Here is a 228,573-nt window from a genome sequence, read left to right on the forward strand (position 1 = left end):
CCAACGACCTCGCCGCTCTCGGCGAAGTGCGCTGGCTGCCCACCGGCATCCACTTCGCGAACTACGAGCAGGTCTTCCAGCTCGGCGGACTGACGCAGGCAGCCATCGTCTCGGTCGGCCGTACGGTCCTCGGCACCGTCGCCGCCGTCCTCGCCTCGGCGTTCCTCGGCTTCATGTTCACCCAGAGCCGGATGTGGGGGCGCAAGTTCTGGTACCGCTTCGTCATCATCACGATGTACTTCAGCGCGGGCCTGATCCCGGTCTTCATCGTGATCCGCAACCTCGGGCTCACGAACAACTTCTGGGTCTACGTCCTGCCGTTCGTCGTGCAGCCGTTCTTCATCATCCTCGTCAAGACCTACGTCGAGGCGATGCCGTCGGAGCTGCAGGAAGCGGCCGAGATGGACGGGGCGAACATCCTGCAGGTGTTCTTCCGCATCTACCTGCCGAACATGACGCCGATCCTCGCGACCGTGGCCATCTTCTCGGCCGTCGCGCAGTGGAACAGCTTCCAGGACACCCTCATCTACATCACCGATCAGAGCCTCTACACGCTGCAGTACCTGCTCTACATGTTCATCAACCAGGCCAACAGCCTGGCCCAGGCCATGCAGAACGGCGGCAACATCAGCTCGATCGTGGACGCGGCCACGAGTCAGACGCCCACGTCGATCCGGATGACGATCTCGGTCATCGTCATCCTGCCCATCATCTTCGTCTACCCGCTGTTCCAGCGCTTCTTCGTCAAGGGCATCATGCTCGGCGCGGTCAAGGGCTGAACCCGACCATCACGGTCACACCACCGAGAGGAAAGCAATGAAGCTATCAAGGAAGACCGCCGGGGCCCTCGCCGCCCTGGCGACGGTCGGGCTGCTGAGCGCCTGCACCGGTCCCGCCGCAACGGAGAAACGCGAGGAGATCACCGCGTTCCCCACCTCGTGGGACAAGCCCATCACCATCGACGTGTTCGACGGCCTCGCCAACTACATGGGGATGCAGGAGGGCTGGTTCGGCAAGCTCGTCGAGGACAAGTTCAACATGAAGCTGAACATCATCGCCCCGAACGTCGCCGGCGGTGGTGACACGCTCTTCAACACGCGCGTCACCGCGGGAGACCTCGGCGACCTCATCATCACCGACAAGGGTCAGCGCCTCGAGGAGCTCACCGAGGGCGGCCTGCTGCTCGACTCGGCCAGCTTCTACCCGGCCATGAAGAACGTCGGCCGCTTCGATGCCGCCGTCGACAAGATCAACGAGGGCGCCGACGGGACGTACGCGTTCCCCTCGCAGGTCTCCTCACTCAAGCCGACCGAGCCCTCCGAGGGTCTCGACCCGACGTTCGGCCCGTACCTGCGCTGGGACCTCTACAAAGAGGCCGGCTACCCCGAGATCGGCACGCTCGAAGATCTCCTGCCGGTGCTGAAGAAGATGCAGGATGCCGAGCCCACCGCCCCCAACGGACAGAAGACGTACGCGCTGTCGCTGTTCAAGGACTGGGACGGCAACATGCTCAACAATGCGAAGCAGCCCACCACCTATTACGGCTTCGACGAGGTGGGCTTCGCCCTCGCGAAGGGCGACGGCTCGGAGTACCAGGGAATCCTCGACGACGACGGCCAGTACGTGCGCGCGCTGCGCTTCTTCCACGAGGCGAACAAGCTCGGCCTCCTCGACCCCGACTCGACGACGCAGAACTACGACACCCTGTGGACGAAGTACCAGAACGGGCAGGTGCTGTTCTCGTTCTGGCCGTGGCTGGGGCAGGCCGCTTACAACACCGACGCCAACGTGAACGAGGGCCGCGGCTTCATGATGGCGCCGATGGACGACATGAAGATTTTCTCCTACGGCGCCGAGGCCTACGGCGGCAAGCAGGTCTTCGCGATCGGCGCCAAGGCCGAGGACCCCGAGCGCATCGCCGCGTTCATCGACTGGTTGTTCTCGTCGGAGGGCGCCCTGGCCAACAACAGCCAGACACAGGGCGCCGCCGGTCCCGAGAAGCTCACGTGGGAGGTCAACGCCGAGGGCGAGCCGGAGCTCACCGAGCTCGGTCACAAGATCTTCTTCGAGGGCGACGCCGAGGTTCCCACCGAGTGGGGTGGGGGCAGCTACATCGACGGCGCCTCGCAGCTGAACATCAGTGCCGTTCTCCCGGTCGACACGGACCCCAACACCGGCTTCCCGTACAGCTACAAGATGTGGCCGAGCTACCAGGCCGAGACGAGCAACCCGGTGACCGACGACTGGAACGCGAAGATGGGCGCCCCGACGACGATCGACTACCTGCGGGACAACGACCAGCTCCTCGTGGGCGCCGGCGCCAGCTACACCGCGCCGACGGACTCGTCGGAGATCGAGACGCTCCGCAACCAGGTCAAGGCGTCGATCGTGCAGACGTCGTGGCAGATGGTCTTCGCCGAGAGCGACAGCCAGTTCGACTCGCTGCTCAGCTCGCTGCAGGAGACCGCGAAGGGCCTCGGTTACGACAAGGTCCTCGAGGTCGACATGTCCAAGGCCGAAGAGCAGGATGCGGCTCGCAAGGCGGTCACGGCGGAGTTCGGCTGAGCGCACCCGCAGTAGTGACGAAGGGCCCCGCCGGTACTCCGGCGGGGCCCTTTCGCGTGGTGTCTCAGGCTGCGGTGCCGGACCGTCGGCGGTAGATGCTGCGGAAGAGGAACGCGCAGCCGTAGGCGCCGACGGAGAAGCCGATCGTGGCGACGAGGAAGATCGTCGGCGGGAAGACGATCACGAGGCAGACCACCGTGACGGGGATCACGATGAGAGCGAGGGTCCGAAGCGGCTCGGCCGCCGGGAGCAGTACGGCGTTCTTCAGGGTCTGACGGAAGGGCGCGCGGTAGGCCGCGACGAGTCCCATCGCATGGATGAAAGCGGCGACAGCATAGGCGGATGCCGCGAAGGCCAGCGCGGCGAGACCGGTGAGGAGGGGCTCGGGCGCAGAGAGCCAGAAGACCCCGCTGAACGCGAGCGCGACGCTCGCCCCGAGGAGGATCAGGCTCAATCCGGTCGCCGGCAGGAAGTTGCGCGCCAGTGCGGGGAGGAAGTCCCGCACGGGGCGGCCACCCTCCTCATCGGCGTAGCGCCGCGTTACCTCGAGGAGCGCGCTCGTCGCTGCCCCGATGGTGACGATCGGGACGCAGCAGAGGAGGAACAGGATGTTGAGGGCCACGAATTCGAGGAACGACGACAGGCCCTGGACGGCGCGGTTCTCGGGGTCGATCTGCACGGCTCAGCCCGCCTCGCCGGCGAAGCGGGGCGCGAGGAGTTCGGCCCCGAGCTGCCGCTCGCCGCGGATCGCCGCCAGCAACGCGCGGGCCCCCGCCGCGCCGAGCTCCTCGGCCGGCAGGTCGATCACGTCCGAGACGCCGGGAACGGGGAGGGCGAGTTCTGCGGGGCTCAGCGCGACGATCTCGATCGGCGACGCCGAGCCCAACAGCCGCGCCGCGATGAACGGCAGGGCCGCCTCGTTGTGCACGAAGAGCGCCGTCGTCTCGGGGGAGTCGGCCAGGAGCGCATCGACGACCTCGGTGGCGCCGGGGCCGGCCGGGCAGGAGTGGATCGTCGCGGTGAGACCCGCCTCGGCGCTCGCCGCGCGGAACCCACGGGTCAGACGGTCGGAATAGGAAGTGTGCCGAGCCTGCACCTGCGCCGGGGCGCCGAGCAGCGCGACCGTCCGGTGTCCGCGCTCGGCGAGGCGCGTCGCCGCGAGGCGGCCGGCTGCCTCGAAGTCGAAGTCGACGCAGACGAGCTGGTCGGCACCCTCGGGAAGGCCGATGAGGACGCTCGGGATGCTGAGCTCGGCGAGCGTGCCGACACGCGGGTCGCTCGTCTCGACGTCGAGGATGAGGACGCCGTCGACCATGCCGGCCCGCGCGGCGCGCTCGACGCCTGCGGCGTCGTCGCTCGTGAGGAGCAGGATGTCGTGGTGGTGCGCGCGGGCTTCCTTCAGCGCGCCCGCGACGATCTGCATGACGACGTGCACGTCGACCCCGGCGCGGATCGGCGCTTGGAGTCCGAGCACGCTCGTCGAGCGGGAGGCGAGCGAGCGCGCACTCGCCTGCGGGCTGTACGCCAGATCGACCATGGCCTGCTCGACACGGTCACGGGTCTCCTGCGAGATCGTCCGCTTGCCGCTCATCACGTAGGACACCGTCGAGATGGACACTCCGGCGGCCTGGGCCACATCGGCGATCGTGGGCATGGACACTCCTTCTCCGACGGCGTGAGTCCGTCCGCCTTCCGAGCCGTCGACCCGGTCCCGGCGTCGGCCTCGACGCGTGGGGATGGGTCGAGCGTATCGGCTCGGTTCGCGCCCGGAGCGCCGCCCTGCCGACCGATGGACACGGTCGTCATCGCTAGTATAGGTTGGAATTGTTGAAGCGCTTCGACACTGTCGTCCACATCGCTGAAAGGCCCGTCCGGTCATGAACTCCCCCGCCGTCGAGGCCTTCGCAGACCTCTCGGCCGAGCGCGGCGTCCTGTTCGGCGGGGACTACAACCCCGAGCAGTGGTCGCCGGAGGTGTGGCGTGAGGATGTCGCCCTCATGCAGCGCGCCGGCGTGAACCTCGTGACGGTCGGAGTGTTCAGTTGGGCCGAGCTCGAGCCGACCCCGGGTGCGCGGGAGTTCGGCTGGCTCGACGAGGTCCTCGATCTGCTGCACGCGGGCGGCATCGCCGTCGACCTCGCGACGCCGACCGCCTCGCCGCCGCCGTGGCTCGGGGTGCGGCATCCCGAGACGCTGCCCGTCGACCGCGACGGCGTCCGGCTTGTCGCGGGCTCGCGCAATCAGTTCTCGCCGTCCTCGCGGGTCTACCGGGATGCCGCGCGCGCCATCACGGCGGACCTCGCCGCGCGCTATGCGCAGCATCCCGCCGTACGGATGTGGCATGTCGGCAACGAGTACGGGCAGATCGACCACGGCGATGAGGCGGCCCGCGCGTTCCGCGCGTGGTTGCTGCGCCGCTACGGCTCGATCGAGGAGATCAACCGGGCGTGGGGGACGGCGTTCTGGGCGCAGCGGTACTCCGACGTCGCCGAGATCCTGCCGCCCCGCCGTGCGCCGTACCTGATCAACCCGACGCAGTCGCTCGACTTCCGCCGGTTCACGTCGGACGAGCTCCGCGAGTGCTACCGCGAGCTCCGCGACACCATCCGCGAGGCGGGCGTGACCCAGCCCATCACGACCAACTTCATGGGCGCGTTCGCGCACGTCGACTACTGGTCGTGGTCGGACGAGGTCGACATCGTGAGCGACGATCAGTACCCCGATCCGGCCGATCCCGACAGCCCCGCCGACATGGCCTTCGTGCAGGATCTCATGCGCGGTCTCGGCGGCGGGCGGCCGTGGATGCTGATGGAGCAGGCGATCAGCGCCGTCCAGTGGCGTCCGCACAACCTCCCGAAAACCCCCGCGCGGGCACGACTGGACTCGCTGCAGGCCGTCGCGCGCGGCGCCGACGGCATCTGTTTCTTCCAGTGGCGGCAGTCGACCGCGGGCGCGGAGCGCTTCCACTCCGCGATGCTGCCGCACGCCGGAGCCGACACCGAGGTCTTCGAGGGCGTCCGTCGACAGGGCTCGGACCTGCAGCGGCTGCACTCCGTCGCGGGAGAGCGCATCGCCGCGCGCACGGCCGTGCTGTTCGACTGGCCGTCGTGGTGGGCCTCGGAGGAACCCGCGCGCCCGACGACCCGGTTCGACGGACTCGAGCAGATCCGACGGTGGTACCGCCCGCTGTGGCGACGCTCGGTCCCGGTCGACGTGGTCCGCTTCGGCGCCGACCTCGCGGAGTACGACCTCGTCCTCCTGCCCCACGGCTACGTCCTGCGACCCGAGGATGCCGCGCGCCTGACGGAAGCCGCCGAGCGTGGCGCGCAGGTCGTCGTCGGCCCGTTCAGCGGCGTCGCCGACGAGCGCGGACACATCCTGACGGGCCGGTCCCCGGCGCTCCTCCGCGACCTCCTCGGCGTCAGCGGCGAGGAGTGGATGGGGCTCCCCGACGACGGTGTCGCGGTCGAATCGGCTGACGGGCGGTGGCCGGCATCCGTCGCCCACGTCCTCGGCGAGAAGCTCCGGTCGGACGGCGCTGAGACCCTCGCGCACTTCGCGTCCGGCGATCACGCGGGTCGCCCCGTCGTCACGCGGAACGGCTCGGCCTGGTACGTGGGCGCGGTGGTCGGCGACGATCTGCTCGACGCGATCCTGGCGGACGCGCTGGCCGCGGCGAGGGTCGCGGGTGCGATCGCCGATCCGCCCGAGGGCGTCGAAGCCGTGCGGCGCGGTGATGCGCTGTTCCTCCTGAACCGCGGCCGTGGGGATGCGGCGATCCCGCTCGCCGGAGCCTGGATCGACCTGTTGACGGATGACGAGATGGACGATCGCGTGGTGGTCCCGAGGGGGGACGCGCGGGTCGTGATGGAAAGGCGAATGACATGAAGTTCACCGACGGCTATTGGCTCATGAGGCCAGGAGTGACCGGGCTGTACGCGACCTCGGTGGATGACATCCGCGCCGACGCCGAGGCCGGCAGCCTCACCGTCTTCGCGCCGACATCCGTCATCCGTCACCGCGGCGACACTCTCAACCGGCCGATGATCACGACGACCTTTTCGGCGCCCGCGCCGGGCGTCATCCGGGTGCGCGTGCAGCGCCATGCGGGCGGGCGTCATCGAGGCCCCGACTTCGCGGTGACGACTGAGGAGGGGTACACGCCCGTCGTCTCGGTCGACGAGGCCGAGGGCGTGTTGGATGCCGGTGACCTCCGCGTGCGCGTCTCGCGTGACGGCGCATGGCGGATCGCGTTCGAACAGGGCGACAAGGTGCTCACCACCTCCCTGCCGCGGTCGATCGGTCACATGACCCGCGCCGACGGGACCTGGGTGCATCAGCAGCTTTCGATCGAACCGGGCGAGCGCGTCTACGGCTTCGGGGAGCGCTTCGGTGCGTTCACCAAGAACGGCCAGTCGATCGAGACGTGGAACGCCGACGGCGGTACGTCGAGCGAGCAGGCCTACAAGTCCGTCCCGTTCTACCTGACGAGCCGCGGCTACGGGGTCTTCGTCGACAGCCCTGACGCGGTCTCGTTCGAGGTCGGCTCCGAAATCAACTCGCGCGTGCAGTTCTCCGTCCCGGGCGAGACGCTCGACTACTACGTCATCGCCGGCCCCGAGCCGAAGGACGTGCTGCGTCGCTACACGGCGTTGACCGGCAGGCCTGCCCGCGTGCCGGCCTGGTCGTTCGGGCTGTGGCTGACGACGTCGTTCACCGCCGCCTACGACGAGGCCAGCGTGACGGAGTTCGTCGACGGAATGGCCGAGCGGGAGCTGCCGCTGTCGGTGTTCCACTTCGACTGCTTCTGGATGCGGGAGTACCAGTGGACCGACTTCACGTGGGATCCGCGCATGTTCCCTGACCCCGATGGGCAGCTCGCGCGCTTGCGGGAGAGGGGTCTCAACATCTCGCTGTGGATCAACCCTTACATCGCGCAGCGCTCCGCGATCTTCGAGGAGGCGGCCGAGCGCGGGTACGTCCTGAAGACGACCGACGGCGGCGTCTGGCAGTGGGACATGTGGCAGGCCGGCATGGCCATCGTCGACTTCACCAACCCCGAGGCAGCCGAGTGGTACGCCGAGCACCTGCGCCGGCTCGTGCGGCAGGGGGCCGACAGCTTCAAGACGGACTTCGGTGAGCGCATCCCGACCGAGGGCGTCGCCTGGCACGACGGCTCCGACCCGCAGCGCATGCACAACTACTACCCGCAGCTCTACAACGAGATCGTCTTCCGGGTGCTCGAGGAGGAGCGCGGCGTCGGCGAGGCGGTCCTCTACGCGCGGTCGGCGACCGCGGGCGGCCAGCAGTTCCCCGTGCACTGGGGCGGCGACAACGACTCGACGCTCCTGTCGATGGCCGAGACGCTCCGCGGTGGCCTGTCGCTGGCGATGAGCGGCTTCGGCTACTGGAGCCATGACATCGGCGGGTTCGAGGGGACTCCGGATGCCGGTGTCTTCAAGCGCTGGCTGGCGTTCGGGCTGCTCTCGTCGCACTCGCGGCTGCACGGCTCGGGCTCGGTCCGCGTGCCGTGGGCGTTCGACGAGGAGGCCGTCGAGGTGACGCGCCTGTTCACGCGGCTGAAGCTTCGCCTCATGCCGTACCTCGCCCGTGTCGCGGAGGAGGCCCACGCCGGCGGCATTCCGATGATGCGTCCGCTCGTGCTGGAGTTCCCCGGCGACCGCACGACGCACGACGCCGACGTGCAGTACATGCTGGGCGATGCCCTCATGGTCGCGCCGGTGTTCTCCGAGGATGGCAGCGTCGAGTACTACCTGCCCGACGGGCGGTGGACCTCTCTTCTCGCCGGCGACGTCGCGGACGGGCGGACCTGGCGGTCCGAGCGCCACGGCTACGACTCGGTGCCGCTGCGGGTGCGGCCCGGAACCGTGCTGCCGTGGGGTGCGCGCGAGGACCGGCCCGACTACGACTGGGCCGACGGCGTGACGCTCCGCTGCTTCGAACTGCCCGACGGATACGACGCCGAGACGGTCGTGCCGGGCCACGACGGCGCCCCCGCGACGGTGTTCCGCGTCCGCCGCGAGGGTGGTCGGATCACGGCGGAGTCGACGGATACCCGCGCGCCGTGGAGCCTGCAGGTCGGCGAGCGGACAGCCTCCGTCGTCGGTGCGGGGACGGTCTCGCTGGAGGTCGCCCCGTGACGGACGGCGCCTTCCGTCGCACGGACCTGCCGCTCGCCGAGCGGTCCCGAGACCTGCTCGACCGGCTGACCGCGGCGGAGCGCATCGCGATGCTCCACCAGGCCATGCCCGCGGTGGAGCGCCTCGGCATCCGCTCGTTCCACACCGGGTGCGAGGCGTTGCACGGCCTCGCGTGGGTGGGGGTCGCGACCGTGTTCCCGCAGCCCGTCGGGCTCGCGGCGACGTGGGATCCCGAGCTCGTGACCCGCGTCGGCGACCTCGTCGCGACCGAGGTGCGCGCCAAGCGCGCGTCGGGCGCGGACGTCGACCTGAACGTGTGGGCGCCGGTCGTCAACACGCTGCGGCATCCCGCGTGGGGGCGCAACGAGGAAGGGTATTCCGAGGACCCGCACTACACGGGCCAGCTCGGCGCGGCCTACAGTCGCGGGCTCCGCGGCGACCATCCGCGCGTCTGGAAGACGGTCCCCTCGCTGAAGCACTTCCTGGCGTACAGCAACGAGACCGACCGGTCGGCGACGTCGTCCGAGATGTCGCCGCGCACCCTTCATGAAGAGGAGCTGCCCGCATTCCGGCCCGCCATCGAGCAGAAGGTCGCGGGCAGCATGATGCTCGCCTACAACCGGGTCAACGGGGTCCCGGCGCACACGCAGCCCGAGCTCGTCGCCGAGGCGCGCAGCTGGAGCGACGAGTCGATCGCGGTGGTGTCGGATGCCGGTGCGCCGAGCTTCCTCGTCTCGATCCAGCGCGCGCAGCCCGACAAAGTGCACGGCGCCGCCGCCCTGGTGAGAAGTGGCATGGACTCGTTCACCGACGACGGTCCCGACCCGACGCCGAGCCTCGAGGCGGTCCGCGGCGCGCTCGCGCAGGGACTGCTCACCGAGGACGACGTGGATGCCGCCCTGCTGCGCCTGCTGGAAATGCGCCTCCGCACGGGCGAGTTCGACGGCGGCGACGACCCGTACGCCGCGATCGGCGCCGACGAGTTCGACACGCCCGCCGCGCGGGAGCTGGCCCGCGAAGTCGCCGCCCGCCAGGTCGTTCTGCTCCGGAACGACGCCGGCATCCTCCCGCTGTCCGAGCCGACGTCGGTCGCCGTCATCGGTCCCCTCGCCGACTCGGTCCTCACCGACTGGTACTCGGGCACACCGCCCTACGCGGTGGGCATCGCGCAGGGGGTGCGCGACCGATACCCGGCGGCGACGGTCGAGGTCGTCACGGGTGCCGACACCGTCGCGTTCCGCGCCCCCTCCGGCTATGTGGCCGCGAGCGCCGACGGTGCGCTCATCGACGCCGTCGCCGACACACGGACCGACGCGACCCTGTTCGATGTCACCGACTGGGGCGACGGCATCCTCACCCTGCGTTCTCGGGCGAGCGGTCTCCTGCTCACCGGCGGTGCCTGGCCGATGCGCGCCGACGCCGAGCGGGTGGGCGGCTGGGTCGTGCAGGAGAGCTTCCGCAGACATCTGCACGAGGACGGATCATGGTCGCTGCTGCACCTCGGCTCGGGCCGGTGGGTGCGTGTCGTGCGCGACGTCGGTCTGCTCGTCGCCGAGGGCGTGACCCTCGACGATGCCGCGCGCTTCGAGGTCGAGACCGTGACGAGAGGGAGCGACGAGGTGGCCCGCGCCGCCGCGGCGGCCGACGTCGTCCTGGTCGCGGTCGGCAACGATCCGCACCTCTCCGGCCGCGAGACCGTCGACCGCGCGCACCTGCTGCTGCCGGCCGCCGCGACCGACCTGTGGCAGACCGCGCACGCGGCCAACCCGCGGGCGGTCCTGACGATCGTCTCGAGCTTCCCCTACGTCCTCGCGGATGCCGCCGATGCCGCGACCGTGGTGTGGTCGAGCCACGCCGGGCAGGAGCTCGGCCACGGCCTTCTCGACGTCCTCAGCGGAGATCACGAGCCGACCGGTCGCCTCGCGCAGTCCTGGCCCGCGCACCCCGACCAGGCCGGTGACCTCTTCGACTACGACACCCGGCGCCAGCAGGCCACCTACCGGCATCAGCCCGCCCCGTACGCCTTCGCATTCGGGCACGGGCTCGGCTACGGCGACGTCGTCTACGAGGCCGTCGAGGTGGATGCCGTCTTGATCGCAGCGCCCGCGCCCACCCGCCGGCATCCCGCCCTCGATCCTCGCGGAGACGAGCGGGTCGTGACGGCGGCGGTGACGGTGGCGAACCGGTCGGCTCGGGCTGTCGAGGAGCTCGTGCAGCTGTACGCGCTCGCGCCGGAACTGCCGATCCCCGCGCCGCTTCGTCTGCTCCTCGGGTACGCGCGCGTCCGCGTCGAGCCGGGCACGACGCGGACGGCGCAGATCCGCTTCGCCGTCGAGCGCCTCGCCGTGTGGGACGGCGAGGCGCTCCGCGCGCAGCCGGGCGACTACCGCCTCGCGGCGGGCGCGTCGGCCGACGTGCTCACCGTCGAGACCGGGCTCACGGTCACGGGCTGACGAGCTCGGCGCCCGCGAGGGAGTCGACCCGCGCCGCGACGATCCGCGCGTCATCGGGGGTGACGGCGTGCTCGCCGGTCACGTCGAGAGCGGCGGTCGTCTCGCGCTCCGCGCACGACGGACCGACCCAGAGGTCGATGCGTCCCGGCTCGACGACGCGGCGGCCGTCGCGCCCCGTGAAGGCGAAGCGGGCGGTCGGGAGCTCGAACACCACGCGCGCGCTCTCGCCCGGCTCGAGTGAGACGCGGCGGTAGGCCATGAGCTGCGCGACCGGCCGGGTCACGCTGGCCACGGGGTCGTGCGCGTAGAGCTGGACGACGTCCGCCCCGGCGCGGTCACCGGTGTTCCGGACCACGACGGAGACCTCGACGGTGTCGCCGGCCGCCACGGTCGCGGGTGCAGCCAAGTCCTCGTGCGCGAAGGTCGTGTACGTGAGGCCGTGTCCGAAGGGACGGACGGGCGTCGGGTCGGCGCTCGTCACGTCGATCGGGCCGCCGAGGCGCGGGTGGAGGTAGCTGTACGGCTGCGCCCCCGCGGACCGCGGCAGGGTGACGGGAAGCCGGCCCGACGGCGACAGGCGCCCCGACAGGATGCCGGCGATCGCGTCGGCACCCTCCTCGCCGGGGAAGAAGGACTGCACCGCCGCGGCGACACGGTGGTCGCCGTCGAGCGCCCATCCGATCGCATAGGGGCGTCCCGACAGGATCACGAGCACGACGGGGGTCCCCGTCGCGACGACGCGCTCCACGAGCTGACGCTGGATGCCGGGCAGTTCCAGGTCGTCGACGTCGTTGCCCTCGCCGACGGTTCCGCGCCCGAACAGCCCGGCGCGGTCGCCGACGACGACGATCGCGAGCTCCGCGGCGGCCGCGGCGTCGACGGCGGCGGCGATCCCGCTCTCGTCGTGGTCCTCCACGCCGCATCCGGGCTGATAGGTGATTTCGGCGTCCGGGTACTCGGCGGTCACCGCCTCGCGGACGGTCGGGAGCTCGATGCCGTGCGGCGTCCCCGGGTGGTGCGCGAGCACATGGTTGACGAATGAGTAGCAGCCCATGAGCGCTTCCGCCGAGTCGGCGTTCGGCCCGATGAGCGCGATGCGACGAGCGGATGCCGCCGGCAGTGCGCCGTCGTTGGTCACGAGTACGACCGACTCTGCAGCGAGGCGCCGGGCGAGGTCCCGGTGGCGCTCGCCGTCGAGGTCGACGTCGGTCGGGGGAGTCTCGAACGTCTCGTCGAGGAGGCCGAGGCGCTCCTTCTGCGCGAGGACGCGGAGGACGGCGGCGTCGAGCAGCGAGGCATCCATCGCACCGGAGCGGATGCGCTCGAGCATCGGAGCGGCGAACGCATCACCCGTCGGAAGTTCGACGTCGATACCCGCGCGGAGCGCCTGCTCGGCGGCATCGCCCAGGTCGGCGGCGACCCCGTGTGTCGAGTGGAGGAACGCGACCGAGAAGTAGTCCGAGACGACCGGGCCCGTGAAGCCGAGGCGGCCGCGCAGCACCTCGTCGAGGTAGTGCGCGCTCGCGCCGACGGGCTCGCCGTCGATCTCGGCGTAGGAGTTCATGACGGATGCCGCGCCGCCGTCGCGGATCGCCATCTCGAACGGCGGCAGCAGCACGTCGGCGACCTCGCGCGCACCGGCGTGCACGGGGGCGTGGTTGCGCGCCGCCTGCGACGCCGAGTACCCGACGAAGTGCTTCAGCGTCGCGTCGACGCCCGCCGACTGGACCCCTCGTACGTACGCCGTCCCCACGGTGCCGACGAGGTAGGGGTCTTCACCGATGCACTCGTCCACGCGCCCCCACCGCGGGTCGCGGATGACGTCGAGCACGGGGGCGAGCCCCTGATGGATGCCGAGCTCGCGCATCGAGTCGCCGATCGCGGCGCCCATCTCGGCGACGAGCTCGGGATCGAACGACGCCCCCCACGCGAGCGGGGTCGGGTAGGTCGCCGCCTTCCATGCGGCGAGGCCGGTGAGGCATTCCTCGTGGACGATCGCGGGGATCCCGAGGCGGGTCTCCGCGCGCAGACGCCGCTGCTCCTCCCAGAGCCAGGCGGCGCGCTCGATCGGATCGACGGGGCGCGTGCCGTAGACACGGGTGAGATGGCCGAGGCCGTGAGCCGTGGCATCCGCGTACTTCGTGGTCGTCACCATCTCGTCGGCGAGGGGAGCGACGACCTCGCCGCCCTGGTCGACCCAATAGCCGACGAGCTGCGCGGCCTTCTCTTCGAGCGTCATCTGCGCGAGCAGATCGTGCACGCGCGCCGAAGCGCGCACCGTCTTGTCCGTCATGTCAGCCCTTCACGGCTCCGGTGAGACCGCCCACGATGCGCCGCTCGAACAGGCTGAAGAACAGCAGTGCGGGGAGCATCGAGAGCGAGGTGAACGCGAGCACGCGCGCCGTGTCGACGGAGTACTGCGACGAGAACGCCTGCACACCCAGCGGGAGGGTGAACTGCGATTCGTTGTTGAGGATGAACAGGGGGAGGAGGTACGCGTTCCAACTGCCGATGAAGGCCAGGATGCCGACCGTGATGACACCCGGCACCGCGAGCGGCAGCACCATCCGCCAGAAGAACCCGAGCCGGCTGCATCCGTCGATCGACGCCGCCTCCTGGATCTCGTCGGGGATCGCCCGCAGGAAGGGAACCAGGATGATGATCGTCGTCGGCAGCGCGAACGCGATCTGCGGAAGGATGATGCCCGGCAGGGTGTTCATGAGCCCGAGCGAGCGGATCACGATGTACAGCGGCGTGATCGCGACGGTGATGGGGAACATCAGTCCCGAGGCGAACAGGGCGTAGAGGACTCCGCGTCCTCGGAACGTATAGCGGGCGATGACGTAGCTCGCGGCGAGTCCGAGCGCGACGGCCCCGATCGTCGTCGCGAGGGCGACGAACGTCGAGTTGCCGACCTGGCCCCAGAACTGTCCGCTCGTGACGACGCCGATGTAGTTGCCGAAGTTCCACGGGTCGGGGAACCCGGCGGGGTCGACCGTGATCGCGGAGTTGGAGCGGAAGCCGCCGATGATGATGTAGATCACCGGGCCGAGCATGAGCGCGATGACCGCGAGCGCGACGAAGTAGACGAGGGGCGAGCCCCACGGCAGCTTCGGTTTCGGCGCGCGGCGGACGCGGGTGTCGTCGGCGGGCGGTGCCGTGACGAGGGTCATGGTGGCGCTCACTGCACGCCCCTCTCTGTGATGGCGCCTGCCGTGTCGCGGCGGAGCACGAAGCGCTGGTAGAACAGCGCGACGACGAGCGAGATGACGAAGATGACGACCGCGACGGCGTTGCCGTAGCCGAAGTTGCCGGCGTTGCGGCCGGTGACGACCATGTAGATGGCCATGGTGTTGGTGCCGGCGACCGACGAGACGTACTGACCCCAGATGATGTAGACGAGGTCGAACAGCTGCAGCGCGCCGATGATCGACAGGAACGCCCAGATGCGGAGGGTCGGTGCCAGCAGCGGCAGCGCGATCTGGCGCTGGATCTGCCAGTACGACGCGCCGTCGATGGCGGCCGCCTCGTAGAGCTCCTCGGGAATGCCCTGGAGTCCCGCGAGGAAGAGGATGACGGCGAAGCCGACGTACTTCCAGGTCAGGATCGCCATGAGCGTCCAGATGGCGATGCCCGGATCAGCGAGCCAGTCCTGCGTGAGGCCGCCCAGCCCGAGCTTGTCGAGCATGCCGTTGGCGGCGCCGTTGGTCGACAGCAGCAGGCTGAACCCGGTGCCCACGACGACCTCGGCGATGACGTACGGCACGAAGATGAGGACGCGGATGACGGACTGTCCCCGCATCTTGCGGTTGAGCAGCAGCGCCAGCCCGATCGCGATCGGCCCCTGCAGAACGAGCGACATGACGACGATGAAGGCGTTGTGCAGCAGTGCGCTCTGGAAGTTCGGGTCGCTGAAGATGGTGATGTAGTTCTTCAAGCCGACGAAGTCGGTTGCCGGCCCGAACCCGGACCACCGGAAGAAGCCGTAGTACGCGGCCATCAGCACCGGCAGGATCACGAACCCGACGAAGAAGATCACGGCGGGTCCGGCGAGGAGGAGGACCTCCAGTCGCCCCGACCAGCCGAGGCCCCGCCGACGGCGGGACCGCGGCCGTGCCGGGGGCGACGAGTCGCCGCCCCCGGCGTGCGCCGCGAGAGCAGGGGTGTCCGAAGCGGACATCTCGCGAACGGTCATGTTCAGCCCTGCGCGCCTGCGGCGTTGACAGCGGCGATGAACTTCTGCGGGTCGCTGCCACCGGCGAGCATGTCGACGACCGCGACGTTCAGCGCATTGCCGACGTTCTGGCCGAGGACGGTGTCGAGCCACTGCGAGACGAACGGGGCGCTGTTGTACGCCTCGAGGATCTGCTGCAGGTACGGCTCGGTGACCGCCTTCTGCGCGACGGAGTTGACCGGCGGCGACTGGAACGCCTCGTAGTACTTCGTCTGCTGCTCGGAGCCCGCGATGAAGTTCAGGAAGTCGGCGCACTCCTTCGGTGCCTGCGCGGAGCAGGAGTAGCCGTCGACTCCGCCCATCATCGATCCGGGCTCGCCGTCGCCGCCCGAGATCTCGGGGAACGGGAACCAGGCGAGGTCGGGGAGGGGCTTCTCATCCGGCGTCAGCGACGCGATCACTCCCGGGTCCCACGCACCCATGAGCTCCATCGCGGCCTTGCGGTTGGCGACGAGGCCGGCGGAGCTGCCGGCGCCCTGCTGGGCGGCGGTCGTGAGGAAGCCCTCGTTGAACGGCGAGATGCCGTTGAAGTCGACGAGGTCTTGAGCTGCGCGCGTCCAGCACTCGTCGCTGAAGTCCTTCGAATCGCCGGTCGCCTCGATCACCTTCGGGCTGCACTCGCGGATGGCGAAGAAGTAGTACCAGTGCGCAGCGGGCCACGCGTCCTTCGCGCCGAGGGCGATGGGTGCGATGCCGGTGCCCTTCAGCGACTCGACGTCGCTCTTGAGGTCGTCGATCGTCGTGGGGGTGTCGGAGATGCCCGCCTTGTCGAAGGCGTCCTGGCTGTAGAAGAAGCCGCCCGGGAGCACCGAGAGCGGCATCGCCCAGACCTTGTCCTGGTAGGTCTCGGCCGCGAAGGAGCCTTCGGAGATCTCGCCGCGGACATCATCGGAGATGCGGTCCGTCAGGTCCATCAGCTGGCCGGCGTTGACCATCGCGGTCATCTTGCCGCCGCCGCGCTGGAGGAAGATGTCGGGCGGGTCGCCCGCGTTGAGAGCGGTCTGCAGCTTGCCGTCCATGTCCTCGTTCTGGACGGACTGCATCTTGATCGTGACGCCGGTGTTCTCCTTCTCGAAGGCCGCGATGGCGTCCTTCCAGAACTGCTGACCGGGGCCGGTGGTCGAGTTCTGCCACAGCGTCATCTCGACGTCGCCGCCGCCACTGCCGCCACCCGTGTCGCCCGAACATGCGCTGAGCGCGAGTGTCATCGCGGCGAATGCCGCGAGCCCCGCTGCGAACCGTCTGGTCCTCATGTGATCACCAATCTCCTCATTGAGTCGCACGCTCGGTCCTCGAGGTGCGGGTGGTCCCGGCGGTGCGTGCCGGGTCGGTCCCAGTGTCGGAATTGTTGTCGCTCACGTCAAACGTTTTCGAAAATGTTTTCCATGGGGCTACGCTTCGAGCCATGCGAAGGCGCACCACGATCCACGATGTCGCCGCGGCGGCGGGCGTTTCGGTCGCCACGGTGTCAAAAGCCGTCAACGGGCGCTACGGCGTCGCGCCCGCCACGGTGCAGCGCGTGCTCGCCGCGGTGCAGGACCTCGGCTACGAATCGAGCCTCGTCGCGAGCAGCATGCGCGCGCGCCGCACGGGCGTCGTCGGCGTCCTCGTGGCCGATTTCGAACCGTTCTCAGCCGAGGTGCTGAAGGGCGTGGGCGCCGCGCTCCGGGACTCCCGGCTCGACCTGCTCGCCTACAGCGGATCGCGGGCGGTCTCGAGCGACGGCTGGGAACGGCGCTCCCTGAGCCGCCTGAGCGGCACCCTCGTCGACGGCGTGATCATGGTCACCCCCACGGTCGTCAACGTCACGGCCGACGTGCCCGTCGTCGCGATCGATCCGCACACGGGCCCCGCCGACCTCCCGATGGTCGAGTCCGACAGCTTCGCGGGAGCCCGCCACGCCGTCGCCTATCTCGTCTCGCTCGGGCACCGCCGCATCGGGTTCGTCGCGGGCCGCCCCGACCTCCGCTCGTCGATGCTCCGCGAAGGCGGGTATCGCCGCGCCCTCGAGGACGCCCGCATCCCGTTCGACCCCGACCTCGTCGGCGTAGGGCGCTACGTCGAGGACATCGCCCGCGAGGCGGCTACTCGACTCCTGCGACGGCCCGACCGGCCGACGGCGGTGTTCGCCGCCAACGACATCTCCGCCCTCACGGTCATCCGGGTCGCGCACGAACACGGGCTCTCGGTGCCGGAGGATCTCTCCGTCGTCGGGTTCGACGACGTCCCGGATGCCTCCCAGTCGGTGCCCGCGCTGACGACCGTCCGCCAGCCCATGCAGCGCCTCGGCGCCGAGGCGGTCACGATGCTGCTCGAGTTCATGGGCGGCGGCATCCCCGCCGTGACGCACCTGCGGCTGCCGACGGCTCTCATCCCGCGGGCGACGACCGCGCCGCCCCGATCGGATTGAGGCATCCCTCACAGCACGCTCGGAGTGGTTCCCGCTAGCGTCGGACCATGTCCACTCCGCTCGATGAGCAGCAGATCACGGTGTCCGCCTCCTCACTTCGGACCATGCGCGACGAGTTTCAGCGGTTCCTCATGGAGTACCGGTTCGGGCTGCAGGAGATCGAGACGAAGATCTCGATCCTCCGCGAGGAATTCCACGAGATGCACGACTACAACCCGATCGAGCATGTCTCGAGTCGGGTGAAGTCGCCCGACAGCATCGTGGAGAAGATCCAGCGTCGCGGCATCGATCCCGCCTTCGACTCGGTGCGGGCGCACATCACCGACGTGGCCGGCATCCGCATCACCTGCAGTTTCGTGAACGACGTCTACCGCCTGTTCGACCTGCTGACCGCGCAGGACGACATCACCGTGCGCGAGGTCGAGGACTACATCGCGACCCCGAAGGGCAACGGCTACAAGAGCCTCCACGCGATCCTCGAGGTGCCCGTCTACCTCTCGACCGGGCGTGTCGACGTGCCCGTCGAGGTGCAGTTCCGGACGATCGCGATGGACTTCTGGGCGAGCCTCGAGCACAAGATCTATTACAAGTACGAGCGCCAGGTTCCCGACCACCTGCTGGGTCAGTTGAAGGATGCCGCCGATGCCGCCGCCGAGCTCGACGCCCGCATGACGCGCCTGCACCAGCAGATCCGCGGCGCTGCCTCCGCCGGACCGACGCACCTCGTCTGACCCCGCCGCCCCTCGTCTGGCGCCGCGGCGGCGCTTCCCCTGTCGCAATGTGCAGCCCACTGCGGCGTGTTGCGACAGGCGAAGGGGGGTGGGGGTTCGCCGGCGCCGGCGAAGGGTGCGCACAATGGGACGGTGACGGATGCCTCGACGACCACCGGCCTGCTGCGGGCGGCGCGCGAGCGTCTGGCGGGTTCGCCGCGCGAGCGGCTCGGGGAGTGGACGCAGGGGCGCCGCATCCTGGGCATCGGCCGGACGCCGCGGATCGTTCCGGTCGCGGACGCCTGGCACGTGGGCGCGCTGCTGATCGGTGACGACCGTGTCTTCGCGACCGGCGAGGTGCTCCGCGCGCGCCAGGATGCGATCCGCGGGTACACCGCCGAAGCGCAGCGCGCGCGCTTCGAACGCGCCAGCGCCGCCTTCCGAGGCGGTTTCGCCGAGGGCGAGGTGCTGCACCTGGGCTGGACCGAGATGGATGCCGCGGCCGTCGACCGCGGCGAGAGCACCGGCATCCTGTCTCTGGTGAACGGCGTGCCGCACGTGGCGTGGAGCGCGACCGGTCCGCCGAGGCCGCTCGCCGACTACCTCGACGACATGCTGTCGCTGCGCTGACCTGTCAAGGGCCCCGAGCCGCACACACCGCCTGGATAGTGTTGCCTTCCACCTATCTCGGGAGTTCGTATGCAGGTTTGGCCCGGTTCCGCTTACCCCTTGGGAGCGACCTTCGACGGCAACGGGACGAACTTCGCCCTGTTCAGCGAGTGCGCCGAGAAAGTCGAGCTCTGCCTGTTCGACGAGAGCGGCGAGGAGACGCGCGTCGAACTCATCGACGTCGACGCCTTCGTCTGGCACGCCTACCTGCCGTCGGTGCAGCCGGGGCAGCGCTACGGCTACCGCGTGCACGGGCCGTACGACCCTGAGAACGGTCAGCGGTTCAACCCGAACAAGCTCCTCCTCGACCCTTACGCGAAGGCCGTCGACGGTCAGGTCGAGTGGGACCAGTCGGTCTTCAGCTATACGTTCGGCGACCCCGACTCGACCAACGACGACGACTCGGCCGCGGCCATGATGAAGGGCGTCGTCGTCAACCCGTACTTCGACTGGCAGGGAGACCGCCAGCCGAAGACGCCGTACGCCGAGAGCGTCATCTACGAAGCCCACGTGAAGGGCCTCACGATGACGCACCCCGACATCCCCGAGGACATCCGCGGCACCTACAGCGCCATCGCGCACCCGGTGATCATCGAGCACCTCAAGAAGATCGGCGTCACGGCGCTCGAGCTCATGCCGGTGCACCAGTTCGTGAACGACTCGACGCTCCAGGAGAAGGACCTCTCCAACTACTGGGGCTACAACACGATCGCCTTCTTCGCGCCGCAGAACACCTACTCGGCAGCCGGCGGCGTCGGCCAGCAGGTGCAGGAGTTCAAGGCGATGGTGCGCGCGCTCCACGCCGCGGGCATCGAGGTCATCCTCGACGTCGTCTACAACCACACCGCCGAGGGCAACCACATGGGTCCGACGCTGTCGATGCGCGGCATCGACAACCTCGCCTACTACCGGCTCGAAGACGACGACAAGCGCTACTACACCGACTACACCGGCACCGGCAACAGCCTCAACGTCGGCAACCCGCACACGCTGCAGCTCATCATGGACTCGCTGCGCTACTGGGTGCTCGAAATGCACGTCGACGGCTTCCGCTTCGACCTCGCCTCGACCCTTGCGCGCGAGTTCTACGACGTCGACCGCCTGTCGGCGTTCTTCGAGCTCGTGCAGCAGGACCCGATCGTCAGCCAGGTCAAGCTGATCGCCGAGCCCTGGGACATCGGCCCCGGCGGCTACCAGGTCGGCAACTTCCCCCCGCAGTGGACGGAGTGGAACGGCAAGTACCGCGACACCGTCCGCGACTTCTGGCGCGGGGAGCCCGCGACGCTCGGCGAGTTCGCGCTGCGGCTCACCGGGTCGGCCGATCTCTACGAGCAGGACGGTCGGTGGCCGGTGGCATCCATCAACTTCGTCACCGCGCACGACGGTTTCACCCTCCGCGACCTCGTGTCGTACAACGAGAAGCACAACGAGGCCAACGGCGAGGACAACAACGACGGCGAATCGCACAACCGTTCGTACAACCACGGCGTCGAGGGACCGACCGACGACTCCGACATCCTGCGGGTGCGCGCACGTCAGCAGCGGAACTTCCTCGCGACGATGCTGCTGAGCCAGGGCGTGCCGATGATCTCGCACGGTGACGAGCTCGGTCGCACGCAGCACGGCAACAACAACGGCTACGCGCAGGACAACGAGCTCACCTGGATCGACTGGACCTCCATCGACCAGCCGCTCATCGAGTTCACCTCGGTGCTGTCCCGCCTCCGCCGCGACCACCCGACGTTCCGTCGTCGGCGTTTCTTCGACGGGCGACCGGTGCGCCGCGAAGAGGGGGCTCCGCTTCCCGACATCGCGTGGATCCGTCCGGACGGTTCGGCGATGCAGCCCGAGGACTGGGATTCCGGTTTCGGCCGCGCGGTGGGTGTCTTCCTCAACGGTGACGGCATCCGCGAACGCGACCGCCGCGGCGAGGAGATCCACGACCGCCACTTCTTCGTGTTCTTCAACGCGAGCGACGAGGCGATCGACTTCACCATCCCCACGGCCACCGCCAGCCCGCGCTGGGAGGTCATCGTCGACACGGCAGGCGGCGTCGACGAGATCCCCATCGTCGATCCCGGCGGCACGGTCACGGTCGGCGGCCGGGCGCTCGTCGTCCTGCGGGACCATGAGCAGGAGACGGTCGAAGTCGATTCTTCGGTCGCCGCATCCCTCTCCGCGATGACCGGGGCGATCGACGTCCCCGGACTGTCCCAGCAGAGCGAGCTCCCGCACTCATGACCGACGTCCAGAAGGCTCCGCGTTCCACGTATCGGCTGCAGATCCGGGCCGGATTCGACCTGGATGCCGCAGCCGAACTGACCGACTACCTGCGCGACCTGGGCGTGGACTGGGCTTACTTGTCCCCGATCCTCGCGGCGACGAGCGGGTCCGACCACGGCTACGACGTGGTCGACCCGACCGTCGTCGACCCGGAGCGCGGCGGCCCCGAGGGGCTGACGCGGTTCGCGGCGGCGGCCCGGGCGGCGGGGCTCGGCATCCTCATCGACATCGTCCCGAACCATCAGGGGGTCTCGGATCCGCGGGCGAACCCGTGGTGGTGGGACGTCCTCCGTCAGGGGCAGGCCTCGCCGCACGCGGCGGCGTTCGATGTGAACTGGGCGCTCGGTGGGCGGCTGCGTCTGCCGGTGCTGGGGTCGGAGCTCGACGCGGCGATCGAGGCGGGCGAGATCACGATCGACGCCGACGCGGGTGTCGTCCGGTACTTCGACCACGAGTTCCCGCTCGCAGAGGGGTCAGCCGGGGGCGACGTCCGCGACGTGCTCGACCGGCAGCATTACGAGCTGCTGTTCTGGCGCCGGGGCGACGCGGAGCTCAACTACCGGCGCTTCTTCGCCGTGACGACGCTCGCCGGCGTCCGGGTCGAGGACCCGGCCGTCTTCGAGGCGAGCCACGTCGAGATTGCGCGCTGGATCCGCGAAGGTCTCGCCGACGGGCTGCGGGTGGACCACCCGGACGGCCTCGCCGACCCGGGAGGCTACCTCGACCTGTTGGCGGATGCCACGGGCGGCGCGTACGTGCTCGTCGAGAAGATCCTCGAGCACGGCGAAGAGCTGCCCTCGTGGTGGGCGACCGAGGGCACGACCGGGTACGACGCGATGGCCGTCCTCGACCGCGTGCTCATCGACCCGGCCGGCGAGCAGGGACTGACCGCCCTCGACACGCAGCTGCGCGGCGGTCGGGATGCCGACTACGCCGACATGATGCACGAGGCCAAGCTGTCGTGGGCGACCGACGGTCTCCATGCCGAGGTGCTGCGCCTCGCCGCTCTCGTCCCCTCGGGCGAGCGTGGCGGAGCCTCCGACGAGCAGTGGCTCGACGCGCTCGCCGAGCTCCTCACGGTGTTCCCGGTCTACCGCGCCTACCTTCCGGCCGGTGCCGACCACCTCGATGACGCGGTAGCGCTGGCGTCCGCGCGGCGTCCCGAGCTCGCCGATGCGTTCGCTGCGATTGCGGCCCGCTTGGTCGCCGGACCCGAGAGCGAGTTCACGCGGCGCTTCATGCAGTCGACCGGTCCGGTCATGGCGAAGGGCGTCGAGGACACGACGTTCTACCGCTACACCCGGCTGGGCACGCTCACCGAGGTGGGCGGCGACCCGACGGAGTGGGCGGTCGACGTCGACGGGTTCCATGCGGCATCCGCTCATCGTCAGGCCTCGTGGCCGGCGGCGATGACGTCGCTGTCGACCCACGACACGAAGCGCAGTGAGGACGTCCGGACTCGGTTGTCGGTGCTCGCCGAGATCCCCGCCCGATGGTCCGAGGTGCTCGGCGAGCTTCGCGAGGTCGCGTCGACCGGTGACGGCCCGTTCGACAACCTGCTCTGGCAGGCGATCGTCGGCGCGTGGCCCGCGAGTCGCGAGCGGCTGCACGCGTACGCCGAGAAGGCGTCGCGCGAGGCCGGCAACAGCACGACGTGGTCTGACCCCGACGAGGCGTTCGAAGAGAAGATGCACGCCCTCGTCGACGCCGCCTTCGGCGACGCGCGCGCGATCGTCGAGGGCTTCGTCGACGAGATCACCCCGCTCGGCCGCGCCAACTCGCTGTCGCTCAAGCTGCTGCAGCTCGCGGGTCCCGGAGTTCCCGACGTCTACCAGGGCACCGAGCTGTGGGACCACTCGCTCGTCGACCCCGACAACCGTCGCGAGGTCGACTTCGCCGAGCGTCGCCGCCTGCTCGCTCGGCTCGACGAGGGGTGGATGCCGCCCGTCGACGCGTCAGGCGCGGCCAAGCTGCTCGTGGTGTCCCGGGCGCTGCGCGTGAAGCGAGACCATCCCGAGCTGTTCACGCGGTACACGCCGCTGACCGTTGTCGGGGAGGCCGCCGACCACGCGATCGCGTTCGACCGCGGCGGTGTCGTCGCCGTGGCGACGCGCCTGCCCACGGGACTCGCCGAGCGCGGCGGGTGGGGCGACACCGAGGTCCTGACGCATGTGGGCCCGACGGTCGACGTGCTGACCGGGCGCCGTTTCGACGGCGGGCGCCTCCGTCTCGCCGACCTGCTGGACACCTATCCCGTCGCGCTGCTCGCGCCGGCGGGCGTCATCGAGGGGAATGCATCGTGATCGAGGTCTGGGCTCCGCGTGTCGAACGGGTGCGGCTTCGTCGCCCCGGTCACGGCGATCTCGCGCTGACCGCGGCCGTGGACGGCTGGTGGCGCGCCGACGTCGCACTCCAGGACGGCGATGAGTACGGCTTCGTCCTCGGCGACGGCGACGATCTGCGTCCCGACCCGCGCTCGCGTCGTCAGCCCCGGGGCGTGCACGACGCGTCGGCGTGGTTCGACGCGGCATCCTTCGACTGGTCCGACGAGGCGTGGACCGGCCGCCAGCTCGCGGGCGGCCTGATCTACGAACTGCACCTGGGGACGTTCACCCCCGAGGGCACGCTGGATGCCGCGATCGCCCGGTTCGACCACCTGATCGACATCGGCGTGACGCACATCGAGCTGCTGCCGGTGAACGCGTTCAACGGAACCCACAACTGGGGCTATGACGGCGTCCTCTGGTACGCCGTGCAGGAGACCTACGGGGGCCCGGCGGCCTACCAGCGGTTCGTGGATGCCGCGCACGCGGCGGGCCTCGCCGTCATCCAGGACGTCGTTTACAACCACCTCGGACCGAGCGGCAACTATCTGCCGGAGTACGGCCCGTACCTGCGCGACGGCTCACGCAACACGTGGGGCGACAGCCTCAACCTCGACGAGGAGGCCGTCCGGTCCTTCATCGTCGAGAACGCGCTCATGTGGATGCGCGACTTCCACGTCGACGGACTCCGTCTCGACGCCGTGCACGCGCTGCACGAATCCGGCTCGCACCCCGTGCACATCCTGCAGGAGATCGCGGAGCGGACCGATGCGCTCAGCTCGCACGTCGGTCGGCCGCTGACGCTCATCGCCGAGAGCGACCTGAACGACCCGGTGATGTTCCTGCCGCGCGAAGCCGGCGGGTACGGTCTCGCGGCGCAGTGGTCGGACGACTGGCACCACGCCGTGCACGTGGCGCTGACCGAAGAAGCGGTCGGCTACTACGAGGACTTCGCCGACCCGGAGGCCCTGCCGAAGGTGTGGACCAAGGGGTTCTATCACGACGGCACGTTCTCGTCCTTCCGCGAGCGCGACCACGGCAAGCCGGTGCCCGACGAGTCGGCATCCTGGCGCCTCGTCACCTACGCGCAGGACCACGATCAGATCGGCAACCGTGCGGCGGGCGACCGTCTGACGGCGACGCTGTCGACCGACCGGCTGGCGATCGCGGCGGTGCTGACGCTGACCGCGCCGGGCACGCCCATGCTGTTCATGGGCGAGGAGTGGGGCGCGTCGACGCCGTGGCAGTTCTTCACCTCTCACCCCGAGCCCGAGCTCGCCGAGGCGACCGCCAAGGGCCGCATCGCGGAGTTCGTGAAGATGGGCTGGGACGAGAGCATCGTGCCGCATCCGAACGACCCCGAGACGTTCCAGCGGTCGAAGCTCGACTGGTCCGAGGTCTCGGAGGGCGATCACGCCCGCTTGCTCGACCTGTACCGGCGGCTCGCGCGACTGCGTCGTGAACGTCCCGAGCTGACGCATCCCGGCCCCGGCGGGCGGGATGCCGAGGTGGTGTCGTCGTCGTCCGGTCGCCGGTACGTGCTGCACCGCGGTGCCGCGCGGGTCGTCGTGAACCTGACGTCCGAGCCGTGGGAAGTCCCCGCCGGAGACGTCTGGATCGCATCGGTCGAGCCGACCCTCAGCGGCGACATCCTCGTGGTCGCGCCGGAGTCGGCGGTCGTCCTCGCCTGACCCCGCTCGCCTGAGCCGCGCGGCGAGGCCTCGGCGCAGACCTGTCAAGAGGTCGCCGCCGTGGCGGGGCGGGTCGTACCGTGGCCCGATGACGAGCTCCACCGCATCCCGTTCCTCGGACCTCACCCGCCAGATCGTCGTGATCTCGGCCGTGTCGTTCATGCTCATCGCCGCCCTGTTCGGGGCCGGCGTGCTCGGCGGGACTCCCGTGCAGGACGTGCAGAACGGCGCGCTCTCGGCGACGTCCACGGTGCTCGCCCCCGCCGCCCAGGCGTTCTCGATCTGGAGCGTCATCTACCTCTTCATGATCGCGTACACGATCTGGCAGGCCCTTCCGTCGCAGCGCGGCAGCGCCCGTCAGCGGAAGGTCGGGTACCCGATCGCCCTGACCGCCGTGCTCAACGGCTTCTGGCTGCTCGCCGCGCAGTACACGACGCTCCTCGTCACCGTTCTGACGATCGTCGCGCTGCTCGTCGCGCTCGGGTGGGCCATCCGCATCCTCGTCCTGAACCCGCCCCGCACGTTCGCGGAGACCTTCTTCACCGACATCACCGTCGGGTTGCACCTCGGCTGGGTCACGCTCGCCACGGTCGCGAACGTGACCGCCTGGCTCACCGCCGAGGTCGCCCCGACGTCGTGGGGTGAGGCCGCCACCGTGTGGGGCATCGCCGTCATCGTCGTGGTGGTCCTGATCGCCGCCTCGAGCGCCATCGGCACGCGCGGTCGTCTCGCACCCGCACTCGCCTCCGCCTGGGGTCTGCTGTGGATCGGCATCGGCCGGTTCGCGACCGAGCCCCAGTCCACCCCGATCGCGATCGTGGCCTGGGTCGCCGCGGCGATCGTCGTCATCGTGCCGCTCGTCCTCTGGGCCCGCGGCCGCCGCGGCGAACTCGCTATCGCCCGCAGCTGAGCGCGGAGGCGGTCAGAAGGACGCGGCGAAGCGTCGCAGCAACCGCTGCGGTTCGTCGAGATCCGCGGCGAGCACGCGCGCGGCGACGAGGTCGTACTCGTCGGCGTCGAAGTAGCCGTGGTTGCGGTAGATCGTCATCCGCTCGGTGAACGCGACGCCAGTCGGTTCGGGGTGGAACTGCGTCGCGTACAGCCGGTCGCCCAGTCGATAGGCCTGCACGGGGCAGTCCTCGTTCGTCGCGAGCAGGACGGCTCCCTCGGGCAGCCGCTCGATACCCTCCTTGTGCGCCGTCAGCGCGGTGAACTCCGGATCGAGCGCTCCGAACAGCGGATCCTGACGGCCGTCCTCGGTGAGACGGATGCCGGTGGGCCCCGTGTCCTCAGGGTGATCCCGCGTGACCTCGCCGCCGAGGGCCCGAGAGGCGACGCCGATGCCGAAGCACGTGAACAGCGCGGTCGTGCGCCCCGCGGCTGCGGCCTCGGCGACCGAGCCGAGACCCGCCTCGATCCGGAATTGCTCCGGGGGCTTGGCATCTTCGGGGTCGGTCGTGTTGAAAGGGCTCCCGCCGACCACGAATCCCCGCCAACGCGTGAATGCGTCGGCGGGGAGGTCATCCTCGACGAGGTTCCACCGCTCGAGGCCGCGTTCGCCGACACCCATGGCCTGATGGAACGACGCGTACTCGCCGTCCGCGGCATCCACCTGCGGGCGAACGCACAGGTAGACGAGCGGAGCCATCCCTCGAGTCTAAATGCCCGATCGGAGGCTGAACGCCGCGTGTCAGCGTGAGGAGTTGGACGTGCGCCCCCGCACGATGCCCACGAACGTGTCGACGAGCTCGCTCGCGCCCTCGAGCGGCCACGCGAGCGCGACGACGGATGCTGGGGCTCCGACGAGGGGCCGGAACGTGACGTCTTTGCGGTGGTGCAGTCGCGCGAGCGACATCGGCACGATGACGATCCCGACGCCGGTGGCGACCGTCTCGACCGCGTCGCCCGTGGTCTCGGGTGCCGCGAACCGAGGCGACTCGGTGCCTGCCACGTCGAACGACAGCACGTCGTCGCGCGGCACGATGCGGACCTCGCCCGCGAGGTCGTCCAGGGTGAGTTCGTCGGCTGCGGTCAGGTGCGAGTCCGCGGAGCAGACGACGACCGGCGTCTCCTCGTACAGCGGGATCACGTTGAGGCCGTCGCGGTCGAGCGGCAGGCGAACGATCGCGGCATCGACCTCGCCGCGCGTGACGGCGTCGCGCTGATCGGCCACGATGAGGGGGACGAGGTCGAGGGCGATCCGCGGCATCCGCGTCTTCCACGTGTCGATCCACTTGCCCGGCGTTGCGCCGGGGATCGCCCCCAGGCGGAACGGCCCGTACGACGGGGTGGGTGCCGCGGGGGTGGGCTTCGGCTTCTGCGCGGGCTTCGGCTTCGGTTTCGCGGCACCGGTGCGGGATCGGGCGGGGGCGGGACGGCCGCCCTTGCGCTGGGGTCCGCCGCGTGTCGCCATGCCTGTCAGCGTAGCCGCGCCGCGCGGCTCAGCAGGCGCCCCACCGGCCGGCGCGGGCTTCTCGAGCGGCGGACTCGGCGTCGGCGAACTGCGCCGAATAGCGGGTGTTGGGTGGGATGCGGAGGCCCTCGGCGTGACCTTCGGTGACCAGGGTCTCGTTGATGAAGACCCCGTCAGCTGTCCAGAGGTAGCGCAGCTCGCGGTCGTATCGGTCGCGCAGTTCCCGGTCGGCCGTCGCCCAGATGCGATCCCCCTCGGGGGCGAGCTCGCGGAGGCGTGCGGTCGCGGCATCCGCCCCGCACTCGGGTTCGGGACGGGCTTCGGGAGTATCGATGCCGATCAGACGGACGCGGATCTTCTCGCCACCCGCACGCGCGACGAGGGTGTCGCCGTCGACGACCCGGTCCACCGTGTACGCGACAGCTCCCGCCGGAACGCCATCGTCACGCGGGGATTCGCGAAGAGCGGATGCCGCCGCCCACACCCCGGCGAGCAGTATGGCACCGACGAATCCGGCGATGACAGCACGGGACGATCGGCGCGGCGTGGTCATCCGCCGAGGCTAACGGCAGGCACGGACGTCACCCCGGACAGGGGTGAACGCGGGTCAGGCGGCGAGCCGCAGTCCGCGGCGGTCGGTGGCGACGCGCTCCCCATCGGGGATGCTCTCGTCGTCGCCGATCAGGGATTCGCTCGCGACCCGCGCGCCAGCGCCGACGAAGCACCGCACGCCGATCTTCGCGCCGGCGCCGATCGACGCTCCCGCTCCGATGTGCGCGTGCGGGGCGATCTCGACGTTGGGGCCGATGATGGCATCCGGTTCGATCCAGACGCCGCGGCCGATGCGAGCGCCTGCCGCGATCTGTGCCCGGGGTTCTACGTAGCTGCCTGCGTCAACGATCGCGCTCGGGTGCACTTTGGCCCCATTCGCGATCAAGCCACGTCCGTTCGCGTGCTTGCGGTAACGCAGCGTCTCGCCTCGGTCGTTCTCGATGTCGATGTAGTTCTTGCCCACGGAAATCCTCCTTGGCGGATACAACGTCCCACAAGGCATTTCATTCCCATCCCGGACCTGAAATCACGGGGTTGACCGCGGCTGGGTAACCTGATTCGGTGACAGCGCACGCAGACCCGATCGACCCCGCCGCCCCCGAGACGGGACCGTCCCTCGTCTTCGAGCAGAAGGCTGCCGCACACTCGTGGCTGGATGACCTCGTCGGGCTCGCGACGGGCACCTTCACCGTGTCGCTCGGGCTGTTCCTGCTGCACCTCAGCACGGCCGTGACGGGCGGCACCGCGGGGCTGTCGCTGCTGCTGAACTACGCGCTCGACTGGCCGTTCTGGGCGCTCTTCGCCGTCGTGAACCTGCCGTTTGGTGCGCTCGCCGTGTGGAAGCGCGGGTGGAACTTCGCCCTCCGCACCCTCGTCTGCATCGCCGGGGTCTCTGGCTTCTCCGTCCTCATCGAGCACCTGTTCATCGTCGAGAGCATCGACCCGATCTTCGGCACCGTCGCCGGAAACCTGCTCGCCGGCATCGGGCTTCTCATCGTGTTCCGGCACGGGGCGAGCCTCGGCGGGATCAATGTCGTCGCCCTCGTCATCCAGGATGCGACCGGTATCCGTGTGGGGTGGACCATGATGGTCTTCGATGTCCTCGTCATTCTTCTCGCTCTTCTCGTGGTCCCTTGGCAGTTCGTCGTGCTCAGCGCGGCCGGTGCCGTCGTGCTGAACCTGGTGCTCGCCCTCAACCACCGGCCCGGCCGGTACATCGGCCACTGATGGTCGACATCGGAGGGGTGCGCCTGTCGGGGCGGATGATCTGCGCGAACGCAGACGAAGCGGATGCCGTGCGTCGCCACCTCGACGCGCACATCGAGCGAACCCGCGCCGAGCGGGGCTGCCTGCTCTTCGAGATCACGCCGCTCGGCGGCGGTCACGCGTGGTCGGTCGAGGAGCTCTGGACGGATGCCCCGGCGTTCCGCGAGCACCAGCGTCGCGCCGCCGACAGCGAGTGGGGACGCGCGACGGCGGGCATCGAACGCCGCTACCGCGTCGAAGGGCTCCCGCCGGAGGAGTGATCGGTCAGAGCCGGTTCGTCACGGCTGGCAGACCGGGCACCAGAACACGATCCGTTCACTGGTAGCGCGAGCGCCGAGCTCGGACCCCTGGATGAGGGTGCCGCACCGACGGCACGGCTTGCCACCGCGGCCGTAGACCCACGTCTGCTTGCCCGGCCGGCTGTCGCCCGTGAACGTCCGGCCCTGCCGGTCGCGGTTTGCGCGGATCATCCGCGTGCCGGTCTCGATGATGCCGGGTACGTCGACGTCCCGTGCGAGCGCGGTGGGACGGATGCCGCGGACGAACAGCAGCTCGTTCGCGTACTCGTTGCCGAACCCGGCGACGTTCCGCTGGTCGAGGAGCGCGACGTGGATGGCGCGCTCGTCCGCCGCGACGTTCGCGATCGCCGTCTCCGGGTCCCAGTCGTCGGCGAGTGGATCGGGACCGAGATGGCCGACGACGCGGTCCTCGTCGGCGGTCGGGAGGACCTCGACCATCGCGAGTTCGAAGCCGACGGCATCCGCGGGTCTGGTGCCGACGATCGCGCGGGCCTGGAACGCCGGGGCGCGCCACTTCTGGCCGGGCAGGTAGACGTGCCAGCGGCCCTCCATCTTGAGGTGGGAGTGCAGGGTCTGCGAACCGATGCGCATGAGGAGGTGCTTGCCGCGGGGGACGACCTCGTGGACGGTCTCGCCGCGGAGGTCGACGGTGGCGCTCCGCGGAACGCGCACCTCGAAGCGGGTGACCTCGTGGCCCGCGAGCGCTTCGTGGAGCTTCCGCGCGGCACGGAAGACGGTGTCGCCCTCAGGCATCGGTCGCCTCTGGCTCAGGCATGGGTCGCCTCCGGCTCAGGCATCGGTCGCCTCCGGCTCAGGCATTCTGGGGCGCCCTCGCTCCGCGACGGAGGGTGAGGCCCTTGGGCGATTCGACGAAGCCGGCGTCGCGGAGCGCGCGGCCGGCCGCCGTCGTGTAGACGAACGCGCCGCTCACCTGCTCGATCGTGAGAGTGTCGAGCCCGCGCGTGCGGGAGGTCTCGACGAGGCTCCGCGCGGCGGCGCCGAGCACGTCCTCGTCGTCGGTGAAGGCGAGGGCGGTGCGCCCGCCGCGCTCGAGGTAGAGCACGAGCGTGCCGTCGACGAGGACGACGAGTCCGCCGGCCTTGCGACCGGGCCGATGGTTCACGCCCTCGATCGAGGGCCAGTTCAGTGCCGCGCCGTACGGGTTGGCAGGGTCGGTGGCGGCGAGCGTGCGCGCCGTCAGCGGGGCAGGTTCCGAGACCGAGGCGAATTCGCGGAGCCGGTCGACGGTCGCCGAGGTGGCGAACTGTGCGGCGCCCAGCTTCTCGACGAAGTACCCGCGCCGGCAGTGCCCGGCATCCTCGAATCCGGCGAGGATCCGGTAGACCTGCGCGAACCCACCCGGCACGCCCTCGGACTGCACCGATCCGCGCGTCACCACGCCGTAACGCTCGAGCAGGAGGCCCGCTGTCGCGGTCGCCCGGAGCGTCGCGTCGTCATCCGGTGTCGGCAGCAGCGACCAGCGTCCGCCGACCATCGCAGGCCGCTGCGGTGCGGGGCGGGTGGGTGCGGCGATCGGCGTGCCGCGGAACATGCGCGAGCGCGGGGTGCGCCGGGTGACGCGGTGCGCTTGCGATCCGCCGCCGAGGAGCCCGCGGACGGGCGCGAAGGTGTCGTTCGTGACCCGCCCCGACCACGTCAGGTTCCAGAGCGCCTCGATGACGGACTGCTCATTGGGGGAGGCGACCATCCCGGCGAGTTGCCCGGCGAAGTACGCGCCGCCGGCGCCGAGCGCATCGAGGATCGACTGCTCGAACGGTGTGGGCTCGTCTTCGGGGGTCTGCAGGGTGAGGGTCGCGGCATCCGCGGGGTGCAGGGCGATCCAGCCGTCGCGGCCAGGGAGCGACCCGTGTCCCGACCAGAGGACCTCGCCCGTCGCGGTCAGTTCGTCGAGGAGAGCGGGGGAGTAGTCCCGCACGCGGGACGGCAGGATGAGCGACTCCCAGGCGCTGGCGGGTAGCGGGACCCCGGCGAGCTGCTCGACGACGGCGAGGACCCCGTCGACGCCCTCGAGGGGGCGGGTGAGGTGCTGCCAGACCGGCAGGAAGCGTCCCAGGGCCTCGGGTTCGACGGGCTCGACACTGCCGCGGATCGCGGCGAGCGACCGCATCCGGATGCGTCGCAGCACCTCGCTGTCGCACCACTCGAGGTCGTCGGAGTGGGTGGAATCCGCGGGCAGGAAGAAGCCGCTCGCGAGCCGTCCCTGCGCTTCGAGCCGCTGCAGCGTCTGGCGTGCGACGGCGCCGCCGACGCCGAGGCGGCTCGCCACGTCGGACGTCCGGAAGGGACCATGGGTGCGGGCATACCGGGCGACGAGGTCGGCGAGCGGATCTGCGACCGGCTCGAGGAAGGCCGTCGGGATGCCGACCGGCAACGCCGCCCCGAGGGCATCGCGCAGGCGGCCCGCGTCCTCGATCCCCGCGATGCGGGCGGCACCGCCGAACGTCACGCGGATGGCGCGGCGGGCGTCGAGGAGCTCGTCCAGCAGGGCAGCGGCATCCGTTTCGGTCGCGGCCGGCGCCGGGGCCTCGGTGTCGGTCGACGCGCCTTCGAGCCGTTCGGCGACCTCGACGGCCGACAGGGGCCCGAGCAGGCGCAGCAGATCGGCGACGCCTTCGACTCCGCGCACGCGCCGTGTCGGGTCGAGACGTTGCAACTCGCGCTCGTACTGCTCGATGACGCCGGGATCGAGCAGCTCGCGCATCTCGATTTTGCCGAGGAGCTCGCTCAGGAGGGAGGGATCTACCGACAGGGCGGCGGCCCGACGCTCGGCGAGGGGAGAGTCGCCCTCGTACATGAACGCGCCGACATATCCGAAGAGGAGGTCTCGCGCGTAGGGCGAGGGGGAGCTCGTCGTCGTCTCGACGAGACGGATGCGGCGGTCCGCGATGCTCCGGGTGATGCGCAGGAGCGCGGGCAGGTCGTAGACGTCCTGCAGCACCTCGCGCAGGGTCTCGAGGATGATCGGGAAGGTCGGGTGCTCCTTCGCGACCTCGAGCAGCTGCGCGGATCGCTGCCGCTGCTGCCAGAGCGGCGATCGCTTGTTCGGGTTGAGGCGAGGGAGGAGCAGCGCGCGGGCCGCGCACTCGCGGAACCGCGACGCGAACAGCGCCGACCCGCCGACCTCCGAGGTGACGAGCTGCTCGAGCTCGTCGGCGTCGAAGACGAAGAGCTCTGCTCCGGGTGGCTCGGCGTCGGTGTCGGGCACCCGGGCGATGATGCCGTCGTCGCTCGCGACCGCTGCTCCCTCGACGCCGAGGCGCTCGCGGATCCGCGCGTTGACCGCCAACGCCCACGGCGCGTGCACGTGCATGCCGTACGGGGAATGAAGGATGACCCGCCAGTCGCCGACCTCGTCGCGCGAGCGCTCGACGGTCAGGGTCTTGTCGGTCGGGAGGCTCCCGGTCGCCTCGCGTTGCTCGCCGATATAGGCGAGCAGGTTGCCGATCGCATTGTCGTCGAGTCCGGATTCGCGGAGGCGCGCGATCGCCTTCTCGGGCTTCGCCGTCGACAGTTCGCGGGAGAACTTGCCGAGTGCCTCGCCGAGTTCGGCGGGTCGGCCGAGTCCGTCGCCGTGCCAGAACGGCAGCTTGCCGGGCTGGCCGTAGGCGGGTAGGACGTTGACGCGGTCGTGGGTGATCTCGACGATCCGCCAACTCGTCGTGCCGAGGGTGAAGACGTCGCCGACGCGCGACTCGTAGACCATCTCCTCGTCGAGCTCGCCGACGCGGGCGTTTCGCGCCTCGCCCGAGATGAACACGCCGAACAGGCCGCGGTCGGGGATGGTGCCGCCGCTCGTGACCGCGATGCGCTGCGCGCCGGGTCGGCCGGTGATGGTTCCGGCATCCCGATCCCACACGACGCGGGGCCGCAGTTCGGCGAACGCGTCGGACGGGTACCTTCCGGCCAGCAGGTCGAGCGTCGCCTCGTACGCAGAGCGGGGGAGCGAGCGGAACGGGGCCGAGCGCTTCACCGTCTCGAACCACCCCTCGACGTCGAGGACGGCCACGGCGGAGGCGGCGATCGTGTGCTGGGCGAGGATGTCGAGCGGGTTCTGCGGCACCGAGATCGCCTCGATCTGCCCCGCCAGCATCCGCTCGGTCACGACGGCGGTGTGCAGCACGTCGCCCCGGTGCTTGGGGAAGAGCGCGGCTCGACTGACCTCGCCGACCTGGTGACCGGCGCGGCCGACGCGCTGCAGACCGGATGCCGCCGAGGGCGGCGCTTCGACCTGGATGACCAGGTCGACGGCGCCCATATCGATGCCGAGCTCGAGGCTGCTCGTCGCGACGACGCAGCGGAGGACGCCGGACTTCAGTTCGTCCTCGACCTGCGCACGCTGCTCCTTCGAGACCGAGCCGTGGTGCGCCTTCGCGAGAATCGCCGCGACCCCCGCCGACGAGCCCGCCTGCGCCATCATGGCGGCGGGAACGGTCTGGTCGGGCACGTCGATTCCGACGCGCTCGGCGTAGATCTCGTTGAGCCGCCCGGTCAGCCGCTCGGCGAGGCGGCGCGAGTTCGAGAACACGATCGTGGAGCGGTGGGCGAGGATGCGGTCGACGATCGCCTCTTCGACGTGCGGCCAGACCGAACCCGTCATCTCGGATGACTGCGGCGGCGTGTACCAGTTGCCGCCGTCGCCGTCATCGTCGTCGGGATCGACGGCGACCGGCTGCTCCGCCTCGGTTGCGCCCGGCGGCGGGGGCGGGTTGGTGAGGTCGTCGATCGGAACGACGACCGAGAGGTCGAACGCCTTCGTGGCCTTCGGTGCGACGATGTCGACGGGCGCGGCGCCGCCGAGGAAGCGGGCGACCTCGTCGATCGGCCGGACCGTCGCCGACAGGCCGATGCGCTGTGCCGGGGTGTCGAGCAGGGCGTCGAGGCGCTCGAGGCTGACGGCCAGGTGCGCGCCGCGTTTGGTCGCGGCGACCGCGTGGACCTCGTCGACGATGACGGTGTGGATGCCGCGCAGCGTCTCGGCCGCCTGCGAGGTCAGCATCAGATAGAGCGACTCGGGCGTCGTGATGAGGATGTCGGGAGGGTCGGCGAGAAGACGCCGCCGGTCACCGGAGGGAGTGTCTCCCGAGCGGACCCCGACCGTTACGTCGGGCGCCGGAATCCCGAGCCGGCGGGCGGACTGCCCGATGCCGACCAGCGGCGAACGGAGGTTGCGCTCGACGTCGACGCCGAGCGCCTTCAGCGGCGAGATGTAAAGGACGCGCGTGCGGGGGGAGGCGGCATCCGGTCGCTTCTTCTTCCCGCGCGCGGGCTTGTCGCCCTCGGCGGGAGGCGCCTCGGCGACCCGGTCGCGGAAGATCCGGTCGAGCGCCCAGAGGAAGGCCGACAGGGTCTTGCCCGACCCGGTCGGCGCAACGACGAGGGCGTGCTTTCCGGCGGAGATCGCCTGCCACGCCCCGGACTGCGCCGCAGTCGGAGCATGGAAGGCGCCACGGAACCAGTCCTGCGTCGCAGGGCTGAACCGCTCGAGGACGTCCGCCACCCTCTTATCATCGCGCGGACCGCCGACATCGGGCCGGGGCTTGCGCCCCGGCCCGAACGTCAGAGTTCCGTCATCCGTCCTTCTCGGAGTTCCAGCGTCAGGTCGGGGCCGATGCGGCGGAGGAACGCGTCGTCGTGACTGACCACGAGCACGGCGCCGCGGTAGGCCGAGAGCGCCTCGACGAGCTGGTCGACCGTGTCGAGGTCGAGGTTGTTCGTCGGCTCGTCGAGCACCAGCAGGTGCGGCGGTGGGTCGGCCAGCAGCAGCCGGGCGAGCGCGACGCGGAACCGTTCGCCGCCCGACAGCGCCGCCACCGGCCGGAGCACCGTGTCACCGCGGATCAGGAACCGCGCCAGCCGGTTCCGCAGCTCCACGTCTCCGACGCCGGGAGCCCCGGCGCGGATGTTCTCCAGCACCGACGCCGCCTCGTCGAGCCCGTCGACCCGTTGCGACAGGTACCCGACCCGGTCGGTGTGAGCCTCGGCGTGTGCCGTTCTCCGGATGGATGCCGTGTCCGGGCCGGATTCGGGCGGCTCACCCGCCTCCTGACCGGAGATCGGGCCGCGAGCCGCCGCCACGAGCCGCTCGAGCAGCGTCGTCTTGCCGGCGCCGTTGGGTCCGATGAGGGCCACCCGCTCCGGCCCCTGTACCGTCCAGGCGCGCTCGCCGTCGCCGATCGTCGCGATGCGGCGACCGGTCCCGACGTCCGGATCGGGCAGGTCGATGCGCACCGTGTCGTCGTCGCGCACGCGGCGTCCGGCGGTGTCGACGGCGGAGCGGGCGGCATCCACCTTCTCGTTCGCCTCGACGCGCAGCCGGCCCGCCGTCACCTGCGCGGCCCGTTTCTTCGCGCCGAGCACGATGCGGGGTGCGGACCGCTCGAACGCGGCCTTCCGGCCCTGTGCGTTGCGGGTCGCGATCGCCGACTCGACCTGCGCCCGGTCGCGCTTCTCGCGCTTGAGGAGCTGCCGTGCCGCGGTCTCGGCCTGCGCCGCCGCGGCCTGCTCGGTGTCGAGCCACGCCTTCCACTCGGAGTACGGACCGCCGAAGACCGACAGCTCGTTCTGGTAGATCTCCGCCGTGTCGTCCAGCTCCTCGAGCAGCGCGACATCGTGGCTCACCACGATCAGCGTGCCGCGCCAGGTGCGCACGAGCTCGTGCACGCGTGCGCGTGCGTCGCGGTCGAGGTTGTTCGTCGGCTCGTCCAGCAGGGCGATCTCGGCTCCGCGAAGACGGATGCCGACGATCGCCGCCAGGACCGCCTCGCCGCCCGACAGCTCGCCGATGCGTCGGTCCAGAGCTCCGTCGGGCAGCCCTACTTCCGCGAGTGCTGCCGTCGCGCGAGCTTCGACGTCCCAGTCGTCGCCGACGGCGTCGAAGTGGCGTTCGTCGACGTCGCCGTGCTCGATCGCCCGCACCGCGTCGAGGGTGGTCCCGATCCCCAGCACGTCGGCGACGCGCCGTGACGTGTCGAGCGTCAGCTGCTGGGGCAGCAGGTCGACGCGCCCGGCGGTCGAGATCGAGCCGGAGCTCGGTTCGAGGGTGCCGGCGATCAGCTTCAGCAGCGTGGACTTGCCGGAGCCGTTGCGTCCGACGAGGCCGGTGCGACCGCCGCCGAAGGCCCCGGACAGTTCGTTCAGCGCGGCGGTGCCGTCGGGCCAGGCGAGGGTGGCGCGGTCGAGGACGACCGCTGAGGTGAGTGTGGTGGGCATATGCGCCTCCCTGTGATGAGGGGTGCGCGGACGCGTGTGTCCACGATCCGGTCCGCAGCGCTCGGTGCGGCCGGGCAGCACGAACGTGCTGCGATCGGAGGACGACGGTCCGCGCTGGTCGGTGATTCGATCACCGGGCGGACCGTCGGGATCGTCCTCGAGGAGGGTCGACGGGTCAGCGCGGGATCACAGCGCGATCGCGTCGATAGCCTTCAACGGCTCTTCCTCACACTCGGGACAGGGACCCGGCCATGTTAGCGACGATCCCGAGCGGATGCCAGGGGTCCGGCCGCCGTGGAGCGATCGGGCCCGGGCCGTTCTCCGGAAGGATGCCGCGCAGCGACCGCAGAACCGCGCGCGGAGCAGATCCTTCCGGAGAACGGCACACTCACACCGTCTGCCGCACCCCCGATTCCACGTGAACACGGTGCGCAAGCGCGTCGCTCGCATCGAGGCGCTGACAGGCCTCAGCCCCCTCGACACCCGGGGGCGGGCAGCGTTCCTCGTGGCTCTCGCCGCCCGCGGCTGACCTCAGCCCCGCAGCTTCGCCAGCTGCTTCTCGAGGAACACCCGGACGTCGTGCAGCTCCTCCGCCGAGACGCTGTGCGCAAGCCCCGGATAGACCCGCCCGCTGAGGTCGACGTGCCCGGGCAGCCACTCGGCGGTGTGGTCGACGAACCGGGGCGGGATGACCTCGTCCCGCGACCCGCGCCCCCAGAACACCGGCGGCCGTACCTCCGCCAGCTCGGCGTCGCCGGCGGCGGGTTCGGGAAAGGCGTAGCCGGCGAGATTCACGGCGAAGGCCGCGTCGCGGGGCCGCATCCGCATCATCTGCAGGGCGATCACCCCGCCCTGCGAGAAGCCGAGAAGACCGACGGATGCCGCGTCCCCCCGCACCTCGTCGACCCACTCCCACACGGCCTCAGCCGCTGCGGCCACCTCCGCGGGGTCGCGGCTCTCGACGCCGTCGATCGTGAACCACGAGTAGCCGGGCATCGGGAAGCGGGGCGCCAGCGGCGCGCGGACGGCGACTGCCACGAACTCGGGCGGAAGGTGCGGGATGAGGCCGAACGGGTCCTCTTCGTTCGACCCGTAGCCGTGCAGGAGGACGAGGAGCGGCCGGTCGCCGCGCTCGTCGACGGGCACGGACCAGAGCGCGACGTCGGGATCCAGCGGGGAAGCGGCCACCATGCGTCCATCCTGCACCAGGCCCACCGACACCGCGGGGCGGGCGGCGCGGCGCGGCATCCGCTCGGGTATACATGAGGCATGGCCGTCCGCACTCCCGACCCCGATCCGAACGAGCGTGACGACGACGAGGGGTCCTCGCGCGATCCGCTCCGCGGGCTCGGTTCGTCGATCGGGCGTCCCGGATCTGCGGGCAACCCCGCCTGGTTGAGCGACGTCGAGCTCGCCGAGGCGCGCCGCCGCCTGCCGATGCTCTACGTCGAGGCCGTCCCCGTGCGCCTCGACGGCATGGGCGCGGTGACCGATGTCGGCATCCTGCTGCGAGCGACGCCCATGGGCGAGATCTCGCGCACGATCGTGTCAGGTCGGGTGCGCTACGGCGAGACCGTCCGCGACGCCCTCTTCCGACACCTCGAGAACGACCTGGGGCCGATGGCGTTCCCGATGCTGCCGCCGCAGCCGGCGCCGTTCACCGTGGCCGAGTACTTTCCGATCCCCGGCGTGAGCGCCTATCACGACGACCGGCAGCACGCCGTGTCGCTCGCGTTCGTCGTTCCCGTCACCGGCACGTGCGAGCCGCGCCAGGACGCGCTCGAGGTCACCTGGATGTCGCCCGAAGAGGCGTCGTCCGACGCGCTCGCCGCCGAGATGGAGGGCGGGCGCTCGTCGCTCGTGCGGCAGGCGCTCGCCTCGGTCGGCGCGCTCCGGTAGGCGTCAGGCGCGCGCGGTCGTCAGCCGCGACAGCGCCGCGACGAACGCGTCGACGTCGGATTCGCTCGTGTCGAACGAGCACATCCAGCGCACCTCGTTCTTCGAGGCATCCCAGTCGTAGAAGCGGAACGATTCGCGGAGCGCGTCGGCGACGCCGTCGGGCAGAGTCGCGAAGACCCCGTTCGCCTGCGTCGGCTGGCTGAAGCGCACGCCCGCGATCGAGCCGTCGGCGAGGCCCGCCTCGACGGCCGACCGCAGTCGCGCCGCCATCGCGTTGGAGTGACGTGCATTCCGCAGGTACAGGTCGCCCTCGTAGAGCGCGATCAGCTGCGCTGAGACGAACCGCATCTTCGACGAGAGCTGCATGTTGAGCTTTCGCAGGTAGGGCAGGCCCTGGGATGCCGCGGGGTCGAGCACGACGATGGCCTCGGCTGCGAGCGCGCCGTTCTTCGTGCCGCCGGCGCTGACGAGATCGACACCGGCATCCTTCGTGAAGGCGCGGATCGGCAGGTCGAGGGCGGCGGCGGCGTTCGACAGGCGCGCGCCGTCGAGGTGCAGGCGCATGCCGCGCGCGTGCGCGTGATCGGCCAGCGCCCGGATCTCGTCGGGCGTGTACAGCGTGCCGAGCTCGGTGGACTGCGTGATCGACACGACCAGCGGCTGCGCGCGGTGCTCATCGCCCCAGCCCCATGCCTCCCTGTCGACGAGCTCGGGAGTGAGCTTGCCGTCGTCGGTCGGCACGTTCAGGATCTTGATGCCCGCGACCTTCTCGGGAGCGCCGCCCTCGTCGACGTTGATGTGGGCGGTGGATGCCGCGACCACCGCGCCCCAGCGGGGGAGCATCGACTGCAGGCCGGTGACGTTCGCGCCGGTGCCGTTGAACACCGGGAACGCCTGCGCCTCCTCGCCGAAGTGGCGCGCGAAGACCTCCTGCAGGCGTGCCGTGTAGACGTCTTCGCCGTAGGCGATCTGGTGGCCGTCGTTGGCGGCGGCGATGGCCGCGAGCACCTCGGGGTGGACCCCGGAGTAGTTGTCGCTGGCGAAGGAACGGACCGTGGGGTCGTGGAGCGTCGTCACCCCTCCAGCCTAGGTTGCGCGGCGGGGTCTTCCCCCGTGTCGGAGCCCGGCGATACCCTCACCGCATGACCGAAGCGACGCCGTCGCCGCGCACCGTCCCTCCCGGCGGGATGCGCGTGTTCCTGCACGTCCTGGTGAACACGGCCGTCGCGAACGTCACGACGAGCTTCCTGTGGTTCGCCCTCACCTTCTGGGTGTACCTCGAGACGAAGTCGGTGCTCGCCACGGGGCTCATCGGCGGCGCCTACATGCTGCTGCTCGCGATCTTCGGCATGGTGTTCGGCACGCTCGTCGACCGCTTCCGCAAGCACGCCGTCATGGTCTTCTCGGGCGTCTTCACGCTCGTCGCCTTCCTCGCGGCCGGGGCGATCTACGTGTCCCAACCCGAGTCGGCGATCCTCGACCTGGGGCGGCCGTGGTTCTGGCTGTTCTCGGGCATCATCCTGGCCGGCGCGGTCGTCGAGAACCTACGCAACATCGCCCTGTCGACGACGGTGACCCTTCTCGTGCCGACCGAGCGCCACGCGAACGCCAACGGCCTCGTCGGCACGGTGCAGGGGATCGCCTTTATCGTGACGAGCGCCCTCTCGGGGCTCGCGATCGGCCTGGTCGGCATGGGGTGGACGCTCGCGGTGGCGATCGCCTTCACCGCCGTGCCGCTCGTGCACCTGCTCTTCGTGCGGATCGCCGAGGATGCTCCGGCTCCCGACCCCGGTTCGAAGATCCTCGACATCCGCGGAGCGGCGGCCGCGATCCGCGCGGTCCCGGGGCTCTTCGCGCTCATCCTCTTCTCGACCTTCAACAACCTCATCGGCGGCCTCTACATGGCGCTGATGGACCCTTACGGGCTCGAGCTCTTCGACGTGAAGGTGTGGGGCATCGTCCTCGCGGTGACCGCCACCGGGTTCCTCATCGGCGGTGGGATCGTCGCCGCCAAGGGGCTCGGGCGAAACCCCATCCGGACCCTCCTTCTCGCGGTCGCCGCGATGGGACTGCTGGGCGCCGTCTTCACGCTGCGGGAGTGGTGGTGGCTCTACGCGGTGGGCATCTGGGCGTACATGACCCTGGTCCCCGTGATCGAGTCCGCCGAGCAGACCGTCATCCAGAAGGTGGTCCCGTTCGAGAGGCAGGGGCGTGTGTTCGGCGCGGCCACCGCGCTCGAAGTCTCGACCGGCCCCATCACGTCGTTCGCGATCGCCCCGATCGCGGAGTTCTGGATCATCCCCTCCTTCCGTACCGACCAGGGCGAGCGCGCGTGGTCCTGGCTCCTCGGCGAGGGCGAGATGCGCGGGATCGCGCTGATCTTCCTCGTCGGCGGTCTCCTCATGGTCGTCGCCGCGTTCGCCGCTTTCCTCACGCGGTCCTACCGGACCCTGTCGGCACAGTACGAGACGGCGCCCGAGACGAGCGAAGCGGATGCCGGGGCCCCGGCCACCGGCATCCCGTCATCGTCGCGCGAAGCGGCCGGCGGGGTCGCGGGCGACTGAGTCCTGTCCCGAGGACAGCTTCGGCGCCTGAGTCCCCCAGGTCCCAGGCGCCGAAGTGGTGTTCCGTACGCGCTAGGCGTCGGTGGCGCGGATGCCGGCCACGCCGGTGATCACGGGGCGCATCTTCTTCTCGAGCGCCTCGAAGAACATCGACAGCGGGAACTCGTCGTCCAGCACGGCGTCGGTGTAGCCCTTGGGCGCACCAGCGAGGATCTCGTCCGACAGCCCGCGAGCCCACTGCGACGCGGGGTGCGGAGTCACGGTCTGGCGGACCAGGTCGTACGCCGCGAGCCAGTGTGCGACCTTCGGGCGATCGATCGACTCCCAGTAGAGGCGGTCGATCGCATCGCTCAGAGCGATGACGGCGTCGGCGACACGGTCCCACTCGAAGGCCAGCGACGTGTCGGTCCAGTGGAGGACGCCGCGCTGGTGGAGCCACGCGAACAGCAGCTGCCCGCCGAGGCCGTCGTAGTTGCGAACGCGGGACCCCGTGATCGCGAAGCGGAAGATGCGATCGAACAGCACCGCGTACTGCACAAGACCGGCGTGCTCGAGCATCTCGCCCTCGGCATCCGTCAGCGCCGCCTTCGCGGACAGATCCCGCTCGATCGCGACGCACTCGCGGAACGCCGTGAGGTCGCACCGCAGCTCTTCCAGCGAGTACAGGAAGAAGGGCATCCGCTGCTTGATCATGAACGGGTCGAAGGGCAGGTCGCCGCGCATGTGCGTGCGGTCGTGGATGAGGTCCCACATGACGAACGTCTTCTCGGCGAGGCGCTGGTCGTCGAGCAGGCGCGCGGCTGCCTCGGGCAGATCGAGCCGCGTGATCTCGGCGGCGGCGCGGACGACGCGGCGGTAGCGCGCGGCCTCGCGGTCCTGGAAGATCGCGCCCCACGTGAAGGACGGCACCTCGCGCATCGCGACCGTCTCGGGGAAGAGCACGGCCGAGTTGGTGTCGTAGCCCGGTGTGAAGTCGAGCAGGCGGAACGAGACGAACAGTCGGTTCGTGTAGGTCTGCTCCAACTCGGCGATGAACTCCGGCCAGATCGTCTCGACGATCACGGCCTCGACCTTGCGGTCGCGCGTGCCGTTCTGCGTGTACATCGGGAACACGACGAGGTGACGGAGCCCGTCGATGCGGTTCTGCTGCGGCTGGAAGGCCAGCAGCGAGTCGAGGAAGTCGGGAACGCCGAAGCCCTCGGACACCCACCGCTCGAAGTCCGCGACGCTCGCGTCGAGGTAGGCCTCGTCGTGCGGGAAGGCCGGGGCGAGCGAGCGGATGCCGGCGGTGATCGCTTCGACGTGCGAGCGGGCGACCTCGTGGTCGGCGGGATCGGGAACCGAGCCGTCGGTGACCTGGACGGCCTGCAGGGCGGTCGCGGCATCCCGCAGCATCGTCCACGCGGCGGAGGTCTCGGCCTGGCGGGCGTCTTCGACGACCTCCGGCATTCCGATGATCGTCGATGTGGTGACGGTGCTCATGGGTGACCTCCTATCGGTTCCTCACGGTTTCCTCGCGAAAGACGAGAATAATTCCTGTGATTTCAGCCTAAGGCCGTAAGGATCGCGTGTGCAAGGTGGCTGCGGTACCGTCAGAGCGTGCCCGCAGACGAGACCGACCCCGCCGATTCCGCGATCGTCGCCGCGCTGTCGGCCAACGCGCGCGCCACTCTCGCCGATCTCTCCGGCGTCGCGGGTCTGTCCGTCTCGGCGACGCAGGCGAGGGTGCGGCGGCTCGAGGCGCGGGGCCTGATCTCGGGCTACCGTGCCGTCATCGACCCGGAGGTCGCCGGCAAGCCGCTCGCGGCGTTCGTCGAGATCACCCCGCTCGACCCCGCCCAGCCCGACAATGCGCCCGAGCTCATCGCTCACCTCGACGAGATCGAGGCGTGCCATTCGATCGCCGGAGACGCCGCATACATGCTGTTCGTCCGCGTCGCGACGCCGCGCGACCTCGAGCGGCTCATCCGCGACATCCGCTCGGCGGCGTCGGTCAACACCCGCACGACCGTCGTGCTGCAGACGTTCTTCGAGCACCGCCCCCTCTCGCCCGCCTGAGCCTCGCTGGCTGTCAAGGGGAGGCGGGCACGCGCACACGTTCCTAACGTGGAGGCATGAGCGACACCCCCATCGGCCGTGACGTCCTCGTCGTCGCCAACGGTCGCTCCGGCGTCTCACTCGGTCGTCCGGATCGTGTTCCCGACGTCCGTCGACGGATGCCGGGCGCCGCCGTGCACGAGCTCGCCGAGAACGAGACCCTCGACGACGTCGTCGCTGCGGCGATGGCGGGGGAGAACCGGCCCGAGGTGCTCGGCATCCTCGGCGGCGACGGCTCGGTCTCCCGAGCGGCGCACCTCGCCCGGCGGCACGACCTGACGCTTCTCGTCCTTCCCAACGGGACGTTCAACCACTTCGCCCGGTCGGCGGGCATTCCCGACGTGGATGCCGGCCTCGATGCGTATGCGGCTGGGCACGTGCGACCCGTCGCGGTCGCCGAGGTCTCCGTCGACGGCGGCGACCCGATCACGGTGCTGAACGCGGTCTCGCTGGGTGCGTATCCCGAGTTCCTGGCGGAGCGCGAGCGTCGTACGAGCCTCGGCAAGTGGTGGGGCGGCGCCGTCGCCGCGTGGCGCGAGATGCACCACGCCACGGCGGTCGACGTCGCCCGCGGTGGCAAGCGCGCCTCCGTCTGGTCGGTGTTCGCGGGCGTTGGACAGAACGACCCCGACCGCATCGCGACGATGCAGCGTGCGACGCTCGACGATCCCGTCATCGACGTCCGTGTGCATCACGCGCGCGGCACGCGGGCGCGGGCGATTGCGTCGCTCGCGTTCGGTGAGAAGACCGTCGCGGTCCTTCGCGCGCTGCGGGTGATGCCCCCGGCATCCGACATCGAGCGCATCCTCGACGAGGACTTTGAGATCGACGTTCAGGCCGGCAGCGCCCCCGACATCTGGGTCCACGACGGTGAACTCGAAGAGGTGGGGAAGGACGGCTTCCGTCTGCGGGTGCGCGCTGTCCCCGAAGGTCTCCGGGTCTACCTGCCTGCCTGACGGATACATCCCGCGGCGGATGCCGCCGTCCGCCGTGAGCGCGTAGCGTTCAAGGGTGTTCCGCCCGCTCCGCCCGTACCAGGCCGCCGTCGATGCGGCCATCGCGGTGCTGTTCGCGCTGATGGCGCTGCCGTTCGAGCTCGGCGCAGGGACGATCTCCCCGTACGACCTCGGCGCGGTCTCGGCGGTCCCCGTCGTGCTGCTCCTGGCCGGCGCGCTCGGACTCCGCCGGTTCTCACCCGGACTCGCCCTCGGCGTCGCCTGGCTCGGCGCCATCGTCCAGATGTCGCTCGGACGTGCCCCCGGCTTCACCGACATCGCCATCTTCGCCGTGCTCTACGCGACGGCCGCGTACGGCACGAGGCTCGTGTTCTGGCTGGGGCTCGCCTCGGTCGTCGTCGGCTCCGGCACCATCACGGTCTACCTCTTCCGATGGGCGTTCCTGGGCAGCGGCGGGCTGTCCAACATCCCGACGCTGATCTTCGTCCTCCTCGCAGCGTTGTTCGCCCTCGGGCTCTCATGGACGGCCGGTGCGCTCGTGCGGACCGCCCTTCGCGCCCGAGCCAACCGCGCGGCGCAATCGCGTGCCGAAGAGCAAACCGTCGCCGAGCAGGAGCGCACCCGCATCGCGCGCGACATGCACGACATCGTGGCCCACTCCCTCGCGGTGATCATCGCGCAGTCCGACGGCGCGCGGTACGCCGCGGCATCCGATCCCGAGGCGCAGTCGACGGCCCTCGGCACCATCTCCTCGACGGCCCGCTCGGCCCTGTCGGACGTGCGGCTGCTGCTCACTCAGCTGCGGCACTCGCAGGCGGAAGGGCCGCAGCCCACCCTCGCCGACCTCGAGCAGCTGTACGCGCAGGTGCGGGCCGCGGGCGTCGAACTGCGCGTGGATGTCGACCCGGCGCCGCGCGGCGAGGTTGCGGCATCCGTGCAGCTCTCGGTGTACCGCATCCTGCAGGAGGCCCTCACGAACGCGCTCCGTCACGGCGGGGCGACCGGAGTGGACGTCTCCCTCGCCTGGCACGCCGACCGCGTCGAGCTGCAGGTCCGCAACGAGATCGCCCCGGTCGCCGAGGGTGCGGAGCGACGCACCGGCGGCCACGGCCTGATCGGCATGCGCGAGCGCGCGCAGCTGATCGGCGGGCGATTGGATGCCGCGGCCGTCGACGGTGTGTTCGTCGTCACCGCATCCCTGCCCACCGGCGCCGTTCCGGAGCTTCCGACCCCCACCGAGAGGAGCGCTCGGTGAGCGTCATCCGCGTCGTCCTCGTCGACGACCAGGCCCTGTTCCGCGCCGGCATCCGCATGGTCGTCGCCTCGCAGCCCGACCTCGAGGTCGTCGGCGAAGCATCCGACGGGGCGCAGGCCCTGCAGGTCGTCCGCCAGACGCGTCCCGACGTCGTCCTCATGGACATCCGGATGCCGGTGATGGACGGGCTCGCCGCGACCGAGGCCCTGCTGGCCGACGCCGATCCGCCCAAGGTGGTCATGCTGACGACCTTCGACCTCGATGAGGCGGCCGCGCGCGCGATCCAGCGCGGTGCGAGCGGGTTCCTCCTCAAGGACGCCGACCCCGAGTTCCTCCTCGCGGCCATCCGCACGGTGCACGCCGGGTCCTCGGTCATCGCGGCCGCGGCCACCCGTCAGCTCTTCGCACAGCTGAACGAGCCCGTGCGCGCCGTGCCGCCGTCCTTCGCGGAGCTCACCGACCGCGAGCGCGAGATCTTCGCCCTCGCGGCGCGCGGACTGTCGAACGCCGAGATCGCGGCCCGGGAGTTCCTCTCCGAGGCCACGGTGAAGACGCACGTCTCGCGCATCCTCGGCAAGCTGTCGCTCCGCGACCGGGTGCAGCTCGTCGTCTTCGCGTTCGAGCACGGGCTCGCCTGACCTCGTCTGGTCGCACCCGTGATCATCCTTCCGATGTAGGCGGCCGCGACGAGCGGCCGACGCGGGGCTGCAGGTCTCGTCTGTAGCGTCGGAGACATGCAGATCACGACCACCGAGATGGGCCTCGCCGCCCGCGTCCAGAACCTCACGAAGACCTACGGCGGCGGCGAGAACGCCGTCCGCGCGCTCGACGACGTCACCGTCGGCATCCGTCGCGGGGAGTTCACCGCGATCATGGGGCCGTCGGGGTCGGGCAAGTCCACGCTCATGCACATCATGGCCGGCCTCGACGCCCCGGCATCCGGCACCGTCTGGATCGGCGACACCGAGATCACAGGGCTCTCCGACGTCGAGCTGACGATCCTCCGCCGCCGCCGGGTCGGTTTCGTCTTCCAGTCCTTCAACCTGGTCCCCACCCTCGACGCGATCGGCAACATCCTGCTGCCCTTCGACCTCGACGGCCGGCGTCCCACCTCCCAGGAGAAGACGCGCATCGACGGCCTCGTCGAGACGCTGGGACTCGGGCCGCGCCTGCGGCACCGCCCGCACCAGCTCTCGGGCGGTCAGCAGCAGCGCGTCGCCATCGCCCGCGCCCTCGCGACCGCACCCGACCTCGTCTTCGCCGACGAGCCGACCGGCAATCTCGACTCCCGCTCGGGTCGCGAGGTGCTGTCGCTCCTCGCCGCCGCGAGCAGCGAGCACGGCCAGTCGATCGCGATGGTGACCCACGACCCCGTGGCCGCCTCGTACGCCGATCGCGTCCTGTTCCTCGGCGACGGCCGCATCGTCGCCGACAAGCCCCGCCAGACCGCCGAGCAGATCTCGGCCCACATGCTCAGCACGGAGGTGACCGCGTGACCGCCCTCGCCCCGTCCGCGGTGCACACGATCGTCCCCGAACCCGCGCGGACGTCCCGGTTCGCCTGGCTGCGGGAGCGCGGCATGGGCGCGACGATCCTCGTCTCGGCCATCTCGACGGCGTTCGGCGTCGTCCTGCTGTCAGCCACGGGTTACCTCGGCGAGGTGCTCAGTGCGACCCCGCGGTACGGCTCATCGGACACGATGGTGGCCGTCCTCGCCCTGCTGAGCGTCATCCTGCTCGCCGTCGCCATCTACGTCGCGGCGATCGTCACCGCCAACACGTTCTCGACGATCATCGCCGGGCGTACGCGGCGCATCGCCCTCCTGCGCCTCATCGGTGCGACAGCCCGTTCCCAGCGCCGCGAGGTCGCCACCCAGGGTCTCGTCGTCGGGGCGATCGGCGCCGTGATCGGGCTCGTGGCGACGACGGCCGCGACGGTCGCCGCGATCCCGTTCCTCGATCGTGCGCTCGGCGTGACGTCCGACTGGTCGCCCGTTCAGGCCGTCCTCCTCGTTCCCGCCGCAGCGGTGGCGCTGACGACGTGGATCGCCGCCTGGTCGGGCTCGCGGCGCGTGCTCACCGTCACCCCGCTCGAGGCTCTCGGCGGTTCTGTCGAACGCTCCCGCGAGGAGATCGCGGCGGGTCGTGGCCGCACGACCGGAGCGATCGTGCTCGGTGCCATCGGTGTCGTGCTCCTGGTCGGCGGCATCCTGCTCGGCATGGTGAGCCCTGCCGGCGTGCTGGTCGCCTTCTTCGGCGGTCTGTTCTCCTTCACCGCCGTCTCGATCAGCGCCGTCTCGATCATGCCGCCGCTCCTGCGGGCCACCGGTCGCCTCTTCGGACGGTCGGTCACCGCGCGGCTGGCCGCCGAGAACGCGGTCCGCTACCCCGAGCGTTCGAGCCGCATGGCCATCGGCGTCGTCATGGGTGTCGCTCTCGTCGTGATGTTCGCCGTCGCGGCAGAGTCGGCCAAGGCTCTCGTCGCCGCGTCGAGCGGCGGGGAGCCTGACGCCGCGTTCAACCAGATGATGGACACCTTCTCGACGGTCATGATGTGCCTCGTGGCCGTCAGTGCGGTGATCGCCGCGGTGGGCCTCGTGAACCTCCTCACGATCGGCATCGTGCAGCGCAGGCGCGAGCTGGGTCTGCTGCGAGCGCTCGGCCTCACGTCGGCGCAGATCCGCCGCATGGTGCTCATCGAGGCGGCGCACGTCACCGTGACGGCGCTGCTGTTCGGCCTCGCGCTGGGAGTGCTGTACGGCTGGGTCGCGGCGCAGTCGCTCCTCGGGTCCATCGGGATGCCGCCGCTGTGGCTGTCGCCGACGTTCGTCGCCCCGGCCATTCCGCTCATCCCGGTGGCGATCGTGATCGTCGCGACCGCCGCCCTCACGCTCGGGGCGGCTGTCGCCCCGACGCGCATCGCGACCCGGACGGCACCCGTCGAGGCGCTCGCCGAGTGAGTCCGTCGTCCCTCCGTGCGACCCGTCCGGGCCGTGCGGAGGGACGCATCCGTCTGTCAGTCGTCCTCGGCGGCGGGCGGATCGTACGACCAGGTCGGGGCCACGGCGCGGAGGCGAATGCCCCGGTACTGCCACATCGCCCAGAGGACCGGCCACAGCGGCACAGCGGCGACGCCGCCGATCGTCAGCCGGTCGCGCCACAGCGTCTTCGTGGGGTCACCCGGCAGCGGGCTGACCGCCATCTGGTGGTCCCAGACGTCGAGCGCCGAGAGGGCTCCGGTGAGGGGGATGCCGCTGTCCCGGAAGATCCGCACCGGGCCGTTCCCATCCTCGACGTACCGGTCGCTCGCGTGGATCAACTGCTGACCGGCGGGGAAGAAGCCCAGGGCGCGGATCTCGACGGGAACGTCGGCGCCGGGCTCGAGCGAGGTCGGCAGCTCCCCGGCCATCGGGTTCATCTCGAGCAGTGGACCGTAGAGCTCCGTGATCGCCCGGGGCGAGTGGAGTGCCCGCCATGCGGCATCTGCGGTGCAGTCGAGTTCGAGCTTCAGGAGGATCCGCATTCGTCCACTCTCGCATTCCCCTGCGGCAGTCGGTACGTTGGGAGCGCTCCCAACCTCGAGGCCTCACCGCCGACCTCCTCGGAAAGACCGTCATGCCCCTGGAACCCGCCATCGAATCCGGCGATCGCTCGCACACCCTCGCCCCCGTCGAATCGGTCGCGCAGATCTCCTCGATGCTGCTCGACACCGACCCCACGCTCGACCCCGCCCTCGCCGAGACGGCGCGCTCCGCCGCAGCCGAAGGCGTCGTCCTCCTGACGAACGACGGAACGCTTCCGCTCGGTGACCGCGCCGTCGCCGTCTTCGGGCGCGTGCAGATCGACTGGTTCGCGGTCGGCTACGGCTCGGGCGGCGACGTCAAGGTGCCCTACGTCTGGAACCTGCTCGCCGGCCTCCGCGACGCGGGCGTCCGCGTCGACGACGAGCTCGCGACCCACTACTCGACGTGGTCCGCCGCGAACCGTCCGGTCTTCGCCGACACGTGGGGGCAGTGGCCGCACCACTTCCCCGAGATGCCCCTCGACGAGACGGTGGTCGCCGCCGCGGCAGCCCGCGCCGACACCGCCGTCGTCGCGATCGGCCGCGCCGCCGGCGAAGCACGCGACAGCATCCTCGAGCCCGGCAGCTACTACCTCACGGCTGACGAGCGGATGCTGCTCGACACCGTGACCGCCCACTTCGAGCGGACCGTCGTGGTCGTCGACGCGGGCAACGTCATGGACCTGTCCTGGGTCGCCGATTACCGCGACCGGATCGGTGCGGTGCTCTTCGCCTGGCAGGGCGGCATGGAGGGCGCGCGCGCCGTCGCGAGCGTGCTCGCGGGGGAGTCGTCGCCGAGCGGCAAGCTCACCGACACGATCGCCCTCAGCTACGAGGACTACCCCAGCGCGCCGAACTTCGGCCACCTCGACGTCAACGTCTACGCCGAGGACGTGTACGTCGGGTACCGGTATTTCGAGACCTTCGCCCGCGACCGGGTGCTCTTCCCCTTCGGACACGGCCTCTCGTACACGACGTTCGACCTCGCGACGACCGCGACAGCGGATGCCGGCACGCTCCGCCTCGAGGTCGTCGTCACCAACACCGGCGACCGCGCCGGAAAGGAGGTCGTGCAGGTGTACACGGGTGCGCCCGACGGCGCCCTCGGCACGCCCGCGCGACACCTGGCGGCGTTCGCCAAGACACGTCTCCTGGCTCCCGGCGAGAGCGAGGCCGTGCGCCTCGAGGTGCACCTCGACGATCTGGCTTCGTACGATGACGGCGGCGCGACCGGACACCGCAGCGCGTGGGTCCTGGAGGCCGGCGAGTACCCGGTGTTCGTGGGCGCCGACGTCCGCTCGGCCGCGGCGGTCGCCGCGTTCGACGTGCCCCAGACGCACGTCGTGCGAGAGGCCACCGAGGTCGCCGCTCCCGCGCACGCGTTCGAGCGCCTCACGCTCGCCCGCGCGGCAGACGGCTCCGCCGTCGCCGCCCGCGAGCCCGTCCCGACCCGCACGGTGTCGCGCGCCCAGCGCATTCTCGAGGCGCTTCCGGCCGAGGTTTCGCCGACGGGGGATCGGGGCATCGACCTCGCCGACGTCGCGAGCGGTGCGGCATCCCTCGACGACTTCGTCGCCCAGCTCGACGATGAGGAACTCTCGCTCCTCGCCCGCGGCGACGTCACGATGGACAGCCCCTTGGGTGCCCCCGGCAACGCGGGTGCGCTGGCCGGGGTGTCGGAGTCGCTTCGCGCGAAGGGCGTGCCCCCCGTCACCACGACGGACGGGCCGAGCGGCATCCGCCTCTCGTCCTACGCGTCGCTCCTGCCCTCGGGCACAGCCCTGGCGTCGACCTGGAATGTGCCGCTCGTCGAGCAGCTGGCTGCCCTGCACGGGCAGGAGATGCTCCGCAAGGGCTCGGACGTGTTGCTGAGCCCGGGGATGAACATCCACCGCGACCCGCTCTGCGGGCGGAACTTCGAGTACTTCAGCGAGGACCCGGTCGTCACCGGACGCATCGCGGCTGCCGTCGTGCGCGGCGTGCAGAGCACCGGCCTGTCGGCCTGCCCGAAGCACTTCGCCGCGAACAACCAGGAGACCAACCGCACCCGCAACGACTCGCGGGTCTCCGAGCGCGCGCTCCGCGAGATCTACCTGCGCGGATTCGAGATCTGTGTCCGCGAGGCGGCGCCTCGCGCGATCATGACCTCGTACAACCAGATCAACGGCGTGTGGTCGCACTACCACCACGACCTCGCGACGGTCATCCTGCGGGGCGAGTGGGGGTACGAAGGCGTCGTCATGACCGACTGGTGGATCGAGGAGGCCGTCGACCCCGACTTCCCCGCCCTCGAGGACAACGCCTACCGCGTCCGCGCGCAGGTGGACGTCCTCATGCCGGGTGGGGTGAAGCGGGATGCCGCGCCCCAGGCGTATGCCGATACGACGATCGTCGACTCGCTCGCCCGCGAGGGCGGTCTCACGCGCGGCGAACTGCAGCGGACGGCGCGGAACGTCCTCGGCCTGGCGATTGCGCTCAAGCCGGTGGTCGACGCTCGTACGCTGGAGGGATGACCGCGAGCCCCTTCGATCAGTCCCGTTACCAGCTGCGTTTCGACTGGGGGCGGGACGGGTTGCACCGTCTCGCGCCCGCCGATGTCGTCGTGGTCGTGGATGTCCTCCGCTTCTCGTCGACGGTGTCGGCGCGCGTGGCGGGCGGCGAGACGGTCCCGCACGACGAGTCCGCCCACGCCGTGTCGCGCAACGGTGCCGCCGTCGCGTCGGCCGCCGCGGATGCCGGCGCCGTCGTCTTCCTCGGATGCCTCCGCAACGCCGCCGCTGTGGCGCGTGCGGTCCTCGCGGAGCAGAACCGGCGCGCGGCGCGGACGAGCGTCAGCATCATCGCTGCGGGAGAACTCGCCGGCGAGGGGGATGCCGCGGTCCTGCGCTTCTCGGTCGAAGACCAGCTCGGCGCGGGTGCCGTGTTCGCCGCCCTCGAGACGCTCGGCCTCGACCACTCGTCGCCGGAGGCTGCCGCGGCATCCGAGGCCTTCCGCGGGCTCCGCTCCGCGGTCCGTCACCTGCTGACCGCGAGCGGATCGGGGCAGGAGCTTCTCGACCGCGATCGCCGTGCCGAGGTCCTCGCTGCCGCGGTGCACGACGCCGACGACGCCGTCCCCGTTCTGCGTGACGGCGTCTGGAGCGCGTACGAGCTCAGCGCGGCGTGAGGGCTGCGCGGCGGGTCGCCGCGGTGATCTCGCGCCGGCGCCACGAGATCAGGTAGCGCTCGTCGAACGTGGGTGCGCAGCGCGCGCACGACGTCGCCCGCGTCGCCTTGCGGTGACGGTAGGCGACGTGCCCGGCGGGGCACACGCCGACCCACGGGGCGAGCTCGGTCGCCGTCTCGCCGCGATGGGTCACGCCGCCGGTGTACCCGAGCGACCGTGCGACACGCTTCCACTCCGCGCCGTGACCGGCAGCCGCACCCGCGATGGCGTGGGCGATCTCGTGCAGGACGGTCTGCCGGTTCGTCTCCGCGTCGTAGCGGGCGGCGAGGTAGCGCGAGAGCGTGATGCGTTTTCGCAGGTAGTCGCATGCGCCGGCGCGACGCTTGGCGTTGTCGAACGCGAAGCTCCACGAATCGTCGAGCAGCTGCCGCAGCAGAGACTCTGCCTCGCGGCGGACGTCGATGAGATCGGTCATGCCAGAACCATAGAACGCATGTACGACACTCGCGGGGACGGGCTCAGCTGGCGACGGTCGTGCTGTTGCGACGGCGGTCGACGGCGTCGATCGCCAGCAGCGTGGATTCGAGCTGGTCTTCGGGGGCGCCCGCCTCCTGGCGGAGGAACAGCGCCTTCTTGAAGTCGGCACGCGCCGCAGCGTCGTCGCCGGCGTCGAAGTGCACCTTGCCACGGTGCTGGCACCCGAAGGCGGCGACGGCCGCCCAGCCCTGGCCCTCGGCCTCCTCGACGCACGTGTTCAGCTCGTGGACTGCGGCCGCGTACGCGCCGCGGAACTGCTGAACGGTCGCGTGCAGCATCCGAGCGCGGAGCAGGTCCTTGCGGGTTCCCGCCATGCGCGCCAGGCGGACGGACTCCTCCGAGACGACGAGCGCGTCGTCGAGCCGGCCGAGGACCTTCAGCAGCCAGACCTTCTCGAGCATCGCCGCGAGGCTCCGCTGCTCGCCGAGCTCGGCGAGGCGCGCCTGGCATTCGTCGAGGTCGACGATCTCTCGGAGTGTCTCCGGGTCGTACCCCTTGATGAAGCCCACAGCTGTTCCTTCCGACCCCGCGACGTGTGCCTCCAGTGTCGCCGCGCCTCGCCCGGAATCGGCTGAGGGCGCGCCGCGCGTCGTGGCCTCAGCGGTCGAAGACGGATGCCGCCGGCTTCGGCGACGGGGTGGAATCGGCATCCGTCATGATCCGCGCATCGCGCGCGAACGCGTCGAGCTCGGCGCCGTGGGAGACCTTCGCGGGGTGAGGGCCGGCTGCCATCAGGCGGGGGAGCCAGTCCATGGGTAGCGGCGACGGGGAGGCGGCGATCACGATGTTGCCGAACCGGCCGCTCTTGAGGGTGCCCACCTCGGCGAGGATCACGACGTGCTCCAGCACGGAGCGGACGGTCGCCACCTGACGCCGCGCGAAGGCGAGTCCGCTGCCGTCGGCGATGTTGACGAGAAGGATGCCGGCCGGCGCCAGCAGCCCCGCGAGGATGCGGTAGTACTCCACGCTCGTGATGTGCGCGGGTGTCTGCGCGCCCGCGAACACGTCGGACACGACGAGATCCACCTTGCCCACGATCCCCGGGGGAAGGCGCGCGGCTACGTCGCGGGCATCGCCGATGCGGACGCGCAGCTGGCCGGTGCGGGGAAGTGGGAGGTGCTCGCGGACGAGGTCGATGAGCGCCTGCTCGAGTTCGACCACCTGTTGGCGCGAGCCCGGACGGGTGTGCTCGACATAGCGCGGGAGGGTCAGGGCGCCCGCGCCCAGATGCACGGCGGTGAGGGGTTCCCCCGGCATCCCGATCTGGTCGATCACGGCGCCCATGCGGGCGATGTACTCGAAGTGCAGGTGCGACGGATCGTCGAGGTCGACGTGCGATTGGGGGGTCGTTTCGACGACCAGTTCCCAGCCCCCGGCGAAGCGGCTCGGGATGATGCGCGCCTGTCGCCCGTCGGAGAGCTTCGCCGCGGGCGGGTCAATGGGGTCGCGGGAACGGGCCATCCGACTACGGTAGCCCGCAGGAAGAAACACGATCGAGATACAGCTGTAATCGCTTACCGGCAGTGCGGACGGTAGCGTCAGCCGCATCCCTTCGGCAGCGCCGCCCCCGTGGCGTGCCGCCGACGAGCCCCATCGGAAGGTGCACAGCAATGCTCCCCATTTCCCGGAAGCGGGTGGTCGCGGCCGCCGCGACCCTCGCCATCGGTGCGCTCGCGCTCAGCGCGTGCGCCAGTCAGCGCGGCGGCGACGACAACGCGGAAGGACCCGCGGACGTCGACGGCACGTTCGTCTTCGCGGCGTCATCGGATCCCGCGAGCCTCGACCCCGCGTTCGCGCAGGACGGTGAGACGTTCCGCGTCTCGCGTCAGATCTTCGAGGGCCTCGTCGGCACCAAGCCCGGCACGCCCGACCCGGCGCCTCTCCTCGCGGAGTCGTGGGAGACGTCGGACGACTCCCTCTCGTACACCTTCGCGCTCAAGAAGGACGTCACGTTCCAGGACGGCACCCCGTTCAACGCGGAGGCCGTCTGCGTCAACTTCGACCGTTGGTACAACTGGGAGGGCCTGGCCGCCAGCGAGGCGCTCGGGTACTACTACAACAAGCTCTTCAAGGGGTACGCCTCGAGCCCCGACAGTGCCGTCTTCGACTCGTGCACGCCCGACGGTGACTCCTCGGTCACCATCACGCTGAAGAAGCCGTTCGCCGGTTTCGTCGCCGCGCTGTCGCTGCCTGCCTTCTCGATGCAGTCGCCGAAGGCGCTGGAGGAGTACAAGGCAGATGAGGTCGGCGGCACCGCCGACGCTCCCACGCTCAGTGAGTACGCGATGGGCCACCCCGTCGGCACCGGCCCCTACAAGTTCGATGAGTGGGCACGCGGCGAGCAGGTCACGCTGAGCTCCTACGACGACTACTGGGGCGACAAGGGCCAGATCGACAAGATCATCTTCCGCACGATCGACGACCCCACCGCGCGCCGCCAGGCCCTCGAGTCGGGCTCGATCGACGGCTACGACCTCGTCGGTCCCGCCGACACGGGTGCGCTGAAGGATGCCGGCTTCACCATGGTGTCGCGCCCGCCCTTCACGATCCTGTACCTCGCCTTCAACCAGGCGGTGAAGGAACTCCAGGACCCGAAGGTCCGCGAGGCCCTCTCGTACGCGGTCGACAAGGATGCGCTCATCTCGCAGGTACTCCCCGAGGGCACCGAGAAGGCCACGCAGTTCATGCCGCAGAGCGTGAACGGCTGGAACGCCGACGTCACGACCTACGACTACGACCCCGAGAAGGCGAAGTCACTCCTCGCTGAAGCCGGCTACACCGAGGCCAACCCGCTGAAGCTGACCTTCAACTATCCGGTCAACGTCTCGCGTCCCTACATGCCGGACCCCGAGCAGATCTTCACGGTCCTGTCGTCGCAGCTGAAGGCTGTCGGCGTCGAGACCACGCCGAAGTCGAACGAGTGGGGCGAGTACCTCGACCTCATCACCGGCGGCACGGACCACGGCATCCACCTGCTCGGATGGACCGGTGACTACAACGACACCGACAACTTCCTCGGTGTGTTCTTCGGTCAGAAGTCGGCGGAGTGGGGCTTCGACAACCCCGAGCTGTTCAAGGACCTCACCGATGCCCGCGGCATCGCGGACCTCGACGAGCAGACGCAGCTGTACTCCGACATCAACGAGGAGGTCGCCACCTTCATCCCCGGCGTCCCGCTCGCGCACCCGGCTCCCACCCTGGCCTTCGACCCCCGCGTCGAGAGCTACCCGGCGAGCCCCGTGAACGATGAGGTGTTCAGCCAGATCGTCCTCACGAAGTAAGCCGATCGAGGTGGCCTCGGCCGCCTGACCGGTGGGGGCGGGATACCTTCCCGCCCCCACCGACCCTCCACGAAAGCGACACCCGTGCTGCGAACCATCGGCAAAAGGCTCCTGCTGCTGATCCCCACCCTCCTCGGCCTGAGCATCCTGCTCTTCTGGTGGGTGAGAACCCTCCCCGGCGGCCCCGCCCAGGCGCTCCTCGGCGAGAAGGCGACCCCCGAAGCCGTCGCTCGGATCAACGAGCTCTATGGCTTCAACCGTCCCCTGATCGAGCAGTACTTCACGTGGATCGGACGCCTGCTCTCGGGTGACTTCGGCACGTCTCTGCGCACTAGCCAGCCCGTCCTCGACGAGTTCCTCCGCCGCTTCCCGGCGACCATCGAGCTGTCGATCGCGGCGCTCATCATCGCCGTCGGTATCGGTGTTCCGCTCGGCTACTGGGCCGCGCGCCGACACGGCAAAGCGGCCGACAGCACCGCTGTCGTCTTCAGCCTGCTCGGGATCGTCGTGCCGGTCTTCTTCCTGGCCTTCATCCTGAAATACGTGTTCGCGGTCCAGCTCGGCTGGCTCCCGTCGGACGGTCGGCAGAATCCGCGCATCGAGGCGACGCACTACACGAACTTCTATGTGCTCGACGGCCTCATCACCGGAGAGTTCGACGCCGCGTGGGATGCCCTGCTGCACCTGATCCTCCCCGCCGTCGCGCTCGGCACGATCCCTCTCGCGATCATCGTGCGCATCACCCGGGCATCCGTCCTCGAAGTGCAGAACGCCGACTACGTGCGCACCGGCAAGGCCAAGGGCGTGCCCGGCTCGCTGCTGCGCAACCGGTTCATCCTGCGGAACGCGATGCTGCCGGTCATCACCACGATCGGCCTGCAGGCGGGACTGCTGCTGTCGGGCGCGATCCTCACCGAGACGGTCTTCGCCTTCCCCGGCATCGGCTCGTTCCTTTCCGGGGCGATCTTCAACCGCGACTTCCCCGTCCTGCAGGGCTTCATCATCTTCATCGCGATCGTCTACGCGCTCATCAACCTGCTCGTCGACGTCTCGTACAGCCTGATCGACCCGAGAGTGAGGGTCTCATGAGCACCGTCCTTCCCCCCGCTGCCGGCGGCAGCCCCGCCGACGACGCGACGGCGGTCGACCTCAAGGCCGGATCCGCCGGCGCCCCGCGCGGCGGCTTCTGGCACGACGTCTTCCGGCGCCTCCGCCGCAGCCCCACCGCGTGGGTGGGTCTCGCCATCGTCCTGCTGTTCGTGCTCGTGGCGCTCCTCGCACCGCTGCTCGCGCCGTACCCCGAGACCGCCCTGCCGGGTGCTCGCGACATCACGCCCACGTACATCCCCGGGCCAGGCGAGATCGCCTCGTTCCCGCTCGGTCTCGACCGCTTCGGCGGCGACGTGGTCTCGAAGCTCATCTGGGGTGCGCAGTCGTCGCTGCTCATCGGTGTCGTCTCGACGGCCTACGGCCTCATCGGCGGGATGCTGCTGGGCCTCGTCGCCGGCACGTTCGGCGGCTGGGTCGACACCCTCATCATGCGCCTCGTCGACATCCTGCTGTCGGTGCCGAGCCTGCTCCTCGCGGTCTCGATCGCCGCGATCCTCGGTCAGAACCAGAACTCGGTCATGATCGCCATCGGTGTCGCGCAGGTGCCGATCTTCGCGCGCCTCCTCCGCGCCTCGATGCTGCAGCAGCGCTCGGCGGACTACGTCCTGTCGGCGCAGACCCTCGGCCTCGGCCGCGGGCGCATCACGATGACCCACGTCCTGCCGAACGCGGTCGGACCGGTCATCGTGCAGGGCACGCTGTCGCTCGCGACGGCCGTCATCGACGCCGCCGCGCTGTCGTTCCTCGGGCTCGGCGGCGGACGCCCCGAGACCGCGGAGTGGGGCCGCATGCTCACCTACGCGCAGGCGGAACTCGCCATCGCTCCGTGGCTCGCGTTCCTGCCCGGCATCTGCATCGCCATCACGGCCCTCGGGTTCACCCTCTTCGGTGAGGCGCTCCGCGAGTCGATGGACCCGCGCACCCGCAGCCGCTGACCTCGGGGACTCTCTCCCCGCATCCTCGCTCGCCTGTCACAACATGCCGTGCGGGGTTGCCGTTTGCGACAGGGGAAGCAGGTGCGGCGAGCAGCATCCGGGCTCGCCTGTCGCAACATGCCGTGCGGGGTTGCCGTTTGTGACAGGGGAATGGGATGGGCGCCCGGCGGCAGGGCCGCGCCCGGCGGCAGGGCCGCGCCCGGCGGCAGGGCCGCGCCCGGCATCCGGGCTCACCTGTCACAACACGCCGTGCGGGGTTGCCGTTTGCGACAGGGGAAGCAGGTGCGGCGCCCCGCATCCGGGCTCGCCTGTCGCAACACGCCGTGCGGGGTCGCCGTTTGTGACAGGGGAATGGGATGCGGCGGCCGGCATCCGTGCTCGCCTGTCGCGACGTGCCGCCCCGTGCTTGCGACTGCGGAAGCCCAGCCGCTCTCAGACGGCGATGTCGAGCTCGTTGCCGGGGATCGAGGCGAGGAGGTTCCGCGTGTACGGGTCGCGCGGGTTCGTGAAGATCTCCTCGCTCGAGGCGGCTTCGATGAGCGCCCCGTCCTTCATCACGCAGACGTAGTCGCTGATGAGGCGGACGACGGCGAGGTCGTGCGAGATGAACAGGTAGCTGAGGCCGTACTCGCTCTGCAGGTCGCGCAGGAGCGTCAGGATCTGGTCCTGCACGAGCACGTCGAGCGCCGACACGGGCTCGTCGCAGACGATGAGATCCGGGGACAGGGCGAGGGCGCGCGCGATCGCGACGCGCTGCCGCTGACCGCCCGACAGCTCCGACGGGTAACGCCGCAGCGTCGATTCGGGCAGGGCGACGTCGTCGAGCAGCTTCCGCACCCGCGCCGCCCGGTCCTTCGCCGACCCGCGGTTGTAGAAGTCGAGCGGCTCCTGCACGATCCGCTCGATCGTGAACATCGGGTTCAGCGACGAGTACGGGTCCTGGAAGATCGGTTGCACCTTCTGACGGAACTCCCGCAGCTGACGGCCCTTGAGGGATGCCACATCCGCACCGTCGAAGCGGATCTTGCCCTCCGTCGGGTCGACGACCTTCAGCAGCATCCGTGCCGTCGTCGTCTTGCCCGAACCGGACTCGCCGACGATCGCGACGGTCTCCCCGCGCGGGATGGCGAACGACACGTCCTTGACGGCGGCGAAGTCCTCCTTCTGACCTCGCACCTTGTAGAGCTTGGTGAGTCCCTCGACCTCGACGATGTTGTCGACGGGCTTCGGCGCGGCATCCGCAACCGGCGCGCTGAACGCCTCGGGCCGCAACCGTGCGACGGCGACCGAGGGCGCCGCCTGCACGAGGGACTGCGTGTAGGGATGCTGCGGGTCCTCGAGGATCTGCCGGGCCGGGCCCTGCTCGACGATGCGCCCGCGGTGCATGACGACGACGCGCGCGGCGCGTTCGGCGGCGAGCCCGAGGTCGTGCGTGATGAGGAGCACGGAGGTGCCGAGCTCGGTGGTCATGCGGCCGAGCTGGTCGAGGATCGTCTTCTGCACGGTCACGTCGAGGGCGCTCGTGGGCTCGTCGGCGATCAGCAGGCGCGGGTTGCAGGCGAGGCCGATCGCGATGAGCGCGCGCTGGCGCATGCCGCCCGAGAACTCGTGCGGGTACTGCTTCGCCCGCTCCTCGGCGTTCGGCAGACCCGCGGCGGCGAGGGTCTCGACGACCTTGCGGTCGACGTCCTTCTTCGTCGCCAGGCCGTGGGCGAGCAGGGTCTCGCCGACCTGCGTGCCGATCTTCGACGTCGGGTTGAGGTTCGACATCGGGTCCTGCGGGACGAGTCCGATCTGCGCACCGCGGATGCTGCGCATCGTCGACTCGGAGGCGCCCACGAGCTCTTGACCGTCGAGACGGATGCTGCCCTGCGCGACGCGGCCGTTGCCGGCCAGCAGGCCGATCACCGCCATCGCCGTCGTCGACTTGCCCGAGCCGGACTCGCCGACGATCGCGACCGTCTCACCGGCGGCGAGGTCGAGGTCGACGCCCTCGACCGCCCGCACGGAACCGTCGATGGTCTGGAACTCGACGGCGAGGTCGCGGACCTGCAGGAGGGGCGCGCCGGCGGCGGGGGAGGTCTGGAAGGGCATTCCCCCATCCTGCCCTCCGCCCGCCGCCTGCGCACGGGTGGATCGCCCGGCTTTACCCAGCCGTAACGCCCCGGGTGGACTCAGGCGTCGCGGCGGGCTCCTTGGGAGGGCCGGACCGTGAACACGTGCGGCTCCGTGTGGCCCGCTGCCGCGAAGGCGGCGAGCATCGCCTCGCGCACCGCGGGCACGGCGTCGCGATCGATCAGCGCGATCGCCGAGCCGCCGAATCCGCCGCCGGTCATGCGAGCTCCGATGGCGCCGTTCTCGCGCGCGGTCTCGACGGCGAGGTCGAGTTCGGGCACCGAGATCTCGAAGTCGTCGCGCATCGAGGCGTGCGAGGCGTACAGCAGGTCGCCGATCGCGCGCGGGCCCTTCTCGCGGAGGGTGCGGACGGTGTCGAGCACGCGCTGATTCTCGGTCACGACGTGGCGCACGCGGCGGTAGGTCTTCTCGTCGACGAGCTCTTCGACGCGGGGCAGCTGGTCGACGCGCACGTCGCGGAGCGCCGGCACGTTCATCGCCGCGGCGCCGCGCTCGCACGCCGCGCGGCGCTCGCCGTAGCCGCCGGTCGAGTGCGCGTGAGCCACGCGGGTGTCGATCACCATGAGCTCGAGGCCGGCAGCGTCGAAGCCGAGTTCGACCACCTGGGCGTCGAGGCTCCGGCAATCGAGGAAGGTCCCGGCATCCGTCTCGCCCAGCATCGACGCCATCTGGTCCATGATCCCGGTCGGGGCTCCGACGGCCTCGTTCTCGGCGCGGCGTCCCGCCTGCGCGAGCGCGATGCGGTCGAGGCCGAGCTCCCACACGTCGTTCAGTGCCGAACCCGTCGCGCCTTCGATGGCCGCCGACGACGACAGGCCGGCGCCGACGGGCACGTCCGACGCGAAGGCGAGGTCGATCCCGGTGACGGATGCCGCATCCGTCCCGGAGGCCTGCAGCAGCGCCCAGGCGACACCGAGCGGGTAACGGGCCCACTCGACGATCTCGTCGCGACGCTCGGGGAAGAACGCGTCGAGGTCGGCGAGGGCGACCTCGACCGGCGCGGTGTCGAACGTCGACACGACGCGGATGCGGCCGTCCGTGCGGCGGCCGAGCGCGACGTGCGTGCGGTGCGGCGTTGCGAACGGGAAGACGAACCCGTCGTTGTAGTCGGTGTGCTCGCCGATCAGGTTGACGCGGCCGGGCGCAGACCAGAGGCCGACGGGGTCGGAGTCGGTGAGGGTGGAGAAGAGGCCCTGGGCCTCGTCGGCAGCGGTCACAGGGTGACTCCTTCGATGGCGGTGCGGAGGCGCGTCGCGGCGTCCTCCGGGGGGACGTCGCCGATCCAGGCGCCCATGGCGGCCTCGGATCCGGCGAGGAACTTGAGCTTGTCGGCGGCGCGTCGGGGGCTGGTGAGCTGGAGGCTCAGGCGCACGGTGTCGCGGCCGACGTTCACGGGCGCCTGGTGCCAGGCGGCGATGTACGGCGTCTCGGACTCGTAGAGGGCGTCGACGCCGCGGAGGATCCGCAGGTACATCGGCGCGAGCTCGTCCTTCTCGGGGTCGGAGAGTCCGGCGAAGTCGGCGACGTGGCGGTGGGGGAGCAGGTGGATTTCGAGCGGCCAGCGCGCGGCGAACGGCACGAACGCGGTGAAGTGCTCACCGCGCAGCAGCACGCGGGGACCGGCCTGCTCGAACTCGAGGATCCGCTGGAACAGATCGGGGGCCGTCCGGTCGATCGAGTCGAGCAGACGCGTCGTCCGCGGCGTGACGTACGGGTAGGCGTAGATCTGGCCGTGCGGATGCTGCAGCGTGACGCCGATCGCCTCGCCGCGGTTCTCGAACGGGAAGACCTGCTCGATGCCGGGGAGCGCCGACAGGGCCGCGGTGCGGTCGGCCCACGCCTCGATGACGGTGCGGGCGCGGGTGACGGTCTGCGTGCCGAACGAGCCGGTGCGCTCGGGCGAGAAGCAGACGACCTCGGTGCGGCCGACGCTCGTGCGGGTGCGACCGAGGCCGAGGTGGGCGAGGTCCTCGAGCCCGCGGGGCGCATCGACCGCTTCGGGGGCGTCGCCGACCGCGGCTGCGAGGGCGGGGCCGAACGACGGCGACTTGTTCTCGAAGACGGCGACGTCGTAGACCGACGGGATCTCGGAGGGGTTGGTGGCCGTCTGCGGAGCCAGGGGGTCGAGTTCGGCGGGCGGCAGGAAGGCGCGGTTCTGGCGGGCCGCGGCGACCGAGACCCAGTCGCCGGTCAGGATGTCCTGGCGCATCGTGGCCGTCTCAGGCCGTGCGCCGAGATCACGGGTGTCGGCGGCGCGGTCGGGTCCGAGCGTCGTGCCGGGGTCGTCGAAGTAGATCAGCTCGCGACCGTCGGCCAGGCGCGTGCTCCGCTTGACGACGCCCGCACCGAGCTCGCTCGTCTCAGCGGCGGTGTGGGTCGGCGTGCCGTTCTCCGGTGTGTTCACGTCAACACGGTAGCCGAGCCGCTATGTTAGCGTCAACATCGCGGAAGCTTCCGGAGATGGGTCCGCATCCGCGGGACGGGATCCGGGGGCAGAGAGGATGCCGTGCAGCGACGCGTCTCTATGGCCGACGTGGCCGCGGCTGCCGGTGTCTCCGGCCAGACCGTGTCGCGCGTCGTCAACGGCAGCCCGCGCGTTGATCCCGACACCCGCGCCCGCATCGAGACGGCGATGGCCGACCTCGGCTACCGTCCCCACCGCGCCGCCCGCGCCCTCCGCACCGGGCGATCGGGCACGATCGGCGTGATCGTGGCGACCCTCGCGACGGTCGGCAATTCGCGGATGCTGGAGGCCGTGGCATCCGCTGCGGCCCACCGCGAACTCGCGGTCACCCTCGTCGCCCTCGCCGAGCGGGCCGACATCGCCGCCGCCTTCGACCGCCTGCACGACCTCGGCGTGGACGGCGCGATCGTGCTCAACGAGGCCACGGCGATCGCCGAAGGGGTCACCCCGCCCGAGGGTCTTGCTCTCGTCGCCGTCGACTCGCCAGGAGGAGCGTTCGCGACAGTCCAGTCCGATCATGCGGGTGGCGCCGAGGCGGCCACGCGTCGGCTGCGGGATGCCGGGCGCCGCACGATCGCGCACGTCGCCGGACCGGCCGGCTCGTACGCGGCGACGGAGCGCGAGCGCGGGTGGCGCGCGGCGCACGACGGCGCCCCCGTGCCGGAACCGCTGCGCGGGGACTGGGGCGCGGCATCCGGTCATGCGGCGGGCCTGCGCCTCGCCGCGGATCCCGACGTGGACGCCGTGTTCGCGGCGAACGACCAGATGGCGCTCGGCGTGCTGCGCGCGCTCGCCGAGGCGGGCCGAGACGACGTCGCCGTCATCGGCTTCGACGACGTCGCGGATGCCGCCGACTACCGCCCCCCGCTCACCACCGTCCGGCAGGACTTCGCCGCGCTGGGCGAAGCCGCCGTCGCCGCCCTCGCCGCGACGCTCGACGGCGCACCCCCCACGCGCACGCTCGTCCCGACCACGCTCGTCGCGCGCGCGTCGGGCTGACGCGCGCGCGAACCCACCCGAAACGACCGAACCCACCCTGTCCGCGCGGTGCGCAGAGGGTGGGTTCGGTTCGAGCAGGTGGGGTCGGCGCGACGGCTCAGCCGGCGTTCCGGCGGGCGTCCCAGCCGGTGCGGACCATCTCGTCGAGGCTGTAGCGCATCTGCCAGTCGAGGTCGCGGGCGGCGAGCTCGCCGGTGGCGACGATGCGATCGGGGTCGCCCGCGCGGCGCGGCGCGATCTCGGGCGTGAAATCGGTGCCCGTGACCCGGGCGACAGCATCCATGATCTCGCGGACCGACAGACCGTTCTGCGACCCCAGGTTGTAGGCCGGCTCGACGCTCTCACCGGCGCGCAGGCGCTGTGCGGCGACGACGTGCGCGGCGGCGATGTCGGCGACGTGCACGTAATCGCGGACGTTCGTGCCGTCGGGGGTGGCGTAGTCGTCGCCGTTGATGCGCGGCGTCTTGCCCTCGATCAGCATCTCGAACACGATCGGGAACAGGTTGTGGGGGCTCGTGTCGTAGACAGACGGGTCGCCCGAGCCGACGACGTTGAAGTAGCGCAGTGCCGTGTGGCGAAGCGGCGCATCGGATGCCGCGGTCGCGACGCCCTGGGCGGCGATCAGCCATTCGCCGATGAGCTTCGACTCGCCGTATGGCGAAGCGGGGCGCTTGGGCAGGTCCTCGGTCACGAGCGGCACGTCGGGAGTGCCGTACACGGCGGCGCTGGAGGAGAACACGATGTTCGTGACCCCGGCATCCGCCATCGCCGCGAGGACGACGCGCGTGCCCTCGACGTTCTGCTCGTAGGTGTGGAGCGGGCGCTGCACCGAGACTCCCGCGTACTTGAAGCCGGCGACGTGGATGACGCCCTCGGCGCCGTGCTCGCGGAGGGTGTCCGCGACGAGCTGCTGATCGAGGATCGTGCCCTGGACGAACGGCACGCCCTCGGGAACGAACGACGCGTGGCCGCTCGACAGATCGTCGAGGACGACGGGGTCGAGACCCGCCTCGGCGAGAGCGCGGACGATGTGCGCGCCGATGTACCCGGCGCCTCCGGTGACGAGCCAACTCATGGTCCCGAGCCTACTGGCGCGGGACCGACGGCTCCGACGGGGTCAGGACCCCAGCGCCCGCGGCACGAGGAACCCAGCGCCCGCGGCCCTAGGAACCCAGCGCCCGCGGCCTTAGGAGCCCAGCGCTGCCGCGACGACCTTCCGCGCTTCCTCCTGCACCTGCGCGAGGTGCTCGGGTCCCTTGAGGCTCTCGGCGTACAGCTTGTACACGTCCTCGGTGCCCGAGGGACGTGCGGCGAACCAGGCGAACTCGGTCTGCACCTTGAGTCCGCCGATCGCGGCCCCGTTGCCCGGCGCGTGCGACAGCTTCGCGGTGACGGGGTCGCCGGCGAGCTCGCTCGCCGACACGGCGTCGCCCGACAGCTTCGACAGCGCCGCCTTCTGCTCGGGAGAGGCGGGGGCGTCGACGCGCTGATACGCGGATGCCCCGAACTCGGACTCGAGCTCGGCGTAGCGCTGCGAGGGGGTCTTGCCCGTGACGGCGAGGATCTCGGCGGCGAGCAGGCAGAGGAGGATGCCGTCCTTGTCGGTCGTCCAGACGGTGCCGTCCGTGCGGAGGAACGAGGCGCCCGCGGACTCCTCGCCGCCGAAGGCGACGGAGCCGTCGAGCAGGCCCGGCACGAACCACTTGAAGCCGACCGGCACCTCGAGCAGGGTCCGGCCGAGGGATGCCGCGACCCGGTCGATGATCATCGACGAGACGAGCGTCTTGCCGATCGCGGCATCCGCCGGCCAGTTCTCGCGGTGCGAGTACAGGTAGTCGATCGCGACGGCGAGGAAGTGGTTCGGGTTCATGAGGCCCGCGTCGGGCGTGACGATGCCGTGCCGGTCGGCGTCGGCGTCGTTGCCCGTGAGGATGTCGAACTCGGCGCGACGGGCGACGAGCGAGGCCATCGCCGACGGCGACGACGGATCCATGCGGATCTTCTCGTCCCAGTCGAGCGTCATGAACTTCCAGGTCGGGTCGACCTCGGGGTTCACGACGGTGAGGTCGAGGCCGTAGCGCTCGCCGATGAGAGCCCAGTACTCGACCGACGCCCCGCCGAGCGGGTCGGCGCCGATTCGGACGCCCGAACGCGCGATCGCCTCGACGTCGATGATCGAGGCCAGGTCGGCGACGTAGCCTTCGCGGAAGTCGTACTCGCCGAGCGTGGCGTCGTCGATGTCGGCGTGACGGACGCGCTTCACACCCTCGAGGCCGGCTTCGATGAGCGCGTTCGCGCGGTCGGCGATCCACCCGGTCGCGTCGGTGTCGGCCGGGCCGCCGTGCGGTGGGTTGTACTTGAAGCCGCCGTCGCGCGGCGGGTTGTGGGAGGGCGTCACGACGATGCCGTCGGCGCGACCGGCATCCGATTCGGTGCGGCCCTTGTTGTAGGTGAGGATCGCGTGGCTGAGAGCCGGCGTCGGGACCCACGAGTCGCGGCTGTCGACGCGGACGTCGACGCCGTTCGCGACGAGGACCTCGATCGCGGTGTGCTCGGCCGGCAGCGACAGGCCGTGCGTGTCGCGCCCGAGGAACAGCGGGCCCGAGATGCCCTGCGCCGTCCGGTAGTCGACGATCGCCTGGGTCGTGGCGAGGATGTGGTCCTCGTTGAAGCTCCGCGACAGCGACGAGCCGCGGTGACCGCTCGTGCCGAACGCGACCCGCTGTCCGGCGACGGATGGGTCGGGCTTCAGGTCGTAGTACGCGCTGATCAGCGCGTCCACATCGATGAGATCAGAGGCTTCGGCTGACTGTCCTGCGCGGCTCATTCGCCCAGTCTGCCAGGGAACACCGGCGGGGGTGCCTGCGTGTCGCGGATCCGCATCGGGCTGTCAGGCGGGGAGGCGACCGGCGTCGGTCGCCATGCGCTCCGCATGCTGGGCCAGCGCGTCGAGCACCGTCCGGAGGGCGGGTGAGTCCGACATCGTCCGCCGGTGGATCGCGGAGATCTCGCGGATCGATTCGGGTGAGACCGTCGGGATCGCCACGAGGTCGGGCCCCAGGGGTGGCCGTCCGAGGCGAGGCACGAGGGCGACGGCGATGCCGGCCCGGGCGATCTCGAGATGGTTCTCGAACTCCATCGACTCGTGGATGATGCGGGGCGCCCCGCCCACGCCGTCGAACAAGCGCCGCAGCCACTGTCGGCAGATCGTCGACTCGAACGTCGCGACCCACGGCTCGCCGCCGATGTCCTCGGGGCGGAGCTCGCTGCGGTCCGCGAGCGGGTGATCGCGGTGGAGGATCACGTCGGCGACATCCGTGAACAGGGGCGTCGACACCAGGTGGTCGGGGATCGCGAGCGCGACGTTACCCCAGCGGTGGACGATGCCGAGGTCCCGTTGCCCCGATGCGACGAGGGCGACGGTCTCCCACGGCTCGCTCTCGCGAATCGGCACGCGCAGTTCCGGGTGCCGCAGGCCGAGGTCTGCGACGACGGGGACCATGACCCCGCGGACGACGGTCGAGAACGCCCCGATGCGGATCTCGCCCGCGACCCGGTCGGGTTCGCCGCCGCCGTGGAGGTCGGCGCGCACGCGCTCGAGGTCGGCGAGGATCGGCGTCGCGGAGACGACGAGCCGGGTGGCCGACTCGGTGAGGACGACACCCCGGCCGACCCGTTCGAGGAGGGCCACGCCGGTGTCGCGCTCGAGCCGCTTGATCTGCTGCGAGACGGCTGACGGGGTGAAGCCGAGCGCGGCGGCGGCTGCGGCGACGCTTCCTTCCGTCGCGACGGTGCGGAGCGAGACGACGGCCTCCAGATCGATCATGAAGCGATGCTACCGATTTCCACCGCAGAATGATCGCTTGTCCTTCATGGATGCCGCGGGCTCAACTGGACACGTGACCCGCCGTGACATGCTTCTCGCCGCCCTCGTCGCCTCGCTCTGGGGGCTGAACTTCGTCGTCATCGACTGGGGGATGAGCGGCATCCCGCCCCTGCTGTTCGCCGCGATCCGGTTCGCAGTCGTCGCACTCGCCGTCGTCGTCGTTCCCCGGCCGCAGACCGGGTGGCGCGTGATCGTCGGGGTCGGTCTGTTCATGAGCCTCGGACAGTTCGCGCTCCTCTACACGTCGCTCGCGCTGGGGCTCAGCCCCGGGCTCGCCGCGCTCCTCATGCAGGCGCAGGCGGTGTTCACGATCGTGTTGGCGGCTGTCGCGCTGCGTGAGCGCCCCTCGGCCATGCAGGTGGCCGGCGTGAGCCTCGGTGTCATCGGGCTCGCGGTCGTCGCCGTGTTCCGTGGCGGGGATGCCCCGGTCATCGCCGTCTGCCTCGCTCTCGCCGCTGCGCTGTCGTGGGCGGTCGGCAACGTCATCTCGCGCCGCGCGGGAGTGGTCACCGGGGTCGGACGCGGCGGCACGCTGTCGCTGACGGTCTGGTCGTCGCTCGTCGTCCCGGTGCCCGCGCTCGCGCTGTCGTTCGTGATCGACGGACCTGCCGCGATCGGGGCGGGGGTCGCCGCGATCGGTCCGCAGGCGGTCGTCTCGACCCTCTACACGGCGGGGCTCTGCACCCTGTTCGCCTACGCGGTGTTCAACGGGCTGCTCGGCCGCAACCCGTCGGCCGCCGTCGTCCCGTGGATCCTCCTCGCGCCCGTCGTCGCGATGGCGTCGGCGGCGCTGCTGCTCGGCGAGGCGCCGAGCGTCGGAGAGGTGGTCGGCGGAGCGGTGCTGGTTGCAGGAGTGCTGGTGAGCGGCATCCGTCGTCGACAGCCGGCACCGCGCGCGGTCGAGCCCATGGGGGTGACCACTAGGCTGTCCGCGTGACATCCGAGCCCCTGGCCGCCCCCACCCGTCGCACGTACAGCTTCCTCGGCCCCGCCGGAACCTTCACGGAGGCCGCTCTCGCGCAGGTCCCCGAAGCACGCGACCAGAACTGGCGTCCCGTCCGCAACGTCGGCGAAGCCCTCGCCGACGTCGTCGAAGGACGATCGGATGCCGCGATGATCGCCATCGAGAACTCCGTCGACGGCGGCGTCTCGACCACGCAGGACGCCCTCGCGACGGTCCCGGGCCTGCGGATCGTGGGGGAGTACCTCGTCCCCGTCGAGTTCGTGCTCGTCGCGAAACCCGGCGTCCGCCTCGAGGACGTCTCGGTCATCGCCGCGCACCCCGTCGCCTACGCGCAGTGCCTCACGTGGCTCACCGGGGCGCTGCCCGAGCACTCCCACATCCCGGCGGCCAGCAACGTGGCCGCAGCCGTCGGCATCGTCGACGGCGTGATCGACGCGGATGCCGCGATCGCCCCTCCCGGCATCCTCAAGCTGCATGACCTCGAGCTGCTCGCCGAGAAGATCGGCGACAACGCCCACGCCGTGACGCGCTTCGTGCTCGTGAGCCGCACCGCCCCGCCGCCCGCCCCGACCGGCGCCGACAAGACCTCGCTCATCGTCGAGCTGCCCGAAGACCACCCGGGCGCCCTGCTCGAACTGCTCGAGCAGTTCGCGACCCGCGGCATCAACCTGTCGCTGCTCGCCTCCCGGCCGATCGGCGACGAGCTCGGCCGATACCGGTTCGTCATCGACGCCGACGGGCACATCGAGGACGAGCGCATGGCCGACGCCCTGCTGGGCCTTCGCCGCTTCTCGCCTCGCGTGCTGTATCTCGGCTCGTACCCGCGCGCCGACCGCGCGATCGTCCGCTACCCCGAGCGCTACTCCGACGAGGTCTTCGTCGAGGCTCGTGACTGGCTGCGCGGCCTCGTCTCGGGCGAACCGGAGGCCTGAGCCCGTAACCGGCGTCCCGTTCTCCGGAAGGATCGGGGTGCGAGCGAGTCGACGGCGGCTGAGGGGGGACCCATCCGGAGTACGGGCCGGGGAGCGCCCGAGACCGGAGCGCCTCGGGGAGCGGAGGCCGCGGCGGGACTCAGGCCGCGAGCAGCTCCAGCGTGCGGATGCGGGACGGCGCGGCATCCATCGGCTCGTCCTCGGTCGCACCGGAGACCGGCGACACCATGATCTCGTCGACGCCGTGGCTCGCGGCGAACTCGGCGAGACGGGCGCGGACATCCGCACCCGTTCCCACGAACCAGCGCGACATCATCGCGTCGAAGACGGGGGCGGCGAGGGAATCGGATGCCTCGGCTGCCGCCGCCTGCTCGACCGTCTCGAGCGCGGTCAGGGGCTTGCCGCCGCGCAGCCGCGCCATCATGCGCGCCTGGGGCAGGGCGGCGGCGCGAGCCGCGTCGTCCGTGTCGGCGACGACGGCGTTGGCGGTCACGAAGGTGCGCGGAGCGGCGAGCGTCTCGGACGGCTGGAACTGGCCGCGGTACAGGTCGAGCGCGCGCTCGAGACCTTCACCCGAGAAGTGGTTCGCGAAGACGTACGGCAGACCCATTCCGGCGGCGAGCTGCGCCGAGTAGTCGCTCGATCCGAGCAGCCAGACCTCGGGCACGGTCGTCCCGGCGGGCGTGGCGGTCACGTTGTACGTGCCACCCGATGTGAAGCGGAGCGTCGCGCCCTCCGACGAGACGAGCGAGCGGATATCGGTCACGTGGTTCGGGAAGCGCTCGACGTCGCTCGTCGTGCCCGACTGGCGGAGCAGCTGCGTGATGACGGGATCCGATCCCGGCGCGCGGCCGATGCCGAGGTCGATGCGCCCGGGGGCCAGAGCCTCGAGGGCGGCGAACTGCTCGGCCACGACGAGCGGAGAGTGGTTCGGCAGCATGACGCCGCCGGAGCCGACCCGGATGCGGCGGGTCCGCGCAGCGGTCGCGGCGATGAGCACCGGAGGGGTCGTGGAGGCGACCGCGGGCATGTTGTGGTGTTCCGCGAACCAGTAGCGCCGGTAGCCGAGATCGTCGGCGCGCTGCGCGAGGGCGATCGAGGCGGCGATCGCCTGGCTGCTGGTCTGCCCCGTGCGGACGGGGACGAGGTCGAGAACGGAAAGGGCCGGGGTCGCGGTGCTCATATCGAGAACTGCAACCCCGGCCGGCGGCGGCGCATTCCGCGCCGCCGTGCGATCAGCGCGCGATACGGACTGCGCCGGACGTGCGGCTCGTGGTCTCGTAGCCGCTGAGGCTGCCCGTGACCCGCACCGTCAGGGCGTCACCGCGGTCGCCTCGGGCGACCGTGTACGTCGCCTTCGTCGCGCCCGAGATCGGCTTGCCGCCGTTCAGCCACTGGTACGACAGCCGCGTGCCCGCCGTCCACGTGCCGGCGCGAGCGGTCAGCGTCTTGCTGACCTTCGCGCTGCCCGTGATCTTCGGGGTCGTCGCGCTCAGCGAACCCTTGGCCACCTTCGCGGTCGCGGCCGAGGTCTTCGCCGCGGTCGTGTACCCCGTGAGGGTGCCGGTCACGCGCACCGAGATGCGCGCTCCCGCGTCCGACGCCGTCAGCCGGTGCGTCGCGGTCACGGCGCCGCGGATCGGTGCGCCGTCCCGCATCCACTGGTAGGTTAAGGCGGCGCCCTTCGTCCACGCGCCGGGCTTCGCCGTGAGGGCGGAGCCGACCTTGGCCGTGCCGCTGATCGACGGCGTGCCGACCGTCAGGGCGGCGGGAGCCACCGTGACGACCCGGTCGACGCGGGCGCGGTTGCCGGCGGCATCCGTTGCGACGTAGCGGAGCGTGTACGTGCCGAGCTTCGTGGTGTCGACCGTGCCGCGGACCTTCAGCGATGCCGTGACGTCGCCGTCGACGGTGTCGCGAGCCGTGACACCGGCGAGGGCGTCGAACCGGGCGCCGAAGCGGACGGTGGTGGATGCCGGGGCGCTGATCTCGGGCTTCACGAAGTCCTCCCGCAGGCCCGCGTCGCGGAAGTGCGAGGAGTGCATGCCGAACGAGTCCTTCAGGTGCGGCATCCAGCAGGCATCGTTGTGACGGCCCTCGGGGTAGACGGCCCACGTGTGGGGCACGCCCTTCTCGGTGAGCTTCGTGTCCATCGACCGCGCGGCGTCATCGAAGCGGTACTCGTCGAACTCGCACGCGTCGAAGTAGTAGTCGAACTTCTTCAGCTGCTTCGTCGACAGGCCGTCGACCTGCGTGAGCGGGGTCGGGAGCGTCGAACCGGAGTAGCTCAGCGAGCCGATGTGCGAGGCGATGGAGGAGAACATGCCGGGGTTCGACAGTCCGAGCGACCACGCGCCGAAGCCACCCATCGAGACGCCGGTCAGGGCGCGGAAGTCGCGGCCCTCGAGCGTGCGGTACTCCTTGTCGACGAGGGGAACCATCTCGGTGAGGAACATGCTGCGCCACGGCGTGCCGCCGTCGGGCTGGTCGGAGTACCAGAGCGATTCGCCGTCGGGCATGATGACGATGGACTCGGCGAGACCCTGCTTCCAGAGGCCGTCGAGGACGTCGTCGATGTCGCGAGGCTCCCACTCGCGGCTGCCGCCGTTGATGCCGTGCAGGAGGTACACGACGGGGTACTCGCGGTCGGGCTGGCTCAGGTACGACGGGGGCAGGTAGGTCGCGAACTCGCGCGGCTGGCCCTCGAGGTCGGAGTCGACCGTCTCGCGGAAGAAGCGCGAGTCGTTGCCCGTCTCGCGGAGCGTCGTGGCGTCGATGTGGAGGAACTGCTGCGATGCGGGCTGGTACGTGTACGGCTCGCCGTCACGCGTGCCGGTGATCGCCCGGTTGGTGTCGACGATGAGCGAGCCGTTCTCGCCCGTGACGACCTCGACCTCGCTGTCGGCGAGGGTGAGGCTGCCCGACTCCTTCATCCAGTCGCGCAGCTCGCGGGCGCGTCGCTCCTTCGAGCGGCCATCGTGGAAGTAGCCCTTGTCGAGCGTCTTCAGGTACGCGTCGACGTCGCCGGCCGCGAGAGCCTTCTTCTGCGTCTCGAGAACCTTCGCGACGGCGGTGGACTGCGCCGCCGTCGCCCGGGCGCCGGTGATGCCGTACACATTGGCGCGGACCGCATCCTTCGAGTAGATCCCGACGGGGCCCTCGTACCAGCCGCCGCCGCCGTTCATGTCGTAGAGGCGCACCGCGAGGGTGTTCTCGCCGCCGAAGTTGGGGGCGTCGGCCGGGACGGGATAGAGGCGCTTCTCGAACCACTGGCTGCTCGCCGCAGGGGGCATGGTGCCGGACCCGCCGATGCGCTGGCCGTTGAGGAAGGCCTCGTCGACGTCGTCGAGGAACCCGAGCGAAGCCACGAGGTTCGTGCCTTCGGCGCCTGCGGGGAGGGTGAATGTGAGGCGGTACCAGCCGAAGCCGTCGTAGTCGGCGAACGGGGTGCCGTCGCCGGGGACCGTGATGTCCTGCCAGGCGGAGTCGTCGAAGTCCGGTGAGGCGTACGACGGGTCGTCGCCCTTCGCGAACTTCCAGGTGCCCGCGAGATCGAGCGAGACGCTGTTTGCGGCGGCGGCGGAGTTCGCGCTGACGGCGGTCGTCGGCGCGGACGGCGCAGCCGAGGCGGGGACGGCGATGCAGAGGGATGCCGCGACTGCGGCCACTGCGGTGATGGCGGCCAGGCGCCGCCTCGGAACGTGATGGTTCACGGACTCCTACTTCCTTGTGGGATGCCGGGCGTCGCTGCCCGACTGTGACTGTGCACGTTCACGGAATCGCTGAGCAATGTGCTGTGAACGTGCACACAGAGAGTCGCACCGTGCCGCGCACAATGTCAACGACGGACGCGCGGCGTGCGCATACGTGCACGCGTCAGGCGGAGGCGCGCCAGACCACGGGGCAGTCGAGGACGCGCCCGCTCGTGCCGGGGGCTTCGCCGCGGAGCTGCCGCAGCACCGATTCGGCCGCTGCGCGCCCGAGCTCGCCGGCCGGCTGGTGGACGGTCGAGAGCGGGGGATCGCAGCGGAGGGCCCACGAGCTGTCGTCGAAACCGACGATGCCGACGTCGTCGGGCACGATCTTCCCGGCTGCCTGGAGGACGTCCATCGCTCCGGCGGCCACCGCATCGCTCGAGGCGAAGACGCCGTCGATGTCGGGCGCACGTTCGAGCAGTGCACGCATGCCCGCCTGGCCGTCGGAGTAGGAGTAGAGGGGGATGGGTTCGACGAGCTGCGGGTCGAAGCGGCTGCCGAGGGCGTCGACGAATCCCGCGAGACGGTCCGACCCCGAGTCCCGATCGAGAGCCGAGGCGATCATCCCGATGCGCTCGCGTCCCGTTCCGATCAGGCGATTCGTGATCTCGCGTGCCGCTCCGCGGTTGTCGATCGCGACATAGGCGGCGTCGCCGATGTCGCGGGGGTGGCCGACGAAGGCGGCGGGGAGGCCGAGATCGGCGACCGCGCGCGTGATGGGGTCTCCCACGCGGGCCGAGACGATGATGACGCCGTCGATCAGTCCGCCGCTCAGGTAGCGCGCGAGGCGTTCGATGTCGCGCGTGGTGTCGGCGATCATGAAGGACAGTTGGTAGTCGGCCTCCGACAGGGCGGCGTTCGCGCCCAGGAGGATCGACCCGATGTTCGGGTCCTCGACGAAGAGCGAGTGCGGCTCGTGGACGATGAGCCCGATGGCCTGCGAGCTCTGCATGACGAGGCTCCGGGCCGCACGGTTGGGGACGAACCCGACCTTCGCGATGGCGGCCTCGATGGCCGCGCGGGCCTCTTCCGAGACGTAGGGCTGGCCGTTCAGCACGCGGCTGACCGTGCCGCGCGAGACGCCGGCTTCGGTCGCCACGTCTTTCACCGTTGCGCGACGGCGTCGGCCGATGACATCCGTGCGGTCGCTGCTCACGCGTTCATCGTATGTGCACGCACACATGTGCTGCACACCATCTCTGCGGACTGCCGAGGCAAGTCGGATGCCGATGCGCCCCGTGATTCCGGGCCAGGACCGCGTGTGCGGGGGGTCGTATTGACATCCAGGATTCGCTCTGCCTACTCTGTACACGTTCACAGAGACTCAATGCGGAGGAACACCGCTCGATCCTGTGCACGTTCACAGGATTCAGAGGAGAACATGTCGGCCCCCGCCCGCCCCTTCGCGCACGACGGCATCGCGTTCGGTTGTGACTACAACCCCGAACAGTGGACGCCCGACGTCTGGGACGAGGACATCGCGCTCATGCGTGAGGCCGGCGTCGATCTGGTCGCCATCAACATCTTCGGCTGGGCTCACGTCCAGCCCCGCGCCGGTGAATACGACTTCGCCCGCCTGGACGACATCATCGCCCGGCTGCACACCGCCGGCATCCGGATCAACCTCGGTACCGGCACCGCTTCCACCCCCGCGTGGCTGACGACGGCGCACCCCGAGATCCTCCCCGTCGTCGAGGACGGCACCCGCCGCTACCCGGGTGGCCGCCAGGCCTGGTGCCCGAGCTCGCCCGTCTACCGCGAGGCGGCCCTCGCGCTCGTCGACGCCGTCGCCGCCCGCTACGGCGCGCACCCGGCTATCGCGCTCTGGCACGTGTCGAACGAACTGGGCTGCCACAACGCGCTCTGCCACTGCGACGAGAGCGCCACGTCGTTCCGCGAGTGGCTGCGCGCCCGCTATGGCTCGGTCGAGGCCGTCAACCGCGCGTGGGGCACGGCCTTCTGGAGCCAGACCTATTACGAGTGGGACGAGATCCTCACCCCGAAGGCGACGCTGTCCAGCCGCAACCCCGGGCAGGTCCTCGACTTCCACCGCTTCAGCAGCGACGCCCTCCTTTCGCACTACCGCGCGGAGGCCGAGGCCATCCGCGCCCACAGCGACATCGCGATCACGACGAACTTCATGGTGACCGCGCACATCGAGAACCTCGACTACTGGTCGTGGGCGGGCGAGATGGACATCGTCGCGAACGACCACTACCTCGACCACCGCCTCGGCGACCCCCGGTCCGAGCTGGCCTTCGCCGCAGACCTCTCCCGCGGTCTCGGCGACGGCGCGCCGTGGATCCTCATGGAGCACTCGACCGGCGCCGTCAACTGGCAGCCGCTCAACAAGGCCAAGGCTCCGGGCGAGATGATCCGCAACTCCCTCACGCACGTCGCCCGCGGCGCCGACGGCGTCTGCTTCTTCCAGTGGCGCGCGTCGGTGCAGGGCAGCGAGAAGTTCCACTCCGCGATGCTTCCCCACGCCGGGACGGACTCCGCCACGTGGCGTGAGGTCGTCGAGCTCGGCGGCATCGTCGATCGCCTGGCGGAGGTCGCCGGTTCCCGCGTCGTCGCCGACGTGGCCGTCCTCTTCTCGTGGGAGTCCTGGTGGGCGACCCAGAGCGAGACCCGCCCGAGCCAGTCTCTCGGCTATCTCGACCAAGTGCACGCCGCCTATGGCGCCCTCCACGCGAACGGCCTCACCGTCGACGTCGTGGCCCCCGGCGCCGACCTGTCGGCCTACCGCTTCGTCGTGGTCCCCGGCCTCCACCTGATGACCGAAGCGGATGCCGCGGTCCTCACCGCGTGGATCGCCGCCGGCGGCACCGCACTCATCACCTTCTCGACGGCGATCGTCGACGAGAACGACCGCATCTACACCGGCGGCTACGCCGGACCCCTCCGCGAGGCCATCGGCCTCCACATCGAGGAGTTCGCGCCCGTCGCGCCCGACGCCGCGCTCACCCTGAGCGACGGCTCGACTGCGCGCCTGTGGTCGGAGCGGTCCCGCACCACCACCGCCGAGGTCCAGGCATCCTTCACCGACGGTCCCGCCGCCGGGATGCCGGCGCTCACCCGCAACGCCTCGGGCGAGGGCGCGGCCTGGTACCTCGCTACTCTTCCCAGCGAAGCGGGCTACCGTGACCTCGTCGCGCGCCTCGCCGATGAGGCGGGAGTGGCTCCTGCTGCAGTCGTCGAGCCCGGCACGGGCGATCTCGAGATCGTCCGCCGCCGCGGTGAGCTCGCGTCCTATCTCTTCGTGATCAATCACGGCGAGACCGACGTCCACGTCGAATCCGACGGTGTGGACCTCGTGACCGGCACTGCCGTCGCCGGTCGCGCCACCGTGCCCGCCGGTGCGGTGCGCATCATCAGAGAGGAGGCGGCAGCATGACCGCCACAGAACTCCTCGTGACGCGATCGTCGGCGAAGTCGCCGCGCGCGAAGCGAATCCCGCGGGCCAAGACCCCGCACAAGGGGGCGATCGCGGTCTTCCTGGGACCGTTCGGCATCCTCTTCCTGCTCTTCTACCTGCTGCCCATCGGCTACGCCATCTGGCAGTCGCTGCTGGTCGTCCAGCGCGACGGGCTGTACGGCGAGCCGACCGAGGTGTTCGGCGGTCTGACCCAGTACATCCAGGTGTTCCAGAACGCGCCGTTCTGGGAGTCCGTCGGCCGCGTCCTGCTCTTCGGCGTCGTGCAGGTGCCCGTCATGCTCGGCCTCGCGCTGCTGTTCGCGCTGCTGCTCGACTCGCCCGCGCTCAAGGGCAAGAGGTTCTTCCGCCTCGCCTTCTTCGCGCCGTACGCCGTCCCCGGCGTCATCGCGGCGATCATGTGGGGCTTCCTTTACTCGCCCAACCTGTCGCCGTTCACCGATCTGACCCGCTCGGTCGACTTCCTCTCGCCCGAGATGATCCTCTGGTCGATCGCGAACGTCGTGACCTGGGTGTTCGTGGGCTACAACATGCTCATCATCTACTCGGCGCTCCTCGCGATCCCCGCCGAGGTGTACGAGGCCGCGCGTCTCGACGGCGCCGGCCAGATCCGCATCGCCTGGTCGATCAAGATCCCCATGGTGGCGCCCGCCATCATCCTCACCGCCGTGTTCTCGATCATCGGAACTCTGCAGCTGCTCGCCGAACCCCAGGTGTTCCGCTCCTTCAGCACCGCGGTGTCGTCCTCGTTCACGCCGAACATGACGATCTACGCAACCAGCGCGGTGCCGAACCCCTACCTCGCCGCGGCCTTCTCGGTCGTGCTGGCACTCGCCACCTGCGTCCTGTCGTTCGCGTTCTTGAAGCTCACCCAGCGGAAGGCCGAGCAATGAGCCTCCTCACCCGTACCAACGGCGCCTTGGCGACCGACCTGCCGAAGACGCGCGGGCCGCGCGAATCGATCCTCTCGCGGGGCGCGGCGCTGCTCATCATGGGCATCTTCACGCTCTACTTCCTCGTGCCGATCTGGTGGCTGTTCATCGCCTCCACGAAGGACCGCGGCCAGCTGCTGACCACCAACGCGCTGTGGTTCGCCGACTGGAACCTGTTCGCCAACATCGGCGACCTGGTCTCGTACAACAACGGCATCTACTTCCGCTGGCTCCTCAACAGCCTCGGCTACGCCGGACTCGGGGCGCTCCTGGCGACCGTGTTCGCAGGCATGGCCGGCTACGCGCTCGGCAAGTACCGCTTCCGCGGTCGTGAGGCGTTCTTCAATGTCGTGCTCGGTGGCGTCCTCGTCCCGGCGACCGCGCTGGCGCTCCCGCTGTTCCTGCTGTTCAGCCAGGTCAACCTGACGAACACGTTCTGGGCGGTCCTGCTCCCCAGCATCGTGAGCCCCTTCGGCGTCTACCTCGCTCGCATCTACGCGTCGTCGTCGGTTCCGGACGAGCTCATCGAGGCTGCCCGCCTCGACGGTTCGGGTGAGGTCCGCACGTTCTTCACGGTCTCGACGAGGCTCATGGCCCCGGCGCTCGTGACGATCTTCCTGTTCCAGTTCGTCTCGATCTGGAACAACTTCTTCCTGCCGCTGATCATGCTCCGCAGCCAGGATCTGTTCCCCGTCACCTACGGCCTCTACACGTGGAACACGCAGCTCAACCAGATCCCCGAGCTCCGCACCTACGTCCTGGTCGGCGCGTTCCTGTCGATCGTGCCGCTCATCATCGCTTTCCTCTTGCTTCAGCGCTTCTGGCGCAACGGACTCGGCACCGGTTCCGTGAAGTGAGCTCCCGCCGCGGGCGAACCCCTCGGCATCCCTGAAGTACCACCTGTCACCCGATCAAAGATCAGATTGGAAATCCCATGCAGCACACCAAGAAGGCAGTCGTCGCCGGCGTCGCACTGCTCACCGCCTTCGCTCTCGCCGGCTGCGCCGGCGGAAGCGGCGACACCAACGGCGGAGCCGCGGCAGACCCCGCCGCCTGCGCTCCCTCCGACGGCAAGGTGACCCTCGACTTCACGTCGTGGATCCCGGGCATCGAGGACGCCGCCAAGACCTGGAACGCCGAGAACCCCGACATCCAGGTCAAGGTCCAGACGGGCCCCAACGGCAACTCCGGCACCTACGCGAGCTTCTTCAGCCAGCTCGAGGCCGGCAACGCTCCCGACCTCGGTCAGATCGAGTACGACGCCCTGTCGAGCTTCCGCGTGCAGGACGGTCTCGAGGACCTCTCCGCGTGCAAGGACGTCGTCGCGGCGAAGGACAAGTTCATCCCGTGGACCTGGAACCAGGTCACCCTCGGATCCGACGGTGTCTACGGCATTCCGCAGGACTCGGGCCCCATGGCGCTGTTCTACCGCTCGGACCTCTTCAAGCAGAACAACATCGCCGTTCCGACGACGTGGGCCGAGTACAAGGAAGCAGCCAAGGAAGTCCGCAAGACCGGTGGCTACATCACCAACTTCTCGACTGCTGACATCAACCAGTTCGCCGGGCTCGTCTGGCAGACCGGTGGCGACTGGTTCTCCAACGACGGCAAGGCCTGGAAGGTCAACCTGACCGGCGACGAGTCCAAGACCGTCGCGGACTACTGGCAGGACCTGATCGACGAGGACCTCGTCTCCACCTACCCGGCTTGGACCGAGGAGTGGAACAACGCCTACAACTCGGGCAAGGTCTGGAGCTGGAACTCCGCCGTCTGGGGTGCCAACTCCATCTCGTCCGGTGCTCCGGACACCGCCGGCAAGTGGTCGGTCGCGCCGTCCCCGCAGTGGAAGGCCGGCGACAAGGCCTCCGGCAACTGGGGCGGTTCCTCGGTCGCCGTCTTCAAGGGAACCAAGCACCCCTACGAGGCTGCGAAGTTCGCGCTGTGGCTGAACACCTCCCCCGAGGCGCTCACCGCTCTGAACAAGTCGGCGAACATCTACCCCGCCACCACGGAGGGACTCAAGCTCGAGTCGCTCCAGCAGGGTGTGGACTTCTACGGCGGACAGAAGATCTACGACGTCTTCGCTGAGGCCGCTGCCCAGGTCAACCCCGACTTCGTGTGGGGCCCGACCATGACGCAGACCTACGCCGACGTGTCCGACGGCTTCCAGAAGGCCGCCAGCGGCCAGGGAACGCTGCTCGAGGCGCTGCAGGCCGCGCAGACCAAGACGGTCGACGCTCTCAAGGCGCAGTCCATCCCCGTCTCCGAGTGACCGCTCACCACTGAATCACTGACACCACGCATCCGCGCCGCGGGTCGGGCCTTCGGGCTCCGATCCGCGGCGCGGTCGTCGGTGGGGGTGTCACCCCTGGCGTGAGGCCTGCTTGACCTTCTCGTAGGCGGCGAGGGCGTTCTGCCGGGTCGCCTTCAGATCGACCATCGGCATCGGGGGCTGGCCGTCGGCATCCCGGTACTCGGGGGCCCACCGTCCGATGTACTCCCGGTTCTTGTCGAACTTGTCCGCCTGGAGCTCGGGGTTGAAGACGCGGAAGTACGGCGCCGCATCCGCCCCCGAGCCGGCGACCCACTGCCAGTTGAACGTGTTGCTCGCCCCGTCGGCATCGACGAGGCAGTCCCAGAACCATTCCTCGCCGCGGCGCCAGTCGATCATCAGGTTCTTGATGAGGAAGGATGCCGTGATCATGCGCACGCGGTTGTGCATGTAGCCGGTCTCCCAGAGCTCCCGCATCCCGGCGTCCACCATCGCGTAGCCCGTCCGCCCCTGCTGCCACGCGGCCAGGGCCGAGGGTTTCAGCCGGGGCCACGGGAAGGCGTCGAACTCCGGACGGAGGTTCTTCGTCGCGAGGTCGGGGAAGTGGTACAGCGTGTGCCACGCGAACTCGCGCCAGCCGATCTCGGAGAGGAACCGCGACGCTCCGGGGGTGTCGACTGCTGCATGCCACACCGTGTACGGGCTCAGCTCGCCCCAGCGCAGCCGGGGCGAGAGCATCGAGGTCGCGCCCGCCGCCGGGCGGTCGCGGGCATCGTCATAGTGACCGAGGTCCTCGTCGAGGAACTCGCGCAGGCGCCGCTGAGCGGCCGGCTCGCCCGGTTCCCACGTGTCGCGCAGGCCCTGCGCCCAGTCGGGTTCGGTGGGCAGGAGCGCCCAGTCGTCGAGATCGTCCGACGCCGGGTACGTCGCCGGGCCGGGCACCTCCCGCGGCTCGGGAAGCGGAGCGCGGGGTGCGGGCTGGGCGAGGCAGGCGCGCCAGAACGGGCTGTAGACCGAGAAGTGCTTGCCGGTGCCGGTCGTGATCGTCCACGGCTCGAAGAGGAGGGATGCCGCGAACGACGCGACCTCGACGTCACCCTCACGGAGGCTCGCCTTCAGTCGGGCGTCGATCTCGCGCTCCGGCCCGCCGTACCGGCGGTTCCAGAAGACCGCCCCAGCCCCGGCATCCGTCACGACCTCGCGGACGACCCGGTCGGCCGGACCCTGCCGGAGGATCAGTCGCGAACCGCGCTCGGCGAGGCGCTCGGCAAGGGAAGCGAGCGAGTGGTGCAGCCACCAGCGGGCAGCGCCGCCGAGCGGACGGATGCCGTCCGACACCTCGTCGAGGACATACAGCCCGATGACGGGTTCGCCGCGGTCCAGTGCGGCGCGGAGCGCGAGGTGATCGGCGAGACGGAGGTCGTCGCGGAACCAGACGATCGAGGGGGACGGCATCCCCTCATACTCGCAATCGGCGCGTCAGGATGCCGCCCCTTGCAATCCGGCGCGGAATGGCCCAGCGGGGCGCCTCAGACGGTGTCGACGGCGTGCCCGCGGGGGATCGCGAGGGTGAGCCCACCGGCGACGACGCGGACCGCGATCCGGGTGGCTTCGCCGAACTCGTCCCCGTCGAGCTGCACGGGGTGCGCCTCTTCGGCCGCCAGGTCGATGCCTTTGCCGCGCGTGTACCGGACCGAGTTGTCGGCGGTGCGCAGGGCGAGGATCTTCCGGCCGGTGCGGAACTTGCGGAGCACGCTGTTGTCCCAGGCCAGGCGGCGCCAGACGAGCAACCAGCCGAATGCCGACCGCGGCTGCAGGATCGCGACGTCGAGTTCGCCGTCGGTGATGGATGCCTCGGGGATCAGTTCGAGCCCCGCCTGCAGCGACCCGCAGTTGGCGAACAGGACGCTCTGCACGTTGGCGCGGTGGATGCGATGCCCCGGCACCTGGTAGACCACGGGGAAGGGCTTCGCCTGCGCGATCGAGCGCGCGGCGCCGTCGACGTACGCGACCCAGCCGACCTTCTTCTTCAGGTCGCTGTTGGTGTTGGCGATCATGGCGGCGTCGAGACCCATCCCGCCCATCACGACGAACGCGTGCTCGGCGGTATCGCCGTCGGGCCGGCGCAACGTCGCGAGGCCCACGTCGATGGCGACGGTGTCGCCGTCGAAGGTGGCGGCGATCATGGCGGCCGGGTCGGTGAGGGGGAGTCGGAGGTTGCGGGCGAGCAGGTTGCCGGTGCCGCTCGGGACGATCGTCAGGGGAACGGGTGAGCCGGTCATCGCCTCGCTGACGGCACGGACGGTGCCGTCGCCGCCTGCGACGAGCACGGCGTTCACCCCTTCGGCGAGTGCCTGGCGGGCGACGTCGTCGCCGAGATCGTCGACCGTCGTCTCGTAGAAGAGGGGCTCGGACCAGCCGGCATCCTTCGCCATCTGCGCGACCTGCTCGCGCAGCTGGTCGCCGTCGACCTTGATGGGGTTGTAGACGAGGGCGGCCTTGGGACTGGGGCGGCCGTCCTCGTCGGTCATCGGCTCGGGCGACCCGCTCCGGTCGACGCGGCGGGCTTCGCCGGTCTCGCCGTCCTCGGTGTCCGGGGCGACGTCCTCCGGTTCGCGGATGACGCCGTCGGGCTCGGCGGCCGTCGCAGGGTCGTGCGCGTCGTCGGAGCGGTGCGTCGTGCCGGGGTCGGTCGCCATGGGTTCAGGATAGGGCCAGGCATCCGTCCTTCCGGGACCCCTTGCGCTCGCGCGTTCCCCGCACCAGGGCGGGGGCCGCGGGGCCCGCGACTAGACTCGTCGGGTGATCGATCTCGCCCTTCTCCGTGACGCCCCTGACCTCGTGAAGCGCTCGCAGGAAGCCCGCGGCGAGTCGCCCGACACCGTCGACGACGCCCTCGCCGCCGACAAGGAGCGTCGCGCGGCGATCACCGCCTTCGAAGAGCTCCGTGCTGCGCAGAACGCGCACGGCAAGCGCGTCGCGAAGGCGCCGAAGGAGGAGAAGGCCGCCCTCGTCGCCGAGGCGAAGGACCTCAGCGAGCGGGTGAAGGCCGCGCAGCAGGCCGTGACGGTGGCTGAGGATGCCGCATCCGCCGCGCTCGCCCGCATCGAGAACATCGTCATCGACGGCGTGCCCGCCGGTGGTGAGGACGACTTCGTCACCCTGCGGACGCACGGCGAGCCCGTCGCGTTCGACTTCGAGCCCCGCGACCATCTCGCGCTCGGCGAGATGCTCGGCGCGATCGACATGGAGCGCGGCGCGAAGGTCTCCGGCGCGCGCTTCACCTTCCTCACGGGCATCGGCGCGCGGCTCGAGCTGGCGCTCATGAACCTCGGCCTGCAGCGGGCGCTCGAGGCCGGCTTCATCCCGATGATCCCGCCGACTCTCGTGCGCGCCGAGGTCATGCGCGGCACGGGCTTCCTCGGCCAGCACGCCGACGAGGTCTACCGCCTCGACGACGACGACCTCTACCTCGTCGGCACGAGCGAGGTGCCCCTCGCCGGGTACCACATGGACGAGATCCTCGACCTCGAGCCCGGCGCGAAGCGCTACGCCGGCTGGTCGACCTGCTACCGCCGCGAGGCTGGGTCGTACGGCAAGGACACCCGCGGCATCATCCGCCTGCACCAGTTCAACAAGCTCGAGATGTTCGTCTACACGACGCCCGAAGATGCCGAGGCCGAGCACCTCCGCCTCGTCGAGATGCAGGAGCGGATGCTGCAGGATCTTGGACTCTCGTACCGCGTGATCGACGTGGCTGCAGGCGATCTCGGCTCGTCGGCGGCGCGCAAGTACGACGTCGAGGCCTGGGTTCCGACGCAGGGCGCGTACCGCGAGCTCACGTCGACCTCGAACTGCACGACCTACCAGGCGCGTCGCCTCGACATCCGCTACCGGCCCGAGGGTGGCCGGACGGCTCCCGTCGCGACCCTGAACGGCACGCTCGCGACCACCCGGTGGATCGTCGCGCTGCTCGAAACGCACCAGCGCGAAGACGGCTCGGTCGTCATCCCCGAGGTGCTCCGCCCCTACCTGGGCGGCCTCGAGGTGGCGGAGCCGATCGCGTGAGCATCTCCCCGGATGACGCCGCCGAGGTCGTCGAGGAGATCGTGACGGATGCCGCCGAGCCTCCGCGCGAGCGCCTGCTCATCGCGCTCGACGTCGACGGCACGATCCTCCTCGAGGACGAGACGTACAGTCCCGGCGTGGTCGAGGCGGTCGCCGACGCCCAGCGCGCGGGCCACGAGGTCATGCTCGCGACGGGGCGGTCGTGGGAGAGCACCCGCCACATCCTCGAGCAGCTCGCGCTCAACCCCGAGTACGTCGTCTGCTCCAACGGCGCCGTCATCCTCAAACGCACCGGTTCGGGGGAGTCGCCGACGTACGAGCGGTTCCACACCGAGCAGTTCGACGCGACAGAGGTCCTGACCCTCCTCCGCGACCACCTCCCGTCGGCGCGGTACATGGTCGAACTTCCGAGCGGGCGCCGCCTGTTCACGCACCACATGGACGACTGGAGTCTTTCGCAGGCCGACCGTGTCGCTTTCGAAGAGCTGTCGGCGCACCCGGTCTCCCGCGTCGTCGTGGTCTCGGAGGAGAACACGGATGAGGACTTCGTCGACCTCGTCTCCCGCATCGGCCTCAACAAGGTCTCGTACGCCGTCGGCTGGTCGGCGTGGCTCGACATCGCCCCGCAGGGCGTCGACAAGGCGACGGGCCTCGAGCTCGTCCGCACCTGGCTCGACATCGCGGCGGAGAGCGTCGTAGTCATCGGCGACGGACGGAACGACATCGGCATGTTCCGGTGGGCACGCGCCCACGGCGGACGGGCGATCGCCATGGCCCAGGGTCCCGACGAGGTGCGTTCCGAGGCGTCGGAGCTGACGGCATCCGTCACCGAGGGTGGCGTGACGGCGGTGCTGAAAGCCCTCTGACCTGGTCGTTCAGGGCGCATACAGGCGTTCCGGCGAGAATGGACGGGTTATGGGGTCGGCTAGACTCGGCCTGTTCGACCGGTGCCACTCGGCGCGGTCGGGAGGGTTGTCCGAGCGGCCGAAGGATCCGGTCTTGAAAACCGGTGGGCAGCAATGTCCCGTGGGTTCGAATCCCACACCCTCCGCACTGTCCGAAAGGTGATCCGTGAGCGCTAGGCACAACGCGAAGGCGACGAAGTTCCGCCGCCAACCCGTGGCCCGTCACGGAGAGCTGACGTCTCCGCATCCGATTCGGCAGGTCTTCACGATCCTCGCCGCGATCGTCGCCGTCGTCCTCGTCAGCACGACGGCGATCGGTGGCTTCTACGTGTGGGATGCCGCGCGCAGCCTCGACGAGAATGGTGTCGCCATCGGCGGCGAAGAGACTCAGCTGCCGCCGCACATCGGTGAGATCGAGGGCGGCGTCAACATGCTCGTCGTCGGCACCGACTCGTGCGAGGGTCAGGACCTGAAGCTCTTCCCGCGTTGCGCCCATGACGACGGGGGAGAGCGCAACGACGTCACGATGCTCGTGCACATCAGCGATGCGCCCCGCCGTGTGACCGTCGTCTCGTTCCCGCGCGACATGATCGTGCCGATCCCGTCGTGCAAGAACCCCGACGGCGGTTCGTATCCCGCGATGAGCGCGCAGATGATCAACGTCTCGTACAGCTACGGCGGACTCGGCTGCTCGGTCGCGACCGTCGAGGGGCTGACAGGCGTCGACATCCAGTTCGCCGCCGCCATCCGGTGGACGGGCGTCATCAACATGTCCGACGCGATCGGCGGTGTCGACGTGTGTCTGAGCGACGACATCAAGGACTCGCACACCGGCCTCGACCTGAAGAAGGGCGAGCAGACGCTCGTCGGCGCGCAGGCGCTGCAGTTCCTCCGCATCCGTCACGGCATCGGCGACGGGTCGGACCTCGGGCGCATCTCGAACCAGCAGCAGTTCATGAGCTCGCTCGTGCGCAAGCTGCAGTCGGGTGAGGTCCTCTCGAACTACCCGGCGCTGCTGAACCTCGCCAACACCGCCATCCGTCAGGTGAACGAGAAGCAGCTGGTCCTCAGCGAATCGCTCACGAGCCCGCAGCGGATGGTCCAGATCGCGATGGCCGTCGCCGACGTGCCCTACAAGGACATCGTCTTCGTTCAGTACCCGACCGTCTACGCGCCGGGTGGGTCCCGTGTCCTCCCGGTCTCGTCTGCGGCCGACGTCCTCTTCACGGCGCTGTCCGAGAACAAGCCGATCCGGGTGACCGGTGAGGCCAGCGGCGGCAACGGTGTCACGGTCGTCGGCGAAGCCGGGTCCGAGGGTGGACCGACTCCGACGGCTACGCCGGGCGCCACCGGTCAGCCCACCCAGGGTGCCGGCGACGGCACGGTCGACCTGCCGAGCCAGATCACCGGACAGTCGGCCAACGAGGTCACCTGCACCGTCGCGCAGCGCTGACCGACGGTTCGGCAGCGGGTCGAGGAACGGTTATGCTTGCGGGGTGCATTCGCGCCGTTCGCGGTCGGATGCCTGGAGACGTCGCATAGTCAGGCCTAGTGCACCACCCTGCTAAGGTGGAGTCCTCGCAAGGGGACCGAGGGTTCAAATCCCTCCGTCTCCGCCACGAAAGAAGCCCCGGTCATCCGGGGCTTCTGTGTTTTCGGCGGACGTCGTGACCGACCAGGTCAGAGAGTCGCGGCGTGGTCGTCGAGGTCGGGCTCGGGCGTGATCCGCAGCCCGCCGGGCGAGTTCGCCGTCGACATGAGGGCTTCGATCCAGGCCGGGTTCAGCGCTCCGATCGCGCGGGAGTGGTAGCGGATGTCCCAGCTCGTCGACACTCCGACCCAGCGCGAGACGCGCCCGCTCCCGAGGCTCGGTTCAACCGTCCACGTGAGGATGAACGGTTCGCGGCGTCGGAGCTTGGTCACCATCACGACCTCGAGGTGAGCGAGAACACGATCATCGAGCGTGACCGACTCGGTGCCGAAGGCCAGACGTCCCATTCCACAAAGCTTACGGTGTAAGCGGGCGGTTGAGCGCAGGAAGGGGCAGTATCGGAGTGGAGGCTCCCATGAGCGCACAGCCCGATCGATCGACACCGAGGTTGAGTCGCGCCGCGATCATCGACACAGCACTGGAGCTCGTCGATCGCAAGGGGCCGGCCGGGCTGTCCATGCGCACCCTGGGCAACGAGCTGGGCGTCGAGGCGATGTCCCTCTACCGCCACGTGCACGGCAAAGAGGACCTCCTCGAAGGCGTCGTCGACGTGCTGACCGCTGAGCTGGTCAGCGTCATGGAGCGCGAGGCCGAGGAGCACTGGCAGACGTTCCTCCAGAACGTCGCCCACGCCGTCCGAGAGATCGCCGTCACGCACCCCCGCGCCTTCCCGCTCGTCGCGAGCCGGCATCCCGCCGCCCCGTGGTTGCGGCCACCGCTGCGGAGCATCGAAGCCGTCGACGTCTTCCTGCGCGTGCTCCTCGCGCAGGGCTTCACGGACGAGCAGGCCGTGCGCGCCTATCGGGGTTTCAGCAGTTTCCTCCTCGGCCAATTGCTCCTCGAAGCGGCCGTCCACGGCGCCGACGTCGGCGGAGCGGAGGCGACCCCGGACCCCTCCGGACCGTCGGGCGAGGACGGATCCGGACACTCGCCCTTGGACGATGCGCCGCAGGTGCGTCGGCTTCGACCGCTGCTCAGCGAGGATCACAGCAAGGAAGAGTTCGAGACCGCGCTCGAGATCCTCCTCGACCGTCTCGAGGTCGAGCTCACGCCCTAGACGGTCGAGCACCCCGCATCCGCCCCGGCTCCGGTCGCAGCTGAGCGCGCCCCGTCGATCGCGCGCGATTACCACGATCCACGACGGGATTTCGACCGCCTGGGGGCGCGAACGTCAAGCGGCGTAATGCCCGGTCACGGAGCGTCTCGCAACTCGTCGTCGCGGTCGCGTCGCGTTAGGAATGTCGCAGTCACAGCGAATATCCACGCCGACGCACCACGAGGAGACCACCCCATGTCCGACACGAACCAGCCCCCGCAGAGCGACCTCCGCGCCGCCGTCGCGGGAGACAAGAAGCGCACCCGCATCGGTCTTGCGATCGCAATCGCCGTCGTCGCGGTCGCCGCGATCGTCGGCGGAGTCGCCCTCGCACTCCCGGCGCTCCGGCCCGCCGACGCCGCCGCGGCCGGCGGTGATGCCCCGGCCAAGCCGATCAGCGTCAAGATCGCGGTCTCCGAGGACAGCCCGTTCCAGGATGCGGTCAAGGAGGTCGCCGCCGAGAAGGGCCTGAACATCGAGTGGGTCAACGTCCAGGACTGGGTCCTGCCGAACACGGAGCTCGCCGCCGGCACGGTCGACGCCAACGCCTTCCAGCACATCCTGTACCTGAGCGCCTTCAACACCGAGAACGGCGCAGATCTCACTCCCGTCTTCTCGACGATCATCACGCAGTGGGGGATCTTCTCCGCGACCGCGAAGTCCCTCGACGACATCGCAGACGGCGCGAAGATCGCCATCCCCGACGACCCCTCCAACGGAGGCCGAGCCCTGAACATCCTCGAGGCCGCCGGCCTCATCACCCTCTCGGCCGACAAGGGCGACTTCCCCGCCGTCGAGGACATCACGGCGAACCCGAAGAAGCTCCAGTTCACCGAGATCCCCGCGAAGTCCATCGCGCAGCAGTTCACCGACCCGAGCCTGGCCGCGGTCGTCGTGGGCACGTCGTACTTCGACCCGAGCCAGAACATCGGCTCCGACGATGCGCTCTTCCTCGACAAGGCGCTCTCCGAGCAGAACCTGCCCTACGTGAACGTCATCGCCACCCGTGAGGACAACAAGGACAACCCCGCGTGGAAGATCCTCAAGGAGGTCTACGCCGACAAGCGCGTCGCGGCGGCCAACGAGAAGGAGAACCAGGGCTCCGTGGTGCTCGTCGACGTCCCGGTCGAGCAGCTCCGGACGAAGCTCGCCGACCTCGAGAAGCAGGCCGCGAAGAACTGACGGCCGCCGCTCGCGACCGCACCCGGCTGAGATGAGGAACCCATGAGCACCGCCATCGCCTTCGAGAACGTCTCCAAGTCCTTCACGTCGAAGGGACGCAGGGTCAACGCCCTCCGCGATGTCAGCCTGACCGTCGAGAAGGGGGAGATCTTCGGGATCGTCGGCTTCTCGGGCGCCGGCAAGTCGACCCTGCTGCGCACGGTCAACGCGCTCGAGCGGCCGACCAGCGGCCGGGTCGTCGTCGACGGTCGCGAGATCTCGGCCCTGCAGGGACGCGCGCTGTACGCTGCGCGGCAGCGCATCGGCATGGTGTTCCAGCAGTTCAACCTGCTCGAGTCGCGGAACGTCTACAAGAACATCGCCTACCCCCTGCGGCTTGCGGGCCTGTCCGAGGCGGAGACCCTCGATCGCGTCGAGGAGCTGCTGCGGTTCGTCGGTCTCACCGACAAGGCCCTCGCGTATCCGTCGCAGCTCTCGGGTGGACAGAAGCAACGCGTCGGCATCGCCCGTGCGCTGGCCACCCGGCCCGACGTCCTCATCTCGGACGAGGCGACGAGCGCACTCGATCCGCAGACGACCGGCGAGGTCCTGGCCCTCCTCCGACGGGTGAACCAGGAGTACGGCGTCACCATCCTGCTCGTGACCCACGAGATCGATGTGGTTCGCGAGCTCGCCGACAAAGTCGCCGTGATGGAGAACGGTGAGGTCGTCGAACAGGGGAGCATCTACGACGTCTTCTCCTCGCCGCAGCATCCCACCACCCGACGATTCGTGTCGTCGGTGCTGCACCACATCCCGTCCGCGGAGGCGCTCGCGAAGATCCGCGCCGTCCATCGCGGCCGCCTCGTCCAACTGCACGTCGAGGACCGCGACACCAACCACCCGTTCCTCTCGCAGGTCGCCCGCGAGCACGACGTCGACGTCAACGTCGTCTTCGGCGGCGTCGACGAACTGCAGGGCCGACTGTTCGGCAGTCTGACGGTGGAGCTCCTCGGAACGGATGCGGCAGTGGATGCCGCCATCGCGGGTCTCCGCGAGACGACAACGGTCTCGGAGCTGCCGGCCACGGACGCCCGGACGAGCGAGAAGGAGGTCGTCCATGCGTGACTTCGACCCGAATGCGTTCTTCCCCCGCTTCTGGATCGCGGTCGGCGAGACCGGACTCATGGTGGTCGTCGCCTTCGCGGGCGCCGCCGTCATCGGTGTGCTGCTCGGGCTGTTGCTCTACGCGAGCCGCCCCGGCAACCTCCTCCAGAACCGAGCGGTCTTCTCGGTGCTGAACCTCATCATCAACGTGGTCCGCCCGATCCCGTTCCTGATCGTGGCGATCGCCCTCATCCCGCTCACGAGGTACCTCTTCGGCACGGGTCTCGGCCCCCTGCCGCAGACGATCCCGCTCATCATCGTCGCGTGCGTCGCCATCGCCCGTGTCTCGGAATCCAACCTCGTCGCGGTGAACCCCGGCTCGATCGAGGCGGGCGCGGCCATGGGCGCGAGTCCCGCGCGGGTGCTGTTCACGATCGTCGTGCCCGAGGCCCTCGGCCCGCTCACCCTGGGACTGACCTACATCCTGGTCGCGCTCGTCGACGCGACCGCGGTCGCGGGAGTCCTCGGCGGCGGCGGGCTCGGGTCGCTCGCGATGAACTACGGCTATCAGCGGTTCGACTGGATCTCAGTCGGCATCGTCGTCCTCGCCCTCATCGTTCTCGTGCAGCTCGCCCAGTTCCTCGGCAACGCCGTGGCGCGGAAGGTGATGCACCGGTGACCTCCGCATTCGACGAGTTCGTGACGCGCGTCGGTCCCGAGGCGCCGGAGCGCGAGCGGGAGCGGCGGTTGCTTACGGGCGAGCTCGCCGAGCTCCGCGCGATCGGCTTCGGCACCTGGCGAGTGCCGGCGGAGTTCGGCGGGTCGCCGGTCACGCTCGAGGAGCAGTTCGCCCGCCTCATCCGTCTCTCTGCTGCGGATGCCAGCCTCGGTCACGTCTGGCGAGGTCACCTCGCGTTCGTGGAGTCTCTCCGGCTGCAATCGGCGGATGCCGCGCGCCCCTGGTTCGAGCGGATCCTCGCCGGCGACTTCGTCGGCAACGCGCAGTCCGAGCGTCACGCGACCGCGCACCTCGAGACCCGCATCGACCGGACCAGCGGTCGCCCGCTGCTGTCGGGGACGAAGTACTACACGACGGGCAGCATCTACGCGGACTGGATCCACCTCGCCGCCCTCGACGGCGACGAGCGCGTGAGCGTCACCGTCTCGGCCCACCACGCCGGGGTCCGCTCGACCGACGACTGGGACGGCTTCGGTCAGCTCCTCACCGGCAGCGGCACGACCGTGTTCGACCGCGCGCCCGTGGAGCCCGACGGCATCCTTCCCTCGTCGACTCAGGATGCCGCGGCCCGCGGAGCCCATCTCGGTTCGGTGCTGCAGCTCGCCCTGATCGCGGTGATCGCGGGCATCGCGCAGCGCGCGCTCGACGACACGATCGCCTTCGTCACGCCTCGCCGCCGGACGTTCGGCTTCGCGGGCGAGACGCTGCCGCGCGAGGACCCCCTCGTTCAGTTGGTCGTCGGCGAGCTCAGTATCGCGGCGGCAACGACCCGCCGGCTCGTGCTGTCGGTCGCGGCCGACCTGGGCGCGGCATCCGATCACGGCGCGAGTGCGGAGGAGTTCCGTGAGATCCAGTTCGAGGTTTTCCGGTTGCAGGAGCTCGTTCCGCGCCTCGTCCTCGACGCGACGACGCGGCTCTTCGAGGTCGGCGGCGCCTCCGCCGTCGGCAAGGGCCTCGCGCTCGACCGGCACTGGCGGAACGTCCGCACGATCGCCTCGCACAACCCCGTGATCCAGCGGACGCGAGCACTCGGCCAGTTCGCGCTCACGGGCACACTGCCGGAGTGGTCGGCGCCGGCTGCGGAGGAGACCCTCACACCCCGATACGCCAGAGTCGGGCAGGCATGACCCGGGTGACGGATGCCGTGGCTCGCTTCGCCGCCGTGTTCGACGAGGTGGGGCGGGATGCGGTCGCCCGAGAGCTCGACCGCCGGCTGCCGCACGCGGAGGTCGCCGCGCTCCGCGACGCCGGCTTCACGCGGGTGACGGTGCCGGAGGAGTTCGGGGGCGGCGGCGAGCCGCCTTCGGTATTGTTCGCCCTGCTCGCCGAGCTCGGCCGCCGCGATCCGAACCTCGCCCAGCTGCTCCGCTCCCACTTCTCCTTCGTCGACCGCACGGTCCTCGCCGCGCCCTCCCCAGAACGGACCCGCAGGCTCGAGCTGATCGCCGGTGGCGCGATCGTCGGCAACGCGACGCACGAGCGTTCGAGCGCGAAAGTGGGTTCGCTGTCGACGACGATCACCTCGTCGACCGACGGGCTCCGCCTCGACGGCACGAAGTTCTACAGCACCGGCACCCTCTTCGCCGATCTGGTCTCGGTCGCCGCGCAGGACGAGGACGGTGCTCTCGTGGCGGCGCTCGTCCCCACCGCGGCATCCGGTGTCGACCTCGTCGACGACTGGAGCGGGTTCGGTCAACGCCTCACCGGCAGCGGGACGACGGTCTTCCGCTCCGTCCGCGTCGACGAGGATGCCGTGTCCCGCCGCGTCGTCGGCGGGCCCTCGCACGGTGGCGCGTTCGTGCAGCTCGTCCTCCTCGCCGCGGTCGCCGGGATCGGACGCGCGATCGTCGACGACGCGGTCGCGTTCGTGCAGAAGCGGACCCGCACCTACAGTCACGCCTCGGCGGCGACGGCTCGGGAGGATCCGCTCGTGCAGGAGACGATCGGGCGACTCTCGGGGCTGTCCTTCGCGGCGGACTCCGCCCTGACGGCGGCAGCGGCCGGTCTCGACGACTCGGTCGCGGCGCAGCTCGCCGGAGTCGGGGGCGACGACCTGCGCGAGATCATCGCCCCGATCGAAGCGGCGACAGCCCGGGCTCAGCTCGTCGTGCTGCCCTCGGTGTTGGAGGCGGCGACGCTCCTGTTCGAGGTGGGCGGTGCCAGTGCCGTCGACACCGGGCTCGCACTGGATCGACACTGGCGCAATGCCCGAACCCTGGCATCCCACAACCCCGTCGCCTTCAAGGCGCGGGCGATCGGCGACCTGCTGCTCAACGACACCCCGGTCCCCGGCTGGTGGAGCACCGGCGAGGCGTGAACCAATACCCCCCCAGAAAGGCACGGCATGGTCGAGCGCAAGAAGCTCATCCTGAATCTGTTCGAGATGAACACGGTCAGCCACATCACCCATGGGTTGTGGTCGCTGCCGGGCAACAACCGGCACCGCGTCAACGACATCTCCTACTGGATCGAGCTTGCGCAGATCCTCGAGAACGGCGGGTTCGACGGGGTGTTCCTGGCCGACGTCGTCGGGGCGTACGACGTGTTCCGAGGCGGGCCAGAGACGGCGATCCGCGAGGGGCTGCAGATCCCCTCGAATGACCCGCTCCTCGTCATCCCCGCGATGGCGGCGGTGACTGAGCGGCTGGGCTTCGGCGTCACCTTCTCGACGAGCTACGAGCCTCCGTTCGCGTTCGCCCGTCGGATGTCGACCCTCGACCACCTGACGCGCGGACGGGTCGGATGGAACATCGTGACGTCGTACCTGCCCAACGCCGCGCGGAACTTCGGCCTCGCGGACGAAATCCCGAAGGAACGCCGATACGCGATCGCCGACGAGTTCCTCGACGTCGTCTACAAACTCTGGGAGGGGTCGTGGGACGACGGCGCGGTCATCGCGGATGCCGCGACCAAGACCTACACCGACCCCTCGAAGGTCCGCTACATCGACCATGTCGGCGAGAACTTCCGGGTCGCCGGCCCCCACCTGAGCGAGCCCTCGCCGCAGCGGACGCCCGTGCTGTACCAGGCGACCGGATCGCCCGCGGGGATCGAGTTCGCCGGGCGTCATGCGGAACTCGTCTTCACGGGCGGGCGCTCGACGGCCGACTTCATCCGCAACGTCGCGCAGATGCGTGAGGCGGCCGAGCGGCACGGCCGCGGGCGTGAGGACCTGCGGTTCATCGTTCAGGCCGGCGTCGTCGTCGGCCGCACCGAGGAGGAAGCCGCCGACAAGTGGCGCACCTACCGCGAGAACACGAGCGTCGACGGCATCCTCGCCCACGCCGGATTCCCGTTCGACCCGACCGCCTTCCCGCGCGAGACTCTCGTCCGCGACGCGCTCGCCCAGGCCGGAGTCTCGGACGACGCGGTGCCGTTCGCGGCCCCGGACTCGACGATCGGCGACCTGCTCGCCAGCGTCGCGACCGGACGCGAGGGCAGGTTCTTCGTCGCAGGCACCCCCGCCGTCGTCGCCGACGAGATCGAACGGTGGCTCGACGAGGACGGCATCGACGGCATCAACCTGCGGCAGTACCACTCCTTCGACACCGCCCGCGACTTCGCGGAGCTCGTCGTTCCCGAGCTCCGCAGGCGCGGACGCCTCCTCGACGGCGGTCCCACGCTGCGCGAGCGCCTCTTCGAACGCGGACCGCGGCTGCCCGAGAACCACATCGCCGCCCGGTACCGCGGCGGCGCGAACTTGGACGTGCCGGTCGCACCGCTGTTCGGCTGAGCGGGGACGGGACCCACAGCGGAAACTTCGTCAGCGGGTGCATCCACCGAGCCGTCTCGGCCGGAATGAACCTGTAGCGCCCGACATCCGCCGGACGCCACTCTTCTCATCGAAGGAGCAACGTGATGAACAAGAAGCTCGGAATCGCCCTCGCCACCGTGGTCGCGGGTGCACTCGCGCTGACAGCCTCCCCGGCTTCAGCCCACCAGGCGACGAAGCCGGCTGGCTCGATCGTCGATGTCGCCGTCGCCGCGTCTGGCGGCGGTACTCCGGACAAGAACGGGTCGGACTACGACATCCTCGTTCAGGCCCTCGTGGCAACCGGCCTCGACAAGACGCTGGACGACCCGAAGTCGACGTTCACTGTCTTCGCGCCCAACGATCGCGCCTTCGAACGCCTGGTGACCGATCTGACCGGCACGGCGCCGGTCTCCGAGGCGGCAGCGCTCACGGCCATCACCTCGACGTTCACGGCCGACCAGATCAGCGACATCCTGCTATACCACGTGGTCGCGGGCAAGAAGCTGTCGCCGCTCAAGGTGCTCTTCTCCCACGAGATCACCATGGCCAACGGTGGCACCATCGAGCCGCGCGGCCTCACCCTTCGCGACGAGACGCCGGAGCTGAAGAACCCGAAGCTCGTCCTGCGCGCCATCAACATCCCCGCGTCGAACGGCGTCATCCACACGATCGACCGGGTGCTCGTCCCGGGCTCCTGATCGTCCTCGAACGGCCCGTCACCGGTGGGGATTCACCGGTGACGGGCCGTTCGGCCGTTCGGGATGCCCCGGCTCAGGGCGCGAGCAGTCGGCGCAGCCAGCGGACTCGGGCCTCGCGGGCGTCGCGCGACAGCGGCGCGTCGGGAACCAGCGCGTCGAACGCGTGTGCTCCGCCCGGCCAGACGTGAAGCTCCGCCTCGCCGCCGGCGGCCCAGATGCGCCGGGCGTAGTCGACGTCCTCATCGCGGAACGTCTCGGCCGACCCCACCTCGAGAAAGGTCGCCGGCAGGCCGCTCAGATCGTCCGCGAGAGCAGGAGACGCATAGGGCGGCACGGTGGCTCGGTCGAGCGCTCCGAGGTACGCCGCCCAGCCCGTCGCGTTCGCTCGGCGGTCCCAGGCGCCGACGCCCTCCATCTGCCGAGCGGATGCCGAGTCGTTGCGGTGATCGAGCATGGGGTAGACCAGCATCTGGCCGATCGCCGCGGGTCCGTCCTCGTCCCGCGCGCGCAGCACGGCGCCGGCGGCCAACCCCCCGCCGGCGCTCACGCCGTGGACGATGACGCGTGCGGGGTCGAGGCCGAAGGCGGCACCCTCGCGAACGATCCACTCCCACCCGGCATACACGTCGTCGAGCGGGGCGGGGTAGGGCTGCTCAGGGGCGAGTCGGTAGTCCACCGAGACGATCGCGCACCCGAGATCGAGCGCCAGCCCCCCCAGCTCGGGCAGCACGTCGTAGGCGCTCCCGACGACCATGCCGCCGCCGTGCACGTGGAACAGCACGGGGTGCGGGCCCGAGACTCCGTGCGGGGTGAGCACCACGAGACGCACGCGGGTGCCGTCCGCCGACACGGTGCCGACCTCGCGGTCGTCGAACTTCCCGCCGAGCGTGTATGCCTCGCGGGAGGGCGCGACGGCGCCGGCGCGGAGGGCCGGGATGTCGCTCGCCGCGAGCCCGGTCACGACGTCGTCGCGCTCCGCGAGCGCTCGCCGGACGTCGGGATCGAACGGGGGATGGGGGTGCCGGGTGTCGCTCTCGATGGGGCTCCGTTGCTCCATGCTGTCCTCTCCACGCGCCAAAAAGCGCGTGCTAAATCGCGTTAGCTCAGAGAGTAGCGGATGCCGCGAACCAGATCCCGCTCACGCCTCGAGGGTGCGCACCGAGCCGCGGCTGCGGAGCGGCATCGTGATCCGTTCGACGGATGCCGGGGCGTCGGGCGACGAGGTCAGCAGCATCTCGACGGCGCGCAGCCCCAACTCGAAGTGGGGGATCGCGAAGGTCGTGAGGCCCGGGTGAACCCAGCTTGCGAGCTGGTGGTCGTCGAACGAGACGATCGAGAAGTCGTCGGGCACGGTCAGCCCGGCTTCGGAGATCGCCTGGTACGCACCGAAGGCGATGCGGTCGTTGAACGCGATGATCGCCCCCGAGCGGACTCCCGAGGCGATGAGGTCCGCGGTCGCTTTCCACCCGTCCGTGGGGAGCCAGATGCTCAGCATCCGGCCGGATGCGGGGGAGACCCCGGCGTCGGCGAGCTCGTCCAGGATCCCGGTCAATCGTTCCCGCCCGGCGACCGTGCCGCGGGGAACCTCGGTGAGCGAGGGACCCGCCCCGATGAGGTGGATGTCGCGGTGCCCGCGATCGAGGAGAAGCCGGGCCGCGCGACGCCCGGCATCCAATTCGTCCGGCAGGATCGCGTGCGCGTTCTTCGCCGGCCCCTCGGGCAGCGTGTTGAGGAGCACCACGTTCCGATGGACGAGTGCGGCCGGAACCGGCCGCTCGCGCGTGAACATCGACGCCATGATGACGCCGTCGACCTGGCGGTCGAGCATCGCGTCGATGAGGCGCTCGCGCTCGGACTCGTCGCCCTCGTACTCGCCGATGAAGAGCATGTGGCCGTGACGTCGGGCGCCTTCGAGCGCGCCTTTGATCATGTCGCCGGCGAGCTGCGAGGTGGCGACGGAATCGGAGATGAACCCGAGCGTCCGACTCGTCCCGCTCCGAAGGCCGGCCGAGATCATGTTGGGGCGATACCCGAGTTCGGCGGCGACGAGTCGCACGCGTTCCTGGGAGGCTTCGGCGATGCGCATCTCGTCGCCCCGGCCCGACAGCACGAGCGACGCCGTCGTCCGCGACATTCCCGAGGCGCGCGCGACATCGGCGAGCGTCACCCGATTCCCCGTCACGGCGGCCTCCTGTCTCCGGCGATCCTAACGGGGTCGACAGCTCGGGCACGGCGCTCGCTGAAATGCGTGCGCGACACGCCTCGGAACCATTGACAGAGCGCCGCCCGATGGCGCATCATGACCTTGCTAACGCGATTTAGCACCGAGGCTCGTCTGGGCCTCCCTCCCGAACACCGTGGTTTTCCGAAAGGAGACAGTGATGTCTCGATTCACACAGCACCCCCTCCGTCCGCTGATTCTCGCCGGGGTTCTGACCTCGCTCGCCGTGGGCGTGACCGCCTGCGCCCCTCCCGGTGGAACAAGCCCTGCACCGCAGGGATCCTCCACCTCCGACTTCGGCGCCGAGGGTCCCACCTGCGGCGACGAGGACGTCGTCCTCAGCGGCTACTTCGAGACCGGCTTCCCGCTGCCGAAGGACCTCACCGACGAGTTCACGAAGCAGTACCCGAACGTGACCTTCGACATCCGCGAGGACCAGTTCGCCGTCATCACGCAGAACGCGCCGCGCGTGCTGCAGGACTCGCCGCCGGACCTCATGCGCCTGCCGCAGATGTCCGAGCTGGCCACCGACGGTCTGCTCCTCGACCTCGACCCGTACGCCGAGGCCTTCGGATGGACCAAGTGGCCCGAATCGCAGCTCCAGCAGCTGCGGGTCGACGAGAACGGTCGTCGCGGCAGCGGCCCGCTCTACGCGCTCGGCCTCAACTACTCGATGACCGGCGTCTTCTACAACAAGAGCCTGGCCGAGAAGATCGGCATGACCGAGGCCCCGAAGACCCTCGACGAGTTCGACGCCGCGCTGAAGGCTGCGAAGGATGCCGGGATCACGCCGATCACGCAGTTCAACGGCGGCGCGACCGGCGGTCTCGCCTTCCCGCTGCAGGCGCTCATGGCGTCGTACGCCGACCCGGCCAAGATCAACGACTGGATCTTCCAGCAGCCCGGCGCCACGATCGACACCCCGGAGAACCTCGAGGCGGCACAGCACCTCAAGAAGTGGATCGACGAGGGCTTCTTCGCCGACGACATCAACTCGCTCGACTACGCGCAGATGATGAGCCGCTTCATCGGCGGCGACTCGCTGTTCATGTTCGACGGCGACTGGGAGTCGGGAAACCTCGACACCCAGATGCCCGGCGAGGCCGGCTTCTTCCTCATGCCCCCGCGTGAAGAGGGTGGTCAGATCGGTGCGATGTCCGCTCCGCTGACCTATGGGGTCGCGGCCACGGCCAAGCACCCTGACTGCGCCGCGTTCTTCCTGAACTGGACGGCGACCAACGAGAAGGCGCGCACCATCGGCGTCGAGGTCGGCGGCTCGCACCCGATGGGCCCGGCCGACGCGTTCATGCCTCCCGTCAAGGAAGGCTCGACCACGGCGGCGACGCTCGCCGCCGGCGCTCAGCTCTCCGAGGCGAACGGCGCGATGGACTTCATCGCCAACGCGACGGGCGCGATCTACGCCCAGAGCTGGACGCCCAACCTGCAGAAGCTCGTCGCCGGCGAGCAGACCCCCGAGGGCCTGCTGTCCTCGGTGCAGGCCGACTACGAAAGCCAAATCGGGAACTGAGTGATGGTCTCTGCTCCTCCTGCTGCTGCGCCGGTGGTCTCCACCGGCGCAGCAGCGCTCGACTCGGGGGCGGCTCAGCGCCGCCGCCGGCGTAAGTTCCGCGCGAGCCTCGCGGCGTACCTGCTGGTGCTGCCCGCCGCGGGCTTCTACATCTTCTTCGTGCTGCGGCCGATCGCCCTGTCGGCGCAGTACTCGTTCTACGAATGGAACGGCATCGGCCCGGCGACGTGGGTCGGCTTCGCCAACTACGTCGAGGTCTTCAGCAACCCGAAGCTGACGGGTGCGATCGGTAACGCGTTCGAGCTGATCATCTACTTCAGCATCATCCCCGTCGGCATCGCCCTCGTGGCCGCCAACATGATCCGCGCGATCGCCGCGAGCCGTCTGGCCGCCATCTCGCGGACCGTCCTCTTCCTGCCGCAGGTCATCCCGCTCGTCGCCGCCGGCATCATGTGGAGTTGGCAGCTGTCAACCAACGGCCTGGTCAACCAGCTGCTCGGTCTGTTCGGCCTCGGCGGGGTGACCCGTGCGTGGCTCGGCGACTTCTCGACCGCTCTTCCCGCCGTCGGCGTGATCGGCGCGTGGGTGCAGGTCGGGCTCTGCCTCGTCCTCATCCTGGCGGGCATGACGAAGATCGATCCCGCGCTCTACGAAGCCGCGCGCATCGACGGCGCCGGCCCCATCCGCGAGTTCTTCAGCATCACGCTCCCGGGCGTCCGCCAGGAGGTCGCGGTGTGCGTCACGGTCACCGTGATCGCCGCGCTCGCGAGCTTCGACATCATCTACATCGCCACGCAGGGCGGCCCCGGCGACAGCACTCTCGTCCCGGGCCTCCAGATCTTCTATCTCGCGTTCTACCAGCGTGAGGTCGGAACGGCGTCGGCGTTCGCCATCGTCCTCATGGCCCTCGTCCTTCTCATCGTCCTGCCGCTGCAGCGCATCCTCCGAGGGAAAGAATCGTGATCGTCCGCGCACGCGAGAAGTGGCTCGGCCGCGTCTTGCTGATCATCCTGATGCTCGTCACGATCATGCCGTTCATCAGCCTCTTCGTGACCGCGCTTCATGCGCCGGGCACCTACCCCAGTGGCCTCGAATGGCCGGCCGAACCCCGGTGGGACAACTTCGTCACGGCGTTCCAGTCCGCGAACATGGCGGCGTTGCTCGGATCGAGCTTCCTCATCGAGATCGCCGTGGTCCCGGCGGCCGTGCTGTTCGCGACCCTCGCCGGGTTCGCGCTCGGCCACCTCCGCCCCGCCGGTGGGCGCATCGTGTTCGTCGCGTTCATCCTCGGCCTGACGCTCCCGTTCGAGGGCATCATCACGCCGCTGTACTTCCAGATCCGCGAGATGGGCCTGCTGAACACCCGGTGGGCGATCATCCTGCCGCTCATCGGGCTGTTCATGCCGTTCGCCGTCATGTGGATGCGGGCGCACTTCATCACGATGCCGGCCGACCTCTCCGAGGCCGCCCGCATGGACGGTGCGACGACGTGGCAGCTCTTCTGGCGCATCCACATCCCGCTGTCGGTCCCGGCGCTGTCGTCGCTGGCGATCCTGCTGTTCCTGTGGACCTGGAACCAGTTCCTGCTCGCGATCGTCCTCGTCAACGATCCCGAGAAGCGCACGATGGCCGGTGCGCTGGGAGCATTCCAGGGACAGTACGGCACCGACATCCCGCTGCTGTGCGCCGGGTCGCTCCTCATCCTCACCCCGACGCTGATCATCTTCCTGATCTTCCAGCGCCACTTCGTCTCCGCCCTGATGCAGGGGTCGCTGAAGGGCTGACGTGGCGTTCGCTCCCGACGGGCACTGGGTGTGGGACTTCTGGGTCGCTGACGACGGCGAGACGTTCCACCTGTATTACCTGCGCGCGCCCACCGCTCTCGGCGACCCGGAGCTGCGGCACCGCAACGCGCGCATCGGGCACGCGACCTCGGCGGATCTGACCGACTGGACCGATCACGGCGAGGTCCTCGGGCCCGGCGCGGCGGGGGCGTTCGACGAGACGGCCACCTGGACGGGATCCGTCGTCCGCGGTGACGACGGCCTGTGGCGCATGTTCTACACGGGTGCGGCGTTCCTCGAGGCGTCCTCGGCGCGGAACATCGAGTCGATCGGCATGGCGACCTCCGCCGACCTCCACAGGTGGGACAAACGCGACGGGTTCGTCGTCCGCGCAGCGGGGGAGTACTACGAGAAGCTCGGCGATACCGCCTGGCCCGAGGAAGCCTGGCGGGATCCGTGGGTCTTCCGCGATCCCGCCGGCGACGGCTGGCACATGCTGATCACCGCACGGGGGAAGGATGCCGACACCGCGACCGGCGGCGTCGTCGGACACGCGTGGTCGCCCGACCTCGACACCTGGACGGTACAGCCGCCGCTCACCGAGCCGTCGCAGGCATTCGCCCATCTCGAGGTGCTGCAGGTCGCCGACATCGACGGCACCGCCGTCGTCCTGTTCTCCGCCGTGCGGGCCGACGGAGTGGAGGGCGTGTGGGCGGCACCGGCCGACGCGCTCGTCCGCGACGTGCCGGTCGACGACGCGCGGCTCTTGCTTCCCGTTCCCGCCTACGCGGCCCGCGTGGTGACCGACCGGGCGGGGGCGGCGGTCGTCCTGGCCTTCACGCGCGACGATCACGGGGCGCCTGCGGGCATCACCGATCCGATCCACGCGGGTCCGCTCTGGCGCGACGCCCGCGGTCTGGGATGATGAGCCTCATGATCATCGCCGGTTTGGTGTTCGCGGCGCTCGGCGCCCTCATCCACGTCTACATCTTCTTCCTCGAGTCCATAGCGTGGACGGGGGCCGCAGCGCGACGCACATTCGGGACGACCGACGCGACCGTCGAGATCACGAAGCCGTTCGCCTACAACCAGGGCTTCTACAACCTCTTCCTCGCCATCTCGGTCTTCCTCGGCATCGTCTTCGTCGCCACCGGGTCGACCGCGATCGGTGCGACGCTCGTGTTCGTCGGCGCGGGGTCGATGGTCGCTGCGGGGCTGGTGCTCCTCCTCTCCGACCGCTCGAAGGCACGCGCCGCCATGATCCAGCTCACCGCGCCGCTCCTGGGAGTGGTGCTGCTCGCGATCGGCCTGGCGCTCTGACGTGAGACTCGCGGTCGTCGGCGCGGGCAAGATCGTCGCCGAGTTCCTCCCGCACGCTGAGCAGATCCCCGGGCTCACCGTCGCCGCGATCGTCGGTCGGGCGAGCAGCAGAGACAAGGTCGACGCTCTCGCGGCGAGCCACGGCATCCCGCTGGTCTTCACCGATCTCGACGACTGCCTCGCCGACGGCGACATCGACACGGTCTGGGTCGCCGTGCCCAACGTCCTGCACGCCGATGTGGCCCGGCGCTCGCTCCTGGCCGGCAAGCACGTCATCTGCGAGAAGCCGTTCGTCCTGCGGACGGAGGAGCTCGCCGAGCTGCGCGCGCTCGCCGAAGAACGCGACCTGATCCTCGTCGAGGCGATCAGCAACCAGTACCTCGCGAACGTCGAGTGGATGCGGCGGAACCTCGATCGCCTGGGCGAGCTCCGGCTCGTGCAGTGCGAGTACTCGCAGTATTCCTCGCGCTACGACGCCTTCCGCGCGGGAACGGTCCTGCCCGCGTTCGACCCTGCCGCGGGCGGCGGCGCCCTGATGGACCTCGGCATCTACGCTCTGCACCTGGTGGTCGGCCTCCTCGGGACGCCCGAGACGGTTTCCTACACACCTCGGATGGAGCGCGGCGTCGACACGTCGGGTGTCGCCGTCCTCGGCTACGGCGCCACGACCGCGGTCTGCGTGTGCGCGAAGGACTCGCCCGGCCCGTCCCGGACGAAGCTCCAGGGCACGGCGGGAGTCATGGTGCTCGACGGCCCGCCGAACGAGATCTCCGCCGTCGAGCTGCAGCTGCGCGACGGGACCCACGAGCGCGTCGCTCTCGACCACGACCCGCATCGGATGACGGCGGAGTTCCGCGCGTTCGTCGGGATGATCGACGAACGAAACCTTGCGGAGCGCGACCGTCGCCTCGATCACAGCGCCGCCGTGCTCGCGACCGCGGTGCGCGCGCTCGCGTCGGCCGGTATCCACCTCGGCTGACCCGCCGCTGAGCCCCCGGGCCCGCGCGCTCCCCGGATCGGACGAGCGCGCGGGCGCCGTCATCGGTACGCTTACGCCAGTCGTCACAGCCGAATGGGATCGGCGGACCGGGCTGGGGAGCCGAGCAATGCGCACGACATGGGGATTTTCGGGGGACGGATCACGCTCCGTCGGCGTGCCCGGCACGCCTGTCGGTCGGGTCGACTGGGTGGATGCGGCGAAGGCGATCGCGATCATCATGGTCGTGTTCCTGCACACCGTCTTCAACCACGCGGGCAACGGCGTCTCCGGTCATTGGGGTCAGTTCGTCGGACTGCTCGACACGTTCCGGCTGCCGCTCTTCTTCTTCACTGCCGGCCTGTTCGCCGGCAGAGCCCTCCGTCAGCCCCTCGCCGCGCTGCTGCGCACGCGAATCTCGCACCTCGCCTGGATCTACATCCTCTGGTCGATCGTCGCGGTCATCGCCGTGCTGGTCCTGCCGCTGACGGGCGCCACGGACAAGCCGGTGGCGTTCTCGCTGCTTCTGATCCCCGTCCTTCCGACGCCGGCGACCTGGTTCATCTGGGCGCTGATCGTCCATTTCGTCCTCGCGTGGTTCGCCGTCCGCATCCCGGCGGCGCTCGCGCTCGGCATCGCGGCGGCGGTGAGCGTGGTGTTCGGGGCGGGTCTGCTCACCACGGGATCCTTGGAGGTCGACAAGACCCTCTACAGCCTCGTCTTCTTCCTGCTCGCCGTGCAGACATCGACCTGGCTGCGGCCGACGATCGCATCCGTGAGCATCTGGTGGGCGGCGGTCGCCGTCGTCGCGTTCGGCGCGGGCGCCGCGGTCGTGGCGAAGTTCGCTCTGCTCGACGTCGTGGGGGTCAGGCTCGCTCTGGGAGTGTTGGCCGTGGCGGCCGGGTGCCTCGCCGCGCGGGCGATATCGGGGATCCGCATCCTCTCGTGGATGTCCGTGCTGGGCAGGAACACGCTGCCGATCTATCTGCTGCACTGGTACGTCCTGCTCGTCGTGTACGCCGTCGTCAACCTCGCCTTCGCCGACGGAGCGGGCGCGTTGACGGACCTCCTCGCCCCCGCGATGACGGCGGTGACCATCGCCGGCTGCCTCGCCGTGCACCGGGTCACACGCCGGATCCCGGGCGTCTACGCCCGACCGGCATGGCTCGTCCGGGCGTTGACGCCCCGGCAGGGGCTGGCTCGGACGCGGTGATCGGGTCGGCATCCGTTCGGCTGAGCCGCGCCGATAGCCTGGCGGCATGAGCGAACCCGTTCGAGCCACCGCATCCGTCGACTGGTCCGAAGGCACGTGGACCACTCCGCCGCACGCCGTCGAGGAGCGAGACGGGATGCTGCTCGTGACCGCCGAGGAGGGGAGCGACGCCTGGCGGCTCACCTCGTACGGGTTCGTGCACGACACCGAGCACGCGCTCGTCGCACCGCTGCCCGACGGCTCGGCGATGGAGGTGGACTTCGACATCCCCTTCGAGGCGCAGTTCGATCAGGCAGGCCTGTTCGTCCGCGTCGACGACACCCGCTGGGTCAAGACGGGGATCGAGTACGCGGACGGCGAGCTGAACCTCGGCGCCGTCGTCACCGATGGGATGTCGGACTGGTCGCTCGCGCCCGTGTCGCACTGGCGGGGTCGACGCATCACGGTGCGCGTCAGTCGAGACGGGACGGCGCTGACCGTCCGGGCGGGCGCGGCGGGGGAGCCCCTGCACCTCGTCCGGGTGATCCCCTTCGCCGACGACCTGGATGCCGCGGCGGGCCCATTCGTCTGCGCGCCGAGCCGCGCGGGGCTCACGGTGTCGTTCACGGGGTGGCGTCGCGGAGACGCCGACGCCGACCTGCACTGAGCGCCCCGACAGGCTGAGCGCCCCGACAGGGGGAGCGACCGCCCGCGTGAGGATCCCGTGAGGACGGCGCCTGCGGCCGTATGGATTCCGTGAGGAGACCCGGCGCCGCCCGCTCCGAGGTGTTCCATCAGGGATGCGCCTCACCGGCGTGCCGGCCCGTTCAGGGCCTGCGTCCCTCGAAAACGGAGCCTCACTCGTGCTCGACATCGTCTACGTCCTGGGCGTCCTCGCCCTGTTCGTGATCATCGGCCTGTTCGCCAAGGCGGTGGACCGGCTGTGAACGTCTTCGACATCGTCGCCGCGGTGCTCGCCGCTGCCGTGGTCGTCTACCTCTTCGTCGCTCTCGTGAAGCCGGAGAAGTTCTGATGGCGTGGCTCCCCGCGATCCTCACCCTCGCGACGCTCGCGCTCATCCTCGCGGTCGCCTATCGGCCGCTCGGCGACTACATGGCCTGGGTCTACACCTCGACGAAGGATGCCCGGGCTGAACGCGGCCTCTACCGGCTGATCGGTGTCGACCCGGCATCCGCTCAGACCTGGCAGGCCTATGCCCGGAGCGTCCTCGCGTTCTCGGCCGTGGGCGTCCTCGCCGTCTACCTCTTGCAGCGCACGCAGCAGTGGCTGCCGTGGTCGCTCGGGCTCCCCGCGCCGAGCGAGCACCTCGCCTTCAACACGGCGGTCTCCTTCGTCACGAACACGAACTGGCAGTCGTATTCGCCCGAGGCGACCCTCGGCTACACGGTGCAGTTCGCGGCCCTCGCGGTCCAGAACTTCGTCTCTGCTGCGGTCGGTCTCGCCGTCGCCGTCGCGCTCGTCCGGGGCCTCGCGTTCCGGCGGAGCGGCGTGATCGGCAACTTCTGGGTCGACCTGACCCGTGGCACGTTCCGCCTGCTGCTGCCCCTGTCGGTGGTCGCCGCGGTCGTGCTGCTGGCGGGCGGCGTCATCCAGAACGTCGCCGGGTTCACCGACGTCACCACCGTCACCGGGGCGGCGCAGAGCATCCCCGGCGGACCCGTCGCGTCGCAGGAGGCCATCAAGCTCGTCGGCACCAACGGCGGCGGCTTCTTCAACGCCAACTCCGCGCACCCGTTCGAGAACCCGACGGGCTGGACCAGCCTCTTCGAGATCGTCCTCATGCTGATCATCCCGTTCTCGCTGCCGCGGACGTTCGGCACGATGCTCGGCGACAAGCGCCAGGGCTACGCGATCCTCGGCGCGATGGGCGTCCTGTACCTCGGGTCGACGCTCGCGCTGACGGCGTTCGAACTCGCCGGTCGGGGTGCCGCTCCCGCACTCGCCGGAGCGGCGATGGAAGGCAAGGAGGCCCGGTTCGGAATCGTCGGCTCGACGATCTTCGGGTCGACGAGCACGCTCACCTCCACCGGTGCCGTCAACTCGATGCACGACTCCTACACCGCCCTCGGCGGGATGATGCCGATGCTCAACATGATGCTCGGCGAACTCGCGCCCGGCGGTGTCGGGTCGGGCCTCTACGGCATGCTCGTGATGGCGGTCATCGCGGTCTTCATCGCGGGTCTGCTCGTCGGACGCACCCCCGAATACCTGGGGAAGAAGATCGGTCCCCGCGAGATCAAACTCGCGAGCATCTACATCCTCGTGACCCCGATCCTCGTCCTCGGCGGTGCGGCGCTCAGCTTCGCGATCCCCGGCGTCCGCGAAGACGTCACGAACACCTCGATCTTCAATCCCGGCATCCACGGTTTCAGCGAAGTCCTCTACGCCTTCACCTCGGCGGCGAACAACAACGGCTCCGCCTTCGCGGGTCTCACCGCGAACACGCCCTGGCTGAACACGGCGCTCGGTGTCGCGATGCTGCTCGGCAGGTTCGTGCCGATCGTCCTCGTCCTCGCGCTCGCGGGTTCCTTCGCCGCGCAGGACCGGGTCCCCGCCACCGCGGGCACGCTCCCGACGCACCGACCGCTGTTCGTCGGGCTCCTCGTCGGCGTGATCCTCATCGTGACCGCACTCACCTACTTCCCCGTACTCGCGCTGGGCCCCCTGGCAGAAGGACTGATCTGACCATGTCCACACTCACCGAAACCGTCGCCGCTCCCGCGCCGGCGCCCCGTCGAGGCATCGACGGCGCCGCGATCGCGGCGGCCCTCCCCGGCGCGTTCCGCAAGCTCGACCCGCGGGCGCAGTGGCGGAACCCCGTCATGTTCATCGTGTGGCTCGGTGCTGTCCTCACGACCGTGCTCGCGGTCCTGGAACCGTTCACGGGCGGACCGGCCGATTCCGGCGGCACTCCCGTGCCCGTCTCGTTCACCGGCATCATCGCGGCGTGGCTGTGGCTCACGGTCCTCTTCGCGAACGTCGCCGAGTCCGTCGCCGAAGGCCGCGGCAAGGCGCAGGCCGAGACGCTCCGGAAGACCCGCACGAGCACCGTCGCGCACCGCGTCACGGGGTACGACGAGCAGACGGATGCCGCGGCTCAGCGCGTCACGATCGACGACGTCTCGTCGGCCGACCTCACCCTGGGCGATGTCGTCGTCGTCGCGGCGGGCGACCTCATCCCCGGCGACGGCGACGTGGTCAACGGCATCGCGTCGGTCGACGAATCGGCCATCACGGGCGAGTCGGCCCCCGTCATCCGCGAATCCGGCGGCGATCGCAGCGCCGTCACCGGTGGCACCCGCGTGCTGTCGGACCGCATCGTCGTCCGCATCACCTCGAAGCCGGGTGAGACGTTCGTCGACCGCATGATCGCGCTCGTCGAGGGCGCGGCGCGGCAGAAGACGCCCAACGAGATCGCGCTGAACATCCTGCTCGCGAGCCTGTCGATCATCTTCGTGGTCGTCGCGCTGATCCTGAACCCGGTCGCGTCCTACGCGGCAGCACCCGTCAGCATCCCGGTGCTGGTCGCGCTTCTCGTCTGCCTCATCCCGACGACGATCGGGGCTCTGCTCTCGGCCATCGGCATCGCCGGCATGGACCGACTCGTCCAGCGGAACGTCCTCGCGATGTCGGGTCGCGCCGTCGAAGCGGCGGGCGACGTGACGACGCTGCTCCTCGACAAGACCGGCACGATCACCTATGGCAACCGGCAAGCGGCCGAGTTCGTCCCGCTCGCGGGCATGGCCCAGGCCGAACTCACCCGCGCGGCCGCGCTGTCGTCCCTTGCCGACCCGACGCCGGAGGGCAGCTCGATCGTCGACCTCGCCGTCCGGCGCGGCGTCGACGTGACCGGCGAATCGCAGGGCGTCATCGTCCCCTTCACGGCTCAGACCCGCATGAGCGGCCTCGACCTGCCCGACGGCTCGTCCATCCGCAAGGGCGCCGGCTCCGCGATCCTCGGCTGGCTCGAGCAGGGCGGCATGGAGCTGCCCGCCGACGTCCGCGCCGACCTCACGTCGCGCACCGAGGCGATCTCGCAGTCCGGTGGCACGCCGCTGGTCGTGGCGACGCGGGATGCCGCTGGCACCGGGCGCGTGCTCGGCGTCGTCCACCTGAAGGACGTCGTCAAGGACGGCCTGACCGAGCGCTTCGCGGAGCTCCGGTCGATGGGTATCCGCACCGTCATGATCACGGGCGACAACCCGCTGACGGCAGCCGCCATCGCGAAGGAGGCGGGTGTCGACGACTTCCTCGCCGAGGCCACCCCCGAGGACAAGCTCGCCTACATCCGCAAGGAGCAGGAGGGCGGCAACCTCGTCGCGATGACCGGTGACGGCACGAACGACGCCCCCGCGCTCGCGCAGGCCGACGTCGGCGTCGCGATGAACTCGGGCACGTCGGCCGCGAAGGAGGCCGGCAACATGGTCGACCTCGACTCCGACCCGACGAAGCTCATCGACATCGTCCGCATCGGAAAGCAGCTGCTCATCACGCGCGGGGCGCTCACGACGTTCTCGATCGCGAACGACATCGCCAAGTACTTCGCGATCATCCCGGCCATGTTCATGGGCGTCTTCCCGCAGCTGGGGGCCCTCAACGTCATGGGGCTCCACTCCCCGGCATCCGCCGTCCTCTCGGCGATCGTCTTCAACGCGCTCGTCATCGTCTTCCTCATCCCGCTCGCCCTCCGCGGCGTGAGCTACCGACCCGGCGGCGCGTCGACGATCCTCGGCCGGAACCTCGCCGTCTACGGCCTGGGCGGTGTGATCGCCCCCTTCATCGGGATCTGGCTGATCGACCTCCTCGTCCGCCTCCTCCCCGGCTTCTGATCCGAAGGACATCCCGCTATGAACAGCACTTCCCGCGCCACCGGGCGCACCGTCCTCGTCGCCGTCCGCGCGATGGTCGTCCTCACCCTCGTCCTCGGCGTCGGCTACACCGCCCTCATCACCGTCATCGGCCAGGTCGCCCTGCCCGCGCAGGCGAACGGCTCGCTCGTGCGGAACGCCTCGGGTGAGGTCGTCGGCTCGTCGCTTATCGGGCAGTCCTTCACGGATGCCGACGGTGCCGCGCTCCCGCAGTACTTCCAGTCCCGTCCGTCCGCCGCCGGCGACGGCTACGACGGCGCGGCATCCTCGGGCTCGAACCTCGGCCCCGAGAACCCCGACCTCGTCGCCGCGATCCGGGAGCGCAAGGCGGCCATCGCCGAGCGCGAGGGCGTCGCGGAGTCCGCCGTCCCCGCCGACGCGGTGACGGCCTCCGCCTCCGGACTCGACCCGCACATCAGCCCCGCGTACGCTTCGATCCAGGTCGACCGCGTCGCCGAGGCCCGGAAGCTCCCGGTGTCGGAGGTTCGCAGGCTCGTCGCCGAGCACACCCAGGGCCCCGACCTCGGGTACCTCGGCGAGCCGACCGTGAACGTGGTGGAACTCAATCTCGCCCTCGACGGGCTAGGAGGCTGACAGTGGGCGGACGCGGACGGCTGCGCGTACTGCTCGGCGCAGCCCCCGGCGTCGGCAAGACCTACGCGATGCTCGAAGAGGGTCGACGCCTGACGAGCGAAGGCGCCGACGTCGTCATCGCCGTCGTCGAGACCCACGGCCGCGCCGCGACCCAGCGGATGACCGAGGGGCTCGAGCAGGTGCCCCGGCGCGAGATCACCCACCGGGGCGTGACGCTGACCGAGATGGACCTCGACGCGGTGATCGCGCGGCATCCCGGTGTCGCCCTCGTCGACGAACTCGCCCACACCAACGCGCCCGGCTCCGAGAACGACAAGCGCTGGCAGGACGTCCAACAGCTGCTGGATGCCGGGATCTCCGTCATCTCGACCGTCAACATCCAGCACATCGAGTCGCTCAACGACGTCGTGGAGCAGATCACCGGGGCGCCGCAGCGCGAGACCGTCCCCGACCAGGTGCTGCGCGCCGCGGACCAGGTCGAGGTCATCGACCTGGCACCGCAGGCCCTCCGCGACCGTCTCGCCGGCGGGCTGGTCTACCCCGCGGAGCGGGTGGATGCCGCGCTCTCGAACTACTTCCGACTCGGCAACCTCACGGCGCTCCGCGAGCTGGCGCTTCTCTGGCTGGCCGACGAGGTCGATCAGGCGCTCACGTCCTACCGCGCCGAGCACGGCATCGACAGCAGGTGGGAGGCGCGGGAGCGCGTCGTGGTCACCCTCACGGGAGGTCCCGAGGGTGAGACGCTGCTCCGCCGCGGCGCGCGGATCGCCGCGCGGTCGGCGGGCGGGCAGCTCCTCGCGGTGCACGTGACCAGCAACGACGGCCTGCGAGGCGGCGACCCGGGCGCGCTCGCCGAGCAGCGGGCGCTCGTCGAGAAGCTCGGCGGCACGTTCCACCAGGTCGTCGGCGACGACGTGCCCACCGCGCTCGTCGAGTTCGCCCGGTCGGTCAACGCGACGCAGCTCGTCCTCGGCGTGAGTCGTCGCAGCCGCCTCGCGGCGGTCTTCTCGGGCCCGGGCATCGGCGCCACCGTGATCCGCGAATCCGGTGACATCGACGTGCACATCGTGACCCACTCGGCCGCGGGCGGGCGATTCGCTCTGCCGCGCTTGGGCGGTGCCCTCTCGATGAAGCGGCGCCTCGCCGGGTTCGCGGTGGCCTTCCTCGGTGGGCCGCTGCTCACCTGGCTCCTCTTCCTCACCCGCACCGATGAGTCGATCACGAGCGACGTCCTCAGCTATCAGCTGCTCGTCGTCGTCGTCGCCCTCGTCGGCGGTATCTGGCCGGCGCTGTGGGCAGCCCTTCTGAGCGGCGTCACCCTCGACTTCTTCTTCGTCGAGCCCCTGTTCACCGTTCACGTCCACGAGCCGCAGCACCTGCTCGCATTGGCGCTCTACGTCGTCATCGCGATCCTCGTGAGCGTCGTGGTCGACCGCGCGGCTCGCCAGACCCGCGCCGCCCGGCGTGCGGCTGCCGAATCGGAACTCCTGCAGACCGTCGTCGGCAGCGTCCTGCGGGGAACCGGCGCCGTCGAAGCCCTCGTCGAGCGGACCCGTGAGGCGTTCCGCCTCGCCGGCGTGCGGCTGGTCTCGGGTGACACGACCCTGGCCGCCAGCGGTGAGCCTCTCCGCGGCGGCCGGCACACGGCTCTCCCCGTCGGTGACCGCGCCGTCCTCGAACTCCACGGACACGACCTCCGGGCGTCCGAGCGTCGCCTGCTCGCCGCGATCGTCGCGCAGATGGATGCCGCGCTCCAGCGCGAGGACCTCGCCGAGGTCGCGAGCGGCCTCGCGCCGCTCGAGGCCTCCGACCGGGTGCGGAGCGCCCTGCTCTCGGCGCTCAGTCACGACCTCCGCCGGCCCCTCGCCGCGGCGACGGCGGCCGTCGGCGGGCTCCGCAGCGGCACCTACAGCGACCAGGACCGCGATGAGCTGCTGCAGACGGCGGACGAATCGCTCGGCATGCTCGCGTCGCTCGTCACCGATCTCCTCGACGTCAGCCGGTTGCAGGCGGGCGCCCTCGCCGTCTCGCTCCTGACGACGGATCCCGCCGACGTGATCCTCCCGGCGCTCGAAGAGCTCGGTGCGGGACCGGCATCCGTCGACATCCATCTCGAACCGGATGCCGCGGTCCGCGCCGACCCGGTCCTCCTGCAACGCGTGGTCGTGAACCTCCTCGCCAATGCGCTGCGGCACTCGCCCGAGGGTCGCAAGGTGCGGGTGGCGACGAGCAGTTTCGGCTCGGCGGTCGAGATTCGGATCATCGATCACGGCCCCGGCATCCCCGCGGAGCGTCGCGACGACGTGTTCGTCCCGTTCCAGCGGCTCGGCGACACCGACAACAGCACCGGCCTCGGTCTCGGGCTCGCCCTTTCGAAGGGGTTCGTCGAGGGGATGGGCGGTACGCTCACCCCCGAAGACACGCCGGGTGGCGGGCTGACGATGGTCGTCTCGCTTCCGGTGGCCGACGAGGAGGAACGCCCGTGAGGATCCTCATCGCCGACGACGACCCGCAGATCGTCCGTGCGCTGCGCATCACCCTGGCTGCCCGCGGGTACGAGGTGTTCACCGCCGCCGACGGCGCGCAGGCCATCGCCGCCGCGGTGGACCACCACCCCGACATCTTCCTGCTCGACCTCGGGATGCCGGAGCTCGACGGGATCGAGGTCATCCACGCGATCCGCGGCTGGTCCGACGCCCCGATCCTCGTGGTGTCGGGCCGGACCGGCGCGGCCGACAAGGTCGACGCGCTCGACGCCGGCGCCGATGACTACGTCACGAAGCCGTTCTCGATCGACGAGCTGCTGGCGCGGATCCGCGCCCTGACCCGTCGTGCTCCGCAGCAGGAGCCCGACCCGGTGACCGAGTTCGGCTCGATCTCCGTCGACCTCGCTGCTCGCAGTGTGATGAAGACCGCGGACGGTCACACCGAACGGGTGCGGCTGACGCCGACCGAGTGGCAGTTGCTCGAAATCCTGCTTCGCAACCCCGGCAAGCTCGTCACCCGCCAGACGATCCTGACGTCCATCTGGGGGAGCGAGCACGTGAGCGACACCGGCTATTTGCGTCTCTACGTGTCCCAGCTGCGTCGCAAGCTGGAGGACGACCCCGCGCAGCCGCGTCACATCCTCACCGAGGCGGGCATGGGCTACCGCTTCGAGCTCGGCGGTACCGCTGCCGGCTGACCGGGATCCTGCCGAGCGCCAGGGGTTGCGCTGTCGAGCCGCGCAGAGGATCGTGGCGGACCGAGGGAGAAGCGTCGCCCCGAGAGTCCACAGCGCCGCGCATGCGGGGTGTTCACGGTCGGCGGAGGGCTTTTCGGCCGGAGGGCCGCCCCATGGGTCGATTCACCTACAGCACCCGGGTCAAGACCGACGTCGAAGACCGGGCGCTCGCGCACCTGCAGGTCGTCATCGGCAACAAGCTCCGACGGGGAGAGTCGTTCTACTTCACGTGGCGCGACGACGCGAGCGTCGGCGAGGGTCGACGATCCATCTGGATCCACCCGGCCGCCGACCTCGACTTCACCTACTTCGGTTCCCGGACGCCCACGATGAACCGCGCGTGGCTCGAGAAACTCGCCCATGCGGCCAACTCCCCAGGCGGCCTGTTCGTCATGTCCGAGCCGTTCGACCACCTCGGCGCCGGTTCGATCGAGGCGATCTGACCGGGGGATGCCGACCGGCGAGAGCCGGCATGTTCGCCCACCGTCAGCGCATCCTCATCGCCGCGCGTTAGCGTTGTCCGGGCATCGGACGGGGGAGGCGCAGATGGCGGCACGCCGCAAGCCTCGATCGACGCGCGCACGTCGTCGCCGATTCGCGGCGCTCGCCGTGGGGCTCGGCATCGCACCGGCCGCCGTCGTCATCCTCCTCGCCGCGTGCCTACCAGCGGTCTCGGAGCCCGCTGAACCGCCCCTCCCGCCCGTATCGTCCCGGTGGGCGACGACCCCACCGCCTGCTCTCGCCGTGGCGGGAGCGGATCCCTCACGTGCGCCGGCGGTCGACCTGGTCGACGGTGAGTGGGCGTCGCGAGTTGCGGCGGCCACCGGCATCCCGCGTCGTGCAGTGATCGCCTATGCCGCGGCGGACCTGACCGTCGCGCACGAGCAGCCGGCGTGCGCCATCGGCTGGACCACACTGGCGGGGATCGGATGGGTCGAATCGCACCACGGCTCGTACGGCCGGGCCATGCTCGTCAAGAGCGGCCTCGTGACGCCGCGCATCCTCGGGCCGCGTCTGAACGGCGAGGGCGTCGGCGCGATCGAGGACACGGACGGCGGCAGCCTGGACGGCGACGATCAGTGGGACCGCGCCGTCGGCCCGCTGCAGTTCATCCCGGAGACGTGGCGGCGGTGGGGAGCTGATGGGAATGCGGACGGCACGCGCGATCCGAACCACATCGACGACGCAGCACTCGCGGCCGCACGCTATCTCTGCCGATCCGGCCCGCTCGAGTCCGAGACCGCGTGGCGCGATGCCGTTTTCACGTACAACCCGCTGACGCGCTACATCGACGACGTCGCAACTCGTGCGAACGAGTACGCACGAAGCGTGTCCCCTGAGAAGGGGAGGCCCCGGCGATAAGCCCGATCGCCGGGGCCTGTCGTAGACGTGGGAGTGGATCGGTGACCCGAACACCTTTCGACTCGACCATGTGCCGCCTACTTACCTTGCGGTGATCACGCTAAGCGGGCGCGGCTATCAGGTCCGGGGGATTGACGCCGCCGTCTCGGCTCTGCTAATCCGCGGCGCCGTCTAATCACGCCCCCCGACCGTGTCAAGCCCCTCAGTGCGGCGACCCTCGAGAGCGAGTGTGGGAAGCCGCGAAGACTTCGCCCCCGCGCGATCGACGACGATCGTCGCACACGAGACCTCGGAGGTACGTCATGAGTGCCGACCCCGTCAATCAGCTGTCGCTGCAACCGCTGTCGTCGTCGACCTGGCGCCTGTGCGACACGCGAGTGGCCAGTTCCGACGCCGCGAGCGTCCTGGCCTACATCGAGGCGGCCGAGGGAGGCGGGTTCGACGTGACCTGGGTCTACGGCGGCGCGGGCACCGCCTGGTTCGCGACGATGGACGATCTGCTCAATGGGGCCGTCCGCCACCTGGTGGCCTGCGCGTCCCGCCGCGGCAAGCCGAAGCCGATCGCCCACCGGCCTCCGCTCGCCGCGCTCTAACCGTCCCACCGGGGACGTGTCAAGAACGTGACAATCGGCCCTCGAGGTCAGAGGCTGGACATTTCCCGACCGCATCCGAGAGGACCCGATGACCCGCATCGACATCTCCTACGGCGGGCAGCGTTACAGCGTCGGTAACCGCACGGTCGAAGAGCTCCACCGCGAGATCCAAGAAGGCGCCCGCGCCGGGCAGCACTGGCTCGCCGTCAATGACGGGGAGGGGAGTGCCAGCCCCGCCTACCTCTTCATCACGCCGGGGGTCCCGATCGCCGTCATCCCGGTCCCGGAACCTCACGATCCCCCGAGCGAAGGAAACGGCACCCCCTTCCGGGAATCCGAGCCCGAGGGGTTCTCGCCGCTCTGGAACGGCCCGACGATCCACCCCGGACGCTCCCCTCGGTTGTGACGCCTATCGGCGGTTCCGGAGCGGGTCAAGGGGATGACGCGCGACCCCCTCTCCGCGCACACTGGGTGCCATGAGCGATGCAAAGGATGCCGGTCAGCCCGGCGAGGTGGTCCAGAACGAACCTGCCATGTCGCAGAACGACGCCGATGCAGGTCAGAAGCTCGACGGCATCATCGTGCAGACGCGCGCCGACCTCGCGGGCCAGGACGGTGTCGACCCCGAGAACGTCCTCGCGCAGCGCCTGAGCGACGCGGGCATGTCGCTGTCCGACGACGAGATGGCCGCCGCAGTCGCCCGACTGGACGGCTGAGACCTGCGCGTCGCGTCCGAAATATCACCGCTTTTCAGGCGACGCAACCCGCTGCCGTCCGGTGGCCCGCCGTCCTACCGTTGAGGCATCCACGATCCGCGAAAGAAGGGTGTTGTTCCCCATGACGACCACGCAGACGAAGCCCGCCACCCGCAACAAGCGCCGTCCCGCCAAGTCGGGGGCGCAGCTGACCGAGGAGCAGAACTCCGAGCGCGGCTTCACCGCCTCCCAGAAGCTCAGTGACAACCTGCAGGCCGTCCTCGTCGACCTCCTCGAGCTCGCGATCCAGGGCAAGCAGGCGCACTGGAACGTCGTCGGCAAGAACTTCCGAGACACGCACCTCCAGCTCGACGAGATCATCGACGCGGCGCGCGAGTTCAGCGACACCGTCGCCGAGCGGATGCGGGCCCTCCACGCCGTGCCCGACGGTCGAAGCGACACTGTGGCCGAGACCACGACGCTTCCCGAGTTCCCGCACGGCGAGGTGCTCACCTCCGACGTCATCGACCTCGTCACCGAGCGTCTCGAGGCCGTCATCGGCACCTGCCGCGACGTCCATGACGAGGTCGACGATGAAGACCCGACGAGCGCCGACATCCTGCACAGCATCCTCGAGAGCCTTGAGCAGTTCGCGTGGATGATCAGCGCCGAGAACCGTACGCCCCGGTAATGATCCGGTGGGAAAGTTCATCTACGACAGCACGCTGAAGGTCGACTTCGACGACCGTGCGCTTGCCCACCTGCAGGTGGTCATCATGTCGAAGCTCCGTCGCGGCGAGTCCTTCCACTTCACGTGGAAGGACGACGCCGCGATCGGAAACGGTCGCACCAGCATTTGGCTGCATCCGCGGTGCACGCTGGTGTTCAAGTTCTACCGGGGTCAGCGCGAGCCGCTGAACCTCGCCTGGGTGGACGCGCTCACCGCTGTCGCGAACTCCCCCACGGGCCTGTACATCGTGCCCGAACCTGCTGCGGCGGAACGAGAGGGTGTGGGAGCGTGAAACGGATCGACGTGCATTACGGGGGCGCGCTGTACAGCATCGGCGAGGAGTCCTTCGAGGACTTCGCGGCGCAGGTGTCGGCAGCTCTCGAGGCTGGTCACGGGTGGATCGTCGTCAACGACGGTGAAGGGGCACCGCGCCCTGCGCACCTGCTGATCTCACCCGGTGTGCCGATCGCCCTCATCCCGATTCCCGACGAATCCTCGCCTGAGCCCGAGGACGCAGCCGACGGACACTTCATTCCGTGACGTGCGAGTCCGGTTCGTCCTCGAACATCCGCGCCGACAGCTGAATACCGCCGGACGAATTGGCGGATGCCGCGAGCTCCTCGATCCACTCCCGGTTGAGCGTCGGCGGCTCGGCGTCGTCGAAGACGAAGCGGAGCGGGATGGCGGGGTGGAGCCAGATCGTGGTGCGTCCGAGGGGCGAGTCGTCGGGATGCTGCCACGAGACCGTGAAGCTCTCCGAACGACGGAGCTTCGTCGCCACGACCACTTTCAGGTGAGCAAGTGCGCGGTCATCGATGCGGATGGGCATCGCCGAGCCGCCGTAGTAGATCAGGCCCATGGGGCCACCATAATGGGAGGACGTCATTTCGGCATCGAGATGACACGACGAGGGGGCCGCAGTGGGCAAGTTCATCTATGAGGATTCCATCAAGGTGGACTTCGAAGACCGCACGCTGGCGCACCTGCAGCAGGTGATCGGCAACAAGCTCCGCCGTGGCGAGTCGTTCCACTTCACGTGGCGCGACGACAAGAGCATCGGAGAGGGCCGCACGTCCGTCTGGCTGCACCCGCACGCCTCGCTCGTCTTCAAGTACTACGGCAGTCGTCAGTCGCGCATCAACCGCGCCTGGTCCGAAGCTCTCATGTACGCGGCGAACTCGCCGGCAGGTCTGCACCTCGTCCCGGAGCCCGCCGACGCCGGCGACGGAGAAGCGAGCGTCTGACAGGCGGCATCCGCCCGAACGCGAACGTGCCGCCCCATCGACGCCGTGGGGGGAACGGCGGACGGGACGGCACGAGAGGGTTCGCTCGTCGAGCGAGGATCAGACCAGGAGTGGCGGAGTTCCGAATCGCTCCGTGAAATCTGCGGCGAGGGCGTCCTCGTAGGCGTCGGCCTCGTCGCTGAGATCGGGGTGGGTCACGCGGCGACCACCGGTCGACGCGTTTCGGTGCGGGCGGCGGAGATCTCGGGGATGTCGAGATCGGAGTCGAGTACGAGTCCGCCGTTGGAGGTGGCCTGATCGGCCATCTCGCGGAGCGTCGCGGGGTTCAGCGCGATCGCTGCGGACTGGTCGTAAACGAAGCGCAGCGGGATCGCGGGCTGGAACCAGAGCGTGGTGCGCCCTTCGCCTTCGCCGGCGGTGCCCTTCCACGAGACGACGAAGCTCTCGCTCCGGCGCAGCTTCGTCGTCGCGATCGCGGCGAGGTGGGCGAGGATGCGGTCGGGCATGACGATGGGGGATTCGACGTTCCCGTAGTAGAGGCTTCCCATGACGTTCTCCTGGTGTGAGTGCGTGGTGCGTGGTCAGTTGTGAAGGGGCCGCGCCGTTGTGCGGCGCGGACGCTGTCGTGAAAGAGCGCTGATGAGGGGCGCCCACCATCCGGGTCGCTGCTCGGGGATGAGAGCTACCCCGATCCCCGCGAAGGGGGCCGGGATGGGGTGGGAGGGCGTGGGGGTCATCTGTCCGTTCCTGAATTACTAGCTAAACAATAGATCTAGTAGATTTCACAACTCATGTCTATCATTAGTTTCGAGAAGGACACGAACTGTCACAGATTCAGACATGTAAGGTGGTGAAGTCGATGGAGGTGCTCGACTCGTACGACTCCGTGGGCGTCAGCGATCAGATCGCGACGTGGCACGAGGTTGAGGCGGGCTTCTGGGTCGGCAACGCCCACGGCAGGTTCCTCGGAACCGTCGAACAAAGCCCCACCGGTTGGATCACCCGAGATCACGCTGGCGGGGTCGTGGGGAAGTATCCGGATGCAGCCATGGCTCGGGCGGCGATCGGATGATGTTCGACACCCGTCACGAGCCGAGGAGTTGACATGCCTCAGTCCATCGTTCGACACGAGCACACGCATCTGTATGCCTCGCAGCCTCAGACCGAGGCCGGACGGCAGCTCAGTAGCGCCATCCTCGAGCTTCGTCATGCCGAGCAGGTGCAGGCAGACCGCTCGCAGCGGATCTCAGGCCTCGGCGGCATCGACCTCTCCGCACTCCGCTATCTCGTACAGGCCCGCCGTGAAGAGCGGGAGATCAGTCCCAAGGACCTGATCGTCATGCTCGGCACGTCCAGCGCTACCGTCACCAACGTCATCGAACGCCTTGTCGGTAAGGGCTACGTGACGCGAGAGCAGCACCCGACCGACCGCCGCGCGCACTACCTGTTGCCCACCGACGCCGCGAACGACCTCGTCGACGAGGTGTACGGCGCTCATCACGCCGCCGTCGTATCCGTCATCGACAGCCTCAACGAGGGCGATGCGGAAACGACCGCCGCTACGATCCGCAGGATCGCCGCCGCGCTCGACGACCTGGCTCGTCAAGCCTGACGGGGCCTGTCCGGCCGGTCAGATGGCGGTGTCGGACCCGAGCCGGTGCCACGTCCGGTTGTGATAGACGAGCGGCGACACCGAGTCACGCGCGATGTTCGCCTGGATGGCGTGCGCAGCGATGACGGTGGAGCCACCGGCATCCATGCGATCGATCACGGCGCACCGCACCCACGCGCGCACCCCGTTGTAGACGGGCTCGCCCGTCACGAGGCGTGACCACGGCAGCTCGGCGAAGCGGTCGATCCCGCTCGTCGCGCCGATCTGCGCGACGCGGAGGTCGTCCGCGTCGAGGAGGTGGACGACCAGGGTGTCAGCCGCTGCCAGGACAGGCGCCGCCGAGGACTGCGCCGACACCGAGAAGATCAGGAGCGGCGGGTCGGCGCTGACGGACGACACAGAGGTCGCTGTGAGGGCGACGGGGCCGTCTCCCGCGTCTGCCGTGATGACCGCGACGCCACCCGGGTGCCCCCGGAAGACGGCCTTGAACTCGTCGGGGCTCAGCGATTCCGTGAACCCGGTGGGAGCGGAGTCGCCGGGTGCGGCGTGTGCGGCGGAAGTCATACGACGAACCTACGTTCGCGCAGTGGGGGTGCGGGTCATGTGTCCGAAGCTTTCGTTCTGTTTCGCCAGATGACGTCGTCGACATGGCGGGACGCGGATGCCGGACGTCCGCTACTCTGGTCGGGTGCTGACCCTTCGCTGTTGTCGTCGCTGACCGCCGGTTACCCGGCGACCTCCGCGACCCCCACAGCCACCGCGCCTCTGCGAGCGCGGCATCCCGTCAGGAAGAACACGTGCGTTACGCCACCTCCATCGCCGATCTCGTCGGCAACACTCCGCTCGTCCGTCTCAACTCCGTCACCGAGGGCATCGCCGCCACGGTCCTGGCGAAGGTCGAGTACTTCAACCCCGGCAGCTCTGCGAAGGACCGCATCGCGCGGAACATCATCGACGCCGCGGAGCGCGACGGTCATCTGAAGCCCGGCGGCACGATCGTCGAGCCGACGAGCGGCAACACCGGCGTCGGGCTCGCACTCGTCGCGCAGCAGCGCGGATACCGGATGATCTTCGTCGTCCCCGACAAGTTCGCGGGCGAGAAGGTCGCCGTGCTCAAGGCCTATGGTGCTGAGGTCGTGATGACCGCCACGAGCGTCCCCCCGGAGCATCCGGACTCTTACTACAGCGTGTCGGATCGCCTTGCTGCGTCGATCCCCGGTGCGTTCAAGCCGAACCAGTTCGCGAATCTCAACGGTCCGCGCGGGCACTACGAGACGACCGGGCCTGAGATCTGGCGCGACACCGACGGCAAGGTCACGCACTTCGTCGCCGGCGTCGGCACCGGTGGCACCGTCAGCGGCACCGGCCGATTCCTCAAGGAGGCGACCGACGGCGAGATCACCGTCATCGGGGCCGACCCCGAGGGGTCGATCTACTCGGGCGGCGACATCCACGGCTACCTCGTCGAGGGCGTCGGCGAGGACTTCATGCCCGCGACCTTCGATCCCACGGTCGTCGACCGTTTCGAGCGCGTGGGCGACGCTGAGGCGTTCGCCATGACGCGCCGTCTCGCTCGCGAGGAGGGCCTCCTCGTCGGCGGGTCCTCCGGTATGGCAGTGGTGGCAGCGCTCCGCGTCGCCCGTGAACTGCCGGCGGATGCCGTCATGGTGGTGCTCCTGCCCGACCATGGCCGCGGCTACCTCAGCAAGATCTACAACGACGACTGGATGACCGATCACGGGTTCTCCGTCGTCACCGAATCCGAGACCACCGGGAGCCTCGCATGAGTGCACAGTCCTCCGCTCGCGGCTTCGCGAGCCTCGCCGTCCACGCGGGTCAAGAACCCGACGAAACGACGGGCGCCGTCATCCCGCCCGTGCACTTCTCGACCACCTATGCGCAGGACGGCATCGGCGGACTTCGCGGCGGCTACGAGTACGGCCGAAGCGGCAACCCGACCCGTACGGCGTTGCAGACCCAGCTCGCCGCGATCGAGGGCGGCGCGCACGCCCTGTCGTTCGCGTCGGGTCTCGCGGCCGAAGATGCGCTTCTGCGCGCAGTCCTCCGCCCCGGTGACGAGGTCCTGCTCGGCAACGACGTCTACGGCGGCACGTTCCGCCTCATCTCGCGCGTCCTCGGCGACTGGGGAGTGAAGCTCCGCGTCGTCGACATGAGCGACCTCGACGCCGTCCGTGCCGCCATCGCCGACCAGGCGCCCCGCATTCTGTGGGTCGAGACGCCCTCGAACCCGCTGCTGCGCATCACCGACATCGCGGGCCTCGCCCAGCTCGGTCACGACGCCGGCGCGCTCGTCGTCGTCGACAACACGTTCGCGACTCCCGCCCTGCAGCGTCCGCTCTCGTACGGTGCCGACGTCGTCGTGCACTCGACCACGAAGTACCTCGGCGGTCACTCCGATGTCGTCGGTGGTGCGCTCGTCATGAACGACGATGAGCTCGCCGAGAAGGTCGGGTTCATCCAGTTCGCCGTCGGCGCGGTCTCCGGCCCGCTCGACGCCTGGCTGACGACGCGCGGCATCAAGACGCTCGCCGTGCGCATGCAGCGGCACAGCGAGAACGGCATGGCCGTGGCATCCTTCCTCGACGCACACGACCGCGTCGCGCGGGTGTACTACCCGGGTCTCGAATCGCACCCCGGGCACGAGCTCGCCGCGCGGCAGATGTCGGGCTTCGGGGGCATCGTGTCGCTCGCGCTCGAGTCGGGCGAGGCCGCGCGCCGGTTCGCCGAGTCGCTGCGGCTCTTCACGCTCGCCGAGTCGCTCGGCGGCGTCGAATCGCTCGTGAACTACCCCGACGCGATGACGCACGCCTCGGTCCGCGGCACCGAGGCGGCCGTCCCGGTCGAGGTCGTCCGCCTGTCGGTCGGCATCGAGGACATCGACGACCTGCTGGCCGACATCGAGCAGGCGCTCGAGGCCTGACGGCGGCCCGGCGCTGCGTGTGCCGAGTGCAGGAAGAACGGTGCGATAGGGGCGCCATCGGCCCCCGAAGCGCAGCTGAACCTGCATTCGGTCCGCGACGCGGGCGATAGCGTGGCCGGATGACACACGCACGTTGGGCCATCCTCGGCGCCGGGGCGATCAGCGGGAACTTCGCCCGCGCGCTCCCCGAATCTGAACTCGGGCGGCTCCATGCCGTCGGCGCGCGTGACGAGTCCCGTGCGGAGGAGTTCGCCGCCGCGCACGGGGCGCCCGTCGTCGGGACGTACGACGAGATCCTCGACCGCGACGACATTGACGCCGTCTACGTCGGCACGGTGCACACGACGCATACGGAGCTCGTGCATCAGGCGCTCGCTGCCGGCAAGGCCGTGCTCTGCGAGAAGCCCCTCGGGGTGTCTCCCGCCGAGACGGATGCCGCGATCCGCGCCGCCCGCGAGGCGGGACTCCCGCTCGTCGAGGCGTTCAAGTACCGGTTCGGGCCCTTCGCCGACCGGCTGCGTGAGATCGTCGGGAGCGGCGCGCTCGGCGACCTCGTCGAGATCGAGTCGTCGCTCGGCTTCGCCGCCGGCTCGCACACGGGTCGGCTGTTCGACCCCGCGACCGCGGGCGGCGCGATCCTCGACGTGGGCTGCTATCCGCTGTCGCTCGTCGTCGGCGTCGCGGCCTGGTCGGGCCGCGACCTCGCGTCGCTGGCCATGCAGGAGGTCACCGGCACGATCGGCGAGACCGGCGTCGACGTGAGCGCCGTGGCATCCATCGATCTGGGCGGCGCCGTGGCGAACATCCGCACCGCGATCGTCCACGATCTGCCGCGTCTGACGCGCATCGTCGGGCGCGATGCCTCCCTCGAGATCCCGAACGTCTGGGGCAGTCGGACCGGCAGTACGGAGGCGGCCACCCTCATCCGCACCGACGGCACGCGCGAGCAGATCGAGGTGGCGACCGTGCAGCCGATGGCCGCAGAGGCGGATGCCACCATCCGGGCGCTCCGCGAGGGGCGGACCGAGGCGCCCGAGGTTCCGTGGGACGAGACCCGCACGATCGCGCGGCTGCTCGCCGAGTGGCGCGGCTCGATCGACTGAGCCCTACCGGCGCCGCCAGCGCCGTCGGGGCTTCTCGGGTTCGGCCGGGGGAGGGGATGCCGCGGCCCGCGCCGCGCGCCGCTGCCGCCAGGCGGCGACCTCCTCGTCGGGGTCGCGCGTCGGCGTCACCACGGGAGGCCCGCCGAGCAACTGACGGCGTGCCTCGACGACCCGGCGAGAGAAGTCCGCAGCGTACTCGCGGACGTCCTCCTCCCGGTGGAAGGCGTCGACGCGGTCCTCGAACTCGGCATGCTCGATGCGCAGGCGAAGCGCCGGAGGCCCGAGCCCGGTGAGCTGCTCGGTGTGTATCTTGCGCTTGATCCACCAGTCGGGATCGTGCGAGCCGCCGAGACCCTCGAGCGGCTTGCCGGCACCGGGCAGGTCGTCGAAGTCGCCGCGGCGGATCGCCTGCTGGATGGCGGTCTCGACGTACAGGGCCCGCTCGGTGCCCGTCGGCGTTCCCGCGTGACGCTCCGGTTCGGCGGGCGGCTCCTCGCCGTTCTCGCGCGCCGTCTGCTCGACGCGGTAACGCGCCGCGGTGAGGCGGGGGTCGTCGTTCGCGGCGCGGTCTTCGGCCATGCATCCAGCGTACGTCGGCGCGATGTTGCGGGGATGTTGCTCAGTATGCATATACTCAGAAAACACATACCCGGTATGCAGCGAGGAGTTCCGATGTCGGTACGACAGAGCCTGTTGGCGATCCTCGATCAGGGTCCCTGCTACGGCTACCAGCTCCGCGCGGAGTTCGACCGCCGCACCGGGTCGACCTGGCCCCTCAACGTGGGCCAGATCTACAACACCCTCGACCGCCTCGAGCGCGACGGTCTCGTCGAGAAGGGCGACGTCGACGACCAGGGGCACGTCTACTGGCAGATCACGGATGCCGGATCGGCCGAGGTGACGGCATGGCTGGACGCTCCCGTCGAGCGGACGCAGGGCACTCGTGACGAACTCGCGATCAAGCTCGCGATCGCCGCGACGTTGCCTGGCGTGGACCTCGCGAGCGTCATCCAGCGGCAGCGGTCCGCATCGCTGCGCCAGCTCCAGGAGCTGAACCGCGCGAAGTACGCCGGCTCGAACCCGGACGGTCCCGAAGAGCTCGCGTGGTCGCTCGTCGTCGACTCGATGATCTTCGCCGCAGAGGCCGAGGCGCGGTGGCTCGACCACACCGAGCAGCGGTTGGCGCGGCATCCGCACCGCACGATGGGCCTCGAGCTGTCGACGGATACTCCCAAGCGCGGGAGGCCCGCGAAACCCGAGACGAGCGACGTCGAGGCGGTCGCGACGTGAGCGACGCCGTCCTGCAGCTGGTGGGGGTCACGCAGCAGTACGGCGAAGGCGAGACGAGTGTCTCGGCACTGTCGGGCGTCGATCTGACGGTCGACAAGGGCGAGCTCGTCGCGATCATGGGAGCGTCCGGTTCGGGCAAATCCACGCTCCTGTCGATCGCGGGCGGGTTGCAGAAGCCCACCAGCGGCGAGGTCGTCGTCGAGGGAACGTATCTCTCGACGGCGACGCGTCGCGACCTGGCGCAGCTGCGGCGGCGCTCCCTGGGGTTCGTCTTCCAGGACTTCAATCTCATCCCGACCCTCACGGCCGTCGAGAACGTGACACTGCCGCTCGAGCTCGACGGCTTCCGAGCCCGGGTGGCGCGCCGTGCGGGTCGGGATGCGCTCGCCTCGGTCGGTCTCGAGGACAAGATCGATTCCTACCCCGATGACCTCTCGGGCGGCCAGCAGCAGCGCGTCGCGATCGCCCGTGCGGTGGTCGGCGGGCGGCGGCTGATTCTCGCCGATGAGCCGACGGGCGCGCTCGACTCGGTGACGGGGGAGGCGGTCATGAAGATGATCCGCCACCGCGTCGACCAGGGAGCCGCCGGCATCCTCGTCACCCACGAGCCGCGCCACGCGGCGTGGGCCGACCGCATCGTGTTCCTGCGCGACGGCCGGATCATCGACGAGACGCAGCGCCACGGCGCCGACGCTCTGCTGTCGAGCACCCGATGACGACGCTGCGGGACCGGCCCCGAGCGGATGCCGGGGAGCGCCGACGTGTGGAACGACCGAGGCCCTCGCGCACGGCGCGGATCCGGGTCTCGGCACGTATCGCGCGGCGGCAGGTGCGCCGGGCGTGGGTGTCGTCGCTGCTGATCATGTCGCTCATCGCGTTGCCGATCGCCGGGATGGCGGGGGTGGCGGTGGTCGTCTCGAGCACGTTCGCGACGCCCGCGGAGCGGGTGAACGTCGAACTCGGGCGGATGTCGGCCTGGGTTGAGCCGCTGTGGTCGGCGGAGTCCGGCTTCTGGCAGAAACCGGACGACCCCTACGAGTTCGGCAATTCCTCGCAATGGGGCGTGTCCGACGGGTCGAGTGAGCCCGAGCTGTCCGCTGACCCGAGGACTGCGCTCCCCCCGGGGACTGAGATCGTTCCTGTTTCGTCCGGTGACGAGCGCATCGAGACGGTCGCCGGCACCGCCCCCGCGCGCGCCGTGGCGGGCGATGTGACGGACGCCCGGTTTGAGGGAGCGTACGCGCTCATCGACGGTCGAGCTCCCTCGGACGACGGGGAGGTGTTGGTGACGCCCGCCGTGCTCGAGCGAGTCGGAGCGACGATCGGCGGCACGCTGACACTCGCCGACGGCGATCGGTTCACCGTCACGGGGACATTCGACGCCGCCACCGCAGCGGATGCCGACCTCGTGATCGCGTTCTTCGACGCGGATCGGTACAGCCCGATCCGGTCCTTCCTGCCGGACGTGGACATCGATTCTGAACGGCTCAGTGCGCTGAACGCGGCGGGGTTCGGCGTCTACGCGCGACAGCTCGTTCTCGACCCGCCTCCGTTCGAGCAGCCGTACGACGACTACACCTTCCCGACCTCTGCGGAACAGGACCAGCAGCGCCAGCTCGCCCTCGCGGCGGGTATCGGCGGCGGCGGGATCGCCGCCGGATACATGGTGGTCATGCTCGCCGGCGCCGCCTTCGCCGTGAGCGCGCGTCGCCAGCAACGCGCCCTCGCGATCGCCGCCAGCGTCGGTGCCGAGCCGCGGGACCTGCGTCGCATCGTGCTCTTGCAGGGCGCGGTGCTGGGCCTCATCGCCGGTGCCGTGGGGCTCGCGGCTGGAGTGGGACTGGCGGCTCTCCTGATGCCCATCCTCAACAACGGCTCCGCCACCGTGTTCTGGGGATTCCACGTGCCGTGGCTGCTGCTCGCGGGTGTGCTGGTCTTCGCCGTCCTCGTCGGCTCCGCGTCGGCGTGGATGCCCGCGCGGACGGTCGGGAAGTCGGACACGATCTCCGCGCTGCGCGGGGCGCGTCGACCGATGACGGTCACGGCCGCGCGGCCGCTCTGGGGGTCTCTCCTGATCATCGTCGGCGTGGCGGTGACCGTCGTCTCGGGGATCGCCGCGGGCGCGGTCGCGATCAGCGACACGATCCCGGGCGACTCGCCCCTGCGGTGGATCCCCACTGTGGGCATCGTCGGCGGCCCCATCCTCGCTCAGGTCGGCATCCTCGTGTCCGGACGGTGGTTGCTGTGGCTGTCGTCTCGCCTCCTCTCACGTATCGGGCTCGCCGCACGACTGGCGTCGAGGGATGCGGTCGCGAATGGTGCGCGGACCGTCCCCGCATTCGCCGCGATCGGTGCCACGGTCTTCGTCGGCGTGTTCGCTGTATCGATGGGCATGATGACGGCCGAGCAGTCCGCGCGGAACTACACCTACAGCGCGCCGGTGGGCACAGTCGTCGCGGACGTCTCCTCGATGGACGGTTCGCTCTTGACTGCGGACGTCGCCCAGGATGCGGTCGACGAGGTCAAGCGGCTTTTCGCGTCGTCCGGGGCGACGGGGATCGGCGTCGTGAGCGGCGAGCAACCTCTGTACTTCGCCGAAACGGCTGCCGACATCCCGCTCGATCTGGAGCACGTGATGCTCGTGGCCCCTGCTCGGTCGCTCGTGTCTCTGGTCGAGGGAGGGTCGCAGGGATTCACCTTTTACGGGAACTCGACCGAGAATCTCTCCGTCGTGGCGGCGGACGACCTAGATGCGGCGATAGGGGTCACCCTGAGCGAGGATCAGCGCGCCGCCTATGCCGCAGGAGCGGTCATCGTCGTCGACGACAGCTACGTCACGGACGGGCAGGTCGACGTCGGCGCATGGAGTGCCCGCGATGCCTTCGAGGGCAAGATGCCCAACAACGTCTGGACGGATGGTCAGGTCTATGACCCAAGGTGGCAGCGCACGGCGCCCGCGATCACGGTGACCGCACCCGACCAGAACATCGTCGCGGCCGTGGCCCCGACGACGGCCCGTGAGTGGGGCATCGAGGTCGTACCTCGTCAGGTGCTCGCCGTCTTCCCCGAAGGTGCGGACATGAACTCCCAGGACCGTCTGAACGCGCTTACGGGAAGTCTCGATACAGACGAGTACCAGGTCTCCCTGTGGCGCGAGACCGGCCCCTCGAGCCCTGCCGTCTGGCTCGTCCCGCTTCTTGCGGCCGTCGCGGTCCTCGTGCTCGGTGCGAGCGCGGTCGCCCTCGGCCTCGCACGCTTCGAGCGGCGCCCCGACGACGCCACCCTCGCGGCCGTCGGCGGCACGCCGGGACTCCGCCGTCGCATCGGACTGTGGCAGGGCCTCGTAATCGCCGGCTTCGGCACGTTCGCGGGGGCGACCGCCGGCATCCTTCCCCCCATCGGTTTCTGGCTGCAGTCGCAGACCTCGTTCGAGCCGCTCAACCTCGCCGACATCCCGTGGTGGCTGCTCGGTGCTCTCGCCGTGGCGCTGCCGCTCGGGATCGCAGCGGTCAACTGGCTCGTGCCGCCGCGCGAGCCCGAGCTCACGCGACGCAACGTCATCGCGTGAGCCCGGGCGGACGCGTCACAGCCGAGCGGATGCCTCGGTCAGCACGCTCCGCAGGATCCCCTCGATCTCGTCGAACTCCGCCGGCCCCATCGTGAGCGGCGGGGCGAGCTGGATGACGGGGTCGCCGCGGTCGTCGGCGCGGCAGTAGAGACCCGCGTCGAAGAGCGCCTTCGAGAGGAACCCGCGCAGCAGACGCTCGGACTCGGCGGCGTCGAAGGTCTGCTTCGTCGCCTTGTCCTTCACCAGCTCGATGCCGAAGAAGTACCCGTCGCCGCGGACATCGCCGACGATCGGCAGGTCGAGGAGCCGCTCGAGCGACGCGCGGAAGACGGGCGAGTTCTTGCGGACGTTCTGCAGCAGGCCCTCCTCCTCGAAGATGTCGAGGTTCTCCATCGCCACCGCCGTCGAGACGGGGTGTCCACCGAACGTGTACCCGTGCGGGAACGACGTCGTCCCGTGCGAGAACGGCTCGTGGATGCGGTCGGTGACGATCGTGCCGCCGAGCGGTGAATACCCGCTCGTGACCGCCTTCGCGAAGGTGATCATGTCGGGCTGGTAACCGTAGCGGTCCGCGCCGAACCACTCGCCGAGCCGGCCGAACGCGCAGATCACCTCGTCCGAGACGAGCAGCACGTCGTGCCGGTCGCAGATCTCGCGGACACGCTGAAAATAGCCGGGCGGGGGCGGGAAGCATCCGCCCGAGTTCTGCACCGGCTCGAGGAACACCGCGGCGACCGTCTCCGCTCCCTCGAAGAGGATCGCCTCCTCGATGCGGTCGGCGGCCCACTTTCCGTACTCCTCCGGGGTCGTACCCGTGAAGCCCTGCTCCGCGGCGCGGTACCAGTTCGTGTTGGGCACGCGGAAGCCTCCCGGCGTCACCGGCTCGAACATCGACTTCATGGCCGGTAGGCCCGTGATCGCGAGGGCTCCCTGCGGAGTGCCGTGGTACGCGACGAAGCGGGAGATCACCTTGTGCTTCGTGGGCTTGCCCTGCAGCCTCCAGTACTGCTTCGCCAGCTTGAACGCGGTCTCAACCGCTTCGCCGCCGCCCGTCGAGAAGAAGACGCGGTTCAGGTCGCCGGGCGCGAGGTGGGCGAGACGGTCGGCCAACTCGATGGCCGACGGATGCGCATACGACCAGATGGGGAAGAATGCGAGCTCCTCCGCCTGCCGGGCCGCGGCCTGCGCCAACCGCGCACGACCGTGGCCGGCGGCGACGACGAACAGGCCGGACAGGCCATCGATGTACTTCTTGCCGGCCGCATCCCAGATGTGATGCCCCTCGCCCTTCACGATGATCGGGACGCCGTCCCCCTCCGTCATCGACGACTGCCGCGCGAAGTGCAACCAGAGGTGATCGCGCGCCATGGCCTGCAGGTCGGATTCGGATCGGGACATGTCTACCTCCGGTGCGTCGGTGCGGGGTGGGATGCCGGCGGTTCAGCGCATGGTGTCGAGGATGCCGACGAGGTCCTCGAAGCGGGTGCGGGGGTTCAGGATCGCGAAGCGCGCGTTCGTCCGGCCGCCGTGGCTCGACGGCGTGACGAAGGCGTGCTGGTCGTCGAGGAGGCGGTTCGACCAGGTCGTGTAGTCCGCCTTGTCCCAGCCGCGACGCTCGAACACGACGACGCTCAGCTGCGGGCGGCGGACGAGTTCGAGCTCGTCGCGGGATTCGATCTCGGCGGCGATCTGCTCGGCGAGGGTGATCGAGGCGGTGATCGCCTCGCGGTAGACCTCGGCGCCGTAGGTCGCGAGCGAGAACCACAGCGGCAGGCCGCGGGCGCGACGCGTGAGGTGCGCGGCGAAGTCCGACGGGCTCCAGTCGCTCGTCTCGGTGAGCGTGTCGAGGTACTCGGCGTGCTGCGTGTGCGCGCGGCGTCCGAGCTCGGGGTCGCGATACAGCAGGGCGCAGGCGTCGAACGGGGCGAACAGCCACTTGTGCGGGTCGACGATGAGGGAGTCGGCGTGCTCGAGGCCGGCGAAGTAGTGGCGCGCCTCGGGTGACAGCGCGGCAGCGAGACCGTAGGCGCCGTCGACGTGCAGCCACACGCCGAACTCGCGGGTGACCTCGGCGACCGAGGCGATGTCGTCGACGATGCCGAAGTTGGTGGACCCCGCCGTGGCGACGACCGCGAACACGCTGTCGCCGTGCTCTTCGAGGGCTGCGCGCACCGCATCGCCGTGCAGCACGCCACCGGCGTCGGGGGCGACCGTGACGACCTCGACGTCCATGACCCTGGCGGCCGACGCGATCGAGGAGTGCGCTTCCGCAGAGCAGACGACGCGCCAGCGGTCGGGACGGATGCCGCGTTCCCGCGCCGTCTCACGCGCAGCGACGAGCGCCGAGAGGTTGCCGAGCGTCCCGCCCTGGACGAAGACGCCGCCCGCGGTCGCCGGCAGCCCGAACTCTCCGGCGAGCCAGCGGAGCACTTCGTTCTCGGCGTGGACGGCGCCCGCACCCTCGAGCCACGATCCGCCGTACAGCGCGCTCGCCGAGACGACGAGGTCGAACGCCGCAGCGGCCTTCGACGGTGCACTCGGGATGAACGACAGGTACCGCGGGTCGTCGGTCGTGATGCACGCCGGGGCGAGCACGTGCTCGAAGACGCCCAGCGCCTTCTGCGCGCCGATGCCCTTCTCGTTGATCGTCACGCCCGCCAGACGTGTCAACTCGGCGGGCGAGAGCGGCTTGTCGAGCGGGTTGTCGTCGGTGAGCAGTCGCTGTCGCGAATAGTTCAGGACGAGGTCGACGATCTGACGGGTCTCGTCGGTGACGTCATGCATGCGGGCGGGGCGGGTCATCGGTTCTCCGAGATCGGGGGCAGCGCAGGTGTGCGCGGCGGTGGCGTCCGGCGGGTACCCAGACGTTCGAAGGCTACGCCCAGACGCAGCAGCGTGGCATCGTCGTGGCCGCGGCCGGCGAAGGTGAGGCCCACCGGCATCCCGATGTCGGCCATCGTGCCCATCGGGACGGTGACGGTCGGGATGCCGAGGTGGCGGATCGCGAGGTTGCCGTTGGCGATCCACACGCCGTTGCGCCACCCCAGGTCGGCTGAGGCCGGGTTCACGTCCATGTCGGCGGGGCCGACGTCGGCGACGGCGGGGAAGGCGACGGCGTCGAGGCCGGCGGCATCCATCCACTCCTCGAGGTCGACACGGCGCGTGCGTTCGAGGCCGTGCAGACCCTCGGCCAGTTCGGGCATGTCGTCGAGCGTCGCACCGGGGTGCGCACGCACCCAGTCGGGGTACACGGCGATGTCGTCGTCGAACCCGGTGTAGCGGTCGGGCAGCGCGCCCGGGGGATGCGGGAAGATCGCCGCCCCGTCGACGTCGGCGAGCGTGGCGAGCGCCGGGTCGCCGTTGGCGGCCAGGAAGTCGTCCCACGCCCACGCCGACAGGTCGATGATCTCGCGGCGGAGGTACCCCTCGGGCAGCCGGTCGGCGATCGTGGGCGCTCCGGCGCGGTCGCCCTCGTAGTTGCTCACGACGGGGAAGTCGACCTCGACGACGGTCGCTCCCGCAGCCTCGAGGTCGGCACGGGCCGCGCGCCACAACTCGAGCACCGACTCCCGCGTCTCGATCCGCTGACCGGTCGGGCCGCCGATCGTCGTGCCGGTCCCGGCATCCGGATCCTCACCGATGTACATGCGCGGGATGCCGAGGCGCACCCCCGCGAGCGACGCGCCCGCTGCGAGCGCCGGGTACGACGCGGGTCGCAGGGCGGATGCGGCCGGCAGGTCGATCCAGGGCTGCGCGCGCCAGAAGTCGCCGCGCGTGTCGGGATCGTCGGCGACGATGACGTCGAGCAGTTCGAGCAGGTCGGCCATTGTCCGGGTGTGCGGCACGACGACGTCCATCGTGGGAACGAGCGGCCAGTTGCCGCGGACCGAGATGATGCCGCGCGACGGCGTGTAGGCGCACAGCGCGTTGTTCGAGGCGGGGCCGCGGCCCGACGACCAGGTCTCCTCGCCGAGACCGAACGCGGCGAAACTCGCGGCCGTCGCGGTTCCCGACCCGTTCGACGAGCCGCTCGCGAACGGTGCGGTCAGCCAGTCGGCGGAGTAGGGGCTCTCGGCGCGGCCGTAGACGCCGCGCTGCATGCCGCCGTTGGCCATCGGGGGCATGTTGGTCAGGCCCAGGCAGATCGCCCCGCCGCCGCGGAGCCGCTCGATCGTGAACGCGTCGCGCTGGGCGACGAGCTCGGCGAAGGCGGGGGAGCCGGCCGCCGCGGTGAGCCCGCGGACGAGGTAGCTGTCCTTGGCCGTGTACGGGATGCCGTCGAGCGGGCCGAGCGTCTCGCCGCGGGCCCTGCGCGCGTCGGACGCCACGGCCTCGGCACGGGCATCGGGATTGCGGACGACGACGGCGTTCAGCGCCGTCTCGGTGTCGGGTCCGTCGTACGCGTCGATCCGTGCGAGGTAGGCATCGACGAGCTCGACCGCCGTGGTCTCGCCGGATTCCAGCGCCGCGCGCAGGTCGGCGATCGAGGCTTCGACGACGTCGATCATCGAATCACCGCCGGCTGCTGCTGCGTGATGCAGTGGATGCCGCCCCCTCGGGCGAACAGGCCACGCGCATCGACCGTGACGACCTCGCGGCCCGGGTAGGCCTCCGCGAGGATCGCCCGCGCGTTCGCGTCGGCGCGCTCCTCGCCGAAGCCGCACGCGATGACACCGCCGTTCACGACGAGGTGGTTGACGTAGCTCCAGTCGACCGGGCCGTGCGCGTCGGTGAGGGTCTCGGGTGCGGGGAGGGAGACGATGTCGAAGCGGCGGCCGGCGGCATCCGTCTGCCCGTCGAGCTCGGCGCGGAGCGTCGCGGTGACCGCGTGGTCGGGGTGCGAGGCGTCGCGCTGATCGTGGAGCAGGAGGCGGCCGGGCGAGGGGATCGTCGCCACGATGTCGACGTGCCCGTTCGTGCCGAGGTCGTCGTAGTCGCGTGTGAGGCCGCGGCTCAGCCACACGGCGCGAGTCATGCCGAGCGTGCGGGCCAGCTCGGCCTCGACGCGGGCGCGGTCGGCGAACGGGTTCCGGCGCGGGTCGAGCTGCACGGTCTCGGTGAGCAGCACGGTGCCTTCGCCGTCGACGTGGATGCCGCCGCCCTCGTTCACGAGCACCGACGAGACGAGCTCGGCCCCGACCTCGGCGGCGACGATGCGGGCGTGCTCAGCGGAGTGCCGCCACTCGGCCCAGTCGGGCGCTCCCCAGCCGTTGAAGATCCAGTCGACCGCGCCGAGGACACCGGGCCGCTCGTCGTCGACGACGAAGGTGGGGCCGTGGTCCCGCATCCAGAACTCGTCGACCGGGGCCTCGACGATGGTGACGTCGCCGGGCAGCATGCGGCGGGCGCGCGTGCTCTCAGTCGGGTCGACGACCATCGTCACGGGCTCGAACCGGGCGACGGCGGCCGCGACGGCCGTCCACGTCGCGTAGCCCTCCTCGCGCTCGGCGTCGGTGTCGCCGAGGGTGATTCCCTCGCGGGGGAACGCCATCCAGGTGCGCTCGTGTGCAGCGGTCTCGCTCGGCATGCGCCAACCCATGGCGGGCTCCTCGTTCGTCGGGTAGCTTATTGATCAAATGGTCAATAAGGGGGAGGTTACCGAGTCCATGTCGCAGGAGTCAACCGTCCGTCGGACCCGCAAGAGCCCGGCCGAGCGTCGCGACGAGATCGCCGCCGCCGCGCGCGACATCGCGCTCGCCGACGGTCTCGTGGCTGTGACCCTGCGTGCTGTGGCTGCGCGCGTCGGCGTGGCGCCAGGGCTCGTCGCTCACCACGTCGACGGCATGGATGCGCTCGTCGCCGACACCTTCGGCCGAATCGTCGCCGACGAACTCGACGTGCTCCTCCGCCTCATGCACCAGAAGGATGCCGCCACCGCACGACTCGGCGTGCTCATCGACGCCGTGCTCGGCGACGAGCCCAACGACGTCACGTTCGTCTGGGTGCAGGGCTGGGCGCTCGGTGCCCGCAGCGAGCCGCTCGCCGCACGCGTGCGCGCCGAGATGGACGCCTGGCAAGCCGCGCTCGCGGCCGAGATCGCCCGCGGCCACGAGCGGGGCGAGTTCGGCGAGGGGGATGCCGACGCGATCGCCTGGCATCTGCTGGCGATCTTCGACGGCCTCGGCGCGCACGGCCTCGTCAGCTGGCGCGACGACCCGTCACGCGCCGACCTGACCCGTCGCGCGCTCGCGGGTCTGCTGGGCGTCCCCGCCCACGCGCTGCATCCCTGAGCCGCCGCCGAGACCATCCGGGACGCCTCGACCCGACGGGAACGGCGGTCACCCGCGAAGAATGGATGCCGGTTGCGTCGGCTCGGCAACGTTCAGACTTTGAGGATGCCGCTATTGGTCAGTCTTCGGGGCGAGTGATGTCGAGGGTGACGAAGTTGGTTCCGGATACGGGGCGGACCTCGAACGTCGCGCCGTCCAGCGTGCCGGGCGTGAGACCGAAGCGCTCCTCAAGGCCGGCCTGACTCAGGTTGCGCAGCTCCGACGCTTCGCCGGCAGGCGCGAGGAACTCCATGTCGCCGCTGCCCTTCTTCCCATAGGCGTCGGGGTTGTCTTGCCCGATGGCATCCTCATACAACTCCTCGACGATCTGCCCGGGGACCTTCTTCGGAGTGCCCAGTACTTCGTCCAGCACCTCGCGCGGGGTCTCCCGCACCGCCTTGCCGACCGAGGTCCCGAGGTCGTTCGCGACGTTGTAGTCCGGCGCGGCGTGGCGCCCGGTGCGGCCGAGCTGGTCGAGTCCGCGACTGACGTCCGTGAGCATGTCGTACTTCGCGGCGTGGGAGGTGACCGGTGCGTCGCGCCGGTGCCGCCCGGCGTCGGCGCTGTTGCGCCGGTCCGTGCCTCGGATGCGGTCGGCGTCCGCGCGGTGCTTGCCGCCACGCTTGCGGAACGCGCTGCCGAACCCCTTCTTGAACTCGCGGCCCGCGCCGTCGACGGCATCGACGATCTCGCGCATGAGTGTCTTCATCGTCATGTCAGTCTCCCGAAATCTGCAGGTTGGCGAGGTCGGCGAGGAGCCGATCGGTGCGATCCTCGATGTCGACGGCCTGCGCGTCCATCTCGTCGGCGGCCGCCTCAAGGGCCGCAAGGTCAGCCTCGAACTCGTCCACGTCGCCGACGGCACCCTCCACGACAGGCGCGTCCATGAGGGCCATGACGACCACCGGAACCTGCTCGACGAGCGGCTCGACGGCGAGCGGCAGCACTTCGTTGATGACCTGCTCGAGCGTTGCCTCCATCGCCATGGCGAGGAGCTTCTTGCGTGCGAGCAGCAGCAACGCCGCGCCGCCGGCGCCGAAGGGACCCGCGGCGAGCAACGGAACGAGCTGCATGAGGGTCAGGGTCACCTCGGCGATGACCTTGATCTTCATCGCGAGGACGATGCCACCGGCGATGTCGATCCCCGTCGCTGCGGGGCCGAGCACATCGAGCAGCTTCTGCATGTTGTCGGAGCGGTTGCGATTCCACCCCTCGACCTGCGCCGTACCGGCGTTGCCCTGCAGCGCCGTGGCCAGGTCGCCGTTCACGCGGCTGTCGACGGCCTGAATGATCGACTCCATGTCATCGCGGTAGCCGCGCACGAGCTCGGCCGCCTTGTGGACCTCGTCCTCATCGATGTCGGGCCATTCCAGCCCCATCTTGTCCATGATCCAGATCAGCTCATTGGGCAACATCATTCCCACGGGGACCACCTCCGCCGTCGACACTAGCGAGCGGGCACCCCAGAGGGCGATGGGGAGAAGGCCCCATTGCGGTCGCCGCTCGCCGCGCTGCGCGGCTGACCGCGACGGCTCGACCCGACGGGAACGGCGGTCATCCGAGGGTGAGGGATGCCGGTGGCGTCGGCTCGACGGCGTCAGACGCCGTTGATCTCGCGCAGGGTGTAGTCGGCCGGCACGCGATCGTCGCGGTAGTAGGAGATGAAGAGGTCTGCGGCCTCGTCGAGGGTGAAGACCTCGTTCGCGAAGACCCGGGTGCTGTGTCGTCCGCTGTCCCAGCGAATCGTCTCGGTCGGCTCCGATGACGGCGGTGAGCCGGGCTTGCCGACCGTGTACTGGTGCCCCGCGCCGAACGTGTTGATGGAGCGGACTTCGACCGTCACTCCCGCTGCATCACCGGCGCACTGGATGTAGTTCTCCGAGTGGGGCAAGCTCGCGCGGAGATTGGCTCCCTCGGGAGCGCGCCACAGGCTGAGCGCCCAGAAGGAGGAGCCGTCCATCTGCGTCAGGGTGAACCGGATCTGGTCCTCGAAGGAGCGCAGATTGTCGATCAGAGGGAATCTGCTCGAGCCGTTCTCCTGGAAGATGTGCGTCGGCGATGACATGAGCGTCTCCTTTAGGCGTCTCGACCCGACGGGAAGGGCGGTCATCCGGAGGTGAGGGATGCCGGTGGCGTCGGCTCGGCGGTCGTCAGACGTCGCTGAGCTCGCGCAGGGTGTATTCGCCGGGCACGCAATCGTTGCGGTAGTAGGACACGAAGAGATCTGCGGCCTCGTCCAGGGTGAACACTTCGTGCGAGTGCACCCTCGTGCTCCGACGCCCCTCGTCCCAGCGGATCGTCGCAGTCGGCTCGGATCCGTCGCGGCCTGTCGGTTTGCCGACCGTGTATTGGTGGGCAGTTCCCGCCTCGTCGACCACTCGAACTTCGACGGTCACCCCATCGGCATCTCCTGCGCACTGGATGTACTCCTCCGAGAAGGGGATCTCCGCCAGCAAGTTGGCGCCTTCCGGTGCGCGCCAGAGGCTGTAGGCCCACAGCTTCGCGCCGTCCATCCGCCGGACGGAGAACCGGATCTGGTCCTCGTGAGGACGGGCGACGTCGACCAGGGGAGAGCGCCCGAACCCATTGAGCTGGACGATGTGCGTCGGCGTGGTCACGGAACCTCCTGCAGGATCACTCGCACGATCCTAATCTCGGAGCCGTTCAGCTGCGCGATCGCGGGGGTCTCTGGACTGACCGTTGTGTCGAACAGCAGCTGAGCCGGGTTCCGGCGAGCTGAACCGCTCTTCACTTCGATTCCCGTCCACGACCCGTCGGCGTTCTGCACGAGACCGTCGTAACGTCGGACTTGCGGCGTCGACGTCCCCGGACGGTCCAGTCCCTCCACCGACGCGTTCACTTGGTCGCGCATGACCGGCAATCCGAGGTCCGCCTCCACCTCATCGAGCCCCTGGCCCTCCTTGTCGATCCACGGACGCGTATCGCTCCCGACGAAGTGGCCGTAGTCGTCTCGGCCATCACCGCGATCGACGCCGCGCCGACGCTCGCCGGGAGCACCTGACCCGCCCGACCCACCGCCGTCGAACCGGTTCGTGTGATGAACGGTCGGGGCATCCAGGTCGACGGTGTTCGCGTCGAGCACGTCCACGTCGCTGTTGGTCCGGGTGACGTGAGTGTCGATCTTGCGGGTGACGCCGGTGTCGAGTCGGACGTGCAGATCGTCCGCACCGCGGCGCATCGCGTCGAGGGCGTCTTTGAAGGCGCGGCCGGCGGCGCTCATGACGCATCACCTCCGAAGTCGAGGGAAGCGAGATCCGAGATGAAGTTCGCCGAGAGTTGCTGGAGGTCGGCGCTGTGGGTGTTCAGGGCCGACTGCGCATTGCCGAGAGCCTGCAGATCGGCGTAGAACTCGTCCGAATCGCCGACCTGACCTTCGACGACCGGTGCATCGAGCACGGCGTCGATGATCGCGGGGAGCTCGTCCGCCAGAGGTTCGATCACCATGGGTGCAAGCTGCGCAATCAGCTCCTCGACGACAGTGTCGACGGCCGCGTTCAGCAGCTTCTTCTTGATGATGAGCATCGGACCGGCACCGGCGGCGGTCAGCGGGTTGCTGAGCATCCCGATGAGCGCGAGCGCGGTGGTCGTGATGTCGGCGATGACCTTGATTTTGAGGCCCAGCACGACCCCGGCGCCCACGTCCATCGCGGTCGAGGCGGGCGGCATGATGTCGACGAGCCGTTGGAGGTTCTGGGACCGCGTGGTGTTCCACGCGGCGACGGTGGCGGGTCCGGTCTGCCCGCGGAGTGCGGTGGCGAGATCGTTGTTGACGACCCGGTCGACCGACTGGATCACGCCCTCCAGCTCACCGCCGAACGTCCGGACGATCGTCGCCGCGCGGCGGATCTCATCCTCGTCGATGTCCGGCCACTCGAACCCGAGCTTCTGCATGATCCAGACGAGCTCGTTCGGCAACATCATGCTCATGGCTCCCCCTCCTGCCTCGACGCTATGCGCGGGGTGTGCGAGGTGGAAGGGGGAGAACTCCCCATTTCACGTCTCGACCCGACGGAGGCGTGGCCGCCCCGGTGTGCTCCGCGGGTCAGCGGCCCGCGATGCGGTCGGCCAGTCGCGCGATCGCCGAGGTGCGCGGCTCGCCGCGGGATTCGCGGCGGTCGGCCATGCCGTACGCGGTATACAAGGCGCGGACAGCGAGCCAGCGGAGCGGCTCGGGTTCCCAGCGCCGTGCACGATGCCCCACCCACGGCAGGCGGGTCAGCTCCGACTCCTCTTCCAGCACGAGATCGGCGAGAGTGCGACCGGCGAGGTTCGTCGTCGCGACGCCGGTTCCGACGTAGCCGCCGGCCCAGCCGAGCCCGCTCGCACGGTCGAAACCGACTGTGGCGGCCCAGTCCCGCGGTACGCCGAGCACCCCCGACCACGCGTGATCGATCGGGACGCCGGATGCCGCGGGGAAGAATCTGTGCAGCAGTTCGGTGAGCGACGCCACGGTGCTCGCCGGCGTCGCGCCGTCGGCGTCGACCCGCGATGCGTACCGGTACGGCACGCCGCGCCCGCCGAACGCGATGCGGCCGTCGGCGGTGCGCTGCGCGTACATGTAGACGTGCGCGGCGTCGCCGAGGGTCGCGGCATCCGTCCACCCGATCTCCTCCCACGCCTCGTCCGGGAGGGGGGCGGTGACGATCATCGACGAGTTCATCGGCAGCCACGTGCGACGTTCGCCGCGCAGGTCGGTCGTGAAGCCCTCCGTTGCGCGGATCACCGCCGCCGCGCGGACGACGCCGCGGTCGGTCACCGCGCGCCCGGGCACGATCTCTATGACCGCCGTGTTCTCGTGGATCGTGACGCCGCGCCGTTCGACGGCGGACGCGAGCCCCGTCAGGAGCTTCACCGGGTGGATGCGGGCGCAGTGCGGATGCCACACCGCGCCGAGCGTGCCCGCGACCCGCACGTGCGCCGCGGTGCGCGCGGCATCCCACCGTTCGACGTCGGTCGCGGGCCACGCCGACTCCGCGGCGAACATCGCATCGAGGCGGGCGAGCTGGGCGGGGCTGCGGGCGATCGTCAGCTCGCCGCCGCGGTGGATGTCGGCGTCGATCCCCTCGGCGGCCGCGACCCGGATGACCTCGTCGACCGTGTCGTTCATCGCGCGCTGCTGACGGATGCCGCCCTCGCGGCCGTATCGCTCGCGTCCACCGGTCACCGAGTTCGTGAGCCATCCGCCGTTGCGCCCGGAGGCGCCGTAGCCCGCGAACCGTCGCTCGAGCACGACGATGCGCAGGTCGGGCCGGCGCTCGGCGAGGTAGTACGCCGTCCAGAGGCCTGTGTACCCGGCGCCGACGATCGCGACGTCGACGTCGAGGTCGCCGGGCAGCGGCGGCCGTGGTGCGGGCAGGCCCTCCTGGTGCCACCAGAACGACACGTCTCCGTTGCGCGTCATGCGATGTCCTTTCCTCAGCGTCGTCCGCCATTGGGCGCTGCCGGACGGATCGACCGGCGAGGACTAGGCTGACCGCACCCCTGCTCCTGCGACCCGAACGGCGAGTGGCGATGACCATACCCCCTGCCCGCGCCTCTGCGCGGACGGATCGTCCGGACGGCGAGGGTGGTCTGCCCAGCGTTCGCGAGGTGCTCTCGCTCGAGGCGCTGCGAGCCGGAAGCCCCGAGGTGCTCGCCGACCCGGCGGCCCTCGACGCTCGCGTTCGCTGGGTGCACGTCGCCGACAGTGCGGGCGTCGCCCGCCTGCTCGACGGCGGCGAGCTGCTGCTGTCGACGGGGTCGGCGTGGCCCGACGACCCGGCGCTCCTGACGGTGTTCGTCGACGAGTTGGTGGATGCCGGGCTGTCGTGCCTCGTGCTCGAGCTCGGCACCCGCTGGGCCGAGACGCCGTCTGCGGTCGTCGACGCCGCCCGTGCCCGCGGTCTCGCGCTCATCGTCCTGCACCGCGAGGTGAAGTTCGTCGCGGTGACCGAGGCCGTCCACCGGCGGATCATCGACGATCAGTCCGTCGCGCTGCGGCTTCGGGAAGAGGTGCGCGCCCGGTTCACCGGGCTCGCCCTGCGGGGTGCGCCCGCCGATCACATCGTCGCCGAAGTCGCCCGCACGCTCGATGCCCCCGTCATCCTGGAGACCCTCGCGCACGACGTCGTCGTGGCCGAGGTCCCGCCGGAGCAGGAGGACCAGGTCCTCACGCGATGGGAGGTCCGCTCGCGTCTCGCGCATCGCGGCGAAGGCCCCGACGACTGGCTGATCGTCCCGGTGGAGGCGCGCGGCATCCGCTGGGGGCATCTTCTCGCTCTCCCCGGACCCGAGCACCCGGCCGGACGCGCCGGCGTCGTCCAGCAGGGGGCGCTCGCGCTCTCGCTCGCGCGACTCGGTGACGGCGACGGCGACGAGTGGGGGCGGATCGGCCGGCACCGGCTGCTCGACCGTCTCGTCGTCGGCCGGGTCACCGGGCAGGTCGCCCCCGCGGTCCGCGTCGAGGCGGCGGGGCTGCCGATCGAGCATGCGCAGCTGCGGGGCCTCGTTGTGACGGGCGTGGCCGTGACGCCGACGGCCGCCGACGACGCGGCCCGCACCATCGGCGGCCGGGCGCTCGCCGGTTCGTCGCCGCTCGGGGCCCCCGGAGCCGCCGGAGCACCCGGGGCTGCGATGCTCCTGTCGTTGCCGGCGCGCGAGCGCGTCGAGGACGACACGATCCGCGCCTTCGCGCTGGCGCTCGGCGGCGACCCCGAGCGTGTGGTCGTGTCGGTCGGTTCCGCCGGGGTCGGGCTCGACGAGGGTCTCGCCTCCCTGCAGGAGGCGATCGACCTCTCCCGCGAAAGCGCCGCGCCGCGGACGACGGTCGCCGTCCCCGAGATCCGCCGCATCGAGCGCCGTCCGCTGACCCGGCTCATCGCCGCCCTCCGCGACGACCACCGCGTCATCGACCACAGCGAGCGGATGCTCGCTCCCCTCATCGACCACGATCTCGCCCGCGGGGGCGGTGACCTGCTCGCCGTCCTCGAGGCCATGCTCGCTCATCCGAGCAACCGCACCGCCGCGGCCTCCGCGTCGCACCTGTCGCGGTCCGTGTTCTACCAGCGGATCGCTCTCATCCAGGACCTGCTCGGTGTCGACCTCGACGACGGCGAGGTGCAGACCGCGCTCCACCTCGCGCTGCTCGTCCGCCGGGCGAGCGTCGGCTGAGCTCATCGGATCATCCGCCGACGTACACCTTGCGGAGGGTCTCGGTGATTGTCCAGACGGTGTCGGTTCCCGCGCTCAGCCGGCCGATCGTGCCCGGGCAGAGCTCGAGCAGTCCGCCCGGGTGGGCGAGCGTCCCCCGCCCCGACAGGACGACGAACACCTCGTCCGCCTCGGTGTCGGTCGAGACGCCGGGCGTGTGCTCCCAGACCCCGATGTCGTGCCCCAGCTCCACCCAACCCGTCGCCGGCGCGCCCTGGCGCACCTGGGCCGCAGGGACGGGCGCCAGCGGGATGGGGATCGCCGCGGCATCCACCACGGTCTGCGGGGCGAGCATCACGAGTCGAATCCCAGACCGAGCGCGTCGAGCGTCCGCAGCAGGGCATTGCGCCGACCGCGCCGATGGTCGGCGCGGTCGAGCGACCACCGCGTCGCCTCGACGCCGATCGCGGCGATCGGCTCGGGCGGGAAGGGGAGCGGGCGCTTGCGCACCATCTCGAGCGCGGTGCGCTCGGTCTCCTCGCCGCTCAGCAGGTCGAGCATGACGTCGCCGGCGAACCGCGTCGATCCGACGCCGAGTCCCGTGAAGCCCGCCGCGTACGCCACGCGACCGCGCCGCGCGGTGCCGAAGAACGCCGCGAACTGGGTCGACGTGTCGATCGCGCCCGCCCACCGGTGCGAGAAGCGCAGCCCCTCGAGCTGCGGGAACGTCGTGAAGAAGTGGCTCGCGAGCGTCTGCCACGAGGCGGGGCGGTCCTCGTAGCGAGGATCGACGCGGCGGCCGTAGTGGTAGACCGCGTCATACCCGCCGAACAGGATGCGGCCGTCACGGGTGGGCCGGTAGTAGTGGAACTGGTTCGCCATGTCGCCGATGCCCTGACGCCCCTGCCAGCCGATCGCCGCCCACTGGTCGCTCGTCAGCGGCTCGGTCATGAGCACGTAGTCGTACACCGGCACCGTCATGAGTCGGTTGCGACGCAGCGGCGACGGGAAGACACCGGTCGCGAGCGCCACCTGGTCGGCGTCCACCCGGCCGTCAGCGGTGACGACCGCGACACCGCCGGATGCCGGGGTCTCGATCGCCTGCACCCGCGACCGTTCGGCGATCACCACGCCGCGCTCCTCGCACGCACGGGCGAGCTCCGCCGCCAACCGGGCGGGGTGGACGAGTGCGGTGGTGTCCTTCTCCCACACCGCGCCGAGGTAGGTGGGTGAGTCGACCTCGCGCCGCGCGGCGTCGGCATCCAGCAGCACGACGCCGGAGTCGCCGCCCGCCGCCCACTCCTCGAGCCAGGCGAGCTGGTGCTCTTCGACCGCCGGTGCCAGCTGGCCGGTGCGCTCGAACTGCACGTCGATGCCGTAGTCGGACTCGGCCGCCTCGATGGCGTCGAGGTTGGCGCGGCCGAGGCGGTCGAGCGTCGGCATCTCGTCGGGCCACCGCGCCTCACCGTTCTCGGGACCGTGCGTGAGGCTCGCCTCGCAGAACCCGCCGTTGCGTCCCGACGCCGCCCAGCCGACCCGGTTCGCCTCGACGACCACGACGCGGCGGCCGGGATCGCGGGTCACCGCGAGCAGGGCCGTCCAGAGCCCCGTGTACCCGCCGCCGACGACGACGAGGTCCGCCCGGTGCGCACCGCGGAGCGGCGGCCGGTCGGGTCGCAACTCCCGCGGGACGTCCTCGGTCCAGAACACGGCGTGCCGGCTGTCGGCGAGGCTGTGATCGATGACGGATGCCGCAGGCCGCCGCCGCTCGAAGACCGTCGTGTGCGCGCTCACGAGTCACCGGCCGCATACACGCGGGAGCCGTCGACGAACGTCTGCAGCACGCGCGTCGCGCCGATGAGGTCGGCGGGCCCGGCGAAGGGGTCGCGGTCGAGGACGGCCAGATCGGCCGCCTTCCCGACCTCGATCGTTCCGGTGGTCTCGTCGAGGTGGTTCACCCACGCCGAACCGGCGGTGTACGCGGTCAGTGAGGTCGCGAGGTCGATCGCCTGCTCCGGCAGGAACGCGTCGTAGTCGCCCTCCTCGTGGCCGGGCGCCGCCTTCCGGTTCACCGCCGTGTGGATCGCCGCGAGGGGGTCCGGGGTCGAGACCGACCAGTCGCTTCCCGCCGCGAGGACCGCCCCCGCCCGGAGCAGATCACCGAACGGGTACTGCCAGGCGATCCGCGGTTCGCCGAGGAACGGCAGGGTGAGGTCGATCATCTGCGGTTCGTAGGTCGCCCACAGTGACTGCATGTTCGCGGCGACCCCGAGCTCGCGGAACCGCGACAGGTCGTCGGGGTGGACCACCTGGAGGTGGGCGATGTGGTGTCGCCCGTCGCTGCGGCCGTTCCGCTCGATGGCGTGGGCGACCGCGTCGAGGCACTGCCGGACGGCCCGGTCGCCGATCGCGTGGAAGTGCACCTGGAACCCGAGGGCATCCAGCTGCGGCACCGCCTCGTTCAGCGTCTCGGGGTCGACGAACGAGATGCCGGAGTTGTCGGTCGGGTGCCCGTGGCCGTCGTGGTACGGCGCGAGCATCGACGCGGTGAAGTTCTCGGCGACGCCGTCCTGCATGATCTTGATGCTCGTGGCCTGGAATCGCCCGTGCGAGAAGCGCTCGCGCCGCTCGACGAGCGAGGGGATCTGCTCGAGGCCGGCGTTTCGGTCCCACCACAGGGCGCCGACGACTTTGCCGGTCAGCGTGCCGTCGAGGGCCGCCTGCCGGTAGGTCTCGCCCTGGTCGACGAGGTCGCTGTAGTCGCCGACGATGGCGTCCTGCCACGCGGTGATGCCGAACGAGTGCAGGTAGCGCTGGCCGGCGAGCATTGCCTCGCGGAGGAAGGCGGGTGACGGGTCGGCCAGGAGCCGGTTGATGAGCGACATCGCCCCCTCGTGGAGCGTCCCGGTGGGGTGACCGTCGGCATCCCGTTCGATGCGGCCGTCGTCGGGGTCGGGGGTGTCGCGGTCGATGCCGGCTCGCCGGAGGGCCTCCGAATTGACCCAGGCGCCATGGCCGTCGCGGTTCGGGAGGAACGCGGGACGATCGGGCAGCACCCGGTCGAGGGTCGCCGCCGTCGGCGTGCCTCCCGGGAACGCGGACATGGCCCACCCGCCGCCGAGAATCCACTCCTCGTCCGGGTGGGATGCCGCATACGCGGCGATCGTGGCGAGGTAGTCGGACTCCGTCGCCCCCTCGCCGAGGTCGCATCGAAGCAGCTCCAGCCCGCCCGACACCGGGTGGACGTGCGCGTCCTGAAACCCGGGGACGAGCAGGCGACCGGCGAGGTCGACGACCTCGGTCCGGGGACCGATGAGGTCGTCGAGGTCGTGCCCGACCGCGACGATGCGGCCGCCCGAGACGGCGACCCCAGAGGCTCGGGATCTGACGGTGTCTGCCGTGAACACGGGGCCTCCCGTGAACACGAGATCAGCGGATGCCACGGGTCAGCCTCCTGCCATGGTTCGGGCGATGTCGGTCGCGGAATCCCCCGCACGGCGCAGCACGAGCGCGACGACGGCGAGGGCGACGAGCGTGAGCAGGAGCATGACGGTCGAGACGGCGGCGATCTCGGGGCGGAGCCCGGACCGGACGGCACTCAGCACGTAGACGGGCCACGGGGTTGCTCCCGAGACTTGCACGAATGCGGCGATCACGGTGTTGTCGAGGCCCAGCGTGAACGAGAGCAGGAACCCCGCGAACACGGCCGGGGCGGCGAGCGGCAGTGTCACTCGCCGGAACGTGTGGAACGGCGTGGCGTAGAGGTCGCTCGACGCCTCTTCGAGGTTCGCGTCCTGACCCACCAGGCGCGCGCGGACGAGATAGGACACGACCGCGGTCGAGAAGAGTGAGGCGCCGATCGACAGACGCACGATGCCGTCGTTGAACACCGCCATGCCGGCATCCTGCCCCAGGGTCACGAACCAGGGGAGGAGGGCGACGGCGTCGACGATCTCGGGGGTGACGGACACGAAGAGGAGCAGCCCGAGGAACCACCAGACCCACCGCCCCGCGTGGCGAGCCATCGCGATGCCCGCGAGCGTGCCGAGGACGGTGGCGATGGCTGCCGAGATCGCCGCCGTCGTGATCGACACGCGGACCGCGGTCTGCACCGCCGGCTTGTCGAGGATCGTGAGGAACGCGTCGAATCCGAACCCCTCCCACGCGACCAGGAGCCGGCCGGTGTTGAAGGAGGAGAAGACGATCACGATGATCGGCGCGAACAGGAACAGCAGCACGAGCACGGCCCAGGCGGTGAGGGCGACGTCGCTCCAGGACCGCTGTCGGCGTCGGTCGCCGCCGGGGACGGTGCCCTCCGCTCGGCGGAGGATCGTCTCGGTCTTCGTGGTCACGCTCATGCCGGGATCTCCAGTCGGGTCCGCATCCGCAGCGGCATCATGACGAGCCAGATGAGGGCTGCGGCGACGGCGATGCTGAGCGCGATCACGAGCATCAGCACGACGGCCATGGCCGATCCGAGCGCCCAGTTCTGTCCCGTCTGGAACTGACTCGCGACGAGCTGGCCGACCATGTTGCCCTGCGCCCCGCCGAGGACGGTCGCGGTGATGTAGTCGCCCATGAGGGGGATGTAGACCAGCAGCACCCCGGCGACGATGCCGGGCCGGGCCAGCGGCAGGGTGATCCGGGCGAACGTCGCGATTTTGCCCGCTCCGAGGTCCTTCGACGCCTCCCGCACGAGCGGCCCGACCCGGTCGAACGCGACGAACAGCGGCAGGATCATGAGCGGCAGGTAGTTGTAGACGACCCCGAGCAGCACCGCCCCACGGGTGTAGAGCAGATCCAGCGGAGCGTCGAGCAGCCCGATCTGCTGCAGGGTGGTCGAGAGCCAGCCCTGCGGCGCGATGATGACCTGCCAGCCGATGGTGCGAACCAGGAAGTTCGTCCAGAACGGGATCAGGATCAGGGCGAGCAGGATGCCGCGGCGCTGGGGGCGCACTTTGAACGCCATCCAGTACGCGACCGGTGCGCCGATGGCGAGACAGAGCGCCGTGCCGAGCACACCGACCCAGAGGGTGTTCTGGAAGGTGGTGAAGAACGTCGGGGACAGCGCCTCGCCGTACCGGTCGAGCGACAGGACGTCGTTGGCATGCGTCCCGAAGATGCCCGGTTTGTAGCCGAAGCTGAACCAGACGACGAGCAGGACGGGAGCGACGAAGAAGGCGACCAGCCACACCCACGCGGGGAGGGCGAGCAGCCCGCCGAGCGATCGTCTACGCACCCGCGGCGGCCTTCATCTCGTTCCAGATCTCGACGCGCGTCGTCTGCGAGTCGTTGAGCTCCTGCTCTTTCATCGTGGCGAGTTGTGTGTCGGTGAAGAAGATGAGGTCGGTGAGCTGCATCCCGGCATCCTTCGCTGCCTGCTCCATGTCCTTTCCGCCCACGTTGTAGCCGATGTAGTCCAGGGCGAGCGCGAGGTTGTCGGGCTCCAAGGAGTAGTTGATGAAGGCGTGCGCGGCCTCGGGATGCGGGGCGCCGGCGGCGATGGCCCAGTTGTCCATCCAGAGCTCGGTCACCGGGCCGGGGAGCACCCACTGCCAACGGTCGGGCTCGCTCGAGTTGAGGAGACCGAGTCGCGCATCGCCGTTCCACGCCTGCATGAGGACCTGCGTTCCCTGCGGGATCGCGTTGGTGCCGGGGTAGGAGTCGAACGCCGAGATGTGCGGGGCGACCTCCTGCACGAGGAAGGTGCGTGCGGCTTCCAGCGCATCCGCGTCGGTCGTGTTCCAGTCGAGGTCGTTCGCCCAGAAGTAGGAGCCCACGATCCCGGCGGGGTCGTCGGACATGCTCGTCCGCCCGCTGGCTTCCTTCTTCGCCGCGTCGAAGAAGTCCGACCAGGTGGAGAGCTCACGGGTGATGACGGTCTTGTCGTACACGAATCCCGTCGTGCCCCACGCCTTGCAGACCGAGTACTCGTTCTGGGGGTCCCAGGCGCGTCCGAGCGAGGTCGGGTCGAGCTGGGACAGGTTGGGGATGAGGTCCTTGTTCAGCTTGGTGAGCAGACCGTTCTCGATCATCTGAGGGATGAAGACGCCCGTCGGGACGACGATGTCGTAGCCGCTCGTCCCCTTGGCGGCCACGAGCTTCGCAATGAGCTCTTCATTGGAGCTGTAGGAGTCGAGCGACACCTTCGGGCCGAGCGTCTTCGTGAAGCCGGACACGACGTCGGGGGAGTCATAGTCGCCCCACGTGTAGACCGAGACGGCGTCCTCGAGTGCGCCACCGGATGCCTGTGCCTGCGGACCGGCACTCGAACCGCCGCCGGGAGTGCAGGCCGCCAGCAGTGCGGCGGCGCCGCCGAGCGCCGCCAGCCCGAGGACGTTGCGGCGCGTGATCTCGCGCCGGATGAGGGGGACCGCGTCGGCGTGGGCGAGGATGCGGATCGGGTTCGGGTCGGTCATCGGTACCTCCGGTGCTGTGGCGGTGCGGTTCGGGTAGGGCGTCAGTCGGTGGGCGGCGGGACGTAGCCGGCCTCTTCGGCCGCGTCGTCGGCGGGGAAGAGCAGGACATCCTCTGCCCGCCAGCGGCAGACGACGGCGTCGCCGAGGGCGAGCCGGGGGGCATCGGGGGTCGGGCGTCGCACGATGAGGCTCTGGTCGTCGCCGAGTCGGACGAGGTACTGCATGGTCTCGCCGAGGTGCGAGACGCCGATGAGCTCGCCGCGCGCTTCGTTGGGTTGCGCGCTCCCGCCCGCATCCGCCTCGATCGACACGTTCTCGGGACGGACGGCTCCCGTGCCGGTGGTCCCCGTGATCGCGCCGGATGCCGCCCGGACCTGCACGTGCAGAGCGTCGACCCCCGAACCGCTGTGGGTGAGCGTGCCGCGGAAGAAGTTCTGCTGACCGACGAAGGCGGCGACGTACGCCGTCGCCGGGCGGGCGTAGACGGTATCGGCGTCGGCGAGCTGTTCGATGTGCCCTTCGCGCATGATCGCGATGCGGTCGCTCATCGAAAGCGCCTCGCCCTGGTCGTGGGTCACGAAGACGAAGGTGATCCCGAGTCGCGACTGCAGGAGCTTCAGCTCGAGCTGCATCTCTTCGCGCAGCTGCCGGTCGAGCGCGCCGAGCGGCTCGTCGAGGAGGAGGACGGAAGGGCGGTTGACGAGGGCCCGCGCCAGAGCGATGCGCTGCTGCTGTCCGCCGGAGAGCTGGGTGGGGCGGCGGCCGGCGAAACGGCGCATCTGCACCATGTCGAGGGCGGCGGTGACCCGCTCCTGGATCTCGGCCTTCGAAGTCCGGCGCTGGGTCAGGCCGTAGGCGATGTTCTCGGCGACCGTCATGTGCGGGAAGAGCGCGTACGCCTGGAAGACGGTGTTGACGTCGCGCCGGTTCGGGGGCGTGCCGCGGACGTCGGCTCCGGAGATCGAGATGGCTCCCGCGTCGGGGTGCTCGAACCCGGCGATCATGCGGAGGGTCGTCGTCTTGCCGCATCCCGAGGGGCCCAACAGGGAGATGAACTCGCCCGGCTCGATCGTGAGGGAGAGATGGTCCACCGCGACCTGGTCGCCGTAGCGTTTGACCACGTCGGTCAGCACGACCGAACCCTGTGGGGCGACCGTCCGGGTCGCGTGTGCGCTGAGGGCTTCGGGTGCCGTCGTCACGGGTGGGCTCCGCTCTCGCGCTCGGGTCAGCGCGTTTCGCGTCATTCAATACGTCCGGGGTGCGCGGCTGCAATCGCCCGCGGCGGGAACCGGACGGAACCGGACGCTCGTGATCCTGGGCCTACAGATTGTCCGGACGGCGTTCACCGATCGGAAACACGGTCTTCTCGCAACGGTTCCCTGTCGCCCTGACGCACCTCACGCGCCGAGCCGACGCGATCTGTCGCTTCGCGGCATCCATACCCGCAGTTCGCGTCGGGTCGGCGGCTGTGTGCGACGGGTCGGCGACGCCCCGGACGGTGAGGGTCGTAGGGTCGGGGGCATGGCACGCGCGCGATTGATCGACCCCCACGAGCTCGACGGCATGATCCGGGATGCCGCTCCGCTGACGGTCCTCGACGTCCGGTGGCGCCTCGACCGACCCGACGGCCGCGCGGACTACGAAGCGGGGCACATACCGACCGCGGTGTACGTGAGCCTCGACGACGAGCTGGCCGCCCACGGCGCGCCGGAGGACGGGCGGCATCCGCTCCCCGAGATCGCCGACCTGCAGACGGCGGCGCGTCGCTGGGGCATCGACAAGGGGCACACCGTCGTCGTGTACGACGACTGGCAGACGTTCGGGGCGTCCCGGGCGTGGTGGGTGCTGACGGATGCCGGTGTCCCCGACGTCCGCGTCCTCGACGGCGGCCTGCGGGCCTGGCGCGACGCCGGCCTCCCGCTCGAGTCGGGCACGGTCCACGCCGCCCGCGGCGACGTGTCGCTCACGCCCCGCCACTTGCCCCGCCTCGACATCGACGAGGCCGGGGCGCTGCCGGCGACCGGCATCCTGTTCGACGTGCGCGCCCCCGAGCGTTACCGCGGCGAGGTCGAGCCGATCGATCCGCGGGCGGGCCACATCCCCGGCGCCGTCAATGCGCCGACCGGCGGCAATGTCGACGAGTCGGGCCGGTTCCGCTCGGCCGAGGAGCTGCGCGCGAGGTACGAGGCGCTCGGCGTCACCGGCGACACGACCGTCGGGGTCAGTTGCGGTTCGGGCGTCTCCGCCGCGCAGGCGGCGTTCGCGCTGAGCCTGGCGGGTATCGACGCGGCGCTGTACGGCGGGTCGTGGAGCCAGTGGTCGAACCACCCCGACCGTCCGGTCGCGACCGGCGACCAGCCGTAGGCGTCAGCCCAGGATCGCCCGCGCCGCACGCTCGCCCGACACGAGCGCGCCCGCGATCGAGGGTGTCTCGCGGTGGTCTCCCGCGACCACGACGCGCTCCGACAGCCGCGCCGGCGACCGGTGCCGCATCGGCGCTCCGAGGGCGGGGAGCGCATTCGGGATGTCGTCGCGCCGCAGCACCTCCCACGACGCGGCCTCGCCGCCCCACATCCTCGTGAGCTGCGCGCGCACGCTCGCCTCGTCGGCAGCATCCCGCAACAGACAGCTCGCCGAGACCAGGTGGCGACCGCTCGGGGCGAAGTCGGGCGCCGTCCGCGACATCACCACGCTGTTCACGATCGGCCCGCTGCGCTCGCCGTCGACGGTCAACAGAGCGGATGCCGGGGCCCCGGCATCCGTCCCGAACCACCACGTCTGCAGCCCGCGCATCGCCGGCGCCGGCTCGCCCGTCAGGCGAGAGACCTGATCGCCGCCCACCGCGACGATCACCTCGCGCGCGGCAACCGTGTCGCCGCCGGCCACGCTGATCTCCGCCCGGTCGTCGCGCACGTCGATCGCGTCCACGGCGTGCGACAGACGGATGTCGGCCCCCGCCGCGCGTGCGAGCCCGGCCAGCCGCCGCGGCAGCACCGCGATGCCCTGCGCGGGAACGCCCGGCCGGCCGAGGGCGAACAGCCGCGTGAGCAGCGTCGCGTACACCGCGGACGTCTCCGCACCGTCGTCGGCGAGCACCCCGGTGAGGAACGGTTCGAGCACGGATCGGCGCAGCGACCCGGTGAGTCCCGCCCGGTCCCACGCCTCGTGCAGCGTCGCATCCGGTCCGTCCGCGACGGATGCCGGTCGCACGAGGGCGGGCATGAGCCACCGCGCGGCGCCCACGACATCGGCGGGCGACACGAGACCCGACAGCGCGCCCGCGATGGTGGCGGGCAGCATCCCGGGGTGCCGCAGCGGGTGCGCGAGGACGTCGGACCGAGCGCCGCGCACCACCCGCACGCCGACGGGGAATGCCCGCAGATCGAGCTCGGCGAGGTCGACCGCGCGTGCGAGGGCGTCGTAGCGCGGGTTCAGCACCTGGAACCCGCGGTCGAGTCGGAACCCGTCGACCACGTCGGTGCGCTGCCGACCGCCGACGTCGTCGCCGGCGTCGAGCACGACGACATCCCGTCCCGAGCTGGCGAGCATCGCCGCGGCGCGGAGCCCGGCGAGGCCGGCACCGACGATCGCGACGTCGTGGAGAGCGGTCATGGCGACAGACTCGCACAGCCCGGTGACGCGGCATCCGTAGTTGAATCGGAGGATGCGAGCTGCTTACATGTACGGCCCCGGTGACGTCCGCGTGGTCGACGCCCCCGAACCTCGGATCGAACAGCCCACCGACGCCGTGCTTCGCACCGTCGTGGCCTGCGTGTGCGGCAGCGACCTGCATCCGTACCACTCGATGGAGCCCAGCGAGGCGGGCCGCTCGATGGGGCACGAGATGATCGGTGTCGTCGAGGAGGTCGGGGCGGACGTCCGCACCGTGACGCCCGGCGACGTCGTCATCGTGCCGTTCGTCTTCTCGTGCGGCGAGTGCGAGTTCTGCCGCGCGGGCCTGCAGACCTCGTGCCGGTTCGCCGGCCTGTCGGTCCCGACCGGCGCCGGTGGCGCGCAGGCCGAGCGTCGCCGCGCTCCCTTCGCCGACGGCACGCTCTACCGCGTCGACGTCGCAGAAGACGACGAGCGGATGCCGGGGCTCCTCACCCTGAGCGATGTCTACGGCACCGGCTGGCACGCCGCTGTCACCGGCGGCGTCGCACCCGGCAAGGACGTCGTCGTCATCGGCGACGGCGCGGTCGGCCTTCTCGCCGTCCTCTCGGCACGACAGCTGGGCGCCGAGCGCATCATCCTCATGGGCCGCCACGAGGCGCGCACCGATCTCGGCCGTCGCTACGGCGCGACCGACGTCGTCGCCGCGCGCGGCGAGGAGGGCGTCGCCGCCGTCCGCGAGCTGACCGGTGGCTTCGGAGCGCACGTCGTGATCGACGCGGTCGGGCACCTTCCCGCGTACGAGCAGGCGCTCGGCGCCGTCCGCGCCGGCGGCACCGTGACCCGCGTGGGCGTGCCGCAGTACGCCGATGCGCCGTTGCAGCGGGTGCAATTCACGGGGAACGTGACCGTCACCGGTGGCGTCGCCCCGGTGCGCGCGTACATCGACGACCTCCTGCCGGGCGTCCTCGACGGTACTGTCGACCCCGGGGCCGTCTTCGATCGCGAAATGAGCCTCGGCGAAGCCGCAGACGGCTACCGCCTGATGGATGACCGCGCCGCCCTGAAAGTGATGCTCCGCCCGTGACCACAGCCCCCGCCCCGCTCTCGGGCGTCCAGTTCTCGCTGCGCTCCGGCGCCTACGACGCCGTCATCGCCTCGGTGGGTGCCACCCTCCGGGAGCTCCGCCACGACGGCCGCGACCTCGTCGTCCCGTTCGAGGCCGACCAGGTGCGACCCGACTACCGCGGCGCGACCCTGGCGCCCTGGCCGAACCGCATCGTCGACGGCGAGTACGAGTTCGACGGCGAGGAGCTCGTCACCGCGCTCACCGAGCCGGACCGGTCGCACGCGCTGCACGGGCTCGTCGCGTGGCTCGACTTCGCCGAGGTCGAGCGCACCGACAGCAGCGTGACGCTCGCTGCGACGATCGAGGCGCAGACGGGTTATCCGTGGCGCGTGCGCGTCGAGACGACCTACGCGCTCGCCGCCGACGGCCTGACCCAGACCGTCCGCGCCCGGAACCTCGGCACGAAGCCCGCGCCGTTCGGCACCGGCCCGCACCCGTACGTGGTCGCCGGCCCCGCGCCGCTCGACGAGTGGACGCTCGCGCTGCCCGCGGCATCCGTTCTCGAAGTCACCCCCGACCGGCTCAGCCCCGTCGCCGTGCACGCCGTCACCGACTACGAGCCCGACCGCTTCGACCGTCGTGCGCCGCGGGTCCTCGGTGACGTCGAGCTCGACCACGCGTTCACCGACATCGAGACGGATGCCGACGGCACCGCCACGGTCCGCGTCACCGACCCGTCGGGTGTCGGCGTCGAGGTCACGTGGGGCGCCGAGTGCCCGTGGGTGCAGGTGCACACCGCCGACAAGCCGGCCGGAGCCGCCCACCCGGGGCACCGGAAGGGTCTCGCTGTCGAGCCGATGACGTGCGCGCCCGATGCGTTCAACGCGCGCCGGTACGACTACGACGCGGGGCTGCTCGTGCTGGCGCCCGGGGCGACGTTCGCGGCATCCTGGCGCATCTCGGCCCTCTGATAGCCGTCGTCCTTAGGATGGCGACATGACGTCGACGTCCTCCTCCCTGCCCCGGTCCACTCCGTCTGCGCAGGGGGTGGATGCCGCTGGCGTCGACCGCCTGATCGACGCGATCAGCCAGACCGACACCGAGATGCACAGTCTCATGGTGGTGCGTCACGGACACGTCATCGCCGAGGGATGGTGGGCGCCGTTCGCGCCAGATCTGAAGCACCTCGTCTACTCGCTGTCGAAGACGTTCACGTCCGCCGCGGCGGGTCTCGCGATCGCCGAGGGCCGTTTCGGGCTCGACGACGTGATGGTCGATCACTTCCCCGAGCTGGTCCCCGACGACCTCGACGAGAAGTACCGCCGCTACCTCGTCCGCCACGCGCTGACGATGGCGAGCGGCCACGAGTCCGAGGCGCTCGACCGCGCTGCGGCGGCCTCGCGCGAGGCCGGCGGCGACGTCCTCGGCGGGTTCTTCCGTGTGGCGCCCGACCGTGAACCCGGGTCGGTCTTCGCGTACAGCCAGCCCACGATCTACGGGGTCGGGCGCCTGGTCGCGAAGACGACCGGCGGCACGATCCTCGACTACCTGCGCCCTCGGCTGCTCGATCCGCTCGGAATCGACGAGGCGCAGTGGATGATGCTCGGAGACGTCGAGATGGGCTTCAGCGGCATCCATGTCTTCACGGAATCGCTCGCCAAGACCGGTCAGCTCATGCTCGACGGCGGACGCTGGCAGGGTGAGCAGATCCTCGACCCGGAGTGGGTGGCGACTGCCACGTCGAAGCAGATGGACAACGACACCGCGCATCGCGGTCCGGGTGCTCCGGATCCGATCGACTGGCAGCAGGGCTACGGCTTCCAGTACTGGATGAACCGGCACGGGTTCCGCGGTGACGGTGCGTACGGGCAGTTCATCATCGTGTGGCCCGAAGAGGATGCCGTCATCATCACGACGGCCGAGACGATCGACATGCAGACGCTGCTGAACCTCATCACGGAGCACCTTCGCCCCGCGATGACCGGGGCGGGGACGGACGAGGCGGATGCCGCGCTCGCCGAGCGGCTGTCGTCGCTCGCTCTGCCGCTGCCCGATGACGCGGGCACCGGCTTCTCGGGAACGTTCGACGTCGATGCGACCGCTTACCCGCCCGGACCGTTCACGAGCGGCGGGCCGGTGCCGGGTGCCGAACGGGTCGAGGTCGCCGAGACCGGCGCAGGATGGACGATCCGCTTCCTGGGCGACGGGATCGACGTGACGCTGCCCGTCGGCCGCGGCGCGTGGGCGTCGGGGGAGTGGCCGGCACCCGCCGACGGGCTCGACGGGGTACCGTTCCGATCGGTCGCCGGCGTCGACGCGGACGGCGTGTGGCACGCGCGCCTGCGCATGATCCAGACTCCGCACGCCCTCCGGGTCGACATCGCCCCCGGCGGAAAGGCGTCGCTGGCCTGGCGGTTCCCGCCGCTGCGCGGTGACGGGCCGGCCGGTCACGCCCTGCCGTCGCTCGACTGACCGGCATCCCGAGGCCCTTGCTCGGTAGACTGAGGGGCAAGGGGTGAGCGGTGGCGGAGAATGAGCGGGTCAGGACCCGGGACGTCGTCGCCGAGGGGCTCTACATCGCGTCCGCGGCGACACGTTTGGCGTTGAAGAACCGCATCCTCGTCGACATCCTCGTGCAGGGTGACGACTTCGATTCGGAACGCTTCATGGGCGACGCCCGCGACATCCTGATCTCGCTGGCCGAAGAGGCCGAAGCGGATGCCGCCCGCACCGAGCGCGAGCGCAAGGCCGCCCGCAACCGGTACTCCGACTCGAGCGGTACGCATGATTACCGCAGTCGCGACGTCCGTAACCTCCGTCGCCGGCGCAAACAGTCGCTGCACGTCGCGAAGGAACTCCGGGTCCGCGCCGACGACCAGGAGGAGCTCCGCAAGCTCATCGCCGACGCGCGCGACGCCGCGTGGGCCGAGGTGTCGAACAACATCGACCGGTCGCTGCGGATCGCGGCGGCCCGTCCCGACCTCGACGCCGACTACGACCGGATGCGGGTGGCCCGCATGCAGGCGCTGCGCCTCGTCGACCTCCCGAAGCTCCGCGCCCACCGCCGGAGCGCCGCGAAGCAGCAGGCGCTCCGCGACGAGGGCGTCGAGCCCGAGCCGATCCTCGAGGCGGGCCCGGGCGGCGTCGATCCGGGCGAGCTGGAGTAGGGCTCCTCGATGAGTCGTCGCTTCGTCGGGGTGATCGTGATCCTCGCAGCAGCGACGGTTCTCACCGGCTGCGCGGCCGGGGTCACGGTGACGGGCAGCGGCTCTCCGGCTCTCATCATCGACGATGGCTTCCTCACCGGCGACCAGGCATTGATCCAAGGAACGCTCGCCGTCACGGAATCAGGGTGCGTGGGCATCGCCGGCGTGGGCGGCGAGACGTACCCTGCCGTCTGGCCTCGGGGGACGGCGCTCCTCAGTGGCCCCGACACCGCGATCCACGTTCCGGGCGTCGGAGCCGTTCGCATCGGCGACGAGGTGGAGGGTGCCGGCGGGTATTACGACGTCGGGACCACGCCCGCTCTGGACAACGTCGCGGAGCGGTGCGATTGGCAGGGTGAGGTCATCGGCATCCGCTTCGAGTGAACGGGGGCTGGCGGGCCGCCTCGATTTCGGATTACCGGCAGCGGTGACGTATGCTGTTCCTCGGCCCGGAAACAGGCCATGCGCCCGTAGCTCAATGGATAGAGCATCTGACTACGGATCAGAAGGTTAGGGGTTCGAGTCCCTTCGGGCGCACACTGTGTTGAGACAGTCTGAGAACAGCCCCGCTTCGGCGGGGCTTTTCTTGTTCTCCGGGTGGCCCCCGCGTTCTGGGTCGGCCTTGGCTGGTGACGCGCGGCTGTCGTCGCCGGTGTCCGTCTGCCACAGACTGACCAACTCGGATGCGAGCTCCGGAACGTGTACACGCTGGACCGACGCCGGTTGACCCGCCTGGGGCGTACCGCAATCGCGCGATTGCCGGGCGGGCTACTCGAGACGAGGATCATGCCTCTCGAAGGCTTCGAAGATGTCGGCTTTATCTCGACATGGGAGGACCCCGATGAGGGCGAAGCACTCTTATGAAAGACGTCCAGCTGCTCGCTCTGGTTCAAACGCGGACATCAGTATCCGAGTCCCTGCTCTGGGTCCTGAGTCGGCGAGCCGAGCCAAGTTCCAGGGTCAGCGGCCCCCCATTATGTCGATCAACCATCCACGAAGCGGTTGCGGAAAGCGTTCAACGCGAGTGTCCAGCAGAATCCAGCGCACGGCTTCGCCGCCGGCCCGCCTGAGTCCGGAGATCGTTGCGGGTATCAACGAGGCAGGGGTCCTGCGCTCGAGCAGTTCGACGAGAGATCGTCGATATGACCACTGATCGTTACTGGCGCCGACATGGGCCAGGGTCCCAACTACAGGGTCGCGCACGTCGGGGGCGTTGATTGCCTCATCCGCGGACATCAGCCCGGCACGCAAACCATCCAGCTTCCTGAACTCCGCCTCATCGTAGGCAACTGAGCAAGCATTATTTACAGCGAGCAGCGTGCGATCCGGGTCCGCGCGCCACGCGGCATGCCAATGATCGCGGCGGACCGCGCTGAGCAGCCGCTCGGTCCCCGAGTTCTCCCACTCATCGGTAGGGTCAAGCATCGCGAGGAGGTCGATCATCTCGGGACCTCTTACATGCGCGGACTTGCCAGCTGACTCGATCAATGAGTCGATCCGATCCGCGATCGACCCGGAGGGCGGTGGCGATGTAGCGACAACTCGAACCCCAGCCATCAGATCTTCGACGGTTCGAAATCGCTCAAGTGGCTCTCGGCGCGTTGATCGGTTTACAACACTGGTCAACGGGCCGCGAGGGTCGGGTGGGAAGTCCGGCCAAGTACCTTCGCTCAAGAACTGTACGAGCTTTCCCAAGCTGTAGATGTCCGACTGCTGGGTGGCGCTGCGAAGATCGATTCGTTGCTCGGGGGATACGAATGCCGGACTGCCGTACCCTCCAACACCCATCGAGGTCTGGTAGCTCGTCGGCAACGACGAGGACACTGACAGGCCAAAGTCGCTGACTACCCAAGTCTCGCCCACCTTCAGAACATTGTTCGGCGAGAGATCTCGATGAAGAACACCGTTGGCGTGGAGGTAGGTCAAGGCGCTCGCGACCGGCTCGAGAAGAGCCAAGAGTTCGGCGGCCGCTACGCCACCTGTTGGAACCGAGTTCAAGAGGCTGCCTCCACTTGCAAGCGGCATTACGTACCACGGAACGTCCACGTCGACGCCGCTATCGAGAATGGAAATGACATTGGGGTGCGCCATCGATGCTCCGATCGCGATCTCTCGCTGAAAGCGGGCCATAGAGGCTCGGTCCTCGAGACGCTCCAGCTTCATCATCTTCAGCGCGAGATCCGGGCTCCCTGCGGAGGCATGACTGTCTCGTACACGGAGCACCTCGCCGAACGCGCCCTCTCCGAGCTCAGCCCGGACCTCGTACCGGCCACCGATGAGGAGAGTCATGTCGCCAACGCTAGGTGATCCCACGACGAACGATGGCCTACCGCAATGTCTGAGACTGGTGAGACCATCTCGCGAGTTTGGAACATGTCTCCGTCCGCGACGGCTTCAGTATGTTTGCAAGGGGAACGAGGAGGGTTGGTCAGACTTCATGGACGACATCGTGGGCGGTCGCTACCTGCTGCAATCCGGAGGCGAGAAGATCCCGCAAGGGAACCAATCGACGGTCCGCAGGGGTGTTGACATGACGAATCTCGAGCCCGTCGCGATTAAGTTCGTCCAGGCGCTGCGCGATGACTTCACTGAACGCATGTTCGAGCGCGAGACCAGCGCTCTTCTCCGACTAAAACACCCGAACATCGTTGGGTTGCGCGACTTCGGTGTCGATGACTCGGATACCTACTATGTCGTCCTCGACTGGATGGATTCCTCGCTGCAACAGAAGCTTGCCGCCCCATTCTGGAATGGATGGAATGAGTTCTATCCCGACGTCTTCCGGCCCCTTCTCTCCGCGGTCGCGTTCGCCCACCTAAACGACACCGAGCATCGAGATATCAAACCAGCGAACATATTGCTGGACTCCGATCTGCGCCCGTTCGTCGCGGACTTCGGAATCGCGACGCTACGAGCTTCGGGTCTGCCCAGCACGCAGACTGTTCAGCGGTTCAGGTCGGTTCCGTACGCGCCGCCCGAGGAGCCGCGCAAGCCGTTTGTGCGCGACGTGTTTAGTCTCGGTGTGCTCGCAATCCAGTGCATGACGCCCACCGCGATCACGGATTACGACCAGATCCTGCCAGCGCTGAACGAAGCCGACCTTCCCGACGGTGTCCGAGATATCCTCCGGCGATGTGTCGATTTCAACCCCGACCTTCGCCCGACATCAGGTGCCGAACTCGAGGGTTTGCTAGAAGACAGATGGCAGATGGTCTCGGAGTCGGCAGGCAGGCGGCAGAACACCATTTGGCTCGAGTACACGCTGCGCGCTCGGACGGACCTTGAACAACTTGCGACGTCGGGTCAGCCCATCGGGTCAATGATTGCGCGAGACCTTGAGCACGCCGTCCACGCAGAGTTCGGAATCGACAAGACCACCGGAGCAACCGATCGGTCATGGATGTTCGTATACGGCGCGTCATACCGGTACTCGGTTGCCACGCCACGAGCGGATGGAGACCCGCTCCGCATAACGGCCGTCACCCTTCTCGAGTTCGATGCCATGGAGCATGGGCGGCGAAGGTCCCTCGAACTGCCCGCAATCTTCCGGTGGGAGACGCGGCGCCCCCTGAACATCCTCACATCGGTACAGGGGTGGCGAACCTTACAGCGCGTGGTGGAATCTCACCTCGACGCGAGTGTGGCACCGACAGAGGAGGTCGCTAACGACGAACAATTCGAGCTCTGGAGCCGCGTGCTCGATGCGCGCGCCGAACTCGCGAGGGGGGTTGCGAAGCCGATGCGCTACCGGCGTGGAGTGATGCTCGGGCGACGGGCGACCTTCGATCTTCTCGATGAGGTCGACGATGATCTCATGGGTACCTATTGGGAGGCCTTCGACCCGGACAAACCACGTCACGGTTTCAGTGGTGAGGTAATCGAGCAGGATGCGGGAGAAATCACAATCCTCCTCACGCGAGGCCCAAGGTCGATCCCAGGACGCGGTGTGCTCCGACCCTATGACGCACCGAGCACCATAGCCCTGTCTCGCCAGCGGAGTGCCCTCTTGGCTATCCGAGACGGGAAGGTTCCTAACGACAGCATCAGGGACGTGGTCCTTGACCCGTCGCGGAGCCGCCCACCGGCACGAATCTCCATTGACAGCTGGCAGTCCGAGATGGACCCAGACAAGAAGACCGCGATCGAGCTCGCCGTGGGCAACAGCGAGATGATGATCGTTGAGGGGCCACCAGGCACAGGGAAGACGAGATTCATCGCAGAGCTCGTCTACCAGATCCTCCGTTCAGACCCCCGAAAAAAGATCCTCATCGCGTCGCAGACCAATGCGGCGGTCGATAACGCGTTGGAGCGAATTAGTGAGGTTGGTCTCACCAGTATCGTGAGGCTGGCGGGTGCATCGTCCGCAGCCATCAGCCCGGCTGTTCACCCTTTGATCATGGAGAATCAACTGCCGCGGTGGGCTGACTCCATTCGCGCAAATGCCCGCACCACTATCCAAGCGGACGCGCAACGGCACAACATCCCGGTGCAGCACGCACTTGCTGTCCTATTGCTCGAGCAGGTAGCAGCCCTGGGCAATGAACGTCAGCTGCTCGAGTCACGAATCGGCTCGAGCCCTCGCCGATCTGGAAGCATCACCGGGCTGGAGGACGTCGAGAAGGTTGAGCAGCAAGACGAACTGATCGCTCGCATTGATCAGCTGAGAGACCGGAGTGCTGCGCATGTCGCATCCGCTCGAGAGTTGCTTGATGGAGATCTTGAACTGGAGTCCGGGCTGTCGCACATCGCTGCGAGAGAGGCGATTGCAAAGCTTCTCGATGGCAAGCCCAACGCCCAAGCCTTCTTGCGTCGTGTCGGACTCCAGGCCGAATGGATGGACCGGATCGAGTCAGACGAGGAGGTGACCGGCGCGTTCCTAGCGACGACGTCCGTGGTCGCCGGAACCTGCGTTGGTGTCCTCCGCCACAGGGCGATCGCTGAGATTGAGTTCGACTTGTGCATCGTCGACGAGGCGTCCAGAGCCACTCTCACAGAAGCGATGATTCCACTGTCGCGAGCGAAGCAGTGGGTAGTAGTGGGTGACACCCGCCAACTCCCCCCGAGCGACGAAGACCTCATTCGTAGACCCGACATCCTCAATGAGCACAGCATCAACGAGTTCGATGTCCTTGAGACACTCTTTCAGCGACTTGTCGATCGCTTGCCAAGAGAGTCCCAAGTTATGTTACGAAGCCAATACAGAATGATCCGTCCGATAGGCGAGATGATCTCGGCGTGTTTCTACGACGGACAATTGCAGTCGCCCAAGGATGGCGGTATCCCCGGTTACAATCTCTGGGCGGGGGCCCCGGTGACGTGGCTAGACACGTCCCACATGGGTGATGAGCGACGCGAAGCGACAGCAGGCAGCACGTCGGTGGCGAACCGCACCGAGGCAAAGGTGCTCGTCGATCGAATCGTTCATCTCGACGCGGCGCTCGACCGAGGGCTGATTCGACCTGGCTCAGAACGACCGCTCAAAATCCTGGCGATCGCTCCGTACATGAGTCAAGTGGGAGACATCCGACGCCGAGTCGCGGCGACAAACTTCAAGCACCTCACTGTGACGGTCATGTCAGTCGACGCCGTCCAGGGGCGAGAAGCAGACATCGCCTTCTTCTCCGTCACACGCAGCAATCGCAATCGCAAGCTAGGATTCCTCGGGCCGTCGTACTGGCGCCGCATCAACGTTGCGCTCTCGCGCGCCCGCTTCGGGCTAGTGATTGTCGGTGACGCCGAGTTCATCCGGTCGCAGGAGAGCGGGCTCTCGAAGGTACTTCGGCACATCGAGCTAAACCCAGGCGACTGCATGATCAGGAACGCAACGGGATGATCCAGACCTATACGAACCTGATGCGGCGCTTCGCCGACGCCCGCCCTGGTCTCAAACTGCTGGCGGTTGAAGAAGCGGCGTTACCCGTCACGGTTCTGCGAACCGACGCCCTCGTCCACGAGCGAACGGAGCTTCCCGCCACAGATGAGTTCTTCCTGAGATTCGTCGATGCCGGGGTAGATTCCGTCGAGGATATCGCCGGATACCTTGGACTCCCTTCGGCACTGGTGCTCGAAGCGGCCGTTCGCCAGAGCAGTTCCGGGAACGTGGAACGGATCGACGCCGCGAGGTTCGCAACGACTCAAGTTGGTCGAGCTGCGATCAGCGACTTCGTCGCCTCGCGGCCGACGCTGAAGCAAATCACGTTCGTCTTTGATCGACTCGCTTGGCGTCCTGCGCCGTATCAACAGTCACCGCTCCTGCGTCGAGGAGACGCCTCCCAGGCAGGGAGGCTACTAATCCCAGCGTCCTCGAGCGCGGCGATCACCACCCGAGATGTCGCCGTGGCGGACTTGAATCGCATCATGCCGGGCAACCGGGCGGCTGCGTTGAGACTAAACAGGATCGTCGGCAGGAAGCACCTTTGGGCTCCCGCGCAGCTACTCGTGTTCGGAGATGCAGCCTCGCGAGAAATCGAACTAGCCGTATACGTCGACGACGAGATCGTCCAGATGCATGAGCATGCGCTTCAGTCAACCGATGTCGTCGCACGACTCGACATGAGCCTCGCATTGCTCCCAGCTGTACCGACCCCGCGCTTCGGGCTCTCCAACGTCGACCCTGACGCAAGGCAGGAAGATGTCGTTTCGATCGAGCATCGCGATCACCTTCTGCACGCGCTATTGAAGTCGGAGCATCGACTCACAATCGCTTCGCCATCGGCAGGAAGCGCTGTCGTGACCGAAACCTTCTCCCGCTACGTGCGAGATCGAGCGAGTGCCGGGGTCGACGTAACGGTGCTCATCGACCGCGAATCCCAGGTAGACGAGCGCGCGGCGTCGCGATTAACTGAGCTTTCCCGAGACATCCGAGTCGGTCGCGCCGATCTGTCGGGATCGACTCACCTGATCTACGACGATGTCCATATCGAATCCAATTTCGACTGGCTTGTCGGCGGACAACTCCACCGCCAATACACCTGGAGCGTGGGCCGCCTGACGCGTTCCGAGCGAAACGCCGGGGACAGGTCAGCCCAGCTGATTCGTGACGCAACCGTGTGGTGAACATGATCGCGCGGACGAGCACAGCTCGGCGCAGTCAGTTGAATAGCCTGCTTGCGTGCGATTGCCGACCGCACACGTGGCACTGACCCGACCACGACTCCGTGACCCTAACGCGCTCACCGATAGGCGGGACGCGCGTCGCGGTCCATCGTGCGTTCACGTCCGCATTAGATCGCAATCGTGCTCGTCCCCGTCCGCCAGGGACGGACCCCGTACGGGCACCGCCCGCTTACGGATCCTCACCGTGCGCTGAGCCTGCACCCTGGTTCAGGTCGATGCGCGAGCGTGTGCGGGCATCTGTTCGGCCTCGACAACACACAGGACCGCGCGATCCTTATCGAGTGGCAGGCCGGTCTACGGATCAGAAGGTCAAGGGTTTGAGTCCCTTCGGGCGCAGACTGTGCTGAGACAGTCTGAGAAGAGCTCCGCTTCGGCGGGGCTCTTCTTGTTCTCGGAGCGTCAGGCGAGCAGCCAGCGGGTCAGCCGCCGGATGAAATCCGGCGCGAGCGGCGACGCGTAGGCCTCTGCGTCGTGACCGAGCGCGCTGTAGGCGGCCCGGCATCCGTCGTTCTCGTGCGCCCAGGCGAGCGCATGCGCGACCCCGTCCGGGTCGTCATGCGCGAGCAGGACGTCGGCTTCGGGGGAGACCCACAGTTCCGTGTACGCCTCGTCGACGGTGTCAACGGCGGGAAGATCGGCCACGGATGCCGAGACGGTGCGCACGCGCAGCGGGCCGCGTTCGGGGTGGAAAGTCACGCCGCGCACCCAGCGTCCGCCGAGACGCGCCTCCCACGCCGCGTACTCCGGCAGGAGCGTCGCGGCGACGTGCAGGGCGAGCAGCGGGCCGCCGTAACCAGCCAGGATCTCGGCGAGGCGCGCGTCGAGCGGATGGGGCGCGGTCCCCCCGCCCGCGTTGATCACGAGCAGGTCGGCGGCGTCAATCCGCGCGACGAGGCCCTCGAGGGTGTCCACGACGGTCACGTCACCGCCGTCCTCGCGCAGCACGTCGGCCACGATCGCACTGGTTTCGGCGAACGGATGCCACGGGTCCGCGTAATCCGCACCGCCCGAGAAGACGACGACGCGGCTCATTCAGATCCCGCCGGTGAAGAGGCTCACCAGACCCGCCGCGCCGAAGACGAACAGCACCACGGATACGACGCCCTTCCACGCGGCACCCTTCCCCCGGTGTCGGAGGACATCGGCGACAGCAAAGCAGGCGAATGCGACGGCCCATGCCAGCGCGAACAGGCGCGACCCGAGATGAGCGATGAACGGTGCGGCCGGTGCCCATAAGATCACGACCGCGAACGTTGCGACCAGCGTGATGACGATCAGCGCAGCGAAGACCAACATCGCGGTACCGCCCCGCTCGTCCCACGCTTCGGCGGGCGTGCGGCGCACTCTGCCGGCCGCGAGATCCGCGACGAAGTCCTCCGGCAGCGGCTGGCTGTCATCGAGAAGGCTGAGGCGGCGGACGCGCGCCTCGTCGGCACCCTGCGCGATCGCCCAGCGCAGGTAGGCGGACACCTCGTCCGGGTCGGCATCGGGGGCGACGACGGAGTACCGGCCGGCTTGCTCGAGCGCTCCGCCCGCGCGGTAGAGGGACACCAGCGCGGCCCTCAGGCCGACGTCCTTCGGGTCGCGCTCGAGGGCGGATCGTAGCGGCCGGGCCGCGCGACGGATGCCAACGGTCGCTGCCCGTTCATGCGCGTCGGCCATCGCGGCGTCCGTCGTCTCCATGCCCTCAGTATCCCCGCGACGATCGTTCATCCCTCGTTAAGTTGTGCACAACTAAATTGCGTGCAACCATAAAGGTATGAGAGCGACCGACCAGATGGTGTGCTTCGGGGTGTACTCGGCCAGCCATGCCTTCGGGCAGGCGTATCGGCGCGTGCTCGCGCCGTGGAAGCTGACGTACCCGCAGTACCTCGTCATCGTCGCTCTCGGGGACCAGGAACCCCGGTCGGTGAAGGAATTGGGCGAAGAGCTCTTCCTCGACTCGGGCACTCTGTCACCCCTCATCCGCCGCCTCGAAGCGCGCGGCATCGTCTCCCGTTCGCGCAGCCCTCACGACGACCGCGTCGTAGAGGTCTCGCTGACGGACGACGGCCGCGCGCTCCGCTCGGAACTGTCCGTCGTCGGCGCGGAGATCGCGCGCTGCACCGGACTGACCGAAGAGAAGGCCCGGATGCTGCTCGACGTGGTCCACGACCTGAACCGCGTCATGCGTACCACCGACGAGGCAATCGCCTCCTGACCCGAAGGACATCATGGAAGCTCTCTACACCGCAGAAGCACTCGCGACCGGAGGCGGCCGCAACGGCCACGTCCGCACCGTCGACGGCCTCGTCGACACCGACGTCCGCGTCCCCAAGGAGATGGGTGGTGCCGGTGGCGCTCCGAACCCCGAGGTCTTCTTCGCCGCGGGCTACGCCGCCTGCTTCCACAGCGCGCTCCAGTCCGTCGCCCGCGCGCAGAAGGTGACGCTCGAGGACACCAGCGTCGGCTCGCGCGTCAGCATCGGCTCCAACGGCGAGGGCGGCTTCGGCCTCTCCGTGCAGCTCGAGGTCGTCATCCCGAACCTCCCGCATGACGAGGCGCAGGCCCTCGCGGATGCCGCACACCAGGTGTGCCCCTACTCGAACGCCACGCGCGGCAACATCGAGGTCACCGTCACGGTCGTCGAGGACTGACCTCCGCCGGACTCAGTCGACAGGGCTCACGCGCAGCCAGCGGAATCCGCAGGCGGGCAGCGTGAGCCCTTCGCTGATGTCGGCCTCGACGCCCTCGATCAGATCCAGGGCCGTCGAGGCGAACCCCGAGAGCGTCACCGCGGGGATGTGCGCCGGCTCGTCCGCGACGTTCGCGAGCACCAGTACGACCGCTCCGTCCCCGGGACGCTGGTAGCCGACCACCGACGGCACGGGCACTCCGAAACCGATGAGATCCGCTCCGTCGAACTCGGGCGTCGTGTGCCGCACCGCGATGAGCTTCGTGAGGTCCCGGTGGATGCGGCCGGCTGAGGTCGCGGCATCCGTCTTCTGCGCGTAGCGGTCGCGGGGTTTCTGCCCCCGATGGGTCCAGCGTGCGTCGTCGCGGCGCTCGGGGTCGTCGCGGAACGTCGGGTCGTTCAGCTGGCCGACCTCGTCGCCGAGCCACAGCATCGGCAGTCCCGGCACGCTCAGCACGAGCGCGTGCGCGAGGGCGACGCGGGCCTCGCCGAGCGGGTCGCCGGCCTCGACGCCCGCGAGCGACGCCGTTGTGCCGGCGACGCCGCCGTCGGTCGCGAGCCCGCGTCCGAACGACGACTCGTCGGTGTACCGCGCGGTCAGAGCCGCGGCATCCGTCTCCCAGATGACGGCGTCCGCGTCGCGCACCGCGGCGACATCCGTGCTGCCGTCGCGGCGCTCGATCGCGCGCTGCAAGGGCGCGGCGTCGCCGGTGGCGAGTGCCTGCCAGAGCGGGGCCGAACCGGGGGATGCCGGGAGCACATCGACCCCCGGCGCACCGATCGCGAGCACGGCAGCGGCGATGTCCACCGCCGCGCGGTCGGAGAGGAGGAAGACCTCGACGCCGCGGCCCGCGAGGAAGAGGAGATCGTCGATCAACGTGCTCAGGTCGTCGCTTGCGGGCACGTCCACGGCGAGCGAGATGCCCGACAGACGCAGGTCCCCGGCGAGGTCGGACAGCCGATCGATCGACCCGAGCCCGGGGTCGCCGCGGCGGAGGTCGACAGTGCCGTCAGCCCGCCGCGCGAACGGCGACTGGACGTGCAGGACGCTCACGCCGAGGTCTCGGAGCGCGGGGATCTCATCGCGCAGGCCCGCCAGGTTGCCCGCGTAGCGGTCGGCGTAACAGGCCGCACCGAGGGCGAACCGCGACGCCGTTCGCGTCGTGTTCGCGGCGCGCTGCTCGCCGTGCACCTTGAGGTCGAGCGACCGCGCGTTCGCCGCGACGACGGCGGTGGTCACAAGCTCGGCGAGGTCTGCCGACGAGGCACCGCGTGTCGCCAGTGCCGCGTGAAGCGCGGGGAAGTGCCGACGGATGCGGCCCGCCACCGCGTCGTCGACGCGAGTGCGCTCCGCCACGGCGGACAGCGTCGCCGCGAGCTCGTCCTCGACGGTCCCGATGGTGCTCATGCGGTGGACCTCCCGCCCCCAGCGTAGAGGGCGGGCCGCAGCGCACTCAGTCGGCGCGCGCCACCGTCCGGTCGAGGAACGCGTGGATCGTCGCGTGCAGCGCCGCCGTTGACGCCGCATCGATCGCTCCCGAGTGACCACCTTCGATGGGCTCGAGGTAGTGCACCTCGGCATCCGTCTCGTCGGCCATGCGCGCCGCCATCTTGCGCGCCTGCACGGGACCGACCCGGTCGTCGCTCGCCGCCGCGTAGATGAGGGATGCGGGGTACCGCCGCCCGGGCTCGATCAGGTGGTACGGCGAGAAGGTCTTGACGAACTCCCACTCGGCGGGGTCGTCGGGGTCGCCGTACTCGGCGATCCAGCTGGCACCGGCCGACAGGCGCGTGTAGCGGCGCATGTCGAGGAGTGGTACGCCGCACACGATCGCGCCGAAGTCGTCGGGGTACTGAGTAAGCATGTTGCCGACGAGCAGTCCGCCGTTGCTGCGGCCGTGGCAGGCGATGCGGTCGGGCGTCGAGACGCCGCGAGCGACGAGGTCGCGGGCGACGGCGGCGAAGTCCTCGTAGGCGCGGTGGCGGTTCTCGCGGAGCGCGGCGAGGTGCCACTGCGGTCCGAACTCGCCCCCGCCGCGGATGTTCGCGACGACGTAGACGCGGCCCTCCTCGAGCCATGCCGGACCGACGATCGTGGGGTATTCGGGCGTCAGCGCATGCTCGAACCCGCCGTACCCGTTCATCAACACCGGCAGTGCGCCGGAGCGCTCGCGCGGACCGACCTCGAAGTAGGGCACGCGCGTGCCGTCGGCCGAGGTCGCCCAGTGCTGTTCGGCAACGAGGCCGGAGCTGTCGAAGGTCGCACGGCTGCGATCGACGACGCGGGCGTCGCTGCCCGGCTCGATGACGAGCAACGTCGGCGGGGTGAGGAATCCGCGGGCGACCACCCACAGCTCGTCGTCCTCGTCGTCGTCGGCGGTGGCGACGTTCGCGCTGAAGAGATCGGCGTCGCCGAGCCCCAGGTCGATGTCGACACCGACGAGCGAGTCGGGATCGAGCGACACGAGACGGCTCTGCACGCGGTCCAGCACCGTCAGGACGAGTCGGTTGCGCGTCCAGGTCCACGTCTCGAGGACGGCGGTGTCGGTCGGGGCGAACGCCACCCGGAGGCCCGAGCCATCGCCTTCCGTGACGGTCTCGAGCGGGCCGATGAGGAGCGTTCCCGACGGATGCGTCGTGTCGCCGATCTGCCACGGGGTCGTCGTGCGGACCGTGACGAGCTCGCCGTGCACGTCGACGTTCGCGTCCTGCGGTACCGCGAGGAGGCGCGGCTCGCCGCCGTCCCAGACCCACGACTCGGAGTGGAAGAAGTCGTGCGCGATGACGACCATCGGGGTCGCCGTGCCGCCGGTGTGGTCGACATGCGTGAACACGCCGACGTCCGACGCGACACCCGTCACGATGGGCGGCGCGTCCTCGAGGGGTTCGCCCCGGCGCCATGCGCGGGCGCTGATCGGGTAGCCCGAGTCGGTCACGCCGCCGCCGTGCAGGGGGGTGGCGACGAGCAGGGTGTCGCGGTCGACCCACGCGATCATGGTCTTCTCGGCGTCGAGGGTGAACGGGGTGTCGTCGACGAAGCGGCGCGCGTCGAGGTCGAACTCGCGCACCACGGCGGCGTCGCCACCGTCGGGGCTCAGTCGCACGAGCGCGCGGCCGGTGCCGGCGGGACCGTGGGCTGCGCCCGCGAACGCCCAGGCCGTGCCCTCTTCGCGGCCGAGGGCGTCGATGTCGAGCAGGACCTCCCACGTCGGGGTGCCCGCCGCGAAGGAGGCGCGCGAGGTGCGACGCCAGAGGCCGCGGGGGTTCTCGGCATCCCGCCACAGGTCGTACATCAGGTCGCCGTGGCGACTCGGGACGACGAGTCGGTCGGGGTCCTGCAGGATGCCGGTCAGCCGTGTCTCGAGCGCCGTCCGGGTATCGCCGGCGAACGCCGCCTCGGTCTCGGCTGTCCGCTCCGCGGCCCAGTCGCGGGCGGCGGAGCCGTCGATCTCCTCCAGCCAGAGGAACGGGTCAGCGGGCTCGGGGGCGATCTCGTGGGCGCTCATGTCGTCAGCCTACGGGCAGGTTCCGAAGGGTCGTTCGCCCTCCGCGAATCGTTGGCACTCGTGGGGGTCGAGTGCTAATCTGAAGCTACTTGAGCCGATAAGGCTCAACTTTGAACCACCACACCGAAGGAGAGAATCATGGCAACCTACGACCCGTTCCGTGACATCGACCGCCTCGCGTCGACCCTCTTCGACACGCGCCGCGGTCCGCGACGGATGCCGATGGATCTGTACCGCGACGGCGACCACTACGTCCTCAACGCCGACCTGCCGGGCATCGATCCGGGCTCGGTCGACATCGACGTGGACGGTCAGCTGCTCACCATCCGCGCGGAGCGCACGCTCGGCTCCGGCGAGGGGGTCAAGTGGATCACGCGCGAGCGCGAGACCGCGAGCTTCCTCCGCCAGCTGAACCTCGGCCAGGGCATCGACACCGAGTCGATCACCGCGACCTACAACAACGGCGTGCTGACCGTCACCATCCCGGTGAGCGAGAAGGCCAAGCCCCGCAAGGTCCAGGTGGTCGCCGACGGATCGTCCCCGACCATCACGGCCGGCGAGAGCGAGCACCCGCAGCCGATCGACCAGTGACCGGCACAGCGCTCCCGCTATAACGAGAATCGCCCCGCATCCCGTCTCGGATGCGGGGCGATTCTCGTGCGGTCAGACGCCGCGCAGGCGTGCAGTGAGCTGCTCGAGCTGCGCCAATTCTTCGTCGGTGAGCACCGACATCCGCTCGGCGATGGTGCGGCCGTGCACGGTCGCCACGCGGCGGAAGGCCGAGGCGCCCTTCTCGGTGGCGCGGAGGATGGCGCCGCGCCCGTCCTGCGGGTCGGGGCACTTCGACACGAGACCGCGCGCGACCATTCGATCGACCAGTCGCGAGACGCTGGGTTGGCTGATCAGCATGTTGGCGGTCACGTCGCGCAGTCGCGCGGTGTGCTCGGCGCAGCGGGTCACGGTGAGGAGGACGTCGTACTCGGCGCCCGAGAGGTCGTCGTCGTCGAAGTCCCGGGAGATCTCGGCCATCACCTCGTGCTGCGCGCGGAAGAGGCTCTCCCAGGCGGCGATGGCGAGGCGTCGGTCGGTCATGGCGTCCACTGTATCCCCGCGCATAGGGTCGATCGCGTGAACTCATCGCTCCGCAGACGTGCCCGGTTCATCGTCGTCGCGATCCTCGCGCTCGCCGGGGTCCTCGCGGCGCCCCAGGCGGCGTCGGCAGACGTCGAGGACTTCACCTTCGACAGCCTCGAGGTCGACTACACCCTGACCCGCGCCGAGGACGGCACAAGCCGGATGCGGGTGGTCGAGGAGTTCGTCGCGGTGTTCCCCGACAGCGATCAGAACCGCGGCATCCGTCGCGTCATCCCGGACGAGTACGACGGGCAGCCGCTGCGCCCGTCGTTCGAGTCCGCGGTCGATGCGGACGGCGAGCCGTGGGAAGTCGTGGAGACCGACGACGGCGAGGACGGGTTGGTCGTCACGGCCCGATCCGAGGATTACGTGCACGGCCGGCAGACGTTCGTCTTGACCTACACGCTCGACAACGTGACGCGCGAGTTCCCCGACACCGGGCTCGAGCTCTACTGGGACGTGAACGGCTTCGACTCGCAGCAGCCGTTCGGCGAGGTGACGGCGCGGTTGCACCTCGATGGGGCGGTGGCGGATGCCGCCGGCGACGTCGCCTGCTACGCCGGACGGTTCGGGAGCGACACCGCCTGCGACGCGATCGATCTCACCGAGACCTCGTCGGGGGCGACGGTGACCGCGCGACAGTCCGACGTGGGACCGAACGAGTCGCTCACCTTCGCGGTGGGCTTCGACGACGGCACTTTCGAACCGCTCGACACCTCGTACGTCGGTACCCCGCTCGGCTGGGCGCACGCCGCCGCAGGCGCCGGACTGCTCGGGACGATCGGGTGGGCGCTGTGGCTGCGTCGTCGGCACCTCGCCGACGGGCCGGGGCGCCCGACCGTCATCGCGGAGTTCGACCCGCCGACGGGTGTCGATGCGCTTCAGGCGGCGGTGCTGCTCGAGAAGACGGGCAAGGGCATCCCCGCCGAAGTGCTCGAGCAGGCCATCGTCGGGTCGATCCGCATCACCGAGGGCGAGAAGCCCCGATGGGGTTCGGCGAAGCTCGTCGCCGAGCTCGTCGATCCGTCGCGCGCAGACGACAACGGGAGAGTGCTGCTGACGGCCCTCTTCCCCGACGGGCAGCCGGGGGATCGGTTCGAGTTCGGCACCTCGGACACCCGGCTGTCGACGACGGCGCAGAAGATCCTGAAGGATGCTGTGACGGCACTGCGCGAACGCGGACTGCGCCGAGAGGTGCCCGCCTGGGTGCGAGTCGCCCCGCTTCTCGTCGTCGCCGCGCTGCTGGCTGCGCTCGTCGTGCTCACGATCGTGCTGGTCGACCGGGCGGTCCAGCCGCTCTGGCCGTTCGTGGGGATGTTCACCGGGATCGCGGCGGTGTTCGTGATCGTCGGGCTGCTCGTTCGGACCCCGCTCACCGCGGACGGGGCCGAGATCCGCGATCACCTGGCGGGACTCCGGCAGTTCATCGAGTGGGCTGAGGCGGACCGCATCCGGATGCTGCAATCGCCGCGCGGCGCGGAACGAGTGCCTGTCGACACCGACGACCCGCGGGCGATGCTCGACCTGTACGAGCGGCTGCTCCCGTACGCCGTCGTGTTCGGGCAGGAGAAGCAGTGGGCCGGCAAGCTGGCTGTCCTCTACACCTCTGCGGGGCTAGCTGCGCCGGTCTGGTACGCGGGCGCTGCCGGGTTCGACGCGGCATCCTTCTCGTCCGGCATCGGATCGCTGTCGGCTGCGACGACCTCGTCGTCGTCCTCGGGCGGATCTTCCGGCGGCGGGAGCGCGGGCGGCGGCGGGGGCGGGGGAGGAGTCGGCGGGGTGTGATCTCGCGTCTCGGACGTCGCGCCGTCACCGGCACGTCATCTTCCGTTCGGGTTCGGAGGAGAGCATTCTCATGAACCGTGTTGTTGCTATGTCCTGACAAGGACTCTCCATGTCGGTAGTCTGCGACAACCCCCGCACCCAACGGAAGTGAGGCGCGCCCGTGAGCGTGAAGAGACAGACAAGACGAGCCGGTGCTCGAACCGGCGTCGCGATCGGTGGGCTCGGCATCCTTGTCGCCTGTGCCCTGACCGCCGGCCCGGCCTTCGCCGCCGACGGCTTCACCGAGGCCCAGCAGACGGCGACGTACGCGTCGGATGCGACGGCATCGACCGGTGACTCCGATGCTCCGAGTGCCGACAACTGGTCGGTGCAGATGATGGACGTGTTCGAGGGGCTGCGTACCGACCGCGGCACGGGCGGGAACGCCGCCGTCATGGACTACAACGACGAGCTGACGAGTGAGATCAACCTCACGGCGTCCGACGCGCAGGTGAAGCGGGCGATCGTCGACCAGTACGAGGACATGTCCGTCAGCATGGGCGACGGGTTCGGCAAGAAGCTCGGCGCGATCTACGCCGACGCCATCGCCGACGGGGAACTCCCGAAGACGACGTGGCTGCTGAACAAGGAGGGCGGCAAGCTCGGGTCGACCTCCTCCAGCAACCCGCCGAAGAACTTCTTCGACTACGACCGCCCCTACCTCCGGCTCGACACCACGAAGGACCTCGTCTACCGCGACAAGGAGGGTGGCGACGCGTGGGGATCCACGAGCGGCTCCTTCCCCTCCGGCCACACCTCGCAGGCGTACTGGCAGGGCACGGCGCTCGCCGAGATGCTCCCCGAGCTCGCGCCGCAGATCCTCGCGCGCACGGCGGAGGCCGGCAACAACCGCATCGTCATGGCGGCGCACTACCCGCTCGATGTCATCAGCGGTCGGATGATGGGGCAGAAGATCATCGCCCTCCGTCTCGCCGACCCCGAGATGCGCGGACTCGTGGACGAGGCCGCCGATGAACTGCGCGGCGTGCTCGAGCGCGGATGCGGCGACACCCTCGAGAACTGCATCGCGAAGGACACGCCCTACCTCCCGACCGACAAGGCCCTCGCGTACTACGAGGAGCACCTCGGGTACGGCTTCCCCGCCACCGGGCCGAAGGGCGCGAAGGTCGTGGTGCCCGCGGGAGCAGAAGAGCTCCTCGTCTCGAGCCACCCCGACCTGACGCCGGAGCAGCGCCGACAGGTCCTCGCGTTGACGGCTGCCGACTCGGGCAACCCCCTCGACGTGGGCGAGCAGGAGAGCTGGCAGCGGATGAACCTCGCCGCCGCGATGGCAGCGAAGGTCACCGTGAAGGACGACGGTTCGGTCGTCATCGGCACGCCGGGTGGCGAGCCCACTCCCGAGCCGACGCCCGCGCCGTCTCCGTCGCCGGACCCCGAGCCGACGCCGACGCCCGAGCCCACCGCCACTCCAGCGCCCTCGCCGACCCCGGAGCCCACCGCGACGCCCGCACCCGGCGAGCTGCCCTCGACCGGCGAGGCCCCCGGGGCTCCCGCCGCGAACGGCGACGATCTGCCGGCTGCGGCTGAAGGCAAGATCCAGGCATCCGTCCAGGGCGACCGGATCATCGTCTCGGGTCTCACCGCCGGGGAGCGCTTCTACGGCTTCATCTACTCGACGCCGACTGCGCTCGGACAGGTGACGGCGGATGCCGACGGTGCCGCGAGCTTTGCGCTGCCGAGCGACCTCGAGGCGGGATCGCACCGGGTCGCAGTCGTCGATGAATCCGGCGAGCTGGTCGGCTGGGCTGCCGTGACCGTGGGTCAGGCCGCTGCCGGCGACGACGAGTTGGCGTCGACCGGTGGTCAGGTCGCCCCGCTGTGGATCGCTGCCAGCGCGGGCACGGCGCTTCTCGCGCTCGGTGTGGTGCTGATCCTGCGTCGTCGACGGAGCTCGACCGTCTGACGGGTGATGCAGTAAGGGCCGGCTGGAGAGGCATCCAGCCGGCCCTTGTCCCTTTGCACCAAGAGTTGTCCTGCAATCACATGTCGGTAGCTGCCACAGCAAAACATCTACCTGGCAATGACTGTATAACGGCGAGATAACGGTGGCAAGGATTTCCTGTTATCAATTTGTGATGCGCCGCCTTGGTGCCCGCTCAGCGGGCCTCGGGCCCGGGTGGGGGTCCCGAATGGTGTCACCCTGCGTCACGATCGGACACACGCGGTCATGCTCGGACACACGCTGTCACATCGATTGACAGTGCGCCGCCGCTCGGCGGAGAGTTCCCGGGAACCCGTCCGATGCGCCGCCGAATGGCGCCGTCCTCACCCGGAGATCCCATGACCGAGCAGACATCCCCGCACGACCCGGCGTCGACGCACGAGCCGCTCAAGTTCGCCTACTGGGTGCCCAACGTCAGCGGCGGGCTGGTCGTCTCGAACATCGAGCAGCGGACGTCCTGGGACTACGACTACAACGTGAAGCTCGCCCAGACGGCCGAGCGCGTCGGCTTCGAGTACGCCCTGAGCCAGGTGCGCTACCTGTCGAGCTATGGCGCCGCGCAGCAGCACGAGTCCACCTCGATCAGCCTCGCCCTGCTCCTCGCGACCGAGAAGCTGAAGGTCATCGCCGCCGTCCACCCGGGCCTGTGGGAGCCGGCCGTGCTGGCCAAGTTCATCCTCACGGCCGACCAGTTCTCGAAGGGCCGCGCGGCCGTCAACGTCGTCTCGGGCTGGTTCAAGGACGAGTACACGAAGCTCGGCCTCCCGTGGCTCGAGCACGACGAGCGCTACCGCCGCTCCGCCGAGTTCATCGAGGTGCTGCGAAAGCTCTGGACCGAGGAGAACGTGCAGTTCCACGGCGACTTCTATCGGGTGAACGACTTCACGCTGCGCCCCGGGCCGTACCCGGTGCCCGGCCGCCCGCATCCCGAGATCTTCCAGGGCGGCAACTCGACGGCGGCACGGTTCAACGGCGGCGCCCACTCCGACTGGTACTTCTCCAACGGCAAGGACTTCGACGGATTCACCGAGCAGTACGACGACGTCACCCGGGTCGCCGCTGAGCACGGCCGAACCGTGCGGTTCGGTCTGAACGGGTTCGCGATCGTCCGCGACACCGAGGCGGAAGCGCGCGAGCAGCTGCGCGAGATCATCGCGCAGGCCGATCCGGCGTCCGTCGAAGGCTTCCGCAAGTCGGTGCAGCAGGCCGGGGCATCCACCGCGGACCGCAAGGGGATGTGGGCCGACTCCTCGTTCGAGGACCTCGTGCAGTACAACGACGGCTTCCGCACCCAGCTGTTCGGTCCGCCCGAGCAGGTCGCCGAGCGCATCATCGCCTACAAGAAGCGCGGGGTGGACCTGTTCCTGCTCGGCTTCCTGCACTTCCAGGAGGAGCTCGAGGCGTTCGGCGAGAAGGTCATCCCGATCGTTCGCGAGCTGGAGGCCGACCTCGCCCGCACCGGCGACCCGATCGGCGTCGCCCGCTGATCAGGGGCGGATGAGGACCTTCAGCGCCTCCCTCGAATCCATCAGGCGGTAGCCCTCGGCGATGTCGTCGAGGGGGAGCTCGCGGTCGAAGACCTTGCCCGGCTCGATGGTGCCGTCGAGCACCTGGGGGATGGCGCCCTCGAGGTAGGCGCGGACGGTGGCCGGCCCGCCGGTGAGGGTCGCGTTCTTGCCGAACAGCGAGGTGAACCCGACCGCGGCATCCTCGTACTGGGGGACGCCGACGCGCGAGATGACGCCGCCGGGGCGGACGATGCCGTAAGCCTGCTCGTAAGCCGGCATGTGGCCGACCGCCTCGAGGACGACATGGGCGCCCTCGCCGCCGGTGATCTCGAGCACCTTCGCGACGCCGTCCTCGCCGCGCTCGGCGACGACGTGTGTCGCCCCGAACTCGCGGCCGAGGTCGGTGCGGGCGGTGTGCCGGCCCATCAGGATGATGGTCTCGGCGCCGAGCTGGCGCGCAGCCAGCACGGCGGAGAGGCCCACCGCTCCGTCGCCGATCACCGCGACGGTCTTGCCCGCCTCGACACCGCCGCGGATAGCCGCGTGGTAGCCGGTGAGGTAGACGTCGGACAGGGTCAGCAGCGACGGCATGAGCGCCTCGTCGGTGCCGGCCGGAATGGCGACGGCGGTGCCGTCTGCGTACGGCACCCGCAGCTTCTCGGCTTGGGTGGCGGATGCGGCGCCGTCGAAGAAGCCCCCATGGATGCAGGAGGTCGTGATCCCGTCGCGGCAGAACGTGCAGGTGCCGTCGGACCAGGCGAAGGGGACGATGACGGTGTCGCCGACCCGGAGGGTCGTCACGTCCTCGCCGATCCGCTCCACCACGCCGACGGCCTCGTGCCCCATGCGGCGTCCCTCGGGGGTGTCCTCGATGTCGTGATACGGGTGCAGGTCGGAGCCGCAGACGCACGCGTAGGTGACGCGGATGATCGCGTCCGTGGGCGCTTCAAGGGTGGGCTCGGGTACGTCGATGACGCGGACGTCGCCCGCGGAGTACATGAGGGTTGCGCGCATGACTTCTGTTCCTTGTCTCAGTGGTCAGTCGATGATCTCGACGGTGACGGGTCCGCCCACGAGGAGCGCCAGTTGTTCTTCGGTGGCGTCGTAGGTGCCGATGTGGAGCGTGTCGTCGGAGTACTCGATCCCGGAGGCGTCGTAATAGAACCCGAGGTTCCCCCAGGGCGAGTAGTAGATGAGGTCGCCGTCCTCCGGGTCGGAGCCCGGTGATCCCTGCCAGGCGAGTTCGCGGGGCAGGGAGGCGATCTTCTCCCGGCTGTTCAGGTCCTCGAACGACAGCTCGGCCGGGAGGAGCGACAGGAGATCGCGCACCGCCGGGCTGTCCTCGCCGATCGTGACGTCGATCGTGGTGCGGTCGGACGAGAACCGGATGCGCGTCCCCACGATCTCCGCCGGAACGGATGCCGAGGCCGAGGGCGCGTCCGGGCGGGTCGCCGCGGGCTGCGGAGTGGGTTCGGCGGCGCAGCCGCCCAGCAGGGCCACGCCGAGCAGCCCGAAGCCGACAGCTGCCCTGCGGCGCGGCATCCGTCCGCGGGGGTCGCCGATCACGAGGCACTCCCGACCTGCGGGGAGCGGACCGCCGATGCGGTGCGTCCGCGGGCGAGGAACAGGAAGGAGGCGCCCGCGAGGAGGACGGAGACCGTTGTGACGATGCCGAGCGGCAGGATGCTGAGGGCACCGGCGACCCCGACCAGCGGAGCCGCGATCCCCCCGAACCCGAACCTCACCATCCCGAGGAGGGATGAGGCCGTGCCCGCCATCCGCGGATAGTCGGCGAGGGCGAGGGTCGTCGCCGGGGGAGACGAGATCGCGACCCCGCCCGCCAGGAGGAACAGCGACACGATGACGACCCACAGGGGAAGGGCGGTGAGGCCGGCGACGAGGAGTCCGATCGCGCCGACACCTGACGTCAGGACGCCGGCGGTCAGGGTGCCGGGAATGCTCCACCGCTCGGCGGAGCGCCCGGCGAGGTGTCCCAGGGTCATGAAGCCCGCCGAGTTCAGCCCGAAAGCGAGCGCGTATCCGAGCGGGGACAGCCCGTAGACGTCCTGCAGGACGAAGGTCGATCCGGCGAGGTAGGCGAACAGGGCGGCGTAGAGGAACCCCTGGTTCAGGACGGCCCCGACGAATGCCCGGTCCCGCAGGAGCGTCCGGAAGTCGGCGACGGTGTGCGCGAAGCCGCCGGCGGTCCGCTCCTCGGGTGCCAGCGTCTCGGGGAACATCCGCAGCGTGACGACCAGGATGGCCGCCCCGATCGCGGCGAGGAAGACGAACAGGCCGCGCCAGTCCGTGACCGCGTCGAGGAGTCCGCCGAGGAGGGGCCCGATGATCGCGGCGAGGCCGCCGACGACCGTCAGGCGCCCGTAGAACCGGATCAACGCGCCGCCCGTGTACACATCGCGGCCCGCGGCCTGTGAGATGACGATGCCGACCCCGCCGGCCAGCCCCTGCACGAACCGGGCCGCGATCAGCAGTTCGACCGTTGGGCTCAGCGCGCACACCGCCGACATCAGGATGTACGCGGCGATGCCGACGAGCAGGATGCCGCGGCGTCCGAACCGGTCCGACAGGGGGCCCGCGATCAGCTGGCCGGCGGCGAGCCCGATCAGGCAGGCGGTGACGGTGAGCTGAGCCACGGAGGTGACGGCGTCGAGCTCCGCCGTCAGCGCGGGGAGGGCCGGGAGGTAGAGGTCCATCGAGATCGGGCCGAACACGGTCAGCAGCAGGAGCAGGGTCGGCAGCGCCCTCCGGGAGCCGGTGCGTTGCGTGAGAGCGGATGCGGTCATGTCCTTCAGCGTCGTCGCGCTCGGGCGCGGGCGGGAGTCCCTGCCGGAAGGTGTACCGAGAGGGCATCCCTGATCCGGCTCGGCCGATCTAGCCTGTGGGCATGGACAATCGAGCTGAGGTCCGTGAGTTCCTCATGACGCGTCGGGCACGCGTGACGCCGGATGCGGCGGGGATCCCCGCGGGACCGGGCCGAAGGGTCGAGGGGCTCCGGCGCAGCGAGGTCGCGGCCCTCGCCGGCGTGAGCGTGGAGTACTACGCCAAGCTCGAACGAGGAGCGATCGCGGGCGCGTCCGGTGCGGTGCTGGAGTCCCTGTCCCGCGCCTTGCACCTCTCCGACGCCGAGCACGCGCACCTTCTCGACCTCGCACGCAACGCCGATGGGATTCCCGCCTCGGGGCGCCATCGTCGCCGCGCCTCGAAGTCGGGGCCGATCCGTCCGAGCCTCGAGTGGGCGCTGTCGTCGGTCACGGATGCGGTGGCCGTCGTGCGCGACCAGCGTCAGGACCTGATCGCGTTCAACGATCTCGGCCGAGCCTTCTACTCGCCTCTCATCGGTGACGGCGGACGCGTCCCGAACTTCGCACGCTTCCAGTTCCTCGATCCCGTCGCGCGGGACTTCTATCCGGACTGGGATCTGTTCGCGGACATGTGCGTCGCCGTCATCCGCGCCGAGGCCGGCCGCGACCCGCACGACAAGGGCATCCAGGATCTCGTCGGCGAGCTGTCAACCCGCAGCGACGAGTTCCGGAAGCTGTGGGCCGCCCACAACGTCCGTGCCCACGGTTCCGGAAAGAAGCGCTTCCGGCATCCCGCGGTCGGCGAACTCACCCTCGTGTACGAGGAGCTCGCCGTCACCGCCGAGCCCGGTCGTGTCCTGTTGATCTACAGCGCCGAGCCCGGCTCACCCTCGGCGGAGCGGTTGGGGCTGCTCGGGTCGTTGGCGGTGGACGATCGCTCCCGCGTCAGCCCGCCGGCGGGCTGACGCGGGCATCAGATCAGCTCCGGTACACCTGCACGACCGCCGGTCGAGGCGCGTTGGGGATGTCGCCCCGTCGCGTCGAGCCGTAGTCGGGGAACAGCGAGGTGGGAGCTGCGACGGTGCCGTTCTCGCCGGGATGCTGCACCGCGACGAACACCAGCTGTTCCCGCGCGTGGATCACGGGGCCGCACGTCTCGGCCTCGCGCGGGACGGCGAGGAACTGCTGCACGTGCCCGCGCTCCCGCCCGGTGAGGGGGACGCGGAACAGGCCGTCGTTGAAGCCGATCGTGCTGGGGGCGCCGTCGGTCGAGATCCAGAGGTTGCCGTCCTCGTCGAACGCGAGGTTGTCGGGGCAGGAGATCGGCGACACCTTGTCCTTCGGGTACCCGGCGAAGTAGGTGCTCGGGTCGGACGGGTTGCCGCACTGCAGCAGAATGCTCCACCCGAACGAGGTGCCCGTCTGGCCGCGGCGCTCGGTGATCTCGAGCACGTGGCCGAATCGGTTGCCCGTGCGGGGGTTCGCCTCATCCACCATCGAGGTCTTGCCCCGGTCGGAGTTGTTCGTCAGGGCGACGTAGATCTTGCCGGTCCGAAGGCTCGGCTGCACGTCCTCGGGGCGGTCCATCTTCGTCGCGCCCATCTTGTCGGCCGCGAGGCGCGTGTAGACGAGGACCTCATCGGTCGTCATGCCGGGTACGACGCTCTTGCCGTGACGCGTGAGCGCGATCCACTCGCCGCTGCCGTCGAACGCGCCGTCGGCGGGGAGCGTGCCCGAGCCGTCGATCTGGCTCGCGGGGGAGTCGCCCCGGAAGCGCGCGACGTACAGGTCGCCTTCCGAGAGGAGCGTCATGTTCTTCTTGCGCGACGAGCTGATGCGGTGCTTCGACACGAACTTGTAGAGGTAGTCGTTGCGCTCGTCGTCGCCCATGTAGGCGACGACGCGGCGGTCGTCCGCGACGATGACGTTCGCGCCCTCATGCTTGAAGCGCCCCATCGCGGTGTGCTTCTTCGGTGTCGAGGTGGGGTCGTCCGGATCGATCTCCACGATGTAACCGAACCGGTTGGGCTCGTTGACGTAGCCGGGGTCGAACGAGTTGAACCGCGGGTCGTAGGCCTCCCAGCCGGTCGACGTCGTCCGCGAGGCGGTCGCCTGGTAGCGCTTCTGCCCTGCGGTGTCGGCGGCCCACGCGAAGTAGCCGTTGAAGTTCTCCTCGCCCGAGAGGATCGTGCCCCACGGTGTCGTGCCGCCGGAGCAGTTGCCGAGCGTGCCCTTCACCCACCGGCCCTCGGGGTCGGCCGCCGTCTTCACGAGGTCCGAGCCCGCGGCGGGGCCGGTCAGCTCGAACACGGTGTCGACCGTGATGCGACGGTTGCGGCGCCCGTCGACGACGTAGCGCCACGGCTTGCCGCGGCGACGGCGCGTGATTTCGACCACGGACATGCCCTGGGCGGCCTTGTAGACCTCGCCGCGACGGCGGAGCTCGGCGGCATCCGTCGTCGGGGCGAACATGATGTTCGGGTTCACGTACTCGTGGTTGTTGACGAGCACGCCGGTGCGTCCGCCGCGGTCGGCGAGGATGTCGAGGTAGTCGCTGTTGTAGCCGAACTGCCGCGCCTGCGCGGCCGCGCTCTGCGCCTCGAGCGAGAACGCCGGCGCGTCGGAGAAGAGCGGGTCGCCCCACCGGATGATCGGCGACCACGTGTAGCCCTTCGGCACCGTGAGCGCGTCGACGGATGCCGGGACGGGAGCGATCGGCTGGAACGGCAGGCTGTGCGCACCGCCCCACCCCCACGTGGACTCGACCGGTCCGCCGGTCAGCGCGGACGCCGGCGCCGGGTTCATGATGCCGAACGCGTCGGTCGCGACGACGACCGCTCCGGCGGCAGCGGCGCCGATCAGGGTGCGACGCGAGAGGGCGAGCTCGGCGATGCTGCGGAACGTCGGGTTGTCCGATCCGTTGCACTCGGGGCCGAGGCACGCATTCGCGCACTTGAACTGGCAGGTCACGGCCGAGCGCTTGCCGACGGCGTGCGCGGCGAGCGGGAGGGTCTTGCGGGCGGTGGGGGGTTCCAGAATCGTCACGGGGGATCCTTTCGTGCAGGTCCGTTCCAGGATCCGTCGGCGTTCCTGCAACGGAGTGAATCGCCGGTGAACAGCGGGTGACGGTCCCCCCGCGGATGCCACGATGGGCTCATGCGCCCCTCGTTCCGGACCGCCCCGAAGCTCCGCGCGGGCGACCGGGTCGCGGTGCTCTCGCCGTCGTTCGCCGCTCCCGGGTTCGCGCCCGCCGTGCACGAGCAGGCGCTCCGCCGCATCCGCGACGACCTCGGCCTCGAGCCGGTCGAGTACCCCACGACGCGGATGCTGGGCGCCGACCCGCGCGCCCGCGCAGCGGATGTCCAGGCGGCGTTCGCGGCATCCGGTGTCCGTGCGATTCTCGCGAGCATCGGCGGCGACGACCAGATCACCGTCGTGCCGCACGTCGACCTCGCCGCGGCGATCGCCGACCCGAAGCCGTACCTCGGGTACAGCGACAACACGCACCTCCTGAACGCGCTGTGGCAGGCGGGCGTGCCAGGGTTCTACGGCGGGTCGACCCAGGTGCACCTCGGCGCCGGGCCGGGGATCGACGGCATCCACCTGCAGTCGCTCCGCGCTGCGCTCCTCGACGGCGGGGAGCTCGAGTTGACCGAGCCCGGCGAGTCGGAGGACATCGGGATCGACTGGCTCGATCCTCGCGCCCTCACCTCCTACGGCGACCGGCAGAAGACCGAGCCGTGGACGTGGTCGGGCCCGGAGCGGGTCGTCGAGGGACGCACGTGGGGCGGGTGCCTCGACGTGCTCGACGAAATCGGCCTCGCGGGACGGATGCCGGAGCTCGATGCCCTGCAGGGCGGCATCCTCCTGCTGGAAACGAGCGAGGAGTTGCCCTCGCCCCGCCTCGTCGCACGCTGGCTGCGCGCACTCGGCGAGCGTGGCGTGCTCGGCGCTGTCGCCGGCGTGCTGGTTGCGCGGCCGCCGGTGAGCACGTTCGGTGACGAACCGGATGCCGAGACCCGCCGCGCGCGCCGCGACGCGCAGCGCGACGTGGTGACCGCGCTGGTCGCTCGCTACAATCCGGAGGCCGTCGTCTGCATCGGCATACCGTTCGGTCACACGCGACCTCAGTGGATCGTGCCCTACGGCGGTCTCATGCGGCTCGATGGCGCGGGGCGCCGCGTCTTCGCCTCCTACGACTGAGGCGGCGCGGCGACGAGGGAGTACGCGCTGCCGGAGCGCGTGCGCTCGACGATCTCGTGGTCGACGAGGTGACGGCGGAGCGCCGGGATGTCGTCGGTGAGAGCGGCCAACCGGTCGTTCAGCTCCGGCTCGTCGATGACCTCGCCCGGAGCGAGCACCCGCTGCGCGAGGGTCTCGAGCAGGTCGCGCCTCTCGTCCGGATGCGACGGGTAGCGGACGAGTCGGCCCTCGCTCGACAGGAATCGGTCCGCACCGGTGGGGCGCGGAGCGGGCGGAACCGCGGCGAGCACCCGCGCGAACGCCGTGCCGTCGGCGCGGAGATCCGCCGTGACGAGCCCTGCGCGGTGCAGCGTCTCGACGACGTGGCGTCGCCGCGAGGGCGACAGTCCGTCGAGGGCGTCGTCCGCACTCGCGCCGAGCGTCAGCCGAGCGAACGCCTCGCGTACGCGGTCGTTCGCGAGCGCGGCGACGAGAGATCGCCAGGTGTCACCGCTGCGGTCCGTCGCCATGCTCAGCACGCTACCGCGCGGCCGGCAGGCGCAGCATCGCGACCGGCGTCGCCCCCGGGACGCCGTCGATCGGGCTGAGCTCCTCGAACCCGAAGCGACGGTAGAGGCGACGGTTGTCGGGCGTGGAGGACTCGAGGTACGCGGTCTGGCGGGTGGTGTCGAGGGTGTCGAGCTGTGCGGCGAGGAGCGCTTTGCCGACGCCCTTGCCGCGTGCGGCGGCGCTCACCCCGATCTCGGCGAGGTACCAGTGCGGCGCGCGGGGGCGGTGGCGGGCGAGGCGCGACAGCAGGGCGAGGGCCCGCGGCATCCCGAGCCAGCCGAGCGCCCGCGCGAAGCGGGGGAGCTCCCCGGTCTGCCGACCGAAGGCGCCGCGCTCGGCGTGAGGACCTTCCCACGCGGCGACACCGAGGAGCGTGCCGTCGGCATCGCGGGCGAGGTCCACCGTCCCGGTGGCGTACGGGCCGCTCGCGAGGAGGCCGTGGAACAGCTCGGTGAGCCGTTCGTGACGCCGGTGCGACCCAGGGACGATCGCCGACATGACGGGGTCGTGCGCGAACGCTTCGGCGAGGATCACGGATGCCGGGGCGAGGTCGGTGGCGCGGGCGGGGGTCACGGTGATCATGATGTCTCCTCAATTGGTCCAGGTGGATAAAACTAGTATGGAGGCACCATCGCGCCGCACGCTCGGAGATCACTGTGAACGACCCGTCCCCTCGCCGGACCTACCTCGACGTCGACGACCGACGCCGTCAACTGCTCGACGCCGCTGTCGACGTGATGGTCGACGACGGGGTGTCAGCGCTGTCGCTGCGGACCGTCGCGCAGCGCGCCGGCGTCGCTCACCGCGTCGTGAGCTACGCGTTCGGCTCGAAGGCCGAGCTCGTGAGCGCTCTGCTGCAGCGCGAGTCGGAGCTGCTGACGCACCGCCTGTGGGCCGAGCCGCTCGCCCCCCTGCCGCTCGCCGAAGCCGTCGCCGCCGCCCTTCGCACCTTCATGGCCGAACTTCGCCGCGACCGCGTGCGGCACGAACGGCTGGCCGAGCTCACGGCCATGGCCCGAGCGTCGGCCGCACTCGCCGGCGCCGCCCGGGCCGAGGCCGAGGCGATTCGCGCTGAGATTGAGCGGCTCGTCGACGCGTGGGCGACGGCGCGCGGGGCCCGCCCGACGGTGCCCACTGCGACGCTCGTCGCCGTCGTTCACGCCGCCGCAGAAGGGCTCGCGGCGTGGTGGCTCGCGACCGACGACGACGCGCACGTCGATGACGTCATCGACGTGCTGACGTCCGGCCTCGCCGGTCTCGAGCGCCCGTAGCGAACGCACAGCAGACGCATGAACACGCCGCCCTACGCTGGCGGGACACCGAGGAGGACAAGACGATGAGCCCGACACCCCCGGCATCCGATCTGCAGGATCGCCCCTGGCTGGCTGCCTACGCGCCCGGCGTCCCGACCGACATCGATCCGGTCGACGAGACGCTCGTGGATCTGCTCGATCACGCGGTTGAACGGTATGGGTCGAAGGTCGCGACGGAGTTCTTCCGCTCCGAGACGACCTACGCCGAACTCGGCGAGCAGGTGTCGCGCGCAGCGAACGCGCTCCGCAAGCTCGGCGTGCGGAAGGGGGACCGCGTCGCTCTCGTGCTGCCCAACTGCCCGCAGCACATCGTCGCCTTCTACGCGGCGCTCCGCATCGGCGCGATCGTCGTCGAACACAACCCCACCTACACCGCGCGCGAGCTGCGACACCAGTTCGAGGTGCACGAGGCGGTCGTCGCGATCGTCTGGGACAAGGTCGCCGACATCGTCGCCGAGTTCCCGAGCGACGTCGCCCCCGCCGCGATCGTCGCCGTCGACATGACCGACGCGCTCCCGTGGGTCATGCGCACGGCGCTGCGCGCACCGGTGCCCGCCCTCCGCGAGCGGCGCGAGGCGATGACCTCCAAGCCCACCGCGCGCGGGGTCATCCGGTGGTCGCAGTTCACGAAGACGCGCCGCCTTCCCCGCAAGTGGGCGCGTCCCGAGCTCGACGACACGGCGCTCCTGCAGCTGACGAGCGGCACGACCGGGATGCCGAAGGCCGCCGTGCTGTCGCATCGGAACCTCCGCTCGAACGCCGAGCAGGGGCGTGCGTGGGTGCCGGGACTGCACGAGGGCGAAGAGACCTTCTACGCCGTCCTGCCGATGTTCCACGCCTACGGGCTGACCCTCTGCCTCACGTTCGCCGTGTCGATCGGCGCGCGCATCGTGCTGTTCCCCAAGTTCGACGTCGACCTCGTCGTCGGCGCGCTGAAGAAGTCGCCGCCGACCTTCCTTCCCGGCGTCCCGCCGATCTACGACGCGCTGTCCCGCGCGAGCACGCGCAAGGACGTCGACCTCTCGACCATCCGCTTCGCGATCTCCGGTGCGATGAGCCTGCCCGTCCCGACCGTGACGCGGTGGGAGGAGGCGACCGGCGGGCTGCTCGTCGAGGGCTACGGCATGACGGAGACCTCGCCCGTGGCGCTCGGCAACCCGATCGGCCCGACGCGCCGCCCCGGCACCGTCGGTGTGCCGTTCCCGAGCACGTGGATCCGCGTGGTCGACCCCGACGACCCGACCGTCGACCGTCCCGCCGGTGAGGCGGGCGAGCTGCTGATCCGCGGACCGCAGGTGTTCCAGGGGTACTGGCGCCGACCCGAAGAGACCGCGGAGGTGCTCCTCGAGGGCGGCTGGCTCCGCACCGGCGACATCGTGACGGTCTCGGACGACGGCTTCGTGACGGTCGTGGACCGCGTCAAGGAGCTGATCATCACGGGCGGGTTCAACGTCAGCCCGAGCGAGGTCGAGCAGGTGCTGACGCTGCATCCCGATGTCGAAGCCGCCGCCGTCGTGGGCGTCGCCCGCCCGACGGGCGGCGAGGACGTGGTCGCAGCCGTGGTGATGAAGGAGGGGGCGGCGTTCGAGGCATCCGCTCTCAAGGACTTCGCCAAGTCGCACCTCGCGCCCTACAAGGTGCCGCGCAAGGTCGTGCAGCTCGACGACCTGCCGCGATCGCAGATCGGCAAGGTGCTTCGCCGCCAGGTGCGGGAGCAGCTGACCGCGCGCTGATCTGTCAAGGGTCGTCGCCGTCGGCGGTCTCTGATGGCAGGGTAGATGCCGCACCCCACCACGTCGAAGGAGACTCATGTCGCAGCGCACTCTCGGACCGTTCACCGTCTCGGCCATCGGACTCGGCGCCATGCCGGTGTCGATGAATGGCAACGGCATCCCGTCGCACGACGACGCGGTGGCGACCGTCCGGGCGGCCCTCGATGCGGGCGTGACGCTCATCGACACCGCCGACATCTACGCGCCCAGCTGGGACGAGATGGGCCACAACGAGCGGATCGTCGGAGACGCGCTCGCCGGATGGGAGGGCGATCGGTCGTCGATCGTCATCGCCACGAAGGGCGGGATCACGCGTACCGAGGTGAAGGACTTCGGGCGCGACGGATCGTTGGAGTACCTCCGGAGCGCCGTGCAGAAGTCGCTGAAGAACCTGCAGGTCGAGGTGATCGACCTGTACCAGTACCACCGTCCCGACCGGTGGATGGTCTACGGCGAAGTCATGCAGAACCTCAAGACGCTGCAGGACGAGGGGCTCGTGCGGACCCTCGGTATCTCGAACGCGAGCGTCGAAGAGATCCAGATCGCTCAGGAGGTCCTGGGCGAGGGGAACCTCACGAGCGTGCAGAACGAGTTCTCGCCGCGCCACCCCGGAAGCTACGGCGAACTGAAGTACTGCGTCGAACACGGCATCGCGTTCCTCCCGTGGAGCCCGCTCGGCGGCATCGGCGGCGCGGGCTCGATCGGCGAGCGGTTCGCGGCGTTCGCCGAGATCGGCGCAGACCACGGGGTCAGCCCGCAGCAGGTCGTCCTCGCGTGGGAGCTGTCGCTCGGAGAGACGGTCATCCCGATCCCCGGGGCGAGCCGCCCGGCATCCATCACCGACTCGGTCAAGGCACGCGACCTCGTGCTCTCGGCCGACGAGCTCGCCCGCTGCTCGGCCGCGGTGGGCATCGAGGTCTGAGCGCCGGGGTCGACCCCACCTTCCCCTGTCGCAACACGCCGCGCGCGGCTGCAGTTCGTGACAGGGGAACCGGCGCGCCGGGGTATACCCCACCTTCCCCTGTCGCAACACGCCGCGCGCGGCTGCAGTTCGTGACAGGGGAACCCCGCGTGGCAGGATCCCGCCGCACCCTGACCGCCGCGCGGTGGCGCCCCGTGTCAGGCTCGAGAGGTGCAGATCCCGCCGCGACAGCTCACCCTCGACCGCGCTGCGCTCGTCGTCATCGACGTGCAGCGCGGCTTCGACGACACCGCGTACTGGGGTGAGCGTGACAACCCCGAGTGCGAGGCGAACGTCGCGGCGCTCATCGCGCGCTGGCGCGAGCGTGGATGGCCGATCGTGTTCGTCCGCCACGACTCGACCTCCGCGGTCTCGCCGCTCCGGCCCGGCCAGCCGGGCAACGATCTCAAGGACTCGGTCACCGGCATCCCGGACGTTCTCGTCACGAAGAGCGTGAACTCCTCGTTCCACGGGATGCCCGACCTCGATGCGTGGCTGCGGAAGAACGACGTCGAGCAGATCGTCATCTCCGGCATCTCGACGAACCACTGCTGCGAGACCACTGCCCGCGTCGGCGGCAACCTCGGCTACGACGTGTACTTCGCGCTCGACGCGACACACTCCTTCGACCGGACGGCGCCCGACGGCACCGTCGTTCCCGCAGCGACCCTCGCGGCCATCACCGCGACGAACCTCGACGGCGAGTTCGCGACCGTCGTCTCAACCGCCGACCTGATCCGCTGAATCGACCCTGTCGCCTCGGCGGGGTCCGCGGTTAGCGTGGAGGGATGCCGCAGAACCCCTTCGCCTCGCTCGAGGACTACATCTCCCTGCCCCGCATCGACGCCGTCACCCTGTCACCCGACGGCACCCGCGCCGTCCTCACGGTCGCGACGCTGAACAAGGACAAGACCGGGTACGACCGTGCGCTGTGGGAGATCCCGGCGACCGGCGGCGGCACGCCCCGGCGCCTCACCCGCTCCGCCAAGGGCGAGCAGGGCGCCGCGTTCACGGCGGGCGGCGATCTGCTGTTCGTGAGCGGACGTCCCGACGCCGAGGGCGACGCCGACGACGACGCGGCGCAGCTGTGGCTGCTGCCCGCCGCGGGCGGCGAGGCCCGGGCGATCACCCGCCTCGCCGGGGGAGTGTCGGGCATCGAGGCCGTCGCGGATGCGGCATCCGTCGCCGTTCTGTCGGCCGACCTGCTCCCGTCGGCGGACTCGTTCGAGGCCGACGCGAAGCTCCGTGCCGAGCGCAAGAAGCGCAAGGTCTCGGCGATCCTCCACACGACCTACCCGGTGCGGTACTGGGATCACGACCTCGGTCCGGCCGAGCCGCACCTCCTCGCGCTCGACCTCGGCGACCTCGCCGACACGATCGGGTCGCTCGCCGCCTCCGACACGGCCGAAGACGAACCGGATGCCACGACCCCGTACCCGGCATCCCTTCCACGCCCGCGCGACCTCACACCCGCGCCCGGCCGCACGGCCGACACCGCCGGCACCGCGCTCACCCCCGACGGCCGCACGCTCATCGCCGCGATGCGCTTCCCCGAGGGTCGCGCCGAGCGCTTCGCGATCGTGTCGATCGACGTCGCGTCGGGCGAGCGGACGACCCTGTTCGAAGAGCGTTCCACGTACTTCGAGGGGCCGACGATCAGTCACGACGGCCGCTCGCTTGCGTACGTGCGTGCCCGGTTCTCTGACCCGACCGGTCCCGCCGACCAGGAGCTCTGGGTCGCCGGCATCGACGGCTCGTCGCCGCGCCGCCTCGCCGAGGGCTGGGACCGCTGGCCGACCGGCGTCGCGTTCGCCCACGACGACACTGCGCTCATCGTGACGGCCGACCAGGACGGCCGCGGTCCCGTCTTCCGCGTCCCGCTCGACGGCGGCGCTCCCGAGCAGATCACGACCGACGATCACTCCTACATGAACGTATCGGTCGACCGCGCCACCGGCGACCTCGTCGCGCTCCGCTCGTCGTGGATGGTGCCGCCGCATCCGGTTCGCATCGGTGTCGACGGCACCGTCACCGTGCTCGCGACGCCGGCGCCGTTGCCGACGCCCGCGGGGACGATGACCGAGGTCGAGACGACGGTCGAGGACGGTGCGCGGGTGCGCGGCTGGTTGCTCCTGCCCGAGGGGGCGGATGCGGCATCCCCCGCCCCACTCCTCCTCTGGATCCACGGCGGACCGCTGAACAGCTGGAACGCGTGGAGCTGGCGCTGGAACCCGCAGCTCGCCCTCGCGCGCGGTTACGCGGTGCTGCTGCCGGACCCGGCGCTGTCGACCGGGTACGGACTCGAGTTCATCGCGCGCGGCTGGAACAGCTGGGGCGCGAAGCCGTACACCGACCTCATGTCGATCACCGACGAGGTCGTCGCGCGGGCCGATATCGACGAGACCAAGACCGCCGCGATGGGCGGCTCGTTCGGCGGGTACATGGCGAACTGGGTCGCGGGGCACACCGACCGGTTCCGCGCGATCGTGACGCACGCGAGCCTGTGGGCGCTCGACCAGTTCGCGGGGACGACCGACAGCTCGTCGTACTGGCAGGAGATCTTCACGCCCAAGGCGATGGTCGAGAACTCGCCGCACCGCTACGTCGAGAGCATCTCGACGCCGCTGCTCGTGATCCATGGCGACCGCGACTACCGCGTGCCGATCGGCGAGAGCCTGCGCCTCTGGTCGGAGCTCAACGAGCACTTCGGCGAGGATGACGGGTCGACGGTGCACCGGTTCCTGTACTTCCCCGACGAGAACCACTGGGTCCTCAAGCCGCAGCACGCCGTCGTCTGGTACGAGACCGTGTTCGGGTTCCTCGGCGAGCACGTGCACGGCACGCCCGCGCCGAACGTCGCCGGGCTCGGCTGACGCCGCCTTCGGCATCGGCTTCGGGGGGTCGGGTGCCGACGTGCCGGAACGTTTGCACGACCGGGTGCCGCCAGACGGCCTCACGAGCCCCACGAGGTGACACAGGCACCAGCGGTCGTGCATCCGGCATCCGAAGGGGACCGCACGCGCACGAAACGCACGAGCCGAGGGCAGCCGGGCGCGGCGAGACGGGACGTTCCGGGGACCCGATGTGCCGCCGGGATGCCGGTGGCACGACACATCGGGTCCCCGGAACCGCCGCAGGGCTGGTTCCGAGGACCCGATTCGTCGCGTGGGATGCCGGGCCGCGGCATCCGTCGATCTGAGCCGCGCCTCAGCGCACGGCGAGCTTCGGACGCGTGAGGCGCGGGACGAGTACGGGCGTCGCTGTCTTGTACGCCTCGTAGTCGGCCTCGCCGCCCCAGCGCTTGTCGGCCTTCTTCTCGAGCAGCGGCACACCGCTCACCCGGGTCAGGAGCAGCACGACGAAGATGGGCGAGAGGAGCCCGATCCACTGCCAGCCGTCGAAGACGGGCGCGGCCACGATCGCGACGCCGACCCACGCGAGGATTTCGCCGAAGTAGTTCGGGTGGCGCGACCGCGACCACAGGCCGCTCTGGATGAACCGGCCCCGGTTGGCGGGGTCGGCCTTGAACGCGGTCTTCTGCACGTCGGCGACAACCTCGATCGCCATGCCGATGAGCCACAGCGCGATGCCGATGCCGGCGAACACGTCGAACGCGGCGCGGTCGGCGGGAGCGGTGGCAATCGCGATCCACGCGGCGGCGGCCGTGATGCTCACCCAGAGTCCCTGCATGATCCAGACGCGGAGGAACGACAGCGGGTGGACCTTGATCTCGTCGAAGCGGTCGTCGCTGCCGGAGCGGTGGATGCGGACGAACAGGAACGAGCCGAGGCGAGCCGCCCAGGCGATCACCATGACCGCGAGTGCGACAGAACGCGCGTCGGGGGAGGGGGAGAGGAGCAACACACCCAGGGTGACGAGGATGAAGGTCGCGCTGCCGGTCGCGTCGAAGAAGCGCTCGGTGCGGGCGATCGCCGACGGGATGAAGACGATGACCTGCACGAGGAACGCCGCGGCGACGGCGAGGGCGAAGACGGGCACGCCGCCGGCGGTCGCGCCGCCCTGGCTGCCCGCGAGCGCGACGAGCGCGCCGATGACGAGGCCCACGATCACGGTGATCAGGGCGGAACGGTTCTGCGAAGACATGGGGGCCTTTCGGGAGGGTGTCAGCTGTAAAGCGCGGCGACGACGTCGGAACCGCGCTCGAGGAGGATGCGGCGCTTGATCTTCAGCGTCGGCGTGATGATGGTGGTGTCCGCGAGGTCCGCGGCGATGAGGGTGAAGCGCCGCACCTGTTCGCTGCGCGAGACGAGCGCGTTGGCCGCGTCGATGCGCCGCTGGATCCGCGCGCGGAGGTCCTCGTCGGGGATCTCGTGCAGCCGCCCGTCCGCGGGGGTGGGGCCCTGGCGGGCGGCGACCTCTTCCGGGTCGACGACGATGAGCGCGGTCAGGAACGAGCGTCCCTCGCCGACCATGACCGCGTGCGAGACGAGCGGGTCGGCCTCGACGGCGAACTCCCACGGCGCGGGGACGATGGTCTTGCCGGTCGAGGTGACGATGACGTCCTTCACCCGGCCCACGATCATGAGGCGTCCCTCGGCATCGAAGCGGCCGAGGTCGCCGGTGCGGAAGAAGCCGTCGACGAACGCGTCCGCGTCGTGCGCGCTGTCGCGGTAGCCGCGGAAGACGCCGATGCCCTTCGCGAGGATCTCGCCGTCGTCGCCGATCCGCACGGTCGATCCGGGCAGCGGGCGCCCGACGGTGCCGGCGCGGATGTCGCCCGGCAGGTTGCCGGTCAGGGGAGCCGTGGTCTCGGTGAGGCCGTACCCCTCGATCACGGGCACGCCGATCCCGCGGAAGAACAGCGACACCTCGGGGTCGAGCCGCGCCCCTCCCGACAGGATGTAGTCGACGCGGCCACCCATGACCGCGCGGAGGCGACGGTAGAACAGCGCCTCGAACAGGCGGTGCCGAACGGATGCCGGTGCCCGCCCGTCCGCGCTCTGCTCGGCCGCACGCCCGCCGGCGACGGCGGTCGAGACCGCGGCCCGCCACACGCGGGTGAGGTGAGCCGCCTCGGCCTTCTGCGCCGCGGCGGCCTGGATCCGCTCGAGGACGCGCGGGACGACGACGAGGAACGTGGGTCGCAGGACCGACAGGGTCTCGACGACGGTGCTCGGGTCGCTGAGGTGCGCGATGCGCATGCCGTTCGCGAGGCAGATGAGCTGCAGTCCGCGCGCGAGGACGTGCGCGAGCGGCAGGAAGATGATCGTGTTGCCGCCCTCGTGGACGACTTCGCCGTAGGCCGCGGCGATGTTCAGCACCTGCCCGAGGAAGTTCCGGTGCGTGAGCACGGCGCCCTTGGGCTCGCCCGTCGTCCCTGACGTGTACACGATGGTCGCGGCCGCGTCGAGGTCGGCGGCGGTGCGGTGCCGCTCGAGGTCGGCATCCGTCACCTCGTCGGCGCGTGAGCGCAGCTCGTCGAGGGTCGGGATGCCGCCGGTCACCCGCTCGCGCGGGTCCATCGCGTAGGCGCCGAGGCCCCCGGTGCCGGTCTCGGCGAAGGCGTCGATCAACCGGCTGGTCTGGGCCTCGGTCCCGCCGACGCCGAGAACGACCCCGGCGTCGCGGACGATGCCGGCGACCTGGACCGGAGAGGACGTCTCGTAGACCGGGACGACGACGGCGCCGGCGAACCAGGCGGCGAGGTCGGTGACGGCCCACTCGAAGCGGGTCGAGGCCATGATCGCAAGAGCGTCGCCGGGACGGATGCCGGTGGCGATGAAGCCCTTCGCCAGTCGCTGGACCTCGTGGAGGAACGATGCGGTCGAGATCTGCTGCCACGATCCGTCGCCGGTGGCGACGTCGAAGGCGGCGTGGTCGGGGGCCTTCTCGGCGCGCCGGACGAGCAGGTCGGTGACGTTCCGATGCCCGTCCACGGGCGCGAGAAGGGGGGTGTGTATCTGCGGCACACAGAATATTCGGAGCCGAACCCGAATCGGATTCCGCTATGTTTCGCGCGGGTGCGCGATGGGATCAGCGCAGCCGCAGCACCGCGTCCCACAGGGCATCGGCGACGGCGCGCTTGGTCCCGGAGGCCTGCCCAGCGACGTCATCCGTCGCATCGACGAAGAGCACGGCGTTCTCGCTCGCCTCGAAGCCTTCCTGCCACCCGACGCGGTTCACGACCAGGAGGTCGACGCCCTTCCGTGAGCGCTTCCGGATGCCGCGCTCCCGCAACTCCGCATCGTCGGCCGCGGTCTCGGCCGCGAATCCGACGATCGTCTGGCCGGGGCGCCGCTCCTCGACGAGGCCGATGAGGATGTCGGGGTTCTCGACGAGGTCGAGGGTGAAGGTCCCGTCCTCCTTGCGGATCTTGACGTCCGAGACCTCGGGAACCGAGAAGTCGGCGACGGCCGCGGCCATGACGACGACGTCGGATTCGTCGCTGACAGCGCGCATCGCGGCATCCATCTCGACCGCCGTCAGTGCACGTTCGACGGCGATCCGCGGGTGGTGCAGCGCCTCGTGAAGCACGCCGTCGTCGACATGCGCGGCGACGAGATGGACGTACGCGCCGCGGTCGGCCGCGGCGAGGGCGACGGCGACCCCCTGCTTTCCGCTGGACCGGTTGCCGAGGAAGCGGACGGGATCGATCGGTTCCCGCGTGCCGCCGGTCGACACGGCGACGCGGAGCCCGGCGAGATCGGATGCCGGGGCGTCGACCGCGGCGAGGGCGGCGGCGACGATCTCGTCCGGCTCGACCATGCGGCCCGGGCCGCTGTCGCCGCCGGTGAGCGGTCCGTCGGCAGGACCGACGATGTGGATGCCGCGTGCCCGGAGCGTCGCGATGTTGGCCTGCGTCGCCGCGTGGTCCCACATGGCGGTGTGCATCGCGGGTGCGACGACGACGGGGGCGGTCGTGGCGAGCAGGGTCACGCCGAGGAGATTGTCGGAGATGCCGGCGGCCATCTTCGCGAGGGTGTTCGCGGTGGCCGGCGCGACGATGACGAGGTCGGCCTTCGTGCCGAGGGCGACGTGGCGCACTTCGGCGACGTCGTCGTGCACGCTCGTCGTGACAGGATGGCGGCTGATCGCCTCCCAGGTGGCGGTCCCGACGAACTTCAGGGCGTCGTCGGTGGGAACAACGTGCACCTCGTGCCCGTTGGTCACCAGCGCACGAACAACCTGCACCGTCTTGTATGCGGCGATACCGCCGGAGACGCCCACGACGACGAACATGGTCCGATCCTCCCACGGGGTGCGGACACGAGAGGCCCCACCGATGTGCACCGTGATCGTCCACGTGCCCGAGGACTCGACCGCCGCGATTCGTGTGCTCGCCGTCCGCGACGAGGATCCGGCGCGGGCGTGGGATCCGCTCGGTGCGTGGTGGCCGGAGCTGCCCGGTGTCGTGGGCGTGCGCGACACGCGTGCGGGCGGCGCGTGGCTCGCGGCAGACCTCGCTGGCTCGCGCCTCGCCGTCGTGCTGAATCGAGCGGACCTCATCGACGACTCGCTCGCGACGGGGTCCCGCGGTCACATCGTGCTCGACGCCGCGGCGGGGCAGGGGCTGCCCGAGGTGCCGCCGACACACGGCTTCAACCTGCTGACCGTGATCCCCGGTCGCGCCCGCGTCGAGATGTGGGACGGCGAGGCGGTGCGCGCGGTCGACCTCGCTCCCGGCGTGCACATGGTCGCGCACGACGACGTCGACGACCCGAAGACCGCGCGCATCGCCGCGTGGCACGATGCTTTCGCGGCGCCGTCCGGCGAGGACTGGATCGCCGAGTGGGTCACCGCGCTCGAGCGGACGACCGCGCTGCCGCCGACCGACGATCGCGCGATCATCCGCGACAATCGACCCCACGGCTACCCGACGCTGTCGCTGCTCGTGTGCGCGGCATCCGTCTCGGCGGCCGGAGCCGACGTCGTCTACGGCGAGCTCGACGAGCCCGGAGCGTGGAACAGCCTGCAGCTGCGCTGACAGCGTCGGATGCCGGGTGTAGCTTCGCGAGCATGGCGCCAGCGGCATCCGATCCCGAACCGGTCTTCTTCGCGTCGGCGGCCGAGTTCGGCGACTGGCTCGAGGCGAACCACGCCACGGCGACCGAGGTGTGGACGCTGTTCTACCGCAAGGGCGACCCGCGTCTGGGGTTGACCTGGGCGGCAGCCGTGCCCGAAGCGCTGCGTTTCGGATGGATCGACTCCATCGCCCGCGGCATCGGCGATGGTGCGCGCGTGCAGCGGTGGACACCACGCAAGCCGCGGTCGATCTGGAGCGCCGTCAACGTCGCTCACATCGAACGGCTGCAGGCGGAGGGTCGGATGCATCCGGCAGGGCTCGCCGCGTTCGAGAAGCGCACGCCCGACCGCACCGGCGTGTACTCGCACGAGCAGCGCAACGAGCTGACGGAGGAGCAGGCGGCATCCCTCGCGGCGAATCCGGCGGCGTGGGCCTTCTGGCAAGAGGCGACTCCGTCGTATCGGCGGGCGGTCACGCACTGGGTGCAGGGTGCGAAGCGGGAGCAGACCCGCATCGACCGGCTCGCGACGCTCGTCGAGGACTGCGCGGCGGGACGGCTCGTGCCGTTCCAGCGGTACGGTGATGCGCCGGCGTGGCTTGCCCGCGCCGCGGCCGCCGCTTCAGCTGCGGGTGGCTGAGGCGAGCGCGTGACAGTGTCCGTGGCCGGTCGTACGGTAGCGCCATGAGAACCGACGAGCTGTTTCTCCACGCGGATGCCGCGCTCCGCACCGTCATCGATCGCATCGATCCGGCCGACCTGTCGAAACAGGCGCCGCAGGAGTGGACCTCCACCCCTGACCCCACGTTCCGCGACATCCTGTTCGCCCACGCGTACGACGAGGCCTGGGTTCCCGGGGTCCTCGCCGGGAAGTCGATCGTCGACGGTGACGAGTTCCGCGAGGCGGACCTGCTGGGCGACGATCCGATCGCCTCGTACGACCGTCTCAACGACACCGCCACGGAGGCTGTTCGTCAGGGCGTCGAGCCGGGGACCGTGTTCCGTTTCCAGTACGGCGACTACTCGGTGGAGGAGGGGTTCGCGCACCTCGCGACGTACCGCGCGTTCCAGGCCTGGCTGATCGCGAAGCATCTCGGCATCCCGTTCCATCTCTCGCCGGAGCTCATCGCGGGACTGAACGAGAACGTCGTCCCGCATGCAGACGAGTGGCGTCAGTGGGGCGTCTTCCCGCCCACGATCGACCCGCCGGCGGATGCCGACGACGAGACGCGCCTGCTGTGCGCCGTCGGGTACTGGGTGCCCTGAGCCTCAGCGTTCGTGCACGGCGAGGACGTTGCCGGCGGGATCGCGGAACCACGCGATCGTCGGTCCGTCGCCGCGCATGATCCCCTTCGAATCGGTGGGCATACCGTCGTAGATCGCGGTTTCGATGCCCTTCGCGTTGAGCTCGTCCACGGCGGCATCGACGTCGACGACCGGGAAGTTGAGGATCGTGAAGCTCGCGGGCTCGTGATGCGGTTTGCCGTAGACGAGGACCGTGCCGCCTGAGGCGAGGTTCAGGTGCAGGAAGCCGCTGTCGAGCGTCGACACGTCGAGGCCGAGGGTGTCAGCGTAGAACGCTCGCGCGGCGTCGAGGTCGTCGACCGCGAACCCGCTGTAGGCGCCGTCGTTCTGGAACATGACCGTCTCCTTCGTCCGGGGTGTGCGACCAGAGTCGCGCGTCGGGCGCGGGTTGTCCAGGGGCGGGGTGAGCGTTGGTCCCGCTCGCCTGTCGCGGGGCGCCGTCGGTGGTGGGGGAGGTGTTGCATCGCTCGCCTGTCGCAACACGCCGCGGGGGGTTGCAGTTTGCGACAGGGGAGTGTTTGGGCGATGCCGAGGCTCGGGCTGGGCTGGGCTGGGCTGGGCTGGGCTCGGGGTCGTGTGTCTGGGGATGCCGGGGCTTGGGGTCTCATCTTGCTCGCCTGTCGCAACACGCCGCGGGGTGCCGCAGCTTGCGACAGGGGAGTGTTTGGGCGATGCCAAGGCTCGGGCTGGGCTCGGGGTTGTGTGTCTGGGGATGCCGGGGCTCGGGCTCGGGCTCGGGGTCTCGCGTTCCTCGCCTGTCGCAACACGCCGCGGGGTGCTGCAGTTTGCGACAGGGGAAGGGGCGCCGGGGTGCCGGGATGCCGGGGTGAGGTGTCGGAGGCGATGTCGGAACCCCCTCCTAGTCTGGGACTATGTCCAGTTCAGCCGCTCACCTCGACGAGGTCCCCGAGGGGATCCCGACGACCCTCGACTGGGTCGTGATGAGCGCGGACATGGCGACCGTCCACGCGGCGCAGCGCTACCGGTGCATCGTCGAGTTGTGGGATGACGCGATCCGCGCGGCGAACCGGGATGAGGGTGCGTCGGTGCTGGTGGAGCGGTCGGTGCGCCTCGAAGTGGCGTCCGCGCTGCGGATCACCGAGCACGCCGCCGGACGATTGATGGGCATCGGACGGGCGTTGGTGTACCGGTATCCGCAGGTGTGGGAGGCGATGAGCCGAGCCGCGATCACCGACACGCACGCGACGACCATCGTCGACGGACTCGACGAGCTCGAGATCGTCCGGGATGATCTCGTCGGTGAGGTGCTGACGCTGGCGGAGGAGATGCCGACGGGACCGTTCCGACGTGCGGTGAAACGCATCGTGGACCGGGAACGAGAAGCGACCATTGCCGAGCGTCACGCGGATGCCGTCGCCCACCGGCACGTGCGCGTCGAGCCGGGCGTCGACGGGATGGCGTGGCTCACCGCGCACCTGCCCGCAGTCGAAGCGCACGCGATCCTCGGCAGGCTCACGGCCATCGCGAAAACCCTCGACAAGGCAGACGACGAACGCACCCTCGATCAAAAACGCGCCGACGTGTTCGGCGATCTCCTCATCGACGGGGAAACCACCTATCTCCCTGACTCCGCTCGCGGAATCCGCCCGACCGTCGCGATCACGGTCCCCGCGTTGACACTCCTCACCGGAGAAGGCCCGACCGCGCAGGTCGACGGCGTCGGCCCAATCCCCCTCGACCGGGCGCGGGAGTTGTGCGGTGCGGCATCCGGGTGGATGCGGGTGCTCACCCACCCCGAAACGGGTGTCGTTCTCTCCGTGGGACGCGAGCAGTACCGGCCACCCGCAGACCTCCGACGCCTCGTCGCCTGGCGCGCGGCACGGTGCATGGCACCCGGATGCGGGATCCCCGCCGACCGGTGCGACATCGACTGGCACCACGGCGGCCACACCGACGCCACAAACCTCGCCCCACTCTGCCGAGGGCACCACACCCTCAAGCACCACACCGACTGGCGAGTCAGAGCGAAACCCGGCGGAGCGCTCGAATGGACCTCACCCGCGGGCCGCGTCTACCTCGTCCAACCCGAACGCCGCATCCCGCAGTTCACCACCGACCCACCACCGTTCTAGGCGTCGGTCAGTCCTCGACCTCGATGGTCACGATGAAGCCTTCGTCCGACACGTCGACGACGCGGTCGGTGTACAACTCGATGACGTCGCCCGTGTCTTCTTCATCCCGCCCGCCCAGGGCTCGCCCACTGGGGATGCGTGTGATGGGTGTGCGTGAACCATCGCGTTCGATGGCCTCCACCTCCACGATCGTGCCTGCGACTTCGACGACCTCGAGGCCCTGGAGATCGTCCAAGCCGTGATGCGTCTCCACCAAACGGCCGTTGGGCGCGGTGAACACAGTCCACTCGACGTTCGTGAAGCGGGAGAGCTCGGGACCGCAGCAGGAATGCTCCCACTCGCCGACCTCGACCTCGAGACGCCTCACGACAGCTCAGCCTCAGGCCCGGTGGTCGCGGTAGTACCCCAGCAGCGCCTTGGTCGAGGCGTCCTGCGACTCGAACGCGTCGCTGTCGCCCTCGATCGCCGGCGCGATCTGCATGGCGAGCTGCTTGCCGAGCTCCACGCCCCACTGGTCGAACGAGTTGATGCCCCAGATCGCGCCCTGCGTGAACGTGATGTGCTCGTACAACGCGACGAGCTCGCCCAGCACGGTCGGCGTCAGCGACGGCGCGAAGATCGACGTCGTCGGACGGTTGCCCGGGAACGTCCGCGCCGCCACCAGCGCGCCGGTCGTGCCCTCGGCTTCGACCTCCTCGGCCGTCTTGCCGAAGGCCAGCGCCTTCGTCTGCGCCAGGAAGTTCGCGAGGAACAGGCCGTGCACGTCCCGGTCACCATCGGTCAGCGCATACGCGGGGTTCGCGAACGCGATGAAGTCCGCCGGGATCAGCCGCGTGCCCTGGTGGATCAGCTGGTAGAACGCGTGCTGACCGTTCGTCCCCGGCTCACCCCAGAACACCTCGCCCGTGTCCGTCGTCACCGGCGACCCGTCCCAGCGCACCGACTTGCCGTTCGACTCCATCGTCAGCTGCTGCAGGTACGCCGCGAACCGGCTCAACTGCTGCGCGTACGGCAGCACCGCGTGCGACTGCGCACCGAGGAAGTTCGTGTACCAGACGTTCAGAAGCCCCATCAGGACCGGCACGTTCTGCGCCAGCGGCGTCGTCCGCACGTGCTCATCCACGGCGTGGAAGCCGGCGAGCAGCTCGCGGAACGTGTCGGCGCCGAACTCGATGACGAGGGACAGGCCGATCGCGGAGTCCACCGAGTAGCGGCCGCCCACCCAGTCCCAGAACCCGAAGGCGTTGGCGGTGTCGATGCCGAAGTCCGCGACCTTGTCGAGCGCGGTCGACACGGCCACGAAGTGGTGGGCGACGGCATCCTTCTTCTGCTCGTCGCTCCCGTCGATCGCGCCCGCTGACTGCAGGCCTTCCCACAGCCAGTCGCGAGCGAGACGCGCGTTGGTCAGCGTCTCGAGCGTCGTGAACGTCTTCGAGGCGACGATGAACAGCGTCGTCTCGGGGTCGAGGTCCTTCGTCTTCGACGCGATGTCGAACGGGTCGATGTTCGAGACGAAGCGCGCCGAGATGCCGGCATCCGCGTACGGCTCCAGCGCGGCCGAGATCATGACGGGGCCGAGGTCCGACCCGCCGATCCCGATGTTGACGACCGTCTCGACCTTCTTGCCCGTGATGCCGGTGAACTCGCCCGTGCGAACCCGGCCGGCGAACTCCGCCATCGCATCGAGCACGCCCTGCACGTCGGCGTCGATGTCCTGGCCGTCGACCGTCAGCCCCGGCACGGCGTCGGCGGGACGACGGAGCGCAGTGTGCAGCACGGCACGGTCCTCGGTCGTGTTGATGTGCTCGCCCGCGAGCATCGCGGCGTACCGCTCGGCCACACCGGTCTGCTCGGCGAGACGCACGAGAGCGGCGACGATCTCCTCGGTCACGAGGTTCTTCGACAGGTCGACGTGCAGGTCGGCCACCTCGTGCGTCAGCTTCGCGACGCGCTCCGGGTCTGACGCGAACCAGCCGCGCAGATCGGGGGTGAAGCCGGCCTTCAGCGACTCGAGTTCAGCCCAGGCGGAGGTGGTGGTGGCATCGATCGGAGCGTTGGTCACCCCTCAACGCTACTCACGTTCACGCCCCTCCGCCCCCGCGTGTCGGACTCCGTCGTCGCGGGGACGATCCGCCCCTCCGCGAGCGCGACCACCTGATCCACATCACCGAGCTCGCCGAGGTCGTGTGTCACGACGACGACCGCCGCGCCCCGGCCGGTTGCGAGGCGCAGAGCGGATGCCGCGGCTCGCCGCGACACGTCGTCGAGACCCGCCGTCGGCTCGTCGAGCAGCAGGAGATCGGCCTGCTGCGCGAGGGCCTGAGCGAGGAACGCCCGCTGGCGCTGGCCTCCCGACAGGGCACCGAGCGGGCGGGCGGCATACGCCGAGAGCCCGACGGCGTCGATCGCATCGGCCACGATCGTCCGGTCGATGCGCCGCAACGGCCGGAAGGCGCCACGCTCCCGCCACCGGCCCATTGCGACGAGGTCGCTGACGCTCAACGGCAGCCGTGCACTGTCGGCGGTGTGCTGCGGCACGAGCGCGACCGCCGTCCCAGGGCGCAGCGTCGCGGTTCCTGACGTGGGCGAACGGAGCCCGGCGAGCACCGACACGAGTGTCGACTTGCCCGAGCCGTTCGCCCCGACGACCGCTGTCAGCAGTCCGGCGCGCACGTCCAGGTCGACGCCGTCGAGCGCGCGATGCCCGTCGATATCGACTCGGACATCGCGGAGGCGGACGACGGGCTCGAGGTCGGCGAACTGAGGCATCCGACCAGTATTGCAAATGAAAACCGTTATCAATTACGTGTACAGTCGGGCACCGTGTCCGTCCTCCTCGACCCCTTCACCGTCGCCTTCGTCCAGCGCGCCCTCATCGGCGGCGCCCTCGTCGCCTTCGTCTGCGCGGTCGTCGGCACCTGGGTCGTTCTCCGCGGCATGGCCTTCCTCGGCGAGGCGATGGCGCACGGGATGCTGCCCGGAATCGCCCTCGCGACCCTCACCGGCTTTCCGCCCGTCGCCGGTGCGGCCGTCAGCGCCGCAGCGATGTCGGTCGGCGTCGGCGCCCTCCAGCGGCGCGGCCGCCTCTCGGCCGACACCAGCATCGGCCTGCTCTTCGTCGCCAGTCTCTCGCTCGGCGTCATCGTCATCTCGGCCTCACGCAGCTTCGCGACGGATGCCTCCGCCATCCTCTTCGGCGACATCCTGGCGATCGAGCAGACCGACATCGCGCTCCTCGCCCTCGCCGTCGCCGTGACCCTGCTGGTCGCCGCTGCCGGGCACCGCTCGTTCGTCGCCCTCGCCGTCGACCCGCGCCAGGCGCAGTTGCTCGGCCTCCGCCCCCGACTCGCGCACATCCTGCTCGTCGGACTCGTGACGCTCGCCGTCGTGTCGGCGTACCAAGCCGTCGGGTCGCTCCTCGTCGTCGGGATGCTGCTCGGTCCGGCCGTCGCCGCGGGCGCCTGGACCCGTCGCATCGTCCCGACGATGGGCCTTGCCGCGCTCATCGGCACCGTCGCCGTCGCCGTGGGGCTGCTCCTGTCCTGGCACCTCGGTACCGCCGCGGGAGCCACCGTCGCGTTCACGGCGATCTGCTCCGGCGCGGTGTCCACCGGCATCCGCGCGCTGACTCGCACCACCCGCCCCGCCCTCGACGAAAGGACCGCATGAACCGCCGCGTCCCGATCGCCCTCCTGCCCGCGCTCGCCCTCATCCTCGCGGGGTGTCAGACGGCACCCGCATCCACCCCTGCGTCTGATCCGGAATCAGACGGCCACGGCGCCATCGCCGGTGCGACCGAGCTCGCCGATCCCGCGCTGCACCTCACGAGCGTCACACCGTCCGGTGCGGTGCAGCACCTCGACCTGCTCGACGAGAAGAGCGAAGCCCTCGGCGAGATCACCCCGCCCACCTCGCTCGACACCGACGGACGCTTCCTCTACGCCGGTCACGACGGCGGCGTGGAGATCGTCGACAGCGGCGTCTGGACCTGGAATCACGTCGACCACTTCCACTACTACGAGGCGCCCGCCGCGATGCTCGGCGAGCTCGGCGGCGAGGGCAGTCCGACGGTTGTCGCAAGTGACCTCGGCGCGGGTGTGCGCTTCGACGGCGGCGAGGCCGTGCTCCTCGACCTCGACGCGCTCAAGGACGGCCGCATCGAGGAGCGCTTCCGCCTCGACGTCCCCACCGGGCCGGGTATGGTCGTGCCGCTTCCGACCGGCGCCCTCGTGACGGATGCCGACGGCCTCCGCCGCGTCGATGCGACCGGAGCGTCGCAGGAGACGATCCCCTGCGACCAGCCCTCCGGGTCGATCGCGACCAACGTCGGCGTCGTCGTCGGGTGCGCCGACGGTGCGGTGCTGGCGGTGACGGATGCCGACGGCACGGCCGTCGAGCGGATCCCGTACCCCGACGGCGCCACCGACCGCGCGCTCTCTTTCGCCGCCCGGGAGAGCCGCCCGACCGTCGCGGGCCTCACCGGGGGCAACGCGTTCTGGCTGCTCGACACCCGCGAACGCACGTGGACGCGCATCGATGCCGGCGAACCCCTGGCGCGCGTCGCCGCGGTCGACGACGCCGACCAGCGTGTCGTTGCGCTCACGACGAAGGGCGAGGTGCTCGCGATCGACGGCGAGACGGGCAAGACGCTCGCCCGCACCGAGCCGCTCGTCGCGGCATCCCTCGCCGATCCTGCGCTCGCTGCCGGGGTGACCCTGCAGATCGACCCGAACCGCACCTACCTGAACGGACCCGCCGAGAACGTGATGTTCGAAATCGACCCCGCCGACAACGCCCGCATCGCGCGCACCTTCGAGACGGCCGACGCCCCCGCCTTCGTCGCGGAGACGGGCCGATGAAACGCGCGCTCGCCGCGGTCGTGGTGGCCGCCGTCGCCGCGCTCACCGGATGCGCCGCCGCGGGCGACGACCGGCCCACCGTCGTCGTGACGACCGACCTGCTCGGCGACATCACCGCGAACCTCGTGGGCGACGAGGTCGACGTCATCACCCTCATGCCGCGCGGCAGCGATCCGCACTCGTTCGAGCTGTCGGCACGCGAGGCCGCGAGCATGCGGACCGCCGACCTGCTCGTCTCGAACGGGCTCGGACTCGAAGAGGGCGTGCAGAGTCACGTCGACGCCGCCGTCGCCGACGGGGTCCCCTCGTTCGTCGCGGGTGACCACATCGAGCCGCTCGACTACGCCGACTCGGATGCCGTCGACCCCCACTTCTGGACCGACCCCACACAGACCGCCCGCGTCGTCGAGGCGCTCGCGCCGCAGCTCGCGCAGATCGACGGGGTCGAGGCATCCGTCGTCGACAGCGCAGCCGCCGCCTATCTCGGCGAACTCGACGAGTTGGATGCCGAGATGGCTGACACCCTCGGTGCGATCCCCGCCGAGCATCGGGCGCTCGTCACGAACCATCACGTCTTCGGCTACCTCGCCCGGCGCTATGACGTGCGGATCCTGGGAGCGGCGATCCCGGGTGGGACGACCCTCGCCGCGCCCAGCGCCTCGGACCTCAAAGACCTCGTCGACGCGATCGACGACGCCGGCGTGACGACGATCTTCGCGGACTCCTCGCAGCCCGACCGGCTCGTGCAGGTGCTCGCCGACGAGGCCGGCCGCGACGTCGACGTCGTCTCGCTGTTCACCGAGTCCCTCGCCCCCGAAGGCTCACCGGGCTCCACCTACCTCGACATGATGCGACGCAACCTGCAGAGCATCGCTGACGGCCTCACCCCATGAGGCATTCCCTGGAAAGGAAACCCATGAAGAAGACCCTGCAGTTCGGTGCCCTCGCCGGCGCCGCTGCCCTGCTCCTGGCGGGCTGCGCGTCCGCCGCGCAGCCGGCATCCGACCCCGCCGACAGCGCGGCCGCCCCGGATGGCCCCCGCGTCGCCGTCGGGTACGAGGGGGGCGTGCTCGTCCTCGGTGGTGACGACTACGCGAACCTCGGCGAGTTCGACTCCGAGGACTTCATCCGTCTGAACTCCGCTGGCGACGGCCGTCACGTGATGGTGACCACGTCGAAGGGCTTCCAGCTGCTCGATGTGCAGCAGCCCCAGCTCACCGACCTCGTCGTGCCCGCCGCCACCGCGGGGCACGTCGTCTCGCACGGGGGTAAGACCGTCCTCTACGACGACGCGACGAGCGACACGACGATCTTCGACTCCGCCGAGCTCGCGACGGCGGGCGATGCTCTGCCGAAGGCGGAGGTGGTCCCGGGCGTCACGGCACACCACGGCGTCTCGGTCGAGCTCGAGGACGGCACGCTCCTCACGACCGTCGGCGACGAGTCGGGCCGCACCGGCATCCGTGTCCTCGACGAGGACCGCAACGAGGTCGCGTCGAACGACGAGTGCCCCGGCGTGCACGGTGAGGGAACCGCGAAGGACGAGGCCGTCGTCTTCGGCTGCGAGAACGGCGCCCTCGTCGTGAAGGACGGCACCATCACGAAGCTCACGTCTCCCGACGAGTACGGCCGCATGGGCAACGCCTACGTGTCCGAGAACAGCCCGCTCGTGGTCATGGACTACAAGGACGACCCGGATGCCGAGGGGTACCTCCTCCGCGACATCGCCCTGATCGACACCACCGCGGGAACGCTCCAGAAGGTCGCGCTTCCCGAGGGTGTCGAGTACACCTACCGCGGCGTCGCCCGCGGGCCGGCCGACGAGGCCGTCCTCGTCGGCACCGACGGCAAGCTGCACTCCATCGACCCGGCGACCGGTCAGGTCACGGCGTCGCTGCCGGTCGTCGACCCGTGGGAGGGCCCGGCCGAGTGGCAGGACCCGCACCCGTCGATCAAGGTCGCGGGCTCCTTCGCCTACGTCACCGACCCGGCCGACAGCGAGCTCGTCGTCGTCGATCTGACGAAGGGCGAGATCGCGAAGACTGTGAAGCTCGACCACATCCCGAACGAGATCGCCGTCGTCGGCTGATCTCACCGACGAGCCGTCGCAGATGGTCGCCCCGCGGACATCTGCGACGGCTCGTGCCGTATGGCGGGGGTCAGTTCCCGGGGCGGAGGGTGACGGACCCGGCGGAGACCTGCACGTCGACGGTGCGCGAGGCGCCCGCCGAGGTCTCGAGCAGGTTGTCGAGGGAGCCCGCCGACACGTCGGACGTCACGTCGTACGACGTGTCGGGAATCGTTGCGACAAGGGTCCCGGCGCTGACATCGATGCGGACGTCGTCGAGCGCGTCTCCGGTGAGATCGGCGGTGATCTGTCCGGCCCCGATGGTGAGGTTCGCGCGGGCGGCCCCGTCGACCCTCACATCGGCATCGCCGGCGCTGACGTCCACCCGCACGTCGTCGGCCGATCCCGACACGTCGATGTCCCCCGCGCCGACCGACACGTCGAGCTTTCCGTAGGTGCCGTCGGCCGTGATCGACCCGGCGGAGACGTCGAAGTCTGCATCGAGACGCTCGTCGGCCATCGCGTCGGGGAGAGTCAGCGTTACGCGGTTGTCAGCCCAGTCGAAACCGGACTGCAGCGCCCACCACGGGCGGTTGTTCGAGAGTGACAGGGTGTCGCCGCGGCGTTCGAGGTTCCAGTCGCGGCTGCCACTGGTGATGTCGAGGACCGCCTCGTTGACGTCCGCGTACTGGACCACGACGTGTCCCGCCGAGACATCCAGTGACAGGGCGCTCACCCCGGTCGTGGCAGCCGACCGGTTGCTGGGCCCGCTGTCGGTGGCGGCGTACACGATCGAGCCGATCCCCGAGATGAGTGCCCCGCTCAGCACCACCCCGCCGACGCAGATCGCGACGATCGAGACGATCTGCGCCGACGAGCGCCGAGGCTGCTGCGGCGGCAGCGCCGGCGGTGAGGCCGGAGCCGTGGGCGGGGGAGTGAGGTCGATGCTCATCGGAGTGTTCCGTTCTGATCGGGATGCCCGGCGGCGGGCGGCGTGCCGTGTTCGAGGTGGACGAGCGCGGCGAGCACCCGTCGGTTGCCGTGCTCGTCCTGTTCGAGGCCGAGCTTCTGAAACAGCGAGGTGATGTACTTCTCGACGCTCGCCTCCGAGACGAAGAGCGCGGTCGCAATGGCGGCGTTGCTCTTCCCCTCGGCGATGAGCGCGAGGACGGAGCGTTCCCGGTCGGTGAGGCGCGACATCCGCTCGTCGCGTGCCCGGCGCGTCAGCAGCTGGGCGACGACCTCGGGGTCGAGGACGGTGGCCCCCGCAGCGATCCGGTCGATCGAGTCGAGGAAGTCGCGGACGTCGGCGACACGGTCCTTCAGCAGGTACCCGAGCGCCGCGTTCTGGCCGGTGATGAGGTCACTGGCGTACCGCTCTTCGACGTACTGGCTGAGGACGAGCACCGGGAGGGACGGATGCTGGGCCCGCAGGTCGAGCGCTGCCCGGATGCCCTCGTCGGTGAACGTCGGCGGCAGGCGGACGTCGAGGATGCAGAGTTCCGGCGCGGTCTCGGTGACCGTGTCGACGATGCCCTCGGCCCGGGGGAGGGCGGCGACCACGGTGTGACCGGCGTCTTCGAGCACGCGCACCAGGCCTTCGCGCAGCAGCGTCGAGTCTTCGCAGATCAGGATGCGCACGGGACCGTCACCTCCAGGGCCGTCGGCCCACCGGCCGGACTGTCGAGGGTCGCGGTGCCACCGGCGGCGAGCACCCGGTTCATGATCCCGTCGAGACCGCCGCCGGGGAGGACCCGCGCTCCGCCGACGCCGTTGTCCTCGACGCGTGCCCAGATCAGGCGCCCGGTCGCCGCGTCGCCGCGGCCGCGGACCACGACGCGCACCTCGGTGGCGCGGGCGTGCTTGGCGGCGTTGGTGAGGGACTCGGCGATGACGAAGTAGACCGCCGCCTCCGAGGTCGCGCTGCAGCGTTCGTCGAGACGGACGTCGAGGGCGACGGGGACGTGGGACCGTGCCGCGAGGGCTGAGAGGGCGGCATCCAGTCCCCGGTCGTCGAGGACCGACGCGTGGATGCCGCGGGCCAGCTGGCGGAGCTCGGTGATGGCCGCCTTCGTCGAGGTGTGCGCCTCATCGATCAGCGCCTTCGCCGCGACCGGGTCGGAGTCGATCTTCTGCTGCGCCATGCCGAGGGTCATGCCGACCGAGACGAGGCGCGGCTGGACGCCGTCGTGCAGGTCACGTTCGATGCGCGTGCGTTCGACTTCGCTGGCCCGAACGGCCCCCGCTCGCTGTGCCCCGGCCGTCCGTGCCGCCTCGGCGAGTACAGCTTCGCGCGAGGGCACGAGGATCGACCGGGTGAGCAGATCGTCCAGAAGAGAGACGCCGAACAGGATGCCGAGGCTCACGAGCGTCGCGATGATGCCGCCCGCGACCGCCCCGCCGCCGGTGACCGGAACTCCGACCAGCGGCAGCGTTCCGCCCGCGGCGTCGCCGAGCGGCGAGACGGCGAGCGCCACACCGGTGATCACCGCTGAGGTCGCACCGATGACGATCCAGCCGAGGACCGTCGCGATCGCGAAGCTCCCGATGCCCCGCCACATGGCCCCGTCGGTGAACTGCAGCCAGAGCGTCCGGAGGACGCCGCGGAAGCCGGGCTCGCCGCTCCGACGGAGCCGCAGGGCCGGGATGCCGTGGCCGTAGAGGCCCTCGGCCCGCTCGTGCTCGAGCCAAGCCGCCGCCCACGCGATGTACACGGCGCCGATCATGAGCAGGATGCCGATACCGGCCACCAGCGCCATGCCGATACCCGTGCCGAACAGGGTGGTCGCGGTGGTCAGCAGTCCGAGGCCGACGAGAGCGACGGCGGCCAGCTGCGCGAGGGCGCCGAGCCGCCGGAGCGGTCGGAACCGCCGGGCCGGCGAGGAGGTATCGGAAGTCATGTCCCCACGCTAGGGGTGAGGCTGAGAGCCCCGCAGCGGGGCCGTCCCGAGACCTCGGTTCGGGTTAACCCCCGGATTCCGCGACCCGCGCATCGGCCTGCCCTTGCGCGTAGGCCTCGCGCGTGCCGAGTGCGAAGAGATCGCGTTCGGCGGGCCGGACGATTGAGCGGGCCCCCGGCAGGTCGAGGCTGCCCACGAGGTCGCCGCGTCCGCGGACGACGGCGACCGGCATGCCGGTCGACTTCCGCTTGACGAGATCGGCGGCCGACGCGAGCTCGTCGGCGACGCAGGGGAGTGTCACGGCGAGAGGGCGGCCTGTGGCATCCACATCTCCCCGGAGGTCTTCGATCACGACGACGCCAGCCGCACCGATCGCGCAATCGGTCTGCCCCTCGCGCCACGCGCGTCCGAGGGTGTCCGAGACGATGACGCCGATCCGGGCTCCCGTCCGATCCCGGATGCCGGCCGCTAGCGCCCGCGCGGACGCGTCGGGGTCCTCGGGCAGCAGCAGAATGAGCCCGTCGGGGGTGTTGCTCGCGTCGACTCCGGCCGCCGCGGCGACGATGCCCAGGCGGCTCTCGACGATGCGGACCGTCCCCGCCTCGTTCTCTGCGACGATCCGGACGCTCTCCTCGGCGATCGCCGCGTCTCGTTCCGCGGCGGGACGGAACCGGCCCTCGGCCTTCGAGACGATCTTGCTCGTCACGACGAGGATGTCGCCGTCGACGAGTGCGCCGGCCGCGGCAGCGACGATCGCCTCGACGAGATCCGTGCCCGTCGTGACCTCCCCGATCCCGGTCAACGGCCAGATCGTCAGGGGCGGCGGGGTCATCTCGGGCACCGAGCCAGGATACGGCGACCGTACGCTGTGGGAATGACCGCGACCGACGCCCTCCGCATCGTCCTCCTCGCCGGTGGAGTCGGCGGCTCAACCTTCGCCACCGGTCTCCGGGATGAGATCGCCGGGCGCGGCGGTTCGCTCACCGTCGTCTGCAATACGGGTGACGATCTCTGGCTCAGCGGCCTGCGGCTGCAGCCCGACGTCGATTCGATGCTCTACGCGCTCGCCGGGGTGAAGGACCTCGCCCAGGGGTGGGGCCGCGCCGGAGATTCCCGCCGCGTCGCCGACGAGCTCGCGGCCTGGAACGTCGGCTGGGAGTGGTTCCTGCTCGGCGACCTCGACCTCGGCGCGCACATCGCCCGCACGTCGTGGCTGCGAGAGGGCCTGTCGCCGACCGACGCGATCGCGCGCCTGCAGGCGCGCTGGGACCTCGGCGCGACGCTCCTCCCGATGACCGATACCGAGGTCGACACCCACGTGGTTCTGGATGCCGCCGGAACCCGGATGCACTTCCAGGAGTGGTGGACGCGCCACCGTGCCCGGCTCGAGCCGGTGCGGTTCGAGAATCCCGGGATCGCGGTATCCGTCCCCGCGCCGGGCGTGCTCGAGGCGATCGCGGCGGCCGACGTGATCCTTGTCGCCCCGTCGAACCCGATCGTCTCGATCGGCCCGATCCTCGCCGTCCCGGGCCTGGCCGATGCGATCCGGGCGGCGTCCGCTCCGGTCGTGGGCGTCTCGCCGATCATCGGCGACGCCCCGGTTCGCGGCATGGCCGACGTGTGCCTGCGGGTGGCCGGGGTCCCCTGTACGGCGGCCGGGGTCGCCGGACACTATGGCGCGCGCGGTGCCGATGGCGTCCTCGACGCGTGGCTCATCGCCGCGGAGGACGCGGAGGCCGCGGCATCCGTCGACGACCTCGGAATCACGGCGCACGTCGAGCCGCTGTGGATGTCGGATGCCGCCCGCACCCGCGCGCTCGCCGTCGCCGCGCTCCGCGCTGCGGGCATCTGACGTTCAGCGTGAGACCTGGTGGGATGCGGTGCGACGAGTGCGGGCAAGCGTTACCACCATCGGTCCCGCGACTGCGATGACCGATTGCGTCACACCCACGTCTCCGCTCCTGCCCAGGTGAGGTAACGAGTCGCGCCGAAAACGCTCGTGCCGGCGTTTCGGCGGATGAGGTTTCGGCGGGGGGTTTTGGCGCGCTCCCGGTCGGCGTGTCGCGGCCCGGTCGGTATCGACGCCCGGTCCGCCGGAAACGATCGTTTTCGGCGGAGGTTCGACCATCAAAGCGGGCGACCCCAAACGTTCACCTTGACGCGTCGCCAGCCGTGCCACGATCAGCGGTATCAGCGAAGTACTCGTCACCTGGGGGAACAATGACGAACAGATCCACGGCGAAGCGGTCCCGGATACTCATCATCGCGTTCGTCGTAGCGGCGGCATCCGTGATTGCCGCGCCGGTCGCAGCGAACGCGGTCTACATGCTCGGCGGCATGAACAGCGCGTCGTATCGAGTGAAAGACCCCGGCTACAACTCGACCTGGATGACGCCGATCAACGCAGCTCGCACCAATTGGAACAACCGTTGCGGGCCGTGCAACATCACCTGGAGCGATGACGCGGCGGCGCGGATCGTTTCCGTGAACAAGCCCACCGCGACCTGGAACGGCCAGTACCAGCCGAGCTTCGGAACAAGCTTCCGCATCGAGCTCAATCAGCCCAAGATCGCCGCAACTCCGCCGTTCTCAACCTCGCTTCGCAGCACCACTGCGCATGAGTTGGGGCACTCCTTCAGCCTCGGCGACTACCCCGACCGCGGCAACACATCGGTGATGTCCTACAACCGCGACCGGATGGTGGTCTACGCCCCCACCAACCTCGACCTGGTCGAAGTCGACGACTACTACTGAACGGACACCGTGATGAAGATCTCCAAAGCCACCACCGCGACCCTGCTCAGCGTCGGCCTGCTCTCCCTCGTCGGCTGCGCCGCACCCGTCCACGGCGAGTACACGTTTGTCAGCACGATAGACGACCTCGCAAAGCAGTCAACCGAGATCGTTGAGGTGAAGATCGAAAGCCACCGCGACGGGAAGCTCTACCCCGAACCCTTTACCGGGGACGACCCGGAAACCAACCCATACGCTGGCACGAAAGCCGAACCGCCCTCCCCGGAAGAACTCGCCTCCGACGTCGTCCTGTATGACGCGGTCGTCACCGACACCGTGGCGGGGTCAGCGCGCAAGGGCGAGGGCATCGAGATTCACCAGATGTCCAATGACCCCGACCTCTCCTACCTCGAGGACGGCAACACCTACGTGCTGTTCCTCCTCACCGCCGAAGGACACCCCGCCGGCATCATCGGCGGCGACCAGGGCATCTACCTGGTCGACGGCGACCGACTGCGACCCGTGGACAAAGAGATCGGCATCCCGTTGGAACGCGCATCACTGGACCGCCTGCGCACGAACGCTCGGTAGTCCCAAGCCTGCCACGGCCGAGATAGATCCTTCTCGGCGCGTCCTCTGCGCTCACCCGACAGGCGGGGCCTCGGCCGCCTCGGCCAGCGCTTCCGCGACCAGGCGCACGTTCGCGGTGAGAGCCCCCGCGGTGACGCGGATGTGCGGCGTGGTCACGTCGTCGGTCGGTGCACGGTAGGGGGAGCCGGCGGAGACCGCGATGCCCGAGGCCGCCAGGCGCATCCGCGCCGCCCGCTCGTCGACCACCGGCACCCAGAGGTTGATGCCGTCGGGGTCGCCGACGTCGACGCCGAACCGCCTGAGCGCGGTCGCCATGCTGTCGAGGCGGTCGCGATAGATGAGGCGCGCGGTCCGCACCCGGGCGACGGGGCCGGGATCGGTGAGGAGGTCGAGGAGGACGGTCTGCAGGAGGCGAGAGGTCCATCCGGGACCCAGCATCCTGCGCGCGACGAGACGGTCCACGACGCGCGCCGGACCGCCGAGAGCCGCGATCCGGAGGTCCGGTCCATGAGATTTGGAGAAGCTCCGCACATGCACGACCTGGTTCGGGACCCACCGCGCGAGCGTGACATCCGGCGCCGAGGAGATGAGCGCGGAGTGGTCGTCTTCGATGATCGTGACGCGGCGGCCGTCGGGGGCGTTCATGATGACCTGCGCGAGGGCCCGCGCGCGCTCGGGGGTCATCGAGATGCCCGTCGGGTTCTGCGAGCGCGGTTGCAGGATCACCGCAGCGGGTTTACGGGCGAGCGCTCGGGCGAGTGACCCGGTCGTCACGCCGTCGCGGTCGAGTGCCAGCGGGACGGGTTCGGCCCCGAGCGCCTCGAGGAGGTCGAAGAAATAGGGGAAGCCGGGGGACTCGACCGCGACCCGGTCGCCGAACCGTGCGACCTGCTCGAGAGTCCGCGAGATGCCGTCGAGGGCGCCGTCGACGACGGTGAAGGTCTCGACGCCGGGCGCCGGCCACGTCTCGGAGATGTGGGCGTGCAGCTCGGGCAGCACCGGCAGATCGTGGTAGCGCCCGGTGTCAGCGCGGGGTGCGACCCGGGTGAACGCATCCTCGAGAGCCGGCAGCATGGCCGGATCGGGGGTGCCGTGCGAGAGGTCGAGTCGTACCGGCTCGACGCGGCGCGGTCCGCCGGGTGATGTCATCACCTGCACGCGGGGGCTCAGCCACTCACGGGGTTCTGTGCGGACGAAGGTCCCCGCCCGTCCGCGCGAGACGATCGTCCCCGCGTCGGCGAGCGCTCGCCAGGCTGCCGCGACGGTTCCCGCGGAGACGCCGAGCGTCGCCGCGATCTCGCGGACCGTGGGGAGCCGTTCGCCCGGTTCGAGCGACCCGTCCGCGACGAGCCGTGCGATCTCGCCGGCCATGCCGAGGGGAGTGCGGGACTCGAGAGTCTCGGGGCGCAGCATCCGGTGTCTCCTGCTCGTCGTCCGGGTGTCCGGAGGATTAACGACCGCGACACACTCGGAAACTGTCGAGAAATGTTCAAGCAGGACAGTAACAGAACCGAGGGAAGGGAATCCGAGATGACAACGGTGAGAGCGGCGATCACGCAGACGACGTGGACCGGCGACAAGGAGTCGATGCTCGACAAGCACGAGCAGTTCGCGCGGGAGGCCGCGGCGCAGGGCGCCCAGGTCATCTGCTTCCAAGAGCTGTTCTACGGTCCCTACTTCGGCATCACTCAGGAGAAGAAGTACTACCGCTACGCCGAGCCGGTCGACGGCCCGATCGTGCAACGCTTCGCGGCGCTCGCGAAGGAACTGAGCATGGTCATGGTCCTGCCGATCTACGAAGAGGCGCAGACCGGGGTGTACTACAACACGGCGGTGGTGGTGGATGCCGACGGTACGATCCTGGGCTCCTACCGCAAGCACCACATCCCCCACGTCGAGAAGTTCTGGGAGAAGTTCTACTTCCGGCCGGGAAACCTCGGCTACCCCGTCTTCGACACCGCGGTCGGGAAGGTCGGCGTCATCATCTGCTACGACCGGCACTTCCCCGAGGCGTGGCGAGAACTCGGCCTCAACGGTGCGCACCTCGCGTTCAACCCGAACGCGACCAAGCCCGGCCTGTCGAACCGCCTCTGGGAGGTCGAGCAGCCCGCGGCGGCGGTGGCGAACGGCTACTTCGTCCTCGCCCCCAACCGGGTCGGCCGCGAAGACAACGAGTACGGCGACGAGGCGGTCACCTTCTACGGGACCAGCCAGATCGTCGACCCGCGCGGCAACTACGTCGGCGAGCTCGGCTCGGGCACCGACGAGGAGATCCTCATCCGCGACCTCGACATGGACCTCGTCCAAGAGATGCGCGACGACTGGCAGTTCTACCGCGACCGCCGGCCCGACTCCTACGCCGAGATCGTCGCCCCGTAAGGACGGAGGAACCATGCCCACCACCCTCATCACCGGCGGCACCGTCGTCTCCTCGACCGGACGCGGCCCCGCCGACGTGCTCATCGACGGCGAGACGATCGTCGCCGTGCTGACCCCGGGCTCGACCGTCCTCGGTCATGACATCGCCGCGGCCGTCGACACCGTCATCGACGCGACCGGCAAATACGTCATCCCCGGCGGCATCGACGCGCACACCCACATGCAGCTGCCGTTCGGCGGCACCTCGGCATCCGACACCTTCGAGACCGGCACCCGCGCCGCCGCCTGGGGCGGGACGACCACGATCGTCGACTTCGCCGTGCAGCGCCAGGGCGAGCGGGTCGAGGACGGCCTCGCCGCCTGGCACGCGCTCGCGGCGGGGGAGTGCGCGGTGGACTACGGGTTCCACCAGATCATCGGCGGCGTCGACGAGCACTCGCTCGCGGCGCTCCCGACCCTGATCGACGAGGGCATCACGAGCTTCAAGATGTTCATGGCCTACCCGGGGGTCTTCTACGCCGACGACGCGCAGATCCTCAAAGCCATGCAGATCTCGGCCGACACGGGGCTCCTCACGATGATGCACGCCGAGAACGGTCCCGTCATCGACGTCCTCGCCGAGCAGCTCGTGCGCGCCGGCAACACCGACCCGTTCTTCCACGGCAAGGCCCGCGTGTGGCAGGCCGAGGAAGAGGCGACGCACCGCGCGATCATGCTCTCGAACATCACCGGTGCCCCGCTCTACATCGTGCACGTGAGCGCGAAGCAGGCCGTCGAGCAGCTCGCCTGGGCGCGCGACAAGGGGCAGAACGTGTTCGGCGAGACCTGCCCGCAGTACCTCTACCTCTCGCTCGAAGAGCACCTCGGTGCGAAGAGCGAGGAGTGGGGATCGTTCGAGGGGGCCAAGTACGTCTGCTCCACGCCGCTCCGCTCCCGCGCCGAGGGTCACCAGGACCACATGTGGCAGGCCCTCCGCACGAACGACCTGCAGATGGTCTCGACCGACCACTGCCCGTTCTGCATGAAGGACCAGAAGGAGCTCGGCCGCGGCGACTTCCGCGCCATCCCGAACGGCATCGGCTCTGTCGAGCACCGCATCGACCTCATGTACCAGGGCGTCGTCACGGGCGAGATCACCCTCGAGCGGTGGGTGGAGCTCACCAGCACGACCCCCGCGCGCATGTTCGGCATGTACGGCAAGAAGGGCGTCATCGCCCCCGGCGCTGACGCCGACGTGGTCGTCTACGACCCGAACGGGCACACCTCGATCGGCTACGACAAGACCCACCACATGAACATGGACCACTCCGCGTGGGAGGGGTTCGAGATCGACGGGCACGTCGACACCGTGCTCTCGCGCGGCAAGGTCATCGTCGACGACGGCGCCTACCTCGGCCGCAAGGGCGACGGCCGGTTCGTCAAACGCGGCCTCAGCCAGTACCTCATCTGACCCGACCTCCACCGAAAGGGAGCCGACATGGACTTCGGCGTCGTCCTGCAGACGAACCCGCCCGCCTCGCGCACCGTGCAGCTGTCCACGCTCGCCGAGGCCCACGGGTTCAGCCACGTCTGGACATTCGACTCGCACCTCCTGTGGGAGGAGCCCTACGTCATCCACTCGGCGATCCTCAACGCCACCAAGCGGATCACCGTGGGGCCGTTCGTCACGAACCCCGCGACCCGCGACTGGACCGTCACGGCATCCGTCTTCGCGACCCTCAACGAGATGTACGGCAACCGCACGATCTGCGGAATCGGCCGCGGCGACTCGGCGGTGCGCGTCACCAACGGCAAGCCCGTCACGATGCGGGAGCTCCGTGAATCGATCCACGTGATCCGTGAACTCGGCAACTCGCGCGCCGTCGAATACAAGGGCGCGACGCTGCAGTTCCCGTGGAGCCGGGGGTCCGAGCTCGACGTCTGGGTCGCCGCGTACGGCCCGTTGGCCCTGAAACTCACCGGCGAGGTCGGCGACGGGTTCATCCTGCAGCTGGCCGACGTCGACATCGCCGCCTGGATGATCAAAGTGGTGCGGGATGCCGCCGAGGCCGCCGGGCGCGACCCCGATTCGATCGCGTTCTGCGTCGCCGCCCCCATGTACATCGGCGACGACTGGGAGCACATGCGCGACCAGTGCCGCTGGTTCGGCGGGATGGTGGGCAACCACGTCGCCGACATCGTCTCGAAGTACGGCACCGACGGCGACGTGCCGCAGGCGCTCACCGACTACATCGCCGGCCGCACGGGGTACGACTACAACTCGCACGGCAAGAGCGACAACGACCACGTCGACTTCGTGCCCGACGAGATCGTCGACCGGTTCTGCCTGCTCGGCACCGCCGAAGACCACATCGCCAAGCTCGAGCAGCTGCGCGCCATCGGCGTGACCCAGTTCGCCGGATACCTCCAGCACGACAACAAGGAGGAGACGATGCGGGTCTACGGCGAGACCGTGATCCCCGCCCTCTCCGACCACATCACGGCCAAGTCATGATCCGCCGGTCCGCAGCTGCCGGAGGGTGGGGCGTCGTCGGCGTCGTCGCGCTCGTCGTGCTGTGGGAGGCCTACAAGTGGCTCGGTCCCGTCAACGGCGTCGTGATCGGCGGCGAGGACGGCCTCCGCATCCTGCCCCGCACGAACGATCGCGCCATGCCGCACGTGGCCGACATGATCGGGCGGCTCTTCGATCCGCTGAGTGGAGCCAGCACCCCGCCGCTGTGGGTCGCCGTCGCCGGAGCGGGCCTCGTGACCCTCGGCATCGCGGTGGTCGGCTGGATCATCGGCGTCGCGGTCGGGATCGCCTTCGCGCTTCTCATGCAGCGCTGGCGCGTCGCCGAACGCGGCCTCCTGCCGTGGACCGTCGTGTCGCAGACCGTCCCCCTCATCGCGTTCGCACCGCTGGTGGCGCGAATCGGGTCGCAGATCGACCGGGCCGGGGTGGTGCCGTGGCCGCAGTGGCTGTCGGTCGCGGTCATCGCCTCGTACCTCGCCTTCTTCCCCGTCTCGATCGGAGCCCTCCGAGGGCTCTCCTCTCCCGACACCATCCACCTCGACCTCATGCGCAGTTATGCCGCCGGATACGGGCAGACGCTGCGGCGGTTGCGGTTCCCGTCCGCCGTTCCCTACCTGATGCCCGCCATCCGTCTCGCCGCGGCGAACGCCGTCGTCGGCGTCGTGGTCGCGGAGGTCTCCATCGGCATGCGGGGCGGGTTGGGACGGATGCTGCTGCAAACCGCGCAGTCCGCCTCGGCCGACCCCGCCCTGCCGTGGGGGCCGATCTTCGGCGCCGTGCTGCTCGGTCTCGTCGTCGCCGGCGTCGTGGCGCTCCTCGGCGGCGGTCTTCGCCGGTACCGGCGAGGAGAGGCATCCGCATGACCGTCCACCCCCACCCGAGAGGAACCATCGCATGAGCGAGATCGCCGTCCGCGCCACCGGCGTCGGCCGCACCTTCGGCGGCCGACGCACCCCCGGAGTGCAGGCCCTCAGTGACGTCGACCTCGACATCGCCGCAGGGGAGTTCGTGTCGCTCATCGGCCCGTCCGGATGCGGCAAGTCCACCCTCATGCGCCTCGTCGCCGACCTCGACCAGCCCACGACCGGAACGCTCGAGGTGTTCGGCAAGAGCCCGAAGCAGGCGCGACTCGACCAGGATTACGGCATCGCCTTCCAGCAGTCCGGGCTCCTGCCCTGGCGGACGGTGCTCGAGAACATCGTGCTGCCCCTCGAACTGCATGGCGTGGCCGCCCGTGAGCGTCGTGCCCGCGCCGCCGAACTCGCCGAGATGGTCGGGCTCACCGACTTCGGCGCGCGCTACCCCGACGAACTCTCCGGCGGCATGCAGCAGCGCGTTGCGATCGCCCGCTCCCTCGCGACCCGCCCGCGGCTCCTCCTCATGGACGAGCCCTTCGGCGCACTCGACGAGATGACCCGCGAGCGGATGCAGACCGAGCTCACCCGCATCGCGGGCGAGACGGGGGCCGCCGTCGTGTTCGTCACCCACTCGATCCCCGAGGCGGTCTACCTCTCGGACCGGGTCGTCGTCATGTCGCCCCGGCCGGGCCGGATCACCGAGATCGTCGACGTCCCCTTCGGCGTCGAGCGTCCCGACCTGCTGCGGGAGTCGCCGGAGTTCTTCCAGAAGGTGACCGAAGTGCGCGAAGCGCTCCACGGCGCCCCCGTCGCCCGCGCGAACGAGCGGTGAGCGCGGTGACGACGACGGAGCGGATCTCGCGCATCGCTGCGCCGGTGGCCACCGGCATCCTGCTGCTCCTCGCGTGGCAGGTGCTGTCGGGCGTCAAGATCGGACGCCTCTCGCTGATCCCCGCGCCCCTCGACGTCGCCGAGACCGCGACGGGCATCGCCGGGGTCGTCGGCGAGGACATCCTCGTCACGGGCGGGAACACCCTCGTCGGACTCGTGCTCGGCACGGTCTTCGGCGTGCTGCTGGCGGCGCTCGCGGCGTGGCTGCGGCCCGTCGACGGCATGCTCACCCCGCTCGTCGCCGCGATCGCGGTGGTCCCGATCGTCGCTCTGACGCCGCTCCTGAACACGATGCTCGGCGCGTCGGCGCAGACCGGGCGCCAGGTGGTCGCCGCCATCGCGGCGTTCGTCCCGGTCTTCGTCAACGTGCTCCGGGGACTCCGGCAGTCGCGCCCCGTGCAGCGCGACCTGTTCCTCGCCTACGCCGCGACGGGAGGCCAGCAGTTCCGCAAGCTGACGCTCCCCGTGGCCGTCCCCTACCTCGTCACGGGCGTTCGGATCGCGAGCTCGATCGCCGTCATCTCGGCGCTCGTCGCCGAGTACTTCGGCGGTCCCACCGATGGCCTCGGTACCGCGATCTCCAGCTACGCCAAGACCGGCAATGCGGCCGTCGCCTGGACGTACGTCGCCGCCGCGATCGCGGTGGGTCTCGTCTTCTTCCTCGTCACCGTGCTCCTCGAGCGTGCCGTGACCAGGCGGAGGCCGATCTGACGCCCGTCGGACCGGCCCGCTCCACCGCACCACCCGCACCATCCGAACCCGAAAGGAACACCATGCGTCACAGCACCCGACGCCGGTTGGCGGTCATCGCGACCGTGACCGCCGGCGCACTCGCCCTGTCCGCGTGCGCGGGCACGACGAGCACCACCCCCGCCGACGGCAATGAGGACTTCACGCCGATCACCGACATCAAGCTGCAGCTGCAGTGGCTGCCCCAGGCGCAGTTCGCGGGCTACTACGTCGCCCAGGAGATGGGCTATTTCGAGGATGAGGGCTTCGACAACGTCGAGATCGTCCCGTCCGGCGGAGACATCGTCCCGCAGGATGCCCTCATCGCCGGCGACGTCGACTTCGCCGTCGCCTGGGTGCCGAAGGTCCTCGGGACGATCGAATCGTCCGGCGTCGAACTGACCGACATCGCGCAGGTCTTCCAGCGCTCCGGCACGACGCAGGTCTCGTGGAAGGGCGACGGCGTCACGAGCGTCGCCGACTTCGAGGGCAAGCGCATCGGATCGTGGGGCAGTGGCAACGAGTGGGAGATCTTCGCGGCGATGGCCGCGGATGATCTCGACTCGACCACGGTCTCCGTTGTCACCCAGGACTTCTCGATGAACGCCCTGCTCGACGGTGATGTGGATGCCGCGCAGGCCATGACCTACAACGAGCTCGCTCAGGTTCTCGAGGTCGTCAACCCCGACACCGGCAAGCTCTACACGATGGACGACCTCGACGTCGTCTCGTACGAGGACACCAAGGGCGCCATGCTGCAGGACGCCATCTGGGCCGACACGGAGCGCCTGGCCGACGACCCGGCGTACGCCGACGCGGCAGTCCGCTTCCTCAAGGCCATCACCAAGGGCTGGCTCTACGCGCGGGACAACGTCGATAAGTCCGCCGACACGGTGTGGGACATCGCCTCCACCGCCGAGGCAGCCTTCCCGATCGGCGCCACCCACCAGCTGTGGCAGCTCAACGAGGTCAACAAGCTCATCTGGACCGACGTTCCCTTCGGGACCATCGAACAGGATGCCTGGGACCAGACCGTCGACGGGGCGATCGCCGCTGTCAACCAGGACGGCATGCACCTGATCACCGAGGAGCCGCCGGCATCCGCGTTCTCGAACGAGTACATCGAGAAGGCACTCGCAGAGCTCAAGGAGGAGGGGGTCAGCGTCGACGGGGCGTACACGCCGATAGACGTCACCCTCACCGAGGGCGGAAAGTAACCGCATCACCATGACGGTCCCGGGGCGCGCCCCGCGTCCCGGGACCGTCCCCGACCTCTGGAGCATCCGATGGTTTCCGACGACCTCGACATCCGCACCCGCGAACTCGACCGCGCGCACGTCTTCCACTCGTGGTCCGCGCAGGCCCTGATCGACCCGTTCCCGCTCGCCGGCGGGCTCGGCTCGACCGTCTGGGACCACGCCGGCACCCGGCTGCTGGATTTCTCGAGTCAGCTCGTGAACGTCAACATCGGCCACCAGCATCCCGCCGTCATCGGGGCCATCCAGGCGCAGGCCGAGGTCCTCACCACGGTCGCGCCGTCGACGGCGAACCTCGTCCGCGGCGAGGCCGCGCAGCGCATCGCGGATCTCGCCCCCGACGGATTCTCGAAGGTGTTCTTCACCAACGGCGGTGCGGACGCGAACGAGAACGCGATCCGCATGGCCCGACTGCACACGGGGCGCGACAAGGTCCTGTCGCGCTACCGGAGCTACCACGGCAACACGGGCGCGGCGATCGTCGCGACGGGGGACTGGCGTCGCATCCCGAACGAGTACGCGCGTGGGCACGTGCACTTCTTCGGCCCGTACCTGTACCGCTCCGAGTTCTGGGCGTCGACGCCCGAAGAGGAGTGCGAGCGCGCTCTGCACCACCTGCGCCGGGTCATCGAGGCGGAGGGGCCGACCTCGATCGCCGCGATCCTGCTGGAGTCGGTGCCGGGGACGGCGGGCATCATGATCCCGCCGCCCGGCTACCTCGCCGGCGTCCGTCGTCTCGCCGACGAGTTCGGCATCGTCCTGATCCTCGACGAGGTGATGAGCGGCTTCGGTCGCACCGGCCGCTGGTTCGCGTTCGAGGGCCACGACGTCGTCCCCGACCTGATCACCTTCGCGAAGGGGGTGAACTCCGGCTACGTCCCGATCGGCGGCGTGATCATCTCCGACGAGATCGCGGCGACGTTCGACGAGCGGGTGTTCCCCGGCGGGCTGACCTATTCGGGGCATCCGCTGGCCGCGGCATCCGTGGTCGCCGCGCTCGACGCGATGCGGGCAGAAGGCATCGTCGACAACGCGCGCCGGATCGGTGAGGACGTCCTCGGACCCGGCCTGCACGCGCTGGCCGCCAAGCACTCGATCATCGGTGAGGTGCGCGGGGAGGGCGTGTTCTGGGCGCTCGAGCTCGTCGCCGACCCCGTCACCCGCGAACCCGTCGCCCCTGCGGTGATCGGGGCGTTGAAGAAGGACCTCATGGCGCGAGGGCTCCTGCCGTTCGCCGCCGACAACCGCATCCACGTCGTCCCGCCCTGCGTCGTCACCGACGACGAGGTCCGGCGCGCCCTCGACATCTACGACGCGGCCTTCGCCGCGCTCTGACCCGCACATCCCCGGAGGAACCATGACCGACCACACCGACGCACCCGTGCTCGAGCACTGGGTGGGCGGCGCCGCCTGGAGCGGCGACGCGGACCGCACGAGTCCGATCCACAACCCCGCCACCGGCCGCGTCACCGGGCGCGTGCGCCTCGCGAGCACCGCCGATGTCGACGCGGCTGTCGAACGCGCTGCCGCCGCGTTGCCGGCCTGGCGCGATGCCAGCATCGCGAAGCGGCAGGGCGTCATGTTCTCGTTCCGCGAGATCCTGAACGCCCGCAAGGGCGAGCTCGCCGCGATCCTCACCGCCGAGCACGGCAAGGTCCTCTCCGACGCGCTCGGCGAGATCGCCCGCGGTCTCGAGGTCGTCGAGTTCGCCTGCGGCTCGGGGCATCTCCTCAAGGGCGACTACTCCGACAACGTCTCGACGGGTGTCGATGTCTACACGCTGAAGCAGCCCGTCGGCGTCGTCGGGGTCATCAGCCCCTTCAACTTCCCCGCGATGGTGCCGCTGTGGTTCCTGCCGATCGCGCTCGTCGCCGGCAATGCCGTCGTCCTGAAGCCGAGCGAGAAGGACCCGACCGCGGCGGACTGGATCGCCCGAGCCCTCGCCGAGGCGGGCCTCCCCGCGGGCGTCTTGAACGTCGTCCATGGCGACAAAGAGGCCGTCGACGCGCTCCTCGACCACCCGACCGTCGGGGCGATCTCCTTCGTCGGGTCGACCCCCATCGCCCGTTACATCTACGAGCGCGCGAGCGCTGAGGGCAAGCGCGTGCAGGCCCTCGGCGGCGCGAAGAACCACATGCTGGTGCTCCCGGATGCCGACCTCGACCTCGCCGCCGATGCCGCCGTCAACGCGGGCTTCGGCTCGGCGGGGGAGCGCTGCATGGCCGTCTCGGTGCTGCTCGCCACCGAATCGATCGCCGACGCCCTGGTCGCGAAGATCGCGGAGCGCGTCGCGACGCTCCGCACCGGTGACGGCACGCGCGGCTGCGACATGGGCCCGCTCATCACCCGCGAGCACCGCGACAAGGTGGCCGGCTACCTCGACGTGGCGGCAGCCGACGGCGCCGAGATCGTCGTCGACGGCCGCGACGTGGTTCCGGATGCCGAGGGTGACGGCTTCTGGCTCGGTCCGACCCTCATCGACAAGGTGCCCACGACCTCCGCGGTCTACACCGACGAGATCTTCGGCCCGGTCCTCTCGGTGGTCCGTGTGAGCGGCTACGAGGAGGGCCTCGGCCTCATCGAGGCGAGCCCGTACGGCAACGGCACCGCGATCTTCACGAACGACGGCGGCGCCGCGCGCCGGTTCCAGCGCGAGGTGAGCGTCGGCATGGTCGGGGTGAACGTCCCGATCCCCGTGCCCGTCGCGTACCACTCGTTCGGCGGCTGGAAGGCGTCGCTGTTCGGCGACGCGAAGGCGTACGGGCCGCAGGGCTTCTCGTTCTTCACCCGTGAGAAGGCCGTCACCTCCCGCTGGCTCGACCCGTCGCACGGCGGCCTGAACCTCGGCTTCCCGCAGCACGACTGAGAGATCCGCCCATGCCCCACCCCGACGACACCCTCATCGACCCGGCCGAGGCCGAGCGCCTGCTCGCCGCGACCGGACCGGGCCTCGACGCGCTCCTCGTGCGCGCGGCATCCGTTCGCGATGCGGGTCTCGTCGCGGCGGGGCGACCCGGCGTCATCACGTATTCGCGCAAGGTCTTCCTGCCGCTGACGACGCTCTGCCGTGACCGGTGCCACTACTGCGCGTTCGTCGACACCCCGGCGCAGCTGCTCCGCAAGGGCGCTCCCGCGTACCTCGACGACGCGCAGATCCTGCGCATCGCCCGGGCGGGTGCCGCGCAGGGCTGCAAGGAGGCGCTCCTCACCCTCGGTGACCGCCCCGAGGAGCGCTGGCCCGAAGCGCGGGCGTGGCTCGACGCGCACGGCTTCGCTTCGACGATCGACTACGTCGCGCACGCCGCGCGGCTCGTGACGGCCGAGACGGGGCTCCTCGCCCACGCGAACCCGGGGGTCATGACCCCCGGCGAGCTGGCGGCGCTCCGCCCGGTGTCCCCGTCGATGGGCATGATGCTCGAGACCACCTCGCGCGCGCTGTTCGAGACGCCCGGCGCCGCCCACTACGGGTCGCCCGACAAAGACCCGGCGGTGCGTGCCGCCGTGATCGAGGATGCTGGGCGTGCCCGCGTGCCCTTCACCACCGGCATCCTGGTCGGCATCGGCGAGACCGTCGCCGATCGCGCCGCCTCGCTCTTCGCACTCCGCGACGCGCACGCCCGGCACGGTCACCTGCAGGAGGTGATCGTGCAGAACTTCCGAGCGAAGCCGAGCACCGCGATGCACGGTGCCCCGGATGCCGACCGTGACGCGTACCTCGCGGCGATCGCCGTCGCGCGCCTCGTCCTCGGACCGCGCATGCGCATCCAGGCACCGCCGAACCTCTCCGACCCGGCCGAGCTCGCTGCGCTCCTCGCCGCGGGCGTCGACGACTGGGGTGGGGTTTCGCCGCTGACCGCCGATCACGTCAACCCCGAGCGGCCGTGGCCGCACCTCGACGACCTCGCCGCCCACACCGCCGCGGCCGGCTTCGAGCTGGTCGAGCGGCTCACGGCGCATCCCGAGTTCGTGCAGGGCCGCGACACGTGGATCGACCCGTCGCTGCACGGTGCTGTCGCGGCGCTCGCGGACCCGATCACGGGTCTCGCCAGGAGTGCTGCGGTCGCACCGCGTCGGCGCGTCCCCAGCATCGCGCTCCTCGACACAGCGGCCTCGACGCCGCGCGACCTGGATGCGGGGGACTGGGAACGCCTGCTCGCCGCGACCGGCGACGACCTCGAACGTCTCGTCCGCACGGCGGACGACGTGCGGCGGACGACGATCGGCGACACGGTCAGCATCGTCGTGAATCGCAATCTGGCCTCGACCGGGCTCCGTCGCACCCCGGTTGGCCCCGGTTTCTTCGGACTCGGCGACGCCCGAGAAATCGCCCGGGATGCCGCGGCCCTCGGGGCGAGCGAGCTCTGCGTGCAGGGGCGTCTCGACCCGGCCGAAGACCCCGCCCTCTACCTCGACCTCGTGGGCGCCGTGCGCGCTGCAGCGCCGTCGCTGCACCTGCACGCGTTCCGCCCGCAGGACGTCGCCGACCTCGCGGACCGCAGCGGTGTGGGGATCTCGGCGGCGATCGGCGCACTCCGGGATGCGGGTGTCGGCACGATGCCCGGCACCGGCGTGAAGATCCTCGACGACGACGTGCGGCGACGCATCGCACCCGACGATCTCGAGGTCGACCGGTGGCTCGAGATCGTCCGGGCCGAGCATGCGCTCGGGCTGCGCACGAGCTCCGTCCTCTTCTACGGCCACGTCGAGTCCGCCGCCGACCGCATCGCGCACCTGCTGCGCCTCCGCGACCTGCACGACGAGACCGGCGGGTTCACCGAGTTCGTCCCCATTCCGCTGCCCGGCCACTCGTCCACCGTCGCCGACCGGTCCGCTCTCGACGAGCACCGTGCGATGGTGGCTGTCTCCCGCCTGGTCCTGAACGACGGCATCCGTCACATCCAGATTCCGTGGACGCGGCACGGCCGCGCCGTCACGGCAGAGTTGCTGCGCAGCGGCGGCGACGACCTCGGCGGCACGCTGCTCGACGGCAGGGTCCGCCCCGATGCGGGCGTCGAGCAGGGGCTCGAGCTGCCGTTCGCCGACGCCGCGCGTCTCGCCGCGTCGCTGCGGCGCCGGGTGCGCGAGCGCACGACGGCGTACGGCACGCCCGTCGAGGTGGCCGCATGACGGGTCACGTCGAGGTCGTCGTCGTGGGTGCCGGTTTCGCGGGCATCGCCGCGGCGGTCGAGCTGCGTGACGCCGGTCACGACGTCCTCGTGGTCGAGCGGGCCGATCGGGTCGGGGGCACGTGGCGCGAGAACGTCTACCCCGGCGTCGCGTGCGACGTGCCCGCCCACCTCTACAGCCTCGAACGCCACCCGAACCCGGGCTGGTCGTCCGAGTTCGCCCCCGGTCCCGAGATCGCCGCCTACCTCGACGACGTCGTCGATCGCGAGGGACTGCGCGGCGCGATCCGCTTCGGGACGGCGTTGACGGATGCCGCCTGGGACCCGACCGCCGATCGGTGGCGCCTGTCGTTCTCGGGTGACGGCCCCGACACGGCCGACGTGCTCGTGCTCGGGTGCGGGCGTCTGTCCGAGCCGCGCATCCCTCGCATCCCAGGTCTCGTCTCGTTCCCCGGAAGCGTCGCGCACACCGCGCGGTGGGATTCGGCTGAGCCCGTCGCCGGCAGGCGTCTCGCCGTCGTCGGCACCGGATCGAGCGCCGCCCAGCTCGTCCCGGAGCTCGTGCGCGCCGGCGCCGAGGTGACGCTGTTCCAGCGTTCGCCGGCCTGGGTTCTCCCGCGCGGCGGCCGCACCTACGACGCCCTCGACGCCGTACGGTTCGCGGCGCCCGGTGCCATCGCGCGTGAGCGGCGCGCCCTCGCCGCGGGCGACGGCGAACGGTTCGCCGCGCGGTCCGGCCGGGGTGCGGCATCCGCTCGTGCCCGTCGGGCCGCTCTCGCGCACCTCGCGGCGAACGTGCCCGATCGGGCGATGCGCCGTGCCCTGACGCCGTCGTATCCGTTCGGCTGCAAGCGCGTCGTCCTCTCGGACGCGTTCTATCCCGCGGTCGCCGGCGGCGCCGTGACCCTCGAATCGTCGGCGCTCGCGGCGGTCGAGGGGCGCCGGCTCATCGGGGCCTCCGGCGTCGCCCATGACGGCATCGACCGCATCGTGCTGGCGACCGGGTTCGAGACGACGCACCAGCCGTACGCGCGGCTCGTGCGCGGTGAGGACGGCCGCACGCTCGCCGAGCACTGGGCGCGAGGCATGAGGGCGGTGGCCTCGACGATGGTCGCCGGCTTCCCCAACCTCTTCGTGCTCAACGGGCCGCACTCGGCGCTGCCGCATGCCTCGTCTCTGCTCGTCCTCGAGCGACAGGCGGAGTTCGTCCGACGGGTGATCGGCGGGGGCGGCGTCGTCCGCGTCGACACGGATGCCGAGGCCCGCGCGACGGCGGAGGTCGCCGCGCGCGCGTCGGGCACAGCGTGGCTCGGTGGGTGCGACAGCTGGTATCTCGACGAGCGCTCCGGCGGTGTCGGTGTGCTGTGGCCGGGGACCGTCGCCGATATGGCGGCGGCGATGGACGACGCGGCGCGCACCGCGGTGACGCGGACCGAGCGGTCCGCGCTGACAGGAGGAGCACGATGACCACTCCGATCCGGTTCGGATACAAAGCCTCGGCGGAACAGTTCGGCCCGGTCGAGCTGCTGGAGAACGCGGTCGCGGCGGAGGCTGCCGGATTCGACAGCGTCTTCATCTCCGACCACTTCCAACCGTGGATGCACGACGGTGGGCACGCTCCGGCCGCGTTGCCGTGGCTCGGCGCGCTCGGTGCGCGGACCTCCCGCATCCTCATCGGCACCTCGGTGCTGACGCCCACGTTCCGCTACCACCCGGCGGTCGTCGCCCAGGCGATCGCGACCCTCGCGGTGATGAACCCGGGCCGTGTGATCCTCGGGGTCGGCACCGGCGAGGCGCTCAACGAGGTGACGCTGGGCCTCGAGTGGCCCGAGCCGCCGGTGCGGTTCCAGCGACTGAAGGAGTCGATCGCCCTGATGCGCGAGCTGTGGGACCACGAGCGGGTCACGTTCGAGGGGTCGTTCTGGCGGGTCGAGGACGCCACCGTCTACGACCGGCCCGACGAGCCGGTGCCGGTGTACATCGGCGCCGCGGGCCCGGCGGCCGCGCGTCTCGCGGGCCGCATCGGCGACGGGTTCATCACGACGAGCGGCAAGGACCCCGCGCTCTACACCGACACGCTCCTGCCCGCGGTCGCCGAGGGCGAGGGCAAAGCGGAGCGCGCCGACGAGGTCGACCGGATGATCGAGGTGAAGGTCTCGTACCACCCCGATCTCGCGACGGGGCGCGAGCGCACCCGCTTCTGGGCGCCGCTCGCGCTGTCGGCCGAGGAGAAGATGGGCATCCACGACCCCCGCGAGATGCAGCGCCGCGCAGCGGCGCTGCCGATCGAGCGGGCTGCGTCGCGGTTCATCGTGTCGGACGACCCCGACGAGCACGTCGAGCGGATCGCGGCCTACGTCGACATGGGGTTCCGGCACCTCGTCTTCCACGATCCCGGCCACGACCAGGGCGCGTTCCTGCAGCGCTACGCCGACGACATCCTGCCGCGCCTCCGGAAGCGGTTCGGGTGAGCGGCCACGGCTGGGCGGTGATGATCCCCGTCAAACCGTTCGCGGCGGCGAAGTCCCGCCTCGGCGTGGACGCCCGCCGGGGCGACATCGCGCGGGCGCTCGCGCTCGACACCGTCGACGTCGTGACCCGCACCGCCGGGGTCGCCCGCGTGCTCGTCGTCACCGCCGACGCGGCGCTCGCGTCGCTCCTGCCCGGCGGCGTGGAGCTCATCCGGGAGCGCGAAGCGGTGGGGATCGACGCCGCCCTGGCCT

206 protein-coding genes and 3 tRNA genes (2 of these 209 cut by a window edge) are annotated in these 228,573 nt (G+C 70.0%); 128 read left to right on the forward strand and 81 right to left on the reverse strand.

Annotated features, from left to right (window positions below; all coding sequences use genetic code 11):
* Together ABQ271_RS01955 and ABQ271_RS01960 are read left to right on the forward strand one after the other, a co-directional pair.
* Positions 1–779: the 3' portion of a carbohydrate ABC transporter permease gene (locus tag ABQ271_RS01955; protein WP_349309873.1), read on the forward strand. The gene continues 154 nt to the left of window position 1, outside the view; the window shows 779 of its 933 coding nt (coding positions 155–933); its start codon lies off the left edge, out of view; its stop codon occupies positions 777–779.
* Between the two features lie 37 nt (positions 780–816).
* Positions 817–2,565, forward strand: coding sequence for an extracellular solute-binding protein (locus ABQ271_RS01960; RefSeq protein WP_349309874.1), 1,749 nt, complete (start codon positions 817–819; stop codon positions 2,563–2,565).
* 64 nt (positions 2,566–2,629) lie between these two features.
* Here the strand turns inward: ABQ271_RS01960 and ABQ271_RS01965 are convergent, their stop codons facing one another.
* Both ABQ271_RS01965 and ABQ271_RS01970 read right to left on the reverse strand, forming a co-directional pair.
* Positions 2,630–3,244 (reverse strand): YesL family protein, encoded by a 615-nt coding sequence (locus ABQ271_RS01965; protein WP_349309875.1) that lies wholly within the window; start codon positions 3,242–3,244, stop codon positions 2,630–2,632.
* A gap of 3 nt (positions 3,245–3,247) precedes the next feature.
* Positions 3,248–4,219, reverse strand: coding sequence for a LacI family DNA-binding transcriptional regulator (locus ABQ271_RS01970; RefSeq protein ID WP_349309876.1), 972 nt, complete (start codon positions 4,217–4,219; stop codon positions 3,248–3,250).
* Between the two features lie 223 nt (positions 4,220–4,442).
* On the opposite strand from ABQ271_RS01970, the gene ABQ271_RS01975 reads away from it, so the two are divergent.
* The 3 genes from ABQ271_RS01975 to ABQ271_RS01985 are packed head-to-tail and all read left to right on the forward strand — an operon-like array spanning position 4,443 to position 11,178.
* Positions 4,443–6,452, forward strand: a complete 2,010-nt coding sequence (locus tag ABQ271_RS01975) for a beta-galactosidase (protein ID WP_349309877.1) — start codon at positions 4,443–4,445, stop codon at positions 6,450–6,452.
* Positions 6,449–8,725, forward strand: coding sequence for an alpha-xylosidase (gene yicI / locus ABQ271_RS01980; protein WP_349309878.1), 2,277 nt, complete (start codon positions 6,449–6,451; stop codon positions 8,723–8,725). The genes ABQ271_RS01975 and yicI overlap by 4 nt, the downstream gene beginning before the upstream one ends.
* On the forward strand, positions 8,722–11,178 hold the full coding sequence (locus ABQ271_RS01985) for a glycoside hydrolase family 3 C-terminal domain-containing protein (RefSeq protein ID WP_349309879.1): 2,457 nt from the start codon (positions 8,722–8,724) through the stop codon (positions 11,176–11,178). The genes yicI and ABQ271_RS01985 overlap by 4 nt, the downstream gene beginning before the upstream one ends.
* Here the strand turns inward: ABQ271_RS01985 and ABQ271_RS01990 are convergent.
* From ABQ271_RS01990 to ABQ271_RS02005, 4 genes are read right to left on the reverse strand one after another with little or no spacing between them, the layout of a single operon-like run.
* Positions 11,168–13,471, reverse strand: a complete 2,304-nt coding sequence (locus ABQ271_RS01990; RefSeq protein ID WP_349309880.1) for a glycoside hydrolase family 3 N-terminal domain-containing protein — start codon at positions 13,469–13,471, stop codon at positions 11,168–11,170. The two genes, ABQ271_RS01985 and ABQ271_RS01990, sit on opposite strands and share 11 nt — an antisense overlap.
* Position 13,472: 1 nt before the next feature.
* The gene (locus tag ABQ271_RS01995) at positions 13,473–14,351 is read right to left on the reverse strand and encodes a carbohydrate ABC transporter permease (RefSeq protein ID WP_349310927.1); all 879 of its coding nucleotides are present in this window, start codon (positions 14,349–14,351) and stop codon (positions 13,473–13,475) included.
* A gap of 8 nt (positions 14,352–14,359) precedes the next feature.
* Positions 14,360–15,358, reverse strand: coding sequence for a sugar ABC transporter permease (locus ABQ271_RS02000; RefSeq protein WP_349309881.1), 999 nt, complete (start codon positions 15,356–15,358; stop codon positions 14,360–14,362).
* A 17-nt stretch (positions 15,359–15,375) separates the two neighbouring features.
* Positions 15,376–16,665, reverse strand: coding sequence for an extracellular solute-binding protein (locus tag ABQ271_RS02005; protein ID WP_349309882.1), 1,290 nt, complete (start codon positions 16,663–16,665; stop codon positions 15,376–15,378).
* A gap of 95 nt (positions 16,666–16,760) precedes the next feature.
* Between ABQ271_RS02005 and ABQ271_RS02010 the strand changes: the two genes are divergently transcribed.
* From ABQ271_RS02010 to ABQ271_RS02040, 7 genes are all read left to right on the forward strand, one after another.
* Complete coding sequence (locus tag ABQ271_RS02010; RefSeq protein ID WP_349309883.1) at positions 16,761–17,822, forward strand: LacI family DNA-binding transcriptional regulator; 1,062 nt, start codon at positions 16,761–16,763, stop codon at positions 17,820–17,822.
* A 47-nt stretch (positions 17,823–17,869) separates the two neighbouring features.
* Positions 17,870–18,553: a GTP pyrophosphokinase family protein gene (locus ABQ271_RS02015; protein ID WP_349309884.1), complete on the forward strand. Its 684-nt coding sequence runs from the start codon at positions 17,870–17,872 to the stop codon at positions 18,551–18,553.
* Positions 18,554–18,685: 132 nt separating this feature from the next.
* A complete protein-coding gene (locus ABQ271_RS02020; protein WP_349309885.1) occupies positions 18,686–19,162 on the forward strand; it encodes a glutaminase in 477 nt (158 codons plus the stop codon).
* A 69-nt stretch (positions 19,163–19,231) separates the two neighbouring features.
* Positions 19,232–21,442, forward strand: coding sequence for a glycogen debranching protein GlgX (gene glgX, locus ABQ271_RS02025; RefSeq protein ID WP_349309886.1), 2,211 nt, complete (start codon positions 19,232–19,234; stop codon positions 21,440–21,442).
* Positions 21,439–23,787 (forward strand): malto-oligosyltrehalose synthase, encoded by a 2,349-nt coding sequence (gene treY / locus ABQ271_RS02030; protein WP_349309887.1) that lies wholly within the window; start codon positions 21,439–21,441, stop codon positions 23,785–23,787. Before glgX ends, treY begins: the two co-directional genes overlap by 4 nt.
* A complete protein-coding gene (gene treZ, locus ABQ271_RS02035) occupies positions 23,784–25,499 on the forward strand; it encodes a malto-oligosyltrehalose trehalohydrolase (protein WP_349309888.1) in 1,716 nt (571 codons plus the stop codon). Before treY ends, treZ begins: the two co-directional genes overlap by 4 nt.
* 88 nt (positions 25,500–25,587) lie before the next feature.
* Entirely contained in the window at positions 25,588–26,409 is an 822-nt protein-coding gene (locus ABQ271_RS02040) for a tryptophan-rich sensory protein (RefSeq protein WP_349309889.1), read from the forward strand.
* Between the two features lie 12 nt (positions 26,410–26,421).
* On the opposite strand, the gene ABQ271_RS02045 is transcribed toward ABQ271_RS02040, so the two are convergent.
* The 4 genes from ABQ271_RS02045 to ABQ271_RS02060 are packed head-to-tail and all read right to left on the reverse strand — an operon-like array spanning position 26,422 to position 28,927.
* Positions 26,422–27,147 carry a glutamine amidotransferase-related protein gene (locus ABQ271_RS02045; RefSeq protein ID WP_349309890.1) on the reverse strand — a complete coding sequence of 242 codons (726 nt, stop codon included), beginning with the start codon at positions 27,145–27,147 and terminating at the stop codon, positions 26,422–26,424.
* A gap of 42 nt (positions 27,148–27,189) precedes the next feature.
* Complete coding sequence (locus tag ABQ271_RS02050; protein WP_349309891.1) at positions 27,190–27,912, reverse strand: LysR family substrate-binding domain-containing protein; 723 nt, start codon at positions 27,910–27,912, stop codon at positions 27,190–27,192.
* Between the two features lie 28 nt (positions 27,913–27,940).
* A complete protein-coding gene (locus tag ABQ271_RS02055) occupies positions 27,941–28,465 on the reverse strand; it encodes a thermonuclease family protein (protein ID WP_349309892.1) in 525 nt (174 codons plus the stop codon).
* A gap of 54 nt (positions 28,466–28,519) precedes the next feature.
* Positions 28,520–28,927: a transferase gene (locus tag ABQ271_RS02060; protein WP_036310536.1), complete on the reverse strand. Its 408-nt coding sequence runs from the start codon at positions 28,925–28,927 to the stop codon at positions 28,520–28,522.
* A 98-nt stretch (positions 28,928–29,025) separates the two neighbouring features.
* On the opposite strand from ABQ271_RS02060, the gene ABQ271_RS02065 reads away from it, so the two are divergent.
* A complete protein-coding gene (locus tag ABQ271_RS02065) occupies positions 29,026–29,691 on the forward strand; it encodes a YitT family protein (RefSeq protein ID WP_349309893.1) in 666 nt (221 codons plus the stop codon).
* Positions 29,691–29,990: an antibiotic biosynthesis monooxygenase gene (locus ABQ271_RS02070; RefSeq protein WP_349309894.1), complete on the forward strand. Its 300-nt coding sequence runs from the start codon at positions 29,691–29,693 to the stop codon at positions 29,988–29,990. Before ABQ271_RS02065 ends, ABQ271_RS02070 begins: the two co-directional genes overlap by 1 nt.
* Positions 29,991–30,008: 18 nt before the next feature.
* On the opposite strand, the gene ABQ271_RS02075 is transcribed toward ABQ271_RS02070, so the two are convergent.
* From ABQ271_RS02075 to ABQ271_RS02085, 3 genes are read right to left on the reverse strand one after another with little or no spacing between them, the layout of a single operon-like run.
* Positions 30,009–30,782, reverse strand: a complete 774-nt coding sequence (locus tag ABQ271_RS02075; RefSeq protein WP_349309895.1) for a DNA-formamidopyrimidine glycosylase family protein — start codon at positions 30,780–30,782, stop codon at positions 30,009–30,011.
* Positions 30,783–30,840: 58 nt separating this feature from the next.
* Positions 30,841–35,547: an ATP-dependent helicase gene (locus tag ABQ271_RS02080; protein ID WP_349309896.1), complete on the reverse strand. Its 4,707-nt coding sequence runs from the start codon at positions 35,545–35,547 to the stop codon at positions 30,841–30,843.
* Positions 35,548–35,606: 59 nt separating this feature from the next.
* Positions 35,607–37,259: an ABC-F family ATP-binding cassette domain-containing protein gene (locus ABQ271_RS02085; protein ID WP_349309897.1), complete on the reverse strand. Its 1,653-nt coding sequence runs from the start codon at positions 37,257–37,259 to the stop codon at positions 35,607–35,609.
* A 418-nt stretch (positions 37,260–37,677) separates the two neighbouring features.
* Between ABQ271_RS02085 and ABQ271_RS02090 the strand changes: the two genes are divergently transcribed.
* Positions 37,678–37,788, forward strand: coding sequence for a helix-turn-helix domain-containing protein (locus ABQ271_RS02090; protein WP_349309898.1), 111 nt, complete (start codon positions 37,678–37,680; stop codon positions 37,786–37,788).
* 2 nt (positions 37,789–37,790) lie between these two features.
* On the opposite strand, the gene ABQ271_RS02095 is transcribed toward ABQ271_RS02090, so the two are convergent.
* Complete coding sequence (locus ABQ271_RS02095) at positions 37,791–38,450, reverse strand: dienelactone hydrolase family protein (RefSeq protein ID WP_349309899.1); 660 nt, start codon at positions 38,448–38,450, stop codon at positions 37,791–37,793.
* A 78-nt stretch (positions 38,451–38,528) separates the two neighbouring features.
* Between ABQ271_RS02095 and ABQ271_RS02100 the strand changes: the two genes are divergently transcribed.
* Entirely contained in the window at positions 38,529–39,158 is a 630-nt protein-coding gene (locus ABQ271_RS02100; protein ID WP_349309900.1) for an NUDIX hydrolase family protein, read from the forward strand.
* 3 nt (positions 39,159–39,161) lie between these two features.
* Here the strand turns inward: ABQ271_RS02100 and ABQ271_RS02105 are convergent, their stop codons facing one another.
* Entirely contained in the window at positions 39,162–40,235 is a 1,074-nt protein-coding gene (locus ABQ271_RS02105) for a low specificity L-threonine aldolase (protein ID WP_349309901.1), read from the reverse strand.
* A gap of 65 nt (positions 40,236–40,300) precedes the next feature.
* On the opposite strand from ABQ271_RS02105, the gene ABQ271_RS02110 reads away from it, so the two are divergent.
* Entirely contained in the window at positions 40,301–41,722 is a 1,422-nt protein-coding gene (locus ABQ271_RS02110) for an MFS transporter (protein ID WP_349309902.1), read from the forward strand.
* A 72-nt stretch (positions 41,723–41,794) separates the two neighbouring features.
* Here ABQ271_RS02110 and ABQ271_RS02115 read toward each other — a convergent pair whose 3' ends face one another.
* Positions 41,795–43,204, reverse strand: coding sequence for a DUF6421 family protein (locus ABQ271_RS02115; protein ID WP_349309903.1), 1,410 nt, complete (start codon positions 43,202–43,204; stop codon positions 41,795–41,797).
* Positions 43,205–43,321: 117 nt separating this feature from the next.
* Between ABQ271_RS02115 and ABQ271_RS02120 the strand changes: the two genes are divergently transcribed.
* From ABQ271_RS02120 to ABQ271_RS02145, 6 genes are all read left to right on the forward strand, one after another.
* The gene (locus ABQ271_RS02120; RefSeq protein WP_349309904.1) at positions 43,322–43,780 is read left to right on the forward strand and encodes an Lrp/AsnC family transcriptional regulator; all 459 of its coding nucleotides are present in this window, start codon (positions 43,322–43,324) and stop codon (positions 43,778–43,780) included.
* A gap of 56 nt (positions 43,781–43,836) precedes the next feature.
* The gene (locus ABQ271_RS02125) at positions 43,837–44,775 is read left to right on the forward strand and encodes a diacylglycerol kinase family protein (protein ID WP_349309905.1); all 939 of its coding nucleotides are present in this window, start codon (positions 43,837–43,839) and stop codon (positions 44,773–44,775) included.
* 55 nt (positions 44,776–44,830) lie between these two features.
* Positions 44,831–46,030 (forward strand): histidine kinase, encoded by a 1,200-nt coding sequence (locus ABQ271_RS02130; RefSeq protein WP_349309906.1) that lies wholly within the window; start codon positions 44,831–44,833, stop codon positions 46,028–46,030.
* The gene (locus tag ABQ271_RS02135) at positions 46,027–46,668 is read left to right on the forward strand and encodes a response regulator transcription factor (protein WP_349309907.1); all 642 of its coding nucleotides are present in this window, start codon (positions 46,027–46,029) and stop codon (positions 46,666–46,668) included. Before ABQ271_RS02130 ends, ABQ271_RS02135 begins: the two co-directional genes overlap by 4 nt.
* 96 nt (positions 46,669–46,764) lie before the next feature.
* Positions 46,765–47,526, forward strand: a complete 762-nt coding sequence (locus tag ABQ271_RS02140; RefSeq protein WP_349309908.1) for an ABC transporter ATP-binding protein — start codon at positions 46,765–46,767, stop codon at positions 47,524–47,526.
* Positions 47,523–48,989, forward strand: coding sequence for an FtsX-like permease family protein (locus ABQ271_RS02145; RefSeq protein ID WP_349309909.1), 1,467 nt, complete (start codon positions 47,523–47,525; stop codon positions 48,987–48,989). Before ABQ271_RS02140 ends, ABQ271_RS02145 begins: the two co-directional genes overlap by 4 nt.
* Before the next feature lie 56 nt (positions 48,990–49,045).
* Here ABQ271_RS02145 and ABQ271_RS02150 read toward each other — a convergent pair whose 3' ends face one another.
* Entirely contained in the window at positions 49,046–49,552 is a 507-nt protein-coding gene (locus ABQ271_RS02150; protein WP_349309910.1) for a hypothetical protein, read from the reverse strand.
* A 92-nt stretch (positions 49,553–49,644) separates the two neighbouring features.
* Here ABQ271_RS02150 and ABQ271_RS02155 point away from each other — a divergent pair, with 92 nt between their 5' ends.
* A complete protein-coding gene (locus ABQ271_RS02155) occupies positions 49,645–52,104 on the forward strand; it encodes a glycoside hydrolase family 3 C-terminal domain-containing protein (RefSeq protein WP_349309911.1) in 2,460 nt (819 codons plus the stop codon).
* Positions 52,101–52,757 (forward strand): 2-phosphosulfolactate phosphatase, encoded by a 657-nt coding sequence (locus ABQ271_RS02160; RefSeq protein ID WP_349309912.1) that lies wholly within the window; start codon positions 52,101–52,103, stop codon positions 52,755–52,757. The genes ABQ271_RS02155 and ABQ271_RS02160 overlap by 4 nt, the downstream gene beginning before the upstream one ends.
* Here ABQ271_RS02160 and ABQ271_RS02165 read toward each other — a convergent pair.
* The 3 genes from ABQ271_RS02165 to ABQ271_RS02175 form a co-directional block, all read right to left on the reverse strand.
* Positions 52,744–53,232, reverse strand: coding sequence for a SprT-like domain-containing protein (locus tag ABQ271_RS02165; protein ID WP_349309913.1), 489 nt, complete (start codon positions 53,230–53,232; stop codon positions 52,744–52,746). The two genes, ABQ271_RS02160 and ABQ271_RS02165, sit on opposite strands and share 14 nt — an antisense overlap.
* A gap of 43 nt (positions 53,233–53,275) precedes the next feature.
* Positions 53,276–53,803 carry a hypothetical protein gene (locus tag ABQ271_RS02170; RefSeq protein WP_349309914.1) on the reverse strand — a complete coding sequence of 176 codons (528 nt, stop codon included), beginning with the start codon at positions 53,801–53,803 and terminating at the stop codon, positions 53,276–53,278.
* Positions 53,804–53,891: 88 nt separating this feature from the next.
* Positions 53,892–54,755, reverse strand: coding sequence for a fused MFS/spermidine synthase (locus tag ABQ271_RS02175; RefSeq protein WP_349309915.1), 864 nt, complete (start codon positions 54,753–54,755; stop codon positions 53,892–53,894).
* Between the two features lie 149 nt (positions 54,756–54,904).
* On the opposite strand from ABQ271_RS02175, the gene ABQ271_RS02180 reads away from it, so the two are divergent.
* The 3 genes from ABQ271_RS02180 to ABQ271_RS02190 all read left to right on the forward strand — a co-directional run bounded on the left by ABQ271_RS02180 (position 54,905) and on the right by ABQ271_RS02190 (position 58,620).
* Positions 54,905–56,575 carry an ABC transporter substrate-binding protein gene (locus tag ABQ271_RS02180; RefSeq protein WP_076708393.1) on the forward strand — a complete coding sequence of 557 codons (1,671 nt, stop codon included), beginning with the start codon at positions 54,905–54,907 and terminating at the stop codon, positions 56,573–56,575.
* An 84-nt stretch (positions 56,576–56,659) separates the two neighbouring features.
* Entirely contained in the window at positions 56,660–57,664 is a 1,005-nt protein-coding gene (locus ABQ271_RS02185; RefSeq protein ID WP_349309916.1) for an ABC transporter permease, read from the forward strand.
* Positions 57,661–58,620, forward strand: a complete 960-nt coding sequence (locus tag ABQ271_RS02190; protein ID WP_349309917.1) for an ABC transporter permease — start codon at positions 57,661–57,663, stop codon at positions 58,618–58,620. Before ABQ271_RS02185 ends, ABQ271_RS02190 begins: the two co-directional genes overlap by 4 nt.
* A gap of 432 nt (positions 58,621–59,052) precedes the next feature.
* Here ABQ271_RS02190 and ABQ271_RS02195 read toward each other — a convergent pair whose 3' ends face one another.
* From ABQ271_RS02195 to galT, 3 genes are all read right to left on the reverse strand, one after another.
* A complete protein-coding gene (locus tag ABQ271_RS02195; protein WP_349309918.1) occupies positions 59,053–60,714 on the reverse strand; it encodes an ABC transporter ATP-binding protein in 1,662 nt (553 codons plus the stop codon).
* Positions 60,715–60,794: 80 nt separating this feature from the next.
* Positions 60,795–61,973 carry a galactokinase gene (gene galK, locus ABQ271_RS02200; RefSeq protein ID WP_349309919.1) on the reverse strand — a complete coding sequence of 393 codons (1,179 nt, stop codon included), beginning with the start codon at positions 61,971–61,973 and terminating at the stop codon, positions 60,795–60,797.
* Positions 61,970–63,160 (reverse strand): galactose-1-phosphate uridylyltransferase, encoded by a 1,191-nt coding sequence (gene galT / locus ABQ271_RS02205; RefSeq protein ID WP_349309920.1) that lies wholly within the window; start codon positions 63,158–63,160, stop codon positions 61,970–61,972. Before galT ends, galK begins: the two co-directional genes overlap by 4 nt.
* Before the next feature lie 120 nt (positions 63,161–63,280).
* Here galT and ABQ271_RS02210 point away from each other — a divergent pair, with 120 nt between their 5' ends.
* A complete protein-coding gene (locus tag ABQ271_RS02210) occupies positions 63,281–64,219 on the forward strand; it encodes a LacI family DNA-binding transcriptional regulator (protein ID WP_349310928.1) in 939 nt (312 codons plus the stop codon).
* 97 nt (positions 64,220–64,316) lie between these two features.
* On the opposite strand, the gene galE is transcribed toward ABQ271_RS02210, so the two are convergent.
* The 3 genes from galE to ABQ271_RS02225 form a co-directional block, all read right to left on the reverse strand.
* Positions 64,317–65,294, reverse strand: a complete 978-nt coding sequence (galE, locus tag ABQ271_RS02215; protein ID WP_349309921.1) for a UDP-glucose 4-epimerase GalE — start codon at positions 65,292–65,294, stop codon at positions 64,317–64,319.
* A 111-nt stretch (positions 65,295–65,405) separates the two neighbouring features.
* Positions 65,406–67,046 (reverse strand): phosphoglucomutase (alpha-D-glucose-1,6-bisphosphate-dependent), encoded by a 1,641-nt coding sequence (gene pgm, locus ABQ271_RS02220; protein ID WP_349309922.1) that lies wholly within the window; start codon positions 67,044–67,046, stop codon positions 65,406–65,408.
* 63 nt (positions 67,047–67,109) lie between these two features.
* Positions 67,110–68,045, reverse strand: coding sequence for a LysR family transcriptional regulator (locus ABQ271_RS02225; RefSeq protein ID WP_349309923.1), 936 nt, complete (start codon positions 68,043–68,045; stop codon positions 67,110–67,112).
* Positions 68,046–68,118: 73 nt separating this feature from the next.
* On the opposite strand from ABQ271_RS02225, the gene ABQ271_RS02230 reads away from it, so the two are divergent.
* Positions 68,119–69,042: an EamA family transporter gene (locus ABQ271_RS02230; RefSeq protein WP_349309924.1), complete on the forward strand. Its 924-nt coding sequence runs from the start codon at positions 68,119–68,121 to the stop codon at positions 69,040–69,042.
* Positions 69,039–70,001 carry a prephenate dehydratase gene (gene pheA / locus ABQ271_RS02235; RefSeq protein WP_349309925.1) on the forward strand — a complete coding sequence of 321 codons (963 nt, stop codon included), beginning with the start codon at positions 69,039–69,041 and terminating at the stop codon, positions 69,999–70,001. The genes ABQ271_RS02230 and pheA overlap by 4 nt, the downstream gene beginning before the upstream one ends.
* Positions 70,002–70,140: 139 nt before the next feature.
* Here the strand turns inward: pheA and ABQ271_RS02240 are convergent, their stop codons facing one another.
* From ABQ271_RS02240 to ABQ271_RS02250, 3 genes are all read right to left on the reverse strand, one after another.
* Positions 70,141–71,184 (reverse strand): LLM class flavin-dependent oxidoreductase, encoded by a 1,044-nt coding sequence (locus ABQ271_RS02240; protein ID WP_349309926.1) that lies wholly within the window; start codon positions 71,182–71,184, stop codon positions 70,141–70,143.
* Positions 71,185–71,236: 52 nt separating this feature from the next.
* On the reverse strand, positions 71,237–73,714 hold the full coding sequence (locus tag ABQ271_RS02245; RefSeq protein ID WP_349309927.1) for an alpha/beta hydrolase-fold protein: 2,478 nt from the start codon (positions 73,712–73,714) through the stop codon (positions 71,237–71,239).
* A gap of 163 nt (positions 73,715–73,877) precedes the next feature.
* Positions 73,878–74,912 (reverse strand): LacI family DNA-binding transcriptional regulator, encoded by a 1,035-nt coding sequence (locus tag ABQ271_RS02250; RefSeq protein ID WP_349309928.1) that lies wholly within the window; start codon positions 74,910–74,912, stop codon positions 73,878–73,880.
* 225 nt (positions 74,913–75,137) lie between these two features.
* Here ABQ271_RS02250 and ABQ271_RS02255 point away from each other — a divergent pair, with 225 nt between their 5' ends.
* The 4 genes from ABQ271_RS02255 to ABQ271_RS02270 all read left to right on the forward strand — a co-directional run bounded on the left by ABQ271_RS02255 (position 75,138) and on the right by ABQ271_RS02270 (position 80,396).
* On the forward strand, positions 75,138–77,153 hold the full coding sequence (locus ABQ271_RS02255) for a beta-galactosidase (RefSeq protein WP_349309929.1): 2,016 nt from the start codon (positions 75,138–75,140) through the stop codon (positions 77,151–77,153).
* Entirely contained in the window at positions 77,150–78,085 is a 936-nt protein-coding gene (locus ABQ271_RS02260; protein WP_349309930.1) for a sugar ABC transporter permease, read from the forward strand. The genes ABQ271_RS02255 and ABQ271_RS02260 overlap by 4 nt, the downstream gene beginning before the upstream one ends.
* Positions 78,082–78,981: a carbohydrate ABC transporter permease gene (locus ABQ271_RS02265; RefSeq protein ID WP_036310460.1), complete on the forward strand. Its 900-nt coding sequence runs from the start codon at positions 78,082–78,084 to the stop codon at positions 78,979–78,981. The genes ABQ271_RS02260 and ABQ271_RS02265 overlap by 4 nt, the downstream gene beginning before the upstream one ends.
* A 77-nt stretch (positions 78,982–79,058) precedes the next feature.
* Positions 79,059–80,396, forward strand: coding sequence for an extracellular solute-binding protein (locus ABQ271_RS02270; protein ID WP_349309931.1), 1,338 nt, complete (start codon positions 79,059–79,061; stop codon positions 80,394–80,396).
* Positions 80,397–80,486: 90 nt separating this feature from the next.
* On the opposite strand, the gene ABQ271_RS02275 is transcribed toward ABQ271_RS02270, so the two are convergent.
* Positions 80,487–81,851: a deoxyribodipyrimidine photo-lyase gene (locus ABQ271_RS02275; protein ID WP_349309932.1), complete on the reverse strand. Its 1,365-nt coding sequence runs from the start codon at positions 81,849–81,851 to the stop codon at positions 80,487–80,489.
* Positions 81,852–81,925: 74 nt separating this feature from the next.
* Complete coding sequence (locus tag ABQ271_RS02280; protein ID WP_349309933.1) at positions 81,926–83,095, reverse strand: diacylglycerol kinase family protein; 1,170 nt, start codon at positions 83,093–83,095, stop codon at positions 81,926–81,928.
* A 103-nt stretch (positions 83,096–83,198) separates the two neighbouring features.
* Here ABQ271_RS02280 and serS point away from each other — a divergent pair, with 103 nt between their 5' ends.
* From serS to ABQ271_RS02305, 5 genes are all read left to right on the forward strand, one after another.
* A complete protein-coding gene (gene serS / locus ABQ271_RS02285; protein ID WP_349309934.1) occupies positions 83,199–84,464 on the forward strand; it encodes a serine--tRNA ligase in 1,266 nt (421 codons plus the stop codon).
* Positions 84,461–85,330, forward strand: coding sequence for an HAD-IIB family hydrolase (locus tag ABQ271_RS02290; RefSeq protein WP_349309935.1), 870 nt, complete (start codon positions 84,461–84,463; stop codon positions 85,328–85,330). Before serS ends, ABQ271_RS02290 begins: the two co-directional genes overlap by 4 nt.
* 100 nt (positions 85,331–85,430) lie before the next feature.
* Positions 85,431–85,515, forward strand: a tRNA-Ser gene (locus tag ABQ271_RS02295).
* Between the two features lie 20 nt (positions 85,516–85,535).
* Complete coding sequence (locus tag ABQ271_RS02300; protein ID WP_349309936.1) at positions 85,536–86,822, forward strand: LCP family protein; 1,287 nt, start codon at positions 85,536–85,538, stop codon at positions 86,820–86,822.
* Between the two features lie 74 nt (positions 86,823–86,896).
* Positions 86,897–86,988: transfer RNA gene (locus tag ABQ271_RS02305), tRNA-Ser, on the forward strand.
* Between the two features lie 61 nt (positions 86,989–87,049).
* Here ABQ271_RS02305 and ABQ271_RS02310 read toward each other — a convergent pair.
* Positions 87,050–87,367: a hypothetical protein gene (locus tag ABQ271_RS02310; RefSeq protein ID WP_349309937.1), complete on the reverse strand. Its 318-nt coding sequence runs from the start codon at positions 87,365–87,367 to the stop codon at positions 87,050–87,052.
* 68 nt (positions 87,368–87,435) lie between these two features.
* Here ABQ271_RS02310 and ABQ271_RS02315 point away from each other — a divergent pair, with 68 nt between their 5' ends.
* The 8 genes from ABQ271_RS02315 to ABQ271_RS02350 all read left to right on the forward strand — a co-directional run bounded on the left by ABQ271_RS02315 (position 87,436) and on the right by ABQ271_RS02350 (position 95,635).
* The gene (locus tag ABQ271_RS02315) at positions 87,436–88,137 is read left to right on the forward strand and encodes a TetR/AcrR family transcriptional regulator C-terminal domain-containing protein (RefSeq protein WP_349309938.1); all 702 of its coding nucleotides are present in this window, start codon (positions 87,436–87,438) and stop codon (positions 88,135–88,137) included.
* Between the two features lie 234 nt (positions 88,138–88,371).
* A complete protein-coding gene (locus tag ABQ271_RS02320) occupies positions 88,372–89,358 on the forward strand; it encodes a MetQ/NlpA family ABC transporter substrate-binding protein (protein ID WP_349309939.1) in 987 nt (328 codons plus the stop codon).
* A gap of 42 nt (positions 89,359–89,400) precedes the next feature.
* Positions 89,401–90,465, forward strand: coding sequence for an ATP-binding cassette domain-containing protein (locus ABQ271_RS02325; RefSeq protein WP_349309940.1), 1,065 nt, complete (start codon positions 89,401–89,403; stop codon positions 90,463–90,465).
* Positions 90,458–91,123: an ABC transporter permease subunit gene (locus ABQ271_RS02330; protein WP_349309941.1), complete on the forward strand. Its 666-nt coding sequence runs from the start codon at positions 90,458–90,460 to the stop codon at positions 91,121–91,123. Before ABQ271_RS02325 ends, ABQ271_RS02330 begins: the two co-directional genes overlap by 8 nt.
* Positions 91,120–92,310, forward strand: a complete 1,191-nt coding sequence (locus tag ABQ271_RS02335; RefSeq protein WP_349309942.1) for a hypothetical protein — start codon at positions 91,120–91,122, stop codon at positions 92,308–92,310. The genes ABQ271_RS02330 and ABQ271_RS02335 overlap by 4 nt, the downstream gene beginning before the upstream one ends.
* Positions 92,307–93,500 (forward strand): acyl-CoA dehydrogenase family protein, encoded by a 1,194-nt coding sequence (locus tag ABQ271_RS02340; RefSeq protein ID WP_349309943.1) that lies wholly within the window; start codon positions 92,307–92,309, stop codon positions 93,498–93,500. The genes ABQ271_RS02335 and ABQ271_RS02340 overlap by 4 nt, the downstream gene beginning before the upstream one ends.
* Before the next feature lie 27 nt (positions 93,501–93,527).
* Positions 93,528–94,916, forward strand: a complete 1,389-nt coding sequence (locus ABQ271_RS02345; RefSeq protein WP_349309944.1) for an NtaA/DmoA family FMN-dependent monooxygenase — start codon at positions 93,528–93,530, stop codon at positions 94,914–94,916.
* Between the two features lie 125 nt (positions 94,917–95,041).
* Positions 95,042–95,635, forward strand: coding sequence for a fasciclin domain-containing protein (locus ABQ271_RS02350; protein WP_349309945.1), 594 nt, complete (start codon positions 95,042–95,044; stop codon positions 95,633–95,635).
* 73 nt (positions 95,636–95,708) lie between these two features.
* Here ABQ271_RS02350 and ABQ271_RS02355 read toward each other — a convergent pair whose 3' ends face one another.
* A complete protein-coding gene (locus tag ABQ271_RS02355; protein ID WP_349309946.1) occupies positions 95,709–96,692 on the reverse strand; it encodes an alpha/beta hydrolase in 984 nt (327 codons plus the stop codon).
* Positions 96,693–96,773: 81 nt separating this feature from the next.
* Positions 96,774–97,802 (reverse strand): LacI family DNA-binding transcriptional regulator, encoded by a 1,029-nt coding sequence (locus ABQ271_RS02360; RefSeq protein ID WP_349310929.1) that lies wholly within the window; start codon positions 97,800–97,802, stop codon positions 96,774–96,776.
* Positions 97,803–98,016: 214 nt separating this feature from the next.
* On the opposite strand from ABQ271_RS02360, the gene ABQ271_RS02365 reads away from it, so the two are divergent.
* The 23 genes from ABQ271_RS02365 (at position 98,017) to ABQ271_RS02475 (ending at position 117,282) form a co-directional block, all read left to right on the forward strand.
* A complete protein-coding gene (locus ABQ271_RS02365) occupies positions 98,017–99,384 on the forward strand; it encodes an extracellular solute-binding protein (protein ID WP_349309947.1) in 1,368 nt (455 codons plus the stop codon).
* Between the two features lie 3 nt (positions 99,385–99,387).
* A complete protein-coding gene (locus ABQ271_RS02370) occupies positions 99,388–100,347 on the forward strand; it encodes a sugar ABC transporter permease (RefSeq protein WP_349309948.1) in 960 nt (319 codons plus the stop codon).
* Complete coding sequence (locus tag ABQ271_RS02375; protein ID WP_036310422.1) at positions 100,344–101,168, forward strand: carbohydrate ABC transporter permease; 825 nt, start codon at positions 100,344–100,346, stop codon at positions 101,166–101,168. Before ABQ271_RS02370 ends, ABQ271_RS02375 begins: the two co-directional genes overlap by 4 nt.
* A 1-nt stretch (position 101,169) precedes the next feature.
* Positions 101,170–102,093, forward strand: a complete 924-nt coding sequence (locus tag ABQ271_RS02380; protein WP_349309949.1) for a glycosyl hydrolase family 32 — start codon at positions 101,170–101,172, stop codon at positions 102,091–102,093.
* Between the two features lie 8 nt (positions 102,094–102,101).
* Positions 102,102–102,488, forward strand: coding sequence for a DUF1304 domain-containing protein (locus ABQ271_RS02385; RefSeq protein WP_349309950.1), 387 nt, complete (start codon positions 102,102–102,104; stop codon positions 102,486–102,488).
* Between the two features lies 1 nt (position 102,489).
* Positions 102,490–103,467: a Gfo/Idh/MocA family oxidoreductase gene (locus ABQ271_RS02390; RefSeq protein WP_349309951.1), complete on the forward strand. Its 978-nt coding sequence runs from the start codon at positions 102,490–102,492 to the stop codon at positions 103,465–103,467.
* A 175-nt stretch (positions 103,468–103,642) separates the two neighbouring features.
* Positions 103,643–104,677 (forward strand): acyltransferase family protein, encoded by a 1,035-nt coding sequence (locus ABQ271_RS02395; RefSeq protein WP_349309952.1) that lies wholly within the window; start codon positions 103,643–103,645, stop codon positions 104,675–104,677.
* Positions 104,678–104,723: 46 nt separating this feature from the next.
* Complete coding sequence (locus ABQ271_RS02400) at positions 104,724–105,323, forward strand: DUF1349 domain-containing protein (RefSeq protein WP_349309953.1); 600 nt, start codon at positions 104,724–104,726, stop codon at positions 105,321–105,323.
* Positions 105,324–105,456: 133 nt separating this feature from the next.
* On the forward strand, positions 105,457–105,603 hold the full coding sequence (locus tag ABQ271_RS02405; RefSeq protein WP_349309954.1) for a hypothetical protein: 147 nt from the start codon (positions 105,457–105,459) through the stop codon (positions 105,601–105,603).
* The gene (gene kdpF / locus ABQ271_RS02410) at positions 105,600–105,689 is read left to right on the forward strand and encodes a K(+)-transporting ATPase subunit F (protein WP_349309955.1); all 90 of its coding nucleotides are present in this window, start codon (positions 105,600–105,602) and stop codon (positions 105,687–105,689) included. Before ABQ271_RS02405 ends, kdpF begins: the two co-directional genes overlap by 4 nt.
* Positions 105,689–107,362, forward strand: coding sequence for a potassium-transporting ATPase subunit KdpA (gene kdpA / locus ABQ271_RS02415; RefSeq protein WP_349309956.1), 1,674 nt, complete (start codon positions 105,689–105,691; stop codon positions 107,360–107,362). The genes kdpF and kdpA overlap by 1 nt, the downstream gene beginning before the upstream one ends.
* A 2-nt stretch (positions 107,363–107,364) precedes the next feature.
* Positions 107,365–109,506, forward strand: a complete 2,142-nt coding sequence (gene kdpB / locus ABQ271_RS02420; RefSeq protein WP_349309957.1) for a potassium-transporting ATPase subunit KdpB — start codon at positions 107,365–107,367, stop codon at positions 109,504–109,506.
* Between the two features lie 18 nt (positions 109,507–109,524).
* Entirely contained in the window at positions 109,525–110,139 is a 615-nt protein-coding gene (kdpC, locus tag ABQ271_RS02425; protein WP_349309958.1) for a potassium-transporting ATPase subunit KdpC, read from the forward strand.
* Between the two features lie 2 nt (positions 110,140–110,141).
* On the forward strand, positions 110,142–112,625 hold the full coding sequence (locus ABQ271_RS02430) for a DUF4118 domain-containing protein (RefSeq protein ID WP_349309959.1): 2,484 nt from the start codon (positions 110,142–110,144) through the stop codon (positions 112,623–112,625).
* Positions 112,622–113,323 (forward strand): response regulator, encoded by a 702-nt coding sequence (locus ABQ271_RS02435; RefSeq protein ID WP_349309960.1) that lies wholly within the window; start codon positions 112,622–112,624, stop codon positions 113,321–113,323. The genes ABQ271_RS02430 and ABQ271_RS02435 overlap by 4 nt, the downstream gene beginning before the upstream one ends.
* A 152-nt stretch (positions 113,324–113,475) precedes the next feature.
* Positions 113,476–113,805: an ATP-dependent DNA ligase gene (locus ABQ271_RS02440; RefSeq protein WP_349309961.1), complete on the forward strand. Its 330-nt coding sequence runs from the start codon at positions 113,476–113,478 to the stop codon at positions 113,803–113,805.
* 103 nt (positions 113,806–113,908) lie between these two features.
* Positions 113,909–114,724: a lytic murein transglycosylase gene (locus tag ABQ271_RS02445; protein WP_349309962.1), complete on the forward strand. Its 816-nt coding sequence runs from the start codon at positions 113,909–113,911 to the stop codon at positions 114,722–114,724.
* 302 nt (positions 114,725–115,026) lie between these two features.
* Entirely contained in the window at positions 115,027–115,317 is a 291-nt protein-coding gene (locus ABQ271_RS02450) for a hypothetical protein (RefSeq protein ID WP_349309963.1), read from the forward strand.
* Between the two features lie 88 nt (positions 115,318–115,405).
* Positions 115,406–115,723 (forward strand): hypothetical protein, encoded by a 318-nt coding sequence (locus tag ABQ271_RS02455; RefSeq protein ID WP_349309964.1) that lies wholly within the window; start codon positions 115,406–115,408, stop codon positions 115,721–115,723.
* A 70-nt stretch (positions 115,724–115,793) separates the two neighbouring features.
* Entirely contained in the window at positions 115,794–116,033 is a 240-nt protein-coding gene (locus ABQ271_RS02460; protein WP_349309965.1) for a hypothetical protein, read from the forward strand.
* A gap of 121 nt (positions 116,034–116,154) precedes the next feature.
* The gene (locus tag ABQ271_RS02465; protein WP_349309966.1) at positions 116,155–116,703 is read left to right on the forward strand and encodes a DNA starvation/stationary phase protection protein; all 549 of its coding nucleotides are present in this window, start codon (positions 116,155–116,157) and stop codon (positions 116,701–116,703) included.
* A gap of 7 nt (positions 116,704–116,710) precedes the next feature.
* The gene (locus tag ABQ271_RS02470) at positions 116,711–117,034 is read left to right on the forward strand and encodes a hypothetical protein (RefSeq protein WP_060915047.1); all 324 of its coding nucleotides are present in this window, start codon (positions 116,711–116,713) and stop codon (positions 117,032–117,034) included.
* A complete protein-coding gene (locus ABQ271_RS02475; RefSeq protein ID WP_036310382.1) occupies positions 117,031–117,282 on the forward strand; it encodes a hypothetical protein in 252 nt (83 codons plus the stop codon). Before ABQ271_RS02470 ends, ABQ271_RS02475 begins: the two co-directional genes overlap by 4 nt.
* Here ABQ271_RS02475 and ABQ271_RS02480 read toward each other — a convergent pair.
* Positions 117,272–117,601: a hypothetical protein gene (locus tag ABQ271_RS02480; protein WP_036310380.1), complete on the reverse strand. Its 330-nt coding sequence runs from the start codon at positions 117,599–117,601 to the stop codon at positions 117,272–117,274. The genes ABQ271_RS02475 and ABQ271_RS02480 overlap by 11 nt on opposite strands.
* Positions 117,602–117,662: 61 nt before the next feature.
* Between ABQ271_RS02480 and ABQ271_RS02485 the strand changes: the two genes are divergently transcribed.
* The gene (locus ABQ271_RS02485; RefSeq protein ID WP_036310378.1) at positions 117,663–117,986 is read left to right on the forward strand and encodes a hypothetical protein; all 324 of its coding nucleotides are present in this window, start codon (positions 117,663–117,665) and stop codon (positions 117,984–117,986) included.
* Positions 117,987–118,180: 194 nt separating this feature from the next.
* Here the strand turns inward: ABQ271_RS02485 and ABQ271_RS02490 are convergent, their stop codons facing one another.
* Positions 118,181–118,534, reverse strand: a complete 354-nt coding sequence (locus ABQ271_RS02490; RefSeq protein WP_349309967.1) for a hypothetical protein — start codon at positions 118,532–118,534, stop codon at positions 118,181–118,183.
* 299 nt (positions 118,535–118,833) lie between these two features.
* Here ABQ271_RS02490 and ABQ271_RS02495 point away from each other — a divergent pair, with 299 nt between their 5' ends.
* Together ABQ271_RS02495 and ABQ271_RS02500 are read left to right on the forward strand one after the other, a co-directional pair.
* Complete coding sequence (locus ABQ271_RS02495; RefSeq protein WP_349309968.1) at positions 118,834–119,058, forward strand: hypothetical protein; 225 nt, start codon at positions 118,834–118,836, stop codon at positions 119,056–119,058.
* A 33-nt stretch (positions 119,059–119,091) separates the two neighbouring features.
* A complete protein-coding gene (locus tag ABQ271_RS02500) occupies positions 119,092–119,598 on the forward strand; it encodes a MarR family transcriptional regulator (protein WP_349309969.1) in 507 nt (168 codons plus the stop codon).
* An 18-nt stretch (positions 119,599–119,616) separates the two neighbouring features.
* Here ABQ271_RS02500 and ABQ271_RS02505 read toward each other — a convergent pair whose 3' ends face one another.
* Positions 119,617–120,162, reverse strand: a complete 546-nt coding sequence (locus ABQ271_RS02505; protein WP_349309970.1) for a flavin reductase family protein — start codon at positions 120,160–120,162, stop codon at positions 119,617–119,619.
* Between the two features lie 233 nt (positions 120,163–120,395).
* Between ABQ271_RS02505 and ABQ271_RS02510 the strand changes: the two genes are divergently transcribed.
* From ABQ271_RS02510 to ABQ271_RS02520, 3 genes are all read left to right on the forward strand, one after another.
* Positions 120,396–121,385, forward strand: coding sequence for a pyridoxal-phosphate dependent enzyme (locus ABQ271_RS02510; protein ID WP_349309971.1), 990 nt, complete (start codon positions 120,396–120,398; stop codon positions 121,383–121,385).
* Positions 121,382–122,539: a cystathionine gamma-synthase gene (locus tag ABQ271_RS02515; RefSeq protein ID WP_349309972.1), complete on the forward strand. Its 1,158-nt coding sequence runs from the start codon at positions 121,382–121,384 to the stop codon at positions 122,537–122,539. The genes ABQ271_RS02510 and ABQ271_RS02515 overlap by 4 nt, the downstream gene beginning before the upstream one ends.
* Positions 122,540–122,658: 119 nt before the next feature.
* Positions 122,659–123,642 carry a Gfo/Idh/MocA family oxidoreductase gene (locus ABQ271_RS02520; protein ID WP_349309973.1) on the forward strand — a complete coding sequence of 328 codons (984 nt, stop codon included), beginning with the start codon at positions 122,659–122,661 and terminating at the stop codon, positions 123,640–123,642.
* A 3-nt stretch (positions 123,643–123,645) separates the two neighbouring features.
* Here ABQ271_RS02520 and ABQ271_RS02525 read toward each other — a convergent pair whose 3' ends face one another.
* Positions 123,646–124,221 (reverse strand): DUF1992 domain-containing protein, encoded by a 576-nt coding sequence (locus ABQ271_RS02525; protein ID WP_349309974.1) that lies wholly within the window; start codon positions 124,219–124,221, stop codon positions 123,646–123,648.
* Positions 124,222–124,314: 93 nt separating this feature from the next.
* On the opposite strand from ABQ271_RS02525, the gene ABQ271_RS02530 reads away from it, so the two are divergent.
* The 3 genes from ABQ271_RS02530 to ABQ271_RS02540 are packed head-to-tail and all read left to right on the forward strand — an operon-like array spanning position 124,315 to position 128,500.
* A complete protein-coding gene (locus tag ABQ271_RS02530; RefSeq protein ID WP_349309975.1) occupies positions 124,315–124,932 on the forward strand; it encodes a PadR family transcriptional regulator in 618 nt (205 codons plus the stop codon).
* Positions 124,929–125,648: an ABC transporter ATP-binding protein gene (locus ABQ271_RS02535; RefSeq protein WP_349309976.1), complete on the forward strand. Its 720-nt coding sequence runs from the start codon at positions 124,929–124,931 to the stop codon at positions 125,646–125,648. Before ABQ271_RS02530 ends, ABQ271_RS02535 begins: the two co-directional genes overlap by 4 nt.
* Entirely contained in the window at positions 125,645–128,500 is a 2,856-nt protein-coding gene (locus ABQ271_RS02540) for an FtsX-like permease family protein (protein WP_349309977.1), read from the forward strand. Before ABQ271_RS02535 ends, ABQ271_RS02540 begins: the two co-directional genes overlap by 4 nt.
* A 15-nt stretch (positions 128,501–128,515) precedes the next feature.
* Here the strand turns inward: ABQ271_RS02540 and ABQ271_RS02545 are convergent, their stop codons facing one another.
* The 4 genes from ABQ271_RS02545 to ABQ271_RS02560 are packed head-to-tail and all read right to left on the reverse strand — an operon-like array spanning position 128,516 to position 134,039.
* Positions 128,516–129,898, reverse strand: a complete 1,383-nt coding sequence (locus ABQ271_RS02545; RefSeq protein WP_349309978.1) for an aspartate aminotransferase family protein — start codon at positions 129,896–129,898, stop codon at positions 128,516–128,518.
* Between the two features lie 42 nt (positions 129,899–129,940).
* On the reverse strand, positions 129,941–131,302 hold the full coding sequence (locus ABQ271_RS02550) for an aminotransferase class V-fold PLP-dependent enzyme (RefSeq protein ID WP_349309979.1): 1,362 nt from the start codon (positions 131,300–131,302) through the stop codon (positions 129,941–129,943).
* Complete coding sequence (locus ABQ271_RS02555; RefSeq protein ID WP_349309980.1) at positions 131,299–133,008, reverse strand: amidase; 1,710 nt, start codon at positions 133,006–133,008, stop codon at positions 131,299–131,301. Before ABQ271_RS02555 ends, ABQ271_RS02550 begins: the two co-directional genes overlap by 4 nt.
* Positions 133,005–134,039: an agmatine deiminase family protein gene (locus ABQ271_RS02560; protein ID WP_349309981.1), complete on the reverse strand. Its 1,035-nt coding sequence runs from the start codon at positions 134,037–134,039 to the stop codon at positions 133,005–133,007. Before ABQ271_RS02560 ends, ABQ271_RS02555 begins: the two co-directional genes overlap by 4 nt.
* A gap of 67 nt (positions 134,040–134,106) precedes the next feature.
* On the opposite strand from ABQ271_RS02560, the gene ABQ271_RS02565 reads away from it, so the two are divergent.
* Complete coding sequence (locus tag ABQ271_RS02565; protein WP_349309982.1) at positions 134,107–134,730, forward strand: TetR family transcriptional regulator C-terminal domain-containing protein; 624 nt, start codon at positions 134,107–134,109, stop codon at positions 134,728–134,730.
* A 118-nt stretch (positions 134,731–134,848) separates the two neighbouring features.
* Here ABQ271_RS02565 and ABQ271_RS02570 read toward each other — a convergent pair whose 3' ends face one another.
* From ABQ271_RS02570 to ABQ271_RS02600, 7 genes are all read right to left on the reverse strand, one after another.
* Positions 134,849–135,484: a hypothetical protein gene (locus tag ABQ271_RS02570; protein ID WP_349309983.1), complete on the reverse strand. Its 636-nt coding sequence runs from the start codon at positions 135,482–135,484 to the stop codon at positions 134,849–134,851.
* Between the two features lies 1 nt (position 135,485).
* Positions 135,486–136,187 (reverse strand): hypothetical protein, encoded by a 702-nt coding sequence (locus ABQ271_RS02575; protein ID WP_349310930.1) that lies wholly within the window; start codon positions 136,185–136,187, stop codon positions 135,486–135,488.
* Between the two features lie 179 nt (positions 136,188–136,366).
* Positions 136,367–136,834: a hypothetical protein gene (locus ABQ271_RS02580; RefSeq protein ID WP_349309984.1), complete on the reverse strand. Its 468-nt coding sequence runs from the start codon at positions 136,832–136,834 to the stop codon at positions 136,367–136,369.
* An 85-nt stretch (positions 136,835–136,919) separates the two neighbouring features.
* Complete coding sequence (locus ABQ271_RS02585) at positions 136,920–137,387, reverse strand: hypothetical protein (RefSeq protein WP_349309985.1); 468 nt, start codon at positions 137,385–137,387, stop codon at positions 136,920–136,922.
* Positions 137,384–138,010: a hypothetical protein gene (locus ABQ271_RS02590; protein ID WP_349309986.1), complete on the reverse strand. Its 627-nt coding sequence runs from the start codon at positions 138,008–138,010 to the stop codon at positions 137,384–137,386. The genes ABQ271_RS02585 and ABQ271_RS02590 overlap by 4 nt, the downstream gene beginning before the upstream one ends.
* Positions 138,007–138,717 (reverse strand): hypothetical protein, encoded by a 711-nt coding sequence (locus tag ABQ271_RS02595; RefSeq protein ID WP_349309987.1) that lies wholly within the window; start codon positions 138,715–138,717, stop codon positions 138,007–138,009. Before ABQ271_RS02595 ends, ABQ271_RS02590 begins: the two co-directional genes overlap by 4 nt.
* A 115-nt stretch (positions 138,718–138,832) precedes the next feature.
* The gene (locus ABQ271_RS02600; RefSeq protein WP_349309988.1) at positions 138,833–140,191 is read right to left on the reverse strand and encodes an FAD-dependent oxidoreductase; all 1,359 of its coding nucleotides are present in this window, start codon (positions 140,189–140,191) and stop codon (positions 138,833–138,835) included.
* A 110-nt stretch (positions 140,192–140,301) separates the two neighbouring features.
* Here ABQ271_RS02600 and ABQ271_RS02605 point away from each other — a divergent pair, with 110 nt between their 5' ends.
* On the forward strand, positions 140,302–141,939 hold the full coding sequence (locus ABQ271_RS02605; RefSeq protein WP_349309989.1) for a PucR family transcriptional regulator: 1,638 nt from the start codon (positions 140,302–140,304) through the stop codon (positions 141,937–141,939).
* A gap of 10 nt (positions 141,940–141,949) precedes the next feature.
* On the opposite strand, the gene ABQ271_RS02610 is transcribed toward ABQ271_RS02605, so the two are convergent.
* Genes ABQ271_RS02610 through ABQ271_RS02640 form a run of 7 tightly spaced genes read right to left on the reverse strand, consistent with a single transcriptional unit; the run spans position 141,950 to position 149,536 of the window.
* Positions 141,950–142,273, reverse strand: a complete 324-nt coding sequence (locus ABQ271_RS02610) for a cupin domain-containing protein (RefSeq protein ID WP_349310931.1) — start codon at positions 142,271–142,273, stop codon at positions 141,950–141,952.
* On the reverse strand, positions 142,273–143,712 hold the full coding sequence (locus tag ABQ271_RS02615) for an FAD-dependent oxidoreductase (protein ID WP_349309990.1): 1,440 nt from the start codon (positions 143,710–143,712) through the stop codon (positions 142,273–142,275). The genes ABQ271_RS02610 and ABQ271_RS02615 overlap by 1 nt, the downstream gene beginning before the upstream one ends.
* On the reverse strand, positions 143,709–145,361 hold the full coding sequence (locus ABQ271_RS02620) for an amidohydrolase family protein (RefSeq protein WP_349309991.1): 1,653 nt from the start codon (positions 145,359–145,361) through the stop codon (positions 143,709–143,711). The genes ABQ271_RS02615 and ABQ271_RS02620 overlap by 4 nt, the downstream gene beginning before the upstream one ends.
* A 3-nt stretch (positions 145,362–145,364) precedes the next feature.
* Entirely contained in the window at positions 145,365–146,276 is a 912-nt protein-coding gene (locus ABQ271_RS02625) for an ABC transporter permease (RefSeq protein WP_349309992.1), read from the reverse strand.
* Positions 146,273–147,157 (reverse strand): ABC transporter permease, encoded by an 885-nt coding sequence (locus ABQ271_RS02630; RefSeq protein ID WP_349309993.1) that lies wholly within the window; start codon positions 147,155–147,157, stop codon positions 146,273–146,275. Before ABQ271_RS02630 ends, ABQ271_RS02625 begins: the two co-directional genes overlap by 4 nt.
* Positions 147,150–148,337 (reverse strand): spermidine/putrescine ABC transporter substrate-binding protein, encoded by a 1,188-nt coding sequence (locus ABQ271_RS02635; protein ID WP_349309994.1) that lies wholly within the window; start codon positions 148,335–148,337, stop codon positions 147,150–147,152. Before ABQ271_RS02635 ends, ABQ271_RS02630 begins: the two co-directional genes overlap by 8 nt.
* A 41-nt stretch (positions 148,338–148,378) precedes the next feature.
* On the reverse strand, positions 148,379–149,536 hold the full coding sequence (locus tag ABQ271_RS02640; RefSeq protein WP_349309995.1) for an ABC transporter ATP-binding protein: 1,158 nt from the start codon (positions 149,534–149,536) through the stop codon (positions 148,379–148,381).
* Between the two features lie 322 nt (positions 149,537–149,858).
* Here ABQ271_RS02640 and ABQ271_RS02645 point away from each other — a divergent pair, with 322 nt between their 5' ends.
* Complete coding sequence (locus ABQ271_RS02645; protein ID WP_349309996.1) at positions 149,859–150,701, forward strand: sulfurtransferase; 843 nt, start codon at positions 149,859–149,861, stop codon at positions 150,699–150,701.
* 3 nt (positions 150,702–150,704) lie between these two features.
* Here the strand turns inward: ABQ271_RS02645 and ABQ271_RS02650 are convergent, their stop codons facing one another.
* Entirely contained in the window at positions 150,705–151,949 is a 1,245-nt protein-coding gene (locus ABQ271_RS02650; RefSeq protein WP_349309997.1) for an FAD-dependent oxidoreductase, read from the reverse strand.
* 52 nt (positions 151,950–152,001) lie between these two features.
* Between ABQ271_RS02650 and ABQ271_RS02655 the strand changes: the two genes are divergently transcribed.
* The 6 genes from ABQ271_RS02655 to ABQ271_RS02680 all read left to right on the forward strand — a co-directional run bounded on the left by ABQ271_RS02655 (position 152,002) and on the right by ABQ271_RS02680 (position 156,761).
* On the forward strand, positions 152,002–153,036 hold the full coding sequence (locus ABQ271_RS02655) for a zinc-binding dehydrogenase (protein ID WP_349309998.1): 1,035 nt from the start codon (positions 152,002–152,004) through the stop codon (positions 153,034–153,036).
* Positions 153,033–153,989, forward strand: coding sequence for an aldose 1-epimerase family protein (locus ABQ271_RS02660; RefSeq protein ID WP_349309999.1), 957 nt, complete (start codon positions 153,033–153,035; stop codon positions 153,987–153,989). Before ABQ271_RS02655 ends, ABQ271_RS02660 begins: the two co-directional genes overlap by 4 nt.
* A gap of 25 nt (positions 153,990–154,014) precedes the next feature.
* Positions 154,015–155,490: a serine hydrolase gene (locus ABQ271_RS02665; protein WP_349310000.1), complete on the forward strand. Its 1,476-nt coding sequence runs from the start codon at positions 154,015–154,017 to the stop codon at positions 155,488–155,490.
* Between the two features lie 50 nt (positions 155,491–155,540).
* Complete coding sequence (locus ABQ271_RS02670; RefSeq protein WP_349310001.1) at positions 155,541–156,185, forward strand: asparagine synthase; 645 nt, start codon at positions 155,541–155,543, stop codon at positions 156,183–156,185.
* A 9-nt stretch (positions 156,186–156,194) separates the two neighbouring features.
* Positions 156,195–156,608: a hypothetical protein gene (locus ABQ271_RS02675; RefSeq protein WP_349310002.1), complete on the forward strand. Its 414-nt coding sequence runs from the start codon at positions 156,195–156,197 to the stop codon at positions 156,606–156,608.
* An 80-nt stretch (positions 156,609–156,688) separates the two neighbouring features.
* Positions 156,689–156,761, forward strand: a tRNA-Arg gene (locus ABQ271_RS02680).
* A gap of 423 nt (positions 156,762–157,184) precedes the next feature.
* On the opposite strand, the gene ABQ271_RS02685 is transcribed toward ABQ271_RS02680, so the two are convergent.
* Entirely contained in the window at positions 157,185–158,513 is a 1,329-nt protein-coding gene (locus tag ABQ271_RS02685) for a serine/threonine-protein kinase (protein ID WP_349310003.1), read from the reverse strand.
* A gap of 148 nt (positions 158,514–158,661) precedes the next feature.
* On the opposite strand from ABQ271_RS02685, the gene ABQ271_RS02690 reads away from it, so the two are divergent.
* Positions 158,662–162,057, forward strand: coding sequence for an AAA domain-containing protein (locus ABQ271_RS02690; RefSeq protein ID WP_349310004.1), 3,396 nt, complete (start codon positions 158,662–158,664; stop codon positions 162,055–162,057).
* Positions 162,054–163,280 carry a hypothetical protein gene (locus tag ABQ271_RS02695; protein ID WP_349310005.1) on the forward strand — a complete coding sequence of 409 codons (1,227 nt, stop codon included), beginning with the start codon at positions 162,054–162,056 and terminating at the stop codon, positions 163,278–163,280. Before ABQ271_RS02690 ends, ABQ271_RS02695 begins: the two co-directional genes overlap by 4 nt.
* A 459-nt stretch (positions 163,281–163,739) precedes the next feature.
* On the opposite strand, the gene ABQ271_RS02700 is transcribed toward ABQ271_RS02695, so the two are convergent.
* Together ABQ271_RS02700 and ABQ271_RS02705 are read right to left on the reverse strand one after the other, a co-directional pair.
* Positions 163,740–164,372, reverse strand: coding sequence for a ThuA domain-containing protein (locus ABQ271_RS02700; RefSeq protein ID WP_349310006.1), 633 nt, complete (start codon positions 164,370–164,372; stop codon positions 163,740–163,742).
* A complete protein-coding gene (locus ABQ271_RS02705; RefSeq protein WP_349310007.1) occupies positions 164,373–165,023 on the reverse strand; it encodes a DUF6584 family protein in 651 nt (216 codons plus the stop codon). It lies immediately after the preceding gene.
* Between the two features lie 76 nt (positions 165,024–165,099).
* Between ABQ271_RS02705 and ABQ271_RS02710 the strand changes: the two genes are divergently transcribed.
* Positions 165,100–165,540 carry a MarR family transcriptional regulator gene (locus tag ABQ271_RS02710; RefSeq protein WP_349310008.1) on the forward strand — a complete coding sequence of 147 codons (441 nt, stop codon included), beginning with the start codon at positions 165,100–165,102 and terminating at the stop codon, positions 165,538–165,540.
* Positions 165,541–165,553: 13 nt separating this feature from the next.
* A complete protein-coding gene (locus ABQ271_RS02715) occupies positions 165,554–165,976 on the forward strand; it encodes an organic hydroperoxide resistance protein (protein WP_076708443.1) in 423 nt (140 codons plus the stop codon).
* Positions 165,977–165,988: 12 nt separating this feature from the next.
* Here the strand turns inward: ABQ271_RS02715 and ABQ271_RS02720 are convergent, their stop codons facing one another.
* Together ABQ271_RS02720 and ABQ271_RS02725 are read right to left on the reverse strand one after the other, a co-directional pair.
* Positions 165,989–167,422, reverse strand: coding sequence for a DUF3459 domain-containing protein (locus ABQ271_RS02720; RefSeq protein ID WP_349310009.1), 1,434 nt, complete (start codon positions 167,420–167,422; stop codon positions 165,989–165,991).
* Between the two features lie 46 nt (positions 167,423–167,468).
* Positions 167,469–169,520 carry a prolyl oligopeptidase family serine peptidase gene (locus tag ABQ271_RS02725; protein WP_349310010.1) on the reverse strand — a complete coding sequence of 684 codons (2,052 nt, stop codon included), beginning with the start codon at positions 169,518–169,520 and terminating at the stop codon, positions 167,469–167,471.
* Between the two features lie 138 nt (positions 169,521–169,658).
* On the opposite strand from ABQ271_RS02725, the gene ABQ271_RS02730 reads away from it, so the two are divergent.
* Entirely contained in the window at positions 169,659–170,111 is a 453-nt protein-coding gene (locus tag ABQ271_RS02730) for an Hsp20/alpha crystallin family protein (RefSeq protein ID WP_036310324.1), read from the forward strand.
* Positions 170,112–170,183: 72 nt separating this feature from the next.
* Here ABQ271_RS02730 and ABQ271_RS02735 read toward each other — a convergent pair whose 3' ends face one another.
* Positions 170,184–170,612, reverse strand: a complete 429-nt coding sequence (locus tag ABQ271_RS02735; protein WP_349310011.1) for a MarR family transcriptional regulator — start codon at positions 170,610–170,612, stop codon at positions 170,184–170,186.
* A 36-nt stretch (positions 170,613–170,648) separates the two neighbouring features.
* Here ABQ271_RS02735 and ABQ271_RS02740 point away from each other — a divergent pair, with 36 nt between their 5' ends.
* The 3 genes from ABQ271_RS02740 to sfnG all read left to right on the forward strand — a co-directional run bounded on the left by ABQ271_RS02740 (position 170,649) and on the right by sfnG (position 175,928).
* The gene (locus tag ABQ271_RS02740) at positions 170,649–172,439 is read left to right on the forward strand and encodes a DUF2207 domain-containing protein (protein ID WP_349310012.1); all 1,791 of its coding nucleotides are present in this window, start codon (positions 170,649–170,651) and stop codon (positions 172,437–172,439) included.
* Positions 172,440–172,599: 160 nt separating this feature from the next.
* On the forward strand, positions 172,600–174,402 hold the full coding sequence (locus ABQ271_RS02745) for a phosphatase PAP2 family protein (protein ID WP_349310013.1): 1,803 nt from the start codon (positions 172,600–172,602) through the stop codon (positions 174,400–174,402).
* Positions 174,403–174,779: 377 nt separating this feature from the next.
* Positions 174,780–175,928 carry a dimethylsulfone monooxygenase SfnG gene (sfnG, locus tag ABQ271_RS02750; protein WP_349310014.1) on the forward strand — a complete coding sequence of 383 codons (1,149 nt, stop codon included), beginning with the start codon at positions 174,780–174,782 and terminating at the stop codon, positions 175,926–175,928.
* On the opposite strand, the gene ABQ271_RS02755 is transcribed toward sfnG, so the two are convergent.
* Genes ABQ271_RS02755 through ABQ271_RS02765 form a run of 3 tightly spaced genes read right to left on the reverse strand, consistent with a single transcriptional unit; the run spans position 175,929 to position 178,753 of the window.
* Positions 175,929–176,963 (reverse strand): zinc-binding dehydrogenase, encoded by a 1,035-nt coding sequence (locus ABQ271_RS02755; protein WP_349310015.1) that lies wholly within the window; start codon positions 176,961–176,963, stop codon positions 175,929–175,931.
* 24 nt (positions 176,964–176,987) lie between these two features.
* Positions 176,988–177,515 carry a cyclophilin-like fold protein gene (locus ABQ271_RS02760; RefSeq protein WP_349310016.1) on the reverse strand — a complete coding sequence of 176 codons (528 nt, stop codon included), beginning with the start codon at positions 177,513–177,515 and terminating at the stop codon, positions 176,988–176,990.
* A complete protein-coding gene (locus ABQ271_RS02765; protein WP_018185501.1) occupies positions 177,512–178,753 on the reverse strand; it encodes a multidrug effflux MFS transporter in 1,242 nt (413 codons plus the stop codon). Before ABQ271_RS02765 ends, ABQ271_RS02760 begins: the two co-directional genes overlap by 4 nt.
* A 101-nt stretch (positions 178,754–178,854) precedes the next feature.
* Between ABQ271_RS02765 and ABQ271_RS02770 the strand changes: the two genes are divergently transcribed.
* A complete protein-coding gene (locus tag ABQ271_RS02770) occupies positions 178,855–179,736 on the forward strand; it encodes a helix-turn-helix transcriptional regulator (RefSeq protein WP_349310017.1) in 882 nt (293 codons plus the stop codon).
* Positions 179,737–179,749: 13 nt separating this feature from the next.
* Here the strand turns inward: ABQ271_RS02770 and ABQ271_RS02775 are convergent, their stop codons facing one another.
* The gene (locus ABQ271_RS02775) at positions 179,750–181,816 is read right to left on the reverse strand and encodes a PhoX family phosphatase (RefSeq protein WP_349310018.1); all 2,067 of its coding nucleotides are present in this window, start codon (positions 181,814–181,816) and stop codon (positions 179,750–179,752) included.
* Between the two features lie 111 nt (positions 181,817–181,927).
* On the opposite strand from ABQ271_RS02775, the gene ABQ271_RS02780 reads away from it, so the two are divergent.
* The gene (locus ABQ271_RS02780; RefSeq protein WP_349310019.1) at positions 181,928–182,974 is read left to right on the forward strand and encodes an LD-carboxypeptidase; all 1,047 of its coding nucleotides are present in this window, start codon (positions 181,928–181,930) and stop codon (positions 182,972–182,974) included.
* Here ABQ271_RS02780 and ABQ271_RS02785 read toward each other — a convergent pair.
* Positions 182,965–183,483: a DUF2087 domain-containing protein gene (locus tag ABQ271_RS02785; protein WP_349310020.1), complete on the reverse strand. Its 519-nt coding sequence runs from the start codon at positions 183,481–183,483 to the stop codon at positions 182,965–182,967. The genes ABQ271_RS02780 and ABQ271_RS02785 overlap by 10 nt on opposite strands.
* A gap of 10 nt (positions 183,484–183,493) precedes the next feature.
* Positions 183,494–184,105, reverse strand: coding sequence for a GNAT family N-acetyltransferase (locus tag ABQ271_RS02790; RefSeq protein ID WP_349310021.1), 612 nt, complete (start codon positions 184,103–184,105; stop codon positions 183,494–183,496).
* Positions 184,106–184,179: 74 nt separating this feature from the next.
* On the opposite strand from ABQ271_RS02790, the gene ABQ271_RS02795 reads away from it, so the two are divergent.
* The 5 genes from ABQ271_RS02795 to ABQ271_RS02815 all read left to right on the forward strand — a co-directional run bounded on the left by ABQ271_RS02795 (position 184,180) and on the right by ABQ271_RS02815 (position 190,442).
* Positions 184,180–184,794: a TetR/AcrR family transcriptional regulator gene (locus ABQ271_RS02795; protein WP_349310022.1), complete on the forward strand. Its 615-nt coding sequence runs from the start codon at positions 184,180–184,182 to the stop codon at positions 184,792–184,794.
* Positions 184,795–184,859: 65 nt separating this feature from the next.
* Complete coding sequence (locus tag ABQ271_RS02800; protein ID WP_349310023.1) at positions 184,860–186,569, forward strand: long-chain-fatty-acid--CoA ligase; 1,710 nt, start codon at positions 184,860–184,862, stop codon at positions 186,567–186,569.
* Between the two features lie 76 nt (positions 186,570–186,645).
* Positions 186,646–187,530 carry an aldo/keto reductase gene (locus tag ABQ271_RS02805; RefSeq protein WP_349310024.1) on the forward strand — a complete coding sequence of 295 codons (885 nt, stop codon included), beginning with the start codon at positions 186,646–186,648 and terminating at the stop codon, positions 187,528–187,530.
* Positions 187,531–187,740: 210 nt separating this feature from the next.
* Positions 187,741–188,313 (forward strand): cysteine hydrolase family protein, encoded by a 573-nt coding sequence (locus ABQ271_RS02810; protein WP_349310025.1) that lies wholly within the window; start codon positions 187,741–187,743, stop codon positions 188,311–188,313.
* A gap of 44 nt (positions 188,314–188,357) precedes the next feature.
* A complete protein-coding gene (locus tag ABQ271_RS02815; protein WP_349310026.1) occupies positions 188,358–190,442 on the forward strand; it encodes an alpha/beta fold hydrolase in 2,085 nt (694 codons plus the stop codon).
* Positions 190,443–190,776: 334 nt separating this feature from the next.
* On the opposite strand, the gene ABQ271_RS02820 is transcribed toward ABQ271_RS02815, so the two are convergent.
* From ABQ271_RS02820 to coaBC, 3 genes are all read right to left on the reverse strand, one after another.
* Positions 190,777–191,673, reverse strand: a complete 897-nt coding sequence (locus tag ABQ271_RS02820) for a DUF1295 domain-containing protein (protein WP_060915082.1) — start codon at positions 191,671–191,673, stop codon at positions 190,777–190,779.
* 20 nt (positions 191,674–191,693) lie between these two features.
* A complete protein-coding gene (locus tag ABQ271_RS02825; protein WP_349310027.1) occupies positions 191,694–193,466 on the reverse strand; it encodes an AMP-dependent synthetase/ligase in 1,773 nt (590 codons plus the stop codon).
* 97 nt (positions 193,467–193,563) lie between these two features.
* Entirely contained in the window at positions 193,564–194,769 is a 1,206-nt protein-coding gene (gene coaBC, locus ABQ271_RS02830) for a bifunctional phosphopantothenoylcysteine decarboxylase/phosphopantothenate--cysteine ligase CoaBC (protein WP_349310028.1), read from the reverse strand.
* A gap of 43 nt (positions 194,770–194,812) precedes the next feature.
* Between coaBC and ABQ271_RS02835 the strand changes: the two genes are divergently transcribed.
* The 3 genes from ABQ271_RS02835 to ABQ271_RS02845 are packed head-to-tail and all read left to right on the forward strand — an operon-like array spanning position 194,813 to position 196,817.
* Complete coding sequence (locus tag ABQ271_RS02835; protein WP_349310029.1) at positions 194,813–195,514, forward strand: NRDE family protein; 702 nt, start codon at positions 194,813–194,815, stop codon at positions 195,512–195,514.
* Entirely contained in the window at positions 195,490–196,191 is a 702-nt protein-coding gene (locus ABQ271_RS02840; RefSeq protein WP_349310030.1) for a YdeI/OmpD-associated family protein, read from the forward strand. Before ABQ271_RS02835 ends, ABQ271_RS02840 begins: the two co-directional genes overlap by 25 nt.
* Before the next feature lie 44 nt (positions 196,192–196,235).
* Positions 196,236–196,817, forward strand: a complete 582-nt coding sequence (locus ABQ271_RS02845) for a hypothetical protein (RefSeq protein ID WP_349310031.1) — start codon at positions 196,236–196,238, stop codon at positions 196,815–196,817.
* A 3-nt stretch (positions 196,818–196,820) separates the two neighbouring features.
* Here the strand turns inward: ABQ271_RS02845 and ABQ271_RS02850 are convergent, their stop codons facing one another.
* Positions 196,821–197,192, reverse strand: coding sequence for a VOC family protein (locus tag ABQ271_RS02850; RefSeq protein WP_349310032.1), 372 nt, complete (start codon positions 197,190–197,192; stop codon positions 196,821–196,823).
* Between the two features lie 536 nt (positions 197,193–197,728).
* On the opposite strand from ABQ271_RS02850, the gene ABQ271_RS02855 reads away from it, so the two are divergent.
* Positions 197,729–198,949, forward strand: coding sequence for a DUF222 domain-containing protein (locus tag ABQ271_RS02855; protein WP_349310033.1), 1,221 nt, complete (start codon positions 197,729–197,731; stop codon positions 198,947–198,949).
* Positions 198,950–198,956: 7 nt separating this feature from the next.
* Here the strand turns inward: ABQ271_RS02855 and ABQ271_RS02860 are convergent, their stop codons facing one another.
* From ABQ271_RS02860 to aztA, 3 genes are read right to left on the reverse strand one after another with little or no spacing between them, the layout of a single operon-like run.
* Positions 198,957–199,316, reverse strand: a complete 360-nt coding sequence (locus tag ABQ271_RS02860) for a hypothetical protein (RefSeq protein ID WP_349310034.1) — start codon at positions 199,314–199,316, stop codon at positions 198,957–198,959.
* 12 nt (positions 199,317–199,328) lie between these two features.
* A complete protein-coding gene (pgi, locus tag ABQ271_RS02865) occupies positions 199,329–201,011 on the reverse strand; it encodes a glucose-6-phosphate isomerase (RefSeq protein WP_349310035.1) in 1,683 nt (560 codons plus the stop codon).
* Positions 201,008–201,718, reverse strand: a complete 711-nt coding sequence (gene aztA, locus ABQ271_RS02870; protein WP_349310036.1) for a zinc ABC transporter ATP-binding protein AztA — start codon at positions 201,716–201,718, stop codon at positions 201,008–201,010. Before aztA ends, pgi begins: the two co-directional genes overlap by 4 nt.
* A 54-nt stretch (positions 201,719–201,772) precedes the next feature.
* Here aztA and aztB point away from each other — a divergent pair, with 54 nt between their 5' ends.
* The 4 genes from aztB to aztD are packed head-to-tail and all read left to right on the forward strand — an operon-like array spanning position 201,773 to position 205,897.
* Positions 201,773–202,618: a zinc ABC transporter permease AztB gene (aztB, locus tag ABQ271_RS02875; RefSeq protein ID WP_349310037.1), complete on the forward strand. Its 846-nt coding sequence runs from the start codon at positions 201,773–201,775 to the stop codon at positions 202,616–202,618.
* Entirely contained in the window at positions 202,615–203,808 is a 1,194-nt protein-coding gene (locus ABQ271_RS02880; protein ID WP_349310038.1) for a hypothetical protein, read from the forward strand. The genes aztB and ABQ271_RS02880 overlap by 4 nt, the downstream gene beginning before the upstream one ends.
* Positions 203,805–204,701, forward strand: a complete 897-nt coding sequence (locus tag ABQ271_RS02885) for a metal ABC transporter substrate-binding protein (protein WP_349310039.1) — start codon at positions 203,805–203,807, stop codon at positions 204,699–204,701. Before ABQ271_RS02880 ends, ABQ271_RS02885 begins: the two co-directional genes overlap by 4 nt.
* A 23-nt stretch (positions 204,702–204,724) precedes the next feature.
* On the forward strand, positions 204,725–205,897 hold the full coding sequence (gene aztD / locus ABQ271_RS02890; RefSeq protein ID WP_349310040.1) for a zinc metallochaperone AztD: 1,173 nt from the start codon (positions 204,725–204,727) through the stop codon (positions 205,895–205,897).
* Positions 205,898–205,967: 70 nt separating this feature from the next.
* Here the strand turns inward: aztD and ABQ271_RS02895 are convergent, their stop codons facing one another.
* The 4 genes from ABQ271_RS02895 to cofE all read right to left on the reverse strand — a co-directional run bounded on the left by ABQ271_RS02895 (position 205,968) and on the right by cofE (position 209,608).
* A complete protein-coding gene (locus ABQ271_RS02895; RefSeq protein WP_349310041.1) occupies positions 205,968–206,828 on the reverse strand; it encodes a hypothetical protein in 861 nt (286 codons plus the stop codon).
* Complete coding sequence (locus tag ABQ271_RS02900; protein WP_349310042.1) at positions 206,825–207,517, reverse strand: response regulator transcription factor; 693 nt, start codon at positions 207,515–207,517, stop codon at positions 206,825–206,827. Before ABQ271_RS02900 ends, ABQ271_RS02895 begins: the two co-directional genes overlap by 4 nt.
* Positions 207,505–208,776, reverse strand: a complete 1,272-nt coding sequence (locus ABQ271_RS02905) for a histidine kinase (RefSeq protein WP_349310043.1) — start codon at positions 208,774–208,776, stop codon at positions 207,505–207,507. The genes ABQ271_RS02900 and ABQ271_RS02905 overlap by 13 nt, the downstream gene beginning before the upstream one ends.
* A 64-nt stretch (positions 208,777–208,840) precedes the next feature.
* Entirely contained in the window at positions 208,841–209,608 is a 768-nt protein-coding gene (gene cofE, locus ABQ271_RS02910; protein ID WP_349310932.1) for a coenzyme F420-0:L-glutamate ligase, read from the reverse strand.
* Between the two features lie 42 nt (positions 209,609–209,650).
* Between cofE and cofD the strand changes: the two genes are divergently transcribed.
* The 3 genes from cofD (at position 209,651) to ABQ271_RS02925 (ending at position 212,100) form a co-directional block, all read left to right on the forward strand.
* Positions 209,651–210,628: a 2-phospho-L-lactate transferase gene (cofD, locus tag ABQ271_RS02915; protein WP_349310044.1), complete on the forward strand. Its 978-nt coding sequence runs from the start codon at positions 209,651–209,653 to the stop codon at positions 210,626–210,628.
* Between the two features lie 368 nt (positions 210,629–210,996).
* A complete protein-coding gene (locus ABQ271_RS02920; protein ID WP_349310045.1) occupies positions 210,997–211,530 on the forward strand; it encodes a hypothetical protein in 534 nt (177 codons plus the stop codon).
* A gap of 9 nt (positions 211,531–211,539) precedes the next feature.
* Positions 211,540–212,100, forward strand: coding sequence for a hypothetical protein (locus tag ABQ271_RS02925; protein WP_349310046.1), 561 nt, complete (start codon positions 211,540–211,542; stop codon positions 212,098–212,100).
* Positions 212,101–212,151: 51 nt separating this feature from the next.
* On the opposite strand, the gene ABQ271_RS02930 is transcribed toward ABQ271_RS02925, so the two are convergent.
* A complete protein-coding gene (locus tag ABQ271_RS02930) occupies positions 212,152–213,513 on the reverse strand; it encodes an aminotransferase class I/II-fold pyridoxal phosphate-dependent enzyme (RefSeq protein ID WP_349310047.1) in 1,362 nt (453 codons plus the stop codon).
* A gap of 117 nt (positions 213,514–213,630) precedes the next feature.
* On the opposite strand from ABQ271_RS02930, the gene ABQ271_RS02935 reads away from it, so the two are divergent.
* The 13 genes from ABQ271_RS02935 to cofC all read left to right on the forward strand — a co-directional run.
* Entirely contained in the window at positions 213,631–214,479 is an 849-nt protein-coding gene (locus tag ABQ271_RS02935; protein WP_349310048.1) for a nitrilase-related carbon-nitrogen hydrolase, read from the forward strand.
* 13 nt (positions 214,480–214,492) lie between these two features.
* Entirely contained in the window at positions 214,493–215,929 is a 1,437-nt protein-coding gene (hydA, locus tag ABQ271_RS02940; protein ID WP_349310049.1) for a dihydropyrimidinase, read from the forward strand.
* 27 nt (positions 215,930–215,956) lie between these two features.
* Positions 215,957–216,973: a TIGR03842 family LLM class F420-dependent oxidoreductase gene (locus ABQ271_RS02945; RefSeq protein ID WP_349310050.1), complete on the forward strand. Its 1,017-nt coding sequence runs from the start codon at positions 215,957–215,959 to the stop codon at positions 216,971–216,973.
* Positions 216,970–217,854 (forward strand): ABC transporter permease subunit, encoded by an 885-nt coding sequence (locus ABQ271_RS02950; protein ID WP_349310051.1) that lies wholly within the window; start codon positions 216,970–216,972, stop codon positions 217,852–217,854. The genes ABQ271_RS02945 and ABQ271_RS02950 overlap by 4 nt, the downstream gene beginning before the upstream one ends.
* 31 nt (positions 217,855–217,885) lie before the next feature.
* Positions 217,886–218,680: an ABC transporter ATP-binding protein gene (locus tag ABQ271_RS02955; protein WP_349310052.1), complete on the forward strand. Its 795-nt coding sequence runs from the start codon at positions 217,886–217,888 to the stop codon at positions 218,678–218,680.
* Positions 218,677–219,450 (forward strand): ABC transporter permease subunit, encoded by a 774-nt coding sequence (locus ABQ271_RS02960; protein ID WP_349310053.1) that lies wholly within the window; start codon positions 218,677–218,679, stop codon positions 219,448–219,450. Before ABQ271_RS02955 ends, ABQ271_RS02960 begins: the two co-directional genes overlap by 4 nt.
* Positions 219,451–219,512: 62 nt before the next feature.
* On the forward strand, positions 219,513–220,685 hold the full coding sequence (locus ABQ271_RS02965; protein ID WP_349310054.1) for an ABC transporter substrate-binding protein: 1,173 nt from the start codon (positions 219,513–219,515) through the stop codon (positions 220,683–220,685).
* Positions 220,686–220,754: 69 nt separating this feature from the next.
* Positions 220,755–222,059, forward strand: coding sequence for an aspartate aminotransferase family protein (locus ABQ271_RS02970; RefSeq protein WP_349310055.1), 1,305 nt, complete (start codon positions 220,755–220,757; stop codon positions 222,057–222,059).
* Positions 222,060–222,081: 22 nt separating this feature from the next.
* Complete coding sequence (locus tag ABQ271_RS02975) at positions 222,082–223,590, forward strand: CoA-acylating methylmalonate-semialdehyde dehydrogenase (RefSeq protein ID WP_349310056.1); 1,509 nt, start codon at positions 222,082–222,084, stop codon at positions 223,588–223,590.
* 11 nt (positions 223,591–223,601) lie between these two features.
* Positions 223,602–225,851 (forward strand): 7,8-didemethyl-8-hydroxy-5-deazariboflavin synthase CofG, encoded by a 2,250-nt coding sequence (cofG, locus tag ABQ271_RS02980; RefSeq protein ID WP_349310057.1) that lies wholly within the window; start codon positions 223,602–223,604, stop codon positions 225,849–225,851.
* Positions 225,848–227,317 (forward strand): NAD(P)/FAD-dependent oxidoreductase, encoded by a 1,470-nt coding sequence (locus ABQ271_RS02985; protein ID WP_349310058.1) that lies wholly within the window; start codon positions 225,848–225,850, stop codon positions 227,315–227,317. Before cofG ends, ABQ271_RS02985 begins: the two co-directional genes overlap by 4 nt.
* Positions 227,314–228,321 (forward strand): glucose-6-phosphate dehydrogenase (coenzyme-F420), encoded by a 1,008-nt coding sequence (fgd, locus tag ABQ271_RS02990; protein ID WP_349310059.1) that lies wholly within the window; start codon positions 227,314–227,316, stop codon positions 228,319–228,321. Before ABQ271_RS02985 ends, fgd begins: the two co-directional genes overlap by 4 nt.
* A protein-coding gene (gene cofC, locus ABQ271_RS02995; protein ID WP_349310060.1) for a 2-phospho-L-lactate guanylyltransferase crosses the window boundary here: on the forward strand, positions 228,318–228,573 show its 5' portion. It continues 344 nt past the right edge of the window; only the first 256 of its 600 coding nucleotides appear in the window; its start codon is at positions 228,318–228,320; its stop codon lies off the right edge, out of view. The genes fgd and cofC overlap by 4 nt, the downstream gene beginning before the upstream one ends.

Origin of the sequence: Microbacterium sp. MM2322 (genome assembly GCF_964186585.1) — a bacterium.
GTDB lineage: Bacteria > Actinomycetota > Actinomycetes > Actinomycetales > Microbacteriaceae > Microbacterium.

Bases quoted from the DNA above. Each gene is read 5' to 3' on its own strand.
- ABQ271_RS01970 (WP_349309876.1), bottom strand. From the start codon at position 4,219: ATGCCCACGATCGCCGATGTGGCCCAGGCCGCCGGAGTGTCCATCTCG.
- ABQ271_RS02625 (WP_349309992.1), bottom strand. From the start codon at position 146,276: ATGAGCGTGACCACGAAGACCGAGACGATCCTCCGCCGAGCGGAGGGC.
- ABQ271_RS02500 (WP_349309969.1), top strand. From the start codon at position 119,092: ATGCCTCAGTCCATCGTTCGACACGAGCACACGCATCTGTATGCCTCG.
- kdpB (WP_349309957.1), top strand. From the start codon at position 107,365: ATGTCCACACTCACCGAAACCGTCGCCGCTCCCGCGCCGGCGCCCCGT.
- ABQ271_RS02560 (WP_349309981.1), bottom strand. From the start codon at position 134,039: ATGGGTTGGCGCATGCCGAGCGAGACCGCTGCACACGAGCGCACCTGG.
- cofD (WP_349310044.1), top strand. From the start codon at position 209,651: ATGACCGCGACCGACGCCCTCCGCATCGTCCTCCTCGCCGGTGGAGTC.
- ABQ271_RS02125 (WP_349309905.1), top strand. From the start codon at position 43,837: ATGAGCGACACCCCCATCGGCCGTGACGTCCTCGTCGTCGCCAACGGT.
- kdpC (WP_349309958.1), top strand. From the start codon at position 109,525: ATGAACAGCACTTCCCGCGCCACCGGGCGCACCGTCCTCGTCGCCGTC.
- ABQ271_RS02465 (WP_349309966.1), top strand. From the start codon at position 116,155: ATGACGACCACGCAGACGAAGCCCGCCACCCGCAACAAGCGCCGTCCC.
- ABQ271_RS02595 (WP_349309987.1), bottom strand. From the start codon at position 138,717: ATGAGCATGATGTTGCCGAACGAGCTCGTCTGGATCATGCAGAAGCTC.
- ABQ271_RS02045 (WP_349309890.1), bottom strand. From the start codon at position 27,147: ATGGCTCCGCTCGTCTACCTGTGCGTTCGCCCGCAGGTGGATGCCGCG.
- ABQ271_RS02325 (WP_349309940.1), top strand. From the start codon at position 89,401: ATGAGCACCGCCATCGCCTTCGAGAACGTCTCCAAGTCCTTCACGTCG.
- ABQ271_RS01975 (WP_349309877.1), top strand. From the start codon at position 4,443: ATGAACTCCCCCGCCGTCGAGGCCTTCGCAGACCTCTCGGCCGAGCGC.
- ABQ271_RS02715 (WP_076708443.1), top strand. From the start codon at position 165,554: ATGGAAGCTCTCTACACCGCAGAAGCACTCGCGACCGGAGGCGGCCGC.
- galE (WP_349309921.1), bottom strand. From the start codon at position 65,294: ATGAGTTGGCTCGTCACCGGAGGCGCCGGGTACATCGGCGCGCACATC.
- ABQ271_RS02055 (WP_349309892.1), bottom strand. From the start codon at position 28,465: ATGACCACGCCGCGCCGATCGTCCCGTGCTGTCATCGCCGGATTCGTC.
- ABQ271_RS02440 (WP_349309961.1), top strand. From the start codon at position 113,476: ATGGGTCGATTCACCTACAGCACCCGGGTCAAGACCGACGTCGAAGAC.
- ABQ271_RS02455 (WP_349309964.1), top strand. From the start codon at position 115,406: ATGACCCGCATCGACATCTCCTACGGCGGGCAGCGTTACAGCGTCGGT.
- ABQ271_RS02490 (WP_349309967.1), bottom strand. From the start codon at position 118,534: ATGGGAAGCCTCTACTACGGGAACGTCGAATCCCCCATCGTCATGCCC.
- ABQ271_RS02355 (WP_349309946.1), bottom strand. From the start codon at position 96,692: ATGGAGCAACGGAGCCCCATCGAGAGCGACACCCGGCACCCCCATCCC.
- ABQ271_RS02570 (WP_349309983.1), bottom strand. From the start codon at position 135,484: ATGACGATGAAGACACTCATGCGCGAGATCGTCGATGCCGTCGACGGC.
- ABQ271_RS02450 (WP_349309963.1), top strand. From the start codon at position 115,027: ATGAGTGCCGACCCCGTCAATCAGCTGTCGCTGCAACCGCTGTCGTCG.
- ABQ271_RS02320 (WP_349309939.1), top strand. From the start codon at position 88,372: ATGTCCGACACGAACCAGCCCCCGCAGAGCGACCTCCGCGCCGCCGTC.
- ABQ271_RS02070 (WP_349309894.1), top strand. From the start codon at position 29,691: ATGGTCGACATCGGAGGGGTGCGCCTGTCGGGGCGGATGATCTGCGCG.
- ABQ271_RS02820 (WP_060915082.1), bottom strand. From the start codon at position 191,673: ATGTCTTCGCAGAACCGTTCCGCCCTGATCACCGTGATCGTGGGCCTC.
- ABQ271_RS02610 (WP_349310931.1), bottom strand. From the start codon at position 142,273: ATGCTCGCCCCGCAGACCGTGGTGGATGCCGCGGCGATCCCCATCCCG.
- ABQ271_RS02545 (WP_349309978.1), bottom strand. From the start codon at position 129,898: ATGTCCCGATCCGAATCCGACCTGCAGGCCATGGCGCGCGATCACCTC.
- ABQ271_RS02155 (WP_349309911.1), top strand. From the start codon at position 49,645: ATGCCCCTGGAACCCGCCATCGAATCCGGCGATCGCTCGCACACCCTC.
- ABQ271_RS02275 (WP_349309932.1), bottom strand. From the start codon at position 81,851: ATGCCGTCCCCCTCGATCGTCTGGTTCCGCGACGACCTCCGTCTCGCC.
- ABQ271_RS02835 (WP_349310029.1), top strand. From the start codon at position 194,813: ATGTGCACCGTGATCGTCCACGTGCCCGAGGACTCGACCGCCGCGATT.
- glgX (WP_349309886.1), top strand. From the start codon at position 19,232: ATGCAGGTTTGGCCCGGTTCCGCTTACCCCTTGGGAGCGACCTTCGAC.
- ABQ271_RS02265 (WP_036310460.1), top strand. From the start codon at position 78,082: ATGAGCCTCCTCACCCGTACCAACGGCGCCTTGGCGACCGACCTGCCG.
- ABQ271_RS02805 (WP_349310024.1), top strand. From the start codon at position 186,646: ATGTCGCAGCGCACTCTCGGACCGTTCACCGTCTCGGCCATCGGACTC.
- ABQ271_RS01990 (WP_349309880.1), bottom strand. From the start codon at position 13,471: ATGACGGACAAGACGGTGCGCGCTTCGGCGCGCGTGCACGATCTGCTC.
- ABQ271_RS02085 (WP_349309897.1), bottom strand. From the start codon at position 37,259: ATGCCCACCACACTCACCTCAGCGGTCGTCCTCGACCGCGCCACCCTC.
- ABQ271_RS02590 (WP_349309986.1), bottom strand. From the start codon at position 138,010: ATGAGCGCCGCCGGCCGCGCCTTCAAAGACGCCCTCGACGCGATGCGC.
- ABQ271_RS02605 (WP_349309989.1), top strand. From the start codon at position 140,302: ATGACCATACCCCCTGCCCGCGCCTCTGCGCGGACGGATCGTCCGGAC.
- ABQ271_RS02945 (WP_349310050.1), top strand. From the start codon at position 215,957: ATGGACTTCGGCGTCGTCCTGCAGACGAACCCGCCCGCCTCGCGCACC.
- aztA (WP_349310036.1), bottom strand. From the start codon at position 201,718: ATGCCTCAGTTCGCCGACCTCGAGCCCGTCGTCCGCCTCCGCGATGTC.
- ABQ271_RS02240 (WP_349309926.1), bottom strand. From the start codon at position 71,184: ATGAGCACCGCGACCCCGGCCCTTTCCGTTCTCGACCTCGTCCCCGTC.
- ABQ271_RS02770 (WP_349310017.1), top strand. From the start codon at position 178,855: ATGGACAATCGAGCTGAGGTCCGTGAGTTCCTCATGACGCGTCGGGCA.
- ABQ271_RS02075 (WP_349309895.1), bottom strand. From the start codon at position 30,782: ATGCCTGAGGGCGACACCGTCTTCCGTGCCGCGCGGAAGCTCCACGAA.
- ABQ271_RS02365 (WP_349309947.1), top strand. From the start codon at position 98,017: ATGTCTCGATTCACACAGCACCCCCTCCGTCCGCTGATTCTCGCCGGG.
- ABQ271_RS02895 (WP_349310041.1), bottom strand. From the start codon at position 206,828: ATGAGCATCGACCTCACTCCCCCGCCCACGGCTCCGGCCTCACCGCCG.
- ABQ271_RS02815 (WP_349310026.1), top strand. From the start codon at position 188,358: ATGCCGCAGAACCCCTTCGCCTCGCTCGAGGACTACATCTCCCTGCCC.
- ABQ271_RS02565 (WP_349309982.1), top strand. From the start codon at position 134,107: ATGTCGCAGGAGTCAACCGTCCGTCGGACCCGCAAGAGCCCGGCCGAG.
- ABQ271_RS02845 (WP_349310031.1), top strand. From the start codon at position 196,236: ATGAGAACCGACGAGCTGTTTCTCCACGCGGATGCCGCGCTCCGCACC.
- ABQ271_RS02150 (WP_349309910.1), bottom strand. From the start codon at position 49,552: ATGCGGATCCTCCTGAAGCTCGAACTCGACTGCACCGCAGATGCCGCA.
- ABQ271_RS01960 (WP_349309874.1), top strand. From the start codon at position 817: ATGAAGCTATCAAGGAAGACCGCCGGGGCCCTCGCCGCCCTGGCGACG.
- ABQ271_RS02505 (WP_349309970.1), bottom strand. From the start codon at position 120,162: ATGACTTCCGCCGCACACGCCGCACCCGGCGACTCCGCTCCCACCGGG.
- ABQ271_RS02525 (WP_349309974.1), bottom strand. From the start codon at position 124,221: ATGGCCGAAGACCGCGCCGCGAACGACGACCCCCGCCTCACCGCGGCG.
- ABQ271_RS02675 (WP_349310002.1), top strand. From the start codon at position 156,195: ATGAGTCGTCGCTTCGTCGGGGTGATCGTGATCCTCGCAGCAGCGACG.
- ABQ271_RS02880 (WP_349310038.1), top strand. From the start codon at position 202,615: ATGAACCGCCGCGTCCCGATCGCCCTCCTGCCCGCGCTCGCCCTCATC.
- aztD (WP_349310040.1), top strand. From the start codon at position 204,725: ATGAAGAAGACCCTGCAGTTCGGTGCCCTCGCCGGCGCCGCTGCCCTG.
- ABQ271_RS02000 (WP_349309881.1), bottom strand. From the start codon at position 15,358: ATGTCCGCTTCGGACACCCCTGCTCTCGCGGCGCACGCCGGGGGCGGC.
- ABQ271_RS02330 (WP_349309941.1), top strand. From the start codon at position 90,458: ATGCGTGACTTCGACCCGAATGCGTTCTTCCCCCGCTTCTGGATCGCG.
- ABQ271_RS02370 (WP_349309948.1), top strand. From the start codon at position 99,388: ATGGTCTCTGCTCCTCCTGCTGCTGCGCCGGTGGTCTCCACCGGCGCA.
- ABQ271_RS02755 (WP_349310015.1), bottom strand. From the start codon at position 176,963: ATGCGCGCAACCCTCATGTACTCCGCGGGCGACGTCCGCGTCATCGAC.
- fgd (WP_349310059.1), top strand. From the start codon at position 227,314: ATGACCACTCCGATCCGGTTCGGATACAAAGCCTCGGCGGAACAGTTC.
- ABQ271_RS02015 (WP_349309884.1), top strand. From the start codon at position 17,870: ATGTCCACTCCGCTCGATGAGCAGCAGATCACGGTGTCCGCCTCCTCA.
- ABQ271_RS02255 (WP_349309929.1), top strand. From the start codon at position 75,138: ATGTCGGCCCCCGCCCGCCCCTTCGCGCACGACGGCATCGCGTTCGGT.
- ABQ271_RS02690 (WP_349310004.1), top strand. From the start codon at position 158,662: ATGGACGACATCGTGGGCGGTCGCTACCTGCTGCAATCCGGAGGCGAG.
- treY (WP_349309887.1), top strand. From the start codon at position 21,439: ATGACCGACGTCCAGAAGGCTCCGCGTTCCACGTATCGGCTGCAGATC.
- ABQ271_RS02350 (WP_349309945.1), top strand. From the start codon at position 95,042: ATGAACAAGAAGCTCGGAATCGCCCTCGCCACCGTGGTCGCGGGTGCA.
- ABQ271_RS02685 (WP_349310003.1), bottom strand. From the start codon at position 158,513: ATGACTCTCCTCATCGGTGGCCGGTACGAGGTCCGGGCTGAGCTCGGA.
- ABQ271_RS02175 (WP_349309915.1), bottom strand. From the start codon at position 54,755: ATGGCCCGTTCCCGCGACCCCATTGACCCGCCCGCGGCGAAGCTCTCC.
- ABQ271_RS02160 (WP_349309912.1), top strand. From the start codon at position 52,101: ATGACCGCGAGCCCCTTCGATCAGTCCCGTTACCAGCTGCGTTTCGAC.
- ABQ271_RS02345 (WP_349309944.1), top strand. From the start codon at position 93,528: ATGGTCGAGCGCAAGAAGCTCATCCTGAATCTGTTCGAGATGAACACG.
- ABQ271_RS02720 (WP_349310009.1), bottom strand. From the start codon at position 167,422: ATGAGCACCATCGGGACCGTCGAGGACGAGCTCGCGGCGACGCTGTCC.
- ABQ271_RS02970 (WP_349310055.1), top strand. From the start codon at position 220,755: ATGGTTTCCGACGACCTCGACATCCGCACCCGCGAACTCGACCGCGCG.
- ABQ271_RS02315 (WP_349309938.1), top strand. From the start codon at position 87,436: ATGAGCGCACAGCCCGATCGATCGACACCGAGGTTGAGTCGCGCCGCG.
- ABQ271_RS02530 (WP_349309975.1), top strand. From the start codon at position 124,315: ATGTCGGTACGACAGAGCCTGTTGGCGATCCTCGATCAGGGTCCCTGC.
- cofG (WP_349310057.1), top strand. From the start codon at position 223,602: ATGCCCCACCCCGACGACACCCTCATCGACCCGGCCGAGGCCGAGCGC.
- ABQ271_RS02600 (WP_349309988.1), bottom strand. From the start codon at position 140,191: ATGACGCGCAACGGAGACGTGTCGTTCTGGTGGCACCAGGAGGGCCTG.
- hydA (WP_349310049.1), top strand. From the start codon at position 214,493: ATGCCCACCACCCTCATCACCGGCGGCACCGTCGTCTCCTCGACCGGA.
- ABQ271_RS02115 (WP_349309903.1), bottom strand. From the start codon at position 43,204: ATGAGCACCGTCACCACATCGACGATCATCGGAATGCCGGAGGTCGTC.
- ABQ271_RS02935 (WP_349310048.1), top strand. From the start codon at position 213,631: ATGACAACGGTGAGAGCGGCGATCACGCAGACGACGTGGACCGGCGAC.
- ABQ271_RS02100 (WP_349309900.1), top strand. From the start codon at position 38,529: ATGGCCGTCCGCACTCCCGACCCCGATCCGAACGAGCGTGACGACGAC.
- ABQ271_RS02645 (WP_349309996.1), top strand. From the start codon at position 149,859: ATGGCACGCGCGCGATTGATCGACCCCCACGAGCTCGACGGCATGATC.
- ABQ271_RS02210 (WP_349310928.1), top strand. From the start codon at position 63,281: ATGGCCGACGTGGCCGCGGCTGCCGGTGTCTCCGGCCAGACCGTGTCG.
- ABQ271_RS02790 (WP_349310021.1), bottom strand. From the start codon at position 184,105: ATGATCACCGTGACCCCCGCCCGCGCCACCGACCTCGCCCCGGCATCC.
- ABQ271_RS02040 (WP_349309889.1), top strand. From the start codon at position 25,588: ATGACGAGCTCCACCGCATCCCGTTCCTCGGACCTCACCCGCCAGATC.
- ABQ271_RS02955 (WP_349310052.1), top strand. From the start codon at position 217,886: ATGAGCGAGATCGCCGTCCGCGCCACCGGCGTCGGCCGCACCTTCGGC.
- ABQ271_RS01995 (WP_349310927.1), bottom strand. From the start codon at position 14,351: ATGACCCTCGTCACGGCACCGCCCGCCGACGACACCCGCGTCCGCCGC.
- ABQ271_RS02905 (WP_349310043.1), bottom strand. From the start codon at position 208,776: ATGACTTCCGATACCTCCTCGCCGGCCCGGCGGTTCCGACCGCTCCGG.
- ABQ271_RS02665 (WP_349310000.1), top strand. From the start codon at position 154,015: ATGACGTCGACGTCCTCCTCCCTGCCCCGGTCCACTCCGTCTGCGCAG.
- ABQ271_RS02280 (WP_349309933.1), bottom strand. From the start codon at position 83,095: ATGGCGACCGACCCCGGCACGACGCACCGCTCCGACGACGCGCACGAC.
- ABQ271_RS02650 (WP_349309997.1), bottom strand. From the start codon at position 151,949: ATGACCGCTCTCCACGACGTCGCGATCGTCGGTGCCGGCCTCGCCGGG.
- ABQ271_RS02735 (WP_349310011.1), bottom strand. From the start codon at position 170,612: ATGACCGACCGACGCCTCGCCATCGCCGCCTGGGAGAGCCTCTTCCGC.
- ABQ271_RS02460 (WP_349309965.1), top strand. From the start codon at position 115,794: ATGAGCGATGCAAAGGATGCCGGTCAGCCCGGCGAGGTGGTCCAGAAC.
- ABQ271_RS02540 (WP_349309977.1), top strand. From the start codon at position 125,645: ATGACGACGCTGCGGGACCGGCCCCGAGCGGATGCCGGGGAGCGCCGA.
- ABQ271_RS02950 (WP_349310051.1), top strand. From the start codon at position 216,970: ATGATCCGCCGGTCCGCAGCTGCCGGAGGGTGGGGCGTCGTCGGCGTC.
- ABQ271_RS02480 (WP_036310380.1), bottom strand. From the start codon at position 117,601: ATGGGCCTGATCTACTACGGCGGCTCGGCGATGCCCATCCGCATCGAT.
- ABQ271_RS02400 (WP_349309953.1), top strand. From the start codon at position 104,724: ATGAGCGAACCCGTTCGAGCCACCGCATCCGTCGACTGGTCCGAAGGC.
- ABQ271_RS02005 (WP_349309882.1), bottom strand. From the start codon at position 16,665: ATGAGGACCAGACGGTTCGCAGCGGGGCTCGCGGCATTCGCCGCGATG.
- ABQ271_RS02050 (WP_349309891.1), bottom strand. From the start codon at position 27,912: ATGGCGACACGCGGCGGACCCCAGCGCAAGGGCGGCCGTCCCGCCCCC.
- ABQ271_RS02180 (WP_076708393.1), top strand. From the start codon at position 54,905: ATGCTCCCCATTTCCCGGAAGCGGGTGGTCGCGGCCGCCGCGACCCTC.
- ABQ271_RS02340 (WP_349309943.1), top strand. From the start codon at position 92,307: ATGACCCGGGTGACGGATGCCGTGGCTCGCTTCGCCGCCGTGTTCGAC.
- ABQ271_RS02310 (WP_349309937.1), bottom strand. From the start codon at position 87,367: ATGGGACGTCTGGCCTTCGGCACCGAGTCGGTCACGCTCGATGATCGT.
- pgm (WP_349309922.1), bottom strand. From the start codon at position 67,046: ATGAGCCGCGCAGGACAGTCAGCCGAAGCCTCTGATCTCATCGATGTG.
- ABQ271_RS02785 (WP_349310020.1), bottom strand. From the start codon at position 183,483: ATGGCGACGGACCGCAGCGGTGACACCTGGCGATCTCTCGTCGCCGCG.
- ABQ271_RS02575 (WP_349310930.1), bottom strand. From the start codon at position 136,187: ATGATGTTGCCCAATGAGCTGATCTGGATCATGGACAAGATGGGGCTG.
- ABQ271_RS02195 (WP_349309918.1), bottom strand. From the start codon at position 60,714: ATGCCCTTCCAGACCTCCCCCGCCGCCGGCGCGCCCCTCCTGCAGGTC.
- sfnG (WP_349310014.1), top strand. From the start codon at position 174,780: ATGACCGAGCAGACATCCCCGCACGACCCGGCGTCGACGCACGAGCCG.
- ABQ271_RS02855 (WP_349310033.1), top strand. From the start codon at position 197,729: ATGTCCAGTTCAGCCGCTCACCTCGACGAGGTCCCCGAGGGGATCCCG.
- ABQ271_RS02655 (WP_349309998.1), top strand. From the start codon at position 152,002: ATGCGAGCTGCTTACATGTACGGCCCCGGTGACGTCCGCGTGGTCGAC.
- ABQ271_RS02885 (WP_349310039.1), top strand. From the start codon at position 203,805: ATGAAACGCGCGCTCGCCGCGGTCGTGGTGGCCGCCGTCGCCGCGCTC.
- ABQ271_RS02260 (WP_349309930.1), top strand. From the start codon at position 77,150: ATGACCGCCACAGAACTCCTCGTGACGCGATCGTCGGCGAAGTCGCCG.
- ABQ271_RS02140 (WP_349309908.1), top strand. From the start codon at position 46,765: ATGCAGATCACGACCACCGAGATGGGCCTCGCCGCCCGCGTCCAGAAC.
- ABQ271_RS02580 (WP_349309984.1), bottom strand. From the start codon at position 136,834: ATGTCATCGCCGACGCACATCTTCCAGGAGAACGGCTCGAGCAGATTC.
- ABQ271_RS02110 (WP_349309902.1), top strand. From the start codon at position 40,301: ATGACCGAAGCGACGCCGTCGCCGCGCACCGTCCCTCCCGGCGGGATG.
- ABQ271_RS02705 (WP_349310007.1), bottom strand. From the start codon at position 165,023: ATGGAGACGACGGACGCCGCGATGGCCGACGCGCATGAACGGGCAGCG.
- ABQ271_RS02780 (WP_349310019.1), top strand. From the start codon at position 181,928: ATGCGCCCCTCGTTCCGGACCGCCCCGAAGCTCCGCGCGGGCGACCGG.
- ABQ271_RS02225 (WP_349309923.1), bottom strand. From the start codon at position 68,045: ATGATCGATCTGGAGGCCGTCGTCTCGCTCCGCACCGTCGCGACGGAA.
- ABQ271_RS02730 (WP_036310324.1), top strand. From the start codon at position 169,659: ATGGCAACCTACGACCCGTTCCGTGACATCGACCGCCTCGCGTCGACC.
- ABQ271_RS02725 (WP_349310010.1), bottom strand. From the start codon at position 169,520: ATGAGCGCCCACGAGATCGCCCCCGAGCCCGCTGACCCGTTCCTCTGG.
- ABQ271_RS02920 (WP_349310045.1), top strand. From the start codon at position 210,997: ATGACGAACAGATCCACGGCGAAGCGGTCCCGGATACTCATCATCGCG.
- ABQ271_RS02700 (WP_349310006.1), bottom strand. From the start codon at position 164,372: ATGAGCCGCGTCGTCGTCTTCTCGGGCGGTGCGGATTACGCGGACCCG.
- ABQ271_RS02765 (WP_018185501.1), bottom strand. From the start codon at position 178,753: ATGACCGCATCCGCTCTCACGCAACGCACCGGCTCCCGGAGGGCGCTG.
- ABQ271_RS02695 (WP_349310005.1), top strand. From the start codon at position 162,054: ATGATCCAGACCTATACGAACCTGATGCGGCGCTTCGCCGACGCCCGC.
- ABQ271_RS02975 (WP_349310056.1), top strand. From the start codon at position 222,082: ATGACCGACCACACCGACGCACCCGTGCTCGAGCACTGGGTGGGCGGC.
- ABQ271_RS02710 (WP_349310008.1), top strand. From the start codon at position 165,100: ATGAGAGCGACCGACCAGATGGTGTGCTTCGGGGTGTACTCGGCCAGC.
- ABQ271_RS02095 (WP_349309899.1), bottom strand. From the start codon at position 38,450: ATGGTGGCCGCTTCCCCGCTGGATCCCGACGTCGCGCTCTGGTCCGTG.
- ABQ271_RS02385 (WP_349309950.1), top strand. From the start codon at position 102,102: ATGATCATCGCCGGTTTGGTGTTCGCGGCGCTCGGCGCCCTCATCCAC.
- coaBC (WP_349310028.1), bottom strand. From the start codon at position 194,769: ATGTTCGTCGTCGTGGGCGTCTCCGGCGGTATCGCCGCATACAAGACG.
- yicI (WP_349309878.1), top strand. From the start codon at position 6,449: ATGAAGTTCACCGACGGCTATTGGCTCATGAGGCCAGGAGTGACCGGG.
- ABQ271_RS02555 (WP_349309980.1), bottom strand. From the start codon at position 133,008: ATGATCGACGTCGTCGAAGCCTCGATCGCCGACCTGCGCGCGGCGCTG.
- cofE (WP_349310932.1), bottom strand. From the start codon at position 209,608: ATGACCCCGCCGCCCCTGACGATCTGGCCGTTGACCGGGATCGGGGAG.
- ABQ271_RS02985 (WP_349310058.1), top strand. From the start codon at position 225,848: ATGACGGGTCACGTCGAGGTCGTCGTCGTGGGTGCCGGTTTCGCGGGC.
- ABQ271_RS02270 (WP_349309931.1), top strand. From the start codon at position 79,059: ATGCAGCACACCAAGAAGGCAGTCGTCGCCGGCGTCGCACTGCTCACC.
- ABQ271_RS02405 (WP_349309954.1), top strand. From the start codon at position 105,457: ATGCGCCTCACCGGCGTGCCGGCCCGTTCAGGGCCTGCGTCCCTCGAA.
- ABQ271_RS02165 (WP_349309913.1), bottom strand. From the start codon at position 53,232: ATGACCGATCTCATCGACGTCCGCCGCGAGGCAGAGTCTCTGCTGCGG.
- ABQ271_RS02930 (WP_349310047.1), bottom strand. From the start codon at position 213,513: ATGCTGCGCCCCGAGACTCTCGAGTCCCGCACTCCCCTCGGCATGGCC.
- ABQ271_RS02515 (WP_349309972.1), top strand. From the start codon at position 121,382: ATGAGTGCACAGTCCTCCGCTCGCGGCTTCGCGAGCCTCGCCGTCCAC.
- ABQ271_RS02190 (WP_349309917.1), top strand. From the start codon at position 57,661: ATGAGCACCGTCCTTCCCCCCGCTGCCGGCGGCAGCCCCGCCGACGAC.
- ABQ271_RS02850 (WP_349310032.1), bottom strand. From the start codon at position 197,192: ATGTTCCAGAACGACGGCGCCTACAGCGGGTTCGCGGTCGACGACCTC.
- ABQ271_RS02635 (WP_349309994.1), bottom strand. From the start codon at position 148,337: ATGACCGACCCGAACCCGATCCGCATCCTCGCCCACGCCGACGCGGTC.
- kdpA (WP_349309956.1), top strand. From the start codon at position 105,689: ATGGCGTGGCTCCCCGCGATCCTCACCCTCGCGACGCTCGCGCTCATC.
- ABQ271_RS02520 (WP_349309973.1), top strand. From the start codon at position 122,659: ATGACACACGCACGTTGGGCCATCCTCGGCGCCGGGGCGATCAGCGGG.
- ABQ271_RS02445 (WP_349309962.1), top strand. From the start codon at position 113,909: ATGGCGGCACGCCGCAAGCCTCGATCGACGCGCGCACGTCGTCGCCGA.
- ABQ271_RS02965 (WP_349310054.1), top strand. From the start codon at position 219,513: ATGCGTCACAGCACCCGACGCCGGTTGGCGGTCATCGCGACCGTGACC.
- ABQ271_RS02800 (WP_349310023.1), top strand. From the start codon at position 184,860: ATGAGCCCGACACCCCCGGCATCCGATCTGCAGGATCGCCCCTGGCTG.
- ABQ271_RS02550 (WP_349309979.1), bottom strand. From the start codon at position 131,302: ATGACCCGCCCCGCCCGCATGCATGACGTCACCGACGAGACCCGTCAG.